This is a genomic window from Pseudomonas sp. G34 (genome assembly GCF_031119625.1).
In the GTDB taxonomy this organism is placed as follows: domain Bacteria; phylum Pseudomonadota; class Gammaproteobacteria; order Pseudomonadales; family Pseudomonadaceae; genus Aquipseudomonas.
The window spans coordinates 224,610-450,654 of record NZ_JAVHZV010000009.1; the positions used below are offsets into that span (position 1 = coordinate 224,610).

The window sequence follows — 226,045 nt, forward strand, 5'->3', positions numbered from 1 at the left end:
AGGAAGAAATGGTCGACTTCACCGTGCAGGAAAGCCCGCTGGATCGCTTCACCAAGCGGCTGGGAGCCAGCGTGGCCGAACACCTGGCATTGTGGATGGGCTTCCAGGGCCCGACCCTGCGCTAACGGCTGTACCCACAAAAAAGCCCGGCTTCTTGGCCGGGCTTCTTATTGGGCGATCACCTGGGCATCAACGCTCGTCGAGGGCGAAGGCCGTCAGGCTGTAGGTGGGAATACCCATGTCTTGCAGTCGGCGGGAGCCGCCGAGCTCGGGCAGGTCGATGATCGCCGCGGCCTCGTGAATGCTCGCGCCCATGCGCTTGACCAGTTGCACGGCTGCCAGCAGGGTGCCGCCGGTGGCGATCAGGTCATCGACGATCAGCACCTTGTCGCCTTCGCACAGGCTGTCGGCGTGGGCTTCCAGAAAGGCTTCGCCGTATTCGGTCTGATAACCCTGGCTGATCACGTCGGCCGGCAGTTTGCCTTGCTTGCGAAACAGCACCAGCGGTTTGTTCAGCTCATAGGCGAGGATCGACCCGATCAGGAAGCCGCGGGCATCCATGGCGCCGATATGGCTGAAGTCCGCTTCGACGTAACGCTGGATCAGGCTGTCGATGACCATGCGCAGGGCACGCGGGGACTGGAACAGCGGCGTGATGTCACGAAAAACCACGCCCGGCTTGGGAAAGTCGTTGACCGGGCGGATGAGGGTCTTGATGGTGAATTCATCAAAGATCATGGAGGCGTGAATCCTTAACGGGAGTATCAGCCGTTAAGGTTACCACCGGCCAGGGCGCAGAGCTCGATCGGGTCGAGAATATGCACTTCCTTGCCCTCGGCTTCGATCAGGTTGCTCTGCTGGAAGCGGGTGAAGACCCGCGACACGGTTTCCACGGCCAGGCCCAGGTGATTGCCGATTTCGTTGCGCGACATGGCCAGGCGGAACTGGTTGGCCGAGAAGCCACGGGCGCTGAAGCGCGCGGAGAGGTTGACCAGAAAGGTGGCGATGCGCTCGTCGGCGGTCTTCTTGGAAAGCAGCAGCATCATCTGCTGGTCGTCGCGAATCTCACGGCTCATCACGCGCATCAGCTGACGACGCAGTTGCGGCAGGCTGACCGACAGCTCGTCGAGGCGCTCGAAGGGAATCTCGCAGACCGAGGTGGTTTCCAGCGCCTGGGCCGACACCGGGTACAGCTCGGTGTCCATGCCGGACAGGCCGACCAGTTCGCTGGGCAGGTGGAAACCGGTGATCTGCTCCTCGCCGGCATCGCTCAGGCTGAAGGTCTTCAAGGCCCCGGAGCGCACCGCGAACACCGAGTTGAAGGTGTCGCCCTGGCGGAACAGGAACTCGCCTTTCTTCAGCGGGCGGCCGCGTTTGACGATGTCATCGAGTGCGTCCATGTCCTTGAGATCCAGCGACAGGGGCAGGCAGAGGCTGGCGAGGCTGCAGTCCTTGCAGTGTGCCTGATGAGTTGTGCGCAGCTTGATGCTTTCGGACATCGCCCTTATCCCTAGGTAATCACTCAGAAGTTGTAAGGGTAACGCACCAGAGGGGGGCGCGGCCAGCTGCCGCAGGGTGCTCAAGTGTCGCAGGCGCCTGCCGATAGACCTGTATCGATCAGTCAGAGGCAGGGAGCGGTGTGATGCAAGTAGCAACCAATGTGTCGAGAGAGCGTAGCTATGTGGCGGCCGGCGCGGCGCCCGTAGCTGCAACGGCATCCACCGAGACGGCAGAGCAGGCCGCTGCAGCACCTGCCGAAGACGCCGGCACCGCACCGGGCGTCAAGGTGAGCCTGTCGGAGGTTGGCCTGGCGCGTTCCAGGGAAGCGGAAAACAACAACGCCGACATCGACGAAAGCAATTTGCCCGACGAGGTAAAGCAACTGCTCAAGATGATCCGCGAGCTCAAGGCCCAGCTGGCCGAGAAGATGGCCGAGCTGCAGGCGCTGATGGCCCAGGCCGACATGGACGACGACGCGCAACAGGCCAGGGTACGTGCCCTGCAGACCGAAGTCGGTTCGATTGGCGGTGCCCTCAGCACTGCCAACGCCCAGCTGGCGCAGGTCATGCGTGACCAGAAACTGAGCAGCGAGCAGGGCGCCACCGTGTGCGCGCTGCTGGCCAAGTGAGGCAGCGGGCAGGGCATCGCCGCCCTGCCGGCTACGATGCTCAGATCACCCGCGAAAAGCGCTGCTGGTTGGTCTCACCCAGGTAGCGGTCGAACAGCATGCACAGCGAGCGCACCAGCAGTCTTCCCGCTGGCAGCACCTCGATGCCGCCCTCTGCCAATTCGATCAGTCCGTCGCGGTGCATCTGCTGCAGTGCCGGCCAGGTATCGGCGAAGTAGCTGCGAAAGCTGATGGCGAAGCGCTGCTCGATGTCGGCGAAGTCCAGCTGGAAGTGACAGATCAGCTGCTGGATCACCGCGCGGCGGATCCGGTCATCGTCGTTGCAGCCCAGGCCACGCCCGGTGGCCAGCTGTCCGTTGTTCAGGCTGCCCTGGTAGGCGGCCAGATCCGAGCTGTTCTGGCAGTACAGGTCACCGACCTGGCTGATCGACGACACGCCCAGGCCGATCAGGTCGCAGTGGCCGTGGGTGGTATAGCCCTGGAAGTTGCGTTGCAGGCTGCCGTCTTCCTGGGCGCTGGCCAGCTCGTCGTCGGGCAGGGCGAAATGGTCCATGCCGATATAACGATAGCCGGCGCTGGCCAGCTGCTCGATGCTGCCCTGCAGCATGGCCAGCTTGTTCGCGGCACTGGGCAGTTGCCCGCTGTCGATACGCCGCTGCGGCATGAAGCGCTCCGGCAGGTGGGCGTAGTTGAACAGCGACAGGCGATCGGGCTGCAGGGCGATGACCTGCTGCACGGTGTGGGCGAAATTTTCCGGTGTCTGCTGCGGCAGGCCGTAGATCAGGTCGATGTTCACCGAGCGAAATTGCAGGGTACGCGCCGCTTCGATGATCGCGCGGGTTTCTTCCAGGCTCTGCAGGCGGTTGATGGCGCGCTGCACCTTGGGGTCGAGATCCTGCACACCGAGGCTGACGCGGTTGAAGCCCAGCTCACGCAGCAGGCCCATGGTCGACCAGTCCGCCTCACGGGGGTCGATCTCGATGCTGTAGTCGCCGCTGTCGCCATCGAGCAGGCTGAAATGCTCGCGCAGCTTGCTCATCAGCTGGCGCAGCTCGTCATGGCTGAGAAAGGTCGGGGTGCCGCCGCCCAGGTGCAGCTGCTCGATGCGCTGACGTTTGTCGACATGCTGGCCGATCAGCGCCATTTCCCGTTCGAGTGCCTGCAGATACGGCTGAGTGCGCCCGCGATCCTTGGTGATCACCTTGTTGCAGGCGCAGTAGTAGCAGATGTTGGCGCAGAACGGCAGGTGCAGGTACAGCGACAGCGGGCGCAGCGCGCGGCGACTGGCGCGCAGGGCGTGCAGCAGGTCGAAGGAGCCGACGCCGTCATGGAACTGCACGGCGGTGGGATAAGAGGTGTAGCGCGGGCCGGCCTGATCGTAGCGGCGGATCAGGTCGGAATCCCACTGGATGGCGTCGAGCATGGCGAGTTCCGCTTCAGCAGTGAATGCTCGGCAGTCTAGGCAACGCAGTGGTGGGGCTTTTTGATCTGAGTCATGGGGTCGCAGCGGTGGCGCGACCGTTGGGTCTATCAGCTCGGTAGCCTGGGTGAGCGCAGCGCAACCCGGGAGGCGCTTGCCCTGGGTGTCGCTGCGCTCGACCCAGGCTACAAAAGACGGGCGTCAGTGCCCCATCAGCCAGTGCTGGTGCGGCCCGGGCAGCGTCCACAGGCCGAACAGCATCACCAGCAACCCGCCGGCGACACGCACGCCACGCTTGCGCAGCAGGCCGACCAGGCGCTCGGCCGCCAGCCCGGTGGCCAGCAGCACCGGCAGGGTGCCGAGGCCGAAGGCGAACATCAGCGCGGCGCTGCGCAGGGCATCACCCTGGCTCGCCGCCCACAGCAGGGTGCTGTACACCAGCCCACAAGGTAGCCAGCCCCACAGACCGCCGAGAATCATGGCGCGGGGCAGGCTGGTGATCGGCATAAAGCGTCGGGTGATCGGCTGCAGGTGGCGCCAGAGGCCGCGGCCCAGCGCTTCGATGCGTGTCAGGCCGCTCCACCAGCCGGCCAGATACAGGCCCATGGCGATCAGCAGCAGCCCGGCGATGCTGCGCAGCACGGTGGCCAGCGGGCCGCTGGCCAGGGCCCAGCCGGCCAGGCCGAGCAGCAGGCCGGCTGCCGTGTAACTGAGAATACGCCCGGCGTTGTAGGCGACCAGCAGGCGCAGGCGCTGATGGCGTCGCTCGGCTGGAATGGCCAGGCTCAGCGCGCCCATCAGCCCGCCGCACATGCCCAGGCAATGGCCGCCACCGAGCAGGCCGAGGATCAGCGCGGAGATCAGTTGCGGCAGCAGGTCAGTCATGGTCTTTGCCGGCGGGCTCGTGCTTGGCCTGTTTCACCGCCGCCTGATGGCGCGGGTCGTCGTCATCGAAGAGGATGCGGTGCGCCGGGCTGTCGAGGTCGTCGTACTGGCCGCTGTCCACCGCCCAGAAGAACAGCCACACGGCGAAGGCGACCAGCAGCAGGGCAACGGGAATCAGGATATACAGGGCGGTCATGGTGCTTTCCCCAGGCGCAGTGCGTTGAGTACCACCAACAATGAGCTGAGCGACATGCCCAACGCAGCCCAGATCGGGGTGATCCAGCCCAGGGCGGCGAAGGGCAGCACCAGGCCATTGTACAGCCCGGCCCAGGCCAGGTTCTCGATGATGATGGTGCGGGTGCGACGCGCCAGGCCCAAGGCATCGACCAGGCTGGTGAGGCGGTTGGAGAGCAATACGGCATCGGCGCTGGTCTTCGCCAGGTCGGAGGCCGAGCCCATGGCCACGCTGATATCGGCACCAGCGAGTACCGGCACGTCGTTGACGCCGTCACCGAGCATCAGCACGCGGCGGCCTCGCGCCTGCAGGTCGCGCAGGATGGCCAGCTTGGCATCCGGGGGCAGCCCGCCGCGGGCCTGCTCGATACCCAGCTGGCGGGCCACCTCGCCGACCATGGGCGAGCTGTCGCCGCTGAGCAGCAGGATCTGCCAGCCACGCCCGCGCGCCGCCTCGACCAGGGCCGGCGCATCGTCACGCAGGCGGTCGTCGAGTACGAACCAGGCCAGCGGCCCTTGTTCGTCACCGAGCAGCAACCATTGGCCCTGTTCGCCGGAGAGGGTGGGCGCAGGGCAGCCGCTCAGCGCGCTGACGAACCCGGCCTGGCCGATACGCAGGCGACGCCCCTCGACCACAGCTTCAAGGCCCAGGCCCGGCACGTTCTGCAGCGCCTCGACCCGCGCCGTGGCGCGACCGAAGGCGCGGGCGATCGGGTGTTCCGACTGGCTTTCCAGCGCGGCGGCCAGGGCCAGGCAGGTATCGCCATCCAGTGCGCCGAGCGGGTGCACGGCGCGCAGGGTCAGGCGGCCTTCGGTGAGGGTGCCGGTCTTGTCGACGATCAGCGTGTCGATCTGCTCCAGGCCTTCGAGCACGTGGCCGCGGGTCAGCAGCATGCCGAGCTTGTGCAGGGTGCCGGTGGCGGTGGTCAGGGCGGTGGGCGTGGCCAGGGCGAGGGCGCAGGGGCAGGTGGCGACGAGCAGGGCGAGCACCACCCAGAATGCCCGCGAGGCATCGAGCTGCCACCACACCAGGCCGACGATGGCCGCCACCACCAGCACGATCAGCAGGAACCACTGCGCCACCCGGTCGGCGATCTCGGCCAGGCGCGGCTTCTCGCCCTGCGCCCGCTCCAGCAGACGGACGATGGCCGACAGCCGGGTAGCGTCGCCCAGCGCCTGCACCTCGACGGTCAGCGGCCCTTCGACATTGAGGGTACCCGCGGTCACGCCATCGCCGACCGTGCGGGGTTGTGGCAGGTATTCGCCGGTGAGCAGCGACTCATCGACGCTGGACTGTCCAGCCAGCACCTGGCCGTCGGCCGGCAGCAGCGCACCGGGCGGCACCAGCACGCTGTCGCCGACGCGCAGCTCACTGAGCAGGATGCGCTGGCTGTGGCCCCACTTATCCAGGCGCAGGCACGAGGCCGGCAGCAACTTGACCAGTTGCGCGGTGGCAGCGGCGGTGCGTTCCCGGGCGCGGCGCTCCAGGTAGCGACCGCTGAGCAGGAACAGGGCGAACATGCCCACGGCATCGAAATACAGCTCGCCATGCCCGCTGACCGTCGACCAGATGCCTGCTCCATAGGCGCCGCCGATGGCCAGTGATACCGATACGTCCATGCTCAGGTGGCGGGTGCGCAGGTCACGCAGGGCACCGCGAAAGAACTGGCCGCAGCAGTAGAAGACGATGGGCGTGGTGAGAAACAGGCTGACCCAGCGCAGGATGCTGTCCAGCTCCGGGCTCAGGTCGACGTTGAACTCCGGCCAGGTGGCCATGCTGGCCATCATCACCTGCATCCACAGCAGCCCGGCCACACCCAGCTGGCGCATGGCGCGGCGGTTTTCCCGGGTCAGTTGCTCGGCGGCGGCATCCGCCTGCCAGGGGTGGGCGGCGTAGCCGATGCGGCGCACCTCGCCGAGCAGCCCGCTCAGGGGAAGGACGCTGGCGTTCCAGCGTACCCGCAGGCGATGGTTGGACAGGTTCAGGTGCGCCTCGGCCACGCCGGGCAGGGCATTGAGGTGTTTCTCGATCAGCCAGCCACAGGCCGCGCAGCTGATGCCCTCGATCAGCAGGCTGGTTTCGCTCGACTCGCCCTGCTGTTCGACGAAGGGCTGCTGCACGTCGCGGCGGTCATACAGGGCCAGCTCGTCGGGCAGCGCCTGGGGCAACTGTTGGGGGTTGTTGGCCGTTTCGCTGCGGTGGCTGTAGTAGTGCTCCAGGCCACTCTGCACGATGGTTTCGGCCACCGCCTGGCAGCCCGGGCAGCACAGCGCGCGCGATTGGCCCAGCACCACGGCCGTGAAGCGGCTGCCCGCCGGGACTGGCAGGCCGCAGTGGTAGCAAGGTGCCGGGCTGCTGCGCTCGAGTGGCGCGCCGGTGGCAAGCGAGGTGTCGATCAGCGTTGATCCCCGAGTTGAATGCGCTTGCCGGGTTGCAGGGTTTCTTCCTCGAACAGGCGCCAGTCCTGGCCGCCTTCCTGGCCGATCAGCTCGACGAAGCGCCGGCCTTGCACGCTGTCCTGCAGGTTGCCGCGGTACAGGCCCTGGCCTTGCTGCTGCAGCACCACGCGGCGATCGCGCTCCGGCTGGGTCGGCGACACCAGGCTGAGCACCAGTTGTGCGGGCGCGCTGGCACCATGCAGTTGCAGCTCGGCGATGCCGCGTTCGTCATCCAGATCCAGCGTCGCCTGCAGCTTCAGGCGCAGCGCCAGGTTCTCGCGCTCCAGGGACTGGTTGATGCCCTTGCCGACGTCGTAATAGTCGTCGGAGATCAGCCCCGGCGGGTTGCGTGTGGCGATGGTCAGCAGGGTCAGCCCCTGGATCACCGAGTAGCCGAGCAGGGCGATCAGGAACCAGGGCCAGAACTGCTTGTACCAGGGGGCGGGTTGGAGGTCTTCGTTCATGGTTGGCCTGCTCTTTCATTCGATTTGGTGGGCTGAAGCCCACCCTACAGTTGTAACTCGGTAGGGTGGGCCGGGCAGCGATCCGCGAAGCCCAGCGGCCTTCGTCTATCTCACGCTCGGGCCGATAAAGCGGCTGCTGGCGTCGTTGTGGATGCTGGCGTCGTCGGTGGCGCGGATATGGAAGGTGATCTCGTTGGTGCTCGAGGGCAGCTTCTCGGCATCGATGGACAGCTCCACCGGGATCGCCAGCACCTCGCCGGCCAGCGCGCGCACTTCGCGGCGGCCTTCGTAGACCAGGCCGTCCAGGCCGTCGGCGTCGATGCGGTAGACGACGTCCTGCTGGGCCTTGTTCATGATCTTCAGGGTGTAGACGTTCTCGATCCGGCCCAGCTCGTTCTCGCGGTAGAGTACCCGATCCTTGAGCACGTCCAGCTCGACCAGCGGGCGGTTGCTCACCGCCCAGGCGAACACCGCCAGCATGGCCAGCAGGGCGATGGCGTAGCCGATCAGCCGGGGGCGCAGCAGGCGGGTCTGCTGCCCCGAGAGGTTGTGTTCGGTGGTGTAGCTGATCAGCCCGCGCGGATAGTTCATCTTGTCCATGATCGCGTCGCAGGCGTCGATGCACGCGGCGCAGCCGATGCATTCGATCTGCAGGCCGTCGCGGATGTCGATGCCGGTCGGGCACACCTGCACGCACAGGGTGCAGTCGATGCAATCGCCCAGGCCCTGGGCCTGGTAGTCGGCGCTTTTCTTGCGTGGGCCGCGGGCTTCGCCACGGCGCGGGTCATAGGAAACGATCAGGGTGTCCTGGTCGAACATCACGCTCTGGAAGCGCGCATAGGGGCACATGTGGATGCACACCTGCTCGCGCAGCCAGCCGGCATTGCCGTAGGTGGCGAGGGTGAAGAAGGCGATCCAGAACAGCGCCCAGCCGCTGGCCTCGAAGGTGACCAGCTCGGCGAGCAGCTCGCGGATCGGCGCGAAGTAGCCTACGAAGGTCAGTGCGGTGGCCAGGGAAACGCCCAGCCAGATGCTGTGCTTGGCGAAGCGGCGAACGAATTTGTTGGCACTCATCGGCGCCTTTTCCAGCTTCATGCGCTGGTTGCGGTCGCCCTCGGTGACCTTCTCCGCCCACATGAAGATCCAGGTGAACACGCTCTGCGGGCAGGTGTAGCCGCACCATACCCGGCCGGCGAACACGGTGATGAAGAACAGCCCGAAGGCAGCGATGATCAACAGCGCCGAAAGCAGCACGAAATCCTGGGGCCAGTAGGTGGCGCCGAAGATGTGGAACTTGCGCTCCGGCAGGTTCCACCACACCGCCTGGTGGCCGTTCCAGTTCAGCCACACGGTGCCGAAGTAGAGGATGAACAACAGGGCCCCGCCAGCACGCCGCAGGTTGCGGTAGAAACCGCTGAACGCGCGGGTGTGGATCTTCTCGCGACTGGCATAGAGGTCGATGGTCTCGCTAGGCGGCGTGACGTTCTTGACGGGAATCTGTTGGCTCATCGAGGGCTACCACAACGGTTGGTCGGGCCTGCCGCGACCGATACGTGCCGGTCGCGATCATTCGCTGCGCCGATGGTACGCCGCCGTGCCGGATCGGGCTTGCGGCTACCCGTCGCAGGGTAGGTGCAGGGCCATGCTAGGCCCGGCATGGCGAAGCCGTCCTGACCCAGGTCAGTGCACTCAATCTTTCTCCCGGTTTTCCGGCGGCGCTGGGGCCTTTTCCCGCTGCGACAGGCTGTACACGTAAGCCGCCAGCAGGTGCACCTTGTCGTTGCCGAGAAACTCCGCCTGCGCCGGCATCTGGCCGCTGCGCCCGAAGCGAATGGTCTGCTGCACCTGGGCGAAGCTGGAACCGTACAGCCATACCTTGTCGGTCAGGTTCGGCGCGCCGAGCACCTGCATCCCCTTGCCATCGGGGCCGTGGCACATGGCGCAGTTGCTGGCGTAAAGCTGTTTGCCCTGGTTCATATCCACGGCTATGTCCGCTGGGTTTTCGAGGCCCGAGAGGCTGCGCACGTAGCCGGTCACGTCGCGTACGCCGTCGTCGCCGAGAATGGCCTGCCAGGCCGGCATCGCGCCCTGGCGGCCCTGCATGATGGAGGTCTTGATGGTTTCGGGGGCGCCGCCGTACAGCCAGTCATCATCGGTCAGGTTGGGGAAACCGAAGGCGCCCTTGGCATCGGCGCCGTGGCACACCGCGCAATTGTTGGCGAACAGGCGGCCGCCGATTTTCAGCGCCTGTTCGTCTTTGGCCAGCTCGCCAAGGGGCGTGGCCGCGTAGCCGGCGAACAGCGGCCCGTAGCGTGCGTCGGCGGCGGCCATTTCGCGCTGCCATTGGCCGACCTGGGTCCAGCCCCCGTCATAACCCGGCAGCAGGCCCTTGAAGTTGCCCAGCCCGGGGTAGAGCAGCAGGTAGCCGAAGGCGAATGCCAGGGTGCCGAGAAACAGCAGGAACCACCAGCGCGGCAGCGGATTGTCATATTCCTCGATGCCGTCGAAGCTGTGCCCGGTGGTTTGCTCGCTGTCCTCCGGGCGCTGGCCCTTGCGGGTGGCGATCAGCAGCCAGGTCAGGCCCAGCAGCGTGCCGAGGGTGGCCAGGGCGATGAACAGGCTCCAGAAGGTGCTCACGGTTTATCGTCCCCAGCCTTCTCGTCACGCGGGCTGGCGCTATCCGCTTCGTCGGCGAAGGGCAGGTTGGCCGCTTCGTCGAAGCTGGATTTGCGCTTGTTGCTGTAGGCCCAGAGCACCACGGCGACGAAGGCGATGAACACCACCGCGGTGCCGATGCCGCGGATGGTGCCGATGTCGGTCAAAAAGGCTGGCATGGTGTCACCGCTTGTTGTGGATCGCGGTGCCGAGCACCTGCAGGTAGGCGATCAGTGCATCCAGCTCGCTCTTGCCTTCTACAGCTTCACGGGCTCCCGCGATCTCGTCGTCGCTGTAGGGAACGCCGAAACCCTGCATCACCCTGAGCTTCTCGGCGCTGAGGGCGCCGTCGAGTTTGCGCTCGGCCAGCCAGGGGTAAGCGGGCATCTTCGACTCCGGCACCAGGTCGCGCGGGTTGATCAGGTGCACGCGGTGCCACTCGTCCGGGTAGCGCCCGCCGATCCGCGCCAGGTCCGGGCCGGTGCGCTTGGAGCCCCACAGGAAGGGGTGATCCCACACGCTTTCACCCGCCACCGAATAATGGCCGTAGCGCTCGGTCTCGGCGCGGAACGGGCGGATCATCTGCGAATGGCAGCCCACGCAGCCTTCGCGGATATAGATGTCGCGGCCCTCGAGCTGCAGCGCGGTGTAGGGCTGCATGCCGGCCACCGGCTCGTTGACCACATCCTGGAAGAACAGCGGCACGATCTGGGTGAGGCCGCCGATGCTCACGGCGATGACCATCAGCAGGGTCATCAGGCCGAGGTTCTTTTCGATCAGGTCGTGCTTCATCGGCCGGCCTCCCCAGGTTGCGTCACGGGGATCCGCGCGTTGGCCTCATAGTCGGCCGGCTGGGCGGCGCGAATGGTGCGCCAGGTGTTCCAGGCCATCAGCAGCATGCCGGCGAAGAAGATTGCGCCGCCGATCATGCGCACCACGTAGCCCCAATGGCTGGCCGCTACCGACTCGATAAAGGAATAGGTGAGCGTGCCGTCCTCATGCACCGCACGCCACATCAGGCCCTGGGTGATGCCGTTGACCCACATGGCGACGATGTACAGCACGGTGCCGATGGTGGCGAGCCAGAAGTGCAGGTGGATCGCCGCCAGGCTGTGCATCTGCTCGCGGCCGAACACCCGGGGGATCAGGTGATACAGCGCGCCGAAGGTGATCATCGCCACCCAGCCCAGGGCGCCGGCGTGCACGTGGCCGATGGTCCAGTCGGTGTAGTGCGACAGCGCATTGACGGTCTTGATGGCCATCATCGGCCCCTCGAAGGTCGACATGCCGTAGAACGCCAGGGACACCACCAGAAAGCGCAGGATCGGGTCGGTGCGCAACTTATGCCAGGCGCCGGAGAGGGTCATCATGCCGTTGATCATGCCGCCCCAGCTCGGCGCCAGGAGGATGATCGACATCACCATGCCCAGGCTCTGCGCCCAGTCCGGCAGGGCGGTGTAGTGCAGGTGGTGCGGGCCGGCCCAGATGTACAGGGTGATCAGCGCCCAGAAGTGCACGATCGACAGCCGGTACGAGTAGATCGGCCGGTTGGCCTGCTTGGGCACGAAGTAATACATCATTCCCAGGAAACCGGTGGTCAGGAAGAAGCCTACGGCGTTGTGGCCGTACCACCACTGGATCATCGCGTCCGTGGCGCCGGCATACACGGAGTAGGACTTGAAGGGGCTCACCGGCACGGCGGCGCTGTTGACCAGGTGCAGCATGCCGGTGACCAGGATGAACGCGCCGAAGAACCAGTTGGCCACGTAGATATGCCGGGTACGGCGCTTGAACAGGGTGCCGAAGAACACGCCGATATAGGCGAACCAGACGATGCCCAGCAGGATGTCGATCGGCCATTCCAGCTCGGCGTATTCCTTGCTGCTGGTGTAGCCCAGCGGCAGGCTGATCACCGCGGCGACGATCACCGCCTGCCAGCCCCAGAAGGTGAAGGCTGCCAGGCGGTCGGAGACCAGCCGCACCTGGCAGGTGCGCTGCACCACGTAATAGCTGGTGGCGAACAGCGCGCAACCGCCGAAGGCGAAGATCACCGCATTGGTATGCAGCGGGCGCAGGCGGCCGAAGCTGGTCCAGGGCAGGTCTAGATTCAACTGCGGCCACACCAGCTGCGCGGCGATGAACACCCCCAAGGCCATGCCCACCACGCCCCAGACCACGGTCATCACCGCGAACTGGCGCACCACCTTGTAGTTGTAGGCAGCCGGGCTGCTTGCTGGGCTCATGCTGGGTTCCACGCTGGGCTGGGCGCTGCCGCGGGGCGACAGGCATTTCAGGCGGCGCGAGTATCCCCGACCGGCAAGGGCGGTGCAATGCGTGGGAAATGTGGTGCAAGGGTTCCGCCAGCTATCACAAGTGGCGTTGCGGCGGTGCTTGGGCGAGCGGGGAAGGATTGGGGATGGGTTCCCGGGTTTAGCTGCGCTCAACGCCAGGCTATGGAATTGACGATGGGACTTGTAGCCTGGGTAGAGCGAAGCGAAACCCGGGATTACCCCTGGGTATCGCTGCGCTCAACGCCAGGCTACATGGTTACTTGGCTGCTTCTTTGCTGCGGCTCAAACTCAGCACATAGGCAGCCAGCAGGTGCACCTTGTCGTTGCCCAGGTACGGCTCCTGGGCCGGCATCTGGCCGTTGCGGCCATAGCGGATGGTCTGCTGCAGTTGCGCCAGGCTCGAGCCGTAGATCCAGCCACCCGGGTGAGTCAGGTCCGGTGCGCCCATGGCCGCCGTGCCGGTGCCCGCCGGGCCGTGGCAGGCCACGCAGGTGGTGGAGAACAGCTGCTTGCCCTGTTCCAGGTCGACGTTGCTGCCCTCGGCCAGCGGCAGGCCCGCCAGTTCATGGCGCACGTAGCCGGCGACGTTGCGCACGCCGTCATCACCGAGCACCTGGCCCCAGGCCGGCATCACGCCGATGCGGCCGTTGAGGATGGTGGTCTTGATGGTCTCGGCATCGCCGCCCCAGCGCCAGTTCGCGTCGGTCAGGTTGGGAAAGCCCACCGCGCCCTTGGCGTCCGAGCCGTGGCAGATCGAGCAGTAGGTGGCGAACAGCCGGCCGCCCATCTTCAGCGCCTGCTCGTCCTGGGCCACCTGCTCCAGGGGCATGGCCGAGTACTTGGCGAAGATCGGCCCGTACTGTGCGTCGGCCTTGGCCACCTCGCGCTGCCACTGGGCGACTTGCGTCCAGCCGTCTTCATAGCCCGGCAGCAGGCCCTTGAAGTTGCCCAGGCCTGGATACAGCGCCAGGTAACCGGCGGCGAAGATCAGCGTGCCGAGAAACAGCATGAACCACCAGCGCGGCAGGGGATTGTCGTATTCCTCGATGCCATCGAAGGAATGGCCCATGGTCTGGTCGGTGGTGTTGTTGCGTTCCCCCTTGCGCGTGGCGAACAGCAGCCAGAACAACGCGACCAGGCTGCCGAGGGTCAGCAGCGTGATGTACCAGCTCCAGAACGTGCTCATGGGGTGTCTTTCCTTACTGCTGCTTTGTTGGGTTCATCGGCGAAGGGCAGGTTGGCCGCATCGTCGAAAGCCTTGGCGCGTTTGCCGCTATAAGCCCACAGCGTCACGCAGGTGAAGGCGATCAGTACCAGGGCGGTACCGATGCCACGCAGCATGCCGATGTCGATAAAGTCGAAAAGCATGGAATCACCTCTTGTTCTTCAAGGCAGTGCCGAGCACTTGCAGGTAGGCGACCAGGGCGTCCATCTCGGTCTTGCCCTTCACCGCGGCGCTGGCGCCGGCGATGTCGTCATCCGTGTAGGGCACGCCGAGAAACTGCATGGCCTTGAGCTTGGCCGGGGTGTCCTTGCCATCCAGCACGTTCTCGACCAGCCAGGGGTAGGAGGGCATTTTCGACTCCGGCACCACGTTGCGCGGGTTGTAGAGGTGCGCACGGTGCCACTCGTCCGAGTAGCGGCCGCCGACCCGGGCCAGATCCGGGCCGGTGCGCTTGGAGCCCCACAGGAAGGGGTGGTCCCACACGCTCTCGCCAGCCACCGAGTAGTGGCCGTAGCGCTCGGTCTCGGCGCGGAACGGGCGGATCATCTGCGAATGGCAGCCCACGCAGCCTTCCTTGATGTACACGTCGCGGCCTTCGAGCTGCAGCGCGGTGTAGGGCTGCATGCCGGCGACCGGCTCGTTGACCACGTCCTGGAAGAACAGCGGGACGATCTGCGTCAGCCCGCCGATGCTGACGGCGAACACCATCAGCAGGGCCATCAGGCCGACGTTCTTTTCGACGATTTCGTGTTTCATCAGTGGGCTCCCTCAACCGAATACAGGGCGGCAGCTTCGATTTCTTCCGGCTTGCTGGCGCGCACGGTCTGCCAGGTGTTCCAGGCCATCAGCAGCATGCCGGTGAAGAAGATCGCGCCGCCGATCACCCGCACCACGAAGCCGGGGTGGCTGGCCTCCAGTGCCTCGACGAAGGAGTAGGTGAGCGTGCCGTCGCTGTTCACCGCGCGCCACATCAGGCCCTGGGCGATGCCGTTGACCCACATCGAGGCGATGTACAGCACGGTGCCGATGGTGGCGAGCCAGAAGTGCGCGTTGATCAGGCCGATGCTGTGCATCTGCTCGCGGCCGAACACCTTGGGAATCATGTGGTACAGCGAGCCGATCGACACCATGGCGACCCAGCCGAGGGCGCCGGCGTGCACGTGGCCGATGGTCCAGTCGGTGTAGTGGGAAAGGGCGTTGACGGTCTTGATGGCCATCATCGGGCCTTCGAAGGTCGACATGCCGTAGAACGCCAGGGACACCACCAGAAAGCGCAGGATCGGGTCGGTGCGCAACTTATGCCAGGCGCCCGAGAGGGTCATCATGCCGTTGATCATGCCGCCCCAGCTCGGCGCCAACAGCACCAGCGACATCACCATGCCCAGGCTCTGCGCCCAGTCCGGCAGAGCGGTGTAGTGCAGGTGGTGCGGGCCGGCCCAGATGTACAGGGTGATCAGTGCCCAGAAGTGCACGATGGACAGGCGATAGGAGTACACCGGGCGCCCGGCCTGCTTGGGCACGAAGTAGTACATCATGCCCAGGAAGCCCGCGGTCAGGAAGAAGCCCACCGCGTTGTGGCCGTACCACCACTGGATCATCGCGTCGGTGGCACCGGCGTACAGCGAGTAGGACTTGGTCATGCTCACCGGCACTTCCAAGTTGTTGACCACATGCAGCAGCGCCACGGTGAGGATGAACCCGCCGAAGAACCAGTTGCCGACATAAATGTGGCTGACGTTGCGCTTGATGATGGTGCCGAAGAACACGATCGCGTAGCTGACCCAGACGATGGTGATCAGGATGTCGATCGGCCATTCCAGCTCGGCGTATTCCTTGCTGCTGGTGTAACCCAGCGGCAGGGTGATGGCCGCCAGCAGGATCACCAGTTGCCAGCCCCAGAAGGTGAACGCCGCCAGCTTGGGCGCGAACAGCGTGGCCTGGGAGGTGCGCTGTACGGCATAGTAGCTGGTGGCGAACAGGGCGCAGCCGCCAAAGGCGAAGATCACCGCGTTGGTGTGCAGGGGCCGCAGGCGGCCGAAGCTGGTCCACGGCAGGTCGAAGTTGAGCCACGGCCAGGCGAGCTGCGCTGCGATAAGCACGCCGAGCCCCATCCCGACTATGCCCCACACCACCGTCATGATGGCGAATTGGCGAACCACCTTGTAGTTATAGGCGGAACTGGTTGTTGTGTTCATGTCTGGGTTTCCATCCACGGTTATGGGCAGATCATCTGCAGCCCCCGCGCACGGATAAATCCGTACACGAAAAAGGGCTTTTTTATGAGCGAGGCAAGCATGCGAGAAGGGCAGCGAAGCGGTATTGACGCCGGTCAACAGGCACAGGAAAGCCCGGCAGCAGCGCTGCGCTGGGATCGGCCGACGGGCACCAGCCTGGCCACGCTGATCCTCGCCCACGGTGCCGGCGCGCCGATGGACAGCGACTTCATGAACCTGATGGCAGGCAAGCTCGCCGCCCGTGGCGTAACGGTGGTGCGCTTCGAGTTCGCCTACATGGCCGCACGCCGCCAGGACGGCAAGAAGCGCCCGCCCAACCCCCAGGCCAAACTGCTCGACTGCTGGCGCGGCGTGCATGCCGCCGTGCGACAGCAGGTCACCGGGCCGCTGGCCATTGGCGGCAAGTCCATGGGCGGGCGCATGGCCAGTCTGCTGGCCGACGAACTGGATGCTGACGGCCTGGTCTGCCTGGGCTACCCCTTCCACGCCATCGGCAAGGCCGACAAACCCCGCACGGCGCACCTGGCCGACCTGAAAACGCCGACCCTGATCGTGCAGGGCGAGCGCGACACCATGGGCGACCGCCACACCGTGGCCGGGTATCAGCTATCGGCGGCCATCGAACTGTGCTGGCTGACGGCAGGCGACCACGACCTCAAACCGTTGAAGGTGTCCGGCTACAGTCACGAGCAGCACCTGGAGGCGGCGGCGGATGCGGTCGCGGCGTTTCTTAGAACCTGTTAACGATCCCTATGTAGATGAAGCGGCAGCTACAAGGCAGAAGCAGCCCCCTCGTAGGGTGGACGACGCTTCACCCGTCCACCGCACTACTAGCGGCTGCTCAACGATCCATTGTGGGAGCGCGCCATGCGCGCGAATCGCGGGCATGGCCCGCTCCCACAGGTACTGCACCGATGTCCGCTTCCGCCACTTAGCTGCCCGAATCGGAACCTGAGCTGAAAGATCATTCGGATAGTACCCACGCGGAGCGTGGGAACGATCAAAAGGCAGGAGTGGACATCGGGCTCTGCCAGTTTTGTAGGAGGGGCTTTAGTTTGTAGGGTGGACGACGCTTCACCCGTCCACCGCTCTGCAATCGCAACGGTGGATGAAAAAAGCGCCATCCACCCTACGGGCTGACCAAGGAGTGGAACAGGAGTCGCTGCGTCGGCGCCCTGATCCCGTAAAGAGCGCTATTGCATCAACCTCTGGCCACAATGCAGGCAGTTCGCGGTCGCCGGGTCATGGTAGTCACCAGCGCGTTCGTCGAACCTATGATGGGGCGTTTTTCGACAGCGGGGGCAGCTGTAACGCACCAGCAACTGATGCTGGCGATACAGGTTGAGCAGGCCGCCGGCAATGATCACGGCCAAGCCGATCACCACGGCGTCAGGGGCGCCGAAGATCACCAGCACGAACAGCGCGATCACCAGTACGCCAAGCAGCGACTGCAGGAAGTCCACATGATGGCGCAGGCGGTTGTAAGCGTTCTGATCCATGGCAGGGCGTCCTTGTTATCGGGTGGCCGTTGCCAGTTTGGCGTCAGTTACACCGTCATGTGCCTGGTGGAAAACAAATGAAGCAGTTTGAGGTTACTCGGTTGTGCTGGTCGGGCTTTCGGCTGCCTCGGCTTCCAGCTTCGCCCTGTCGGCCTTGCTGATGTATTTGGGCTTGCTGCTTTTCGGTGCCAGCTTGGCGTTGGCCTTTTTCGCGTGGGCCTCCAGCAACTGCTTGATCTTCTTGCGGCGATTCATGGTGCTACCTGCGTCTCGATCGGTGGTTTGGTGTGTGGCTCAGCCTGCGTTTTTGGTCAGCCCCATGCCCTGGCTTGCCGGTGCCGTCAGCGCAAAGCCGAACTGCTGATAGAGGCGATACGCCTCACCGTCGGCGATCAAACTGACGTACGCCGATTCTGGCACTTCGCGAGCGATGTAATCGCTGATTGCGGCCATGATCTGCTTGCCCAGGCCACGCCCTTGATGGGCCGGCAGCACGGCGATATCCACCACCTGATAGAACGCGCCGCCGTCACCGATCACCCGGCCCATGCCGACAGGCTCGCCAGCGCAGAGGATCTGCACGGCGAACAGGCTGTTGGGTAAACCACGGCTTGCCGCCTCGACGGTCTTGGCGCTCAGCCCGGCTGCAGTGCGCAGATGGCGGTAGGTCTCCACCGACGGGATGGCGTGCAGGATGGAGTAGGCGGTGGCGTTTTCGGTCATGGGAGAAATTCCTGAAATCACTGCAGTGCTACAGCTGGCGTGTGCCAGCTCAGCAGCAGTGTCTGGCTGCCGCCGTCTTCTGGCAAGGTGTCGATAAGCGTCATGCCAGCCTTGCTCAGCACCCGCCGGGAAGCGGCATTGTCCGGCGCGACGGTGGCGATGATCTGCGTCAGGCCCAGCTGCCGGGCCGCGTAGGGTAGCAGGGCGCACACCACTTCGCTGGCATAGCCATGGCCCCAGTGCTCGCGGGCGAAGGCGTACTTCACCTCGGGTTTGTCCTGATCATCGGGGTGCACCAGCCCGCAGAAGCCGATCACCGCGCCGCCGTCGCGCAAGGTCACCGCGTACATGCCGTAGCCGCGCTGCCGGTAGTTGTTCGCCGTCACGTCGAGCCAGTTGGCCGCCTGTTGCGGCGTCAGCGCCACGCCATCACCGACCCAACGCATGGCCTCGGCATCGCCGTAGATCCGCAGCAGCGGCTCCACGTCATCAGGCACCCAGCGCCGCACCAGCAGGCGCTCGGTCATCAGCACGAGCGTGCCATCGAGTTCCTTCACGGCTGGTCGCCCTGTGCGGTGAGGTAGCGTGCCAACAACAACGGCAAGGCCTTCTCGCGCCAGAAGACCAGGCTGATTCCACCCGACGACATGCCGCCATGGGCGTGCCGCTCGACGAATACGGACGACTGCTCCGCGTATGGCGACAAGCCAACCAGGCGCTCGAAGGTGGCATCTAGAATTTCGGCCAGCTGCGCTTCGCTTCGCGGAAGCGGCAAGGCGGCCAGCGCCTCGCTCATTTCCCGCCACAGATAGGGATCGCCCCGCAGACCCCACTGGCTGGGATCAGGCTGGAAGAGGTCGGATAGGGTAGTGCTGGACATCGATTCAGGTGATCTCTGCTGTGGTGTACGCGTGATGTCAGTCGACATCGGTGGCGTTGCGCAACCTTATCGCCCGGGCCGCCATATAGACGCGGTTCGAGGCCTCATCCAACGACTCCATGCCGACAATGAAGCGGCCATTTTGCCACGGCGCGTAATCGTTGAAGCTGCCCATGCCGCCGTAAACGGACATCACCGAACACGCCAGGCCGGTCAGCTCATCCCCATCGTAACGGCTGCCCGCCAGCGCTCGGGCAGTCGCCAGGCAATTGCGGAAATGCGTGCCCCAGTGGCTATCGGGGTCGAGGGCGAGAATCTCGGTGAGCGCTTCAAGGTGAACGATTAGTTCGTTCAGCTGGGTTTGCGGATTGGTCATGGTGCGCCGGGTTGTGGGTCTGTATCGAACGAGGAGTATGCCTCAGGCGTTTCCACGTTGAGGCTCCGTCCCATGGATAAACACCGTGTAGGTATCGGCGGGCCGGTGCTGTCAGCCAGGTCAAGAGCATGGCTGATGGCGCCGCGATGATAGGTGCCGTGGTTGACCAGATGGAAGATCGCTACTTCACGGTTCAGCATGCCCTGCTTGCCATCCACGAAAACAAAGCGAATAGGCTCCTGAAATTGCGCAGGTTCAAGGCCTTCAAGGTACTCAGCTTAGTAGGGTGGACGACGCTTCATCCGTCCACCAATTTCAGAGTGCAATGGTGGATGAAAAGAGCGTCATCCACCCTACTTGCTGCCAGTGCGTTACCACGCGGAGCGTAACGATAAGACCGGACGGTTTGAATATTTGTTAGGGCTACAGCGAACCCATTTTGGGAAAGGTAAGTGTATTAAAGAGTCGGTAGTGCCAATTTAGGAGATCTTTTATTTCACCCAGAATTGTTGCGTGCTTTATAAGGACGTAATTTAGTTCGCCGTTAATGTATTCTTTCCATAAGCGCTCCGTGTACTGATGGTCAGAGTGTTGAAGAATTCCGTTGTAAATGTAGCCAAACTCGCATTCAGCTAAGATTTTTCGAACTGCCCGAACTCTCTCCGCGAGACTGGCCCTGAATTCGGTCGTTATATCTTTGCCATTCTCGTGTTGAACGGTAATGGAAAGATATCTTGTTGGGTCGGCACCAAGTTTCTTATGGCACCAAGCGTGAATGTTCTGATAGTGGACGGAGTCCCCCTGGTTCTGGATGATCGGGCGATACTCATTTAACACATGCTTAATATCGTCGATGTTGTTTGGGAAGTATCTGCCTTTGTGCTCTGCGATATTTACGCTATCTACTGTAGGTAATGATTCATACTTCGTGACGAAGCAAAAAGACTGAGCGCGTTCAAAGTCCGTAAGTACATCCAGGGGTGCGCTTATTACGTAGCGAAACGATATATTTCCTGAGATTATCGTCGTGAGTTCTGCGTGCCCCTTCTCAATGATGCGCACGATGTCTTTGTTAATGGCATCGAATTTGGCTTGAATATCTGCAGGGGATTCCTTCTGAAGAATATTCATTTTTGCAACCCTAACTGATTAAGCTAAGGGGCAGGCTTTAGCCCATCCCAGTGAGCGAAACGAACGATTTGAGCGCATTGTTAGCAGTTTTGGCCTACTAGCGGGTTTGCGGCTTCAAAGCAGTCTGTGCCTGGCATTTGCCCTTTGAAGAAACCTTCGAAAACCAACATGAATCGCTCTCTAACTTCATACACCTCGGTACGTTTTAAATTCTTAAACCTGTAGCTATCTCTTTTGTCAAAATGACAGCTAATAGAAAGTAGAGTGTAGCTAAATATTCGGAACGTACGCCACTGTATGTCAGGTGATCTACTGCCGACGAGTTCGTACAGTGCCCACTCTAATTCCCAATACTTATCCATAGACCAATGCTGTTTTTCGTGAAGCTGTCCTGTAAATGATGTGTCTTCGTATTCATCGCACGATGCGAAGTTTTTAGCGAGTACGGATTCTGGGGTCATGGCAGCTAACGTTTGGCTAAGGGGTCGGCTTCGCCGGTCCCGAGTGAGCGGAGCGAACGACCTGAGCCAATTGTTAGGCTGCGGGGCCGCTGGCTTCGATTTTCTGTATATGCGCCGATACCGAACCGTCCCAGAAGCACTTCAGCTTAGTAGGGTGGACGACGCTTTATCCGTCCACCAATTCAGAGTGCAATGGTGGATGAAAAGAGCGTCGTCCACCCTACTTGCTTTGTCCAGATAGATTAATGACTCAAAAATCCCTTTCTTATTCACGACTGAGTCCTCTAGGTGAAATTCCGCTAACGCTGGCAGCATGCGCACGCACGGAATGAAGCTGAAGACGCGATGTAGTGGGCGTCGCTGTACCTGCCCTGGTTAGGCATTTCTGTAATGATCCTCAAGCCAACTCAAGGCCTCGTCAGCAGTATAAATAGTAGGATCATAGACGGCGTAGGCATTGCCCTCATGAACAATGTATTTGCCTACGACCTTGACCTCTCCCGAAAACCCAACCTCGTTTAACTTTCGACAAAGCTGATCCTCACCGTGCTCATACACCACGCGTGTATAGTCCATCACGGTGTCAGAGACTATTCCATGCCGGTTAAAGCTTGCCATCGCCTCAGCAACATCTACAGATGAAATATTTTTGATCGTCTCTAGCACTTCATGGAGTGAATCGCTCGATATACTGCTCATGAATTGCGCTCAATTGCCTACCGATTAAACCGCGCCACCAACGAATACTGCCCCTGCGCCGTACTGGTCAGTTCTTCACTCAACAGCGCCGTGCTCTGTGCCTCGCCCGCCGTCTGGTCGGAGAGTTGGGCGATGGTGGTGATATTGCGGCTGATTTCGTCGGCCACGGCGCTTTGTTCTTCGGCGGCGGCGGCGATCTGGTCGGCCATTTCGTTGATGTTGGCGACCGCATCGCTGATGCCGGCCAGGGCTTGGTCGGCCTGTTGCACGCGTTCGACGCCTTCGTCGGCCTGTTTGCGGCCGATGTCCATGGTCAGCACGGCTTCGTCGGCGGTGCGTTGCAGTTTGGCGATCAGGGCGTGGATCTGGCCGGTGGATTCGGCGGTGCGTTGCGCCAGGGAGCGGACTTCGTCGGCGACCACGGCGAAGCCGCGGCCCATTTCGCCGGCGCGGGCGGCTTCGATGGCGGCGTTGAGGGCCAGCAGGTTGGTCTGGTCGGCGATGCCCTTGATCACGTCGACCACGCCGCCGATTTCGTTGCTGTCCTGGGCGAGGCGGGTGACGGCTTCGCCGGTTTCCCCCACCGACAGGGACAGGCGCTGGATCGCTTCGCGGGTTTCACTGGCGATGGTGCGGCCTTCCTGGGTCAGGCGGTTGGCCTCCTGGGTGGCGATGGCGGTGCGCGCCACGTTGTTGGCCACTTCCAGGGTGGTGGCGGCCATTTCATTGACGGCGGTGGCGACCTGGTCGGTCTCCTCGCGCTGGCGCTGCAACCCGGCGGAGCTGTTATGAGCCAGCACGTCGGCCTGCTTGGCTTGTTTGGCGAGGTTTTCGGCGCTGTCCTGCAGGCGGGTGAGGCAGGTTTTCAGGCGTGCTTCCTGGCTGAGGATGGACAGTTCCAGGCGGCCTTCGACGCCACGGTTATCCGTGTACATCTGCGCGATCAGCGGGTCGGACGTCGTTTGTTCGGCCAGTTGCAGCAGGCGCTTGGTACCGCGGCTCTGCCACGCCAGGCCGAGCAGGCCGAGGGGAATCGACAGCGCGGCGGCGGCGGCGAAGCCCCAGGTGCTGTCCAGCCAGGCGCCAACCAGGAAACCGACCTGGCTGACCAGAATGAATGGCAGCCAGTTCTGCAGCACCGGCAGCCAGCGGTCACGGTTGGGGATGGCGGCCTTGCCGGCATTGATACGCGAGTAGAGGGCCTGGGCGCGCTGCACCTGCTCGGCGGTGGGTTTGCTGCGCACCGACTCGTAGCCGGTGACCTTGCCGTCATCCAGTACTGGCACCACGTAGGCGTTGACCCAGTAGTGGTCGCCGCTCTTGCAGCGGTTCTTGACGATGCCCATCCACGGGCGGCCGGCTTTCAGGGTTTCCCACATATGGGCGAACACCGCGGGTGGCACGTCCGGGTGGCGCACCAGGTTGTGCGGCGCGCGGATCAGCTCGTCGCGGGAAAAGCCGCTGATCTCGACGAAGGCATCGTTGCAGTAGGTGATCTGGCCCTTGAGGTCGGTGGTCGAGATCAGGCGCTGCTGCGCCGGGAAAGTCCGCTCGTTACCGGTGATGGGCTGGTTGTTACGCATGGCATCTACCCTGATGTCAGTGCGATGCCTGGTGGGAGCTAGGGCAGGCTGGCGACGCGTCGCGGTGCCTACAGACCATGGCCTTGGGCCTGGACCCGTTGCAGCTGAGTCGGCCGATCCTACAGGCAACGCTTTTTTTGGTTATCGCTTACGCGTGGCAGGGCTGCAGTGTAACCAATATTCGAGGTTCGTCACATTTTGACGCCGGTAAAGCGGCAGTCCGTTGGTAGGGGGGTGTAGCAGACATAAAAGAAACCCGGGTGTCGCTGCGCTCGACCCGGGCTACGGAGAGGCCTGCGCAGTGCCGCCAGAAGCGACACCGCGCGGGTGATCGTCAGCCGGCGATCAGCTGGCGCAGCACGTAGTGCAGGATGCCGCCGGCCTTGAAGTACTCGACCTCGTTGAGGGTGTCGATACGGCAGAGCAGCTCGACGCTTTGCTGCTTGCCGTCTTCGCGGGTGATCTCCAGCGTCAGCGGCATGTGCGGGCGCACCTCGACGCCGTCCAGGCCCTTGATCGCCAGGGTTTCCTTGCCGGTCAGGCCCAGGCTCTTGCGATCCGCACCGTCGGTGAACTGCAGCGGCAGCACGCCCATGCCCACCAGGTTGGAGCGGTGGATGCGCTCGAAGCTCTCGGCGATCACCGCTTTCACGCCCAGCAGGTTGGTGCCCTTGGCCGCCCAGTCGCGGCTGGAGCCGGTGCCGTATTCCTTGCCGGCGATCACCACCAGCGGGGTGCCTTGCTCTTGGTAGCGCATGGCGGCGTCGTAGATCGCCAACTTCTCGCCGCTCGGTACGTGCAGGGTGACACCGCCTTCCTCGCCGTCGAGCATCTCGTTGCGGATGCGGATATTGGCGAAGGTGCCGCGCATCATCACTTGGTGGTTGCCCCGGCGCGAACCGTAGGAGTTGAAGTCGCGCGGCTCCACGCCCTGCTCGCGCAGGTAGCGACCCGCCGGGCTGTCGGCCTTGATGTTGCCGGCCGGGGAGATGTGGTCGGTGGTCACCGAGTCGCCGAGCAGCGCGAGGATGCGTGCGTTGGCGATATCGGTGATCGCCGGTGGCGCCTGGTCGATGGCCTCGAAGAACGGTGGGTGCTGGATGTAGGTGGAGTCGTTCTGCCAGGTGTAGGTGTCGGCTTCGGGCACCTGGATGGCCTGCCACTGCTCGTCGCCGGCGAACACCTCGGCGTACTCCTTGCGGAACATGGCGGTACTGACCTTCTGCACCGCCTCGGCGATTTCCTTCTGGCTCGGCCAGATATCGCGCAGGTACACCGGCTTGCCGTCATGGTCTTCACCCAGCGGCTCTTCGGCGATGTTGATGCGCACGCTGCCGGCCAGGGCGTAGGCAACCACCAGGGGCGGCGAGGCCAGCCAGTTGGTTTTCACCAACGGGTGCACGCGGCCTTCGAAGTTGCGGTTGCCGGACAGCACCGAGGCGACGGTCAGGTCATGTTCCTGAATGGCTTTCTCGATGGGATCCGGCAGTGGGCCGGAGTTGCCGATGCAGGTGGTGCAGCCGTAGCCGACCAGGTCGAAACCCAGCTTGTCGAGGTATTCGGTGAGCCCGGCAGCGGCGAAGTATTCGGTCACCACCTTGGAGCCCGGCGCCAGCGAACTCTTGACCCAAGGCTTGCGCTGCAGGCCTTTTTCCACGGCCTTCTTGGCCAGCAGGCCGGCAGCCATCATCACGCTCGGGTTGGAGGTGTTGGTGCAGGAGGTGATCGCGGCGATCACCACGGCGCCGTCGCTGATCGGGTGTCGATGGCCGTCCATCTCGTAGTGGATTTCGTTCTGCGCGGCGTTGCCGACGGCCACGCCACCGCCGCCTTCGCTTTCCAGGCGACCTTCCTCTTTACGCGGCGGCTTGAGTTGCAGGCCGAGGAAGTCCTCGAAGGCCTGGCCGACCTGGGGCAGGGCGACGCGGTCCTGCGGGCGTTTCGGGCCCGCCAGGCTGGCTTCCACCTGGCCCATGTCCAGTTCCAGGGTGTCGGTGAACACCGGCTCGCTGCCCGCCTGGCGCCACATGCCCTGGGCCTTGGAATAGGCTTCGACCAGCTTGACGGTCTCGTTGGGGCGGCCGGACAGGCGCAGGTAGTCCAGGGTGATTTCATCGACCGGGAAGAAGCCGCAGGTGGCGCCGTATTCCGGGGCCATGTTGGCGATGGTGGCGCGGTCGGCCAGGGGCAGTTCGGCCAGGCCGTCGCCATAGAACTCGACGAATTTGCCGACCACGCCTTTCTTGCGCAGCATCTGGGTGACGGTCAGCACCAGGTCGGTGGCGGTGATGCCTTCCTTGAGCTTGCCGGTCAGCTTGAAACCGATCACCTCGGGGATCAGCATCGACACCGGCTGGCCAAGCATCGCCGCTTCCGCCTCGATGCCGCCGACGCCCCAGCCGAGCACGCCGAGGCCGTTGATCATGGTGGTGTGCGAGTCGGTGCCGACCAGGGTGTCGGGGTAGGCGTAGGTCACGCCATCTTCTTCCTTGGTCCACACGGTGCGGCCCAGGTACTCCAGGTTGACCTGGTGGCAGATGCCGGTGCCCGGCGGCACCACGCTGAAGTTGTCGAAGGCGCTCTGGCCCCAGCGCAGGAACGCATAGCGCTCGCCGTTGCGCTGCATCTCGATCTCGACGTTCTCGCCAAAGGCCTCGGGGCTGGCGAACTTGTCGACCATCACCGAGTGGTCGATCACCAGGTCCACCGGCGACAGCGGGTTGATCTTCTGCGGGTCGCCGCCGGCCTTGGCCATGGCGTCGCGCATGGCGGCCAGGTCGACCACCGCCGGCACGCCGGTGAAGTCCTGCATCAACACCCGGGCAGGGCGGTACTGGATCTCGCGGTCGGAGCTGCGCTTGTGCAGCCAGTCGCTGATGGCCTGCAGATCATCTTGCGTGACGGTCTTGTCGTCCTGCCAGCGCAGCAGGTTTTCCAGCAGCACTTTCAGCGACACCGGCAGCTTGTCGATGTCGCCCAGCTGTTTGGCGGCGTCCGGCAGGCTGAAGTAATCGTAGGATTTGCCGTCCACCTCGAGGGTGCGGCGGCAGTTCAGGCTATCGATGGAAGGCATCGTGCATCTCCTTATGGCTTGCACGGTACAAGCCGTTCTGGTTTGGCAGAGCTTCTGCGACTCTGCGCGAGTGTTCCCTGGGCCGGCTCGTGTGGCGTGCGGTGAGCCGTCGCCTGATGGTGCGCCTGTCGAGCATAGTCCGTCGGCGCAGCTGGCGATGCCGGGATGCTGTTCTCTGGACAGGGAGCAGAGGCCCCGGGTTCCAGTTTTCGCTATCATGCGCGGCCTAAAGAGGAGCCCTGATGAAGACTTTGTTACTGCACTGCCGCCCCGGCTTCGAGAACGAGGTGTGTTCGGAGATTTCCGAGCATGCGGCGCGCCTCGATGTGCCCGGTTACGCCAAGGCCAAGCCCAATAGCGCCTGCGCCGAATTCATCTGCAGTGACGAGGCGGACGCCGAGCGGCTGATGGCTGGGCTGCGCTTCAGTCAGTTGATCTTCATTCGCCAGTGGGCGCGCGGTAGCTTCATCGAATTGCCCGAGAAGGATCGTATCAGCGTGTTGCTCGAACACCTGGCGCCGCTGCCGACCTTCGGCAGCCTGTGGCTGGAGGTATTCGACACCAACGATGGCAAGGAGCTGTCCGGCTTCTGCAAGAAGTTCGAAGGCCCGCTGCGCAAGGCCCTGATGGCTGCCGGCCGGTTGGCGGAGAACGCCCGCGCGCCGCGCCTGCTGCTGACCTTCAAGAGTGGCCGCGAGGTGTTCCTCGGCATGGCCGAGGCGAACAATTCGGCGATCTGGCCGATGGGCATCCCGCGCCTCAAGTTCCCCCGCGAGGCGCCCAGCCGCTCGACCCTGAAACTCGAAGAGGCCTGGCACACCTTCATCCCCCGCGAGCAGTGGGACGAGCGCCTGTCGGACGAGATGACCGGCGTCGACCTGGGCGCCGCACCGGGCGGCTGGACTTACCAACTGGTGCGCCGCGGCATGCTGGTGACTGCCATCGACAACGGCCCGATGGCCGAGAGCCTGATGGACACCGGCCTGGTCAAGCACCTGATGGTCGACGGCTTTACCTGGAAACCCAAGCAGCCGGTGGACTGGATGGTCTGCGACATCGTCGAGAAGCCCGCACGCAGCGCCGCGCTGCTGGAAACCTGGATCGGCGAGGGACATTGCCGCGAGGCGGTGGTCAATCTCAAGTTGCCGATGAAGCAGCGCTATGCCGAGGTGCAGCGCCTGCTCGAACGCATCGCCGAAGGCCTGGCGGCGCGCAAGGTCAAGGCGAGCATCGCCTGCAAGCAGCTGTACCACGACCGCGAGGAAGTGACCTGCCACCTGCGCCGCCTGAGCAAGTAAACAGGTTAGATAAGTGCGCCATCGCTGCCGATGGCCACTCCATAAAAGTGCAAGAATGATGACGCGGAGCCCGTGATGCTCGATTCGACCCCTGACGATACCCTCGACGCCACCGGCCTGTTCTGCCCCGAGCCGGTAATGATGCTGCACAACAAGGTGCGCGACCTGCCCGCCGGCGGCCTGCTCAAGGTGATCGCCACCGACCCCTCGACCCAGCGCGATATCCCCAAGTTCTGCGTGTTTCTCGGCCATGAGCTGGTGGAGCAGGCGCAGGATGCCGAGACCTACCTGTACTGGATCCGCAAGAAGGTCGATTGAGGGGTTGTGAGCGAAAGCGGCTATCGGCCCTGACATGTGTGGGAGCGGGCCATGCCCGCGATCGATTGGATGGGGCGCGACGGAGTCGGGCTTGATCGGGTGGCCTGAAGTATAGGGCGACGTGCTGTTGTAAGAACCGGGCGCGTGTAGTCCATGACTACCATTCGCGGGCATGGCCCGCTCCCACGGTCGGCCGCTTTACGCCCGGTTCGTACCACGATTCGTGGCCGGCACTCCAAGTGCGTACTGCCTCGCGAACGGAACGCCGCCCGGTACGCCCATAGCTGAATTCGCAACAAGGTTGGTTGAGCGGTTCGAGGTAATGGCGGCCGGTCACTGGCCTTTGTGGGAACGGGCCATGCCCGTGAAAAATCGCGGGCATGGCCCGCTCCCACAAGTGATCGCTGAGATGGCTACTGTGACCTTCTTGCGTGCCCGTAGGGTGGGCGACGCTTTTCTTGTCCACCATTGCGGATGACGCGGTGTTCATTCCACGGACTGGTAGCCAGGGTTGAGCGACCGCTAAGCCACCGCAGCCACCTGCTGCATCCGAATCCGCCGGCTGGCGCTGATCTTCAGGCGCAGCGTGAGCATCAGCGCCGCACAGGTCAGGCCGACGATCAGCCCTTGCCACAACCCCGCCGGGCCGCTGGCGGCGCCGAGCAGGTCGGTCAGGCCCAGCAGGTAGCCGACCGGCAGGCCGATGCCCCAGTAGGCGAACAGGGTCAGGATCATCGTTGCCCGGGTGTCCTGATAGCCGCGCAGCGCGCCCGCGGCGGTGACCTGAATGGCATCGGAAAACTGGAACAGCGCGGCGTAGATGATCAGCGCCACGGCCACTTCGATCACTTCCGGCGCCGAGGAGTAGATGCGCGCGATGGGCTCGAGCATCAGCAGCATGCAGGTGGCCGATAGACAGGCGTAGGCCAGCGCGGTGACGATGCTCACCCCGGCCGCGAAACGCGCTTCACGGGGGTCGCCACGGCCAAGCGCCTGGCCGACGCGCACGGTGGCGGCCATGCCGATGGAGTAGGGGATCATGAACACCAGCGAGGCGAAGTTCAGGGCGATCTGGTGCCCGGCGACCACGGTCGCGCCCAGGCCGCCGATCAACAGGGCAATGACCGCGAAGATGCTTGACTCGGCAAATACCGCGATGCCGATCGGCAGGCCGATGCCCAGCAGACGCTTGATCAGTGTCCAGTCCGGGCCTTCGAAGCGCTGCAATGGCGTGGTCGCGGCGTAGGCCGGCGCGCGGCGAATCCACCACAGCATGCCCAAGAGCATGAACAGCATCGCCAGTGCCGTGGCCCAGCCGCAGCCGGTGCTGCCCAGGGGCGACAAGCCGAGTTTGCCGTAGATCAGCACGTAGTTGAGCGGAATGTTCGCCAGCAAGCCGAGCAGGCCCACCACCATGGCCGGGCGGGTGCGGCCCAGGCCATCGCTGTAGCAGCGCAGTACATGGAATAGCGCCACGCAGGGCATGCCGAACGCCACGCCGTGCAGGTAACCCATGGTCGGCTCGATCAAGTCCGCGTCGACCTTCATCAGGTGCAGCACGAACTCGGCGTTCCACAGCAAGCCGCCGGCCAGGGTGCCCACTGCCAGGGCCAGCCACAGGGCCTGGCGCACCAGGGGCCCGATCTCGGCATGCTGGCCGGCGCCGAAGCGCTGGGCCACCTTCGGCGTGGTGGCCAGCAGGATGCCGGTCATCAGCAGGAACACCGGCACCCAGATCGAGTTGCCAAGGGCCACGGCGGCCAGGTCACGGGCGCTGTAGCGCCCGGACATCACGGTGTCGACGAAACCGACGGCGGTGTACGCCAGCTGCGCGATGATGATCGGGGTAGCGAGGGCCAGCAGCGTGCGCAGTTCGGTGCGCACCCGCTGGAGGCGAGGTTGTACAGGCATGGGGTTTCGCAAGGCAGAGAAAACCGCCTAGTTTACGCGTTGACGGAGCCAGGCGCAGCGCAGCACTTGCAGGTAGAATGCCCGCCGGTTTGTGGAGAGCTGCCATGCGCATAGTTGCCGACGAAAACATTCCCCTGCTCGACGAGTTCTTCGCCGGTTTCGGCGAAATTCGTCGCCTGCCCGGGCGCGCCATCGACCGCGCAGCGGTTGCCGATGCCGAGCTGCTGCTGGTGCGCTCGGTCACCGCCGTCGACCGCACGCTGCTGCACGGCAGCCCGGTAAGCTTCGTCGGCACCTGCACCATCGGCACCGACCATCTGGATCTCGATTATTTCGCCGAGGCCGGCATCGCCTGGAGCAGCGCCCCGGGTTGCAATGCGCGCGGGGTGGTAGATTACCTGCTCGGCAGCCTGCTGGTGCTCGGTGAGCGCCTGGGCAGCGACCTGGCGCAGCGCACCTATGGCGTGGTCGGCGCCGGCCAGGTCGGTGAACGGTTGATCAAGGTACTGCGCGCCCTGGGCTGGCGGGTGCTGGTCTGCGATCCGCCCCGGCAGCGCGCCGAGGGCGGCGATTACGTGAGCTTGCAGCAGATCGTCGAGCAGTGCGACGTGATCAGCGTGCACACCCCGCTGACGCAGGGCGGCGAGTTCGCCACCCGGCATCTGTTCGACGCCGATCTGCTCGAGCAGCTGCGCCCCGGCACCTGGCTGATCAACGCCAGCCGGGGCGCGGTACTCGACACCGGGGCGCTACGCGCGCACCTGCAGCGCGGCGCCGATCTGCATGTGGTGCTCGACGTGTGGGAAGGCGAGCCGCTGGTCGATCTCGAACTGGCCGCGCTGTGCCATATCGCCACGCCGCACATCGCTGGCTACAGCCTGGATGGCAAGTTGCGCGGCACTGCGCAGATCTACCAGGCGTTCTGCCGACACCAGGCTATCGAGCCGGCCATCTCGCTGGACGCCTTGACCCCGGCGCGCTGGCTGCAGCGCCTGAGCATCGCCGCGGGCAGCGATCCGTCCTGGGCATTGGCCACGGTATGCCGTGCGGTCTATGACCCGCGGCGTGACGATGCGGATTTGCGGCGCAGCCTGGTAGCCGACGAGCAGGCGCGCAGGGCCGGTTTCGACCTGTTGCGCAAGGGTTATCCCATGCGCCGTGAGATAGAAGGGCTGGAAGTCGAGCTGCTCGGCGTGGACGAGCCGCTGGCGGCGCTGATCAGCGCGCTGGGTGCGCGCGTGATCGACGCGAGATGATCACGCGTGCGCCGTGCTGGCCCGTCAGTGGGAAGCATCCTGCTGACTGGCTGTGGCAGCCTGGTCGAGCTCGCTGCATGCCTGCTGGATCATGCTTTCGGTAATCGGAATTTCCCGGCCGCTAGGGTCGATCAGCGCGCCGTGGGCGAGCTCGCAGTCGCTGTCTGGTTGCGGTGCCTGTTGCTTGTCGGGGCTGCTCATTGTGGTCTCCTCAGCAAGTGGTATGCGCATTGTCGAATGGGCATCCCTGCATGACGACGTTATCTAGTGATGGGGGCATCCCAATAAGGCTTCAACCGTGCCCAGCCATACTGTCGCAAAAAATTACCATTTAAAGAAGAGTGCCCGTCGAACGGCTCAGGTCATGAAAGGAGTCGTGCAGTGCTGAGAGCGTCATTGTTGTTGCTGGGCTGCCTGATGAGCCTGCAGGTGGCGGCCATCGAGCCTGCACGCCTGGTGAGCGGGGCCCGCGAGCAGGTGGGCGTGACCCTGGCCTACGATCCCGCCTACCGGCGCATCGCCTATCCGGGCGGGGACGTGCCGGTGGCAACCGGGGTTTGCACCGACGTGGTGATCCGCGCCCTGCGCCTGCAAGGCCTGGATCTGCAGAAGGCGGTGCACGAGGACATGGCGGCGAACTTCGCGGCGTACCCACGGCAGTGGGGGCTCAAGCGCCCGGATCGCAACATCGACCACCGCCGTGTGCCCAACCTGATGACCTGGTTGCGGCGCCAGGGCATGGCCCTCAAGATTGGTCGCCAGGCCGCCGATTATCGCGCGGGTGATATCGTCACCTGGGATCTGGGCCGTGGTCAGACCCATATCGGCATCGTTTCCGATCGCCTGTCTGCCGCGGGCGAGCCATTGATCCTGCACAACATCGGCGCCGGTACCCGGGAGGAGGCCATCCTGTTTCGCTTTCCCGTCATTGGCCATTACCGCTTCTAGGTGCAGAAACGACGAAGCCCCGCGCCTTTTCGGGCTACGGGGCTTCGGTTGGGGCAGCTATCAGGCGTGGTGATAGCTGATGACGCTGTCCTGTTCCTTGAGGACCTTGCGCATGTCTGCCGGAATGTTGCCGGCCCTGACGGCCAGTTCCAGGCGGATGTCTTCGAGGCTCTGGGCAAACGCGTTCGAATCGTTGATCTGCAGTTTTTGCAAGACCCGGCTGTAGGCGGTGGTGTCCGCTTCATCGATCAGGGAAAGAACGATGCTACCGTCCGGGCGAGGCCGACTGAAGGTGGCACGTAGTGGGGCGAATAGCTTCTCGACAAGCTGTCGATTACCATTTTCCATTGACGAACTCCAGTTTACGTAGGAACTCCTATGAGTGACTGGAACTCATTTAGTTCGACGATGGCCGCTATTTCGTGCACTTATCGTGATGAATTTCGCATTTGCCCCGCTATTTAGCGGCGCAGCGCCTGGCGTGTACGCTCGATCAGGCCTGGCAGCGTATCGGCGCAGTATTGGCCCGGGTAGAGGCGCTGGGTGTGCTGAGCCACGCCGGTGTGATCCACCACGGTGAAGCTGAAGCTGCCCTTGCGCGCGGCCAGAATATGGCAAGCCAGCGGGGCGAAAGCGTTGGAAAGGGTATGGATAGCGGTTTGGATTTGTTGATTGGTATTCATAATCGGGTGTTTCCTGATACTGCAGGCGCATGATCGCGCCATAAATAAAGGGCTCCGGTCGCGGGCTCATGCCAGCGGGATTGGTTATCGGAGCGAGCTGCGCGCTTTTAAGTTCCACCTTTAATAGGTGGAACCAGCGGGTCGTTGAGCGCCTGGGCGAGGCAGCCAGTGCAAGACGAAGGCAGGCAGGAAAGCGCAGTTTACGAGCTGTAAATGAGCATTTTCGAGCATGGCTTCAACGCAGCAATGGCAACGCCGATAGTTTTTCAACGGCTTGCTGGAGCGGGTCTGTACGTCGGAAGGCTGGCCAAGGTCGACGCGTGAGCGGGACGGCCAGATCAGTCAGCGGAGGGGGTCTTGGCGGTTATGCGTGCATCGTTTGGATGCCGATTGCCAGGAAACCATCGGGAAGGCCTTGAGGCCGAATGACTTGCAGCGTGGTACGAACGGGGCGAACTATACCTGCCTGTATAAAAATTAGCCAGCCCGGATTCGATCTTTTTATGTCCGCTGATCGGCGTCGCACTGGTTGGTCGATTTGAGCTAGCATTAGCGCTCTTTTGCTTTCCTCTGGCGACGGTTTTCAATGAGTTATCAGGTTCTTGCACGCAAATGGCGCCCGCGTTCGTTTCGCGAGATGGTCGGCCAGACCCATGTGCTGAAAGCGCTGATCAACGCACTCGACAGCCAGCGCCTGCACCACGCCTATCTGTTCACCGGTACCCGCGGGGTGGGCAAGACCACCATCGCGCGGATCATCGCCAAGTGCCTGAACTGTGAAACCGGCATCAGCTCGACGCCCTGTGGCACCTGCTCGGTGTGCCGGGAGATCGACGAAGGCCGTTTCGTCGACCTGATCGAAGTCGACGCCGCCAGCCGCACCAAGGTCGAAGACACCCGCGAGCTGCTCGACAACGTGCAGTACTCGCCAAGCCGTGGGCGCTTCAAGGTCTACCTGATCGACGAAGTGCACATGCTGTCTACCAGCTCCTTCAATGCCCTGTTGAAGACCCTGGAAGAGCCGCCACCCCACGTCAAGTTCCTGCTCGCCACCACTGACCCGCAGAAGCTGCCGGTCACCGTGCTGTCGCGCTGCCTGCAGTTCTCGCTGAAGAACATGCCGCCGGAGCGGGTGGTCGAGCACCTGAGCCACGTGCTGGGCGCCGAGAACATTCCCTTCGAGGACGACGCCCTGTGGCTGCTCGGCCGCGCCGCCGACGGTTCGATGCGCGACGCCATGAGCCTGACCGACCAGGCCATCGCCTTTGGCGAGGGCAAGGTGCTGGCTGCCGACGTGCGCTCCATGCTCGGCACCCTCGACCATGGCCAGGTGTATGGCGTGCTGCATGCGCTGATCGAAGGCGATGCCCGTGGCGTGATCGAAGCGGTGCGTCAGCTCGCCGAGCAGGGCCCGGACTGGAGTGGCGTGCTGGCCGAGATGCTCAACGTGCTGCACCGCGTGGCCATCGCCCAGGCGCTGCCGGATGCGGTGGACAACGGCCAGGGCGACCGCGAGCGGGTGCTGGGCCTGGCCCAGGCACTGCCGGCCGAAGACGTGCAGTTCTATTACCAGATGGGCCTGATCGGCCGTCGCGACCTGCCGTTGGCGCCAGATCCGCGCAGCGGTTTCGAGATGGTGCTGCTGCGCATGCTGGCGTTCCGGCCAGCGGGCGAGGGCGACGTCCCGAAGGTGGCGCTAAAGCCGCTGGGGGTCAGCCAGGCCAAGGCTGATCCCCAGGCAAACCCGGTGGCCGACGCAGCGCCCGCTGCGTCAGCGCCTGTCGTCAGTGCTGCACCACAGGCGCCGGTCAGCCCGAGCCAGCCGGCGCCGGCCGCCGTCGTGCCGCCGGTTGCTGCGCCGGTTGCTGCGCCCGCTGCTGCAGTACCGGCAGCGGTGGCGCCGGTTGCCGCCGCGCCGGCCGTCACTCCGCCCTGGGAAGATGCCCCGGTCGAAGCCGAGGTTGCCGCGCCCGCAGCACCAGTCAGCGAAACACCCGCGCCGGCTCCCGAGCCGGTTGCCGAGCAACCTGCGCCGCCGCAGCCCGCTGCCGAAGCGCAGCAGGAGCCGCCGGCCGAGCTGCCCGTTCCAGAGTTGGCTGACGTGCCGGTGATCGACACCAGCGACCTGAACCCGCCCGACAGCGATGACGAGCCGCCCCCCGGCGACTACGACTACGTGGCGATGGACGCCGACAACCTGGATTACGATTTCGCCGATGCCCTCGGCGATGATCAGCCCCAGGCCGAGCCCGAACCCGAGCCGGCAGCGATGCCGGCCACCGGGCTGGCCGCCGAGTGGCTGGAGATCTTCCCCAAGCTGGGGCTGAGCGGCATGACCGGCAGCATTGCCGCCAACTGCACGCTGATCGCCGTCGAAGGCGACAAGTGGCTCTTGCACCTCGACCCCGGGCACAGTGCACTGTTCAATGCGACCCAGCAGCGGCGCCTGAACGAAGCGCTCAACGCCTACCAGGGTCGCGAGCTGCAGCTGAGCATCGAGCTGATCAAGCCCGAGCAGGAAACACCGGCTCAGGCCGCCGCCCGCAAGCGTGCCAATCGCCAGCGTGAAGCCGAGGCCTCGATCCAGAACGATCCGCTGGTGCAGCAAATGATTTCTCAGTTCGCCGCCTCCGTGCGTGCGGGCAGTATCGAACCTGTCGATAACATCGTTAATCCCTGACTACCGAGGACAACATCATGATGAAAGGTGGCATGGCCGGCCTGATGAAGCAGGCGCAGCAGATGCAGGAAAAGATGCAGAAGATGCAGGAAGAGTTGGCCAACGCCGAGGTCACCGGCCAGTCCGGTGCCGGCCTGGTCAGCGTGGTGATGACCGGTCGTCATGACGTCAAGCGTGTCAGCCTCGACGACAGCCTGATGCAGGAAGACAAGGAAATTCTCGAAGACCTGATCGCCGCGGCCGTCAATGACGCCGTGCGCAAGATCGAGGCCAACAGCCAGGACAAGATGTCCGGCATGACCTCCGGGATGCAGTTGCCACCCGGCTTCAAGATGCCGTTCTAAAGCAGTCGATTTTGCTGGGCTGAAGCCCACCCTACGGCCCACGCGCATAGGTAGGGTGGGCTTTAGCCCACCGAATCGAACGACTGCTGCCGCCGTGAAGCCTCCGTAACAACGCCTTCCCCTATCTCTCCGCTTTCATCGTCGAGCCTCGCACCATGAGCTTCAGCCCCCTGATCCGCCAACTGATCGATTCGCTGCGCATTCTGCCCGGCGTCGGCCAGAAGACCGCCCAGCGCATGGCGCTGCAACTGCTCGAGCGCGATCGCAATGGTGCGCAGCGGCTGGCCCAGGCGTTGAGCCAGGCGATGGAGGGGGTGGGCTATTGCAAATCGTGCCGCAGCCTGAGCGAAAGCGAGCTTTGCCAGATTTGCGAGGACCCGCGCCGCGACGACAGCCTGCTCTGTGTGGTGGAAGGCCCGATGGACGTGTATGCCGTGGAGCACACCGGCTTTCGCGGCCGCTATTTCGTGCTCAAGGGCCACTTGTCGCCGCTCGATGGCCTGGGCCCGGAGGCCATTGGCATTCCTGAACTGCTGGTGCGTATCGAGGCGGGGCAGTTCAGCGAAGTGATCCTGGCCACCAACCCGACGGTGGAGGGCGAGGCGACCGCTCACTACATTGCCCAGCTGCTTGCTGGCAAAGGCATCATCGCCTCGCGCATCGCCCACGGCATGCCGCTCGGTGGCGAGCTGGAGCTGGTCGATGGCGGCACCCTGGCTCACGCCCTGGCGGGGCGGCGGCCGATCACCCTCTGAGTGGTGTCGCGGCGTGCCGGTGTGTGCGACACCTGGTCCACACGGTGAGTAGTCAAGAATTTATATAATTTGCTTCTGAGAAGCATTACCATCCGTTCGGTTTCCACGCACGGTAATGGTGTGCTCGATGTCGCTCGTTTCTTCCCAACAGTCCCTGCAGCAGCTGTACCGCGAGCACAGCAGCTGGCTGAACGGCTGGCTGCGCAAACGCATGGGCTGTACGGAAAACGCTGCGGACCTGGCCCAGGACACCTTCGTGCGCCTGCTCAGCAAGCACCGCGAGCTGGCGTCGCTGCGCGAGCCACGCGCTTATCTGTCGACCATCGCCCATTCGCTGCTGGTCAATCACTGGCGCCGCCAGGCCATCGAGCGCGCCTACCTCGACGCCCTGGCCCTGCAGCCGGAGCCCCACGCGCCTTCGCCGGAAACCAGCGAGCTGATCATCGAAACCCTGCTGGCCATCGACGCCATGTTGCTGCGCCTGCCGGCCAAGGTGCGCGAGGCGTTTCTGCTCTCGCAGCTCGACGGCCTGACCTATGGGGCCATCGCCACGCGCCTGCAGGTGTCCGAGCGGATGGTCAAGAAGTACATGGCCCAGGCCATGCTGCAGTGCCTGCTGTTGGCCGAGGGCTGAGCCGTGGCGCCTGATCACGCTGCTCTGCAGCAGGCTGCCGAATGGTTCGCAGTGCTTGCCGATCCACCGGTCAGCGACCGGCAGCGACGAGCCTGGCAGCACTGGCTGTCAGCGCGGCCCGAGCATGCCGCGGCCTGGCAGCGGGTCGAGGCGATCAGCAGCCAGTTCGCCAGGCTGCCGGCCGACACCCAGCGTCGCGCTGCGGCGCAGGCCTTGCGCCACCCAGTGCGCAGCCGGCGGCAGGTGCTCGGGCTGTTCGCCGTGCTCGGTGGCGCAGGCTTGCTGGCTGCTGCCGGGCAGGGCAGGCCGTGGCAGGCATGGCTGGTCAGTGAGCGCACCGGCACCGGGCAAATCCGTGATGTGCGCCTGGCTGATGGCAGCCATCTCTGGCTGGGCAGCCGCACGGCAGTGGATGTCGACTACAGCGCTTCGACGCGGTTGCTGCGGCTGCTGCAGGGCGAGGTATTGATCGACACGGCAGCTGATCCGCGGCCCCTGTTGCTCGATACCCGGCACGGGCGGCTGCAGGCCATGGGCACGCGGTTCAGCGTGCGCGAGGGCAACGACTTCAGCCAGCTCAGCGTATTCGCGGGGGCGGTGCGTATCGAGCCCTCGGCCGGGCGTGCCGCGCAGGTGCTGGAGGCCGGCCATCAGGTGCGCATCGGTACTGAGGGTATCTCGGCCAGCGCGCCGGCAGACCCGGCGCGCCAGGCCTGGAGTCGCGGCGTGTTGCTGGCCAATGACCGACCCCTCGGCGATTTCATCGAGGAGTTGGCCGATTACCTGCCGGGTTACCTGGGCTGCGACCCGCGGGTCGCCGATCTGCGCCTGGTCGGTGCCTATCCGCTGAACGACCCCGAGCGCATTCTCCAGGCCCTGGCCGGCAGCCTGCCGATTCGCGTCAATCGGCGGCTGCCGTGGTGGGTGACGATAGAGCCGCTGGCCGGCTGATGCCCTAGGGTCTGTTGCCGTTTCACGCACGGCCGCGCCGGAGCCCGTTTTGCCGCGAGGCAAGGCACGAGCCGCGAAGTTTAGTGGGCTAAATGAGCCGGCGAGAAACGCCGCATCGCGACAAAACGGGCCCGGCCCTTCGGGTGGGGCCGCCTAGGTTGCGCGAGAAATCTCGCCATGCGTTGTTGGAGGACTTGGCAAGGGAAAACGCGGACGGCTAGTCCATTCCCTACGTCCTCCGCCTAGCGGATCGCCGCCCGGCCTGGCGAGATTTCTCGCAGCAACGCGGCTCGCGTTGAAACGGCAACAGACCCTAGCATGCAAAAAACTTGCGAGGGCGGTTCCCCTTTTTCGATCTCGTCTGGCCTCTGTGTATCCGGCCCTTGCGCACCCTGCGCGGGCGATGTCTCGAGGACTCCTGCATGTCGTCACCGCTCCGCTTCCCGCCCCTTGATCTGCGCCGCTCGATCCGCCTGGCCACCCTGGCCCTGGCAGCCTGCTCACCGCTGCTGGTGCAGGCCCAGGCTATCGTTGCCGGCAGCCACCAGCAGGCGGCGCGCAGCTATCAGATTCCGGCAGGCTCGCTGGCGGACGCGCTGAGCCGTTTCGCGGCGGAGGCGGGGGTGCTGCTGTCGGTCGATGGGCGGCTGACCGCCGGCAAACAGAGCCCGGGGCTGCAGGGCGAGGCGGGGGTCGACGAAGGCTTCGCCCGGCTGCTGCAGGGCAGTGGCCTGCTGGCCGTTGCCGATGGCCACGGCGGCTACTCGCTGCAGGCCGCCGCGCAAGCCGGCAGCACGTCGCTGGAGCTGGAAAGCACCGATGTGCGCGCGTTCGCCCTGGGTAACGCCCTGGGCAGCATGGACGGTTACAACGCCACCCACAGCAGCGTGTCGACCAAGACCAGCAAGGCGCTGGCGAAAACCGCGCAGAGCGTGTCGGTGGTCACCCGTGAGCAGATCGAGCGCCAGGGCGCGCTCAGCGCCGCCGATGCCATGCGCTACAGCCCGGGCGTGCTGACCAACCCCTATGGCAACACGCATCGCTACGACTACCTGGCGATTCGTGGCATCAACGATGGCTCGGTGGACAACATCACCATCGATGGCCTGAAGTCCATGGGCGATCCCGGCTCCTACAGCAGCCTGCAGATCGACCCGTACTTCATCGAGCGCATCGACATTCTCAAGGGCCCGTCTTCGGTGCTGTATGGCCGCAGCAACCCCGGTGGCCTGGCGGCCATCAGCACCAAACGGCCGGAATTCACCCAGTCCGGTCGGGTGGACCTGTCCTATGGCAACAACGCCCGCAAGTCCCTGGGCTTCGATGTCACCGGGCCGCTGAACGAGAACATCGCCTACCGCGTCGTCGGCCTGGCCAAGGATGCCGATGCCCAGGCCGATCACGTCACCGAGACGCGCTATGCGCTGATGCCCAGCCTGGCGCTGAACCTCAGCGACGACACCTTCATGACCCTCTATGCCTACCTGCAGGACGATCCCAACGGTGGCTATCACGGCAGCCTGCCGGCTTCCGGCACCGTGCACAAACGGGATGGGCGGCGTATCTCGAGCGGCTTTTTCGAGGGTGACCCCGGCGTCGAGGAGTTCACCCGCACCCAGCAGATGGCCGGCTACGAGCTCGAGCACCGCTTCAACGACACCTGGAGTGCGCGGCAGAACTTTCGCTACGTGGATGCCCGGGTGTCGAACAGCCAGATCTGGGCCTCCGGCTACCTGAGCGACACCAGCAACGAGCTGTATCGCGGCTACAGCGGCGGCCAGGAGCGTTTGCACGCCTGGATCGTCGACAACATGCTGCAGGCCGACTTCGCCACCGGCGCAGCCCAGCACACTCTGGTACTGGGCCTGGACTATCAGTATTCGAAGAACAAGATCGCCGACCAGCGTGACAACTCGATCCTGCAGCCGCCGGGCTCGGTCACCCCCATCGACGTGTTCGATCCGGTCTACGGCAACAACGCCCTGAGCTCCATCACCCCGGTGACCGACGCCCTGCGCCGGCAGAAACAGACCGGCCTGTACCTGCAGGATCTGGTCGAGATCGGTAACTGGAACCTGTCGTTCGGTGTGCGTCAGGACTGGTATGACGTGTCCATCGATGACGAGATCAGTGGCAAGGACGATAACCAGGGCGAGAAACTCAGCGGCCACGTCGGCGTGCTCTATGCGTTCGATAACGGCGTGTCGCCCTACGTCAGCTACTCGACCTCGTTCAACCCGACGTCCAACTATTCCAGTGGCGCGCAGATTCTCGACCCGACCACCGGCGAGCAATGGGAAGCCGGCCTCAAATTCCAGCCGCCAGGCACGGACGACCTCTACACCCTGTCGTTCTTCAACCTGGAGATGGAGAACCTGTTTGCCAAGGAAAACAGCCTGGTCACCGACAGTTTCTACAAGGGCGTCGGTGGCATTCGTTCCCGTGGCGTGGAGCTGGAGGCGCGTTTCAAACCCGTCGACAACCTGCAGCTGATCGCCAGCTACACCTACGCGGACGTGTCGTACAGCAAGTCCTACTTCGTCAACGCCGGCAGTGCCGTGGTCGACGCCAAAGGCAATACCCCGCCACAAACGCCCGAGCGCATGGCCAGCCTGTGGGCCGACTACCGCTTCAGCGACGGCGCGCTGGCCGGCCTCAGCGTCGGCGCCGGTGCGCGCTATGTCGGCCAGAGCGAGGGCAGTGAGCTGAACGATTTCGACGTGCCGTCCTACACCCTGTTCGATGCCTCCATCGGCTACGACCTGAGCCAGGTCGGCCTGAACGGCACATCGCTGCGCCTTACCGCCAACAACCTTACCGACGAGTACTACGTGGCGTCCTGCTATTCGGCGGTGGCCTGTTACCTGGGTGAGGAGCGGACGGTGACGGCGACCCTTACTCAGCGTTTCTGAGAGACGGCTTTGTCGCTGCGTTCGGATTCATCGACGCGGGCTGCAAAGCGGCGGGAGCGGCCAGTCGCCCCCGTTAGGGTGGCTGGTGATTATCTGTGGGAGCGGGCCATGCCCGCGAAAAATCTCGGGCATGGACTGGGCGTCCCCGCTCGTACCGACATGAGTCCGCCAGCATTACCGAGTTGTTTATGTGCTCGGTTCCGCTCTGACGAGCGGGTTTCTTTTGGCATCGCCCGGATGGCCGGCCCCGCCAAAAGAAACCAAAAGGTCTAGCCCCGGCATCCGGCCCCAGCTTCGCCGGGGTTCCCTCGCTCCATCATTGTTCCGAGGGCCCGGCCTAGGCGGCCCCCCCACGAAGGGCCATCCTTGGCCCATCGCGGCTCTCGCGACATCCATGTCGCTCAACCCTCTCCACAACGATTCCACTCGGCCTCCTGAAGGGGCGATTGGCGTCGTCAGTTACTTTTGCACGAGAGAAACATAAAAAAGCCAAAGCGCTGGATGCCGCTTCTGCCTTTTAGCAGCCCATTTACGCTCAACCCGCGTTGCGTAGCCGCAGCATGTCGCGCAGCGGTGGCGCGCCGAACAGGCGGCTGTACTCGCGGCTGAACTGCGAGGGGCTTTCGTAGCCGACGCGGAAACTCGCCGAGGCCGCTTCCAGGCCTTCGCTGAACATCAGCCGGCGCGCTTCCTGCAGGCGCAGCTGCTTCTGATACTGCAGCGGGCTCAGTGCGGTAACTGCCTTGAAGCGATGATGCAGGGTCGAGGCGCTGAGGTTGACCTCGCGGGCCAGCTCCTCGATGCGCAGCGGCTTGTCGTAGTGGCGGTTGATCCATTCGATGGCGCGGGCGATACGGTGGCTCTGGCTGTCGGCCATGACGATCTCGCGCAGGCGCTGGCCCTGGGGGCTGCGCAGCAGCCGATAGAAGATCTCGCGCAGCGCCAGCGGCGCCAGCATGGCGGCATCGCGCGGGGTGTCGAGCAGGCGCAGCAGGCGAATTACCGCATCGAGCATCGAGGCGTCCAGGCGGTCGACGAACAGCGCGCGCTTGGCGCCGGGCGCCGGCAGACCGATCGGGCCGGCGGCGGCGAGCAGTTCGCTGATCAGCGCCGGGTCGATGTCCAGGCGCACGCTCAGGTAGGGTTGCTCCGGTGTCGCCTCGATCACCTGGCCGGTTACCGGCAGGGTCACCGAGGCCACCAGGTAGTTGAGCGAATCGTAGTAATACTGCTCGGCGCCGAGGCGCACTTCCTTGCGGCCCTGGGCGATGATGCACAGGCAGGGCCGATAGAGCGTCGGCATGGGCAGGCTGGGCGCCGTGGTGTAGGCCAGGCCGAGACCGTCAATGAGGGTCTCGTGCATGCCCTCGCTTGGGGTTTTCTGCTGGATCAGCTGGGCCAGTTCACGCTGGCGGGGAGCCAGGTCTTCGGGCTGTTCGACGTGCATTGGCTGTTCACTCGCGAAGTTGCGCGGATTTTGCGCGAAGCCTATCCGGGAATTGCCCAGACGTCCTGCGTGGCGCTGGATGTTCGGAGTATTGGGCAAGCTTGAAACAGCAATAGGCAATCTTGCTCGCCACACGCCCCGCGGCGCCGCAGTGATGACGCCGGCCGTACGCAGATCTGCACGATCAGGCAAGAATGTTCCAGTATCCGGCTAACCAGAAATGGCCCCCGGCTCCTACTCTGGACCCATCGCGGCGCAGTGAGCCGCACTGACCAGAGGATCGGACCATGAACAACATCCAGGAAAAAGTCGTATTGATCACCGGTGCCAGCAGTGGCATTGGCGAAGGCTGTGCCCGCCTGCTGGCCGAGAAGGGCGCGCGGGTGGTACTCGGCGCCCGCCGAGTCGAGCGCCTCGAGCAACTGGTGGCGGATATCCGCACTGCCGGAGGCCAGGCCATCGCCCGCCGTTTGGACGTCACCGACGCCGCCGATGTGCAGGCCTTCGCGGACGCCGCCATGGCCGAGTATGGGCGTATCGACGTGCTGCTCAACAATGCCGGCGTGATGCCGCTGTCGATGCTCGAGGCGCTCAAGCTGGACGAGTGGAACCGCATGATCGACGTCAACATCCGTGGCGTACTGCACGGCATCGCGGCCGCCTTGCCGGTCATGCAGAAGCAGCGCAGTGGGCAGATCATCAACGTGGCGTCGATCGGTGCCTACCGGGTATCGCCAACCGCTGCGGTGTACTGCGCCACCAAGTACGCGGTGCGGGCGATCAGCGATGGCCTGCGCCAGGAAGTCGGCGGCGATATCCGCGTCACCCTGGTGTCCCCCGGGGTGGTGGAGTCCGAGCTGGCCGAGAGCATTTCCGATGAGGGCGCCCGCGAGGCCATGCGCGAATTCCGCAAGGTGGCCATCAGCCCGTCGGCCATCGCCCGTGCCGTGGCCTATGCCATCGAGCAGCCGGCGGATGTCGACGTCAGCGAGCTGGTCGTACGCCCCACCGCGAGCATCCACTGAGCCAACGCGGCGCCACGATCTGGCGCCGCCTCCCGAACACCTTTGGAGGAGAACCCTGTCCATGCAGACCCACATCACCGTGCTCGAAGCCGCTCCAGGTCGTTGTGAGGAACTGGGTGGCTACCTGCGTGACCTGCTGGAGCCGACGCTGCGCCTGGAAGGGTGCCTGGCGTTCGAGCTGCGGCAGGATCGCCGGCGCTGGCAGTTGCACAGCCGTTGGCGCAGCCGCGCCGATCTGGAGCGCTATTTCGCCCAACCGTTGCTGCAGGAAGTGTTGAATAGTGCCTGGCGGAGCGGGGCGGTTCAGCAACTGCAGAGCCGCGCCGCCTGAGCGCAAAACGACAACGCCCCGGCACTGGCCGGGGCGTTTTCATGCTCGCGGTACGCGCTTACTCGACCAGGGTCAGGGTCACGTCGATGTTGCCGCGGGTGGCGTTGGAGTAGGGGCAAACGATGTGCGCCTTGTCGATCAGCGCCTTGGCTTCTTCACGGTCGAGGCCCGGCAGGGTGATCTTCAGCTCCACCTCGATGGCGAAACCGGTGGGCACGGCGCCAATGCCGACGATGCCTTCGATCCAGCTGTCCGGCGACACCTTGTGCTTGTCACGGGCGGCGACGAACTTGATCGCGCCCAGAAAGCAGGCCGAATAGCCGGCGGCGAACAGTTGCTCGGGGTTGGTGCCCTGGCCGCCAGCACCGCCCAGCTCTTTCGGGGTGGTCAGCGCGACATCCAGCACGCCGTCCGAGGAAATGGCACGGCCTTCACGGCCACCAGTGGCTTCAGCGTAGGCGCGGTAGGCAACGGTTTCGATCGACATGGTGAAATCCTCGTGATTGATTTGTGCGATGTTTGTTAGTGCGCAATTTAACTGCTCGAGGCGAACTCTAGTCGTGATTTATTTAGCGCGCAAGGTATTTTTTGAGGGAAGGTACAAACGGTCGAGTCCGGCGTCCTTTGCGGTCTACTCAGTGTAGACCCAGGCCGTTACCTGTCGATTGCAGGCAGGTGCTCAGAGGCTGTCCTGCAATTGCTTGCGCAGGGCGGTCAGCTGCGCGGTAAGGCTGGCCAGGCGCTCGGCCGTTTGTGCACTGGCATCGAGAATGCACCCGGGAATCTGCCGGGCTTCGCTGTGCAGGGCGCGGCCCTTGTCGGTGAGGTACAGGTGCACCACGCGCTCATCACTGCTGCTGCGCTTGCGGTCGATCAGCCCCTCGGCCTCCAGGCGCTTGAGCAGCGGGGTCAGCGAGCCGGGATCGGTGAGCAGGCGCGCGCTGATCTCGCTCACGGTGATGCCGTCGCCTTCCCATAACACCAGCATCGCCAGGTACTGCGGATAGGTCAGGCCGAGCTTCCTGAGCAGCGGCTTGTAGACCTTGGTCATCATCAGCGAGGTCGAATGCAGGGCGAAGCACACCTGGTTGTCGAGCAGCAGATCGGCGCAGGTGTCATCGGTGGTCATGGAGGCTCCAGGGTGAGGGCAGGGCAGGCAGGCAATTTAGCGCGGCGATCCGGTCGATGCCAGCCAAAGCGGCAAACGGCGAGCCTGCGCTGCTGCTACCGTCTGTCGCAGGCAAATATCGAGGCAGCCGCCACGTGCCGTCAGCTATCTGGCATACAATGCCTCGCCGCCTCGTTGTACAGCTGTGGCGCCGAGCGGACGCAATGGAGTGAATACATGAAGATCCTGATGGCCGGTTTCGCCGCTGTGCTACTGCTGAGCGGTTGCACCAGCCCCGGCAAGCCTGCCGCGCTGCAAGCCCCGGTGACCGGCAAGAGCAACCCGACCCGCGTGCAGGTGACCCCGAGCGACGCCGATATCGAGGCAGCCAAGGCCAGCCTGTTCACGGCGATCGATGCCGAGGGCGTCGAGTTCGATTCGCTGTTCGGCACGGCTACCAATGCGGCCGGCGATGACCTGGCGGTTTGCGGTTTTGCCAGGCACAACGACCAGGAGCAAGCGCTGTATTTCGCCTATTACAACGGCGAACTGCTGCTCTGGGATGAAGCCGCACCCCATGGCACCAGTACCGAAAACCAGTTTCTGGCGATGATCTGCTCCTCCCGCTGAACCGCCGTTCTCAGTCCAGCAGGCGCCGCGGCGGCGGCAGGCGCTTGAGCGTGGCGGCCTTCTTGCCGCGCGCCGCCATGCGCCGTTTCGCCGGGCAGATGCCGGTCACGCCGCGAAAGATGCCCAGCGCACCGGCAGCGATGTCGGTCAACCCGAACACGCCACCAATCGCCAGGCCCTTGCGAATCAGCAGCGCGCCACCGGCAATGGAAATCACCCGCTCCATGGGCGCCAGGTTGATCGCACTGCGGTGCTGGTCATGGTCAGGCATGGACGCTCCGTTCAAGAGGCTTTCTTAAGAGCGCTGACCAGTTCGGCCTTGCGCATGCTCGAGCGGCCGCTGATCTGCCGGGCGCGGGCCAGGTGCAGCAGCTCCTGCTTGCTCTGCTTTTCCAGGGGCCGGGCCGGGTGCGCTTCGCCACGCCGGCTGGCCGCTGCCTGGCGAGCGGAGTCCTGGCGGGCGCCGGCCTTCTGCGCCTGGCTGGTCTGCCGCCCCGAGCCGCCGGCTCGTTCGCCGCCACCGGATTGCTTGTTGACGGTCGCCCAGGCCCGAGCGCGTGCTTCGTCCTCGGCAACGCCGCGTTGTTCATAACTGGATTCGATGGCCGTGGCCTTGCGCTTCTGGGCAACGGTGTACTTGTCCTTGCTTCCACGTGGCATATCAGTTCTCCCGATCGGCGAATGGATAGTGTTGTGGCAGGTTTGTAATCAATCGGGTTCAAGGTGCTGGATGAGTGGTAGTCGGCAATTGGGCAGACGCATTGAACTCTGCCGCAGGTGCCGGACTCACTGCTAAGTGCTTTTGGGGCAGGGCGCGCCGAGCTCTGGCGTGCGCCCCCCAGCCGCTGAACCTTATTCGAGGAGATCGATGATGAAACGAGATTGGGAACTGATCCGTGAACTGCTGCTGCAGATCGAAGCACTGGAAACCGGACATCACTTCTACCCGCAGCAGGTCGGCGAGCACAGCGCCGAATCGGTCAGCTACCATATTCATTTGATGTGCCAAGCCAATCTGATCGAGTGCTCCCAGCACCATCCCTGGAATGGTGCACCGGTCTCCATCGCCAACGGCCTGACCCTGACCGGCCACGACCTGCTCGATGGCATCCGCGAGGAGTCGCTGTGGGAAGCCAAGAAGGCCTATCTGCAGGCCCGCGCTGGTGGCATCACCTATGAAGGGCTGAAGAACGCGCCGACCGCGGATTCCATGTTGTTTGCCAGCCGCGGCAGCGAAGAGGGTCATAACGGCCACGTCTACAACTGATTCAGGGAGCTAACTCCGCAATGGCCGAGGAAACAGTGAAAGCAACAGACAACGTCGATACTTTCAAACAACTGATCCTGGCCAAGCTCAGGTATTCGGTGGGCAAGGATCCAGGCAATGCCTTCGCCCACGACTGGTTCGAGGCGGTCGCCCTGGCCGCTCGCGATCACCTGATCGACCACTGGGAGGATGCCTCCCTGCAGGTCGACCGCCAGGAACAGAAGCGCGTCTATTACCTCTCGCTGGAATTCCTGATCGGCCGCCTGCTGGTCGACAACCTCAGCAACCTCGGCCTGCTGGACACCGCCCGCGAAGCGCTGGCGCAGCTGGACGTGGATTTCGAGCAGATTCGCAACCTCGAGCCGGATGCCGCCCTCGGCAATGGCGGCCTCGGCCGCCTGGCAGCCTGCTTCATGGAAAGCATGGCGACCCTGAACATCGCCGCCCACGGCTATGGCATTCGCTACGAGCACGGCCTGTTCCGCCAGGTGGTGGTCGATGGCTGGCAGCAGGAGCACACCGAAACCTGGCTGGATTTCGGCAACCCCTGGGAGTTCGAGCGCCCGGAAGTCAGCTACAGCGTCGGCTTCGGCGGCAGCGTGGTGAACCTGGCCGACTCCGGCGAGGTATCGCGCCACGAGTGGCAGCCCAATGAGCAGGTGCGCGCCATCGCCTACGACACCCCGGTGGTCGGCTGGCGGCATTCCAGCGTCAACACCCTGCGCCTGTGGCGGGCCCGCGCCGAGGAAGACCTGCAGCTGGAACGCTTCAATGCCGGCGATCACTTCGGCGCGGTAGCCGATGTGGTCAGGGCGGAAAGTATTTCCCGGGTGCTGTACCCGGCGGACAGCACCGAGGCTGGTCAGGAACTGCGCCTGCGCCAGGAGTTTTTCTTCGTCTCGGCGTCGCTGCAGGATCTGATCGCCCGGCACCTGGAACTGAATCTCGACATTCATTCGCTGCCCGACCGCGTTGCCATCCAGCTCAACGACACCCACCCGGCGATCGCCGTGGCCGAGCTGATGCGTCTGCTGGTCGACGTGTACCGCCTGGAGTGGTTCGAGGCCTGGAAACTGACCACCGCGACGCTGTCCTACACCAACCACACCCTGCTGCCCGAGGCGCTGGAGTCGTGGCCGGTGTCGTTGATGGAGCGCCTGCTGCCGCGGCACATGCAGATCATCTACCTGATCAATGCGTACCACATCGATTCGCTGCGCGCCAAGGAGATCCACGACTTCGACCTGCTGCGTTCGGTCTCGCTGATCGACGAAGACCACGGCCGCCGGGTGCGCATGGGCAACCTGGCATTCCTTGGCTCGCACAGCATCAACGGCGTCTCGGCGCTGCACACCAACCTGATGCGCAAGAGCGTGTTCAGCGACTTCCATCGCCTGTACCCGGAGCGCATCAATAACAAGACCAACGGCGTGACCTTCCGCCGCTGGCTGTACCAGGCCAACCCGCAACTGACCGAGCTGCTGGTCGGCGCCCTGGGCGAGGGCGTGCTCGACGCCCCGGAAACCACCTTGCGTTCGCTCGAGCCGTTCGCCGCCAAATCCTCGTTCCGCAAGCAGTTCGCCGCCCAGCGCCAACACGCCAAGCGCGCCCTGGCCGAGCTGGTGCGTGAGCGCATGGGCATCAGCCTGGACACCCAGGCGATCTTCGATGTGCAGGTCAAGCGCATCCACGAATACAAGCGTCAGCTGCTCAACCTGCTGCACACCGTGGCGCTGTACCAGGCGATGCGCAACGACCCGGCCACCGACTGGGCGCCACGGGTGAAGATCTTCGCCGGCAAGGCCGCGGCCAGCTATCATCAGGCCAAGCTGATCATCAAGCTGGCCAACGATATCAGCCGCACCGTCAACGCCGACCCGACCTTGCGCGGGCTGCTCAAGGTGGTGTTCATCCCCAACTACAACGTCAGCCTGGCCGAGGTGATCATCCCGGCGGCGGATCTTTCCGAGCAGATCTCCACCGCCGGCCTGGAAGCCTCCGGCACCAGCAACATGAAGTTCGCCCTCAACGGTGCGCTGACCATCGGCACCCTGGACGGCGCCAACGTGGAGATGTCCGAGCAGATCGGCCGCGAGAACATGTTCATCTTCGGCATGACCGCCCAGCAGGTAGCCGCGCGTTCGCGCCGTGACCTGAACATGAGCGCCGAGGTGGCGGCCTCCGAGCGGCTGGCCGGCGCCCTGGAAGCGATTCGTTCCGGGGTGTTCTCGCCGGACGATCCGGGCCGCTACACCGGCCTGATCGATGGTCTGCTGGCCCACGACCGCTTCCTGGTCTGCGCGGATTTCCAGGCCTACTGGGATGCGCAGCGCAAGGTCGACATGCTCTGGCGCACGCCTGATCGCTGGTGGCAGGCGGCGGTGTTCAACACCGCACGTACTGGCTGGTTCTCCTCGGATCGCACCATCCGCGAGTACGCCAGGGACATCTGGAAGGTCGCCGGCATCGACGACTGATCCCGCGTGGTCGACAAAAGCCCGGCGTGGTTCACCACGCCGGGCTTTTGCATGTCTGGGGCATGTCGCAAGGCCAGTATGCCGTTCGTCTTGCGGCGGCCCTGTTACCTGGTAAACAAGCCGAACGTCCCGGCACCCATGCCCTCACATTCTCAGGGGCGTTGATCCACGTTTGCCTGAGCGTGGGCGCCCAGATCCCGTTCGCGATGTCACTCGATCGAGCTGGCGGGCCAAAGCATTACCGAGGAGATAAGGATGCAAGCTAAAGACCAGGGCCGCAGCAGTGAGCTCGCCGGAACCGACACGCCGGACCGTAGCAACAGCAACAAGAAGCTCGAACAACTCGAACGCTTTCGTGAAGACGCCACCGGGCAGGCGCTGACCACCGACCATGGCACGCGCATCGCCGACAACCAGAACAGCCTGCGCGCGGGCGAACGCGGCCCGTCGCTGCTCGAAGATTTCCTGCTGCGCGAGAAGCTCACCCACTTCGACCATGAGCGCATCCCCGAGCGTGTGGTGCACGCCCGCGGCGCGGCGGCCCATGGCTACTTCCAGGTCTATGAAGACCTCAGCGAGCTGACCAAGGCGGATTTTCTCACCGACCCGAGCAAGCAGACCCCGGTGTTCGTGCGTTTCTCCACCGTGCAGGGCCCGCGCGGCTCGGCCGATACCGTGCGTGACGTGCGCGGCTTCGCCACCAAGTTCTATACCGACGAGGGCAACTTCGACCTGATCGGCAACAACATGCCAGTGTTCTTCATCCAGGACGCCATCAAGTTTCCGGACTTCGTGCACGCCGTGAAGCCCGAGCCGCACAACGAGATCCCTACCGGCGCCTCGGCCCACGACACCTTCTGGGATTTCGTGTCGCTGACCCCGGAGTCGGCCCACATGGTGCTCTGGACCATGTCCGACCGCGCCATTCCGGTAGGCTTTCGCGGTATGCAGGGCTTTGGCGTGCACACTTATCGGCTGGTCAATGCCGAGGGCCGTGCGCACTTCGTCAAGTTCCACTGGCGGCCGGTGGCCGGGGTGTTCTCGCTGGTCTGGGACGAGGCGCAGAAGCTCGCCGGCAAGGACCCGGACTTCCATCGCCGCACCCTGTGGGACGACATCGAGAACGGTGACCCGCTGGAGTGGGAGCTGGGCCTGCAGGTGATCCCCGAGGAAGACGAGCACAAGTTCGACTTCGACCTGCTCGACGCCACCAAGCTGGTGCCCGAAGAGCAGGTGCCGGTGCGCGTGGTCGGCAAACTGGTGCTCAATCGCAACCCGGACAATTTCTTCGCCGAGACCGAGCAGGTGGCCTTCCAGATGGCCAACATCGTGCCGGGTATCGACTTCACCAATGATCCGTTGCTGCAGGGCCGGCTGTTCTCCTACACCGATACCCAGCTGCTGCGCCTCGGCGGGCCGAACTTCAACGAGATCCCGATCAACCGCCCGGTGTGTCCGTTCCACAACAACAACCGCGACTCCTTCCACCGCCAGACCATCAACAAGGGCCGCGCTTCCTACGAGCCGAACTCCATCGATGGCGGCTGGCCGAAGGAAACCCCGGAAGCACCCAAGGGCGGCGGCTACGTCAGCTACCCAGAAGAGGTCTCCGGGCCGAAGATCCGCAAGCGCGCCGAGTCGTTCGCCGATCACTTCTCCCAGGCCCGGCTGTTCTTCAACAGCATGAGCGCGGCTGAGAAAGCCCACATCGTCGCGGCCTACAGCTTCGAGCTGGGCAAGGTCGAGCGCATGCACATCCGCAAGCGTCAGGTGCACGAGATTCTCGCCAATATCGACCTGGACCTGGCCAAGCAGGTGGCGGCCAACATCGGTGTCGACGCGCCAAGCGGGCCGACCGTGCAGGTGCCGGAGATCTCGCTGAAAGAATCGCCAGCGCTGAGCCAGATGAACCTGCTGCCGGGCAACATCAAGTCGCGCAAGGTGGCGATCCTGATCGGCGATGGCGTCAAGCAGGCGGATATCGATGCGCTTACCGCCGAGCTCGACAAGCAGGGCGCGCAGTTCAAGCTGCTGGCGCCGAGCGCCGCGCCGGTGAAAAGTGATGCCGGCAAGGAGCTGGTACCCAACGACTCGATGCAAGGCCTGCCGTCGGTGGCCTTCGATGCGGTGTGGGTGCCGGGTGGTGCGAACTTCGCCAAGGCCCTGGAAGGCGATGGCGTGGCGCTGCATTACCTGCTCGAGGCCTACAAGCACCTCAAGGCCGTCGCCCTGTGCGGCGAGTCGGCTGATCTGCTGAAACTGCTGCGCCTCAAGGAAGACGAAGGCCTGCTGACCGGCAAGGCCGGTAGCGCACTGGTGCAGCCGTTCACCGCGGCCATCGCCAAGCACCGCGTGTGGGCGCGCGAGCCGCTGACCAAGGCAATTCCAGCCTGACGTAAAAAAGCCCCTGCACCGTGAGGTACAGGGGCTTTCAGTTGATTAAGAGACTGGGTGTTAGAACCTTTTTCACGATCTTCCGGCTGGATTTCAGCGCTTTGCCTGCAAAAGGCAAAAGCGATCATTGAGCTGGGCTTCTGTGGGAGAGGCTTTAGCCTCGATTTTGTTTGGTTGAGGTGAGAGCTCGGGGCTAAAGCCCCTCCCACGAGTCGCCGGCCGTCCGCTTCTGCCTCGTAGCAGTGCCTTTGTGTCGCCTGAAAAAGATCGTGACCGGTTCTTAGCTGGTCAGCACATGGGCATGTTGCTGGCAGGTACGCTGCGCACGGGCCCGCAGTTTGGCGCGACGCGGCGCATGCTGGCGCCGCCAGACCGGGTCGCTCGGCGAGGCGGGCAGGGAGGGGAATTCGTCGGCCAGCTGGGCTTCGAGCTGATGACGTTTGAGTAGCCGCAGCATGCCCCAGAGCATGGCTGCCGATACCAGTAGCCAACCGGAAATCATCAACAGGATATAGCTTTCAGGACTCATGGTGCCTCCTCGGCCTGCTGGCGAGGGCCGACGTGCAAGCGCTGCTTGACGTTCGTTCCCTGCAGGCAGTGGTCTATCACGCTGCAGGCGTAGTGTTGCAGCGTGATGATTGCTATCGGCTCAGTACCGCCATTGCCGGGCGCATCGACGAGCGTCCAGGCCAGTGGCGATTTGTGCAGGCTGTGTTGCAGGTGTTCGAGCTTTTCGGCCGGCAGGCCGTCGTCGTGATCCAGCCAATGGTGCTCGCCGATCAGTAGCAAGCGCTCCACCCCGGCGGTGGGCAGGCCTTCGAGCAGCGCGATGATGGCGTCGTAGCTGCGCTCGAAACCGCCGATAGGCAGCGAGCGACTATTGAGTACCACGATCACCGCATCCACACCGGCGACGCTGCGCGCCACGCTGTCGGCTTGCAACGGCGTGCCGCTCTTGGCTGCCAGCCCAGGGCGCGCGGCGATGTCGGTCGGGTCGTCGACGATTACCAGTACCTGCAGGCCGCGCTCGAGGAGCGCTTCCTGCAGCGCATCGGTGATGCGGTCCGGCGCACCGTAGAGGGCAATTTTCTCGATGGGACGTGGGTCGCTCATGATCTGGCTCAGGTCTGTCGCTGTTGACCGGGTTCCTGCTCGGCCGAGTCGCCCAGGGGTTTGACCTCGATATCGGTGATCTCACTGGGCAGCTCACTGCTGTGCAGCGATTCGATGTGATAGCGGGCCTGCTCGGGCGTCAGCACCGAGGCAGCGGCCTGCACCTCGGTGGATTTCTTCTGTTTGCCAAGCCGGTAGCTGACGAGGAAGTAATGATTTCTGGACATCCGAACCTCTGATCGTCGGGCGCGCTGGGCGCGTGGCGGCGTACTTGCCTGTCATCACAGCAGACTGGCCGGCGTTGCGCCGCGTTCAGGTTTTTCGCCCAGCGGTCAGGCGCCAAAAAAGCCAAACCTCTGGTTCTCGCCATGGTCGATAGCCAGGGCGCAGGCGAGTGCGCGGTGCCTATCTGGATCGAATCGACGGGAGCAACCGACTTGAGTTTCTGGGACGTGGTATTGGCCACGCTGGCCAACGAATTTTCCGATCTGAACAGCCCAGAGCAATTCACCCAGGTCACCCTGCGCCTGTTGCTGGCGGCACTGCTCGGCGGGCTGCTGGGCCTGGAGCGCGAGACCAGCGGCAAGGCCGCCGGCGTGCGCACCCATATGCTGGTGGCCATCGGCTCGGCGATGTTCGTGCTGGTGCCGGCGCAAATGGGCGCCGAGCACGACGCCATGAGCCGGGTCATCCAGGGGCTGGTGGCCGGTATCGGCTTCCTGTGCGCGGGTACCATCCTCAAGGGCGACTCGATGAACGAGGTGAAGGGCCTGACCACCGCCGCGGGCATCTGGTTGACCGCCGCCATCGGCATCACCATCGGCATGGGCCGCGAGGCCACCGCGGTGCTGGCCACGCTGGTGGCGCTGTTCATCTTCAATACCGTGCCGCACCTGATCGCCTGGCTGGAGAAGCGCGCACGCTGAATGCGGGAACGTCTTGGCGGCGGTCGCGCTCCTATGCGGTATCGGGTGAATCAAGGGGGCCTGGTATGTTCCGAGACTTCAAGGAATGCATTGCCTGGACGGACGCCATGAAGGATGGCCAGCATTACGTTGGCCTGATCGAGTACCAGCCCAAATGTGCAGGCGCCGCCGTGCAGCTACTCTGGGTGCCGGCCCTGGGCTCGGTGTGCGAGAGCGAGGCGGAGACCGCCGCCGACAATCTGCTGCGACAGATCCGTGACATCACCATCGACGGCGACGTGATCTACCGCGACGGCGTCGCCCTGTAGCTACCCCTTTCTTGCGGTGCGCTGCCGCGCCGCCGCCGGGCCCTCCGGCGGAACACTGAAACTTTTGTTTTCACCGCCCAGTCACCTGTACAGATGCTTATCACGGGAGACGGCGGTATGGCGCGTGCAATCTGGAAAGGGGCGATCAGTTTCGGGCTGGTGCATATTCCCGTATCACTGGTTTCGGCGACCGAATCCAAGGGCATCGACTTCGACTGGCTCGACGTACGCAGCATGGAGCCGGTGGGCTACAAGCGCGTCAACAAGGCCACCGGCAAGGAAGTCGACAAGGAGCACATCGCCAAGGGCGTGCAGGTGGAGAAGGGCCGCTACGTGATCATCAGCGAAGACGAGATCCGCGCCGCGCACCCCGAGTCGACCCAGACCATCGACATCTTCGGCTTTCTCGATGCCAAGGACATCCCCCTGCAGAACATCGAGCGGCCCTACTACCTGGCGCCCGACAAGCGCGGCGAAAAGGTCTACGCCCTGCTGCAGCAGACCCTCAAGGATTCCGGCAAGGTGGCGCTCGCCAACGTGGTGTTGCACGTCAAGCAGCACCTGGCGGCTGTGATGGTCGACGGCGACGCGCTGCTGCTGGTGATGCTGCGCTGGCCCGATGAGGTGCGCGGGCTGGACACCCTGGAACTCGGCACGGCGGTCACCGGCGCCAAGCTCAGCAAGGGCGAGCGCGACATGGCCAAGCGCCTGGTGCGTGACATGACCGTCGAATGGTCGCCCGACGAATACCAGGACACCTTCCGCGACGAGATCATGAAGCTGGTCGAGAAGAAGGCCAAGGCCGGCAAGATCGAAGACGTGGAAGGCGGCGAGCGCAAGCCGGCCGGCAAGAGCGCCGACGTCATCGACCTTACCGACCTGCTCAAGCGCAGCCTGGAAGGCAACTCCAGCAAACCGGCGCGCAAGCGCTCGGCCAAGTGAGGTGAGCGGCCATGGCCAAGGCGACCAGCGATTACAACCGCAAGCGCAATTTCGAGTCCACCAGCGAGCCCCGCGAGACCGGCCGGCGTAGCCGTGCCAAGGCCGGGGCTCTGCGTTTCGTGGTGCAGAAGCACGATGCGCGGCACCTGCATTACGATTTTCGCCTGGAGCTGGAGGGCACCCTGAAAAGCTGGGCCGTGCCCAAGGGCCCGAGCCTTGACCCCAAGCAGAAGCGCCTGGCCGTGCACGTCGAGGACCACCCGCTGGCCTACGCCAGCTTCGAAGGCAGCATCGCCGAGGGCAATTACGGGGCGGGTGATGTGATCGTCTGGGATCAGGGCATCTGGCAGCCCGAGGGCGATCCCGTGGCGGCGTACGAGGCCGGCAAGCTCAAGTTCAGCCTGGTCGGCGAAAAGCTCAGCGGCGCCTGGACGCTGGTGCGTACGCGCCTGAAGGGCAGTGGCGACAAGCAGCAATGGCTGCTGATCAAGGAGCACGACGACGTCGCCAGGCCCGCCGACGAATACGACATCGTCAGCGCCTTGCCGGCCAGCGTGATCAGCGGCGAACTGGTCGGCGGCATGGCCAGGCCGGCGGCCAACCAGGCCGCCAAGACCAGGGCGCGCAGCAAGGCGCCAGCCAGGGCGAGCAAGGCCAAGGCAAGCAAAACGGTGCCGCCGGCCATGCCGGACACCCTGTCGCCGCAGTTGGCGACCCTGGTCGAAGCGCCACCGGCCGGCGACTGGATCTACGAGATCAAGTACGACGGCTACCGGATCATGGCGCGCATCAAGGACGGTCAGGTGACCCTGTTCAGCCGCAACGGCCACGACTGGACGGCGCGCATGGCGCCCCAGGCCAAGGCCCTGGCCAAGCTGGGGCTCGGCGACAGCTGGCTGGATGGCGAGGCGGTGGTGCTCGACGAGCAGGGCATGCCGGATTTCCAGGCCCTGCAGAACGCCTTCGACGAGGCGCGCAGTGGCGACATCCTGTATTTCCTGTTCGACGCGCCTTGGCTCGATGGCATCGACCAGCGCGAGTTGCCGGTCGAGCAGCGGCGCCAGGCCTTGCAGGGCAGGCTGCCGAAACGCAAAGGCCCGCTGCGCTTCTCCGAAGCGTTCGAGGCCGATCATCAGAGCGTACTGGGCAGCGCCTGCGCGCTGGGCCTCGAGGGGGTGATCGGCAAGCGTGCCGGCAGCCCCTATCGCTCCTCGCGCGGCGCCGACTGGATCAAGCTCAAGTGCCGACAGCGCCAGGAGTTCGTGGTGGTCGGCTTCAGCAAACCCCAGGGCAGCCGCTCGGGGTTCGGTGCGCTGCTGCTGGCGGTCAACGAGGCCAAGGGCCTGCGCTATGCCGGGCGGGTCGGCACCGGCTTCAACGAGGCGCTGCTCGGCAGCCTGCACAAGCGCATGAAGGCGCTGGCGCGCGACGCCTCGCCGCTGCACAAGCAGCCCAGCGCGGCGCAGCGCCGTGGTGTGCAGTGGATCGAACCGCTGTTGGTGGTCGAGGTGGCGTTCGCCGGCTGGACTCAGGAGGGCCTGGTGCGCCAGGGCGCCTTCGTCGGCGAGCGCAGCGACAAGCCGGCCGAGCAGATCGTCAAGGAGCAGGCGGCGCCCGCCAAGGCGGTGGAGAAGGGCGCGTCCGCCAAGAAGACGGCCAGCAAGGGCGCCGCGCGCCAGGGGCGTGAGCAGATTGGCGAGGTATCGGTCAGCCACCCCGAGCGGGTGATCGACGCGCAGAGCGGCACCACCAAGGCGCAGCTCGCGCGTTTCTACGCCGAGATCGCCGACTGGTTGCTGCCCGAGCTGCGCAACCGGCCGGTATCACTGCTGCGTGCGCCGAGCGGTGTGGGCGGTGAGCAGTTCTTCCAGAAACATGCCGAGCGCCTGGCGATTCCCAACATCCGTCACCTGGATGCCGAACTGGATCCCGGCCATGACCGGCTGATGGCCATCGACAGCGTGCCGGCCCTGGTCGGTGCCGTGCAGATGGGCACCATCGAGCTGCACACCTGGAATGCGGCCTACGCGAGCATTGAGCGGCCGGATCGGCTGATCCTCGACCTCGACCCGGATCCGGCGCTGCCCTGGCGCGCCGTGCTGGAGGCCACGCGCCTGAGCCTGTCGGTACTCGACGAGCTGGGCCTGCCAACCTTCGTGAAAACCAGTGGCGGTGCCGGCATGCACCTGGTGGTGCCGCTGGCGCGGCATGTCGACTGGGACACGCTCAAGGCCTTTGGCAAGGCGATCTCGCAATTCATGGCCAATGAACTGCCGGATCGCTTCAGCGCCCGCATGGGCCCGAAGAACCGCATCGGCAAGGTCTACCTGGATTACCTGCGCAACGGCCGCGGTGCCAGTACCGTGGCCGCCTATTCGGTACGCGCGCGGCCGGGCTTGCCGGTGTCGGTGCCGATCAGTCGCGAGGAGTTGGGGCAATTGCGCGACTCGAAACAGTGGCATATCGGCAACCTGCAGCAGCGCCTGGAAAAGCTCGAGGACGATCCCTGGGCCGGTTACGCCAACCGCCAGCGCATCACCGCGGCGATGTGGAGGAAGCTCGGCGCCGACGCTCTCTGAGCGCTTGCCTTCAGCGCCTTGGCTGCAAAATGCGGCAGCGGCCAGTCGTTCTGGTGATTATCTGTGGGAGCGGGCCATGCCCGCGAAACAATCACGGGCATGGGCTAGGCGCCCCCGCCTATTCCCACAGTGAACCAGCGATGTCTGCTTTTGGCTTGAAGCACCCTATTTAATGTTGCCTTAAAAGATCATGAACAGGTTCTGAGGCGTATTGACCTCGCCTCGGAAACTCTGAACTTTGCCGGAGACGCCAGGTTCGGAGATAGACAGGTCGCAGCGCCAGGGAACTTTCTGCCACCGCGCACGCTAGAGCCGTTTCAACCGGGTGGCGCACTCGTGCAGCCTGTAGTGAAAGGCCTGGAGCTGCGCCGCTTCGCATTCAGGTACGCATTCGCGTACGGCCTCGTGGCATGTGCCATGGGGTGAACAGCTTATACGTCTGCCAGGCGTGAGGAGCCCGTTTCGATGCCATCTGCTTATCTGCAAGAGCCCGATCGTTTGAACCATCGCGAATTGTCGCTGGAGCGCGCGCTGCAATTGCCGCGCCTGGCCATCGAAGAGGTCGAGCCGCAGGTCGAGCAGGGGCGCTTCGCTGCCAAGGCGATAGCCGGGGATAAGGTCACCGTCAGCGCGCTGATCTTCGCCGATGGCCACGACAAGCTGGCCGGCGAGGTGCTGTGGCGTGACGTCGGCGCCACCGACTGGCACCGCGAACCGCTGGTGGATGTCGGCCTCGAGCGCTGGCAGGCCGAGATCACCCCGCAGCGGGTCGGCGAGGTGGAGTTTCTGATCGAGGCCTGGTGGGACGTGTACGCCAGCTACTGCTACGAGCTGTCGAAGAAATTCGGCGCCGGGGTGACCATCAACCTCGAACTGCAGGAAGGCCAGGCGTTGCTGCGCGAAGCCGCCGAGCGCGCCGATGGCGAGCTGGCCTTTACCCTGCAGGCGCTGTGCGACGAGCTGCAGGAATTGCAAAGCCTGGATGAGCGCGTGGCGCTGTTGCTGGCCCCGCAAACCGTGGCGCTGGTGCGCGGTGCCGAGGGCCACCCGCATCGCACCCGTAGCGCGACCTACCGGCTCGACGTGGAGCGTCCGCTGGCGCGGTTCGCCAGCTGGTACGAGCTGTTTCCCCGTTCGGAAACCGATGACCCGGCGCGCCATGGCACCTTCCGTGACGTGATCAAGCGCCTGCCGGCGATCCAGGCCATGGGCTTCGACGTACTGTATTTCCCGCCGATCCACCCCATCGGCACCACGCACCGCAAGGGCCGCAACAATTCGCTGAGCGCAGGGCCGGATGATCCTGGCAGCCCCTACGCCATCGGCAGCCCCGACGGTGGCCATGAGGCCATTCACCCGCAGCTTGGCACTCGCGAAGATTTCGTCGCGCTGGTCGAGGCGGCCCGTGAGCATGACCTGGAGATCGCCCTGGATTTCGCCATCCAGTGCTCGCCGGATCACCCCTGGCTGCAGCAACACCCGGGCTGGTTCAGCTGGCGCCCGGACGGCACCATCCGCCATGCGGAAAACCCGCCGAAGAAGTACGAAGACATCGTCAACGTCGACTTCTACGCCAAGGATGCCGTGCCCGACCTGTGGCTGGCGCTGCGTGACGTGGTGCGCGGCTGGGTGGAGCTGGGCGTGTACCAGTTTCGCGTCGACAACCCGCACACCAAGCCGCTGCCGTTCTGGGAGTGGCTGATCGCCGATATTCGCAAGAGCCACCCCCAGGTGATGTTCCTTGCCGAGGCGTTCACCCGCCCGGCGATGATGGCGCGCCTGGGCAAGGTGGGCTTTACCCAGAGCTACACCTATTTCACCTGGCGCAACACCAAGGCCGAGCTGGAAACCTACCTGACCGAGCTCAACCAGGCGCCGTGGCGCGATTGCTACCGGCCGAACTTCTTCGTCAACACGCCGGACATCAACCCGTACTTCCTGCACCACAACGGCCGTGCCGGCTTTCTGATCCGCGCCGCGCTGGCGACCATGGGCTCGGGCCTGTGGGGCATGTATTCGGGCTTCGAGATCTGCGAGTCGCTGCCGGTGCCGGGCAAGGAGGAATACCTGGACTCGGAGAAGTACGAGATCCGCGTTCGCGACTACCAGGCGCCGGGCAATATCGTCGCCGAGATCGCCCAGCTCAACCGCATTCGCCGCCAGAACCCGGCGCTGCAAACCCACCTGGGCTTCCAGGCCTACCCCTGCTGGAACGACAACATCCTGTTCTTCGGCAAACGCACCGCCGATCGCGAGAACTTCATTCTGGTGGCCGTCAGCCTCGATCCGCACAATGCCCAGGAAGCGCACTTCGAGCTGCCGCTGTGGGAGCTGGGCCTGGATGACCACGCCACCACCCATGGTGAAGACCTGATGACCGGCCATACCTGGCACTGGTACGGCAAGACCCAGTGGATGCGCATCGAGCCCTGGCATCAGCCGTTCGGCATCTGGCGCATCCGCGTGGCGAACTGAGGAAGCGGTCGATGGCACGCAGAACCCGGCGCGGCACCTTTCTCAACGACCCGCAGTGGTACAAGGACGCGATCATCTATCAGGTCCACGTGAAGTCGTTCTTCGATGCCAACAACGATGGCATTGGCGACTTCGCGGGGCTGATCGACAAGCTCGACTACATCGCCGACCTGGGCGTCAACACCCTGTGGCTGCTGCCGTTCTACCCATCGCCGCGCCGCGACGATGGGTACGACATCTCCGAGTACCGCGGCGTGCACCCGGACTACGGCACCATGGCCGACGCCAAACGCTTCATTGCCGAGGCGCACAAGCGCGGTTTGCGGGTGATCACCGAGCTGGTCATCAACCACACCTCGGACCAGCACCCCTGGTTCAAGCGGGCGCGGGCCGCCAGGCGCGGCAGCAAGGCGCGGGACTACTACGTGTGGTCCGACGATGACCAGAAGTACGACGGCACGCGGATCATCTTTCTCGATACCGAGAAGTCCAACTGGAGCTGGGACGCCGAGGCTGGCCAGTACTACTGGCACCGGTTCTATTCGCACCAGCCGGACCTGAACTTCGACAACCCCCAGGTGCTCAAGGAAGTGCTGGGGGTGATGCGCTTCTGGCTCGACATGGGCGTCGACGGCCTGCGCCTGGACGCCATCCCGTACCTGATCGAGCGCGACGGCACCCACAACGAGAACCTGCCGGAAACCCATGAGGTGCTGAAGAAGATTCGCGCCGAGCTGGACGCCAAGTACCCCGACCGCATGTTGCTCGCCGAAGCCAACCAGTGGCCCGAGGACACCCAGCTGTACTTTGGCGGCGACGCCAGCGGCCAGGGCGACGAGTGCCACATGGCCTTTCACTTCCCGCTGATGCCGCGCATGTACATGGCCATCGCCCAGGAAGACCGCTTCCCGATCACCGACATCCTGCGCCAGACCCCGGAGATTCCCGACAACTGCCAGTGGGCGATCTTCCTGCGCAACCACGATGAACTGACCCTGGAAATGGTCACCGACCACGAGCGCGACTACCTGTGGAACTACTACGCGGCCGACCGCCGTGCGCGCATCAACCTGGGCATTCGCCGGCGCCTGGCGCCGCTGGTCGAGCGTGATCGCCGGCGTATCGAACTGCTCAACAGCCTGCTGCTGTCGATGCCCGGCACGCCGACGCTGTATTACGGCGACGAGATCGGCATGGGCGACAACATCTTTCTCGGTGACCGCGACGGCGTACGCACGCCGATGCAGTGGTCGCCGGATCGCAACGGCGGCTTCTCCCGCGCCGACCCGGCGGGCCTGGTGCTGCCACCGGTGATGGACCCGCTGTACGGCTACCAGAGCGTCAACGTCGAGACCCAGTCGCGCGACCCGCATTCGCTGCTCAACTGGACGCGGCGCATGCTCAACATCCGCAAGCAGCACCGCGCCTTCGGCCGTGGCGCGCTGAAGATGCTCACCCCCAACAACCGCCGCGTGCTGGCCTACCTGCGCGAGGGCAGCGACGCCCAGGGCAACCCGGAGCTGATCCTCTGCGTCGCCAACCTGTCGCGTGCCGCCCAGGCGGTGGAGCTGGAGTTGTCGGCCCACGACGGCAAGGTGCCGGTGGAAATGGTCGGCGGCTCGTCGTTCCCGCCCATCGGCCAGCTCAATTACCTGCTGACCCTGCCGCCTTATGGCTTCTACTGGTTTCTGCTCGCCGAGGAGGCGCAAATGCCCAGCTGGCACGTACCACCGGTCGACCGCATGCCGGAACTGACCACCCTGGTGATCAAGAACGAACTCGGCGAGCTGTTGCAGTTGCCCGCCCGCGCCACCCTGGAGCAGGAGTCGCTGCCAGCCTACCTGCCCAAGCGCCGCTGGTTCTCGGGGCAGGGCGAGAACCCCGGTGAGGTCAGGCTGCTGTATGCCATTCCCTTCGGCACGGCCGAGGAGCCCTATGTGCTCAGCGAAGTACAGGTGGCCCGCGCGTCGGGGGCCAGCGAGCACTATCAGGTGCCGCTGGGTTTCGTTGGCGAGCATGAGGCGGGCAGCAGCGTGCCCCAGCAACTCGCCCTGGCACGGCTGCGCCGCGGGCGCCAGGTGGGGCTGCTGACCGATGGCTTCACGCTGCCCGGCTTCGTGCGCCATGTGATGCGCCAGTTGCAGGCGCGCAGCGTGCTGGGTTGGCAGGGCAGCGAAATCCAGTTTCTGCCTACCGAGCGCCTGCAGGAGCTGGGTGATCTGAGTGATGCCGAGATCAAACTGATCTCCGCGGAGCAGTCCAACAGTTCGGCGATCATCAACGAGCAGGCGGTGCTTAAACTGGTGCGCCGCGTGCTGCCCGGCATTCACCCGGAGGCGGAAATCGGTGGCTACCTGACCGCTGCCGGCTTCCAGCATATCGCGCCGCTGCTCGGCGAAGTGCGCCGCGTGGACGAGCAGGGCGTGCCCCATACCTTGATGATCCTGCAGGGCTACCTGAACAATCAGGGCGATGCCTGGCAGTGGACGCAGAACAACCTGGAGCGCGCCATCCGCGACCAACTGGCTGGCGGGCTCTCCGAGCAGGAGAACCAGTACACCGCCCTGGCCGAGCTGGAAACCTTCGCCGGCTTGCTGGGCAAGCGCCTCGGCGAGATGCACGTGGCCCTCGGCCAGGCCAGCGACAATGCGGATTTCGGCTACCACGAAACGGGCGAGGCGCAGGTGGCCGAGTGGTCGCAAAGTATCGCCGCCCAGGTGCGCGAAGCCCTGCAGGTGGTTGCCGAAGGGCGCGGGCACTTGCCGGGCGAGGGGGCCAACCAGGCCGATTGGCTGGCGGCGCGGCACGACCAGATCATCGCCCTGGTCGACGACCTGGCGCGGCGCTCGGCCGGTGGTATCCGCATGCGCGTGCACGGCGATCTGCACCTGGGCCAGGTGTTGGTGGTGCAGGGCGATGCCTACCTGATCGACTTCGAAGGCGAGCCGACCCGCACCCTGGAAGAGCGCCGGGCGTTCTACAGCCCGCTCAAGGATGTCGCCGGCATGTTGCGCTCCTTCGACTATGCCGCCGCCATGGCCATGCGCAGCGCCCAGAGCGCCGATGTAACGGCCGAAGCCGAGCAGGCTCGCCAGCATATCGCCGGGCTGTACCGCAGCCAGGCCAGGACGGCATTCAACGAAGCCTACCGGCTGGCGGCAGCGGATCTGCCCCACGCCTGGCACGACCGCGAAGGTGAAGTGGCAGCGCTGGCGCTGTTCTGCATCGAGAAGGCGGCTTACGAAATTCTCTATGAAGCGCGCTATCGTCCCGATTGGCTGGAAGTTCCGGTGCAAGGGTTGATAGAGCTGACCAAATATCTATTGGGGAGCGGTAAACGATGAGCAATGGAGAAACCGAGCGCCAGGTGGCGGGTATCGAACGCGCCGCCGTGGAGGCCCTGATCCGGGGCGAGCATGGCGACCCGTTTTCGATTCTGGGCCCCCACGCATTCGCCCACGGGCTGACGATTCGCGCCTATCTGCCGGGTGCCCTGGGTGTGGAGCTGATTCACGCAGTGAGCGGTGAAGTGCTTGGTACCCTGGAGCAATCCAGCGTGCCGGGGCTGTTCAGCATCCGTATCGAGCAGCAGGTGCCGTATCGCTACCGCATCACCTGGAGCTCCGGCGTTCAGGAAACCGAAGACCCCTACGCCTTCGGCCAACTGCTCGGCGAAATGGATCTGTACCTGTTCGCCGAGGGCAATCACCGCGAGCTGGGCAAGAGCCTGGGCGCCCAGTTCACCACCCATGAAGGCGTGCAGGGCGTGCGCTTTTCGGTATGGGCACCGAATGCCCGGCGGGTGTCGGTGGTCGGTAACTTCAATGGCTGGGATGGCCGCCGCCACCCGATGCGCCTGCGCCAGCCCAGCGGTGTGTGGGAGCTGTTCATCCCGCGCCTGGCGCCAGGCGAGGTCTACAAGTACGAGATCCTCGGTCGCGACGGGCTGCTGCCGCTCAAGGCCGACCCCATGGCCCTGGCTACCGAGTTGCCGCCGGCCACCGGCTCGGTGGTCTCCGCGCCGCTGCAGTTCGACTGGCACGATGACCATTGGCTCGCGCAGCGCCAGGCCCAGCACGGCTACCAGGCACCGATGTCGATCTACGAGCTGCACGCCGCCTCCTGGCGCCGCGAGGGCGGCGAAGACGGCCGCCTGCTGAGCTGGAAGGAGCTCAGTGAACAGCTGATTCCCTATGTACAGCAGCTGGGCTTCACCCATATCGAGCTGATGCCGATCATGGAGCACCCGTTCGGCGGCTCCTGGGGTTATCAATTGCTGTCGCAGTTCGCGCCCACGGCGCGGCATGGCAGCCCGGCGGATTTCGCCGCGTTCGTCGACGCCTGCCACCAGGCCGGCATCGGCGTGATCCTCGACTGGGTGCCGGCGCATTTCCCCACCGACGCCCACGGCCTTGGCCAGTTCGACGGCACCGCGCTGTACGAGTACGCGCACCCCTTCGAGGGCTTCCACCAGGATTGGGATACCTACATCTACAACCTGGGCCGCAACGAGGTGCACGGCTTCATGCTGGCCTCGGCGTTGCACTGGCTGCGCACCTACCATATCGACGGCCTGCGCGTGGACGCCGTGGCGTCGATGCTCTACCGCGACTATTCGCGCAAGGACGGCGAGTGGATCCCCAACCGCTTCGGCGGGCGCGAGAACCTGGAAAGCATCGACTTCCTGCGTCACCTCAACGACGTGGTCGTCCAGGAAGTGCCCGGTGCCCTGGTGATCGCCGAGGAGTCGACCGCCTGGCCAGGCGTCAGCCGGCCGACCCAGGAAGGCGGCCTGGGCTTCGCCTACAAGTGGAACATGGGCTGGATGCACGACAGCCTCAAGTACGCTGCCGAGGATCCGTTGCACCGCCGCCATCACCATCACCAGCTGACCTTCGGCCTGCTGTATGCGTTCTCCGAGCATTTCGTGCTGCCGATCTCCCATGACGAAGTGGTGCACGGCAAGCGCTCGCTGCTCGACAAGATGCCCGGCGACCGCTGGCAGAAGTTCGCCAACCTGCGCCTGTACCTGAGCTTCATGTGGAGCCACCCGGGCAAGAAGCTGCTGTTCATGGGCTGCGAGTTCGGCCAGTGGCGCGAGTGGAACCACGACCACGAGCTGGACTGGTACCTGCTGCGCTACGGCGAGCACAAGGGCGTGCAGCAACTGGTCAGCGACCTCAACGGGCTGTACCGCCACGAGCCGGCGCTGCACCAGCTCGACGGCAGCCCCGAAGGCTTCGCCTGGCTGATCGGCGACGACGCCGCCAACAGCGTGTTCGCCTGGCTGCGGCACGACAAGGACGGTTCACCCTTGCTGGTGGTGCACAACTTCACCCCAGAGCCGCGCAGCGGCTATCGCATCGGGGTACCGAAAGAGGGCGCCTGGCACGTGTTGCTCAACAGTGATGCCGAGCGCTACGCCGGCTCCAATGCCGGCAGCCAGGGCGGGCTGTTCAGCGAGGCGCTGGCCAGCCATGGCCAGCCGCAATCGCTGAGCCTGGATCTGCCGCCGCTGGCCACGCTGGTGATCAAGCCGCAGTAGAGGTCAGCGCGGGATGGCCAGCGTCCTGGCCATCCCGGGTTGGTTCCAGTCGGCCGGCTGCAGCGGCTTGCTTCATCTATTCGCCTGGGCAAAAAATCCCCATCTCCCTCCTGTATTCGCGTGAGCGCAATTTCTTTGCACTCGATGCGTACGGCGAAGCATTGCCGAGATCCCGTTTAGTGGCGCTGCCCCTTTTCTGGCACGCCCGGACGAATGTATCTAAATATTTTCTGTGCGCGCTAAAGTTAGCGACTCGAGCGCCGAAAGCATGCTGTCTTTGTGACATCCTCGTGTCTTTTTTAATAATCCTGTCTGCATCTGAATCCGTCAGGCCTCCTTCCAGGAATGGCTTGCCCTAGGGGTAGCTTCGTGTTCAACAAACTCAGCATTTCGCAAAAGCTTTACCTCAGTTTCGCCATCATCGTGGTAATCATCGCCATTCTCGTGGTGAGCGCATACCGTGGATTCGACGCTGTGCAAAGCGCCACCAATAGCAACATCCACACGTACAAGGTGTTGGGAGATGCACAGGACGCCCTTGAACAGCTGATCAATATTGAAACCGGTATGCGTGGCTACGTGATCGCCTCGCAGGATGCGTTTCTGGCCCCCTTGCAGGCTGGTGAGAAGGTCTTCGACGAGAAACTCCAGTCGCTCAAGCGTCTGACCGCCGACAACCCGGAACAGCAGCAGCGCCTGGCCAACCTGGGCGACACCCAGAAGCGCTGGCTCAGCGAAGACATCGATCCCATCCTGGCCATGCGCAAGGATCTGACCGCACGCAACCAGTCCGATGAGCCCTTGAACCAGCGCATTATCTCTGGCGCCGACAAGGCCAAGATGGACAGCATGCGCGCCATCCTGGACGAGATTACCGACGCGGAAACACGGTTGCTGGAAATACGTAGCAAGAGCATGGCCGAGGCCCGCCAGTTCGCCCTGATGGTGCTGCTGTGCGGCGGTATCGCCGCGGCGGTGCTTTCGGTCGTGCTGGCCACCAGCCTGGGGCGCAGCACCACGGCGCGCCTGCGGTCGGCCATCGACGCAGCAACGGCCATCGCCAATGGCAAGCTCGACACGGTGATCGACACCAGTAGCCATGACGAACTGCCCAAGGCCTTCGAGCGCATGCAGAGCCGTCTGCGCGTGACCATCCAGCAAATCAACCAGGCGGCCAGTCAACTGGTGCTCGCCGTGCAGCAGATATCCGGGGCTTCCACTCAGCTTTCCGGGGCGATTCAGGAGCAGTCCACCTCAGCCTCGATGATGGCGGCCACCATCGAGGAACTGACGGTTAGCATCCACCACGTTTCCGAGAACGCCGACGAGGCGCACCAGATTGCCAGCCAGTCCGGTCAGCAGTCCCAAGAGGGGGCTCAGGTCATCGAAAGAACCTTGTCGAGTATGAGCGGCATTGCCAAGACCGTGCAGCATTCGTCTGCCCAGGTCGCCGACCTGGGCCAGCACTCCGAGCAAATTTCCTCGATCATCAGCGTGATTCGCGGCATCGCCGATCAGACCAACCTGCTGGCACTTAATGCGGCTATCGAGGCGGCGCGGGCCGGTGAGCACGGGCGCGGATTTGCCGTGGTGGCCGACGAGGTGCGCCTGCTGGCGCAGAACACCGGCAAGTCGACCATGGAAATCGCCGGCATGATCGAGAAGATCCAGGCTGGCGTGCGCGAAACGGTGGACACCATGCGCAGCGGCGTCGAAGAGGTGAACCAGGGGGTGGAAATGGCGGGTACTGCCGGCCAGGCGATCGTCAGCATTCGCAACAGCTCCGCCAAGGTGCTGCACGTGGTTGATCAGATTTCCTTCGCCTTGCGTGAGCAGACCGCAGCCAGCCAGGACGTGGCGCGCAGCGTAGAACGCTCGGCGCAGATGGCCGAACAGAACAACCTGTCGGTGCAGGAATTGCTCAAGACCAGCGGCAGCCTCAACAGCCTGGCTACGGCACTGCAGCGTGAGGTGGCGGCATTCCAGATTTGAAGGCAGTCAACAGGCGTTTGCCGAGCCTTGAGGTTGATTGGGAAAACACGAGGGGGTGGATCGATTGTTCGGTCCACCCCCTCGTCGTTTAGGCTCGGCTCGATGCCCGCGGCTATAGGGCAGTGTTCAGTGTCATACGTATGGCTGGGCGGCGAACCCACGCGGCAGCCGATTACGGCTGGGCAGATCGGTCAGGCGCTGCTGCCAGGAGGTACGCCAGTCGGTACGCGGTTGCGCGACCTTGGATTTGCGGGCGGCTCGCCGTGCGGCGTTGCGGGTATCGCGGCGCGCCTGCTTGTACACCTCGGTGTTGCGGCAGTTTCGGCATCTGACCTGGTTCAGTTCCTTGCTGGAGGCGAGTTTCTCGCCATGGGTGCCGCAGGCGAGATGACCGTCGATCTTGTAATGGGTAACCATGGGTGGATCTCCTTGCTGCTATCGATCCTGGAGCGCAACTCGCCCCGCGTCCGCAGGCCAGGCAATACGGGCCGTCGTGAGGGGTAGACCGCTTCGCTTGGCGGTCGGTTCGATACCGTTTGCCCTGCCGAAAAGCGCAGCGCGCAGGCAGGCGCTGGAAATAATCGCGGACGGCACGGCGCTGGCGTTGTCAGAGGCTCAAGCCTGCCCATCCCAAGGAGTTATTGGTGACCTCTGTTTTCCTGCGTTCATCCGCTGCGCTGCTGGCCCTGCTGTTGGCTGGCTGCGCCACCCAGCCGCGTGAGCCGGCGCCCAAACCCGCCGAAGTGCGCGCGCAGATCGTGCGCCTGATGCCGATGAACACCCCCGATCGTGAAGGCTGGGCCGCCGATATCTATGCGGCCTTCGCCGCCCAGGAGATCGCGCCGAGCACCGAGAACATCTGCGCCGTGCTGGCAGTGACCGAGCAGGAGTCGACCTTTACGGTCGACCCGCAGGTGCCGGGGCTGGCCAGGATCGCCCGCGCTGAAATCGACCGCCGCGCCGCCAGCCTGCATATCCCGCGGCTGCTGGTGAACGCCGCGCTGAGGCTCGAATCGCCGACCGGCAAGAGCTACCAGCAACGCCTCGACAACGTGCGCACGGAAAAGCAGCTGAGCGAGATTTTCGATGACTTCACCGGCATGGTGCCGCTCGGCCGCCAGCTGTTCGGCACCCTCAACCCGGTGCGCACCGGCGGGCCGATGCAGGTCAGCATTGCCTTCGCCCAGGCCCATGCCGAGGGCTATCCCTATCCGCCGGACGGCTCGATTCGTCGCGAAGTGTTCAGCCGCCGTGGCGGCATGTACTTCGGCATCGCCCATCTGCTGGGTTACCCGGCCAGTTACCCGAAGCCCCTGTACCGTTTCGCCGACTTCAATGCCGGCTGGTACGCCAGCCGCAACGCGGCGTTCCAGAACGCGGTCAGCAGCGCCTCGGGCATTCCCCTGGCGCTCGATGGTGACCTGATCATCCATGGCAGCAGCAAGGCGGGCTCCACCGAGCTTGCCGTGCGTTCGCTGGGCAAGCGCCTGGGCATGAGCGAGCGGGCGATTCGCCGGGATCTGGAGCAGGGCGACAGCCTGGATTTCGAGGAGAGCCGCCTCTACGAACGGGTATTCGCCCTGGCCGACGCGGCCGAGGGCAAGCCCGTGCCCCGCGAGCTGCTGCCCGGCATCGTGCTGAAGAGCCCGAAGATCACCCGGCGCCTGACCACCGCCTGGTTCGCCGAGCGTGTCGATAGCCGGCATCAGCGCTGCATGGCGCGGGCGCGCTAGGGCTGCACAAACCTTCCAGAATCTGCAGGGCGGCTCAGGTAGCATGGGCCAACCGCAAAGCACGGCGCTGGAGCAGGCATGAGCGCGCAGAGTTGGGTCGATCTGGCCCAGGACGAAGACACCGGTATCGAGACCATCCGCGCGCATTTTCGCGGCCACGCCTACGATCCCCACTGGCACGACGCCTACCTGGTCGGCTTCACCGAGCAGGGCGTGCAGCAGTTCCATTGCCGCAAGCAATTGAACAGCAGCCTGGCGGGCCAGGTGTTTCTGCTCGAGCCCGGCGAGCTGCACGACGGCCACGCGCCGGAGCCGGAAGGCTTTACCTATTCGATGCTCTACCTGGATAGCCAGTGGTTGGAGCGTGAGCTGCGCAGCCTGTTCGAGCAGGCGCCGACGGACTGCCTGCCGGGCTTTGGCGCCACCCTGGCCAGCGATCCGGCGCTGTTGGCGGCGGTAGCCGGGGCTTTTGGCGCGCTGCACCGCCAGGAGCTGCGCATGCTCAGGCAGGCCTCGCTCGATGCCTTGCTGACGCGCCTGACCGAGCACCTGCATTGGCGCCGTCGCCTGGATGTCGACCCGCGTCTGCCGCTGGTGGCGCAACGGGCGCGGGATTTCCTGCATGACCAGCACACCCGCGACATCGGCCTCGACGACCTGGCGGCTGTCTGCGGCGTCGACCGGTTCCGGTTGAGCCGCGCCTTCAAGGCCGCCTTCGGCCTGGCGCCCCATGCCTACCTGGTGCAGCTGCGCCTGGCGCGTGCCCGCCATCTGCTGGCCCGTGGCGAGCCGCCGGTGCAGGTGGCGGCGGTGCTCGGTTTCGCCGACCAGAGCCACCTGGGCCGCTGGTTTCGCCGCGCCTACGGGATGACGCCGGCCCATTACCAGCGGCGCTGCTCAAACCTTCCAGACGCCTGAGCCCGCCAGCTTCACCATCAGTGCTCGCCTTGTCTGGAGCCTGTCCATGAGCCAGTTGTTGCCCTTCATGCTGTTCGCTTTCGTCGCTTCCATCACCCCTGGGCCGACCAACGTGCTGGTGCTCGGTAGCAGCGCCCGGCATGGCGTGGCCGCGACCCTGCCGCTGGTGATCGGCGCCTGTGTGGGCGCGGCGGCCATCGTGGTGGCGGTCGGCCTTGGCCTCGGTGAGTTGTTGCAGCAGCACCCGCGTCTGCAATGGGCAATGGCCTGGTTCGGCGTGCTGTGGCTGAGCTACCTGGCCTGGCGGATCTTCAGCAGCCCGGCGGCGCCGTTGGATGGCCCGGCGGTGGCGGCGCAGGAGAAGCGCCTCGGGCTGTTCGCCGGTGCGGCGCTGCAACTGGTCAACCCCAAGACCTGGATGATGGCCCTGGCGGTAGTCAGCGTATTCGCCACGCCGGGGCCTGGGCAGGGGCTGCGGGTGACGCTGCTGGCGGCGATCTTCCTGGCCATCTCGCTGCCGTGCCTGGGCTGCTGGGCGCTGCTCGGTCGCGGCGCCGCCCGGTTGTTCACCTCGGTGCGCGCCATGACCCGTTTCAATCAGGCCATGGCCCTGTTGCTGCTGGCCTCGGCCTGGCTTGGCGCACCGCTTCAAGGGGCATGACCGCCAGGATTGTAGCGAAGGCGAACCCCTGTGGGAGCGGCTTTAGCCGCGAGGTTTCCAGGGCGCTTAGGTGAAGCCCAGTTAGCGGTGATGGGTTTCACCCATCCTACGGGCTATGGCAACGGCATACCCATGTGGGAGCGGGCGGGGACGCCTAGTCCATGCGCGCGAAAAGATCGCGGGCATGGCCCGCTCCCACAGGTATGGTGCACGCGGCTGCATCAGCTCCATGGGGCGGGGCGCGTAGTTGAAACCCAGCTAGCGTTGATGGGTTTCACCCATCGTACGGGCCTTACCCCTGCAGGAACCTTCAATTACCGGATGCGCAATTCTTCCAGGCGCTGACGCTGCTTGCCTTGCTCATCGAAGTTATCGGGTGACAACCAGCGCTGCAGGGCATCGCGGTGCTGTGGCCATTCGCTGTCGATCATCGAGAACCAGGCGGTGTCGCGGTTCTGGCCCTTGATCACCGCATGCTGGCGAAACAGCCCCTCCTGGGTGAAGCCGAGTCGCCCGGCGGCGCGCATCGAGCGTGCATTGCGCGCATTGCACTTCCATTCCAGGCGGCGATTGCCGAGGTCGTCCATGGCCAGGCGTATCAACAGCCAGATCGCTTCGGTGGAGGCCGGCGAGCGCTGCATGGCGCGACCAAAGGCGATATGGCCGATTTCGATGCAGCCGTCGGCCGGGGCGATGCGCAGAAAGCTGAGCAGGCCCACGGCCCGCGCGGTGGCCTTGTCGATCACCGTGAAGAACAGCGGGTCGCGGCTGCCTTGCTTGTCTTGCAGCCAGTCATCGAACGCACTGCGTTCGGCGAACGGGCCGTAGGGCAGGTAATCCCAGAGGGCCGGGTCACTGTCCGGGCCTTGCAGGGCGTGCCACAGATCATCGCCATGGCGCGCCACATCCAGCGGCTGCACCGCCACGTAGCGGCCGTCGATCGGCGCGTGTGGCGGCGGTGGCACGGGTTTCCAGTCGAGCAGGGTATCGGTCATGGAGTGGCTCCTGATTACAGCTTCTTGCGGTATTGCACGAGGCCGGGGCGCTCGGCGATCCGGTCGTACAACTGCATGGCGGTGGTGTTGCTCTCGTGGGTCAGCCAGTGCACGCGTGAGGCGCCGGCCAGCCTGGCCTGAGCGTAGACGTGTTCGATCAACCCACGCCCCACGCCGCTGCCACGCACGCTTTCGTCGACGAACAGGTCCTGCAGGTAGCAGTAGTCGCCATCCGTCCAGCAGGAGCGGTGGAAGATCCAGTGCACCATTCCCACGGCACGGTCGTCCTGCCAGGCCAGGGCCGCGTGCATCGGCTCCTCGGTGGCGAGAAAGCGCTGCCAGGTCTGTGCACTGGTGGTCTCGGCGATCTCGGTGGCGTAAAAGTGCTGGTAGCCCTGCCAGAGTGGTAACCAGGCGGCGTGATCGTCGGCGCTTACGGCGCGTATTTGCATGCTTCAGTCTCCTGTTGTCGATCGGTCATGCGCTGCGCCAGGGCGCGGTCGCGGGGATCGAGGCTGGCCTCGAGGCCACGCTGTACGCCGGCCTGATCGGCCTCACTGCGGTTCTGGCCAAGCTTCCACTTGCCCTCCAGGCGCTCGATGGGCAGGGCGAAGCCGACGATGGCGCGCAGCATGCCGTCGATGTAATCGCGCGGTGCGTCGTCGATGCTCCAGGGCTGTGGGCGCGGTTGCTCATGGTGGTCGGTCAGCGCGCCGAGCAGGGCCAGCAGGCGCTCGGCGTCGCCGAACACCTCGGCGCGGCCGTAAGCGTGCACGGCAATGTAGTTCCAGGTCGGCACCACCTTGCCGTGCTCGGCCTTGGCCGGGTACCAGGAGGGGCTGACGTAGCCATCGGCGCCATTGAATATCACCAGCGCCTCGCCACCTTCTAGCGCCTTCCAGTGCGGATTGGCCCGTGCCAGGTGCCCATAAAGCGTGCCGTGCTCGCCTTCTTCGGGGCGCAGCAGCAAGGGCAGGTGGCTGGCCTGCAGGCCGTGCTCGTCGTGGCTGACCAGGGTGGCCAGGCGGCAGGCGCGGATCTCCCGATGCAGGGTGGCGAGGTCGTTCTGGCGAAAGGCGGATGGTGTGTACATGGACCGATTCCTGGTGGGGACGACGCCATCCTAGAAGTGTGATTGGTCTGTTGTAAGATCCATTTCTCGTGACTTTCATGGAACCAATCAATGGCGACCTCAGCTCCGTTGCCCGTCGACCTCTCGGGCCTGTGCCTGCAGCCCGGCGCCGGCCTGTCGCGCCAGCTGTACCAGGCGTTGCGTGAACGCATGCTCGACGGGCGCCTGCCAGGTGGCACGCGGCTGCCGGCCAGCCGCCAGTTGGCCGAGCTGCTGGGGGTGTCGCGCAACACCGTCAACCGGGCCCTGGATCAGCTGTATGCCGAAGGCTACGTGCAGGCGCGGGTGGGCGATGGCACCTACGTGGCCGACCTGGCCAGCGCCGCCCCATTGCCAGCGGCGATGCCGGCGAGCGAGCTGAGCAGCAGCGCCTTGCAGCGGCTGGCGAGCGCTCATCTGCCGGCGCATTTGCCGGGGGCGCCGCGAGCGTTTCGGGTCGGCGTGCCGGCCTTTGACCTGTTTCCCTTTGATACCTGGGCGCGCCTGTCCGCACGTTTCTGGCGGCGGCCGGCGCCAGCCCGGTTGGGCTACGGTGACCCGGCCGGCGATGCACAGCTGCGCGAACTGATCGCCGCCTACCTGCGCAGCAGCCGCGGCCTGCAGTGCGATCCCGGGCAGGTCATCATCACCTGCGGTGCCCAGCAGGCGATCAGCCTGTGCACCCAGCTGCTGCTCGAGCCTGGCGACCGCGTGGCCATGGAAGACCCCGGCTACCGCGCCGCTGCCCACGCATTCAACGTCGCCGGGGCCCGCCTCGCGGGTATCGGCATCGACGCCGAGGGCCTGGATGTTCCGGCGCTGGAGCAGGCAGGGCGGTGCCGGCTGGCCTATGTCACGCCCTCGCACCAGTACCCCACCGGGGTGACGCTGTCGCTGCCCAGGCGCCTGGCCCTGCTCGACTGGGCCGAGCGCAACGACGCCTGGATCATCGAGGACGACTACGACGGCGAGTACCGCTACAGCGGCACGCCACTGGCACCGCTTGCCGCACTGGATCGCGGGCAGCGCGTGCTGTACGTCGGCACCTTCAGCAAGGTCGTGTTTCCGGCGTTGCGCCTGGGCTATCTGGTGGTACCCGCGCGCCTGGCCCAGGCGTTCGCCCGGCGGCGGGGGGTGGATATGCGTCACTCCGATATCGGCACCCAGGCGGTGATGGCGGAATTCATTGCCGCCGGGCATTTCCAGCGGCATATCCGCCGCATGCGCAATGCCGCCCGGGCCCGTCGTGATGCCTTGCTAGCGGGTTGGCCCACGGCCGTGCCCGGTTGTGCGCCGTTGCCCGAGGTGCATGCCGGCCTGCACCTGAGCGTGCGCTGCAAGAGCCTGGCCCGCGAGCAGGAGCTGATCACGGCGGCAGCCAGGGTTGGCGTGGAGATCAATCCGCTCAGCGTGCAGTGGTTGCCGGAGGGGGAAACGCCGCCGGATCAGCGTGCCGGGCTGGTGATGGGTTTTGCGGCGGTGCCGGAGCAGGCCATCTCCGAGGCGCTGCAGGCGCTGCGCAGGGCGTGGAAATTACTGGGCTGAGGGCGGCGGCGCTTCACGGTTGCCACTGTTTGGGCTGGTGAGCCTGATCGGCGGCTCGATGCCCCGGCTGCCGTTCAGGCACCCGTATTCGTCGAACAGCTCAGGGGGCAGGTGGCCCTTGACCGGGATCAGGGACGATCCCGGTCAAGGGCCGGTGGTCAGGCGGGGCGCGGCTCTTCGCTGTTTTCCTGGTCGGCGTTCTGGCGCAGCTTCTTGGCGCGTTTCTCCAGCACCAGGTACACCACGCAGGCCACCGTCAGCGGCAGCAGGAAGTAGATCGCCCGGTAGCCGATCAGCGCGGCGACGATGCTGCCCTTGGACATCTCGTGCTGCAGCATGGCGATGAACACCGCTTCGATGACGCCGAGGCCGGCCGGGATATGGGTGATCACCCCGGCGATGCTGCTGATCATCAGGATGCCGAGAATGGTCGGGTAGAAGGCTTCCTCGGGCAGCAGCAGGTAGATGATCAGCGCCATCAGCGACCAGTTCAGGGCGCCCAGGCCTGCTTGCAGCAGGGCCATGGGCAACGCGGGCAAGGTCAGCTCATGGCCACGGATGGTCCAGCTGCGGCGTTTGGAGAACTGGCAGGCCAGCAGATAGCCGATGCCGATGGCCAGCAGCGCCAGGCCGATGATGCGCAGGCCGGTGGCGCCGATTGCCCAGCCCTCGGGGAGCTTGAGCAGGCCAAAGGTGAACAGCACCCCAGCAAGCAGGATGTAGCCCAGCCAGTTGGTGATCAGGCTCATGCTCAGCACCCGGGTGATGGTCGAGACCTTCAGGCCCAGGCGCGAATACAGGCGATAACGCAGCGCCACGCCGCCGACCCAGGAGCTCAGGTTGAGGGTGAAGGCGTAGCACACGAAGGTCAGCGGCAATACCTGGCGCGTCGGCAGGCCATGCTGGGTATAGGCGCGGCCGATCAGGTCGAAGCTCGAATACACCGCGTAGCTCAGCGCCGTCACGCCGACCGCGGCGAGCAGGATGGTCGGGCTGTAGCTGCGCAGCGCCTGGCTGACCTCCTGCCAGTCGAGGTTCTTGACCAGCATGAACAGCAGCACCGGCACCAGGATGAAAAAGCACAGGGTCAGCAGGCGCTTGGCCCAGCGCCAGGCCGGTTTGCCCTGTTTATCGTCGGCTTTGCTCACGAAACTTTCTCCTGGTCGACCTGCATGGTGCCGCACTGCGGCGCTTCTACATCGGGTTTGAGCAACTTGAGCCGCGGCGAGTGAGCCGGGAACCAGCCGGCGATGGCCGGGAAATGGCGCAGGAAGTGGAAGCACAGGAAGATCAGCGGCGCGCGCCACCAGTAGCCGCGCATCACCCGCTTGAGCGGTACCGACTTGCAGCTCGAGGCAGCCAGCTCCGAGAGGTGCTCGTACAGGCGGCGGTTGAGCGCCGCGTCACGCATGATCACGTTGGCTTCCAGGTTCAGCGACAGGCTCAGCGGATCGAGGTTGCTCGAGCCCACGGTGCACCACTCGTGGTCGGCCAGGGCGACCTTGCCGTGCAGCGGCCGCTGGCAGTACTCGTAGATGGTCACGCCGTCGCGCAGCAGGTAGTTGTAGGTCAGCCGCGAGCACAGGCGCACCAGCGGCATGTCCGGCTGGCCCTGCAGGATCAGCGTCACCTTCACGCCACGGCGGGCGGCATTGCGCAGTTCGCGCAGCAGGCGATAGCCGGGAAAGAAATAGGCGTTGGCGACGATCAGCCGATGCTGGGCGTTGCGAATGGCATCCAGGTAATGCTGCTCGATGGTGTTGCTGTCATCGCCGTTGTCGCGGATGGTCATCAGCAGGCGGCTGTTGCCGGCATGCCGGTGCTGGCTCGGTTGGTTGATCCGGCGCCTGGCCATGTCGCGGTCGTCGCGCGCGTCGAGCAGGCGTTCGGCGGCGGTGTGCAGGTCGGCGACGATCGGGCCGCGCACGCGCACGGCGTAGTCCTGCTTGGCCATCGGCCCGTAATCGCCCAGGTGGTCGGCACCGAAGTTGATGCCGCCGATGTAGGCGATCTCGTTGTCGACCACCACGATCTTGCGGTGCAGGCGGCGGAACAGGTTGGTGCGCATGCCGAGCAGGCGTTTGCCGGGGTCGAACATGTGCACGCGCACCCCGGCGGCGGCCAGCGCGGCCACGTACTCGGTGGACAGATCCGCGGTGCCGTAGCCGTCCACGGTGATCTCCACGTTGGCGCCGTTGTGAGCCGCGGCGATCAGCGCCTGCTGCAGCTCCATGCCGACCTTGTCTTCGAAGATGATGAAGGTTTCCAGCAGCACTTCCTGCCGGGCGTTGCGGATGGATTCGAACACGGCGGGGTAGAACTCCTCGCCGTTGATCAGCAAATCGACCTGGTTGCCATCACGCCAGTCGTACTTCATAGCCGTATCTCCACAGCCAACGGTGCATGATCCGACAGGTGCGACCAGGGGCGGGTCGAGAGCACCTGCGGGGTGTGAGTGGTCGCGTTGCGCACGTAGATGCGATCAAGGCAGAGCAGCGGCCAGCGTGCCGGGAAGCTCCTGGCCGGCTTGCCGTATTCGCTGACGAACGCCTCCTTGAGGCCGCTGGCAGCCAGCAGGTCATCGGCGCGCTGGCGCCAGTCGTTGAAGTCGCCGGCGACGATCACCGGCGCATCGGCTGGCAGGCGGTCGATCACCTTGCAGAGCAGACCCAGCTGTTGCTTGCGATGGACCTCGCGCAGGCCCAGATGCACGCAAATGGCATGCACCTCCGCGTGGCCCGGCACGTCGAGCACCGAATGCAGCAGGCCGCGTTGCTCCTGGGTGCCGATCGACACGTCGAGGTTTTCGTGGCGCAGGATCGGAAACTTGGAGAGCAGGGCGTTGCCGTGATCGCCGTGGGGGTACACGGCGTTGCGCCCGTAGGCGAACTGCGGCCACATGCTGTCGGCGAGAAATTCGTATTGCGGCGTTGGCGGCCAGTCCTCGTAGCGCTTGGCGTGGTGCTCGTGGGTGCCGTGCACCTCCTGCAGGAACACCATGTCGGCCGACAGCGTACGCACGGCATCGCGCAACTCCGGGAGGATGAAGCGCCGGTTGAGGGCGGTGAAGCCCTTGTGGGTGTTGACGGTGAGAATCTTCAGCGAGTGAACCGCGCCGGCCAGCTGCGTGGGTGGCGGTTGATGAGTCGTCATGATACTGCTCCTGGCGACCGGCCCGGCGCGTTGGGGAGCGCCTTGGCCAGGTTGAACTTCTCTAAAAGCGAATAGGCGTCGTAGGGCGCGCGGACCTTGAGGTCGTTGTCGAAGTAGCAGTAAACGTCGCGCGAGGCGCATGCTCGCGGCTTGTGCGCGTCGACCAGCCGGGCATCGCCGGGGTGCTGGCCACGGCTCCAGGTGGCGATGCGCTGGTGCCAGTGCTCGAGCGCCTCCTCGTCGTAGCCGCTTTCGTAGAGCTTGTTGTTGCCATGCAGGCGCAGGTACACGAAATCGCTGGTCAGGTCTTCGGCGTACGGCCACTTGCCGGCACTGTCGGCGAATACCAGGGCGACCTTGTGCTGGCGCAGCAGCTTGATGAAGGCCGGGTCGAGGAAGCTCGCGTGGCGAATCTCCACCGCGTGGCGCAGCTTCTGGTGATGGGGCGCCTCCAGGCCACCATCCTGCTGACGATCCGCCTGGCGGGCCTGGCGCAGGGCCTGCTCGGTGTCCTTCGGCAGCAGGGCGAGAAACTCGCCGAAGCGCTGCTCGTCGAAGGCCATGCTCGGCGGAAATTGCCAGAGGATCGGCCCCAACTTCTTCCCCAGCTGCAGCGGTCCCGAGGCGAAGAAATTGGCGATCGGCGTGGCCACGTCATCGAGGCGGCGGATATGGGTGATATAGCGCGGTGCCTTGACCGCGAAGCAGAAGCCGTCGGGCGTTTCGCTGGCCCAGCCGGCGTAGCGCTCGGGGGTTTGCAGGGCATAGAACGAGCCGTTGATCTCGATGCTGCTGACCGCCCGCGAGGCGAACGCCAGTTCCTCGCGCTGCTTCAGCCCCTCGGGGTAGAAGTCGCCGCGCCAGGGCGCATAGCGCCAGCCGGAAATGCCGATATGGATGCGCTTCACCAGCATTCACCAGGCGGCACGGCCCCAACGCGCAGGTAGCTGCACGCGGGGCGCCGTTGCGTTGCTTGGGGCATCGGTCAGTGCGCGCCGGTAACGCGGCGCAGCAGCTCGGCACTGGCCTGTGGGTCGTCGCTCAGCGCCAGGTTGCCCAGGGAGACCACGCCCACCAGGCGCTTGTCGCGGTCGAGTACCGGCAGGCGGCGCAGCTGGTTGTCACCCATGTTGCGGGCCACCTCGCGGACATCCTCGTCTTCGAAGCAATAGCGGATCTCGCCGCTCATCACTTCGGCTATCGGCGTTTCGCCTGGCATGCCGGTGGCCACGGCGCGAATGGTGATGTCGCGGTCGGTGATCATGCCGACCAGGCGGTCGTCCTGGTTGACCAGCAGGGCGCCGCAATCGATGCGCGCCATCATGGCGGCGGCTTCGTGGATGGTCTGGGTCGGCGTGACGGTCTGTACGCCGCGGGTCATGATATCGCTGACTTTCATGCTGTCCTCCTGGCGATGGTCGCGGTAGTTCAGCGAGGGGCCCGGGCGCGACAAGCGCGCGGGCGTCGTTAAATTCCGACTGGATCGGCGAGGAGGCGGTTCAAGGTTTTTGCCGCCGTGCGGCGGGTTTAGAGCAGCGAGCGCAGGTAGTCGCCGAAGCCGCCGCGGGCGCGGCAATCCAGGCGCGCGCTGGTGTACACCCGGGGCAGGGCACTCCAGGCGATGCGTGCACCAAGGCGCTCGAATGCGGCGACCAGCTGCACGTCCTCGTCGACGACGATGTCCTGAAAACCGCCAGCACGGCGGTAGGCCTCGGCGCTGAACGACAGGTTGGCACCATGCACATGACGATGGCCGTCGTGATCCTGGTAGGCGCTCAGGTAGCGGTTCTGCACGCCGTCATCGAGCTCGCCCCAGTCGGCAACCTCCACGGTGCCGCAGACCATGTCGGCTTCGAGTTGTTGCTGGCGCAGGAGCCAGTCAGGCGCTACCTGGCTGTCGGCGTCCGAACAGGCGATCCAGCTGGCGCCCTGGGCCAGTTGCCAGGCCACGCCTGCCGCGCGCGCGCGGCCGACACTGCGCGCCTGCACGACCAGGGTGTCGACCGGGTAGTTGGCCGCCACGCTGGCCGAGCCGTCCGCACAGCTGTCGAGCACCACCAGGATGCGCACCGGTACACCCAGCGCCGGGTGGCTGGCGGCCACCAGCAGGGCGTCGAGGCAGGCATGCAGGCTCTGCTCTTCATTGTGGGCAGGGATCACCACGCCGATCATTACCGGGGCTCCGCTGCGTTGTCCGGGGCGAGGCCCTCGCGCTGGGCGACGGAGGTGGCCTCGGTGCCCCATACCTCGAGCAGCAGGTCGGCATCCTCGTGGCGCAGCAGGCGCGGCAGGCCAAGGCGCTGTTGCAGGCGCAGGTGCACCTGATCGCCGTTCAACGGGCATTCGTCGATGGGCCAGCGCCAATGGCAGGCGAGCAGGTTGCCACCGGGATTGAGGGCGGCCCGGGCACAGTCGATCAGGTGGTCGAGGTCCTGCGCGTCGAGGTAGTAGCACAGCTCGCTGAGCACGATCAGGTCGAAGCGCCCGGCCGGCCATTGCTGCGGCAGGCGGGTCTGCAGCAGGCGCACGTTGCTGCGGTGGGCCAGGCGATTGCGCGCCAGCTCCAGGGCGATGGCCGAGGTGTCGCTGCACAGCAACTGGGTGCAGCGTTCGGCCAGGCGCGCGCTGAGTTCGCCATTGGCGCAGCCCGGCTCGAAGATATTGCCGTAATGGCTGCGGGGCAGGGCGGCGAGCGTCAGGTTGCGCTTGCGCTGCTCGTACCAGCGCTCGCGGAACGACCAGGGGTCTTCACTGCCCTTGTAGAGTTTTTCGAAGTAATTGTCGGCGACGCTCATAGAAACACCACCTCGAACGGCTGCTGCAGGCGTTCCACCGCAGTGCTGGAAAGCACCGGCGCGTGACCGCTGTCGGGATCGTCATACAGCTGGCTGGCAAAGGCCTGGATGGCGTGACGCTTGCGCGCCTGCGCCCATTTGTCGAGCTGCAGCTTGCGGGCGCGCTGCCAGGGGATGCGCGGATCCTCGGGGCTCGCCCAGTGCCAGGCCCAGATCGGAAGCTCGTGGGCCCGGGCGCCGCATTCCTGGGCGGCGGTCAGGGCCGCGCGGCCAACCGCTTCATGATCGGCATGGCCATCTTCGCGCCAGGTGGCGAACACCACGTCGCTGGGCTGCAGGTAGGTCTTCAGAAAGTCCCGCAGCTGCGTCTCGGCAGCGGCGACGCCGGTATCGGCAAAGCCACCGTGTACCCACTGCACCTGGTTGGGCGGCAGGCCGAGGCGCTTCAGGGCATCGGCGCTTTCCTGGGGGCGCACGATGCTCAGGCGTTGCGGCGTCCAGTAGGTAGAGCCCGGGTGGCTGGCGGCCCCGTCGGTCACCGAGATCAGCAGAATCTGCCGCTGGGCCTGGGCCAGCAGCTGCAGCAGGCCGCCGCTGCCAAGAACCTCGTCATCCGGGTGCGGGGCGATGATCACCGCACGGCTGCCTTCGGGCACCAGCTGGGAGCACTCGATATCGGCCACCTGGGCCAGGCTTCGCGAGGCTTTCCAGGCTTGCGGCGAGGTGCCCTGGCCCTGAATCGGATTGGCGCTCATAGCGTCCAGCTCTCTTGTGGTTGGCGTGCGGCGAGCCCGCCGAGGGCTGCCAGGTCGCGCTCGGCGTGGCTCTGGCGCAGGAACACCGGCAGATCGGCCAACAGCCTCGCCGCGGCGGCATCGCGGCAATAAGGTGCCGCGCCCAGGGCGCGGCCGACATGCTCGATCACCGCGCTGGCGCTGTGCTCGACGATGGCGCGTACGCGGCGCACCGGCAGCTCGGCATCGGCTTCGGGGTTGGCGTCGATCCAGGCGGCGCAGTCGCGCAAGGCACTGGCCGCTGCCGTGAGGGTGCAGTCCACCTGGCCAAGGTGAGCCAGGGCATGGGGCTCGTCGCGCTCGGCGCAGTGCTTGCGCAGCGTCTCGGCCAGGCGACTCGCCGCACCGTACCAGCAGGCGGCGATGCCCGCGCCGCCTTGCCAGAAGCCGGGTCTGGCAAGGTAGCCATTGGGTGGGCCGACGGGCTGGCCAATGGCACCATCGAACAGGATCTCCACGCTCTGGGTGGCGGCCATGCCCACGGCCTGCCAGCCATCCTCGGTAACCTGCACGCCGGGCTGCTGCAGGGCCACGGCCACCAACTGCTGTTCGCCGTGGGCGTTCCAGGCGGTGAGCAGGCCGTGGCTGAGCACCGTGGCGCCCGAGCACCAGGCCTTGCGGCCGTGCAGGCGCACGCTGCCGTCGCGCTGCTCGGTGTCCAGCGTCACCCGGGCCTGGGGTGGCTCGGCGGCCCACATGCCCCAGGTCGCCTGCGCCGGCACCTGGGCAGGGTAGTCCTGGAAAATCGCCAGGGCGTCGGTGTGGCCTTCATAGAGTTTGCACAGGCTCAGGTCCTGTGCGGCGACCGTGGCCAGCGCCTGCCAACGTTGCAGGGTCTGGCCACCGCCGGGTCGGGGTAATTGGTCGAGGCCCGCGTCGCACAGCCGTTGCAGGCTGCGCACGAGGGCCGCGGGGTGATGCGGAGTCGGGTGCGGCCATTCGTCGAGCAGGGCGCCAAGGCGTTCCAGCAGACGAGTGCCGCTCCCGGTCATGCCACTTTTTCCTTCTGCAGCTCGAACAGCACCAGCGAACGGTGGGTCACGGTGAACTCGTCACCGAACTGGAACACTTCATCGCCTTCCGGCTCGTCGACACGGTTGGTGTCGAGCATGCATGTCCAGTGGCTGCCCTGGGCCACTTCCGGCAGGCGGAAATTGACCACGTCATGGTGCGAGTTGACCACCAGCAGCAGCGTCGCGTCGGCGCCGCTACGGCGGATGCCGGTCGGCTGGGCGCGGCCATCGAGCAGCATGCCCATGCAGCGCGCATGCGGGTCGTGCCAGTTTTCCTCGCTCATTTCCTCACCGTTGGGCGCCAGCCAGGAGACGTCCTTGACGCCCAGCTCCTCGTTGTAGGCGCCAACGAAGAAGCGCCCGCGCCGCAGGATCGGGTAGCTCATGCGCAGCTTGATCACCCGGGTCACGAAGGCCTGCAATTGCTTGCCACGCTCGCTGAGGTCCCAGTTGATCCAGCCGATCTCGCTGTCCTGGCAATAGGCGTTGTTGTTGCCGTGCTGGGTACGCGCGAACTCGTCGCCAGCCACCAGCATCGGCGTGCCCTGGGCGAGCACCAGGGTGGCCATGAAGTTGCGCATCTGCCGGAAACGCAGGTCGTTGATGGCCTCGTCTTCGGTCGGGCCTTCGACGCCGTGGTTCCAGGACATGTTGTTGTTGCTGCCGTCCTGGTTGTTCTCGTCGTTGTCCTCGTTGTGCTTGTCGTTGTAGGAGACCAGGTCATTGAGGGTGAAGCCGTCGTGGGCGGTGATGAAGTTCACCGACGAGAACGGCCGACGGCCACGCTGGTTGTACAGGTCGCCCGAGGCGGTCAGGCGGCTGGCCAGTTCGGCCAGTTGGCCCTCGTCGCCTTTCCAGAAGCTGCGCACGTTGTCGCGGAACTTGTCGTTCCACTCCGCCCAGCCCGGCGGGAAGCCGCCCACCTGGTAGCCGCCGGGGCCGCAGTCCCAGGGCTCGGCGATCAGCTTGACCTTGCTCAGCACCGGATCCTGGCGGCAGGCGACCAGGAAGCTGTGGCGCTCGTCGTAGCCGTCATGGTGGCGGGCGAGAATGGTCGCCAGGTCGAAACGGAAACCGTCCACCCCCATTTCGGTGGCCCAGTAGCGCAGCGAGTCGGTGACCATCTGCAGCACGCAGGGGTGGCTCAGGTCGAGGGTGTTGCCGGTGCCGGAATCGTTGATGTAGTAGCGCTTGTCATCGGGCATCAGCCGGTAGTAGCTGGCGTTGTCGATACCGCGCATCGACAGGGTCGGGCCCAGCTCGTTGCCTTCGGCGGTGTGGTTGTAGACCACGTCGAGAATCAGCTCGAGGCCGGCATCGTGCAGGTGCGCAGCCATCTCCTTGAACTCGTTGATATGGCCGCTGGCCAGGTAGCGCGGGTGCGGGGCGAAAAAGCCGATGCTGTTGTAGCCCCAGTAGTTGTTCATGCCCTTTTCCAGCAGGTGCTGGTCGTTGACGAAGGCATGGATGGGCAGCAACTCGACCGACGAGACGCCGAGCTTGCGGATGTGCTTGATCACATCGGCGTTCATCAGCCCGGCGAAGGTGCCGCGCTTGTCTTCGGCCACCGACGGGTGACGCATGGTCAGGCCGCGCAGGTGGGCTTCGTAGAACACCGTCTTGTCCCAATCGACGCGGTGGCTGCGGTGCTTGCCCCAGGTGTACGCCGGGTCGATGACCTTGCACTTGGGCACGAAGGGCGCGCTGTCACGCTCGTCGAAACTGAGGTCGCCATCGGGGTGGCCGATCTCGTAGCCGAACAGCGCTTCGGACCATTTCAGTTCGCCAACCAGTTGCTTGGCGTAGGGGTCGATCAGCAGTTTGTTGGGGTTGAAGCGGTGGCCGGCTTCCGGCTCGTAGGGGCCGTACACGCGGTAGCCATAGATCAGCCCCGGGTGGGCGTCGGGCAGGTAGCCGTGCCAGATCTCGTCGGTGTACTCCGGCAATTCGATGCGCTCGATCTCTTCCAGGCCATCGGGATCGAAGATGCACAGTTCGACCTTGGTGGCATGAGCCGAGAAGAGCGCGAAGTTGACGCCCAAACCATCCCAGGTCGACCCCAACGGAAAGGGTTGACCTTCGGTTATACGCGAGCGTGGTTGACTCATTCTGGGTGGCTCCTGGTATCAGGCCTTGGGCTTCTTGGCGGCAGGCTTGGGGGTAGTGCTGGGCTTGGCCTTGGCGGGTGCCTTGGCAGGTTTGAGCAGGGCGGGTTTCTCGGCTTCGGCCTTGGGGGCTGCCTTGCTGGCGCGGGGTTTGATCGGTGCGGCAGGGGCTGCTTCGCCAGCGTCGGCCTTGGGCTTGCTGGCACGCTTGGGCGCAGCCTTGCCAGGCGTCTGCTCGGCTTCGACCAGCTTGGTGGCCATTTCCCAGTGGCGTTTGGCCTGGCCGTGGGGTTTCCCTTCGGATTCCCAGATCTGGTAAGCGAACTCGCGGATACGATCTTCTTTTGCGCTCATGGGTGTGACTCCTGAGATGGACTATGGGCGATCAGCAAATTGACCGGGGTGGCGTGCAGCACGTCGCGTAGCGCGAGGTAGCCGCTATGGGCGAGCGGGGCAGTGCTATCGAAGGCGCTGTGCAGGGCCTGGTCGGCCAGCACGGCAGGCAGGGCGATACGGGTGTCGCCCCATTGTTCGGCGGCAATCAGCGGCATGTGGCTGTCGCCGAGCAGCTTGGCGCTCAGGCGCGGTACCACCACGAGGGCATGCTGCTCGCCCAGGCTGCGCATGAAGGCGACGACCCGATCAGCGTGCTCACCCTGAACCTCGAGCGGCTGGTAGTCGCCGGCAGCGAACAGCTGCTGGTGGGCCTTGCGAGCCTGCAGGGTGGCGGCGATCAAGGTCTGCTTCACCTGGCCGTCGTGCCAATGCTCCAGGGCCTGGCCGAGGGGCTGGGCCGCTTTCAAGGCCTGCTGGCGAGCGGCGTAATCCACCGGGCGGCGGTTGTCCGGGTCGACCAGGGAAAAGTCCCAGAGCTCGCAACCCTGATACAGATCCGGCACGCCCGGCACGCTCATGCGCAGCAGGCTTTGGGCCAGGCTGTTGAGGGCACCAGCGGGCGCGATCTCGGCAGCGGCATCACGGATCTGGGTGCGCAATTCGGCGCCCTTGTCACTGCCCAGCAACGCCTGCAGGTAGTTTCTGCAAGCCGCTTCGTAGCCTTGGTTGGGGTTGCTCCAGGTACTGCGCAGCTTGGCTTCGCGCACCGCCTTTTCCTGCCAGGCAGTCAGGCGCTCGGTGAGGCTCTGCAGGCCTTCGGCGTCATCGCTTTGCAAATCCAGCGGCCAGCAGGCCAGCAGGATCTGCAGCAGCATCAACTCATCACCTGGCGAGGGTGCGAGGCCGTCGTCGAGTTCTTCGCGCAGCGGCGCCGCCAGTTCGCGCCAATGCTGGCAACGCTCGGCGAACCATTCGGCGCGCTCGCTGAGTACCGCCAGGCGGGCGCGGGTGTCTTCACCGCGTTTGTGGTCGTGGGTGGCGGTAGTCAGCAGGTTGGCCGGGAAGTGCCGGGCGCGTTCCACGCAACCGTCATGGAAGGCCTCGACAGGTGCGCTGAACTGCTGCGGGTCGAAGCCCACGTCATTGCGCGACAGCAGCACGGCGCTGCGGTAGCAGGCGGTGTCTTCCACCGCCTTGGCCGCCGCCGGGGAGGTGAGTTGCTGGAAACGCTCGATCATCTTTGCCCGGCGCTTGCGCTGCGGGCTCGGCGGCAACTCGGAAAGTGCCTGGCCACCAAGCCAGCAATCGAGGTGCTCGAGCAGCGGCCAGTCGCCTTCGGCGAGCGTGCTGCGGGCGCCTTCCAGGGCCTGGTCGAACACCGCCTGGTCGGTGCTGCTGCGCCCGGCGGCCGACACATAGGTGCGGTACACCGAGAAGTGCACGATCAGCTCCAGCAACGCGCGGCGAATGGCCCCCAGGGTCAGGTCGCGGGTGGCGATATCGTCACGGGCGACCAGCAGCAGGCCCTGGGCCAGGGCTTCCAGATCACCGGCCAGGGAGGTGGTCAGCACCAGTTGGCGTGCGTCGCGTACTTCGGCCATGAAGTCGGCATCGCGGCCGCTGGTTTCACTCCACAGCTGCGCCAGGATTGGCTCGCCCTCAGGCGCATGCTGCAGCAGCGACACCTGGTTCATGAACTCGTAGCCGGTGGTGCCATCCACGCCCCAGTCACGGGGCAGCTGTTCGCCTTCGCCGAGAATCTTCTCGACGTAGATCGGGAAGCGGCTGCCCTGCAGCTCGGCCGGGCGCTTGGCCAACAGCCGTTCGACGCGGCGGCGCAGCTTGCGGCAGTAAGCACGCGGGTTGGCCAGGCCATCGACATGGTCGATACGCAGGCCATCGACCAGGCCATTTTCGATCAGCTCGAAAATCTTCGCGTGGGTGGCTTCGAATACCTCGTGGCGCTCGACCTTCAGGCCGCCCAGTTCGTTGATGTCGAAGAAGCGCCGCCAGTTGATGTCGTCCGCTGCGGTGCGCCAGCTGGCCAGGCGGTAATGCTGGCGTTCGAGCAACTGGTGCAGCGCCTCGAAGTTCTGCCCCTCGGTGGGGCGCAGGCTGGCCAGCGCGCGTTCGATGGCGTGCCCGGCCTTGCTGGCCAGGGCCACCAGTTCGCGAAACAGCACGCCCGCCTGGCGCTGGCCGTCGGCGCTGTCGTCCAGCGCCGCGAAGCGCTGGCCCAGGGCCTGCAGCTCGGGGTGGCCGCTGTGCTGCAGGATATCGCCATAGGTCGGCGGGTTGATCGGGAAACGGTGGTCGTAATGCCTGGCGTAGAACAGGCCGCGCCTGGCATCGAAATGCAGCTCGATTTCGCCGGCGGCCAGCACTTCGCCGTAGTCGCTGCGCAGAAAAGGCACCAGCAACTGCCCGCGCAGCAGCGGGTCATGGGATTGCCAGTGGATGTCGAAGAACTTCGCATGGGCGCTGCCGGTGCCCCATTCGAGCACGTCCAGCCACCAGGGATTGGCATCGCCGCCGACCGCCATGTGGTTGGAGACGATATCCAGAATCAGCCCCATGCCTTTGCCGCGCAGGGCGGTGACCAGGCGCTGCAGGGCCGCTTCGCCGCCCAGCTCCGGGTTGACCCGGGTCGGGTCGACCACATCGTAGCCATGCATGGAGCCCGGTCGTGCGGTGAGCAGCGGCGAGGCGTAGATATGGCTGATGCCCAGTTGGGCGAAATAGTCGACCAGGGGCACGGCGTCGTCGAGGGTGAAGCCCTTGTGGAACTGCAGGCGTACGCTGGCACGTAACTCAGTCATGGCCGATGCCCTCGACCAGGCTGCGCGCCCACTGCAGGCGCTGCAGGCGATGGGCGACCTGCGGTGCATCGAGCATCTCGGCTGCATCTTCGGCCCAGCGGCGGCGCCAGTTCGGGTGTTCGTCGCCGGGGCCCGGCAGGTTGGGTTGCTCGCTGGCAGCCATGGCGTCTTCCAGGGGCAGCAGCACCAGCGGCGCCGGTGTGCTGCCGATAAAGGCGATGCTGGCGTCCAGCTGCTGGCCGTCATCCATCTGTTCGGCGGTGGCGTGGCCATGCTCATGCAGGGCTTGGTGCAGTGCTCGGGTTTCCTGGGCGCGCAAATGATGATCCTGATTCGTGTAGTCGTCGCTGCGGTGGCCCGCAGCCTGGCGCCAATGAATGTCGCGGGAGGCGAGCCAGCCGCGAATGCTCGGCAAATCATGGGTGGTGGTGGTGGCCAGGGCGTCGCGTGGCCAGTGGGCCGGGGCGTGGAAGCGGCCATTGCTCTGCTCGAAAAGCAGTACCCGCATGCCGAGGATGTTGCGCGCCGCCAGCTCTTCGCGCAGGCCGTCAGGCACCGTGCCGAGGTCTTCACCGATGATCAGCGCGCGGTGGCGCTCGGCTTCCAGGCACAGGAGGCGCAGCAGGTCTTGCGACGGGTAGTTGAGGTAGGCACCGGCGGAGGAGTCCTCACCCTCAGGAATCACCCAAAGCCGGCGCAGGGTCATCACGTGGTCGATGCGCATGCCGCCGGCGTGGGCCAGGTTGGCACGCAGCATTTCGATATAGGCACGGAAGCCATTCTGCTGCAGGCCCTGGGGCGAGAAGGCTGACACCCCCCAGTTCTGCCCGGAGCGATTGAGGATGTCCGGCGGTGCGCCGACGCTCACCGCCTGCAGCAGTTCGGCCTGCCGGCCCCAGGCCTGGCTGCCGGAGGCATCGGCGCCGACTGCCAGATCGGCAATCAGCCCCACGCACATGCCGGCTTCACGGGCGGCGTTCTGGGCGCCGTGCAGGCAGCGGGCGATCAACCACTGGGCGAAAGCGTGGAATTCGATCTCGTGCCCATGGCCTTCACAAAATTGCTCGACGGCCTCGCTGGCCGGGTCACGGTACTGCTCGGGCCAGGCACGCCAATCCACCGGCAAGCCGTTGAAGTCCATGAAACCGCGCAAGGCCTCGAAGCGGCAGTGCTGGCGCAGGGCCTCGCCACCCGCTTGGCGGAAGGCCTCGAAATCGGCCTGCAACGGATGAAGGCTGGCGGCGAAGTCGGCATGCAGCTGACGCAGGATCTGCATCCGCGCGCTGGCCACGCCGGGCCAGTCGATCAGCTCCAGACCTTCCAGGCGCGCCAGTTCCTCGCCCAGCCCGCAGGTGCGGATCGCCTGCTGCACGGCCGCTTCACCGAGCACGCTGGCCGGCGCGGCATGCAGCACGTTGAAGAACAGCCGGCTGGACGGCGAGTAGGGGCTGTAGGTGTGCAGGTTGGCGCTGAACATGGCGTGCATCGGGCTGATCGCCAGGGCATCGGCGCCCCGTGCGGCGGCGCTGCGTACCAGCGATTCCAGTGCCTGGGTATCGCCCAGGCCGCCATCGCCCGGGCGGCGCAGCGAATAAAGCTGGGCGCTCAGCCCCCAGATCTTGGCATCGGCACGCTCAGCCAGTTGTGCCACGCTCGGGCAGGCGGGCGGCGCCACGGCGAGGGTCACTTCGCCGCCGGCGATGCGCAGCAGGTGGTAGCCGGTGGTGCCGATCACCGGCAGCCGGCCACTGTCATCCAGGCGGCCTTCCAAACGTTCGCCCTGTTCCAGCTGGATCTCGAACGCAGTGCCGGGTGGGAAGTAGCGGGTCAGGTCCAGCGCCTGCTGCTGATCGAGGGTCACCAGCGGGCCAAGGGCCAGGGTGTCGTGGCGATGTTGCAGTTGCGCCAGGCTGGCTTCGATCTGCTCGTCGTCCGCGGCCGGGTAGCCAAGGGCCTCGAGCAGGCGGCGTTGATGTTCGGGTTTGACCGATTGGGCGTTGCCGTCGGCGTCGACCCAGTCGACGCTCAGGCCAGCGGCCTTGCTCAGTTCTGCCAGGCGTGCGTCGCTCATTGGGCGCCCTCCAGCACAACCCGCACGCTGTGCGCCGGCAGGTGATTGCCCTCGCTGCGATAGCTGTACAGGGTACGGGCGCCTTGCGCTGCCACGGCGTCGACCGGCTCGCGTCCCAGGTTCAGGGCGATATGCAGCACCTGCCCATCGCCGAGCTGCCAGCTGGCGGTGACCGCGGCTTCGCCCAGTACCCTGCTTTCCAGGGCCTGGCTACCGGGCAGGCGCGGCACGATGTGCTGGTGGCGAAGGCTCAACAGCTCGCGATAGAACGCCTGCCAGGCGCTGCCATCCGCCGTGTCGCGGTTGTGGTAGTCGGGCATCGAGGTCTCGAAGGTGCTGGCGTCATTCGGCGCGGGAATCGCCTGGCCGGAGAATTTGGAAAAGTCCTTGAATTCGTTCTGGCGGCCCTTGCGTACCGCTTCACCGAGCTCGTCGTTGTGCGAGGTGAAGAACTGGAAGGGTTGCTCGCTGCCCCATTCCTCGCCCATGAACAGCAGCGGAATCATCGGGCTGAGCAGCAGCAGGGCGGTGGCGCTCTTCAGCGCGTGGTCATCGGCCAGCGTGCGCAGGCGTTCACCGACCGCGCGGTTACCGACCTGGTCGTGGTTCTGCAGGAACAGCACGAAGGCGCTTGGCGGCAGGTGGCCGCTGCTGCTGCCGCGGGCGGTGCCGTGGCGGGTGGTTTCACCCTGGTAGATGAAGCCCTCGCGCAGGCAACGCGCCAGCTTGTGTGTGGCGTCCTCGGCGAAGTCGGCGTAATAGCCTTCGTGCTCGCCGGTCAGCAGGTGGTGCAGCACGTTGTGGCCGTCGTCGTTCCACTGGGCGACAAAACCCTGTTGCAGCAGTTCGGCGTCGTTGTGCTCGTTCTCCAGCACCAGGTGCAGATGGCGCGAGGCGGGGATCGAGGCGTGCAGGCGCTCGGCCATTTCGAGCAGGAAGTCGCGCTCGCCGATGGCGTGCACGGCATCGAAGCGCAGGCCGTCGATGCGGTAGTCCTGCACCCACATCAGCGCGTTATCGATGAAGTAGTCACGCACTTCGCGGCGCCGAAAATCGATGGCCGGGCCCCAGGGGGTGTGCACGTCTTCGCGGAAGAACGCGCTGGCGTACTGGCCCAGGTAATTGCCATCGGGGCCGAAGTGGTTGTACACCACGTCGACGAACACCATCAGGCCCAGCTCGTGGGCACGGTCGATCAGGCTGCGCAGCTCGTCTGGCGTGCCGTAGGAGGAGTCCGGTGCGTACGGCAACACGCCGTCATAGCCCCAGTTGCGGCCACCGGGAAACTCGCCCAGCGGCATCAGTTCGATGGCGGTGATACCCAGCTCGGCCAATGCCGGCAGTTTCTCTGCGACTGCCGCGTAGCCGCCCAGCGTGCCTACATGCACCTCATAGAGCACCGTTTCCTGCCAGGGGCGGCCTTGCCACTGATTGCTGCGCCAGTGGTAGGCCTGTGGGTCGATGACGCGGCTGGGGCCGTGCACGTCGTTGGCCTGCCAGCGCGAAGCGGGATCGGGTACCCGCAGGTGCCCGTCGATCAGGTACTGGTAGTCAGTACCAGCCGCCAGCGGCAGGCTCGCGGTAAACCAGCCATCGTCGTTGGCGCTCATTTCATGCTGGGTGTCATCTTGCAGGGTTACGGCGACGCGCTTGGCGTCTGGCGCCCACAATGCGAAGTGGGTGTGACCGCTGACATTCAGCCAGGCGCCATGTCTTGGTTTTGCTTCAAGCATCAGACCAGTTTCCCACCCGATTTCTGCGCAGCCAGCAACTTGCGATAGAGCGCCGCATAGGGCTCCACCGACTGCTTCCAATACAGCGGCGAGGCCATGGCGTGAGCACGCATGGCGTTAAGCAGCTCCCGATTGCGGAACACCGCCATGGCGCGTCGTACCGCGGCCAGGTAGCTGTCACTGCTCGGCTCCTGGAACAGGAAACCGCTGACGCCGTCTTCGATGGTGTCAGCCAGGCCGCCAGTGGCACGGGCGATCGGCAGCGAGCCGAAGCGCTGGGCGTACATCTGGCTGAGGCCGCAAGGCTCGAAGCGCGAGGGCATCAGCAGGAAGTCGCTGCCGGCGAACATGCAACGCGCATCCGCCTCGTTGAAGCCGACGTTGGCGCCGACCTTGCCGGGGTGGCGGCGGGCCAGTTCGCGTACGGCGTCCTCGAGGTGCTCCTCGCCGCGGCCGATGATCGCGATGCGACCGCCCTCGGCAACGATGGTGTCGGCGATCTCCAGGGTCATGTCGATGCCTTTCTGCTGCACCAGGCGCGAGACCACGGCGAACAGTGGGCCGTCGCTCTGCTCCAGGCCGAACATCTGCTCGACGTGGCGGGTGTTGGCGCGCTTGCCTTCCCAGTCATGGGCATCGAAGCCCTGCACCAGGTGCGGATCCTTGAGCGAGTCCCAGCTGTCGTCGATGCCATTGGGAATGCCGCTGAGCTGGTTGAGCTGCACCTTGAACTGCAGCATGCCTTCCAGCCCGCAACCGAATTCCTGGGTGGTGATCTCGCGGGCGTAGTTCTCGCTCACGGTGGTCACATGGTCGGAATACACCAGGCCGGCCTTGAGGAACGACAGGCGGCCATAGAACTCCATGCCCTGGTGGCCACAGGCCGAGGAGGGCAGGCCTAGTTCCGGGCTGCATTCCAGGCTGCAAAGGCCCTGGTAGGCGAGGTTGTGGATGGTGAACACGGTGGGCGTCTGCAGGCCGCGCCAGCTCATGTAGGCAGGGGCCAGGGCGGCCGGCCAGTCGTTGGCGTGAACCACTTCCGGGCACCAGCTCAGGCAGGCGGTGCCGGCGGCGATCTCGGCAGCGGCCAGGCCCAGGCTGGCGAAACGGATGTGGTTGTCCTGCCAGTCGCGGCCCTGGGCATCGGCGTAGGGCGTACCGTCACGGTCGTACAGCTCGGGGCAGATCAGCACGTAGACGATCAGCCCATCGGGCAGGGTCATGCAACCGATGCGTGCCGGGGGCAGGGCCGCATGGCCCGGCACGCTGCCAACGTCACGGATCGCGTGACCGCTCTGCAGCACCTGGCGATAGCCGGGGATTAGCACCCGTACATCGTGATCCGCGTTCATCGCCCGCGGCAGCGACGCGGAAACGTCACCCAGACCGCCCACCTTGATCAGGTCGGCCAGCTCGGGGCTGACGAAGAGGATCTTCTTCTTGGCCGCGTGCAAATTGGTAATTGTATTGTTTGCCTTTAGGGGTGTTTCTACCAATACCGATTGGTCAAACCGTGTTGCCGCAACAGCGTTTCCCATACCATCCTCCGCTCGATTCTGTCCTTGACCCTGATGTTTCTCTAGCTTGCTCGCCGACGGGAATATGCCGCCCTGTCTTTCCAGTTGATTGCCGTGTCGGGGCAGGAGGAAAAGCTGCTTGCTGGTGATTAATTCCCACCTAGTTCATGACCTAGCTCACGAATAAGAAGTTTCGACTATTTTTGGGAGTCTGCCGGGTTACCGGGGAACTATTTGATGGCGGTGGGTTTTCGCTGCCAATAGCCGGTAAGTAGCGGCTTTTCGCCTGCTTTTGGCGGACACCTCTGGAGCTTTTGGCTGCTCTGGGGTGGCTCTATGAGGGGCTTTTCAGCTTTTTCATCGCGGCGGGGCGACAGGCGGTCGTGTTCTGGCCACTCGACCGCCTTGTACAGAAGCTGGACAACTAAGGTGCACAAGTAAAACAGAGCGAAAGTTGCATTTATTTTGAACGTTCGAACAATTATCTAAGTGTGTTACTTGGCTGTAACAACCGCTGTTCGATATTTCATGGCGGAAACAAAAGTGCCATCAGTAGTTGGGTCGCCAGACGATTACCCCGCCCCCGCACGCAAGCCTTTCAAATACCCGTTTCATGGGATGCCGCTGGCTGAAGGCAGCCATGTCGCGCTGCGGCAGTGAGGTGATGCGTGTTGCAGATTGCGAACGCTCGCCAGGGGCCGCGTGCCTGGTTGGCTTCTGATACTGTTGCCAGGCCTCAACCAGCGTGCGCCGGCCATGAACCTCGACACCCGCATCAAATTTCGCCACCTCACCTGCTTTCTGGAAATCGCCCGGCAGCGCAGCTTCGCCAAGGCCGCCGACGCCCTGGCCGTCAGCCAGCCGGCAATCTCCAAGACGCTCAAGGAGCTGGAAGACATCCTCGAAGCCTCGCTGTTCGAGCGTGGCAAGGCGGGAGTCAGCCTGACTTCGGCAGGGCTGGCCTTCATGCGTTACGCCGGCCCTTGCGTACAGGCGCTGCGTGACGGCGTGAACAGCCTGCGCAGTGGCGAGCATGACGCCGGCCAGGTGCGTGTCGGCGTGCTGTCGACCGTGGAGAGCCTGCTGATTCCCGACGTGGTGCGGCGCCTGCACGAGCGCCATGCGGCGCTGGTGGTCAGCATCGCCACCGGGCCCAGCGCCTACCTGCTGGCGCAGCTGCGTGTCGGCGAACTGGACCTGGTGGTGGGGCGCATGACCGACAGCCCGGAAATCCAGGGGCTGACCTTCGAACACCTGTACAGCGAGTCGATGAGCCTGGTGGTGCGCCCCGGCCACCCGCTGCTGGCCCTGGGCGATGGCGGCCTCAGCCGGCTGGGCGACTATCCCGCGGTGCTGCCATTGGCCGGCACCACCATCCGCCGCTATGCCGACAGCCTGTTCGTGCAATGCGGCGTGCCCCAACCGCGCCAGCGCCTGGAAACCCTGTCCCCGGCGCTCAGTCGCCGGTACGTGCAGCAGAGCGACGCGGTGTGGGTCGCGCCACTCGATGCAGTACGTGTCGACCTGCACAACGGCGACCTGGCCGAGCTGGCCCTGGGCATCCGCGAACCCGGCGGCTCGGTGGGCATCTGCAGCAACACCGCACTGCCGTTGTCACTGGCCGCGCAGTGGTGCTGCGAGACCTTGCGGGAACTGGCCGGCGAGTACCGAGAGCGGCCCGGGTCGGGCTCGGTGGTGTAGCCTGCCGGGCAATGCTGATCAACCAAACTCGATCAACACCTTGCCCACCTGCTGCTGCGCCGCGAAGTAGGCATAGGCGGCCGGCGCGTCTGCGAATTTGAAGGTCTTGCTGATCACCGTTTCGATGCGGTTGGCTGCGGTGGCACGTAGCAGCTCAAGGAACATCTTGCGGCTGCCGTTGGCGATGCCGCGGATGGTCACGTTCTTGAGGATCAGCGAGAGGTAGTTCGGAATCGGCGATTGCTGCCCGGGGGTTACGCCAATCACGGCGATGCGTGCGTTGGCGGCGGCTGCGGCGATGGACTGGCCCAGGGTGTCCTGGCCGCCGGTTTCGATGATCACGTCGGCGCCGCCGTTATCCGTCAGGGCCATGAGTTGGGCGGCCCAGTCCGGATGCTGGCGATAGTTGATGGTGATGTCGGCGCCCAGCTCGCGGACGATCTGCAGTTTCTCGTCGCTGGAGGAGGTGATGGCGACGCGCGCGCCGCGCAGCTTGGCGAGTTTCAGTGCGGCCAGTGAAACGCCGCCGGTGCCCAGGCACAGCACCAGCTCGCCCGGCTTGACCTTGCATACCTCCACCAGCGCGTTCCAGGCGGTAAGGCCGGCCGAGGCCAGGGCGGCGACGTCCTGGTCGGCGAGCGAAGCCGGTACCTGGATAACCGCCGCGGCGGGCAGCACGACCCGTTCGGCCAGCCAGCCGTCATGGGAGATGCCAATGTCATGGGCGAATACGTCGGGGCGGAATTCACCGTCCAGCCAGCTGGGGAAGTGCCCGCAGACCACGCGATCGCCCGGCTTGACGTTACCCACACCTGCACCCACCGCGATGACCTCACCGGCCCCTTCGGAGACCGGGATCCGCTCTGGCGCCTGGCGGGCACCGTAAACGCCGCGCAGCAGTTGCACATCACGGCTGATCAGGCCGACCAGGCGCGGCGCGACCAGTACCTCGCCAGGGCCGGCGACGGGGTCGGGGCGGGTGGTGGCGGTCAGGCTGTCCAGGCCTTGCTGGTTACCGATTTGAAAGGCTTTCATGCAGATGATCCTTGTCGCTGGAAAATGTGGGGCTTTTCATGGCCCGGGCGTCGAGCGACATGGTGCCAGATAGTGCTTTGGCGTGGTCAAGGCTTGGCGGTGCCGACGCCTTTCGACCCCGCTCCATGCCGCGGCTACCTGGCCGAACTGGCGCCCGATAGCGCAAGCCCGTTAGCTCCGCAGGCATCTGCAGCAACGCCGCGCTGTGGCTGTTTCTGGCGGCGCAGCGCACGCCGTCCCGACCTTATCCGCTCGAACACCTTCAGCGATTATCTGAACTCCCCAGGCCGCCTCGCTTTCCACTTTCTACACCCATCAGGCAGGCCTTCGATGCTCCCACACAGCCAGCAGGGCCAAGGCCCGATCACCTTCGTGCTGATGCACTTTCTCGGCGGCTCGCACCGTACCTGGGGCCCGACCATTGCCTATCTGGATCGCCAGTATCACTGCGTCGCCCTCGATACGCCGGGCTTCGGTGATGCCAGCGCGGTGCCCGGTCATACGGTCAGCGCGATGGCCGATCAGGTCGACCAGAGCATCCGCGAGCTCGGTCTCGAGCGCTGCATCCTCGTCGGCCATTCGATGACCGGCAAGGTCGCGGCGGTGCTGGCCTCGCGGCGCCCCGACTATCTCCATGGCCTGGTGCTGGTGGCGCCGTCGCCCCCCGGCCCGCAGCCGATCAGCGACGCCGACCGCGATCGCCAGCGCGCCTACGACGCTTCCCGACAGCAGGCCGAAGCCTTCGTCGATGAATCCAGCTTCCACCGCCTGCCCGACGACCTGCGCGAAGTCGCCATCGCCGACGCCCAGAGCGTGAACCTCGCGGCCTGGCGTGCCTGGGTCGATCACGGCAGCCGCGAAGACTGGCAAGAACGCATCGGCAGCCTGCCTTACCCGGCGCTGCTGATCTGCGGCGCCGACGACCGCCAGGTGCCGGATGCCGAGGAGCAGGGCCGTACCACCCTGGCGCATTTTCCCCGCAGCGCCGTGCTGACCTTGCCCGGCGCCGGGCACTTGATGCCGCTGCAGACGCCCCGCGCACTGGCCGAGCAGATGCTCGCGTTCGCTCACTTGATCGCGACTCGTATCGCTGAAGGAGAAGGTTGATGGACTTGGGCTTGAAAGACCGTGTGGCACTGATCACTGGCGCGGCAGGCGGAATCGGTCTGGCGACCGCGCGCCTGTTGGCAGAGGAGGGCGTGAAGTTGGTGCTGACCGACCGCGAGCAGGACGCCTTGCTGCAGGCCGCGGCGGACCTGGGCGGTGAGCCGCTGTTGATCGCCGCGGACATGACCCGGCAAGCCGAGGTCGATGACCTGATTCGCCAGGCCCAGGCGCGCTTCGGCCAGGTCGATATCGTGGTGCACACCGCCGGCGTGACCGGCGCCAAGGGCGACCCGCTGGAGCTGTCGGACGCCGACTATCAGGAAGCCTGGGACACCGACTTCTTCAGCGCCGTGCGCATTGCCCGGGCAACCGTGCCGGCCATGCGCAAGCGCGGCTGGGGCCGGCTGGTCTGCATCACCTCGGAAAACGCCGTGCAGCCGTACTGGGAAGAGGCCGTGTACAACGTGGCCAAGGCCGCGCTGGCGGCCTTCATCAAGAACCTGTCCTACAAGGAAGCCGCCCACGGCGTGCTGTGCAACACGGTCTCGCCCGCGTTCATCGAAACCGGCATGACCGACGGCATGATGGAAAAACGTGCCGAAGAGAGGGGCGTGAGCTTCGAGGAAGCGGTACAGAGCTTCCTGAAGGAGGAGCGCCCGGGTATCGTCCAGCAGCGCCGCGGCCAGCCGCACGAAGTGGCAGCGGCGATTGCGTTGCTGGTCTCGGCGCGCGCCTCGTTTATCAACGGCAGCAACCTGCGCGTCGATGGTGGGTCGGTGCAGAGCGTGCAGAACTGAGGTGACGGGTGAATCACCGCGCGTGGCCTGAAGGGCAGCACGGCGGTTTCGAGTTCGGCATTGCCCTTGGTTGACGCACCGATCCGGCGATTGTCCGGCGTGTGCCGCTGTGGCCATGCTTTTGCCGAAAACGACAACGGGGCAGTCACCAGCCGTGACGGCCCCGTTACAACGGCCAACTTTCGGATCAGAAGGTAAGGGCGAACATCAGCTGGGTATAGAGGTTGCGGTCATTGCTGCCCAACTGGCTGCCACCGTTATCCGCGCTGTTCTTCGGCTGGTAGAGGCCGACCAATGGAATGACCATCAGGTTGTCGCTGAGGCCCCACTGGGCATACACGTCGAGCTCGCGGCCCGAGAGGTCGCCGAGTTGGTTGTCGAGGGTGTCGTAGTCGAACCACAGCGCGCCCAGGGTCAGGTTTTCCAGTGGGGTGACGCTGGCGCCGACGTGGTGAATGCGGGTGTTGCTGTTGAACGGGCCTGCATAGTTGCCGGCAACTTCGCCCTGGAACCAGGTGCCGAAGCCACGGTTGAGACCGTAGAACAGCGGGTCGTAGCCCTCCGAGAAGCGGCTGTAGCGGTAATTGATGGTCGGCGCCCAGGCGACCTCGGAGAAGGTCCAGCCGGCTTCCAGGTACCAGGCGTTTTCGTCATCGACCTTGCGCTTGTCCTGGCGGGCGTATTCGGCAGACAGGAACAGGTCCCGCACGCCGGCATTGCCCTGGGCGCGCAGGCTGTAGGTCTTCATGCCGTCGCGGTCCAGTTGCGCGGGCGAGGCGTATTGCGTGTCGACGTCCTTGACGTCGATATAGGTCAGGCCCAGGGTGCCGGCTTCGGCGACATGTTCCAGAGTGCCGACGTACATCTCGGAGCGCGCCTGGGCGCGGTTATCGGATTTGATCCACATCAGGTCGCTGCGCCAGCCTTGCTTGCCACCCAGGCGCAGCACGGCGGTCTGGTCGAAGCTCTTGCGCGCGGCGAGGTAGTAGCCGCCGCCGCGATTGAATTCACCATCGGCCACGCCCTTGCCGATATTCAGGGCGTCGCCATTGATCAGGAAGCCATCACCGACCACGATGTTCTGGCGGCCAAAGGACAGATCGACGCCATCTTCGCCCAGCGCCGTAAACAGGTCTGCCGAGCGCCAACCCAGGTACGCGTCTTCGATCTTGGTGGTGCGCTCCGAGCCATCGGTGAAGCTGGCCGCATCGCCATCGCCCCAGGTGCCCGAGGAGAGCAACGCGAACGCGCCATATGCCGTGCCGGCGCCGCCAAGCCCCTGGTCGGCGTTGATGCCGTACTTGAGGTAGCCCTCGCGCCAGGACGCCGAACCGGCTCGCGTGGCGCCCGTGGTGGCGTAGCGCTCCTGGCTGTGGAAGATGCCGACCACCGCTTCGAGGGTGGCGTTCAGGTGGCTGTCATCATCGCTGTAGAGCTCATGGGCACCCGCCTGGGAGGCGGCGCCGATCAACAGGGCGAGAGCGGAGCGTTGCAGCACGGAGCGCTTGGACATGGTTGGCTTCCCTGGTTTTTTCTTATGGGACGAAGGCTAGCGGTTTACCCAGGCCAGCCCTTGAGCATCCTTGCCATTCACTTGTCTGCCCTTGCCAACACTGGCTCAGTCTCCGCCAGGAGCGCGTGCTTGGTTCGAGCTCCGAAGAGCGTGGGGGCATCGCTCACTACGCGCGACCAAGGGGGCTTATCCATAACCATGCGGTTATGTGTTGGTCGCGCTTTTTCATTAGGCGGCTCGCGCTTGCTGGCCGATCATGGCCCGCAGAGCCTGCGGCGCCTTGGCGCGCGGCAACGCCACAATTTCAATAAACAGGAGCGTCCCATGTCCGAGGACAGCCGTTTCATCATCCGTGATCGCAACTGGCACCCCAAGGCCTTCACCCCCGATTACAAGACCTCCATCGCCCGTTCACCGCGCCAGGCGCTGGTAAGCATTCCGCAATCGATTTCGGAAACCAGCGGGCCGGACTTCAGCCACCTGAAGATGGGCTGGCACGACAACGACCTGCTGCTCAACTTCGCCAACGGCGGCCTGCCCATCGGCGAGCGCATTCTGGTCTGTGGGCGGGTGATGGATCAGTACGGCAAGCCGATTCCGCATACCTTCGTGGAAATGTGGCAGGCCAACGCCGGTGGCCGCTATCGCCACAAGAACGACCGCTACCTGGCACCGCTGGACCCCAACTTCGGCGGCGTCGGCCGTGCCCTGACCGACAGCGAGGGCCATTACAGCTTCCGCACCGTCAAGCCGGGCCCGTACCCCTGGCGCAACGGCCCCAATGACTGGCGCCCGGCGCACATTCACTTCTCCATCAGTGGCCCGTCGATCGCCACCAAACTGATTACCCAGCTGTATTTCGAAGGGGATCCGCTGATCCCGCTGTGCCCCATCGTCAAGGCCATCGCCAACCCGGACGCGGTACAGACGCTGATCGCCAAGCTCGACATGAGCATGGCCAACCCCATGGACTGCCTGGCCTACCGTTTCGACATCGTGCTGCGCGGCCAGCGCAAGACCCACTTCGAGAATTGCTGAGGAGCCCGCCATGCCTGTAGAACTGTTGCCCGAAACCGCTTCGCAAACCGCCGGCCCCTACGTGCACATCGGCCTGGCGCTGGCCGCCGCCGGCAACCCGACCCGTGACCAGGAAATCTGGAACCAGATGGCCAAGCCCGGCGCCCCGGGCGAGCACATCACCCTGATCGGCCATGTCTACGACGGCAATGGCCACCTGGTGCGCGATGCCTTCCTGGAACTCTGGCAGGCCGATCACCAGGGCCGTTACGACGCCGAGTACGACCTCGACAAACCCTTCAATGGCTTCGGCCGTACCGCCACCACCTTCGATGCCGGCAGCGAGTGGACGGTGCACACCGTCAAGCCGGGTGTGGTCAACAACGCCGCCGGTGTGCCGATGGCGCCGCACATCAACGTCGCGCTGTTCGCCCGTGGCATCAACATCCACCTGCACACGCGCCTGTATTTCGAAGACGAAGCCGAGGCCAACGACAAGGACCCGGTGCTCGGCCTGATCGAGCAGCCATCGCGCCGCGAGACCCTGATCGCCAGGCGCTGCGAGGTTGACGGCAAGCCGGCCTACCGATTTGATATCCGCATTCAGGGGGACGGCGAAACGGTGTTTTTTGATTTCTGACAGCGCACTGGATGCGCCCGTCGAGCAGATCGACGCGCGCATCCACCAGGGTTTCAGCGCGGCGCTAGAGGCCCGTGGGTTTCGCGCCGACAGCCAGCAACAGCAGGCAATCGATACCCTGGCGCAGTGGCTGCAAGGCTGGTGCGCCGGGCGTCGTGGCTGGCTGCGCAAACCGTTGGCTGGCGTCTACCTGTGGGGTGGCGTGGGGCGCGGCAAGAGTTTCGTGATGGACGCCTTCTTCGCCGCCGCACCGTTGCGCGCCAAGCGCCGGGTGCATTTCCACGCCTTTTTGCAGGAGCTGCAGCAGCGCATGCAGGCATTCGCCGGCCAGCCCGACCCGCTGGTGCTGGCCATCCGCGCGCTGGCCCAGGACATTCGCCTGCTGTGCTTCGATGAATTCCACGTGCATGACATCGGCGACGCCATGCTCTTGCGCCGCCTGCTCGACGTGCTGGTCGAGGAGGGCGTTGGCCTGGTCATGACCTCCAACTACCCGCCGGCCGGGCTGTGCCCCAATCCGCTGTACCGCGAGCGTTTCACCCCGGCCATCGAGATGCTCGAAAAGCGCTTCACGGTGCTGGCGCTGGATGCCGGTACCGATTACCGCGAGTTGCCCGGCAATGCCCAGCAGTGGGGTGAGTACCTGTGGCCGCAGTCGTCGGGCGGCGTGGCTTACCTGCAACGCTGGCTGGCGCTGGATGAGCAGGCGCAGCGCGACCCGGTGCTGACCGTCAACCACCATCCGCTGCCGGTGCGCGCCCTGGCGCCCGGCCGTGCCTGGCTGGAGTTCGCCGAGCTGTGCGGCAACGCCCACTCCACGGCGGATTTTCTCTGGCTGCTGCAGCGCTATCCGCGCCTGGCCCTGACCGGGGTACCGACCCTGGATTCACAGCCCACCGATGCCTGCCAGCGGTTTATCAACCTGGTGGATATCGCCTACGATGCCGGCGCCGAATTGCTGTTGTGCAGCGAATTCAGCCTCGAACGCCTGTGCCGCGGCTCCGCCCATCAGGATTTCGTGCGAACCCGCAGCCGCCTTGGTCAATTGCACAGGCGAGAACTGCTGATGACCTAAGGTCTGTACGAAAGGTCTCCGAGCGAACGACAAGGAACGCTGAAACCGTGCTGCAAATCCTCCAGATCACCGCGCCGATCTTCCTGCTGATCGGCCTGGGCTACCTCGCGGCCATGGGCGGCCTGCTCAACCGCGAGCAGGTGCGGGGTATCGGCGCCTTCGTGATCACCTTCGCCATGCCGGCCTTGCTGATCAAGACCCTGGGCACCGCGCCGATCCAGCAGACCCTGCTGCCCGGTTACCTGCTGGCCTACGCGTTCGGCTCCCTGGCGGCCTTTGCTGCGGCCTTCAGCGTGTCGCGCTGGCTGCGCGGCGACAACCTGTCCGGCTCGGCGATCAATGCCATGGGCATGTCGGTTTCCAACAGCGGTTTTGTCGGCTACCCGCTGGTGGCGGCCGCCATCGGCTCGCCGGCAGTGCTCGGCATGGCGATGGGCATGCTGGTCGAGAACCTGCTGATGATCCCCCTGGCGCTAGTGCTCGCCGAGGCCGGCAAGCAGCAGGGTGGTGGCGGCCTGAGCGTGCTGGGGGTGATCTTCGGGCGGCTGCTGAAGAACCCGGTGATCATCGGCATCCTCATCGGCCTGGGCGTGTCGCTGCTGGGCATCGAGATACCGCCGCTGCTGTTCAAGCCCATAGACATGCTCGCCGGCGTGTCGGCACCCTTGGCGCTGTTCGTGATCGGCGCCGGCCTGTTCGGCATGAAGGCGCGGGGCGTGTGGGTCGATGCGGCGTGGATTGCCAGCGGCAAGCTGATCGTTCATCCGCTGGCGGTGCTGTGCGCCTTCCTGCTGGTGCCGGGCATCGACCCGGTGATGAAGGCGGTGGGCGTGCTGTTCGCCTGCTCGCCGATGATGAGCATCTTCCCCATCCTCGGCCAGCGCTTCGGCCTGGAAGATCGCTGCAGCGCGACCCTGCTGGTCGCCACCGTGCTGTCGTTCTTCACCATCAGCCTGGCGCTGGTATTTATTGGCGCAGGGACGTCCTAAGAGCGCTTGCTTGCGTAGTGTGGGTCGGGCCGCGTAGGTGAAACCCATCTCGATTTGATGGGTTTCACCTACGCGGCTTGCTTCTCGTGGGAGCGGGCGGGGACGCCGAGTTCATGCCCGCGAATGCGTGCGTACGAACCAGTTGCAGGATGGTGCGGCCTTTCCCCTATCCCGTGGGAACGGGCCATGCCCGTGATTTTTCGCGGGCATGGCCCGCTCCCACAATGAACCAGTCGCAGGGTGGACGACGCCTCACCTACGCGGCCCGACCCGTCCACCGTTCTGCGATCGCAATGGTGGATGAAAAGAGCGTCATCCACCCTACAGCCCACCCTACCCAAGATGCGCGGCTGTAGGGTGGGCTTCAGCCCACCAAATCGAACGTCCGCTTGTGCCTTGTGGCAGCCTCTAACGTGTGCGTACGAACCAGTTGCAGGATGGTGCGGCCTTTCCCCTATCCCGTGGGAACCAGTCGCAGGGTGGACGACGCCTCACCTACGCGGCCCGACCCGTCCACCGTTCTGCGATCGCAATGGTGGATGAAAAGAGCGTCATCCACCCTACCCAAGAGGCGCGGCTGTAGGGTGGGCTTCAGCCCACCAAATCGAACGGCCGCTCTTGCCTTGTAGCAGCCTCTTTGATGTCGCCTAAAAAGATCGCGAACAGATTCTACTAATCAAACCCTGCTACCCAGCAACTCGGCGCGGCGTATCCAGTTCTGGCGCTGGTTTTCCGAGGACGGGCGCACCGGCGTGAATTGTTCGAGGCGGCGCGTCTTGATGCCGCAGAAGCCGAGGATGGTGCGCTTCATCTGCCGATGCGCGGGCGCGCCGTAGATCCAGCGAAAGTACCAGCTCGGGGTGTCGAGGGTGACCAGCAGGTCGGCGCTGCGGCCGCTGAGCAGCTTGTCCCACTGCTGCGAATTGCTGCGGTACTTGAAGGCGAAGCCGGGCAGCAGTACCCGGTCGAAGAAGCCCTTGAGCTGCGCCGGCAGGCCACCCCACCAGACCGGGTAGACGAACACCAGGTGCTGGGCCCAGTGGATCTGGCGCTGCGCTTCGAGCAGATCCGGCTCCAGGGTCTGGCTCTGGCTGTAGCCCTCGTGCAGCACCGGATCGAAGCTCATTTCGCTCAGGCGCATCTGCCGCACCACGTGGCCTTCGGTGCGAGCGCCGAGGGCGTAGGCCTCGGCCAGGGAATGGCAGAGGCTGTCGCTTTTCGGCGAGCCGATGATCATCAGGATCCGCTTGCCATCACCCTCCAGTGGGGTGGCGCCGCTCTTGGCGCTGTCAGTCATGGCGCCCGGCCTCCAGCATGGTTTCCGGGCGCACCCAGGCGTCGAACTGTTCTTCGCTCAGATGCCCCAGCGCCAGTGCCGCCTTGCGCAGGGTGGTGCCCTCGTTGTAGGCCTTCTTGGCGATTTCCGCCGCCTTGTCGTAACCGATATGCGGGTTCAGCGCGGTGACCAGCATCAGGCCGCGTTCCAGGTGCTCGGCCATGCGCTGGGCGTCGGGCTCCATGCCCAGCACGCAGTGCTCGCGGAAATTGCGGCAGCCGTCGGCCAGCAGGCGGATCGACTGCAGCACGTTATGGATGATCACCGGCTTGTAGACGTTGAGCTGCAAGTGCCCCTGGCTGGCGGCGAAGCCGATGGTCACGTCATTGCCCATCACCTGGCAGGCGAGCATCGACAGCGCCTCGCACTGGGTCGGGTTGACCTTGCCAGGCATGATCGAACTGCCCGGCTCGTTGGCCGGCAGGCGCACTTCGGCCAGGCCGCCGCGCGGCCCGGAGCCGAGCAGGCGCAGGTCGTTGGCGATCTTCATCAGCGCCACGGCGAGGGTCTTCAGGGCACCGGAGAGCGCGGTCAGCGGTTCGTGGCCGGCGAGGGCGGCGAACTTGTTCGGCGCGCTCTTCAGCGGCAGGCCACTGAGGGCCGCCAGTTCCGCGGCAATCGCCTCGCCGAAGCCGGGTGGCGAATTCAGGCCGGTGCCCACCGCCGTGCCGCCCTGGGCCAGCTCGCAGACCGCCGGCAGGGTGGCGCGAATCGCCTGCTGGGCCATCTCCAGTTGCGCGACGAACGCCGACAGCTCCTGGCCAAAGGTGATCGGCGTAGCATCCATCATGTGGGTGCGGCCGGTCTTCACCAGGCGGTCGTGGCGCGCCGCCTGGTCGGCCAGCGCTTCGGCGAGTTCGGCGACCGCGGGCAGCAGGTCGTTCTTGACCGCGCCAGCGGCGGCGATGTGCATGGCGGTGGGGAAGCAGTCGTTGGAGCTCTGCGCACGGTTGACGTGATCGTTGGGGTGCACCGGGCTCTTGCCGCCCCGTGGGTTGCCGGCCAGCTCGTTGGCGCGCCCGGCGATCACCTCGTTGACGTTCATGTTGCTCTGCGTGCCGCTGCCGGTCTGCCAGACCACCAGGGGAAACTGCGCGTCGTGCTGGCCGGCGATCACCTCGTCGGCGGCCTGTTCGATCAGCCGGGCGATATCCTGGGGCAGGTCGCCGATACGGTCGTTGATACGTGCAGCGGCTTTCTTGATCAGCGCCAGGGAATGCACCACCGCCAGCGGCATGCGCTCCTCGCCAATCGCGAAGTTGATCCGCGAACGCTGGGTCTGGGCACCCCAATAGGCCTCTTCAGGGACTTCGATAGGGCCGATGCTGTCGGTTTCGGTGCGGCTCATTGCGGGACTCTCCGTCGCTGTTCAAGCTCGTTAGGCTGCGCCGGCAGCGACACGTTCCAATTACCAGCGCGTGCGGTTGGTGCCAATCCAGCCCGGTGCCGCGCGCACCGGCACGCGTTCGCCCAGGGCATTGCGCAGCAGACCGTCGTACTGGCCAAACCACTCATGGGTGTCGGCATACAGCAGGCCAAAGCCGAGGCGCGGTTTGGCGGCATGGGCATGGCGCGGCGTGAAGGCGAGGTCGACCTGGCCGTCCTCGGTGCTCAGCTGCCAGGGCGCCAAGGGCGACTGGCGCGTTTGGCGGATCTGCACGGCCTGCTCCAGGTGCAGCAAGGCGCCACCGAACCACAGGGCGTTTTCCGTCAGCCCGCTGTGCTCGGTCCAGCCGCTGCCGAAGTTGCCACCGATGCCGCCGGGCGCCGCGAACACCGCGCGCGTCCACTGGCTACGCAACGGCCAGACGCCGCGGCCAAAGTCCATCGAGGCGAAGCTGTGGCCGCTGGCACATTCATAGTCCCTGGCGCCCAGGTGCACGCTACCGGTGACCGGCAGACCCACCTGGCGGCAGGTGGCGTGAAAGCCCTGGTTGCCGAACGGCACCACCAGGTTCACCGACTCCAGGTGAGCGGGGCGCTGGATGTCCAGCGCCAGGTGCAGGGGCTGGCCACCGATGTTCGGTGAGGTGGCGGTCAGCCTTACGCGGCCGGGGTATTCGTTGAAATGCAGCTGCAGGCGCGGGTGCTCGAAGGCGTGGCCGCCCTGGGGCGTGTCCGGCAGGTTGCAGCCGCGGGCGAGCAGGCTGAGCTGGTTGAGGGCTGCATGGCGGCTGCTGCCCAGGTCGAGAAAGTAGGCGGCGCCATAGCCAACGTAGTCGAGATCGGCCTGGATCAGCGACAGCGTCCAGTCCGGGGTGCTGATGTTCCAGTGATTCCAGCGTTTGCGACGCCCCAGGTTGCCCGGCAGCGAGCAGTCGACCCGCGGCTGCGATGACCAGCCGATGGCTTCGGGGTTGAGCCGCCCACGTGCGTCGCACAGGGGGATCGGCACTGGTGGAACGAAGGGGCTATTCATTTGGCACGTCCATGTGTGCATGAAGAGAGCCGCCGAGCATGCAACTGTCCGGCGTGGCGGGCAAGTGCTGGCAGTTTGAACTGCGTCGCAAGGGTGCGCCAGTAGGCATTTCGCACTAGTTGGTGGCCATTGCCGGGGGCAGCAAGGCTGCGCGCGCCCTGCGAAAAGGCTTGAGCAGCTTGGCGCCGGGGCACAAAATGCGCCGCTGTCGGTCAAAGCACCTCACCCTAGTGATCAGGAGTACCCCGATGTCCCGTATCCCCGCGCTCTGCATAGCCGCTCTGATGGCCGTCGGCAGCACCCAGGTGCTGGCCGACGCCCGCAGCCATGCCGCCGATGCCGAGCGCTTCCTGCAGCTCGCCCACGCCGACAAGCTGGCTGTTCCGGTTTACGCCCAGGTGCAGCAGATGTTCGCCCAGCGCTTCGCCGAGACCAAGGCGCCGGAGAGCAAGAAAGCCGTGCTGGAAAGCTACCAGGCCAAGGCCAACGCCGAGCTGGACAAGGCCGTCGGCTGGGACAAGCTCAAGCCCGACATGGTCAAGCTGTACACCAGCAACTTCAGCGAGCAGGAACTCAAGGATCTGATCGCCTTCTACGAGTCGCCGCTGGGCCAGAAGGTGCTCAAGCAGATGCCGGCGCTGACTGCCCAGTCCGCGCAGATCACCCAGGCCAAACTGGAAAGTGCGGTACCTGCGGTCAACAAGCTGCTGACCGACATGGGCAGCGAACTGGGCGCCAAGAAGCCCTGACCCCCGACGTGGCCGGCAGCCAGCCGGCCACGGTCCCTTGCCTGGAGCCACCGATGCCCAAGATCGACCACCTGCGTAGCGCTTTCGCCGCCCTGCAACCCGAGCACCTCGAGGTGCTGGATGAAAGCCACATGCACAGCCGTGGCCTGGAAACCCATTACAAGGCCGTGATCGTCAGCCCGCAGTTCGATGGCCTGAATGCCGTCAAGCGCCACCAGAAGGTCTATGGCGTGCTGGGCGAGCTGATGGGCCAGGTGCATGCGCTGGCATTGCACACCTATACGCCGCAGGAATGGGCCGCCCAGGGTGTGGCACCGGATTCGCCAACCTGCCGCGGCGGCAGCAAGCACGACCACTGATTTCAGCCAGCCCCACTATTTCTGCTTCTGCAGGGTGGTGATCGTCAGTAGCAGGATCTGTTCGAGGCGCAGCCCTGGGTATCGCTGCGCTCAACCCAGGCTACGTTGCTCGACACGGCTACGCGGCATCCTTTACCACTCGACCACTATCTTGCCGAAATGGCTGCCGCTCTCCTGCAGGCGAAAGGCGTCTGCCAGCCTGTCCAGCGGGAAACGCTGATCGATGATCGGCCGGATGCCGGACTGCTCCAGGGCGCGAATGTAGTCCTGCTGATGACGACGGCTGCCGACGATCAGCCCCTGCAGGCGCACCTGCTTGGCCATCAGCAGCGAGGTCGGCACGTCGCCCTGGCGGCCGGTCAACACGCCGATCAGGGCGATATGCCCGCCCACCCGCACCGCCGTGATCGATTGCGCCAGGGTACCCGGGCCGCCCACTTCGACCACCTGGTCCACGCCGCGGCCAGCGGTCAGTTCCAGCACGCGCTTGCCCCAGTCCGCTGTCTGCCGGTAATTGATGGTGTGCTCGGCGCCCAGCTGGCGCAGGCGCTCGAGCTTTTCCTCGGACGACGAGGTGGCGATCACCGCGGCGCCCATCATCCTGGCGATCTGCAGGGCGGCGATGGACACGCCGCCACTGCCCAGTACCAGCACGCTGTCACCGGCCTTCAGCCCGCCGTCTACCACCAGCGCGCGCCAGGCGGTCAGCCCCGCGGTGGTGATGGTCGCCGCCTCGGCGTGGCTCCAGCCCCGCGGCGCATGGGTGAAGGCAGTGGCGGCGCGCACCGCGTACTGGGCCGCGAAGCCGTCGATGCCATCGCCTCGGGGTGCCGGCGAAATTGCTGACCGGCGCGCCCGCGTCGCCGTCCGGCCACTGCGGAAAGAAGCCCGACACCACGTGATCGCCCACCTGGAACTCGCTGACCCCTGCGCCCACGGCCTCGACCACACCGGCGCCGTCGGCCATCAGCACGCGACCATCAGCGCTTGGGCTACTGCCGTTGGCCACCAGCAGGTCGTGGAAATTCAGCGAGCTGGCATGCAGGGCCACGCGAATCTCCCCGGGGCCGGGCTGGCCGGGGTCGGCGATGTCGACCACTTCGATGTTGTTCAGGCCAGCGGGTGTACGCACGACGACGGCTTTCATGGCTTGCTCCTCCAGGGTCTGTTCGATGGCAGGCCAGCGCCTGCCGTTGTTTTCTCGACCACCTCCCTTGCCGAGCGTTCCGGCTCGCGCACTACACCTGAGCGGCCAACACCAGTAAACTGCACGGCCCATTTCTCCACAGCACCTCACCCCATGCCCAGGTGACACCTCCGGGCAGTGCGATGCTTTGCCGAAACGGCTCACATTCTAGTACCCGGTCCGCCCTTTGCGAGGGCGACTACTGAAGGACATCTGCAATGAACGACAACACCATCGTCGTGGCGGCACTCTATAAGTTCGTGTCCCTGCCGGACTACGAGGCGCTGCGCCAACCGCTGCTCGACACCCTGCTCGCCAACGGCATCAAGGGCACCTTGCTGCTCGCCGAGGAGGGCATCAACGGCACGGTTTCCGGCAGCCGTGAAGGCATTGACGGGCTGTTCGCCTGGTTCGCCCTCGACCCGCGCCTGGCCGATGTCGACCACAAGGAATCCTACTGCGCCGAGCAGCCGTTCTATCGCACCAAGGTCAAACTGAAGAAAGAGATCGTCACCCTCGGTGTGCCGGGCGTCGACCCCAACACGCGTGTCGGCACCTATGTGCAGCCGCAGGACTGGAACGCGCTGATCAGCGACCCGGAAGTGCTGCTGATCGACACCCGCAACGATTACGAAGTGTCGATTGGCACCTTCGAGGGCGCCATCGACCCCAAGACCAAATCCTTTCGCGAGTTTCCGGACTACATCCGCGCGCACTTCGACCCCAGCAAACACAAGAAGGTGGCGATGTTCTGCACCGGTGGCATCCGCTGCGAGAAGGCTTCCAGCTACATGCTCAGCGAGGGTTTCGAGGAGGTCTATCACCTCAAGGGCGGCATCCTCAAATACCTCGAGGAAGTGCCCCAGGAAGAAACCAAGTGGCAGGGTGACTGCTTCGTGTTCGACAACCGGGTGACCGTGCGCCACGACCTCAGCGAGGGTGATTACGACCAGTGCCACGCCTGCCGTACGCCGATCTCGGTCGAGGATCGCGCCTCGGAATTCTTCAGCCCCGGGGTCAGCTGCCCACACTGCTGGGATTCGCTGCCGGAGAAGACCCGCGAGGGTGCTCGTGAGCGGCAGCGGCAGATCGAACTGGCGAAAGCGCGCAATCAGCCCCATCCTCTGGGAAACAATCCCCGTCAGAAAACCGAGGCCTGAGCCATGGATGCGCGCCTGCTCTACGTAATGGACCCGATGTGTTCCTGGTGCTGGGGCTTCGCGCCGGTGGTCGAAGCGCTGGCCGCCCAGGCCGCCGAGCGCGGCGTACCGATGCAGCTGGTGCTCGGCGGCCTGCGCCGTGATCAGGTGGCCATCGACGCCGCTGCGCGGGTGCGTTACCTGGGTTACTGGCAGGCGGTCAACGCCAGCACCGGCCAGCTGTTCAACTTCGATGAAGGCTTGCCGCTGGGCATGCGCTACGACACCGAGCCGGCGTGCCGTGCCGTGGTCACGGTGCGCGACCTCGATGCGCAAAGTGCCTGGCCGATGGCCCGGCGCATCCAGCAGGCCTTCTACCAGCAAGGCGCCGACGTGACCCTGCCGGCGACCCTGGTGCAACTGGCCGAGGAGGTGGGCGTCCCGCGGATCGAATTCGCCGAGGCCTTCGACAGCGAAGCCGCGCACCGTGCCACCGCCGCCGACTTCACCTGGGTGCAGGATCTGGGCATCGCCGGCTTCCCGACCCTGCTGGCCGAGAAGGGCGGGCGCCTGGCGCTGCTCACCAATGGCTATCAGCCGCTGGAGGTGCTGTCGCCGTTGCTCGGGCGCTGGCTGGAGCACGCCGTCGATGGTTGATCGCCTGAGCTGGGCGGAAATCCGTCGCCTGGCCCTGCGCCACAAGCGTGCGTTGATCCTCGCCAACCTGGTCGCGGTGCTGGCGACCCTGTGCAGCGTGCCGATTCCGCTGTTGCTGCCGCTGCTGGTCGACGAGGTGCTGCTCGGCGACGGCAACACCGCGCTGCAGGTGATGGACAATTTCCTGCCCGCGGCCTGGCAGGGCGCGGTGGGCTACATCCTGCTGATGCTGGGGCTGACCTTCGTGCTGCGCGGTGGCGCGCTGATCTTCAACGTGGTGCAGGCGCGGCTGTTCGCGCGGCTCTCCAAGGACATCGTCTACCGCATCCGGATCCGCCTGATCGAGCGCCTCAAGCGCATTTCCCTGGCCGAGTACGAGAGCCTCGGCGGCGGCACGGTGACCACCCACCTGGTCACCGATCTCGACACCCTGGACAAGTTCATCGGCGAAACCCTCAGCCGTTTTCTGGTCGGCGTGCTGACCCTGGCCGGCACCTCGGGGATTCTGCTGTGGATGCACTGGAAGCTGGCGCTGTTGATCCTGCTGTTCAACCCGCTGGTGATCTACGCCACGGTGCAGCTGGGCAAGCGCGTCAAGCATCTAAAGAAGCTCGAGAACGACAGCACCTCGCGCTTCACCCAGGCGCTGACCGAAACCCTGGACTCGATCCAGGAAGTGCGTGCCGGCAATCGCCAGGGCTACTTTCTCGGTCGCCTCGGCGGGCGTGCCCGTGAGGTGCGCGACTACGCCGTGGCCTCGCAATGGAAAACCGACGCCTCGAACCGCGCCAGCGGCCTGCTGTTCCAGTTCGGTATCGACGTATTCCGCGCCGCAGCGATGCTCACCGTGCTGTTCTCCGACCTGTCCATCGGCCAGATGCTCGCGGTGTTCAGCTACCTGTGGTTCATGATCGGCCCGGTCGAGCAACTGCTCAATCTGCAATACGCCTTCTATGCCGCCGGCGGCGCGCTGACGCGCATCAACGAGCTGCTGGCGCGACGCGACGAACCGGACTACGTCGGCGGCGCCGACCCGTTCAAGGGCCGCGAAACGGTCGGCATCGAGATCCGCGACCTGGCCTTTTCCTACGACGAGGAACCGGTGCTGACGGGGCTCAACCTGTCCATCGCGCCGGGCGAGAAGGTCGCCATCGTCGGCGCCAGCGGCGGCGGCAAGAGCACCCTGGTGCAATTGCTGCTGGGCCTTTATACGCCCCAGGGCGGGGTGATTCGCTTTGGCGACAGCAGCCAGGAACAGATCGGCCTGCCGGTGATTCGCGAGCATGTGGCGGTGGTGCTGCAGCACCCGGCGCTGTTCAACGACACGGTGCGCGCCAACCTGTGCATGGGCCGTGAGCGCAGCGACGAAGCCTGCTGGCAGGCCCTGACCATCGCCCAGTTGGCGCAGACCGTGCGGCAACTGCCGCAAGGGCTGGATACCCTGGTCGGGCGTTCCGGCGTGCGCCTGTCCGGCGGCCAGCGCCAGCGCCTGGCCATTGCCCGCATGGTGCTGGCCGACCCCAAGGTGGTGATTCTCGACGAGGCCACCTCGGCCCTGGACGCCGCCACCGAATACGCCCTGCACAAGGCGCTGGCGCAGTTCCTCAATGGTCGCACCACGCTGATCATCGCCCACCGCCTGAGTGCGGTGAAACAGGCCGATCGGGTGCTGGTGTTCGACGGCGGCAGCGTCGCCGAAGACGGTGACCACCGCCAGCTGATCGCCGAGGGCGGGCTGTACGCCAAGCTCTACGGCAATCTGCAGCACTAGGCCAGGTGAGCTAGCCGCACCTCTCCGTAGCCTGCGGTTGAGCGCAGCGATACCCAGGGCTGTCACCGGGTATCGCTACGCTGAACGCCGGGCCACAAGAACCTAATCTTTGGGCAATTTGCTGCCCCACTGCTGGATCGCCTTGGTGCGCTGCACGCTGGCGTTGACCGCCTTGTCGATCTCCTCGTTGTAGTCGCTCAGCCAGCTGCGTGAGCCGGGGATCATGTCCGCCAGGTCGCGCATGCCATTCTTCAGCGCCTGCAGGCTCTGCTGGTAACTCTGTTCCTGGCCGAGCAGGGTGCGGCCCATCAGTTTCAGGGCGGCGATATCCTGGGCGGGTGCCGCCGGAGCGGCAGCGGCGGCCGCTGCGGGAGGCGGCGCTGGTGGCGTAGCGGCGAGTTTCAGCAGGGCGTCCTGGCGCTTCTGGTCTTCCTTGAGGGTATTCAACTCCGTTTCCAGTTGCTCGGCGCGCTGCTGCAGGGCGGCGAAGGCTTGCGGGTCGAAGGGCGGCGGCTCATCGGCAAGCATCTTCACCACGGCCGAGGTCGCCAGGCTGGAGAGGATGATGAACAGCAGCAGGGCCAGGGCGAAGATCAGGATGCGGTTGAAGCGATTGGCCTTTTCCAGCCTGGCCAGGCGCTCCTCGTCACTGGGTGGTGCCAGGTCGAATGCCGCGGTTGCGCTCTCTGTTTCTGCAGGCTTTTCACTGCTCATGACGGCCTCATTGTTATGGCGCTGATGAATGCTGTCATTCTGGCAGCGTTTTCACCGATCTGCCTGTGCATTGCCCGTATCCGTTCGGCAGATTAATCGACCGCCTTGTAAAGAAAGGTTTACAGGTGCGGCCAGGCAATGGGGCGGTAGGTGGCGATTGCTGGCCCGTTGGCCCGCCATGTATCGAAGCCTTGCCAGCGTCGGGCGGCGTGGCCTCTAACAACGAGCTGGGCGGCCTTGTTCGCGTTCGGCGCCTCGATTGTCATGGAGGCATAACGACAACGAGGATCACCCCCCATGAACGCCGTGTCCAGAATCGAGCAGCACAACCCCATCGGTACCGACGGTTTCGAGTTCGTCGAATTCACCGCGCCCACCCCCGAGGGCATCGAGCAGCTGCGCCAGCTGTTCACCGCCATGGGCTTTACCGAAACTGCCAAGCACCGCAGCAAGCAGGTGTGGCTGTTCCAGCAGCACGATGTGAACTTCGTGCTCAACGGCAGCCCGACCGGGCACGTGCATGCCTTCGCCGAAAAACACGGCCCCAGTGCCTGCGCCATGGCCTTCCGGGTCCGGAATGCCGCCCAGGCGGCTGCCTATGTGAAGGAGCAGGGCGCCACCCTGGTCGGCAGCCACGCCAACTTTGGCGAGCTGAACATTCCCTGTGTCGAAGGCATCGGCGGCTCGCTCCTGTACCTGGTCGACCGTTATCCCGACGACAGCGGCGCGCAGAGCATCTATGACGTCGACTTCGAATTCATCGAGGGCCGCTCGGCCAACGACAACGCCGTCGGCCTGCAGTGCATCGATCACCTCACCCACAACGTCAAACGCGGGCAGATGGACGTCTGGTCCGGCTTCTACGAGCGCATCGCCGGTTTCCGCGAGATCCGCTATTTCGATATCGAGGGCAAGCTTACCGGCCTGGTCTCCCGGGCCATGACCGCGCCGTGCGGCAAGATCCGCATCCCGATCAACGAGTCGGCCGACGACAAGTCGCAGATCGAGGAATTCATCCGCGAGTACCACGGTGAGGGCATCCAGCACATCGCCCTGTCCACTGACAACATCTATGCCACGGTGCGCAAGCTGCAGGCCAATGGTGTGGCCTTCATGAGCACGCCGGATACCTACTACGAGAAGGTCGACCAGCGCGTGGCCGGCCACGGCGAGCCACTGGACGTGCTGCGTGACCTCAACCTGTTGATCGACGGCGCGCCGGGCGACGACGGCATCCTGCTGCAGATTTTCACCAACACGGTGATCGGCCCGATCTTCTTCGAGATTATCCAGCGCAAGGGCAACCAGGGCTTTGGCGAGGGCAATTTCAAGGCCCTGTTCGAGTCCATCGAAGAAGACCAGCTGCGTCGCGGTGTGATCAGCGAGGAGTAAGGCCATGAGCCGCAAATGGATCAGCTTTCCCCTGCGTGAAGGCGAGCACTCGCGCCAGGCCCACTGCGACTTTCCCGCCGATACTTACGAGCGGGAAATGGGTCGTGAGGGTTTCTTCGGCCCGGTCACGCATCTGCACCACAAGCATCCGCCCACCGGCTGGGTCGACTGGCAGGGGCCGTTGCGGCCCCATGCCTTCAACTTCAACCAGATTCCCAGCGAGCACGGCTGCCCGCTGGCGGCGCCGCTGACCCTGCACAACGCCGACATCCGCCTGCGCGTGTGGAAGACCGCCAGCGCCATGGGCCACCTGGTGCGCAACAGCGATGGCGACGAGCTGCTGTTCGTGCACGACGGTGCCGGGCATTTCTATTGCGACTTCGGCCACCTGGAATATCGCGATGGCGATTACCTGGTGATTCCCCGTGGCACCGCCTGGCGCATCGAGCCATCAGCGCCCAGCCATTTCCTGCTGGTCGAGAACACCGACGGCGCCTACCAGCTGCCGGACAAGGGCCTGCTCGGCGGCCAGGCGATCTTCGACCCGGCGGTGCTCGATCACCCGCATATCGATGATGCCTTCAAGGCCCAGCAGGACGAAAACACCTGGCAGATCCGCATCAAGCGGCGTAATCAGATCAGCACCGTGACCTATCCCTACAACCCGCTCGACGCGGTGGGCTGGCACGGCGACAACACCGTGGTGCGGGTCAACTGGCGCGACATCCGCCCGCTGATGAGCCACCGCTACCACCTGCCGCCCTCGGTGCACACCACCTTCGTGGCCAAGGGCTTCGTGGTCTGCACCTTCACGCCGCGGCCGGTGGAGTCCGACCCCGGCGCGCTCAAGGTGCCGTTCTTCCATAACAACGACGACTACGACGAGGTGCTGTTCTACCACCGCGGCAACTTCTTCAGCCGCGACAACATCGAGGCCGGCATGGTCACCCTGCACCCCTGCGGTTTCCCCCATGGCCCGCACCCCAAAGCGTTGAAAAAGGCGCAGACCGACCCGGCCACCTTCGTCGAGGAAGTGGCGGTGATGATCGACACTCGCCGTGCCCTGGAGGTGACCGAGGCCGCTGCGGCAGTGGACGTTGCCGAATACGTGAATTCCTGGCGTGCGCCAGGCAAGGAGTCCTGATGAAACTGGCATCGCTGAACCAGGGCCGCGATGGCGAACTGGTGGTGGTATCCCGCGATCTATCCCGCGCCGTACGCGTGGCGCAGATCGCCGCGACATTGCAGGCCGCACTGGATGACTGGGCGAGCAAGCGCCCGCAACTGGAAGCGGTGTACCAACGCCTCAACGACGGCCTGGAAGCGGCAGCCTTCGACTTCGACCAGGGCGCCTGCCACAGCCCGCTGCCGCGCGCCTATCACTGGGCCGATGGCAGTGCCTACGTCAACCATGTCGAACTGGTGCGCAAGGCGCGTGGCGCCGAAATGCCGGAGTCGTTCTGGCATGAGCCGCTGATGTACCAGGGCGGCTCGGATGCCTTCATCGCGCCCCATGGGCCGATTCGCCTGGGCGACGAAGCCTGGGGCATCGACCTGGAAGCCGAGCTGGCGGTGATCACCGACGACGTACCCATGGGCGCCACGCCGGCCCAGGCCGCTGGGCATATCCAACTGTTGATGCTGGTCAACGACGTGTCGCTGCGCAACCTGATTCCCGGCGAGTTGGGCAAGGGCTTCGGCTTCTACCAGAGCAAACCCTCGTCGAGCTTCTCGCCAGTGGCGGTGACGCCGGACGAGCTGGGCGACAGCTGGCGCGACGGGCGTGTGCACCGGCCGCTGGTGTCGCATATCAATGGCGCGCTGTTCGGCCAGCCGGATGCCGGCACCGACATGACCTTCGACTTCCCGACCCTGGTCGCCCACGCCGCCCGCACCCGGCCGTTGGGCAGCGGCACCATCATCGGCTCGGGCACGGTGTCCAACTACGACCGCAGCGCCGGCTCCAGCTGCCTGGCCGAGAAGCGCATGCTCGAAGTGATCGAACAGGGTGAGGCGAAGACGCCATTCCTCAAGTTCGGTGATCGGCTGCGCATCGAGATGTTCGATGCGGGTGGGGTGAGCATCTTCGGCGCCATCGACCAGGTGGTCGAACGCTACGACGCCCACTGACCCGTGGGAGCGGCTTTAGCCGCGATGCTGTTGGCGTGTTCGAGACTGATCCCACCCAGTTGTATGTTTAGGAGTCCGCAATGCTGACGCTCTATGGCTACTGGCGCTCCAGCGCCGCCTACCGGGTGCGTATCGCCCTCAACCTCAAGGGCCTGGCTTACCAGCAAGTGCCGGTGCACCTGGTGCGTGATGGCGGCGAGCAGCATGGCGAGGCCTATCAGGCCCTCAATCCCCAGGGCCTGGTGCCGCTGCTGGTGGACGAGGACAACGGTGGTGCGCGTATCGCCCAGTCCCTGGCGATCATCGAGTACCTGGAGGAAATCTTCCCGGTGCCGGCCATCCTGCCGGCCGACCCCGTCGAGCGCGCCCAGGTCCGCGCCGTGGCGCTGCATCTGGCCTGCGACTTGCATCCGCTCAACAACCTGCGGGTGCTGCAGTACCTCAGCCGTGAGCTGGGGGTCGACGATGCCGCGAAGAACGCCTGGTACCGGCATTGGGTGGCCGCCGGCCTGGCAGCGGTGGAGCAGGGGCTGGCGGCGTATGGCGATGGATTTTCCCTGGGCACGCGGCCCGGCTATCTGGAAGCCTGTTTGATCCCACAGGTGTACAATGCGCGCCGTTTCGACTGTGACCTCGATGCGTATCCACGCATCCTCGCGCTGACCGCCCGTTGTCAGGCCCTCGAAGCATTCCGGCACGCCGCGCCGGATGCCCAGCCCGACGCGCAGTAAGCTGCAAGTACCCCAAGCCATTCCGCAAGGCCACGAGCCAGGCGGGTTCGATCCCGTCACGGTCGATCACCCACAGGTGACAGATGCCAAGCGAAATGCTCCAGACCGGCCCGCTCAAGCGTGGCCTGAAGAACCGCCACATTCAGTTGATCGCCCTGGGTGGTGCCATCGGCACCGGCCTGTTCCTGGGTTCCGCCGGGGTGATGGCCTCGGCCGGGCCGTCGATGATCCTGGGTTACGCGATCGGTGGGTTCATCGCCTTCCTGATCATGCGCCAGCTTGGCGAAATGATCGTCGAGGAGCCGGTGGCCGGCTCGTTCAGCCACTTCGCCCATCGCTATTGGGGGCCGTTCGCCGGCTTTCTGTCCGGCTGGAACTACTGGGTGCTCTACGTGCTGGTGGGCATGGCCGAGCTCACGGCGGTGGGCAAGTACGTGCAGTACTGGTGGCCGGAAATCCCCACCTGGGCGACCGCGGCAGCGTTCTTCGTGTTGATCAACGCCATCAACCTGACCAACGTGCGGGTGTTCGGCGAGGCCGAGTTCTGGTTCTCGATCATCAAGGTGGTGGCGATCATGGGCATGATCCTGCTCGGCTGCTACCTGCTGTTCAGCGGCGCTGGCGGCGAGCAGGCGTCGATCAGCAACCTGTGGAGCCACGGTGGCTTCTTCCCCAACGGGGTGTCCGGGCTGGTGATGATGATGGCCATCATCATGTTCTCCTTTGGCGGCCTGGAGCTGGTGGGCATCACCGCCGCCGAAGCCGACCAGCCGAAGACCGTGATCCCCAAGGCCATCAACCAGGTGGTCTATCGCATCCTGATCTTCTACATCGGCGCACTGACCGTGCTGCTGTCGCTGCACCCCTGGGACGACCTGGTGGCGACCCTGACCGCCGGCGGTGACTCCTACGGCAGCAGCCCCTTCGTGCAGATCTTCTCGCTGATCGGCAGCGACACCGCCGCGCACATTCTCAATTTCGTGGTGCTCACCGCGGCGCTGTCGGTCTACAACAGCGGCGTGTACTGCAACAGCCGCATGCTCTACGGCCTGGCCGAGCAGGGTAATGCGCCCAAATCGCTGCTCAAGGTCGACAAGCGCGGCGTGCCGGTGCTGGCGATCTTCTTCTCGGCGCTGTTCACGCTGATCTGCGTGGTGGTCAACTACTTGGTGCCCAAGAGCGCACTGGAGCTGCTGATGTCCCTGGTGGTCGCCGCGCTGGTGATCAACTGGGCGATGATCAGCCTGGCCCACATCAAGTTCCGCAAGGCCATGCAGGCCAAGGGCGTCGAGCCGTCGTTCAAGGCCTTCTGGTTCCCCTTCGCCAATTACCTGTGCCTGGCCTTCGTGCTGTTCATCCTCGGCGTGATGCTGTTCATCCCCGGCATCCGCCTCTCGGTATTCGCCATTCCGTTCTGGCTGCTGTTCATCTGGGGCTGCTACCAGATTCGCCAGCGCCGCCAGGCGCGCTGAGTGACATCCCCCACCCGCGGCGCAAGGCTGCGGGTGGCATTTGTGCCGAATCGTCGACTCGTCCGCCGGTTCTGCAACCTTTTGTCGCAGGTAACGGCATGTGCGTGGGCATACGCCGGTATAGTGGCGACTTGATGGCGCCAGTAATCGGTTTTTTCGCTCAGGCTTTGCCGCACGCGGCCGATTAACTTTCTGAAGCCAGGGGGCGCGCGATCACGAGGCGCCTGCGTACCGCACCTATAAAAACAAATGGAGCCGCTTGGATGTTGCATTCTGCCACTCGACTGTTCGTTGACCTTTCCGTCGGCAAGAAACTTCTGGTCGGCTTCGGCCTGGTACTGATGTTGACCGTTGCCGTGATGGCCAGCGGCTTCGTCGCCGTGCAGGCGGTGCTGAAAGGCCACGCCCAGTCCGCATCGCTGTCGACCATCGACGCGCAGATTCTCGGCGCCCGTCGCATGGAGCGCGACTACGCGATCAGCCACAGCGAAGCCGATGCCCAGCGCATGCGCGAGCAGCTCGCCCAGGTGCGCGCCGGGCTTGCCGAGCAGATGGCCGCTGCCACGCCTGCCGAGCGCGAGCGCCTGCAGGCCATGGACCTGGCCACCGCCGACTACCTGCAGCAGTTCGATACCAGCGTGCAGCATCAGGCACGTGCCTACGAGGCGCGCAAGCAGATGGACGATGCCGCCCAGGAGGCGCGTAGCCAGTTCGAGATGATCGAGCTGGATATGTACGACGCCGTACGGGAATTACGCCTGGCCGGTGATCAACTGCGCGGCAGCGACCCGCTGACCCTGGCGGAAACCGCCTCCAACCTCAGCAAGCGCATGCTCGAACTGCGCAGCCACGAAAGCCGCTTCATCATCGACGGCTCGGCCGCTGCCCTGGAAGACTGGAATTTCGTCAGCTACGACCTGCAATCCGCGGCCAACGGCCTGATGGTCTGGCTCAATGAAGATCAGAAACGCGCCATCGAAGCAGCCCTGGTGGCGCTGACCAACTACCAGCAGGCGTTCACCAATTTCCAGCAGGTGCACGAGCAGAGCCTGGCCAGCGACGCCGCCATGCTCAAGCAGGCCGATCAGGTATTGGCGCTGTCCGAGCAGGCCAAGAACATCGAAGAGCAGGCCATGGGGGACGACAGCCGCAACGCCCTGTTGCTGCTCGGCAGCATGGGCCTGGTTGCGGTGCTGATCGGCCTGTTCGCCGCCTTCACCATCAGCCGTTCCATCGTCGCGCCGCTGCGCCAGACCGTCGAGTTCGCACGGCGTATCGCCGGCGGCGATCTGAGCCAGGACCTGCCGCAGAACCGCCGCGACGAGCTGGGCCAGTTGCTCGAGGCCATGCAGGGCATGACCCGCAGCCTGCGCGACCTGGTCGGGCGGATTGGCAACGGCGTCGGGCAGATTGCCGCGGCCGCCGAACAGCTGTCGGCGATCACCGCCCAGACCAGTGCCGGCGTGCAGAACCAGAAGGTGGAGACCGAGCAGACCGCCACCGCCATGCACGAGATGGCCGCCACCGTGCAGGAGGTGGCGCAGAACGCCGAGCAGGCCTCCCTGGCCGCTGCCGACGCCGACCGCGAAGCGCAGCAGGGCAACCAGGTGGTGCAGCAGGCCATCGGCCAGATCGGCAAGCTGGCCCAGGAGGTCGAGCAATCGGCCGAGGCCATGCAGGAGCTGAATCAGGAGAGTGGGCGGATCGGCAGCGTACTGGAGGTGATTCGTGCGGTGGCCGAACAGACCAACCTGCTGGCCCTCAACGCCGCCATCGAGGCCGCTCGTGCCGGTGATCAGGGCCGCGGCTTCGCGGTGGTCGCCGACGAGGTGCGTGCCCTGGCGCGGCGCACCCATGATTCGACCCAGGAAATCGAGACCCTGATCGCCAACCTGCAGCGCCTGGCCCATGGCGCGGCCACGCAGATGGAGGGCAGCCGTGAGCTGACTCAGCGCACCGTGGCCCTGGCGGGGGAAGCGGGCGATGCCCTGGGCCGCATCACCCAGGCGGTGAGCACCATCGAGCAGATGAACCAGCAGATCGCCGCCGCCGCGGAAGAGCAGAGCGCCGTGGCCGAGACCATCAGCGAAAGCGTGACCCGGGTGCGCGATATCGGCGAGCAGAGCGCCAGTGCCAGCCAGCAGACCGCCACCTCGAGCGCCGAGCTGGCGCGCCTGGGCGTCGAACTGCAGGGCCTGGTGCGCCAGTTCAGAACCTGAGGCCGCGGTGCCTGGGAGAAGGTTTCCCGGGTATCGCTTCGCTCAACCCAGGCTACGGGTTGGATCCATTTCGCGGGCTGGATTGGTAGCCCGGGTTGAGCCTGCGATACCCGGGGAGATTTCCCGCCTATCGCAGCAGTAGGCCGAACGCCGTTAAAGCGCCGGATCGCCTTTATCGCTTGCGGAGCTGGCGGCTTTGCGGCCCGGGGCCAGGTCGCTGGCGGACGCGTCGCCACCCTGCGGATCACGACTCAGCTCGCTGGCCCACAAGGCCAGCGGCACCGGCGTCGCCGGCTGCCAGATGCGCTGCCAGAGCAGGGCCAGGCGCTGCATGTCGCCGCGCTCCGAGGGCCAGCGCTCGATATAGGGTTGCACCTGCCAGGCGCCGTTCTGCCAATGGGCGAAATCGAAGCGGAACGGGTGATAGCCGGTCATGCCCAGGCGAATGTCGGTGACCACCAGGTGATCGCCAATCCGGTCGTAGCGCAGCACGTCGTTGGTGAACCACTTCAGCCGCTGATGGGCATGGGAGTCCTCCAGCGCCGTGGCGAGCGCCGCACCGCGCGGCATCCTTTCCAGTACCGGCGCTGCGCTGTCGAACCAGCCGACCAGCGCTTCGTGGTAATCCTCGCCCTCGATCGCCACCACCCGCCACAGCAGCGTGTTGAAGGGCGTCGGTGAGCTGAAGATGGCCTCGGCCTCGATACCCTGGCGCGCCAGTTCCTGCTCCACGCGCTGCTCGGCCATGTATTTGCCGCCCAGCGTCGAGGCCAGATAGACCGTGGAGAACGCCAGGGCCCAGTTGATCACCGGGTTGGCCTTGTTCTTCAGGCCGGCGATCAGCCCGTAGATCACCGCGCCCAGCAGCGGCAGGCTGTAGATCGGGTCGATGATGAAGATGCTCGACCAGGCCGCCGGCGTCGGCGCGAACGGCCAGAGCAGCTGCGTGCCGTAACTGGTGAAGGCATCGAGTAGGGGGTGGGTGATCAGCACCAGCCAGATCGCCAGGAACAGCCTTCGCGACGAGTAGCCCGGGTTGGGCCGCCATTGTCGCAGCAGCCAGGTGAGCAGCAGGGCGAACCCGGTCAACACCAACAGCGAATGGCTGAAGCCGCGGTGGTAGGTCATGGCCGCCACCGAGTCACCGTAGTCGATGACCACATCGAGATCCGGCAGGGTACCCAGCACGGCGCCATACAGCAGGGCCTTGCGCCCCTGCCAGCGGCCCAGCAGCGCGCCCTGGATGCTGGCGCCAAGTACGGCCTGGGTAATCGAATCCATGGTTGTTCTCGTGAGCGGTTGGAGGCGGTCGCTTAACTTACTTGAGCGCCTGGCGGGGCGTAGAGGGAAATTTCAAGCAAAGGTTTCAGCCATGCTGGCGTCTACCCTGGGCTATCCTGCACGCCCACCGGAAACAAGGCACCCCATGCTGGTCATCTCCAACAGCGTTCATCTGCCCGAGGATGAAATCGAACTCACCGCCATCCGCGCCCAGGGCGCCGGCGGGCAGAACGTCAACAAGGTGTCGAGCGCCATGCACCTGCGCTTCGACAGCCAGGCGTCGTCATTGCCGCCGTTCTATAAAGAGCGCCTGCTGGCCCTGCGCGACAGCCGCATCACCGCCGATGGCGTGGTGATCATCAAGGCCCAGCAATACCGTACCCAGGAACAGAACCGTGCCGACGCCCTGGAGCGCCTGGCCGAGCTGATTCGTTCGGCCGGCAAGACCGAGAAGGCCCGCCGCCCGACCAAGCCGACCCTCGGTTCGAAAAAACGTCGGCTGGAAGGCAAGGCCAAGCGCGGGGCGATCAAGGCGGGTCGGGGCAAGATCGACTTCTAATAGCCTGTTAATGATCCTTCAGCCCAGATTCGCCGATTTTGGCAGTTAATTGGCGAAAGCGGCCTGTCGTAGGGTGGACGACGCCTCACCTACGCGGCCCGACCCGTCCACCGCTCTGCGATTGCAATGGTGGATGAAAAGAGCGTCATCCACCCCTACGGCTGAAGCCCACCCTACCCAAGATGCGCGGCTGTAGGGTGGGCTTCAGCCCACCAAATCGAACGTCCGCTTCTGCCTTGTAGTTGCTGCTTCAGGCGCATGAAGATCGTGAACAGGCTCTGAGCCGGGCATTCAATCCCACTGCGGGGCGAAGTCGGGATTGGCCAGGCGCTCGCCGCGCTCCAGCCCCGCGATGGCGGCCATCTCCTGTTCGCTCAGCGTGAGGTTCAGGGCGCCCAGGTTGCTTTCCAGGTTGGTGCGCTTGGTCGAGGAAGGGATCACTGCGAAGCCCTGCTGCAGTGCCCAGGCCAGCGCCACTTGGGCCGGATTGGCAGCATGGCTGGCGGCGATCTGCTGGATAACCGGATCGCTCATCACCTTGCCGTAAGCCAGCGGCATATAGGCGGTCAGGTGAATGCCGTGCTCCTGGGCGAACGCGACTACTTTGCGGTTCTGCAGGAAGGGGTGGATTTCCACCTGATGGGTGGCGATCTGCTCGGCACCAACCACTTCCATGGCCTGCTGCAGGTGTGCATTGGTGAAGTTCGACACGCCCAGTTGTGCGGTCAGGCCGGCAGCCTTGGCCTCCAGCAGGGCAGCCATGTATTCGGCTACCTGGATTTCATCCTTGGGCGACGGCCAGTGGATCAGCGTCAGGTCGACCTTCTCGAGGCGCAGCTTGTGCAGGCTCTCCTTCAGGCTGGGGATCAGCTTGTCGGCACCCAGGTTGTCGGTCCAGATCTTGGTGGTCACGAACAGCTCGCTGCGCGGCACGCGGCTTGCGGCGATGGCCTGGCCCACTGCGGCTTCGTTGCCGTAGATCTGCGCGGTATCGATATGCCGGTAGCCGAGTTCCAGGCCGTTGCGTACCGAGTCGATGGCTTGCTGATCCTTGAGGCGAAAGGTGCCGAGGCCGAGGGCGGGAATCTGTGGCATGGGAGTCTCCTGTGAAATGGCTGGCGGTCTGTAGCTGACAGCGCTGCCTTGGCGTTGTTGCGCTGGATTGGAACCAGTATGTGCCGTGGACTTATGCGGAAAAACCGCGTCTCATGCAGAACATATTTGCGCTCAACTCACGAATGCCCGCCATGAAAACGACCCTCGATGAACTCCTCGCCTTCAGCACCGTGGTGGCCAGCGGCTCGATCAGCGCGGCTGCGCAGCAACTCGGGCAGACCGCCTCCGGCATCAGCCGCGCCCTCAGTCGGCTGGAAGAAAAGCTCGATGTCACGCTGCTGCAGCGCACCACCCGGCGCCTGGAGCTGACGGAGGAGGGCAATGCCTTTCTGGCCCAGGCGCGGCGCATCCTCGCCAGCGTCGAAGAGGCCGAGGAGCAGATGCGCGTGCGCCGGCAAACGCCAGCGGGGCGGCTGCGGGTGAACGCCGCGGCGCCGTTCGTGCTGCATGCGGTGGTGCCGCTGATCAGGGGCTTTCGCGAGCGCTACCCGAACATCGAGTTGGAGTTGCACAGCAGCGACCAGATCATCGACCTGATCGAGCAGCGCACCGACGTGGCCATCCGCATCGGCCCGCTGCGCGACTCGACGCTGCATGCGCGCGCGCTGGGCAGCAGCTGTCTTCGCGTGCTGGCCAGCCCGGCCTATCTCGCCGCCCACGGTGCGCCCGACAGCGTCGAGGCCTTGCACCAGCACAGCCTGCTCGGCTTCACCCAGCCCGAAACCCTCAACCAGTGGCCGCTGCGCCATGAGCAGGGCGACAGCTTCAGCTGCGTGCCGAGCCTGCACGCGTCCAGCGGGGAAACACTGCGCCAGCTGGCGCTGGAGGGCGTGGGTATCGTCTGCCTGGCGGACTTCATGACCCACCTCGACCGCGCGCGTGGCGACCTGGTGCAGATCCTGGCGGCGCACACCGTCGAGGTACGCCAGCCGATCCACGCCGTGTACTACCGCAACACCGCGCTCACCTCGCGCATCACCTGTTTTCTCGATTACCTGAGCAGCGAATTGCGCAACATGGCTTGAGCTTTCTGCCGATCCGAAATGGCCTTGCCACGGCTTTCTCGCGCGCGGCTGCAGGCCCCGTAGGCACTGGCCTGCAGGCCAGGGCGAACAAGGTGCAGATATAGGCGGAACTGGCTGTGTGCCACATGGGTCTAGGATGATGGTTGACAAGGAGATACCAAAATGACCAAAACCCCGTTCTTCCGTCGTCTGGCTGCCATGCTGGCAGTGTTCCATGTCCTGATGATCGCCCAGGTTCCACTTGCCAATGCCGCGATGATCGGCACGGGTGAAGTGCTGACCGAACAGCAGCAACAGGTCGACCGTCAGCAGCTGCTGTCGATGCTCGATGATCAGCAGGTCAAGGACAAACTGCTCGCCATGGGTGTGGAGCGTGATCAGGTAGAGAACCGCATCAACAACCTGACCAGTGCCGAACTCGCGCAATTCAACCAGCAACTGTCCGAAGCCCCGGCTGGTGCCGGTGTGGTCGGTGTGATCGTGTTGTTCTTGGTGATCTTCATCATCACCGATATGCTCTGCGCCACCGACATCTTCAGTTTCGTGAAATGCATAAATCGCTAAGACTGCTCCACGCTGCACTTCTGCTCGTCCTGCTCAGCGCATGCGCCAGGTCGCCGGTGTTGTCACCGGAGACCGAGCGCTTGCCTGAGCGGGTCGAGCTCAGCAGCGTTCCCTTCTATCCGCAGACCGCGTACCAGTGTGGGCCGGCCGCCCTGGCGACCATGCTCAACCAGCGCGGTGTGCTGACCACCCCCGGCTTCCTGCAGGACCAGGTCTACATTCCCGGTCGCGAAGGCAGCCTGCAGGTCGAGATGGTCGCCGCCGCGCGGGCCCATGACCTGCTCGTCTACCCGCTCAAGCCCAGGCTCGATTCGCTGCTCGCCGAAGTGGCTGCCGGCAACCCGGTGCTGGTGCTGCAGAACCTGGGGTTCGACTGGTACCCGCAGTGGCATTTCGCGGTGCTGGTGGGCTATGACCGTCGTGAAGAGACGCTGATCCTGCGTTCCGGTACCACACCCCGCTGGGTGACCGCGTTCGCCGCCTTCGACAAGACCTGGGCCCGTGGCAATCGCTGGGCGGTGGTGACGTTGCCGCCGGACACCCTGCCGGCCACGGCCGAGCCGACCGTGTGGCTCAAGGCCGCGGCGGATCTGGAAGAGGTTGGCCGCAAGGATGTCGCCCAGCACGCCTACCGCACCGCCACCCAGCGCTGGCCCGAGCAGGCAGTGGCCTGGTTCGCCCTGGCCAACAGCCGTTACGCCGGTGGCGACCTGCGCGGCGCCGAAGCGGCGTTTCGCGAGAGCGTCAACCGCCAGGCCGATTTCGCGCCCGGCTGGTTCAACCTGTCCCAGGTACTCGACGAACGCGGCTGCAAGGCCGAAGCCGCCAGCGCCCGCCAGTGCGCCCAGCGCCTGAAGCCGGACGACCAGCGCTTCACGGTCACCGGCAAGCAGGGCGCAGCCAGCGAGCAGTGCACGGCGATGCCCATGGCCTGTCCGGTTCAGTAGCCATTGATGCAGGAAAACAAACGGCGCTCATCGAGCGCCGTTTTTGTTTGTGTGGCGAAAGAGCCGAGCGCAAGCCTCGCTAACCTGGAGATCACTGCCCCCTGTGAGCACGCGCCATGCGCGCGAATTTCGCGGGCATGAACTAGGCGTCCCCGCCCGCCCAACAGGTAGCGATGCCCGTAGGATGGGCGCAGCCCATCAACTGATCGCGCCGCGCTCCAGCAGGGTGGCTTGGGTTTTGGCGCTCCGCGCCCGCTTGCGAGCCCGGAGCCGCAGAGCGTCCCGCGATGCATTCCCACGCGGAACGTGGGAACGATCATTAAATCACCACCCCCTGTGAGCGCGCGCCATGCGCGCGAATTTCGCGGGCATGGCCCGCTCCCACAGTTAAAGAGTTGTTAATCCGTAGGATGGGCGCAGCCCATCAACTGATCGCGCCGCGCTCCAGCAGGGTGGCTTGGGGTTTTGGCGCTCCGCGCCCGCTTGCGAGCCCGGAGCCGCAGAGCGTCCCGCGATGCATTCCCACGCGGAGCGTGGGGAGCGATCCTCGTAGCCTGGGTCGAGTGAAGCGATACCCGGGAACAAGAGCCGGCATTCCCACGGTGAGGGGCAGGGCGGCTGCGCACCTCAAACCCAAAAAACTCAGTTTTTTTAGTCAGTTAGCGAAAAAAGATGTTGACTCTTTTTCGCGGCTCCGTAGAATGCGCACCCACAGCAGGCACATAGCTCAGTTGGTTAGAGCACCACCTTGACATGGTGGGGGTCGTTGGTTCGAATCCAATTGTGCCTACCAAATTCTTTAAATGGTCGCTTCGGCGGCCATTTTTTTTGCTCGTCGTTTTGGCGTTCCGGTCGTGGTCGCGTCCGGCGCTGCGGAAGTTTTCGAAGATGGCCGGTTTGCCTTGTCAGGCCCGCTCGATTCTGAAAGCATCCACCGTTTCACATCCTCCAGTGACTGCGGTTCGTTCTCGGCTGGCCTCGCGGCCCCTGCCTCTGTATGGCAGATACGCCACCGGATCGCTTACTGGCTCATCCCAACCCATGTGGCCTTTGGTAGAGGTCACCACTAGGAGAGGAGGCGCCATGCCCACCATTACTCTTCCCGATGGCAGTCAGCGTTCGTTCGATCACCCGGTTTCCGTACTCGAGGTGGCGCAATCCATTGGTGCCGGCCTGGCCAAGGCCACCGTTGCCGGCAAGGTCGACGGCCGTCTGGTCGACGCCTGCGACCTGATCGAAAGCGATGCGACCCTGCAGATCATCACGCCGAAGGATCAGGAGGGTGTCGAGATCATCCGCCACTCCTGCGCCCACCTGATCGGTCATGCGGTCAAGCAGCTGTACCCGACGGCGCGCATGGTCATCGGCCCGGTCATCGACGATGGCTTCTATTACGACATCGCCTACGAGCGCCCCTTCACGCCGGATGACGTCACCGCCATCGAAGCGCGCATGAAAGCGCTGATCGACAAGGAGTACGACGTCATCAAGAAGGTGACGCCGCGCGCCGAGGTCATCGACGTGTTCACCTCGCGCGGTGAAGACTACAAGCTGCGCCTGGTCGACGACATGCCGGACGAGCAGGCCATGGGCCTGTACTACCACGAAGAGTACGTGGACATGTGCCGCGGCCCGCACGTGCCCAACACCCGCTTCCTCAAGGCATTCAAGCTGACCAAGCTGTCCGGCGCCTACTGGCGTGGCGATGCCAAGAACGAGCAGCTGCAGCGCGTCTACGGCACCGCCTGGGCGGACAAGAAGCAGCTGGCGGCCTACATCCAGCGCATCGAAGAAGCCGAAAAGCGCGACCATCGCAAGATCGGCAAGCAGCTCGACCTCTTCCACCTGCAGGAAGAGGCGCCGGGCATGGTGTTCTGGCACGCCAACGGCTGGACCGTCTACCAGGTGCTCGAGCAGTACATGCGCCAGGTGCAGCGCGAGAACGGTTACTCGGAAATCAAGACCCCGCAGGTCGTCGACCGCATCCTCTGGGAGCGCTCCGGCCACTGGTCCAACTATGCCGAGAACATGTTCACCACCTCGTCGGAAAGCCGTGACTACGCGGTGAAGCCGATGAACTGCCCGTGCCACGTGCAGGTGTTCAACCAGGGGCTGAAGTCCTACCGCGACCTGCCGCTGCGCCTCGCCGAATTCGGCGCCTGCCACCGCAACGAGCCGTCCGGCGCGCTGCACGGCATCATGCGCGTGCGTGGTTTCGTGCAGGACGATGCGCACATCTTCTGCACCGAAGAGCAGGTCAAGAAGGAAGCGGCCGACTTCATCAAGCTGACCCTGGATGTCTACAAGGACTTCGGTTTCAGCGATATCGCCATGAAGCTGTCGACTCGCCCGGCCAAGCGCGTGGGCTCCGAAGAGCTGTGGGATCGCGCCGAAGGCGCCCTGGCCGACGCCCTGAACGAATCCGGCCTGGAATGGGAATACCAGCCGGGCGAGGGTGCCTTCTACGGCCCGAAGATCGAGTTCACCCTGCGCGACTGCCTCGGCCGTAACTGGCAGTGCGGCACCCTGCAGTACGACCCGAACCTGCCGGAGCGCCTGGACGCCAGCTACATCGCCGAAGATAACAGCCGCGTGCGCCCGGTCATGCTGCACCGCGCCATCCTCGGCTCGTTCGAGCGTTTCATCGGCATGCTGATCGAACACTACGCCGGCGTGTTCCCGGCCTGGCTGGCGCCGACCCAGGCGGTGATCATGAATATCACCGACAAACAGGCCGATTTCGCCCTCGAGGTGGAAAAAACGTTGAATCAGAGCGGATTTCGTGCCAAGTCAGACTTGAGGAACGAGAAGATTGGCTTTAAAATCCGTGAGCATACTTTGCTCAAGGTTCCCTATCTGCTCGTCATCGGGGATCGTGAAGTGGAGACGCAAACTGTCGCTGTGCGCACTCGTGAGGGTGCTGATCTGGGCTCCATGCCCATCGCTCAATTCACTGAATTGCTCGCGCAAGCGGTTTCCCGGCGTGGTCGCCAAGAATTGGAGTAATCATTATTAAGCGTGATATGAGACAAGATAAACGAGGCGCCCCGAAGGCTCCGATCAACGAGAATATCTCGGCACGCGAGGTTCGGTTAATTGGCGCTGACGGTGAGCAAATTGGCATCGTCTCTATTGATGAAGCGCTTAGGATCGCGGAAGAAGCCAAGCTGGATCTGGTAGAAATTTCCGCGGACGCCTTGCCGCCGGTTTGCCGGATCATGGACTATGGCAAGCACCTCTTCGAGAAGAAGAAGCAGGCTGCCATTGCCAAGAAGAACCAGCACCAGCAGCAGATTAAAGAAATCAAGTTTCGTCCAGGGACGGAAGAAGGGGATTACCAGGTAAAACTACGCAACCTGGTACGTTTCCTGATGGAAGGGGACAAGGCCAAGATCTCTCTGAGATTCCGTGGTCGTGAGATGGCCCACCAGGAGCTGGGGATGGAACTGTTGAAGCGGGTCGAAGCTGACCTCATCGAACACGGTACCGTCGAACAGCATCCTAAGATGGAAGGACGCCAGCTAATGATGGTCATCGCTCCCAAACGCAAGAAATAACCTCCAGGGCACGGCAGGCCTTATGGTTATCTATATCAACTGAATGCGGAGTTACGAACATGCCAAAAATGAAAACCAAGAGCGGCGCTGCCAAGCGCTTTCTCAAAACGGCAGCGGGCTTCAAGCACAAGCATGCTTTCAAGAGCCACATCCTGACCAAAATGTCCACCAAGCGTAAGCGTCAACTTCGCGGTAGCGAACTGATGCATCCGTCGGACAAAGCTAAAGTCGAGCGCATGCTGCGCGTTCGTTAATCGGTCAAGATAGAGGAAATTACTCATGGCTCGTGTTAAGCGTGGCGTTATCGCTCGTGCTCGTCACAAAAAAATCCTGAAACTGGCTAAAGGCTACTACGGCGCACGTTCGCGTGTATTCCGTGTTGCCAAGCAGGCTGTCATCAAGGCGGGTCAATACGCCTACCGTGACCGTCGCCAGAAGAAGCGTCAGTTCCGCGCTCTGTGGATCGCTCGTATCAACGCTGGTGCGCGTATCAACGGTCTGTCCTACAGCCGTCTGATCGCTGGCCTGAAAAAAGCGTCGATCGAAATCGACCGCAAGGTTCTGGCTGATCTGGCAGTGAACGAAAAAGCGGCGTTTGCTGCGATTGTCGAGAAAGCGAAAGCCGTACTGGCTTAAGTCCCCGACAATCACCGGGTTTCCCGGTGCAGTAGAGGCGACAGGCGTAACCCGCAGGTCGACTCTAAACGTCATCGACAGGGGAAGAGCCTTCAAGCTCTTCCCCTGTTTCGTATCTGGAGTCTGTAAATGGAAAATCTGGATGTGCTGGTCTCGCAAGCGCTCGAGGCTGTCAGTCACACCGACGATGTGAACGCCCTGGAACAACTGCGGGTTCACTATCTGGGCAAGAAAGGCGAGCTGACCCAGGTCATGAAGACTCTGGGCAATCTGTCTGCCGAAGAACGCCCCAAGGCGGGCGCGCTGATCAACTCGGCCAAGGAGCGCGTGCAAGACGCCCTCAACAGCCGTAAAGAGATTCTCGAGTCGGCTGCGCTGAGTGCCAAGCTCGCGGCCGAACGTATCGATGTCACCCTGCCGGGCCGTGGTCAGGCATCCGGTGGTTTGCACCCGGTCACCCGTACCCTGGAGCGCGTAGAGCAGTTCTTTACCCGCATTGGTTACGGCATCGCCGAAGGCCCCGAAGTGGAGAACGACTACCACAACTTCGAGGCGCTCAACATTCCGGGCCACCACCCGGCGCGTGCCATGCACGACACCTTCTATTTCAACGCCAACATGCTGCTGCGCACCCATACCTCGCCGGTGCAGGTGCGCACCATGGAGTCCCAGCAGCCGCCGATCCGTATCGTCTGCCCGGGCCGTGTGTACCGTTGCGATTCCGATATCACCCACTCGCCGATGTTCCACCAGGTCGAAGGCCTGCTGGTCGACGAGGGCGTGAGCTTCGCCGACCTCAAGGGCACCATCGAGGAATTCCTGCGGGTGTTCTTCGAGAAGCCTCTGGGCGTGCGTTTCCGTCCTTCCTTCTTCCCGTTCACCGAGCCGTCGGCCGAAGTCGACATGCAGTGCGTGATGTGCAGCGGCAAAGGCTGCCGCGTGTGCAAGCAGACCGGCTGGCTGGAAGTGATGGGCTGCGGCATGGTGCACCCGAACGTGCTGCGCATGAGTGGCATCGACCCGGAAAAATACTCCGGCTTCGCCTTCGGCATGGGCGTCGAGCGCCTGGCCATGCTGCGCTACGGCGTCAACGATTTACGGCTGTTCTTCGATAACGACCTGCGGTTCCTGGCGCAATTTCGCTAGCCCCCAGCAGTTTTGTAATCGAATTCGATCAGGAGAACAGACAGTATGAAATTCAGTGAACAGTGGCTGCGCAGCTGGGTGAGCCCCCAGGCGACCCGTGACGAACTGGTCGCGCGCCTGTCCATGGCCGGCCTGGAAGTCGACAGCGTCAGCCCGGTGGCCGGTGCCTTCAGCGGCGTGATCGTCGGCGAGGTGCTGAGCACCGAGCAACACCCGGACGCCGACAAACTGCGCGTGTGCCAGGTCAGCAACGGCAGCGAAACCTTCCAGGTGGTGTGCGGCGCGCCCAACGTGCGCCCCGGCCTGAAGATTCCGTTCGCCACCATCGGTGCCGAACTGCCCGGCGACTTCAAGATCAAGAAGGCCAAGCTGCGCGGCGTCGAGTCCAACGGCATGCTTTGCTCGGCGTCCGAGCTGCAGATCAGCGAGGACAACGACGGCCTGCTCGAGCTGCCGGCCGATGCGCCGGTGGGCCAGGACATCCGCGAGTACTTCGAACTCAACGACGTCAGCATCGAAGTCGACCTGACCCCCAACCGCGGCGACTGCCTGTCCCTGGCTGGCCTGGCCCGTGAAGTCGGCGCCCTGTACGACGCGCCGGTCACCCGCCCGCAAGTCACCGCAGTCGCCCCGGTCCACGACGAAGTGCGCCCGGTCGAAGTGCTGGCCCCGCAAGCCTGCCCGCGTTACCTGGGCCGCGTGGTGCGCAACGTCGACCTGTCCAAGCCGACGCCGCGCTGGATGGTCGAGCGCCTGCGCCGCGCCGACGTGCGCAGCATCGATGCCGCCGTCGACGTCACCAACTACGTGATGCTCGAACTCGGCCAGCCGATGCACGCCTTCGACCTGGACGTGATCCAGGGCGGCATTCGCGTGCGCATGGCCGAAGAGGGCGAGAAGCTGGTGCTGCTCGACGGCCAGGAAGTCACCCTGCGTGCCGACACCCTGGTGATCGCCGACCACCAACGCGCCCTGGCCATCGCCGGCGTGATGGGCGGCGAGCACAGTGGCGTCAGCGCCACCACCCGCGACCTGTTCCTGGAAAGCGCCTTCTTCGACACCATCGCCGTGGCTGGCAAGGCTCGCTCCTACGGCCTGCACACCGACTCCTCGCACCGCTTCGAGCGTGGCGTGGACTCGCAACTGGCCCGCGAAGCCATGGAGCGCGCCACCGCGCTGCTGCTGGAGATCGTCGGTGGTGAAGCCGGCCCGATCATCGAAGCGGTCGATGAGGCGCAACTGCCCAACATCGCACCGATCAGCCTGCGTGCCGAGCGCGTCGAGCAGATGCTCGGCCTCAAGCTCGAAGATGAGGTGATCGTCAAACTGCTGGGTGCCCTGGGCCTGGGTATCGAAGGTGGAGCAGGGCAGTGGCAGGTCAAGGTGCCGAGCCACCGCTTCGACATCAGCCTGGAAGTCGACCTGATCGAAGAGCTGGCTCGCCTGTACGGCTACAACCGCCTGCCGGTGCGCTACCCGCAAGCGCGCCTGGCGCCGCAGACCAAGGCCGAGGCCGTGGCCGACCTGCCGGTGCTGCGCCGCCTGCTGGTGGCCCGCGGTTACCAGGAAGCGATCACCTACAGCTTCATCGATCCCAAGCTGTTCGAGCTGTTCAGCCCGGGCGTGCAGCCGCTGACCCTGGCCAACCCGATCTCCGCCGACATGGCCGCCATGCGCGCCTCGCTGTGGCCGGGGCTGGTCAAGGCGGTGGAGCACAACCTCAACCGTCAGCAGTCGCGCGTGCGCCTGTTCGAAAGCGGCCTGCGCTTCGTTGGCCAGCTGGACGAACTCAAGCAGGAGCCGATGCTAGCCGGTGTGATCACCGGCAGCCGCCTGCCGGAAAGCTGGGCCCATGGCCGTGATGGCGTGGACTTCTTCGACGCCAAGGCCGATGTCGAAGCCCTGTTGGCCGCTGCAGGCGACGCGGGCAGCTTCGCCTTCGTACCGGGCGAGCACAGCGCCCTGCATCCGGGCCAGACCGCGCGCATCGAGCGCGAAGGGCGCCTGGTCGGCTACCTGGGTGCCATCCACCCGGAGCTGGCCAAGACCCTCGGTATCGATCAGCCGCTGTTCCTGTTCGAGCTGCTGCTGAGCGAAATCACCGCGGGCCGCATGCCGGCATTCAAGGAGCTGTCGCGCTTCCCGGAAGTGCGCCGTGACCTGGCGTTGCTGGTCGACCGTGACGTGCCGGCCAAGAACCTGCTGGCCGATATTCGCGAGCAGGCTGGCGAGTGGCTGACCGACCTCAGGTTGTTTGACGTTTATCAGGGTAAAGGTATTGATCCGCTTAGAAAAAGCCTGGCGGTCGGCTTGACCTGGCAGCATCCATCGCGCACTCTAAACGACGATGAGGTGAGTACAGCCACGCAAAACATCCTCACCTCCCTGGAACAAAGGTTCAACGCCACGTTAAGGAACTAGCGTATGGGGGCACTGACGAAAGCTGAGATGGCCGAACGTCTGTACGATGAGCTGGGCCTGAACAAACGAGAAGCCAAGGAACTGGTGGAACTCTTCTTCGAAGAAATCCGCCAGGCACTGGAACTCAATGAGCAGGTGAAGCTCTCAGGCTTCGGTAACTTCGATCTGCGCGATAAGCGTCAGCGCCCCGGTCGTAATCCAAAAACAGGGGAGGAAATCCCGATCACGGCCCGCCGTGTCGTGACTTTCCGCCCCGGCCAGAAGCTTAAAGCCAGGGTTGAAGCTTATGCTGGAACCAAGTCATAACGACGAACTGCCTGTCATACCCGGCAAGCGGTACTTCACCATCGGCGAGGTCAGTGAACTCTGTGCGGTCAAACCGCACGTGCTTCGTTACTGGGAGCAGGAGTTTCCACAGCTCAACCCGGTCAAGCGTCGCGGCAACCGTCGGTACTATCAGCGCCAGGATGTGCTGATGATCCGCCAGATCCGCGCCTTGCTGTACGACCAGGGCTTTACCATCGGTGGCGCACGCCTGCGCCTGACCGGCGAAGAAGCCAAGGACGACACCACCCAGTACAAGCAACTCATCAAACAGATGATCGCCGAGCTGGAGGATGTACTCCACGTCCTGCGCAAATGAATTTGTAGAAAAACCTTCCACAATTCAGATGCTTAGTTTATAGTCTCTCCCGCTTTCGGCTAACGCCAAAGGCACCAGCAACACCCGTCGGGGCGTAGCGCAGCCCGGTAGCGCACTTGCATGGGGTGCAAGGGGTCGAGTGTTCGAATCACTCCGTCCCGACCAAATAATCCCAACATCGAAGCTCGATCAGAAATGGTCGGGCTTTTTTGTTTGCGTGGCAGTTGTAGCACTACGCAAGTGCGATGCGGCTACGGCGTATCCAGAACACCAACTAAATAAATCTGTCCCCTTTTCCGCTTTTCCCGCTAGGGCTGATTACCATGACCAGGCCGGGCAAGCCCAATAGCCGATCGCAGTGTTACTACCTGACAGGGTTTGGTAAACAAGTGGCTAGGCTCTGTACGAAAAGTCTCCGAGCGAAGGTCAGGCGAGGCAAAAATCGGTGAGGACGCGGAGTTTACGAGTTGTAAATGAGCAGTCCGAACCGATTTTTAACGAAGCATCACCGAGCGCAGGTACTTTTCGTACAGAGCCTAAACAGGAATGAGACTGTAGAGCAGTCGCTGCCTCTCGCTTGAACTCGGCGGAAAATGTACGTCGTTGCTTGCTTATCACTGATTGATGCGGATCTGTATCGAGCCTACTGAGCGGAGCAGGCCAAGGTGCTTTTGCGGTTAGCCTGGTGGGGCGTCTGCACGAGTGTCCAGATTGGGGGCAACTGGCAGACTGCTGGCTCGACCTGGTTCGCCCACGCTGGGTGGAGTCTTGCCATTCAGAACCGGTCGCCATATGGCGTATGGCTATCACGGAGCCTATAATTCAAGATAGCACTGAACCAAAAGGTCTAGCTGGCTGCAGCATTAAGTATTGCGCTTATGAGGCCTCTTGTGGGTTATTTATAGAAAGGACATGAGTACGAGACAAAGGAGTAGTCGTGGCGCGTCCCCTTCGTAAGATCAAACTTGATGGCACGCTGTATCAGCGGCGTCCGGCCGTTGAAGCCGAAATTCATGATTTGACGGCCGTTAGCCCCTCCGAACTTGAGCGCAGAGCGGCCATTTGCTCTCGCACCTCCCCTGACTTTGTCTCACCGGAGGCGTTGGTGCACTTTGTACGCAATGCAGGGGGTGGCCCGCATCGCGAGAGGCTAACTGAGCGGCTGCTCCACCGAGTTTTCCTTCTCGCGCCTCGCGCCGAGGACTCGGACGGAGCCACAGTCTCACTTACCAAGACGAACATCCGGGATGATGTCGTCGACCATTTCATCGATTTGTTGCTTAGCGATCGGACAGCGTATGACGATCGCCTGGACTACTACGAAGTCAACTTCAATTCGGCCATCGCCAAGGATCGGAAGGATGCCAGTGATCGCCACTGGAAGCGTGATCGCCAGAGTGAAGAGCTATGCATGGACGAGGATGGTGTTTCCAACGTCCTGGAAGCAGCAATCGATGGCTACGACCCTTTTGATCCTCGAGTGCTCGACGAAAAATTTTACCGGTTACGGCTCGACGAAGAGATTGATAGTCTGCCTGAACTCCAAAGAAGAATCGTCGAAATGTGGCGCCAAGAGATTCCCATCGACTCGCAAGACCCCTCTGCTGTCACCATAAGCAAAGTACTAGGCAAGAGCGAGAAAACCATCCGTACACACCGCGACAAGGCCTTTGCGACTCTGCGACTGCGCCTTGAACGCAAGGGAAAACTGTGATGATTAAGCGTTCACCAATTTCTAGCGAAGACGTCATGAACGCTTTCGCGATGGATTTCGAGCCAGGATCCGAGGTGCTCAAAACGTATCTTGCCGACTATCCTCAGTTCTCTGCCGACCTTGTCGATCTCGCCAGAGAGCTTTCCCGGCAAGTCGACGAGGACCTTCCGCTCAGCGTACAAGAGCTCGCCGCCGTGAGCGCTAAAATGGGCCGGCTCCGCGAGTCCGTAGTCACGGTGGAAATCCTGCAGGCCGCCTCGCCAAGAACCTTCGCTGCAGCAGCCAAAACTCTCGGATTACCCATGCAGGTCGGCGTCGCCATTCGCGAGCGCCGAATAGATGTTGCGACGTTGCCAAGCCGGTTCCTCGGGCGCTTAGCCAACGCGCTACAAACATCAGTCTCTGTTGTTCAGTCGTTTCTCCTCTTGCCTGCGCAGGCATCAGTGCTTCGTGCAAACAAGTCGGATGACAAGCCAGCCCCGGCCGAGAAAGTCCCGCTTGAACGCCTTTTAAGAGAGGCGGGGATGGATGAGGAACGCATTTCACTACTGCTCCACGACGATGACTGACCATGGACCAACTAGAACTCGCTCGCCAGCACGCGAAGCGCTTGCATCATGAAGCAGTCGAACACGGCAGCGATCCATGGTCTCCTTATCAGTTCGCCGAATACATAGCGGAGAAGCTGGGCATCACGGTTGAAAGGTGCCTCCCTGGCGCTTCAATCCTCGACGGGGCGCGCGCAACGTTTGATGCTGCCTTGCAGCTGATTGTTCATGAGGACTTAGGGACACCGTTCGAGCAAGCCTTTCTCGTCGCCCATGAAATCGGGCACGCCGAGCTAGGTGATGGTGAGGAAGAGGAGGAATCAGCATTTCAGGTCGATCCAGCGCGAACCTCTGAGGCTGCGCCAGTTGGCATGGAGCGCGTAGTCGATTACAGCCGACGGCAGCGCCGAGAAGTCCAGATGGACCTCTTCGCGAGAGAATTGCTGCTGCCACGGTCGCGAGTCTTTGATTTGCACGTTACTCAAGGCCAGACCTGCTCGGAGATTGCAAACCGGTTGGGTGCCCCCTTCGAGGTCGTCGCACAGCAGATGCTTGATGCGCTTTTGCTCCCCCCTGTGCCAGTAGTTGCAGTAGAAGCGCCTATCGAAATTCCACTCAACGAGAAGCAAAAAACGGCAGCCAACCATCGCGGGGACGCGTTCCTTCTCCAAGCTGGGCCAGGCACCGGAAAGACCCGCACGCTGGTGGCGCGAGTTGAGAGCTTGTTGGATGAGGGGGTAGATCCAAGACGTATCCTTCTCTTGACCTTCTCGAACAAGGCCGCTGCAGAGATGTCCGAGCGGATCGCGCTGAAGCGGCCAGCGGAAGCCGCAGCGCTCTGCATTGGGACCTTCCATAGCTTTGGACTGGACATCCTCAGACGATTCAACGACCGATGTGGCCTTCCGGTCGATCCCCGCCTGATGGACCGAACCGAAGCAGTAGAATTGCTTGAAAACGAATTTCCTCGGCTAGGCCTCACCCACTATCGCAACCTTTATGATCCATCTCAGACGGCTGCTGAAATCCTGACCGCGGTCTCACGCGCCAAGGATGAAGTTGTTGATGCAGCGGGCTATCTTGCGCTAGCCAATGCAATGGCTAACGCGGCGAGTAACCCCAGCGAGGTGGAGGCTGCGGAGAAAGCGGCAGAAGTTGCCAAGGTCTACGCTCGCTATGAAGAGCTCAAAACACTCGCTCAGTGTGTCGACTTTGGCGACCTGGTTATGCGCCCGGTTCAACTACTGGAGAGCGATGAAGCCGTTCGAAGGCAGTTGCAGAGCGACTATGACCACATTCTGGTCGACGAGTATCAGGACGTGAACCACAGTAGCGTTCGGCTTCTTGCGACACTGAAGCCGTCAGGCAATAACCTCTGGGTGGTGGGGGACGCCAAGCAGTCGATCTATCGGTTCCGCGGCGCCTCTTCGTTCAACATGGCCCGCTTCGGTTGCCAAGATTTCCCTGGCGCGGTACGGGACAGTCTGAAAATCAACTACCGTTCCACCCCTGAAGTTGTCCATGCCTTTTCTGCTTTTGCTGCAGGTATGTCCGCAGCTGCTGGAGAAGAGGCCCTTGAGGCGGATAGAGTTCCAAGCGGAAAGCTGCCCGAAATCATCACAGTTGACAACACCTCCCTGCTGACCTCGGCCATCGCTGACGGCATTCAGGAGCTTCGTAAGTCGGGCTATCGGTATCGGGACCAGGCAGTCCTTTGTCGGGGCAACGATCGACTTTCGGACGTCGGACGTGAGCTCGAGCGTGCCGGCATTCCAGTGCTTTTCCTGGGCAGCCTGTTTGAACGTCCGGAAGTAAAAGACCTCGTCGCGGTGCTGTCGCTACTCGTGGATCGGCGCGCGATGGGGATGATCCGGACGGCTTGCTGGCCAGAATTCGCCATGAGCTTGGAGGACGCTGTTTGTGTCTTCGAGCATCTACGAGGTACCGACTCGGAACCTGGCGCTTGGCGACTTAGCATTCCAGCTGAGCTGACACCCGCTGGTCAGACTGCTCTGTCTTCCCTCAATGCAGCTCTCGCAGGTTTCGACGCCACCTCCCAACCTTGGATCGTGCTGGCAACCCTTCTGCTCGACCGGACTAGACAAGCAGCCCGCATCGCTTCTTCAGCCAGCGTCTCGGACCAGGCTCAGGGCATCGCAATCTGGCAGTTCATGAACTTCGTTCGGGCACAGCCGAACGGCCAGGGTCTCCCGATCCAGCGGCTTTCTGATCGCGTGAGGAGACTGCTGCGCCTTCGGGACGATAGAGACTTGAGGCAGCTACCCACGGCAGCCCAGGGGATTGATGCGGTTCGCCTGATGACTATCCATGGCTCGAAAGGGTTGGAGTTTCCAGCGGTTCACATTGCCGGCGTCAATAAGGACTCCATCCCAGGGGCGCTTCGGACATCAAAGTGCCCCCCACCCGCAGGCATGGTAGCAGGTGGTCAAGGGAGCGCAGAGGACATTGCACGGGCGGCCCACAACGAAGAGCAGGAGTGCTTGTTCTACGTCGCAATGTCCCGGGCGAAGACACGCATTGCATTTTACGGAGCGACCTCAACATCGAATGGGCGTGCCAGGCCGCTATCGCAGTTCCTGGATCGCATTGGTCCAGCTCAACGGCGCGCCGTCACGCCCACTACTGTATTGCCTCCTGCCCCGGACGATACGCAAATACCCATCGTCTTCTCGGGAACCCCGCGGTTCAGCTCAGATGCGGTCGCGCTTTACGCATCGTGTGCACGGCGATTCCTCTACACACACTTGCTTCAGGTAGGTGGCCGGCGCGGCATGAGTTCATTTATGCATATGCATGAAGCGATTCGGGAGGTCTACCGGAAGATCGTCGCGCAGGGCAACTCTAGTGCTGAGTGGGAGGATCTGCTTTCTCAGGCCTTCGCGGCTCAGGGGCTTCATGAACATGGCTATTTCGATGACTACCGTGCGATAGCCTCCACTATGCTCCAATACTTCCTGGCATCGAGGGCTGGCGCACAGGTTGAAGCTCCGACCCCGCTGCAAATTGTGTTAGACGGCCATGAGATCGAAGTAACACCGGATGATGTCCTCGTGAAAGACGGAAAGCGGGCCATACGCCGGGTGAGAACTGGCCATGCGCCCAGCGGTGACAGCAAGGACGTCGGTGCCGCTGCATTTGTACTAGCGGCCCAGGCGAAGTTCCCGGGCGCCGAGCTGGAACTGGTCTACCTAGCTGATGCTGAAAGCAAGCCGTTGAAACTCAGTCCCAAAGAGTTGAGCAATCGCCAAGAAAAATTGGGCGAGATTTTCCGCGGCATCCGAGGCGGCCAGTTCCGAACAAATACTTCGGACGCCACTTGCCCGAACTGCCCGGCCTTTTTCGTGTGTGGTGCAATCCCCCCTGGAACCCTCTCAAAACAATTCTGAAAAAAGTTTACCGGCGGCAGTCGCTGGGTCCGATTAGAGAGTTGAAGGCAGAAAAAACTCTGCCGCAACACTTTAGAGGACCATATGAAAAACTCTCCGTTTGACGACGTTGGTGACGCGATCCGCGAGGATCGTCCACTGCGAGAGGCCGGCGCCTATCGCATCCGCTTCGGCTTGGAAGGACTGACCTTCCGCAATATCGACGTGCCTGACCCGGTACCCACCGGCCGGCAAATCCTGGACAGCGCGGGGCTCGATCGCCGAAGCGACTATCTACTCTATGCACTTCTCGCCTCGGGCGATTTTGAGGACGTTCGTCTCGACGAGACAGTGGATCTGCGAGGCAAGGGTGCTGAGCGCTTCATTGCGTTCAAGTCCGACCGCGACTTCAAGTTCTCCTTGAACGATCGCCAGATGGCCTGGGGTCACCCGGAGCTGCTGGGCAGCGTCTTGTATGACCTGGCCGAAGCCCCGCCCGAAGAGGCCATCTTCCTGGAAGTACGGGGCGGCGAGGATATCCTCATCGAGCCGGATGACAGGATCAATCTCGACAACCCTGGTATTGAGCGGTTTATCACCGCCCTAAGGCCGCAAAAGGGCTACGTCATCGTGGTCAATGCTGTCGAAGAGATTGTGCCGGACAAGCATGTCACCTTCGAGCAGGTGGTCAAGTTATCCCATCCGAACGCGCCGGCAGAGACCAACGTCAAGTTCTCGATGACATACCGCAATGCTGCCTCGCACCCCCGCGCTGGTGAACTCGCTGAGGGTGGCTCCGTTGAAGTCAAAAAACAGGGGACAATTTTCAATGTCACACGAACTGTTCAGTCGTAATGCTGACCTGGCCCGGTTGCGCACGGAGGGCTACTTCGTTCGCATTCAGGGGAGTCTCCTAGTCATGCTGGAAGTGCCCTATGTCGACGCTCAATGTCGTGTGCGCACCGGCACCCTGGTGTCCAACCTTGACTTGGCTGGGGACCGGACGCGCAAGCCAGAGACACACGTAATTCACTGGGACGGCGACTTCCCCTGCAGCGCAAATGGAACGCCCTTGCCAGGCATCTCCCATGCGTCGCCCAACACCGACCTTGGTTACGGGCTCACCGCAAGGCACAGCTTTTCCAGTAAACCCAACTCGGATGGCTACCCGGACTACTACGCCAAGATGGCTACCTACGCGACCATCTTGGCCGGCCCGGCGGCCGTCCTGCAGCCCGGTATCAGCCCACGGCTGATCCGTGGCGCTGATGATGAGAATGAGCCCAGCGCCTTCAACTATCTCGATACAGCATCCAGCCGGGTAGGCCTGGGCGCGCTAGCTAGCAAGCTGGAAGGTGAGGTGGTGGGCATCCTCGGCGCAGGTGGTACCGGTGGGTACATCCTCGATCTGGTCGCGAAAACGCCGGTGAGGGAAATCCGGCTCTTCGACGATGACGACTTTCTTTCCCACAACGCGTTCCGCGCGCCCGGGGCGCCATCGCTCGAGGAGTTGCGGGACGCCCCCAAAAAGGTGCACTACCTGAAGGGCATCTATGAACGGATGCATCGCGGGATCGTGGCTCACCCCGTGAAGATGAAAACGGAGACGCTGGGGCTGCTTGACGGCATCACGTTTGCGTTCATCAGCATGGACGCGGGTGAGGAAAAGCGCGCCGTGGTGGCGAAGCTCGAAGCGCTTGGTGTGCCATTTATCGAAGTTGGGATGGGGCTTGAACTTAGCAACGGTAGCTTGGGCGGCATTCTGCGGGTGACGACGAGCACGCCGGCGAAACGCGAGCATGTCCACGCAGGGCGCATCTCTTTCGCTGGTGGCGGAGGCCAGGACGTGTACGCATCCAATATCCAGGTGGCCGACCTGAACGCCTTAAATGCTTGCCTCGCAGTCGTGAAGTGGAAAAAGCTCCGCGGATTCTACCGCGACCTAGAGAGCGAGCATCACAGCACGTACACGACCGATGGGAGCATGTTGCTCAACGGAGACCAATCATGATGCGCCATCTGAGTCTGGAACATAGTTTTGTGCGAAACGTTCCACGCGAGTTGGAGCCTGGCATCTTGTACATCTCGATGGACTACGCAACCGCAGTGCACTCGTGCTGCTGCGGTTGCGGGGACCGCGTGGTGACCCCATTCACGCCGACCGACTGGCGGATGACGTTCGATGGTGAGTCCATCTCGCTTCATCCCTCCGTAGGCAACTGGAATCAGAAGTGCCGGTCGCACTACGTGATCCAGCGGAGTCGAGTTTTGGAGGCGGGGCCATGGTCGCAAGGCCAGATAGAGGCGGAGCGTCTACGCGATAAGAAGGCCAAAGCTGCGCATTATGGCTCGCTGCATGAAGCGCGTCGTGAGCTCCCCGGATCCGCTACTGGTGGCCAGAGTGCGACTGCGCATTCCCGTAGCATCTGGACTCGGCTTAAGGCCTGGCTCAACCGCCGACCATGACTGCTGAAGCTCCTCCGCAACCAACGGGACAATAAGCAGTTTGAACAGTGTCCCGTCTCTGGTTCTGGCTTCGCTCTGGAGCAACTAAGATTTTTAGATTCTAGAGTTGGTGAGGGAGTGTGTGGCTGGTGTCGGAGGGATTAGCTTGCGATTTAAAGGCTAAGTGTATTTAGTTTTACTTATGACTGGAATGTCGGTTTTTAAAAGTGGGAGGGGCGATGAGCGAGTCAAATCAATATAGTCGTAAGCCGGACTTTGAGGTTTTGCAGAAAAAAAGAGAGTTAAGTAATAGGTTGTCGGCTTTGTTTCATGTGTCGCTCATTGCGGTGCTGATCCTGTTGGCGTCATTCTGGAAAGCAGAGGATAGTCCCGACGCAGCTTTGTTTCTAATGGTTGCTTTCGTTTTTTTAGGATTATATATTTTTGTTGGTGTGATGGAGGTTACATTGCTGCGTGATCTAATGGGGTTGCGAGCATCATTGACTGCCTGGGTTGTTTTGTTTGCATATTTTACATATGTCGCCAAGGCAAAGGCTATGAGTGATATTAACTCCATCTTTCATATGGATGCGACATTGCTGCCCATGACGCTTGTCGCGGCCACCGCTTTGCAAGTATTGAGTATGTTGTTTTGGCCTGTGCTTGTGATTTCTGTTTTAATTTTGATCGTGTCCTATTTCTGGCGTGACGAATTCGTAGGTGGGCATGAGGGACTTACCATTTTGGTCTCGCTTTTTGTAAGTGCAATTGCTCAGCTTTTTTTAGTGGGGCTTATTTGGGGGTGGGTGGATTCAAGTGATCAGCGCAAGTCGACTATATATCGCCTTGCGCATTTTGCGGACTTTAATTCTTCGTTTCGGTGTAAGGGCATAGATGAGCATGAATTTAGTGTTCTGTTTATTGATCCTGCCAGAACTCAAGTGGTTGTTGTGCCAAAAATTCCTGAGCTGATATTGGGCTTTAGCTCCAAGGCGACATGGTTGCAGCCAGTAACCATCCCGACAGAGTATCCGCATAGACCATGCTTGCCTTAATAGGCAGGAATTTGATGAGTGGTTGAGTTGTTGTTGGCCGCGCCGCTACCTAGCACCATGGTAAGTTAGTCTCGGAAGTGATGCTGTTTTGATTTGGCCATTATCAGTTCATTGAATGCCTGCTGGGTTTAGGCTGGCTTAAGTTTCAGCTTTGACTTCATCTCAGAAGGCTTCTGCTAGGTGGCTAGTCGGATTGTTCAGTTGATAAGAGCTTTTCTAACTTGCTCCCAAGAAGACGCCAAGCCTCGGTTTTCTCCTTGGCATAGTCGTGATGCAGATAGTGTCGGCGTACCTTGGATCCTCCCAGTAAGTGGTTCTGGCAGCGATCAATGATCTCCAGTGTTACCCCCAGCTCTTGCATCATGGTCGCGCCAGTCCGGCGTAAGTCATGTGGTGTCCATTCACCTTGACACCATTGCTCAGTACTAACGAGTCGTCATGATGGCGGCCGGCCAGAGGCTTGCGGCGGTTCTTGAAGCGACACTGTCGGTCTCCGACGAGCTGGCTGACCGTCTTGGTGTCGACGCGGGTTTTGCCATCCTTGCTGGGGAAGCAGAACGGCGTATTGCTGGTTTCTTTGTGTAGCCGGATACCCTCATGGAAACGGACGGCAGTCCTTTGATTAGGCGATTGCTAGGTTCGGTAACCTTGCTTTGCCGTGAAGAAGCTGCACTCGTAGAAACGGAACAGATTTTCTGTTCCGTTTCTACGAGCTTCTCACTGCTCAGCGGTTCTAATTTCAGATGCGGTTGTTGATGGCAACCGTTGATCTTGCCCAATGCCCGTGGGCACAGCGTTAAGTTACTCGGCTAGACGCTTCCCTCCAGCTTCTGCTGAATCCGACTGATAAACGCTACCTCAAACGCTTTCCGGTCCGTCTCTTCCAGTAGTGCATCCCGCTCGAAAATCAGTGCAGCCCATAACCAACGGCTGCGCTTGCCGTTGAGCCAGCGTTCTGCAGCGCGAATGCCTTCATGAAAAGCCGGGCGGCAATCCTTTGCCCAGGCGATCTGCAGGCCTGGGTAGCCGTCGTTGGCGGGCAGGGTGGTGGTCACGCCTTTAGTCATGGTGATTGCCTTCCCGGTTTTCGCAGCATGCTCGGCGGTAAAGCACCGTCAATTCGTTGAGCAGTTCCTGGGCGGCGAAGCAGGCCATTCGCACCCGTAGCGAGTCAGGCCGGTTCCGTTCCTTGCGCAGAAGGTCTTCGAACAACTCGTTCAACAGTGCGGCGCGCAGGTCGGCATCGGCCAGTGCGCTTCGGGTCTGGAAGTTGGCGCCCGTAATCGGGCTTGGGCGTCTGGGGAAGTTGAGTACACGGCCGAGTGGGTTAGCCATGGGGCACCTCCGGGGTGGAGGTCTGTGGGCCGTTGGGGCGAGCAGGGTGGTGCCCTGGCGTAAAAGCTGGATAGCGCATTTTCCTTATGCTCCTCGGACAGCTGAAGAGCCACCAATGCCGTTTCGACTCGGTTATTGGTGGCGAACCGTACGGGGGTCGAAATACCGGCGTCCGAGGGAACCGGCCAGGCGTGAGCCTGCCCCGCACGGCCCGCCATAGAAATGCAGTAGCCCGGTGGCGAACCACCAGCTATTGGCTATGACGTTGCTGCGTCCTCAGACAAAACGGGTTTCGACTCCCGGTCGCGGGATTGACCACGACCCGCGCACTCTAGCCCGCAGGTTTGCAGATGGCAACCCGGCTGGTTGTACTAGGTATTACCGCTACCAGCATGCCTGTGGTAATGGCAAAATGATCCCTCTTAAAGGATGTTACGGCATTCATCCGCCTTGGGGGCGTAGATGGATGCGGTACGAGCATATGCAAGGAATGTATGATTTCGATCCAAGTAGATGGTCAGGACAAAAGCGCAGAAATTGCCAAGTGGTGGCTCTGTAAAGACAAACAAAAGAGGCTTCAACTCTGTTGCTCTTACGCAGATAAAAGCAGAGACGAATTTCTGCTAAGCGACTGCAATATCGCTCCCATTCGTGAATTGGGCGAGATGTTATTGACCAAGCCCGGTAGTTCGATCATCACGCCCATTTCCAGGGCCACGATCTACGGTGAGCGATATGCCGTCGTGCGTTACGCGGGGTCTGACGAGCCCTATATCTATAAGGTCGAAGATATCGGTTTCACCGAACCTGCAGCGATGAAGGACACCCCGGTTTTCAATTACCTCATCGCGGTGGCGAAGGCTCGGCAAAGCCTCGCGAAATCGAAGGCGGATCTTGAAATCGCCGCCAACGTGGTGCGTCAGCTAGAACGCCTACCTGCTAGTGCCGATACCGCTTTGCATGCCTACTGCACGGCCCAAAATGGGATGCTTGCTGCGGGTGAAGGTCTGATCTTTCCATTCGGCTTGAACGAGAGCCAGCTTGCCGCTGTGGAGCGAGCCTTCAGTGCGCAGGTCAGTGTGATCGAAGGTCCGCCAGGAACCGGCAAAACCCAGACAATCCTCAACATAATTGCCAATATACTTTTACGTGGGCAAACGGTTGCAGTGCTTTCCAACAACAATGCAGCTGTCGAGAACGTCTACGAAAAATTGGAGAAATGCGGCCTCGGTCATTTAGTTGCCAAGCTTGGCAACGGGGATAATCGCAAGGACTTCTTCGCTGATTTGCCAGCATGGCCATCGACTGAATCTGAGCCTGCTCCGACTCTTGAAGAAGTTCAGGCTCAGCTGGCGCACTTGAAGCAGTACTTGCAGGATCACAATCGAGCTGCGCAGTTGGAGATGGAGCTTGATGAGCTGGCCGTTGAGCAGCGCTACTTGCAGCAGTGGCAGGAAGACAGCGGGTTGCAGGCCACTGCTTCGCTGGAAAAGTACGGGCTGACGCCCCGCAAGACGGCAGACCTGATGGCTTATCTTGCCTACCTAGGTGAGGGGCGTATCCGGCTCAAGGATCGCATCGAGCTACTGCTCAATTTCAAGATCCTCCGGGCTAAGCCATTCGCCCAGGGTGATGCGCGCTTGTCCGTCTTCCATGCATTACAGATGCACTATTACGACAAAACGCTGATGGAGAAGCAGGCGGAGCTTCAAAAATGTCGTGACTCGCTTGCCCGTGGCAACTTCGAGGCCTTGCTGGATAAATTGAAAGCGGGCTCGATGAAGCATTTGAAACAGCACTTGCACAATAAGGCGCGCCCCTCAGACAGCTTTGATGCCAAGACGTATCAGCAACAGTTCGACGCCTTTGTGCAGCGTTTTCCAATTGTGGGCAGCGGCACGCATTCCATCGTCAATTCACTTGCTCGGGGAGCCATCCTCGATTATGTGATCGTTGATGAGGCTTCGCTGCAGGATATCGTGCCGGGCATCCTGCCGATGGGCTGTGCGAAGAACCTGATCGTTGTTGGTGACAACCGTCAGCTGGCGCATATTCCCAAGGTGCTTGGCCTCCCGGCCCCTGCCGAAGCGTACGATTGTGAACGCTATAGCCTGCTTGATTCATGCATCGCGGTATTCCAAGACGCGCTGCCTAGAACGCTTTTGAAAGAGCATTACCGCTGCCATCCCAGGATCATCCAGTTCTGCAACCAGCAGTTCTACGACAACGCATTGGTGCCAATGACCAAAGACAACGGCGAGGAGCCGTTGCGTTTGGTCATTACGGGCAAGGGAAACCACGCGCGTAAGAACACCAACCTCCGTGAGTTGGACTCTTTACTCAAGGTGCTCGATGACGAAGGCGAACCCTTTGGCATCGATGAAGACGGACGCGGTTTTATCGCGCCGTTCCGCGCACAGGTCACCCTCTCCGGTGCACATTTGCCGGAAGATTTCATCAAGGACACCGTGCACAAGTTTCAGGGGCGCGAGTGCGACGAGATCGTCTTTTCTACCGTGCTCGACAAGAAGCAGTACAACCAGACGCGTAACCGTTTGGACTTCGTTGATGACCCTCGGATGATCAACGTAGCGGTCTCACGCGCCAAGCATCGTTTTACGTTGGTAACCGGTGACGAGGTATTCGCTAGCAACAACAGCCATGTCGCGGCCTTGATGCGGTACATCGCTTATTACGCTCAGGACGAGCAGATCGTGCGTGCCCCTGTGGTGTCTGCCTTTGATCTGTTGTACCGCGAGTACGATCAGTCGCTGGCGCAGTTGGAAGGGCGTTTGCGTAAGGAGGATTCGCGTTACAAGTCTGAACAGATTGGTGAGCAGCTATTGCGTGAGGCACTTGCTGTTCCAGCGTGCCAAGCACTGAGTTATCACAAGCAGGTCAAGTTAAACCAGGTCGCTTCGCCGACCAATCCAGATTTGACGGAGCTTGAGCTGGCGTTCATGACGAGAGCTAGTTGCGATTTCGTTGTTTATTTCAAGGTGGGTAAAACCCCCTTGGGGGTGATCGAGGTGGATGGTGGTTTTCACGACCGCCCCGATCAGGCTGCGCGGGATGCGCGGAAAAACAGCATCCTTGAGAAAAGCGGTATTCCTATCCTGCGTTTACGTACGGTTGAAAGTCGCATTGAGGAGAGGATTGCCGAGTTCGTTGCGCAATGGGCAAGCCCGGCAACCGAAGCTCAACCTGGATAAGACCGAGCTTCGGTATAGCCCGCGATGTCGGCGCCTCCATGATTTTCAAAGGTTGACCGTCGATAGAGCTACATCGTTTGCTAGGCAAGTCATTGGTTACTACGTGTGGCATTCGCGTGCTTTGGAACAATTGTAAAGAGGAGGGGAGGCGTGAGGCGGATACTATTCGTAATCGGCGGTTTCTTCGTCGCTTTAGCTGCAGCGGTTGGCCTGTATTTCACATTCGGGCTCCGCGCCATCAGCTTGGGCTGCCGCGGCTTTGGTGCAGACTGTTACATTCCGGCAGCTCAGTTTTCGAAAGATATGCAGGCGCTCGCAGTGATGATGTTTCTGGGCACTGCAATGCTTCTGTTCGGCTACGTAACTTTTTGCCTGTGCTCTCGTGCTTGGAGTTGGGCCTTCAAGAAATAACCTTGCTGACCTTAACCCCACCTTCGCTGGCGAATACGGACATCTATGTGGTGATTGTCTTCGCCGAGAAGGCATCTGGGGTTGTCAGCGCCTAGCACGCCCCTACCTCCGCGCCACATCCGAAAAGTAAAACTTGTCGAGCGTATGCCGGGACTGGGTGTACTCGAACTGTCGGCCATCCTGCAGAAAGGTCTGGTTGCTGACGACGATCACGTGGCTCTGGTCGTCCAGGTCGAGGTGCTTGAGGTCGTCCGCGCCGCGGGGCACGGCCTCGATGGTGCGTTGCGAGTAGCTGATCTGCAGCTGCAGGGTCTTTTCGATGTAGTGGTAAATCGAGTGCTCGGCGATGCGGCGATCCAGGCCGGGGATCAGGTCGGCGACGAAGTGGTTGATATCCAGGATCACCCGCCGGCCATCGATGCGCCTGACCCGCTTGATGCGGGTGATCAGGGTGCCTTGTTCCGCCTGGATGTGCTCGCAGAGGCTGCCTTCCAGCGGTAGCTGGCTGAGCTCGACCACCTCGGTGCGCACGTTGCCGCCCAGCCTGGGGTAGGTCTCCTGGAAGCTGACGATGCCGCCGAGCTGGAACTCGATGGGCGCGCGCGACAGCACGAAGGTGCCCTTGCCGTGGATCTTCTGTGCGAAGCCGCGTTCCTGCAGTTGCTCGATGGCCTTGCGCACGGTGCCCCGGCTGGTCTGGTAGCGCTCCATCAGCTCGGTTTCCGAAGGCAGGCGGGCGCCGCGCTCAAGGCGTTCGCTGGTGATGCTGGCAAGCAGATCGCTGTAGATCTGGCTGTATTTGCTCATGTGCAGGGCTCGATGCCGGGTTGTCGTCAAGCGAGGAACCTTAGGGAGCGCGTGGCGGTTTGTCTATCGTCTGGACATGGGGGCGAGGGCGGCCGGGCATTTGCTGGCTGGCCGGCAGGTTGGCAAACAGGGCTTGACTGGTCTATACGAGTTATTGATTTAACTCGTATGTACGAGTAAGGTCTTTTCAGGTTGCTACCTATGCCGCTCTCCAAAAACAAAATCCTCGAAGGATAAAAAGCGCATGAGTCACGATTATTCAGCCATTGCCCGCGACGTGCTGCAGAGCCTCGGCGGCGTCGACAATGTCGAGCAGGCCGCCCATTGCGTGACGCGCCTGCGCCTGTCCCTCAAAGACCCCAAGCAGGTCGACGTGGGAACCTTGAACCAGATCGATCTGGTCAAGGGCTCGTTCTTCACCGGCGGCCTGTACCAGGTGGTGATCGGCCCCGGCGATGTGGAGAAGGTGTATGCCGCGCTGCGCGAGCAGACCGGCCTGGCGGCCATGACCATCGCCGATCTCAAGCAGCAGAGCGCTGCCAAGATCAACGGCATGCAGCGCCTGGTGCGCATTCTCTCCGACGTGTTCATGCCCATCCTGCCGGCGCTGATCATTGCCGGCTTGCTGATGGGGGTGAACAACCTGATCGGCGCCAAGGGCATGTTCATCGAAGGGGTCACCCTGCTGGAGGCCTACCCGTCGCTGGATGGCGTGTGGAGCCTGATCAACCTGATGGCCAATACCTCGTTCGTGTTCCTGCCGGCGCTGGTCGGCTGGTCGGCGGCGAAGCGCTTCGGCGGCAGTGAGATCCTCGGCATCGTGCTGGGCCTGATGCTGGTGCACCCGGACCTGCTCAACGCCTGGAACTACGGCAAGGTGGTCGCCGGCCTGGGCGATCAGGGCATGCCGTACTTCGACATCTTCGGCTGGTTCAAGATCGAGAAGGTCGGTTACCAGGGGCAGATCCTGCCGATCCTGCTGGCGGCCTATGTGATGAGCGTGATCGAGAAATGGCTGCGCGCCCGGGTGCCCAATGCCATCCAGCTGCTGGTGGTGCCGATCACCACCATCGTCATTACCGGCGTTCTGGCGCTGGCGCTGATCGGCCCGGTAACCCGCCACCTGGGCATTCTGATCACCGAGGGCGTGGTCACCCTGTTCGATTTCGCGCCGCTGATTGGTGGGGCGATCTTCGGCGTGTTGTTCGCGCCGCTGGTGATCACCGGCATGCACCACATGTTCCTGGGCGTGGACCTGCAATTGATCTCCACCCAGGGTGGCACCTTCATCTGGCCGATGATCGTGATGTCCAACCTGGCCCAGGGCAGCGCCGCGCTCGGGGTGTTCTACATGACCCGCAACGTGCGGGACAAGAGCATGGCGTCGACCTCGGCGATTTCCGCGTACTTCGGCATCACCGAGCCGGCGATGTTCGGCATCAACCTGCGCTACAAATTCCCGTTCTACGCCGCCCTGATCGGCTCGGCCATGGGCTGCATCTTCCTGTCGCTGAACAAGGTGCAATCTTCGGCCATCGGCGTCGGCGGGCTGCCCGGTTTCATTTCCATCATGCCGCAGTACATCCCGGTGTTCATCGTGGGCATGGTCATCGCCATCGCGGTGCCGTTCCTGCTCACCTGCGCCCTCAGCGTCAAGATCGTCCGCCCCGGCTACCGGGTGGCCTGAACCATCGCTTGGCGAGCGGCAGCGTGATGGCGTGCCGCTCGTTGTTCTAAAACAGATGAAGGAATAGCGCCATGCAAGACTGGCAGCGTTCGGTGATTTACCAGATCTACCCGAAGAGCTTCTACAGCCAAGCCGGCAACCCCACCGGCGACCTGCTCGGTGTGGTGGCCAAGCTCGACTACCTGCAGTGGCTGGGTGTCGACTACCTGTGGCTCACGCCGTTCTTGCGTTCGCCACAGCGGGACAACGGTTACGACATCAGCGACTACTACGCCATCGACCCCAGCTACGGGACCATGGCCGACTGCGAGCTGCTGATCGCCGAGGCGGGCAAGCGCGGCATCAAGCTGATGCTCGATATCGTGGTCAACCACACCTCCATCGAGCACGTGTGGTTCCAGCAGGCGCGCAGCAGCCTCGACAGCCCGTACCGCGACTTCTACATCTGGCGCGACCAGCCGAACAACTGGGAGTCGAAATTCGGCGGCTCGGCGTGGGAGTACGAAGCGCAGACCGGGCAGTACTACCTGCACCTGTTCGACCACACCCAGGCCGACCTCAACTGGGACAACCCCAAGGTGCGCCAGGAAGTCTTCAGAATGATGCGCTTCTGGCGCGACAAGGGCGTGGGCGGCTTCCGCCTGGACGTGATCAACCTGATCTCCAAGCCGGCCGATTTTCCCGAGGATGCCAGCGATGGGCGCCGCTTCTATACCGACGGCCCGAACGTGCATGAGTACCTGCAGGAAATGCACCGCGAGGTGTTCGAAGGCCACGAGCTGATCAACGTCGGCGAGATGTCTTCGACCTCGCTCGAACATTGCATCCGCTATTCGCGCCCGGACTCGAAAGAGTTGTCGATGACCTTCAACTTCCACCACCTGAAGGTGGACTACCCCAATCTGCAGAAGTGGGTGCAGGCCGATTTCGACTTCCTGGCGCTCAAGCGCATCCTCTCCGACTGGCAAACCGGCATGCAGGCCGGCGGCGGCTGGAACGCCTTGTTCTGGTGTAACCATGACCAGCCGCGGGTGGTGTCACGCTTCGGCGATGACGGCAAGTACCGTGTGCAGTCGGCGAAGATGCTCGCCACCGCGCTGCACTTTTTGCAGGGCACTCCATTCATCTATCAGGGCGAGGAACTGGGTATGACCAACCCGGGCTTCGACAGCATCGAGCAATACCGCGATGTCGAGAGCCTGAATATCTACCGCCTCAAACGCAACGCTGGCGAAAGCCCTGCAGCGATCATGGCCACCATCATGCAGAAGTCCCGCGACAACGGGCGCACGCCGATGCAGTGGAATGGCGAGGCGAACGCCGGATTCAGCACCGCCGAACCCTGGATCGGCGTGCCTGGCAATGCCAAGCAGATAAACGTCGCCAACCAGTTCGACGATCCCACGTCGGTGCTGCACTACTACCGCCAGCTGGTTGGCTTGCGCCGCCGGGAGCCGCTGATCCAGCAGGGCGTCTATCGCCAACTGCTGGCGGAGCATGAGCAGGTGTGGATCTACCTGCGCGAAAGTGAAAGCGCCCATGAACGGCTGCTGGTGGTGAACAACTTCTATGGCACCGCGTGCGAAGTCGAGCTGCCTGAGCGGGTGATCGACACCGCCAGCAGCCAACGGCTGGTGATCAGCAATTACCCGGACTGCGAGCCGCGGGGGCGCCAGTTGTACCTGAGGCCTTATGAGTCCTTCGTGTTGCACCTTGCAGACAGCTGATCGAGGGCCGCGCCGCGCATGCCCGAGTCGCCGCGCGGCGCTCGACCCCGAGCAACCCAGTTACGCCATGCATTCCAAGAATAAAACCGCAGGTGAAGCCATGACCGTACCTCAACCCTTGCAATTGCTGGCACCGCTCTCCGGGGTGCTGGTGCCCCTTGATCATGTGCCTGACCCGGTGTTCGCCAATCGGGTGATCGGTGACGGCCTGTGCATCGACCCCACGTCGCAGACCCTGTGCGCGCCCCTGGCGGGCGTGGTCAGCGACCTGCAATCCAGTGGCCACGCCATCACCATTACCCATGAGGGCGGCGCGCAGATTCTGCTGCATATCGGCCTGGATACCGTGAACCTGGCCGGCAAGGGATTCACCGCGCTGGTCGAAAAAGACCAGCGTGTCGAGGCCGGCCAGGCGTTGATCGAGTTCGATGCCGACCATATCGCCGTGCATGCGCGCAGCCTGATGACGCTGATGCTGGTGGTCAGCGGCGAGCCGTTCAGCATGCTTACCGGTGACAGCGCCAGGGTGGTCGGTGGCCAGCCGTTGCTGGAGCTTGGCCACGTCGGGCTGGTGGACGATGCGCCGGTGAATGAAGGTGAGGCGCTGGTCTCGCAGCCGATCAGCCTGCCCAATGCCAATGGGCTGCATGCCCGGCCGGCAGCAGTGTTCGCCCAGGCCGCCAAGGGCTTCAAGGCCGATATCCGCCTGCACCGGCAGCAGGACAGTGCCAACGGCAAATCCCTGGTGGCGATCATGGCCATGCAGCCGGCCCTTGGCGACGTTCTGACCATCAGCGCCACCGGCGAGGATGCCGCTGCGGCCATCGAGACGCTGGCCGAGTTGCTGGCCGATGGCTGCGGAGAGTCCGTGGCACCGGTTGCGGTCAGCGCACCGGCCATCGAAGCGGCGCCGGCAGCGAAGAGCTCGGCAATGTCGTTGCAGGGCGTCTGTGCTTCAGCAGGCTCTGCCCTCGGGCAGGTGGTCCAGGTGGTGGAGCGCAAGCTGGAAATTGCCGAGGCCGCCAGTGACCCGCGCGCCGAGCTGCAAGTGCTGGATCATGCATTGGCAGAGGCGTTGACTGCCTTGCAGAAGCTGCGCGACGAGGCGGGGAGCGAGGCCCAGGAGGAGATCTTCAAGGCCCATCAGGAACTGCTGGAAGACCCGAGCCTGCTGGAGCAGGCCCGGCTGCTGATCAACCAGGGCAAAAGCGCCGCCTTCGCCTGGAACTCGGTGACCGAAGCGACCGCCGAGCTGTTCAAGGCCAGTGGCAACCGGTTCCTGGCCGAGCGTGCCCTGGATCTTGCCGATGTCGGGCAGCGGGTGCTCAAGCTGATGCTGGATGTGCAAGACAGCGCCTGGGAGCTGCCCGACCAGGCCATTCTGGTGGCCGAACAACTGACCCCGTCGCAGACCGCGGCACTGGATACCAGCAAGGTGGTGGGCTTTGCCACGGTTGGCGGCGGGGCCACCAGCCACGTCGCGATCCTGGCCCGTGCGCTGGGGCTGCCGGCGGTCTGCGGCCTGCCGGCCGAGGTGCTTGCCCTGGCCGACGGCACCCGGGTGCTGCTCGATGCCGACAAGGGCGAACTGCACCTGGATCCCGATCCCGTTTCCATCGAGCAGTTGCAGGCCCAGCGCGAGCAACGAGCCCTGCGCCAGCAGCGCGACCTCGAGCAGGCCTCGCTGGCCGCCACCACCCGCGATGGCCATCGCTTCGAGGTCACCGCCAATATCGCCTCGCTGGCGGAGGCCGAGCAGGCCATTGAGCTGGGCGGTGAAGGGGTAGGGCTGCTGCGTTCGGAGTTTCTCTACCTGGAACGCAGCAACGCGCCCAGCCAGGACGAACAGGCGGCCACCTATAGCGCCATTGCGCGTGCCCTGGGCCCGGAGCGCAACCTGGTGGTGCGCACCCTCGACGTTGGCGGTGACAAGCCGCTGGCCTATGTGCCGATGGAGGCCGAGGCCAACCCGTTCCTCGGCATGCGCGGCATTCGTCTGTGCCTGGAGCGCCCGCAGCTGCTGCGCGAGCAGTTGCGCGCCATCCTGGCGAGCTGCGCGCTGGCGCGTCTGCATATCATGTTGCCGATGGTCAGCCAGTTGTCCGAATTGCGCCTGGTCCGGCAGATCCTCGAAGAGGAGGCGGCGAGCCTCGGCCTGACAACGCTGCCCAAGCTCGGCATCATGATCGAGGTGCCGTGCGCGGCATTGATGGCCGATGCGTTCGCCCCGCAAGTCGACTTCTTCTCCATCGGCACCAACGACCTGACCCAGTACACCCTGGCGATGGATCGTGACCACCCACGCCTGGCCAGCCAGGCCGACAGTTTTCACCCCGCGGTGCTGCGCTTGATCGCGACCACCGTGAAAGCCGCCCACGCCCATGGCAAATGGGTCGGCGTCTGCGGCGCCATGGCCTCCGAGCCGCTGGCCGTGCCGCTGTTGCTGGGCCTGGGGGTGGATGAACTGTCGGCCAGCGTGCCGCTGATTCCAGCCATCAAGGCAGCGATTCGCGACGTGCAACTCAGCGATTGCGAGGCCATCGCCCGCCAGGCGCTGACCCTGGAAAGCGCCGGGCAGGTTCGCGAAGCCCTGCTGTCATGGCGGCCATCGTCGTTACCCCTGTCACCTGTGCTGGAGAGCTGAGCATGTTCGACAAATTGCAAAGTGCCTTCTGGAAGGCCCTGACGCCGGATCTGGTGCCGGACGAGCCCAGGGTGAGCGCGGCGACCGCAACACTGCTGCCGGCCAATGTCGTCGAGGCACTGGGTGGCGAGAAGAACCTGACCTCGCAACAGCGCGTCGCGATTACCCGCATCCGCGTGCAGCTACGCGACGCTGAACGCCTCGACGAGCCGGCGTTGCAAGCGCCTGGCATGCCTGCGGTGATGGTGCTGGGTAACGGCGTGGTGCATGTGCTGACCCCGGTGGCGGCGCCGCTGGCGGAAACCGGCTGAGGCGTTGCTGCAGTCAGGTGGCGCTGGTTCTTGTCATACTGGGTGTACTGCCCATGTCGGGCTGGGGCTTGGCGACAAAAGCCCATGAACACCAAGACGAGGTACATGGTTGATGGACAGAAAGCCGGCGTGGCCGTTGACCCTCTATTTTGACGGCGAGTGCCCACTCTGTGCCCGGGAGATAAACACCCTGCGCGGGCGTGCGGCTGCAGAGCGTCTGCGTTTCGTGGATATCCGCGAGCAAGGTTTCGAGCCCGAGTCCATGGGCCTCACCTTTGCCCGGATGGAATCATTGCTGCACGCCAGGTTTGCCGACGGCAGCTGGGTCACCGGCCTGGACGCCACGCTGTGGAGCTGGCGCGCGGCTGGCCTCGGCTTCTGGGCTGCACCGCTGTCGTGGCGCTGGGCCAGGCCGCTGCTGAACGCGGCCTACCGGCTTTTCTGCCGCTGGCGTCCGCACCTGGCCTGGCTGCCTCATCCTGATGGAGCCGCCCGCTGTAACGGGGAGCGCTGCGCGGTTCCCAAGAGCGCCGATATTCCCCCCGAACGGCCCTAGACCTTGAACTGATCCATCAACGCCTGCTGATGGTTGGCCAGGGCATTCAGCGAGCGGCTGACCTGGGCGGATTCGTCCGCCTGTTCGGCCAGCGATTCGGTGACGTCGCGAATGCCGGCCACGTTGCGGTTGATTTCCTCGGCCACGGCGCTCTGTTCTTCGGCGGCGCTGGCGATCTGCAGGTTCATGCTGGTGATCACCGAGACCGCGTCGCCGATACGCTTGAGCGCGCTGACGGCGAGGGCAACGTGGCTGACGTTGTCCTGGGCCTGGAGGTGGCCGTCGTGCATGGATTCCACCACGTCGCGGGTGCCTTGCTGCAGGCGCTCGATGACCTGGCGGATTTCCTCGATCGACACCTGGGTGCGGGTGGCCAGGCTTCTGACCTCATCGGCGACGACGGCGAAGCCACGGCCGGCTTCACCGGCACGCGCGGCCTCGATGGCGGCGTTGAGGGCCAGGAGGTTGGTTTGCTCGGCGATGCTGCGAATGGCTTCGAGCACCGAACCGATCTGCTCGCTGCTGGCCGCCAGGCCTTCGACGTCGCGCATGGCGGTGCCGAGGTCCTGGGCCAGGCGCTCGATACGCTGGGTGGTCTGGTCGACCACCTGGAGGCCTTCGCGGGTGGCTTCGTCGGCGCTGCGCGCGGCGGCGGCGGCCTCGGAGGCATTTTGCGCGACGTCCTGGGCGGTCGCGCTCATTTCATTGGAGGCGGTTGCCACCTGTTCGACTTCGCTGAGCTGCGCTTGCATGCCCTGGCTGGTGCGGGCGGCGATGCCGGCGGATTGATCGGCGGTCTGGCGGGCGGACTGCACCGAGTCCTTCACCTTGGCCACGATCGGCTGCAGCTTGTCGAGGAATTGATTGAAGCCATCGGCCAAGCGGCCCAGTTCGTCCTGGCGCGGGTACTGCAGGCGGCGGGTCAGGTCGCCTTCGCCGCTGGCGATATCGTCGAGCATATCGGCGACCGACAGGATGGGCCGAGTGACGCGCCGCGCCATGATGTTCATGAGCACCAGGCCCAGCACGATCGCGCCGATGCCCACCAGCCAGGAGATCATGCTGTCGCGGGTGCGCTGCGTCTCGAGGGTGTCGGCGAGTGCCAGTGCGCGGGTGAGCACCACCGATTTCGGCGCCTGGATCAGAACGCCCCAGCTGTTGGCTCCGGGAATGGGCTGCACGGGCTGCATGACGCCGATCGATTGCTCGCTCGACACCACCGACGGCTGGCCAGCCTGCAGGGCCTGTCGCAATGCGCTCGCCTGGGCCTGGTCGGCGTTATCCAGGGGCTTGCCGAGCTGGGTGGCGTCTCGGGTGTGCGCCGCCAGCAGCCCGGCCGGGCTGATGATGCTGATTTCGCCCTGGCCTTCATACAGGTTGCGGTTCGCGGATTCGGCCAGCGCTTGCAGCGCGGCCAGGCTGATGTCGAGCCCGATCACGCCGATCACCTTGCCGCCGTCCTGCAGGGGCAGGGCCACGCTGGTCATCAGCACGGGCTGCCCATCCACCCGGTCGACATAGGGGTCGAGCAGGCACGCCGCCGCGCTCTTGAACGGGCAGCTGTACCAGGCGTTATAGGCCGCGCCGCTCGGGCCGGGGGAGGTGTCGGCCAGATCCTCTTCGCTGATCACTTCGGCTGCGAACGCGCCCGGCTTGCTCTGCGTCCAATACAGCGCAAAGCGGCCCGTCTCGTTACTGCCCGCGCCGTCGTTAGCGATGAAGGCTGCATCCTGCCCATCCAATCCGTTGGGCTCGAAGGCAACGTAGATACCGAGGGACTCGGGGCGCGCCTTCAGCGCATCGCCCAGCACGGCGGTCAGGTCGCTACGCAGCGCCTCGGCGCTTAGCACGCCCTTGGCGTGCTGGTTGCGCAGCAGGTCGACCTGCTTGGCGACGCCGAGGCCATACAGGTATACCTCGAGGAATTCGCTGCGCGTACTTTGCGCCTGTGCCTCGCCGATGGCCTGCAGACGCAACTGGGCGGAGTCGCCCAGCATCTGGAAGCTGCTGCCCTTGACCACTTCGCTGCTACGCGCCGCGTAAAACTGCGAGACGAGCACGAGCAGGGTGACGACCAGGAACAGGCAGAGGCCGGCGAGGGCGGTCAGTTTGAACTGGATGGAGAGCCGATTGAACATGGGAACAACCATTCGGAGAGGGGTTGGCACGTTATCGGCGGCCCTGCGAATAGCTTCAGCCGGTTATATAACCATCTGTATCAGAACCGGGTCAGCGTCGCTGCGGCTTATCCGGAGTCGGCCCTCTGCAGCCCCTGAAGGAGCGGCAGGGAAGAGCCGATTTCTGCATGTTCGCCGAGGCTGTAACCCCCCGGCGCCAGGGCCAGGCCTGCATACGTTGGTGGCGCCACGATTCGCCCAGGCGTGCAAGCCGCTGCCACTCGATATCGAGCGCGCTCGTTGCCGGAGTTCAAGCCACCAATGCTGACCGAAATCTGTTAAAGCCAGCGGTACCCGTAACGTGGTTCGATACGTGCTTTACTCAGCGCTGGCAATCACTGCCATCGTTACTCAATCACTGGATCCCGGCATGCGATTGTCCACCTTTATCGATAAAAACATGGAGCCCATTCTGCAGGCCTGGGAGGACTTCGCGCGGACGATCAACGTCCCCGGCAGGGCGCTGGATGCCGAGGCCCTGCGCGACCATGCGGGGCATATGCTGCGGGCCATCGTCGAGGACCTCGATACGCCGCAGAGCAGGCAACAGCAGCGGGACAAATCCCATGGCATTGGGCCTGTCAATGATCAGCAGACGGCCGCCGAGACCCATGCCATCACGCGGCTGATGGCCGGCTTCACGCTCGATCAGATGGTCTCCGAGTACCGAGCGTTGCGAACCAGCGTGCTGAGCTTGTGGATGTCGCGGGTAAAGGCGGGGGAGGCGCTGGATATCGAGGACACGGTGCGTTTCCACGAAGCCATCGACCAGGCGCTGGCCGAGTCGATTGCCAACTATTCCCGTGCCCTGGAGGTTTCGCGCACGCTGTTTCTGGGAATATTGGGGCACGACCTGCGAAACCCGCTCAGCGCCATTCTACTGGGGGCCGACATGCTGCAGCGCAACGCAAACCTCTCTGATAAATCCGCCCATGTCGCCGGGCAGATTCATGCCAGTGCCGGGCGCGCCAACCGCATCGTAGGGGACTTGCTCGATTTCACCCGCTCTCACCTCGGATCGACTTTGCCGGTGCGTCTCCAGGCGGTCGACCTGGTTCCCGTGTGCCATCGGATCGTCAGCGAGGCGAAGGCTGCGCATCCGCTTTCGGACATTCGCTGCGATGCAACCGGTAGCGGTGTCGGGCGTTTCGATGAGGCGCGCATGGAGCAGGTCTTCTCCAACCTGATCAGCAATGCCGTTCATCATGGTGATGCTGGCTCGCCGGTCACGGTAAGTTTCACGTCGCGGGTCGAAGAATTGATCTTCACCGTTCATAACTGGGGCCAGCCCATTCCCGATGACGTGTTGCCCTTCATCTTCAATCCGATGGGGCGGTTTTCCCAGCACGCGGTCACTGACCTCGGGCCTTGCGCCGGCATGGGGTTGGGGCTGTACATCACCTCGCAGATCGTCGTGGCGCATAACGGCGAGATCGACGTGAGGTCGACGGCCGAGCACGGCACCGTCTTCGAGATCCGCTTGCCCCGATAGGCCGGCGAAACCGCGCCGGCAGTGCATCCGCACGGGCCAGGCACCCGAGCTGAGCGAGGGTTGCTGGCCCAGGCCCGGCGTGGCGCGCCGCCGTTGCCGGGCCGCCTCCCATCTCTGCTGCCGCCAACCGAGGCTCGTGCTGAGGGCTGCCGCCTGTCGTAAGCATTGCACTTGCGCCATTCACGGCCTTTCAGAGCTGTATACGCAGATGTCCTGCGTGGTTACGGGAGTGTGGTCATGGCAGTCGAACATAACGAATCAGAATCCGCCTTCGAGTCTTCCAGCGACAAGGAAGTGGATACCGGCGCAGGGCACGGCTCGGGGCTGGAAAAGGCCAAGTCGGAGCCCAAGCAGGGCAGCAACGAGGCCGAAGCCAAGAAGAATCGTGTGGAATGGAACCCGCCGGCGGGCAACCCGGGCTCGGATCAGGACGCGCTGAAAGAGCGTGATATCGGTTCTGCGAGAACGGATGAGCGTTAAGTGCTTGTTCGTGGCCGGCAGGGGCTGGTTCGTTGGCGATAGCCGGGCCAGTCGATCATCCAGATGGGGGCGGGCAAGGGGCATCCAGGCCACGCCGATGATTTCGCGCGCATGGCGCGCTCCCACGGGAGCAGGTCGGCGTGCGTGATGCCGGGCGTGGGATGGGTCGGGGCGCGTAGGTGAAACCCATCAAAATCATGATGGGTTTCACCCATCCACAAACTGCGGATTTATCAAATGTGGGAGGGCGCCATGCGCCCGATTCGCGGGCATGGCCCGCTCCCACAGGATAAGAGGTTGGTCAACTGTAGGATGGGTCGGGCCGCGTAGGTGAAACCCATCAAAGTCACTGCGGGCTTCATCAAGCAAGCGACTTTCCTCTCCGCTGTCAGGCCGCCGTTTCTGGCCGCGCCATGCCGGTCGGCTGGCTTGTTGAATCTTTGCCGGTGAGCGGCATCTTTCAACATGTAACGGTCAGCCATGGCCGGCCTGCAGGCGGCTGGCGCCGCAGCTGTGCAACTCCAACAGGACGTGAACCATGCCCACCGCCAATACCCCGCCCAACCCGACCCTGAAGCGCGCCATCACGGGGTCGATGCTGACGCTGTTCATTCTCGGGGACGTGCTGGGCGCCGGTGTGTATGCGTTGGCCGGGGTGATTGCCGGGGAGGTGGGGGGCGCGGTGTGGGTGGCCTTGCTGGTGGCTCTGGGCTTTGCCCTGCTCACCGCCGGTTCGTATGCCGAGCTGGTCACCAAGTACCCCCATGCCGGCGCGTCTGCGGTGTTCGCGGCCAGGGCGTACAAGTCGCCATTGGTGTCGTTTCTGGTGGGTTTCTGCATGCTGGCGGCGGCGGTTACCAGCGCGGCGGGGTTGTCCCTGGCGTTCGCCGGGGATTACCTGGCGGCCTTCGTCGACGTTCCTGCCCATGGCGCGGCGCTGATTTTCCTGGTGGTGATCGGCCTGCTCAATGCGCGGGGCATCAAGGAGTCGCTGTCGGCCAACCTGGTGATGACCACCATCGAGCTGTCCGGCCTGCTGCTGGTGATATTCGCCGCGGCGTGGTTCCTGCGCGGCGGTGAGGGGGATTTCAGCCGGGTGGTGGAATTCAAGGCCGGGGTCAATCCGGCCTTTGCGGTGCTGGGTGCGGCGCTGCTGGCGTTCTATTCCTTCGTGGGTTTCGAGACCTCGGCCAACCTCGCTGAGGAGATTCGTGACGTGCGCAAGACCTACCCGCGGGCGTTGTTCGGTGCGCTGATCATCGCCGGGGCGATCTACATGGCGGTGGCCGTTGGCGCTGCGCTGGTGATGCCCGTCGAGCAGTTGGCCAACTCCACGGCGCCGCTGCTGGAGGTGGTAAAGGCCTCGGGCCTGGGCATCCCACCGCAGCTGTTCGCCTTTATCGCGCTGATCGCCGTGGCCAACGGTGCGTTGCTGACCATGATCATGGCCAGCCGCCTGGCCTATGGCATGGCCCACCAGGGGCTGCTGCCGAGCGTGCTGGGCGGCGTGCTGGCCAAGCGGCGCACGCCGGCGGCGGCCATCCTGGCGACCACGGCGGTGGCCATCGTGCTGACGCTGACCGGTTCGCTGGCAACCCTGGCGCAAACCGTGGTGCTGCTGTTGCTGTTCGTGTTCATCAGCACCAACCTGGCGGTGCTGGTGCTGCGCCGTGATCAGGTGGCAGAGGAGCACTTCCGGGTGCCGACCTGGGTGCCGGTGCTGGGGGTGGCCTCGTGCCTGCTGCTGATGACCCAGCAGGATGGGCAAACCTGGCTGCGTGCCGGCGCGTTGTTGCTGGTCGGCGTGGTGCTGTACGGCATCACCCGGGCCGGCGGGGTGAGGCCGCTCAAGGCCGAGGATTACAAGGTGGTGGAGCGTTGAGCGGGGGTGAAACAGCACCGGTAATTAGAGTGCCATTAGCACGCCTGTGCTAATGACCGGGCCTCGATGCGGGGTTATGGTTCGGTGGTATCTCCAACGTTTTCAAGCCCTTGCGCCATTGCGGCGAGGCGACCGTTCGTTGTGGAGCATCACTATAATCCCAAGGAAGCACACCATGAAACTGCATTCCCCGGTCACCACTTTCGCGCTGCTCGGCGTCCTGTTCGTCGGCCTCGCTGGCTGCAGCAACATCAAACCATCGGAAGACAAGCTCAAGTCGCTGGCCGAGACCAATCTGGGCGAGTCGGTCAGCAGCATCGGCAATGTGCGCAACGATTCCATGCAAACCTACTTCGTGGCGCGCACCAGCTCCGGTGACTACAACTGCACGGTACCCAGCGGCGCCAGTGGCGGCGCGGCCACCATCGCCAGCTTTGGCATGATGCAGCCCCACGCGGTTTGCCAGCGCAAGGGCACCGGCAGCGGTACGCCAGCGCCGTTCGGCCAGTAGCCCCACGGGCCCCTGGCCCGAAATCCGTGCCCCAGCGAAAAGCCCGACCAGGGATGGCCGGGCTTTTTCACGTCGCTCGCCTGGCTGCAGCAGCGGACAGGGCGTACCTGTCAGGCCGTGGGCCAGCCTTGCGGCGGGTTATTCGAGTTCGTGGAGCAGGGTGACGCCGAAGTACAGGCCGATCACCAACAGCGCCAGGAATACCACTGCCGAGCCGATCAGGAATGTAGTCATGCTGCGGGCCTCTTCTTCGTTGGGGCGCCGTGTTGTCGGCGCGATAGAACGATAGAAGCTTCTCGGTGCCGATCCGTTCAGGTGATTTTGCCCGGGCAGGGCACGCGGCTGGGTGCGCTGCCCTCAACGCAGCCGTTCGTGGCTCAGCGCCGGCGACCAGCTGCGCTGCGCACAGCGCGGGCAACAGGCCTGCTGCCCGCTGCTCATCGGTTGCGTGTAGCCGCAGCGCACGCAGGCATAGGTGCCCGCTTCCGGCACCTGCTGGTGTTCGCTGCGATGCGCGCCCGGCAGCACCGAAAGGCCGGGCTTCACCTCGTGTGCGGCGAAGAAGTACAGGCTCATGTCGCCATCGGTTTCCAGAATGCCAAGGCGCACCTGGCCGAGGTGCTCGACGCCTTGCTGGCGCAGTTCCATGAAGAATTCGTCGGAGGAGATGTTCAGGTGGTCCAGGCTGTTCAGTTCGTAGAGCCCGTCCTTGATGATGGTCACGGGCTTGCCTTCCATCCAGTCGGAAAAGCGCTCGCTACGGCGCATCGTCATCACCGTGGCGCGGTACAGCACCAGCAGGGTGACGAAGACCATGGCCACTGGCAGCAATGGCACGTCGTCGTAGAACGACACGTCCCCGGCAGCCGAGCCCAGGGTGAGGATCACCACCAGCTCGAACAGCGACAACTGGCGGATACCGCGCCGGCCGCTGACCTTGAGGAACACGAACACCACCACGAAGGCGAACAGCGCGCGAAACGCCACTTCGCCTAGAAACAACAAGGGCATATCAGCCAGCAGCATGCGCTGCCAATCGAACGCGCTCATTTTTTTTCGCTCCGTGAGCCTGCCTATATGGGCTCAGACCGCCGAGTGACCGATTGGGTCGAACTCAATCACCGCGGGGGCTGCAGCTTGGCCAGCCGGCTCATGGCAAGCGCCGACGCGGCGCCCGTGAGCAGCGCTCCAGTGCCGCGCGCGACAAATTGTTTGAACCAAGCCGGGCAGGCTTACGTCAATGCGATATCAATTTGATATCGCGCGGTTCTGATGATCTCTGTGTAGCTGGCGCTCCACGGGACGACAGGCTGGCCGTTCGATCCGGTGCACCGGGAACGACAGAGTTCCGGGCACTTTCCTGATTATCCTTTCGAGTAGTTGGAGCATCCATGAATACGTGGTTTGGCAATATCAGCGTCACCCTCAAACTGGCCCTGGGCTTTGGCCTGGTGTTGCTGCTGACCATGGCCCTGGCGCTTGTCGGCTGGAACAGCCTGGGCAGCGTGGTGCAGCGCAGCGAGCGCATGGCGGATGTCAATGGAATGACTCATACCCTCACCGATCTGCGCGTCGCACGCCTGCAATATCTGCTCGCCAATGGTGGCGACGAGGAAGGCAAGGAGGTGCAGCGACAAATCCAGGCGCTTGTCCAGCGCCAGCAAGACATGCTGCCGCGCTTTCGCAACCCCGAGAACCAGCGCCTGATCAATCAGCAGATCGAGCTGATGACTCAGTACCAGCAGGCATTCGAGAAAACCCAGGCCGCCTACCTGACCAGCCGCCAGACGCGCACCTCGATGGTCGAACTGGCCGATCGCGCCAGTGAGCTGATCGACCGTGTTCGCGAGCAAGTGGGCCGCTCGGCTGCGGGCAGCGAAACCGGCTTTGCCCGTTATCAGGCCATCGCGCGCACCGAGGATGACGTGCAGACCCTGCGCTATAACGTGCTCACGTACACCGCCGATGTCAGCGCGCAGACCGAGCAGGCGCTGAATCAGCAGATCGAGCGAGTCGATCAGGGCCTCAATGGACTGACCAGTGTGTTCACCGGCGAGTACCGCGATGAGATCCAGCAGCTGCAGAACACGGTAAACGACTACCGCAGCCTGTTGAACACCTACCGCACGGTCACCGAGCAGCGTGTGCAGATGCGTGAAGCCATGACCGAACAGGCACGGGAAATCGTCAACGGCAGCGAGGCGCTGCTGGCCATGCAGGCCACCTTGCGTGACCAGGACACTGCTTCGGCCAACCAGATGATGATCGGCGCCACGCTGCTCGCGCTGCTGGCGGGCATCCTCTCGGCGTGGCTGATCACCCGTCAGATCACCCGGCCGCTGCAGGAAACCCTCGAGGCTGTGGAGCGCATCGCCGGTGGTGACCTCAGCCAGACACTGCAGGTTACCCGCCGTGACGAAATGGGCGTGCTGCAGCAGGGCATCCAGCGCATGGGCAGTACCTTGCGCGAGTTGATCGGCGGCATTCGCGATGGCGTTACCCAGATCGCCAGCGCTGCCGAGCAACTGTCGGCGGTAACCGAGCAGACCAGTGCCGGGGTCAACAGCCAGAAGGTGGAGACCGACCAGGTGGCCACCGCCATGCAGGAAATGTCCGCCACCGTGCAGGAGGTCGCGCGCAGCGCCGCCGAGGCCTCCCAGGCCGCCGCCGATGCGGATCGCGAGGCTGGTCAGGGTGATCGTGTGGTCGCCGAGACCGTCGCCCAGATCGAGCGTCTGGCTGTCGAGGTGAGCCGCTCCAGCGAAGCCATGGGCGGGCTGCAGAATGAAAGCAAGAAGATCGGCGGGGTGATGGACGTGATCAAGGCAGTGGCCGAGCAGACCAACCTGCTGGCCCTCAACGCGGCCATCGAAGCGGCACGGGCCGGGGAGGCCGGGCGCGGTTTTGCCGTGGTGGCGGATGAGGTGCGCGGCCTGGCGCAACGCACGCAGAAGTCCACCGAAGAGATCGAAGGCTTGATCGCCGGCCTGCAGCAGGGCACCCAGCAGGTCGCGGCGATCATGCAGGGCAGCCGCGAGCTGACCGACAGCAGCGTGGCACTGGCGCGCCGTGCCGGTGATGCCCTGGGCGCGATCACCAGCCGGGTATCCAACATCCAGGCGATGAACCAGCAGATCGCCGCCGCGGCCGAGCAACAGGGTGCGGTGGCCGAGGAGATCAGCCGCAGTGTGGTCAACGTGCGCGACATCTCCGAGCAGACCGCCGAGGCCAGCGAAGAAACCGCTGCGTCGAGCGTCGAGCTGGCACGCCTGGGCAGTCAGCTGCAGACGATGGTCAGCCACTTCCGGGTGTGACGGCCGATCAGGAGCAGGGAGCGGCGGCCGTTCGCCGCTTCGCTTACCACGCACCGGCTCTATCGGGTAATAAGCATTGCCTATCAAGGCTTTGGCTTTTTCCAATTTAGCGAAGCGGCGAGCCTCTCGTAGTTTGGTGCGAGCGCATGACGCGCGAGTACTCATAAAAACGACGAGGATTCACCGATGAAACCCACGACCACATGGGCGCCCGCCCTTGGTTTGCTGACTGCGGCCTTGTCCGCTTCGCTATTCAGTCTGTCGGCCCAGGCCGCGCCGTTGACCCGCGACAACGGCGCACCGGTAGGCGATAACCAGAATTCGCAGACCGCCGGCGACACCGGCCCGACCCTGCTGCAGGACGTGCAACTGATCCAGAAGCTGCAGCGTTTCGACCGCGAGCGCATCCCCGAGCGCGTGGTGCATGCCCGCGGCACCGGCGCCCATGGCGAGTTCACCGCCACGGCGGACATCTCCGACCTGACCCGCGCCAAGGTGTTCAGCAAGGGCACCACCACCCCGGTGTTCGTGCGTTTCTCCAGCGTGGTGCACGGCAACCATTCGCCGGAAACCCTACGCGACCCGCGCGGCTTCGCCACCAAGTTCTACACCAGCGAGGGCAACTGGGACCTGGTCGGCAACAACTTCCCGACCTTCTTCATCCGCGATGCCATCAAGTTCCCGGACATGGTGCACGCCTTCAAGCCCGACCCGAACACCAACTACGGCAGCAACCGCACCCAGTTCGACTTCTTCAGCCACGTACCGGAAGCCACCCGCACCCTGACCCTGCTGTATTCCAACGAGGGCACGCCGGCCAACTACCGGCAGATGAATGGCAACAGCGTGCACGCCTACAAGCTGGTCAACGACAAGAACGAGTACCGCTACGTCAAGTTCCAGTGGCGCAGCCTGCAGGGCGTCAAGAACAACGACCCCAAGCAGACCGAGCAGATCCAGGGCAAGGACTTCAACCACATGAGCCGCGACCTGATCACCACGATCAACGCCGGCGACTATCCCAAGTGGGACCTGTACATTCAGGTGCTCGAACCGGCTGACCTGGCCAAGTACGACTTCGACCCGCTGGACGCCACCAAGATCTGGCCGGACGTGCCCTACCAGAAGATCGGCCAGATGGTGCTGAACAAGAACCCGGACAACGTGTTCCAGGAAACCGAGCAGGTGGCCATGGCGCCGTCCAACCTGGTGCCGGGCATCGAGCCCTCCGAGGATCGCCTGCTGCAGGGCCGGCTGTTCTCCTATGCCGACACGCAGATGTATCGCCTGGGTGCCAACCACGCGTTCCTGCCGATCAACCAGGCCAAGGTGCCGGTCAACAACGGCAACCAGGATGGCGCGGCGAACAGCGGCCACACCACCACCGAGGTGAACTACGAGCCCAGCCGCATCAACCCACGGCCGGCCAGCGAGCATGCGCGCTACAGCAACCTGCCACTGAGCGGCAGCACCGAGCAGAAGAAGATCCAGCGCGAGCAGAACTTCAAGCAGGCCGGTGAGCTGTACCGTTCCTACGACAAGAAGATGCAGGGCGACCTGATCGCCAGCCTGGGCGGCGCCCTGGCCGAGGCCGAAGACGAGAGCAAGCACATCATGCTGTCGTTCTTCTACAAGGCCGATGCGCAGTATGGCGAAGGCCTTGCCAAGGTAGCCGGTGGCGACCTGGCGCGGGTCAAGGCGCTGGCCGCCAAGCTGCAGGACTGAGCCTGCATTGCAGGCGTGCGGCTCCGAGCGAGCCGCACGTCGCGACCAGACGCGGCCAACGCCGCGCGGGAGGATCCTATGTTGCGTACTTTCTGTTTCGCCCTGGCGCTGAGCGCCGCCAGCCCGTTACTGGCCGCCACGCCCGCCCCGGATGCCGAGCGCATCCAGGCGCAATTGCGCGATTACTACTTTCAGGCTGCCCGCGAGGGCAACGTGGCGATGCTCGATGAGTTCATCGCCGCTGGCTACGACCTCGATACGGCGGACGAGAAGGGCTACACCGCGCTGATCCTGGCGGCCTACCACGGCCATCGCGACGCGGTGGAGCGTTTGCTGGCCGCCGGGGCGGACGCCTGCGCCCAGGATCAGCGCGGCAACACGGCGCTGATGGGCGCGATCTTCAAGGGCGAAGTGCGCATCGCCCGGCGCCTGCTCGACGCCGACTGCAGCCCGGACCAGCGCAACGACAGCGGCCAGACGGCGGCCATGTATGCGGCATTGTTCCAGCGCCAGGCGATGCTCGAGGAGCTGGCCAAGAAGGGCGCCGATCTGAACGCCGAGGACGCTTTCGGCAATTCGGTAGAGGGCCTGGATAACGGTGAAATACGCACGCGCTGGTCGGCCAAACAGCCCTGAGCGACGCGCCCTGGCCATCTTCTGGCCAGTACCCATTCGTCAGAAACCGCGCGCTAAAGCGGGTAGGCGGCATTCAAACGGCTACAAAGTGAGAACCTGTATCAACTGCAGGGGGCTAGAAAAAGCCCCACGCGTTGAGTTGCCATTAGCCTGACTGCCGCCATCAGCTAAGGACGCCGCACCGATGCCCGACTTCGCCAAAGCCGATCCCCAGGTAGTGCCCAGCCTGCTCCAGGACATGGAGCAACAGGGGTATGCCGTTATCGAAGGATTTCTCACCGACGAGCAGCTGCAGGCTGCCCGAGCGCACGTCCATCACGAAGTGGAACGCCACGAGCACGAGTATTTCGCCCTGCAGGGGCTGGACGCCGTGAAGGGCAGCATCTTCGAGCAGATGAGCGTCTCGCCCCAGGTCAAGGATCTGTTCCGCCAGCTGTACCAGGGCGGGGTCGGCCAGCCGCCGCGCTCGCCGGATATCTTTCCCGCGCTGCGCTGCCTGCAGGGGCTGACCGGCAAGCGCGAGTCGTACTACTTTCACTACGACGCGGCGGCGCTGACGGCGTTGATCCCGCTGGTCACGCCCACCGAGGGCCGCTACTGCGGCGACTTCATCTTCTTCCCCAACCTGCGCAACATCCGCGCCAACCTGTATGTCAACATTCTGGAAAAGGCGCTGATGCAGAACACCCTGACCCAGAAGCTGATCACCTTCGCGGTCAAACGCGGCTGGCTGAAACCCGCCACCATCAAGATCGTGCCCGGCAACGCCTACTTCTTCTGGGGCTACCGTTCGCTGCACGCCAACGAGCCCTGCGACCCCAAGGCGCTGCGCTCCACCGTGCTGCTGCACTATGGCGAACCGCACAGCCGCGACAACCTGGCCTCACGCCTGTTCCTGGGCTGGAATTTTCGCCGCGCGCGGATCAGCAACGAGCGCACCACCCGCAAGGATGTCGGCTGAGGGGCAGGGCGGGCGTTCTTCAGGGTAACGCGTGGGCGCTAAAATCCGGCGCGACGTCACACCTCGTGGCCAGGCTCTGTCATCATTCGCCGTCTGATTCTGCACCCAGGAACCCTGCATGTCGGCGCTTAACCCCGGTCTGATCGTCATCCATGGCAACCGCCTCGAGGAGCTGCGCGCGCTGGCGGTGGAATGGATGCGTCGGTACCCGCTGCGCCCGCTGGAGAACGAGGTGCTGCTGGTGCAGAGCAACGGCATCGCCCAGTGGCTCAAGCTGGCGCTGGCCGAGCAGGAGGGCTGCGGCATCGCCGCGGCCACCGACGTCAGCCTGCCGGCGCGCTTTCTCTGGCAGGCCTACCGCACGGTGCTGGGCAGCGCGGCGATTCCCGAGCAGTCGCCGCTGGACAAGGCGCCGCTGACCTGGCGGCTGATGCGCCTGCTGCCCAGCCTGCTCGACGAGCCCTGTTTCGCGCCGCTGCGGCGCTTTCTGGCCGACGACGCCGACCTGCGCAAGCGCCACCAACTGGCCGAACGCCTGGCCGATCTTTTCGACCAGTACCAGGTGTACCGCGCCGACTGGCTGGCGGACTGGGCTGCAGGCCACGATCAGCTGCGCAACGCCCGTGGTGGTGTGAAGCCGCTGGATGAAAGCGCGCTGTGGCAGCCGCTGCTATGGCGCACACTGCTGGCCGATGTCGGCGAGGAGCATCTGTCGCAGAGCCGCGCCGGGGTGCACCCGCGCTTCGTCGCCAAGCTGGCGGAACTGGATGCGCCGCCCCGCGGCCTGCCACGCCGGGTCACGGTATTCGGCATTTCCTCGCTGCCGGCGCAGATGCTCGAAGCCCTGGCGGCCATGGCGCGCTTCAGCCAGGTGATGCTCTACGTGCACAACCCGTCGCAGCACCACTGGGGCGACATCGTCGAAGACAAGGACCTGCTGCGCCACGAGTACCGCCGGCAGAAACGCAAGGCCGGCGGGCAGCCGGGGCAGGTCGGCCAGCTTGGGCTGTTCGATGTCGAGGAGTTGCACCAGCATGGCCAACCGCTGCTGGCGTCGTGGGGCAAGCAGGGCCGCGACTACATCAACCTGCTCGACCAGTACGACGAGCCGCAGCGTTACCGCGAGCAGTTCGAGCGCATCGACCTGTTCAGCGCGATGAGCGAAGACACGTTGCTGGGCCAGTTGCACAACGACATCCTCGACCTGCGCCCGGTGGAAGAAAGCCGCACCCATTGGCCGGCCATCGACCCGGCCAGGGATCATTCGCTGCGTTTTCATGTCGCCCACAGCGCCCAGCGCGAAGTCGAGGTGCTGCACGATCAACTACTGGCGGCGTTCAGCGCAGACCCGACCCTGCGCCCGCGTGATGTCATCGTCATGGTGCCGGACGTGAACACCTACGCCGCGCATATCCGCGCGGTGTTCGGCCAGTTCGCCAGCGACGATCCGCGCTTCATTCCCTTTACCCTGGCCGACCAGGGCCTGCGCGGCAAGGAGCCCCTGGTGATCGCCCTGGAGCACCTGCTGCACCTGCCCGACAGCCGCTTCAGCGTCAGCGAGATTCTCGATCTGCTCGACGTGGCCGCGGTGCGCGCGCGTTTCGCCATCGCCGATGAGCAGTTGCCGTTGCTGCGCCGCTGGCTGGAAGGCGCCGGTGTGCGCTGGGGGCTGGATGCCGAGCAGCGCGAAGGCCTCGGCCTGGGCGCCGGGCTGGAGCAGAACAGCTGGCGCTTCGGCCTGCGCCGCATGCTGCTCGGCTACGCCGTGGGCGGTGCCGGGGCGCGAGCGGGCATCGAGCCCTTCGACGAAATCGGCGGCCTGGATGCCGCACTGATCGGCCCGCTGACCCGTCTGCTGGATGCCCTCGAACTGCACGGCGAGAGCCTCGCCGAGAGCCTGCTGCCGGTAGTCTGGGGCGAGCGCCTGCGGGCGCTGCTGGAGGACTTCTTCCTGCCCCAGGACGAGCGCGACGAGGTGCTGCGTAACCAGGCCCAGGATGCCCTGGAGGGGTGGCTGGAACTCTGTGAGGCGGCCAGCCTGGAAGAAACCCTGCCGCTGGCCGTGGTGCGCGAAGCCTGGCTGGGCGGGCTGGATCAGGGCGGCCTCAGCCAGCGCTTCCTGGCCGGCGCGGTGAACGTCTGCACGCTGATGCCGATGCGCGCCATTCCGTTTCGTCACCTGTGCCTGCTGGGCATGAACGATGGCGACTACCCGCGCAGCCAGGCGCCGCTGGACTTCGACCTGATGGGCGGCGACTACCGCCCCGGCGACCGCTCGCGCCGCGAAGACGACCGCTACCTGCTGCTCGAAGCGCTGCTGGCGGTGCGCGAGCGCCTGACCATCAGTTGGGTAGGGCGCAGCATTCGCGACAACACCGAGCGGCCGCCGTCGGTGCTGGTCGGCCAGCTGCGCGATCACCTGGCCAGCGCCTGGCGCCTGGCCGATGGCGGCGATCTGCTCCACGCCCTGACCACCGAACACCCGCTGCAGCCGTTCAGCCGCCGTTATTTCTCGGCCGCAGGGCCGCTGTTCAGCTATGTGCATGAATGGGCCGCCTCCCACCGTGCGCCGCTGGCGCAGGCCAGCGAGCAGCCACTGGGCGCCTACGTCGCGGATGACGCGCTGAACCTGGAAACCCTGCAACGTTTCCTGCGCGACCCGGTGAAGCAGTTCTTCACCGGGCGCCTCAAGGTGCACCTGGACGAAGCCGAGCAGGCCGAACTGGATGCCGAGCCGTTCGCCCTGGATGGTTTGCAGCGCCACCAGATTCAACAGGCGTTGCTGCAGGCCGCCGCCCTGGCCCTGCAAGAGAACCAGGATGTCGATGCGGCCCTGCAGCGGGCCGCACGGCGCATCCAGCGCAGTGGCCTGCTGCCGGTGGCCGGGTTCGGTGAGCGCCTGCGCGCGCAATTGCTGGAACCCTTGCCGGCGCAACTGCAGGGCTACGCCGCGCTGTTGGCGCGCTGGCCCGAGCGGTTGCCGTCGCCGATCCGCCTGAGCTTCGCCCATGCCGATCTGGCGCTGGAAGACTGGCTCGGCGATCTGCACGCGAACGGCGACGCCCTGGCGCGCCTGGAACTGCAGCCCGGCGGGCTGAAGCGCAAGGATCGCTCCTATAAATGGCACCGCCTGCTCAGGCCCTGGGTCAGCCATGTAGCGGCTGCCGCCTGCGGCCATCCGCTGACCACCGTGCTGGTCGCCGAAGACGTGCGCCTGGCCTTCGCGCCGTTGCGTCAGGCCGCGGGTGAACAGCTGCTGCGCCAATGGCTGGAGGCCTATATCGCCGGTATGCAGGCGCCGCTGCCGGTGGCGATCAGAACGGTCGCGGCCTGGTTCGCCCAGCTCGACAAGAGCGAGGATGAAGAGCGCGCCGCGGACGCTGCCCGCAAGGTCTACGAAGGCGATGGCCACAGCACCGCGGGCGAAGTGCAGCAGAGCGCCAGCCTGGCCCGCCAGTACCCGGATTTCGACGCGCTGCTGCGCGACGGCCAGTTCGCCCACTGGGGCGCCGTGCTCTACCAGTCGCTGCTCGACGCCGAGATCGCCGAACTCCAGGATGATCAGCCATGAGCCAGCCAACACGTCCCTTGGCGCTCAGCTTTCCGCTGCACGGCAGCCGCCTGATCGAGGCCAGCGCCGGTACCGGCAAGACCTACACCATCTCGGCGCTGTACCTGCGCCTGATCCTGCGGCACGGTGGCGAGGCGGCCTTCCGCGAGCCGTTGCTGCCGCCGCAGATTCTCGTTGTGACCTTTACCGATGCCGCCACCCGCGAGCTGCGCGATCGCATCCGCGCGCGCCTGGTGGAGGCGGCCACGGTGTTTCGCGGCGATGCCGAAGGCGATGCCTTGCTGGCCACCCTCAAGGCCGACTTCGCCTCCGCCGAATGGCCCGAGTGCGCCCGGCGCCTGGAGCTGGCCGCGCAGTGGATGGACGAGGCGGCGGTGTCGACCATTCACGGCTGGTGCCAGCGCATGCTGCGCGAGCACGCCTTCGACAGCGGCAGCCTGTTCAGCCAGAGCCTGGAAACCGACCACAGCGAACTGCTCGCCGAAGTGGTGCGTGACTACTGGCGTCAGCATTGCTACCCGCTGCAGGGCCTGGCCCTCGACTGGGTGGCGGAAAACTGGGGTGAGCCGGACGTGCTCGGCCAGCGTATCCGCCCGTTGCTGGGTGAACACGCTGACGGCGCCGCCCTGGCCCTGGGTGACCTGCTGGACTTCACCCTGCAGGATCGCCAGCGCGCCCTGGTCGCGCTGAAAGAGCCCTGGGCAGCCTGGGCCGAGGCCCTGCAGGGCCTGCTCGACCAGGCTGCGGCCGAGAAGCAGGTCGATGCCCGCAAGCTGCAGGCGCGCTACTACAAACCCTGGCTCGACAAGCTGCGCGCCTGGGCCCAGGGCGATGACGAGGTGCTGGATATCGGCACCGGCTTCAGCCGCCTGACCCCGGACGGCCTGGCCGAGGCCTGGAAGGTCGGCGCGCCGCCCACGCATCCGGCACTCGATGCCATGGCCAGGCTCAAGGCCGAGCTCGATGCGCTGCCTGCACCGAACGATGCCGCACTGCGCCACGCCGCCGCCTGGATCCGCCAGCGCTTCGACCGCGAGAAACGCCAGCGCGCCGAGATGGGCTTCGACGACATGCTCAGCCGCCTGGACGATGCCCTGCAGGGCGACAGCGGCCCGCGCCTGGCCGAGGTGATTCGCCAGCAGTTCCCGGTGGCGCTGATCGACGAATTCCAGGACACCGACCCGCTGCAGTACCGCATTTTCGACACGCTCTATCAGGTCGAGGCGAATCGCGACGACTGCGGCCTGTTCATGATCGGCGACCCCAAACAGGCCATCTATTCCTTTCGCGGCGCGGACATCCACACTTACCTGCGCGCCCGCCGGGCCACCGCTGGCCGGCACTACAACCTGGACACCAACTTCCGCTCCAGCGAGCCCATGGTGGCGGCGGTCAACGGCTTGTTCGGGCTGGCCGAGGCCCGGGAGGACGGGCAGGGCGCCTTTCTGCTGCGCGACGACCTGCCGTTCATCCCGGTCGGTGCCCAGGGCCGCAAGGAGGTCTGGACGGTCGAGGGCCAGGCGCAGCCCGCCCTCAATCTCTGGCACCTGCCCAGCGAGGAGGCGATTGCCAAGGGCCGTTATCTGGAGGCCCTGGCCGCCAGCGCGGCAAGCGAGATCGTGCGCCTGCTGGTGCTTGGCCAGCAGCAACGCGCCGGCTTTCTGCAGGGTGACGAGCTGACCGCACTGCGGCCCAGCGATATCGCCGTGCTGGTGCGCGATTTCAAGGAAGCCCAGGCGATTCGTGGCGAGCTGGCGGCCCGCGGGGTGCGCAGCGTGTACCTGTCCGACAAGGACTCGGTGTTCGCCACCGTGGAGGCCCATGACCTGCTGCTGTGGTTGCGCGCCTGCGCCGAGCCCGATCAGGATCGCCCGCTGCGTGCGGCGCTGGCCAGCTCCACCCTGGGCCTGAGCCTTACCGAGCTGGAACAACTGAATCTCGACGAGCGCTTCTGGGAGGCGCGGGTCATGCAGTTTCGTGATTACCGCCAGCGCTGGCAGCGCCAGGGCGTGCTGCCGATGCTGCGCCAGTTGCTGCAGGATTTCGGCCTGCCACAACGGCTGATGAGCCGCCCTGACGGCGAGCGGGTGCTGACCAACCTGCTGCACCTGGCCGAGCTGCTGCAGCTGGCCGCTGCCGAGCTGGACGGCGAGCTGGCGCTGATCCGCCATCTTGGCGAGTCGCTGGCCGGGCGTGGCCAGGCGGCCGAGGAGCAGGTGCTGCGCCTGGAAAGCGACGACGCCCTGGTACGGGTGGTGACCATCCACAAATCCAAGGGCCTGGAATACCCGCTGGTGTTCCTGCCCTTCATCTGTTCCTTCCGCCCGCTGGACGACAAGAAACCGGTGCAGGTGCACGACGGCGAACGCCGCCGCCTGCTGCTCAAACCCGATGAAGAAAGCCTGGCCCAGGCCGAGCAGGAGCGCCTCGGCGAAGACCTGCGCCTGCTCTACGTGGCGCTGACCCGGGCCCGGCATGCCTGCTGGCTGGGCATCGCCGACCTGAAGATCGGCACCGCCAAGACCTCGCGCCTGCACCAGAGCGCCCTGGGTTACCTGCTCGGCGCTGGGCAGCCACTGGCGCAGAGCGTGCAACTGAACGAGTGGCTGAGCCCGCTGGCCGATCCACCGCGCTGCGTGGCGTTGCCGGCGCCGGCCGCCGGTGATCAGCAATACCGTGCACAAGATGCCGAGGCGTTCGAACCCCATTGGCGCACGCCATTGCGCCGCGCTGCCGAGCACTGGTGGATCGCCTCCTACAGCGCCTTGCGCATGGAAGAGGGCGAGGCCGGTACGATCGATCGCCATGACGACGTGTCGCCGGACAGCTCGGCCGTACAGATCGCCAGCGACGATGAGAATCCTGCATTGGCGCTGGAGCAGATTCCTGTTTCGGCCCAGGGCCTGCACCGCTTTCCCCGTGGGCCTAACCCCGGCACCTTCCTCCACGGCCTGCTGGAAATCGCCGCCGCCGAGGGCTTCGCGGCCATGGCGGCAGCGCCGGCGGTGCTGCGTGAGCACCTGGCGCGACGTTGCCAGCGGCGCGGCCTGCAAATCTGGATCGAGCCGCTGTGGCTGTGGCTGCAAGGCCTGCTGGTGCAGCCCATGGCATTGGGCAATGGCCAGTCGGTGAGCCTGGCGCAGCTGAGCGAATACCAGGCGGAGCTGGAATTCTGGTTCGAGGCCCGCCGCGTCGACGTGCTGCGCCTGGATGCCCTGGTGCAGCATTTCGAGATGCCGGGCGTGGCGCGGCCGCTGCTCAGTCCGGACACCCTCAACGGCATGTTCAAGGGCTTTATCGACCTGGTGTTCGAGCACCAGGGCCGCTACTACGTGGTCGACTACAAATCCAACTGGCTGGGCGCCGACGAGCAGGCCTATACCGTCGAAGCCATGAGCGCCGCCGTGGCCAGCCATCGCTACGACCTGCAGTACGTGCTCTACGTGCTGGCCCTGCATCGCCACCTGCGCCTGCGCCTGGCTGATTACGACTACGACACCCATGTGGGCGGCGCGCTGTACCTGTTCCTGCGTGCACCCGGCGCCGGGCAGTACCTGGCGCGCCCCGAGCGGGCGCTGATCGAACGACTGGATGCGCTGTTTCTCGGCGAGCCGGTGGAGGAGCTGGCATGACGCCGATGCTGGAAAATCGCCACGCGCTGTTCGAGCTGCTGGCGGCCTGGAGCGAACGCGGCTGGCTGCGTGAGCTGGACCGTACCCTGGCGCATTTCTTCGCCGAGCTCGACCCCCAGGCATCGCCCTTGCTGTTGCTGGCAGCGGCGCTGGCCAGCCATCAGCTGGGCCAGGGCCATGTGTGCCTCGACCTGCAGACCACCCTGGCCGATCCGGATTCGGCGTTGTCGCTGCCGCCGGAGGGCGAGGACGCCGAGGGCGTCAGCCTGCTGCCTTCCGAGGTGCTGGCCGGCCTGAGCGTCGATGCCTGGTTGGCGGCCTGTGCCGGCAGCGCCTTGCTGCACGACGCCGAGGATGAAGTTGCGCCGCTGGTGCTGCGCGGCAGCTGCCTGTATCTGCGTCGTTACTGGGATTACGAGCGCAGCGTCGCCGAGGATCTCGGCGAGCGCCTGCAGGGGGCGGATGCGCCGGCCGATCTCGCCCAGCGCCTGGCCGTGCTGTTTCCCGAGCCGCTGCAGCTGGCTGGCGTGCGCCTCACCGACTGGCAAAAGCTGGCCTGCGCCCTGGCGGCGCGGGGGCGCTTCACGCTGATCACCGGCGGCCCCGGCACCGGCAAGACCACCACCGTGGTGCGCCTGCTGGCGCTGCTGCAGGCCGCTGCCCTGGATCGCGGTGCGCCGCTGCGCCTGAGCCTGGCCGCGCCTACCGGCAAGGCCGCGGCGCGGTTGACCGAATCCATCGGCGCCCAGGTGGCGAGCCTGCCGGTCAGCGAGGCGGTGCGCGGGCAGATTCCCAATACCGTCACCACCCTGCACCGTCTGCTCGGCAGCCGACCGGACAGCCGGCACTTTCGTCACCATGCGGCCAACCCGCTGCCATTGGACGTGCTGGTGGTCGACGAAGCCTCGATGATCGACCTGGAAATGATGGCCAATCTGCTCGACGCCCTGCCGCTGCATGCGCGGCTGATCCTGCTCGGCGACAAGGATCAGCTGGCCTCGGTAGAGGCGGGCGCGGTGCTCGGGGATCTGTGCCGCGATGCCGAAGCCGGTGGCTACAGCGAGGCCACCCGTGCCTGGCTGGCGCAGCAGACCGGCGAGCGCATCGAAGGGGCCGGGCTGCAGCCGGGCGCGCAGGCGTTGTCCCAGCATATCGTCATGCTCCGCCATTCCCGGCGCTTCGCCGGCGGCTCCGGCATCGGCCGCCTGGCCCTGGCGGTGAATCGTGGCGCGGCGCTGGAGGCCCGTGAGGTGCTGGCGGCTGGCGGCGCGGACTTGCACCAGTTGCGCCTGACCGGCGAGCAGGACCGTGCCTTCGAGCGCCTGCTGCTCGATGGCTTGCCCGGTGGCGAAGGGCGCCCGGTGGGCTATGCCGATTACCTGCGCGTTGTGCGTGAGCAGCGCCCGGATTTGCAGGATGGCGAGGCGCGCTGGAATGCCTGGGCGGCCGCGGTGCTGGCGGCATTCGACCGCTTCCAGTTGTTGTGCGCGGTACGCAAGGGCCCCTGGGGCGTCGAGGCGCTCAACGGGCGCATTGCCCATGCCCTGTTGCAACGCGGGCTGCTGGAACAGGAGCACGGCTGGTATGAAGGCCGCCCGGTGCTGGTCACCCGCAACGACTATGGCCTGGGCCTGATGAATGGCGATATCGGCATCGCCCTGCGCCTGCCCGAACCGGCCCTGGAGGCGGGCGGCCCGGTGCGCTTGGCGCTACGGGTGGTGTTCCCGCGCAATGACGGTTCGGGTGAGCTGCGCTCGATCCTGCCCAGCCGCCTGGGCGCGGTGGAAACCGTGTTCGCCATGACCGTGCACAAATCCCAGGGCTCGGAGTTCGCCCATTGCGCGCTGGTACTGCCGGATACCCTCAACCCGGTGCTGACCAAGGAGCTGGTGTACACCGGCATCACCCGCGCCCGGGATTGCTTCAGCCTGATCGAAAGCCGCGCCGGCATCTTCGAGGCGGCCATTGGCCGGCGAGTCGAGCGGCGCAGCGGGTTGTGGGAGCGGTTGGTTGGGGATGTGTACATTGATTGATGGGTTGCACCTGCGCGGCCCGACCCATCCGGACTGCTCCTACTGTGGGAGCGGGCCATGCCCGCGAATCGGGCGCATGGCGCCCTCCCACAGGATAAAAGGTCGGTCAAACTGGATGGGTGCCAACCCATCAACCAGCCCCTCTGAGCTCAGGGCACCTTCACCCCGACCCTGTCGAGCATCTCCACCAGGCGAATCAGCGGCAGGCCGATCAGGCTGTTGACGTCGCTGCCTTCGGTGCGGCGGAACAGGCTGATGCCAAGACCCTCGGCCTTGAAGCTGCCAGCGCAATCGTAGGGCTCTTCGGCCTGCAGATAGCGGGTGATCTGCTCGGCATCCAGGGTGCGAAAATGCACGGTATAAGGAATGCAATCGACCTGGCAGGCGCCGCTTCTGCTGTCGAGCAGCGCCAGGCCGGTGAGAAAGGTCACGCTCTTGCCGCTGGCGGCGCTGAGCTGGGCATGGGCCCGTGGGAAGTCGTGGGGCTTGCCGAGCACCTGGCCGTCGAGCACTGCCACCTGGTCGGAACCGATGATCAGGTGTGCGGCGAATTGTCCCGCCAGCGCCGCGGCCTTTTCCCGGGCCAGGCGGCGCACCAGTTGTTCGGCCGGCTCGCCGGCCTGGCGAGATTCATCTATGCTCGGCGCGGCCCACTCGAAGGGCCTGCGCAGGCGGCTCAACAGCTCGCGGCGGTAGGGGGAACTGGAAGCGAGAACCAGGGGCAGCATGGGCATTGACCTCGTGCGGAACGAGCCGCCGATTCTAGTCGTCGACAAAGGGCCTGGACAGGCGGAATTTCCTTTGACAGCGCCCGGTTGCATCCATAGAATGCGGCGCCTATGTCAAATGGCCCGATTCCACCTCACGTTGATCCACGCAAACTCGCTGACCGCGGCGCCACTCTTCAGGGTGAGTTGCCGTTAGCTGATTTGTCGAGGCTCTGCGATCCTCTTGCCGATAATGGCGGCAACGTGCGCGTGAAGCTCAGCTTCGAGCGTGACGAGCGCCATGCTGTGGTCATCCACAGCCAGCTTGAGGTCGAAGTCAAGATGGTTTGCCAGCGGTGTCTGGATCAGGTCACCTTACCGATCCTCAGCGAGTGTGATTACGCTGTGGTGAAGGAAGGCGCGAATACCCAGTCCGTGCCGCAAGGCTATGACGTACTGGAAGTGGGTGAAGATCCTCTGGATCTGTTGGCCTTGGTCGAGGATGAGCTGTTGCTCGCCTTGCCCATCGTGCCGATGCATGACCCGAAAGATTGCCAGCAGCCGGCGGGCCTTGATGAGCCCGAATCGAGTGAGGACGGGGTGACGCGGTCCAACCCGTTCAGTGTATTGGCACAGTTAAAGCGTGACCCAAACGTTTAGGAGTTTACTAGTATGGCTGTTCAGCAGAACAAAAAATCCCGTTCCGCCCGTGACATGCGTCGTTCGCATGACGCGCTCGAGGGTAACGCTCTGTCCGTTGAGAAGAGCACCGGTGAAGTTCACCTGCGCCACCACGTATCGCCGGAAGGCGTTTACCGTGGTCGCAAAGTGATCGACAAGGGCGCTGACGAGTAAATCTTGTCCGCTCCGATCATCGCGATTGATGCAATGGGTGGGGACTTCGGTCCCCACTGCATTGTTCCAGCCAGCGTCGCCTGTCTGGCCGAATTCCCCTCGCTGCACCTGGTCCTCGTCGGCCAAGCTCCCCTGATCGAACAATTGCTCGCTGCTAGCCCCGGTGTGGATCGCGCACGTCTGCGCGTCGAGCACGCCGGTGAAGTCGTCGAGATGGGCGAGCGCCCTGGCCAGGCCCTGCGCGGCAAGCCCGATTCCTCGATGCGCGTGGCGCTCGAGGCGGTGCGCGACGGGCGGGCCCATGCCTGCGTGAGCGCGGGCAATACCGGTGCGTTGATGGCGTTGTCGCGGCATGTGCTGAAAACCCTGCCGGGCATCGATCGGCCGGCGATGATCGCTGCCATTCCCAATCGCAAGGGCGTATGCCTGCTGCTGGATCTGGGCGCCAACGTCGATTGCACGGCCGAGCAGCTGTGCCAGTTCGCGATCATGGGCGCGGTGGCGGCCGAGGTGCAGGGCACCAGGGCGCCGCGCGTCGGTTTGCTGAACGTGGGCAGCGAAGAGACCAAGGGCAACCAGCAGGTCAAGCAGGCCGCTGCGTTGCTCGAGGGGGTCGAAGGCCTCAACTATGTCGGCTTCGTCGAGGGCGATGGGCTGTATGGCGGCGAGGCTGACGTGCTGGTGTGCGACGGCTTCGTCGGCAACGCGTTGCTCAAGTCCAGCGAGGGGCTGGTGACCATGATCGTGTCACGGCTCGAGGCGCTGTTTCGCAGCAGCCTGCTGGGGCGTGTCGCCGGGCTTCTGGCCTTGCCGCTGCTGCGTCGTCTGCGCGGCGAGCTGGCGCCGGCGCGGCACAATGGCGCGAGTTTTCTCGGCTTGCAGGGCATCGTGGTGAAGAGCCACGGCAGTGCCGGGCCGGATGGTATAAAGAGCGCCATTCGCCGAGCGATGACCGATGTGCAGGAAAATTTACCGACGCGACTGGGTGGTCGAATCGAGCACTTGATCCGTAATATGTGACCGCTCGGGATGGTCCGCCATCCAAGGTGTCAGATTTCCAGCGCTCGCCACGGGTGGGCGTAACTTTTTCGACGAGAAGATCACTAAGGGAACCGTTCCATGTCTGCATCCCTCGCATTCGTCTTTCCCGGTCAGGGCTCGCAAGCGCTGACCATGTTGGCCGGACACGGCGCCGAGCACGCGCTGGTCCTCGATACCTTCGGCGAAGCGTCGAGCGCCCTGGGTTATGACCTGTGGGCGCTGACCCAGCAGGGCCCGGAAGAGCAGCTCAACCAGACCGACAAGACCCAGCCCGCGATCCTCGCCGCTTCCGTCGCCCTGTGGCGTCTGTGGCTGGCCGAAGGTGGCGCGCGTCCGGCGTTCGTTGCCGGGCACAGCCTGGGTGAATACAGCGCGCTGGTCGCCGCCGGTGCGGTCGGCTTTGCCGAGGCGGTCAAGCTGGTCGAGCTGCGTGGCCAGCTGATGCAGCAGGCGGTACCGGCCGGGCAGGGCGGCATGGCGGCGATCATCGGCCTGGAAGATGCCGAGGTGCAGGCTGCCTGCGCCGAAGCGGCCCAGGGTGATGTGGTCAGTGCGGTGAACTACAACGCCCCGGGGCAGGTGGTCATCGCCGGCTCCGCGGCTGCCGTGGCGCGTGCCGTCGAGGCCTGCAAGGCCCGTGGCGCCAAGCGTGCACTGCCGCTGCCGGTCAGCGTGCCGTCGCACTGCGAGCTGATGCGCCCGGCGGCCGAGCGCTTTGCCGATGCCGTCAACGCCATCGCCTGGCAGGCACCGCAGATCCCCCTGGTGCAGAACGTCAGCGCGGCCGTGGTGGCCGACCTGGATACCCTCAAGCGCGACCTGCTGGCTCAGCTGTACAGCCCGGTGCGTTGGGTCGAGTCCATCGTTCGCCTCGGTGAGCAGGGCGTTACCGATCTGGTCGAGTGCGGCCCGGGCAAGGTGCTCTCCGGCTTGAACAAGCGTTGTGTCAAGGGCGTCAACACCCACAACCTCGACACCCCCGAAAGCTTTGCCGCTGCGCGCGCCGCACTGGCCGACGTACAGTCCTGAACAAGGGAGAATGCTATGAGTCTGCAAGGTAAGGTTGCACTGGTCACTGGTGCCAGCCGTGGTATTGGCCAGGCCATCGCCCTGGAACTGGGCCGTCAGGGCGCCGTGGTGATCGGTACCGCCACCTCCGAGGCGGGTGCCGAGCGCATTGCCGCGACCCTCAAGGAAAACGGCATCGAAGGCACCGGCCTGATGCTCAACGTCAGCAACGACGAATCCGTCGCCGCCACCCTGGAGAAGATCCAGAAGGATTTCGGCCAGGTGCTGGTGCTGGTCAACAATGCCGGCATCACCCGCGACAACCTGATGCTGCGCATGAAGGACGACGAGTGGTACGACGTGATCGATACCAACCTCAACAGCCTCTATCGTCTGTCCAAGGCCGTGTTGCGTGGCATGACCAAGGCGCGTTTCGGGCGTATCATCAACATCGGTTCGGTGGTGGGTGCCATGGGCAACGCCGGGCAGGTGAACTATGCAGCCGCCAAGGCCGGTCTGGAAGGTTTTGGCCGTGCGCTGGCCCGTGAAGTGGGCTCGCGTTCGATCACGGTAAACGCCGTGGCACCGGGTTTTATCGATACCGACATGACCCGTGAATTGCCTGAAGCGCAGCGTGAAACGTTGCTGACACAGATTCCGCTGGGCCGTTTGGGGCAGGCGCAAGAAATCGCCAACGTGGTTTCTTTCCTTGCTTCCGATGGTGCAGCTTACGTTACAGGGGCTACTATCCCTGTGAACGGCGGGATGTACATGAGCTGAATTGAAGGGGCGCTGTCGGCGAACGTCTGCGATCCGGTGCAAACATGGTGATGAAGCTGTAAGTTTGCATACCGAATCGTTGGCGTATTTCCGTGGGCGCCACTGGCTTTCAGCTTGAAAAGCTGAAAACCCTTTCTATACACTTGCCGGCACAACCAGCTGGCTGGATTTGTCCAATAGGAGTGATAACACGTGAGCACCATCGAAGAACGCGTCAAGAAAATCGTTGCCGAGCAACTGGGCGTGAAGGAAGAAGAAGTAACCAACAGCGCTTCCTTCGTTGAAGACCTGGGTGCCGACTCGCTTGACACCGTTGAGCTGGTGATGGCTCTCGAAGAAGAATTCGAGACCGAGATCCCGGACGAACAAGCCGAGAAGATCACCACTGTTCAGGAAGCCATCGACTACGTTACTGCTCACGCTCAGTAAGCAGTTCGTCGCTTCCCGAATCGGAAAAGCCGCACGTCTGCAAAGGCGTGCGGCTTTTCTTTGACGGTTCGCTGTAGAAGTTTTCAACAACGCCCCTGGGCGTCGTTCCGCTCGGGTACCGGCTACCCTGAGCCAATCGCCGGATGATCAATCGCCTGGGCAACGGTTTGCCAGGTGCATCGTGGCGTCGAAAAACCTGATATGAGGAGATTGCTGTGTCGCGTAGACGCGTCGTGGTTACCGGGATGGGCATGTTGTCGCCGCTGGGTAACGATGTGCCGAGCAGCTGGCAGGGCATTCTGGCCGGCCGCAGTGGTATCGGCCTGATCGAACACATGGATCTTTCCGCTTTTTCGACCCGCATTGGCGGTTCGGTGAAGAATTTCGATGTCGAGCCCTATCTGGCGCCCAAAGAGGCCCGCAAGCTCGATCTGTTCATCCAGTACGGCATGGCCGCCTGCTTCCAGGCTGCCCGCGATTCCGGGCTGGAAGTCACGGATGCCAACCGTGACCGTATCGGTGTGGTGATGGGCTCCGGCATCGGCGGCCTGACCAACATCGAGAACAACTGCAAATCGCTGCATGAGCAGGGGCCACGGCGCATTTCGCCGTTCTTCGTGCCGGGTTCGATCATCAACATGATCTCCGGCTTCCTGTCCATCCACCTGGGTCTGCAGGGCCCCAACTACGCGATTTCCACGGCGTGCACCACCGGCACCCACTGCATCGGCATGGCGGCGCGCAACATCGCCTATGGCGAAGCGGACGTGATGATCGCCGGCGGCGCCGAGATGGCGGCCTGTGGCCTGGGCCTGGGCGGTTTCGGCGCAGCGCGGGCGATGTCCACCCGCAACGACGAGCCGACCAGGGCGAGCCGCCCGTGGGACAAGGAGCGTGACGGTTTCGTGCTGTCCGACGGCGCGGGCGCCCTGGTGCTCGAAGAGCTCGAACATGCCAAGGCCCGTGGCGCGACCATCTATGCCGAGCTGATCGGCTTCGGCATGAGCGGCGACGCCTTCCACATGACCTCGCCACCCGAAGATGGCGCCGGTGCCGCGCGTTGCATGGCCAACGCCCTGCGCGACGCCGGTATCGAGCCGTCCGCGGTGCAGTACATCAACGCCCACGGCACCTCGACCTCGGCCGGTGACAAGGCGGAAGTGGCAGCGATCAAGACCGTGTTCGGTGATCACGCATACAAGCTGGCGGTCAGTTCGACCAAGTCCATGACCGGCCACCTGCTGGGCGCCGCCGGTGCGGTGGAGGCGATCTTCAGCGTGCTGGCACTGCGTGACCAGATCGCACCGCCGACCATCAACCTGGACCAGCCCGATGAAGGCTGCGACCTGGACTTCGTGCCCCACGAAGCACGCCAGATGCCGATGGACGTGGTGCTCTCCAACTCCTTCGGCTTCGGTGGCACCAACGGCTCCCTGGTATTTCGCCGGTACGCCGACTGATGCTGCACTGGGTCGACGGTCAGCCAGCGGCGTCGCTGCCGCTGGTGGACCGCGGCCTGGCCTACGGTGACGGCCTGTTCGAGACCATGGCGGTGCGCGGTGGCAGTCCTGTGCTGTTGGAGCGCCACCTGACACGCGTCACTGCCGGGTGCGCGCGCCTGCGTATCGAGCTGGATGCAGGCCGCTTGCGTCGCGAACTCACGGCCTTTTGCGCCGAGCTGGGGCAGGGCGTCGCCAAGCTGATCGTTACCCGGGGTGATGGCCAGCGTGGCTATGCGCCGTCAACCGGGGCGCCGCGGCATATCCTGCAGTCCGCCGCGATGCCGGCTTACCCGCCGCAGCATGCCGAGAACGGCATTCGGCTGTTCCCTTGTGAAACACGCCTGGCCGAGCAGCCGCTACTCGCCGGTCTCAAGCACCTCAATCGCCTGGAGCAGGTACTGGCTCGCGCCGAATGGCAGGATGCCGCGCATGCCGAAGGATTGATGCGCGATGTGTCAGGGCGAGTGATAGAGGGCGTGTTCAGCAACCTGTTTCTGGTACGTGATGACGTGCTCTCGACACCCGAACTGAGCCGCTGCGGCGTGGCCGGGGTGATGCGTGCCGAGCTGCTGGAGCAGGCGCAGGCACTGGGCATCGCCTGCCAGGTTCGCGACATCGAGCTGGACGAACTGCTGGGCGCCGATGAAGTGTTTCTCTGCAACAGCCTGTATGGGGTGTGGCCGGTGCGTCAGCTACAGGCGCATCACTGGCCGCTGGGCCCGCTCACCCGTAAACTGCAGGCCCTCGCCCGTCATCTACTGGACCGCTGATTCGTGATGCGCAAATTACTGTTGATGCTCGAAATCGTCGTGGTGCTGGCCGGCCTTACCCTCGGCCTGGTGGCCTGGCAGCAGCATCGCGCGCTGGAGCAACCGCTGACGCTCGACGAGGAGCGCCTGATCGAGGTGCCGGTCGGTGCCACGCCTGGTGGTGTACTCAATCGCCTGGAAGCCGACGGCGTGATCGACGGCGCCTTCTGGCTGCGCCTGTACTGGCGCTTCAACCTGAAGGACCAGCCGCTGCACAGCGGCGAATACCGCCTGACCTCCGACCTGCGGGTGCGCGACATGCTCGACCTGTGGCGCCGAGGCGAGGTGGTGCAATACAGCCTGACCCTGGTCGAGGGCTGGACCTTCCGCCAGGTTCGCGCCGCCCTGGCGCGCCAGGACAAGTTGGAGTTGACCCTCAGTGAACTCAGCGATGCCGAGATCATGGCCAAGCTCGGCCAGCCTGGCGAGAACCCCGAAGGACGGTTCTTCCCCGATACCTACCGCTACGTGCGCGGCATGAGCGACCTGGATCTGCTCAAGCAGGCCCACAAGCGGCTGCAGGTGGTGCTCGACGAGGAGTGGGAGAAGCGCGCCGAGGGGCTGCCGTACAAGGACGCCTACGAGGCGCTGATCATGGCCTCGATGATCGAGAAGGAAACCGGCGTGCCCGAGGAGCGCGGCGAGATCGCCGGGGTGTTCGTGCGCCGCCTGGCCATCGGCATGCGCCTGCAGACCGACCCCACGGTGATCTTCGGCCTCGGCGAGCGCTATCAGGGGCGCATCACCCGTGCCCACCTGCGTGAGCCGACGCCTTACAACACCTACACCATCGACGGCATGCCGCCGACACCGATCGCCCTGGTCGGCCGTGAGGCGATCCATGCGGCGCTGCACCCGGTGGAGGGCAAGACCCTGTATTTCGTGGCCCGCGGTGACGGCAGTCATGTGTTCTCGGAAACCCTCGAAGCGCACAATCGCGCCGTGCGCGAATACCAGTTGAAGCGCCGCGCGGACTACCGTTCCAGCCCGGCGCCCATTCCCCAGATCAGCGATAAGGACACCCAGTGAGCGGCTTGTTTATCACCCTGGAAGGCCCCGAGGGCGCCGGCAAGAGCACCAACCGCGAGTACCTGGCGGCGCGCTTGCGCGAGCAGGGGATCGACGTGCTGCTGACCCGCGAGCCCGGCGGCACGCCACTGGCCGAGCGCGTACGCGAATTGCTGCTGGCGCCCAGCGATGAAACCATGGCCAGTGATACCGAGCTGCTGCTGGTGTTCGCCGCCCGTGCCCAGCACCTGGCCCAGGTCATAGTGCCAGCGCTCGAGCGTGGTGCGGTGGTGCTCTGCGATCGCTTCACCGATGCGACCTATGCCTATCAGGGCGGCGGCCGCGGCCTGGATGTTGCGCGTATCGCCCAGCTGGAAGATTTCGTCCAGGGTGCGTTGCGCCCGGACCTGACCCTGGTATTCGACCTGCCGGTTGAAGTAGGCCTGGCGCGAGCGGCGGCGCGTGGTCGGCTGGACCGCTTCGAGCAGGAAGGCCGCGCGTTCTTCGAGGCGGTACGCAGCACTTACCTGCAGCGCGCCAAGGCCGAGCCGGCCCGTTATCGCATTCTCGATGCGGCGCAGTCCCTCGAAGCGGTGCAGCGTGACCTCGATGCCCTGCTGCCACAATTGCTGGAGCTGCAGCGTGGCTGACGTCTACCCCTGGCAGGCGACGCTCTGGCAGCAATTGGCCGGCCGTACCCAGCATGCTCATGCCTACCTGCTGCATGGCCCTGCCGGTATCGGCAAGCGAGCGCTGGCCGAGCGCCTGATGACCCTGCTGCTGTGCAAGTCGCCGGTGGACCTGCAGCCCTGCGGGCAGTGCAAGTCGTGCCATCTGCTGGCGGCTGGCAGCCACCCGGACAACTACGTGCTCGAGCCGGAGGAGGATGGCAAGGCCATCAAGGTCGACCAGGTGCGGGCGCTGGTCAATTTCGTGGTGCAGACCGCGCAACTGGGCGGGCGCAAGGTGATCCTCCTCGAACCCACCGAGGCGATGAACCTCAACGCTGCCAACGCGCTGCTCAAGAGCCTGGAAGAACCCTCGGGCGATACCGTGCTGCTGTTGATCAGTCACCAGCCCAGCCGGCTGTTGCCGACCATCCGCAGTCGCTGCGTGCAGCAGGCGTGCCCGTTGCCCAGCGAGGCGATGAGCTTGCAGTGGTTGAGCGCGGCCCTGCCGGACTGCGCCGAGCAGGACATCCGCGAGTTGCTTTACCTGGCGGCAGGCTCGCCATTGGCGGCGACGCGCCTGCATGCCCAGGGCGTGCGCGAGCAGCGCGCGCTGGTGGTCGACGGGGTGAAGAAGCTGCACAAGCAGCAGGTCTCGGCCAGTCAGTTGGCCGAGGCCTGGAAGGAGGTACCGCTGCCGCTGCTGTTCGACTGGTTCTGTGACTGGGCGCAGCTGATCCTGCGGTATCAGCTGACGCAGGACGAGCAGGGCCTCGGCCCCACGGACATGGCCAAGGTCGTGCAGTACCTGGCGCAGAAGGCCGCGCAACAGAAGGTGCTGAGTATTCAGGACTGGCTGCTCCAGCAACGCCAGAAAGTGCTGGGCAATGCCAACCTCAACCGTGTGCTGCTTCTCGAAGCCTTGCTGGTGCAGTGGGCAAGCCTGCCTGGACCGGGCTAGAATCGACCCCACGTCACGACTTCAGGAATCACGCATGAACTTGCCACCTAATCTGGGACCCCGTAACGGCATCCTGTCCCTGACCATCAAGGACAAGTCCGTGCTGTATGCCGCCTACATGCCCTTCATCAAGCATGGCGGCCTGTTCATTCCCACCAACAAGAGCTACAAGCTCGGTGATGAAGTGTTCATGCTGCTCAACCTGATGGACGAGCCGGAGAAGATTCCGGTGGCCGGCAAGGTGGTATGGATCACCCCAAAGGGCGCCCAGGGTAACCGCGCCGCTGGCGTAGGCGTGCAGTTCAACGAAGGTGATAACACCGCCCGCAACAAGATCGAGACCTACCTGGCTGGCGCCCTCAAGTCCGATCGCCCCACCCATACGATGTAACAGCGGCTCATTCGCGCAGCTCTGGCAGGCTTGTTTGCCTGCCGCGTCACCTGCGCATCCCGCCTGCCGCTCAAGGTTCTGATTTATGCTCATCGACTCCCACTGCCACCTCGATCGTCTCGACCTGGCCGCCCATGGCGGCTCCCTGGACGCCGCGCTGGCGGCCGCCCGTGCCCGCGGTGTTGGCCACTTCCTGTGCATCGGCGTGAGCGCCGACAACGCCGCTGCCGTGCGTGAGCTGGCAGGGCGCTACGCCGATGTCGACTGCTCCGTTGGCATTCACCCGCTGGATCTCGAGCCGGGCAGCGCGCCGGCGCTGGACTGGCTGCTCGCCGAGCTGGACCACCCCGCTGTGGTGGCGATTGGCGAGACCGGCCTGGATTATCACTACGAGCCCGAAGCGGCCGCGCTGCAGCAGGAGGCGTTTCGCCTGCACCTGCAGGCCGCGCAGATCACCGGCAAGCCGGTCATCGTGCATACCCGGGAAGCCCGTGCCGATACCCTGAAACTGCTGCGCGAAGCGGCGCTGCCCCAAGGCGGCGTGCTGCACTGCTTCACCGAAGACTGGGAGATGGCCCGGGCGGCGCTGGATATCGGCTTCTACATCTCGCTGTCCGGCATCGTCACCTTCCGCAACGCCGAAGCGCTGCGCGAAGTTGCCCGCCAGGTGCCCGCCGACCGCCTGCTGGTGGAGACCGACTCACCGTACCTGGCGCCGGTGCCGCACCGTGGCAAGCCGAACCTGCCGGAGTACGTGCGTGACGTCGCCGAGTACCTGGCGACCCTGCGCGGGGTCAGCTTTGACACCCTGGCGCAGCAGACCGGCGACAACTTCCGGCGGTTGTTCCCGCTGGCGCGAGTGGCCAGCGGCGCCTGAGGCACCCAGGAAAACCGCGAGCGGTTCTGCCGTCGCTTGCGCCCCTGCAAAGGCTGGCTGCCAGCGAGTGGGCAAAAGGTTCTTCGCATTTTCTCGGGGAGGATAGGCTTGACACCGGACTGGCAATTAAGTCTTAGTTGTCGATAACTTGGCACTCTCCATTAGCGCGCCGCCTGGCCGGATGGGTTTCGCCCCTTACGGGCGAGTCACTTTCTCTTGCTTGCCCAAGAGAAAGTAACCAAAGAGAAGGGCACCCCACCATCCGGCCCCGGCTGCGCCGGGGTTCCCTCATTCCATCCCCACTCCAGGGGCACGACCGGATGCGGCCCACTGACGAAGGGCCATCCCTGGCCCATCGCAGCTCTCGCGACATCCATGTCGCTCATGGCTGCCCGCCCGGCCCCTTACATGGCGATTCCACTCGGCCTCCTGAAGGGGACTTGGGCGTCGTCTGTTCGACCGCAGCTCAAGAGCAAAAGCAAAACAGACGCCGCCAAGCTTGAGCCCGAGGACATCTCGCAAGCTCGTGCTCCGGTCCCATCAGGAGGCCGAAACGTAGCGAAGCGGAGTAACAGCCGAAGGCTGGCCCATAGGGCGAGCGCAGCGAGTAGTGAAGGTGTTGCGTAGGGGACGAGCCGCATGGATGCGGCAAAATACCGATGGCGGCCCCGCTTAAAAGGCCATGGACGGCCCTTATAAGCCGGCCCCCGGAGCGGCGCCGGAGTGAGGAAACTCAGCGAAGCGGAGTAACAGCCGAAAGGCTGGCCCGAAGGGTGAGCGAAGCGAATCAAGGTGTGGCGCCTGTAAGGGGCGCAACACAAAGGTTCAGTAAACGCGGTAATGGATAGTGCCAAGCCAGTAAGTGATACGCACACAAACTTGCCAGTCCGGGATCAGCCCTGGCTTGCCCAAACTATGCGAAGAGGCAAAAAAAACCCGGCTTCGGGACGGAATCCGGGTCAAGACCATTAGGAGTCGAACGAAGTGCGCGGTCCTCGGCACTTCGGCCGCTGCGACACTTGGGGGAATATGCCGCACCGGTACGATTGAGTATTGGTCATCCGTGGCCATCGTCCACGGCGTCTTTAAACGGATTTGGAATACTCCTGCCGACTCTGAGTGCCTATTGGCTGAGGATCGCCCGCACGCGCTGCAGGGTGTGCTCGATTACCCGTGCTTCGGTATAGAAGTGCGGCGACAGGCGAATGCCACCGCCACGCTGGGCGCAGATGATCTGTTCGGCCTTGAGGCGTTCGTGCAATTGGCGGTTGTCCCAGGCGTCTGCCGTGAAGGTGACGATGCCGGCGCGCCGGTCGGGCGCCTGGGCGCTGAGCAGTCGCACGCCGGGCATTTCCCGCAAACCATCGAGCAACCACTGCACCCGCTCGTGCAGCGCCCGTTCGACCTGAGGCATGCCGACTTCCTCGAGCAGCGACAGGCTGGCCTCCAGGGCCATGGCGCCGAGCATGTTGGGGCTGCCGCATTCGAAGCGCCGCGCGCTGCGCGCCGGTTGCCAGTCGTCGCGGTCATAGTCGCCGGCATGTTCGAGCATGTGCCAGCCGTATTCGTGCAAAGCCAGCCGCTCGCGCAGATCCTGGCGGCAATAGAACACGCCCAGGCCTTCCGGGCCGAGCATCCACTTGTGGCCGTCGGCCATGGCGAAGGCGCAGCGGCTGCGCTGCACATCCATGCCAAGGGCGCCCAGTTGCTGGATGGCGTCGATGCACAACAGTACGTCGCGTTGTTCGCAGCCAATGCCCAGGCGCTCGAGGTCGAGGCGCAGGCCGCTGGCGTACTGCACGGCGCTGATGGCCATCAGCCGGGTGCGCGGTGTGCAGGCGGCGAGCAGGGCGCCTTCGGCATCGCCGCCCTGCAGATCGACCTGCACCACTTCCACGCCGCGTGGGCGCAACGCTTCCCAGACGATGCGGTTGGAGGGAAATTCCTCGCTGCTGATGATCACCTGGTCGCCGGCCCGCCAATCCAGGCCGAAAGCGACAAACGACAGGGCCTCGGAGGTGTTCTTGACCAGCGCGATATCGGCCCGTGACGAAGCATTGAGCAGGCGCGCCAGGCGCTCGCGCAGGCTTTTCTCTGTTACCAGCCATTGCGAATAGTCGCGGGCGCCGGTAGCGATATTCTCCCGCGCGAAACGCTCTACGGCCCGCGCGCTGCGCGCTGGCCAGGGGGCGACCGCAGCATGGTTGAGGTAGTAGAGATCGGCCGGCTGGGGAAACTCGTCGATGATGGCATTCATGTCGCGTGATCCGTGCAATTTGGCGTTAGTTGGGCATAATAGCGGACTTGAATTCCGACCTTGTCATTTCCCTATGCAGAAAGAACCCCGCAAGATCCGTGAGTTTCGCCGCCGCGAGCAGGAGATTCTCGATATCGCTCTGAAACTCTTCCTCGAGCAGGGTGAGGACAGCGTGACCGTGGAGATGATTGCCGACGCCGTGGGCATCGGCAAAGGCACCATCTACAAGCATTTCAAATCCAAGGCGGAAATCTACCTGCGCCTGATGCTCGATTACGAGCGCGACCTGAACGAGCTGCTGCATTCGTCCGATATCGATCGTGACAAGGAAGCGCTGTCGCGGGCCTACTTCGAATTCCGCATGCGCGATCCGCAACGCTACCGCCTGTTCGACCGCCTGGAAGAGAAGGTGGTCAAGGGCAACCAGGTGCCCGAGCTGGTCGAGCAGTTGCACAGCATTCGCGCCTCGAACTTCGAGCGGCTGACCCAGCTGATCAAGGGCCGTATCGCCGAGGGCAAGCTCGAAGACGTGCCGCCGTACTTCCACTACTGTGCTGCCTGGGCGCTGGTGCATGGCGCCGTGGCGCTCTACCACTCGCCGTTCTGGAGCAATGTGCTCGAGGATCAGGAAGGCTTCTTCCAGTTCCTGATGGACATCGGCGTGCGCATGGGCAACAAGCGCAAGCGCGACAGCGAAACGCCTCCCGCCTGAGTGCCTGCGCGGCCTGCCTGGGTCGCGCGGGTCTCCTGGCGCGAAACCTGCTTAAAGCAGTCATTCGCCGGTTTTCCGTCGCCGGTGTCGGGAGAAATTCACATGCGTAACCTGTTCGCCCTGGCTCTGCTGCTCAGCCTGGCTGGCTGCATGAACGTCAGCGACATGGCCGATGGCGCCACCTATCACCTGCGCGATGCCGGTGTGCTGGACTACAGCAAGGTTCGCCGCTCGGCTTCCTGGCGCCTGCAGCCCGACTCGTTCATCTATATCGCCCAGGGCCCGTTCACCCCGAATGGCAAGCATGCCTATCCACGGCCCAACGTGGTGGCCGAGGAAGCCTTTCGCGGTTTCGTCGAGTACTTCCCCATGGTGAGGAGGGCGAGGGCACCAGTCGGCCTCGACGAAGCGCTGGGTGAAGCGCGTGCCGCCGGCGCCCATTATCTGCTCTACACCCGCTTCGCCTACGCCGATGACCGTATCGGCACCGTGGAGGAGTGGGAGGATCAGGAAGAGTTCGAACGGCTGGGCACCGACCGCAGCGTGCTGCAACTGATGCTGATCGAAACCAACACCCGTTTTCTGGTGGACACCGCGCGCATCCGCAGCCGCGGCGGCTTCCTGACGTTCTACGACGCGAGGCCCGAAGACCTGATCCGGGCGCCGCTCGAGGATTATGCGCGTACACTTCTGGGTTTCAGCCGATAACTCGGGAGCGGCGATGAGCGAGGGCGACAAGGCCGGTGATCTGCTGGCGCAGATCCCTCCGGCAGGCAGCAAGGGCATGCCACCGGTGCATCTGTGGAATCCGGATTTCTGCGGTGATATCGACATGCGTATCGCCCGTGACGGCTCATGGTTCTACATGGGCACGCCAATCGGCCGGCCGGCGATGGTGCGGTTGTTCTCGACCATCATTCGCCGCGACGGCGATGACTACTTTCTGGTCACCCCGGTGGAGAAGGTCGGCATCACCGTCGATGACGCGCCCTTCGTGGCGGTGTCCCTGCAGGTCAGCGGGCAGGGCGAAGAGCAGGTGCTGCGCTTCGTCAGCAACGTCGGCGACGAGGTCGAGGCCGGTGCCGAGCACCCATTGCGGGTCGAGCTGGATGCGCAGACCCAGGAGCCTTCACCCTACGTGCATATCCGCGCCAATCTGGAAGCGCTGATCCACCGCAACGTGTTCTACCAGTTGGTCGAGCTGGCGCAACCCCGTGAAGTCGACGGCCGGCCCTGGTTGGGTGTGTGGAGCAGCGGGGTGTTCTTTCCCATCGGGCCGCTGGAATAGCGGCCAAGAAAAAGGCTCCCGAGGGAGCCTTTATTTCGCGTTGTAGACGGGCATGCGAGCTAGAGCCCTGCAAGGCCTAAGGCGGCCCCGCAAAACAGGCGAGGAAGCGGAGTGTATGCATTACTCGCTTCGCTCGCCCCTTCGGGGCCGCACTAAAGTGCGTTAGCCGCAAAGCGGCTTGCCGAGCCTGTTTTTAACGCCGCAGGGCCGACGCGCAGCTGGCCGTAGTCACATGTTGGGGTAGTTGGGACCGCCCGTACCTTCCGGCGCCACCCAGGTAATGTTCTGGGCCGGATCCTTGATGTCGCAGGTCTTGCAGTGCACGCAGTTCTGCGCGTTGATCTGGAAGCGCTTGCTGCCATCGTCGTTGGCCACCACCTCGTACACGCCGGCCGGGCAGTAACGCTGCGCTGGCTCGTCGTACAGCGGCAGGTTCTTGTCGATCGGAATGCTCGGGTCGGCGAGCTTGAGGTGGCAGGGCTGCTCCTCCTCATGGTTGGTGTTGGAGAGGAACACCGAGCTGAGCTTGTCGAAGCTGAGCTTGCCATCCGGTTTCGGGTAGTCGATCTTCTTGCAGTCGGCGGCCAGCTTGAGGCAGGCGTAGTCCGGCTTGTCGTCGTGCAGGGTGAAGGGCAGCTTGCCGGCGAACAGGTTCTGGTCGACCCAGTTGATGCCGCCGCCAATCACCGCGCCGTACTTGTGGATCGCCGCGCCAAAGTTGCGGCTGCGGAACAGCTCGTCGTACAGCCAGCTGGCCTTGAAACCGTCCACGTAGTTGCGCAGTTCGTCACCACCTTCGCGACCGGCGGCCAGGGCTTCGGCGATGGCTTCGGCCGCCAGCATGCCGGACTTCATGGCGGTGTGGCTGCCCTTGATCTTGGCGAAGTTGAGGGTGCCCAGGTCACAGCCGATCAGTGCGCCGCCCGGGAAGACCATCTTCGGCAGCGAATTCAGGCCGCCCTTGGCGATGGCGCGGGCGCCGTAGGCGACGCGCTTGCCGCCGTCCAGGTACTGCTTGAGTACCGGGTGATGCTTGAGGCGCTGGAACTCATCGAACGGCGACAGGTGCGGGTTGGCGTAGGACAGGTCGACGATCAGGCCGACCACCACCTGGTTGTTCTCCAGGTGATAGAGGAAGGAGCCACCGGTGTTTTCGGTGCCCATGATGTCCATCGGCCAACCGGCGGTATGCACCACCAGGCCCTGCTGGTGCTTGCTGGGGTCGATGTCCCAGATTTCCTTGATGCCGATGCCGTAGTGCTGGGCGTCGGCTTCGCTGTCCAGGTTGTACCTGCTGATCAGCTGCTTGCCGAGGTGCCCGCGGCAGCCTTCGGCGAACAGCGTGTACTTGCCGCGCAGCTCCATGCCGGGGGTGTAGTAGCCTTCCTTCGGATTGCCTTCGCGGTCGACGCCGAGGTCGCCGGTGACGATGCCGCGCACCACGCCGTTCTCGTCGATCAGGGCTTCCTGAGCGGCGAAGCCGGGGTAGATTTCCACGCCCAGGTTCTCGGCCTGCTGGGCCAGCCAGCGGCACAGGTTGCCCAGCGAGATGATATAGTTGCCTTCGTTGTGCATGGTCTTGGGCACGAAGAAACCCGGCACCTTGACGGCGCTGTCGGCATCCTTGAGCACATAGATGTCATCACTCTTGACCGGGGTGTTGAGCGGGGCGCCCAAGGCTTTCCAGTCGGGAAACAGCTCGTCGAGGGCACGCGGTTCGAATACCGCGCCGGACAGGATGTGGGCACCCACCTCGGAGCCTTTCTCGACCACGCAGACGCTGATTTCCTGGCCAGCCTCGGCGGCCTTCTGCTTCAGGCGACAAGCGGCGGACAGGCCGGCAGGGCCAGCGCCGACGATGACGACGTCGAACTCCATAAATTCGCGTTCCACGGGCTATCTCCTCATCAAGGCTCTCTAATTTTCATGGCGGGCCGGCATCCTTCCCGAGGCGCGCCCGCGCAGTATATAGCGAGCCCGGATCAGGGCCAATACAAACGTTTGTTTGAATTTTCTGTAGGCCTGCTAGAATCCGGCTACAACACGAATGGCTCGCAGCCAGTCGTATTGACCGAGTTGGGTCGTAGGGTCAAGATACGGGCGGTTTTGCGCTCGCCGTCTGAGCTGAAGGTCGCTCGCGTCCTGCTTGTCTGCATCACCCGCATGCTCGCTTCTGGCGACATTCCTATTCACCGGAGAGTAACGAGGAATCCATGAAGGTTCTTGTAGCTGTCAAACGAGTGGTCGATTACAACGTCAAGGTTCGCGTCAAACCGGACAACAGTGGCGTCGATCTTGCCAACGTCAAGATGTCGATGAACCCTTTCTGTGAAATCGCCGTGGAAGAAGCTGTTCGCCTGAAAGAGAAGGGCGTCGCCAGCGAGATCGTGGTGGTTTCCATCGGCCCGACCCAGGCGCAGGAGCAACTGCGTACCGCCCTGGCGCTGGGCGCCGATCGCGCCATCCTGGTCGAGTCGGCCGACGAGCTGAACTCCCTGGCGGTCGCCAAGCTGCTCAAGGCCGTGGTCGACAAGGAGCAGCCGCAGCTAGTGATTCTTGGCAAGCAGGCCATCGACAGCGACAACAACCAGACCGGCCAGATGCTCGCTGCGCTGACCGGCTACGCCCAGGGCACCTTCGCCTCCAAGGTGGAAGTCAGCGGTGACAAGGCCAACGTGACCCGTGAGATCGACGGCGGTCTGCAGACCGTTGCCCTCAATCTGCCGGCCATCGTCACCACCGACCTGCGCCTCAACGAGCCGCGCTACGCGTCGCTGCCCAACATCATGAAGGCCAAGAAGAAGCCGCTGGAAACCCTGACCCCTGACGCACTGGGCGTTTCCACCGCGTCCACCGTCAAGACCCTCAAGGTCGAAGCGCCCGCGGCACGCGGTGCCGGTATCAAGGTCAAGTCGGTTGCCGAACTGGTCGAGAAACTGAAAACCGAAGCGAAGGTGATCTAATGTCTATCCTGGTAATCGCTGAAAACACCAATTCCGCGCTGGCACCGGCCACCCTGAACACCGTTGCCGCTGCCCAGAAAATCGGTGGCGACATCCACGTGCTGGTCGCTGGCCAGGGCGTTGGCGCCGTTGCCGAAGCCGCTGCCAAGATCGCTGGCGTCGCCAAGGTACTGGTTGCCGACAACGCCGCATTCGCTCACCAGCTGCCGGAAAACGTCGCGCCGCTGGTGGCTGAGCTGGGCAAGGCGTACAGCCACGTGCTGGCTGCCGCTACCAGCAACGGCAAGAACATCCTGCCGCGCGTCGCTGCGAAGCTGGACGTCGACCAGATCTCCGAGATCGTCTCCGTGGAAAGCCCGGACACCTTCAAGCGCCCGATCTATGCCGGTAACGCCATCGCCACCGTACAGTCCTCGGCTGCGGTGAAAGTGATCACCGTGCGTGCCACCGGCTTCGACCCGGTTGCTGGCGAAGGTGGCTCGGCTGCCATCGAAAACGTTTCGGCCGGCGGCGATGCCGGCAAGTCGGCGTTCGTCGGTGAAGAGCTGGCCAAGTCCGACCGTCCGGAGCTGACCGCTGCCAAGATCGTGGTTTCCGGTGGTCGCGGCATGCAGAACGGCGACAACTTCAAGCACCTGTACACCCTGGCCGACAAGCTCGGTGCAGCGGTTGGCGCCTCCCGTGCGGCAGTCGACGCCGGTTTCGTGCCCAACGACATGCAGGTCGGCCAGACCGGCAAGATCGTCGCCCCGCAGCTGTACATCGCCGTCGGTATCTCCGGCGCGATCCAGCACCTGGCCGGCATGAAGGACTCCAAGGTGATCGTCGCGATCAACAAGGACGAAGAGGCGCCGATCTTCCAGGTTGCCGATTATGGCCTGGTGGCCGATCTGTTCGAAGCCGTACCTGAGCTGGAAAAGCTGGTCTGATCCGCTTTTCCCCGCAATGAAGAAACCCGCTCATCGAGCGGGTTTTTTATTGCCTGCCAGAGCGTTACCGGGGCTGCGACGGCTTGCGCTGCTGGGCCGCCTGGAGACTCGCCTGGTCGATGAACGTCAGGTAGTCGGCGGCGCTTTGTTCCGGGCGCTCGAGTATGGGCGCGTGGCCGCAGTCCTTTATGATCACCACGCTCGCATTCTTGAGCAGCGGTTTCATGGTCTCGATGCTCGACACATCCAGGATTCGGTCCTGGTCACCCCACAGCAGCAGGGTGGGGGCTTGGATTCTCGGCAGCTCCGGCTCCAGTGGCAGATAACGCTCGCGCAGGTGCTCGAATATTTCTCGCTGATGGCTGCTGTCGGCCACGGCGCGTTGCGCCAGGTACTGATGCAGGCGCTCGGGAAACTGCGGTGGGGCGACGAACAGCCAGTCGAGCAACTGGTCGAATTGCGGCTCGCTGTCCACCAGCAACGGATTGTCGCCCTGTTCCTCGAGGCGCTGGAAGAACGCGCTGCGCCGCGGCGCGTTGACCCCGGCATTGGCGATCAGCGCCAGGCTGCTCACCTGATCGGGGTAGCGGGCCGCGTAGAGCGCGGCGATATGCCCGCCCATGGAGTGGCCGGCCAGGTGCAGGCGGCGGATGCCCAGGGCGTCGACGAATGCTGCCAGGCGCTCGGTCTGGGTGCCGACGTCATAGCTGCCGTGTGGCCGGTCGCTGGCGCCGAAGCCGGGCAGGTCCACGGCGATCACGCGATAGCGTTCGGTCAGCGCCCGGGCAAACCACAGCCAGGTGCTCTTGTCGGCGCCGAAGCCATGCACCAGCAGCACGGTCTCGGCGCCCTGGGGGCCACCTTCGTAGTAGCTGACCTTGAGGTCGTTGACGTTGACGCTGCGCTCGTGCAGCCCGGCACGCCATTGCTCGATGCCCTGATAGGCACTCAGCTGCGCCGCTGGCGACAGGTACAGAGCGGCCCCGGTGGCGGCGGCGAGGAGAACGAATGCGGCCAGGATCAATTTCTTCATGCGGCGTCTTATCGCTGATTATCGAGATGGTATGAGCTAGCATGTCATGAATCTCTGGTCGGTGGACGGCCTGCTGTTTCTGAATCGAGAGTGTGCCAATGGGTGAGCGAGGTTTGGGCTGGGCTGGACTATGGGTGTGCGCCGCCATGTTGCTGGCAGGTGGTGCACAGGCCGCCGGCAAGTGCGAGCGGCTGGTCGCCACGGGCAACCCGGAGTATCCGCCATACCTGTGGCGTGACCCGCAGAATCCGGAGAAGCTGATCGGCGCGACGGTCGATCTGCTCAAGGCGGTGGCCGAGGATCTCGGCGTCGGCATCGAGGTGATCTATGCCGGGCCCTGGTCGCGCGCCCAGGAAGAGGTGCGCACCGGGCGCGTCGATATGCTGGCCGGCGCCTTTCTGACCGTGCCGCGCCTGGAAACCATGGATTTTGTGCACCCGGCATTCCTGTCCACGCCGAGCGTGGTGTGGGTGCGCAAGGGTCACGAATTTCCCTACGCCAGCTGGGCCGACCTGCAGGGGCGTACCGGCGATACCCTGGTCAACAACAGTTTTGGCCAGGCCTTCGATGCCTATGCGCGTGACAACCTCACCCTGGAAGGCGTTTCCAGCCTGAGCCAGGCGTTCCAGAAGCTGCTGCTCGAGCGTACCGATTACGTGCTCTACGAGCGCTACCCGGGCCAGGCGCTGGCCTCGACCCTGGGGTTGCAGGATGACCTGCAGGTGCTCGACCCGCCGGTGTCCAGCGAGGGGCTGCACCTGGCGCTGTCGCACAACTCGGCGTGCAATGACGCCTGGCTGCGCGGACAGCTGGCCAAAAAAATGACAGAATTCACCGCCGCCGGCGTGCCGCAAACCCTTCTGCAGCGCAACTTGCAGCGCTGGAAGGAGCAACAGCCCGCACCGGCCGCCAGTGTTCCGAATCAGTAGGACGTACCCGTGATCTATCGATATACCAGCGCCGCCCTGGCGCTGCTGTTGCTCCAAGGTTGTGCCAGTGATCCCGCACCAACCGAGCAGATGCGTCTCACCGAGCAGGTGGTCGAGCAGGCGCGTACCGTGGCTGCCGGTGAACGCGTTGCCGAGTTGAGCCAGGCCGAAGAAAAACTCGCCCAGGCCCAGGCTGCCATGGCCGCGGGCGCCTACCGCACGGCTCGCGTGCAGGCCGAACAGGCCGAGCTGGATGCGCGTCTGGCTGAAGCCCGGGTACTGACGCTGCGCAGCCAGGCGCAATTGACCGAGCTCAATCGCCGTATCGGGCGTTTACGTGACCAGCTGGGAGCCATGCCATGAGCCTTCTGCGTGTTTCCGCGCTGGCCCTGGCTGGGCTGACGCTGGCGGGTTGCGCCGGCTTCGGCGCTGAGCACTCGGCCGAACTCGAGGCGGCCCGGGCCAGCTTTCAGGCCGTGAAGGAAGATCCAGAGGTGCTGCGCAGCGCACCCAAGGACGTGATTCGCGCCGGCGAGTCCCTGGGCCGTGCCGAGCGGCTTGCGGGCTACTGGGGCAGCGGCGACGACGTCGCCCACTATGCCTACCTGAGCCAGCGCTACAGCGACATCGCCCGCGAGCATGCCAAGCTTGCCCTGGATCAGGAGCGCGCGGCGCGCCTGGAACTGGATCGTCAGCGCCTGCAATTGGCCTTGCGCGAGGCCAAGCTGATCAGCGTGCAGGAGCAGAATGCCTGGCTGGAAGAGCAGATCGTCAACCTGGCCACGGCGCAAACCGACCGCGGCCTGGTGATGACCCTCGGTGACGTGCTGTTCGATGCCGGTGAGGCGCGCCTCAAGGCCAGCGCCAACCGCACCGTGCTCAAGTTGGTGCAGTTTCTTCAGCTCAACCCGCGGCGCACCGTGCGTATCGAGGGCTACAGCGACAGCAGCGGCAAGCGTGAAGAAAACCTGGCGCTGTCCAGGGCGCGGGCGCAGACCGTCGCCGATGCGCTGACCGACCTGGGCATCGATGCCAAGCGTATCGAGGTGCAGGGGTTCGGCGAAAGTTTCCCGGTGGCGGAAAACGCTTCGGCCAAGGGCCGGGCGCAGAATCGCCGCGTGGAGATTCTGTTCTCCGATGAGCAGGGGCGCCTGGGCGCCACGCGCTGAGTCAGTTGCCGCGAAACCCCGCCACTGGATAACAGGGCGGGGTTTTTTATTGCCTGTGAAATGAGTGTATCGTCCAGATATTTCAGCGCTGTACCGGTACAGAAACATTTGCTTGGGGTACTGTTATGGTTCAGTACCGGGAAGAGACTGCCATGACCAATCTGTTGCTTTACCAGCGTATCGCTCAACAGCTGGCGGATGATATCCGTCGTGGCGTCTATCAGCCCGGCGAGCGGGTGCCCTCGGTGCGCAAGATGAGCGCGCAGCTCAGCGTCAGCCATGCCACGGTGCTGCAGGCTTACGCCAACCTCGAGGATCTCGGGCTGATCCGCGCCCGCCCGCAGTCCGGCTTCTACGTGCACCAGACACCAGCGCTGACCGCCGATACGCCGGACATCGCCCGGGTCGAGCGGCCTGGCCTGGTGACGCGCAGCAGCATCATCAACCAGGTGCTCGGCGAAGCGCGCCGTGAAGGCGTGTTCCCGCTCGGTGCCGCGGTGCCTCACGTCGACTACCTGCCGGTGCGTGCGCTGCACCAGCAGTTGGCCAAGGTCACCCGCTTCCAGAGCCCGCGGGCGTTCAGCTACATGTTCAGCCCCGGCTTCGAGCCGCTGCGCCGGCAGGTGGCGATTCGCATGCGCGATGCCGGTGTGCTGGTCGACCCTTCCGACGTGGTGATCACCCACGGTTGCGTCGATGCCCTGCAGATGAGCCTGCGGGTGCTGACCCGGCCGGGCGACCTGATCGCCACCGAGTCGCCGACCTACTACGGCTTGCTGCAGCTGGCCGATCTGCTGGGCCTCAAGGTCATCGAGATTCCCAGCGATCCGACCACCGGGATCAGTGTCGAGGCGTTGCAACTGGCGGCCAGCCAGTGGCCGATCAAGGCGTTGGTGCTGACCGCACGGCTGAGCAACCCGCTGGGCGGCACCATTCCCGAGGCTCGGCAGAAGCAGCTGCTGCGCCTGGCCAGCGATTTCGATATGCAGATCATCGAGGACGATATCTACGGCGAGCTGATGTTCGAGCAGGGCCGTACCAAGGCGCTCAAGGCCGGCGACCTGGAAGGGCGCGTGGTGTATTGCTCGAGCTTCTCGAAAACCCTGTCACCCGGCGTGCGGATCGGCTGGATCATCGCCGGCAAGTACCAGGACGAGGTGCAGCGCCTGCAGATGTTCACCACCCATTCGGCGTGCAGCGTTACCCAGATGGCCGTTGCCGCGTACCTGGAGAACGGCGGCTATGACCGTCACCTGCGGCACATCCGCCAGGAGTACCGCAAGAACCTCAGTGCCTTCCAGCTGGCCATCCAGCAGTATTTCCCCGAAGGCACGCAGATCACCCGGCCCACCGGTGGTTTCATCCTCTGGGTCAGCCTGCCGGCGCGGGTCAATACCAAGGACCTGCACGTCAGCGCCTTGCAGCAGGGCATCAGCATCGCCCCGGGGCTGATCTTCAGCAACACCGAGCAGTTCAACCACTGCGTGCGCATCAACTGCGGTATCCCGTGGAATCGCGAGGCGGAGCGGGCGCTGATGACCCTGGGCATGCTGGCTACCCAACTGTGCCAGGAAGCGAGCTGAAGCAGCAGATAGTCGCGTAGCGTTAACCCGAATGGCCGCCCACCTGCGTCTACTGGATCGAAGCGCTCTTTCGATCCAGGAGAAGCACCATGAACAGTCGTTCCCCTATCTTGTTGTGCGGCATTGCCGGTGGCGTCGCGTTGGCCCTGGCCGGCTGCCGGGTCAGCCAGGAGCCGTCGCTTGACTCGCCGTCAGCCGAGTCGGCGGCGAGCGTCCAATCCCTGCCGGCCGGCCCGGCCATCGTGCCTGCACCGCTGATGACGCGCATGGCCGCGCCGGCCGCCCGCGAGCGCTGGCCAGCGCCGCCGGCAGCGGCCAGTCGCGAACAGTATCAGCGCCTGGCAGCCAACCCCGTGCAATCGGTTGCCGAGGCGCCGGTGTCGACCTTCAGCATCGACGTCGACACCGGCAGCTACGCCAACGTACGCCGTTTCCTCAACGAGGGGCGCTTGCCACCCGCCGAGGCGGTAAGGCTGGAGGAGCTGGTCAACTACTTCCCCTACGCCTATCCCTTGCCCACCGGCAATGCGCCATTCGGGGTCGGCACCGAGCTGGCTGTAACACCCTGGAATGCGCAGAGCCGCCTGCTGCGCGTCGCCATAAAAGCCTCCGACATGCAGGTTGCCCAGTTGCCGGCCGCCAACCTGGTCTTTCTGGTCGATGTGTCCGGCTCCATGGATCGCCCCGACGGTCTGCCATTGGTGCAGAGTACCCTGAAGCTGCTGGTCGATCAGTTGCGTGCCCAGGATCGCGTCTCGCTGGTGGTCTACGCCGGTGACGCCAGCGTGCTGCTGGAGCCGACCTCTGGCTCCCGCAAGGCGGCTATCCGCGCGGCTATCGAGCAGCTGCGCGCTGGCGGTTCGACGGCGGGCGAGTCGGGCATTCAGCTGGCTTACCAACAGGCCCGGAAAGGCTTTGTCAAAGGCGGCATCAATCGCATCCTGCTGGCCACCGATGGCGACTTCAACGTCGGAGTCAGCGACTTCGAGAGCCTCAAGGCACTGGCTGCCGACAAGCGCAAGAGCGGTATCTCGCTGACCACCCTGGGCTTTGGTACCGGCAACTACAACGAGCAGTTGATGGAGCAGCTGGCCGACGCGGGCGACGGCAACTACGCCTATATCGACAACCTGCGCGAGGCGCGCAAGGTGTTGGTCGAGCAGCTCAGTTCGACCCTGGCCACGGTGGCCCGGGACGTGAAGATTCAGGTCGAGTTCAATCCGGCGAAGGTCAGCGAATACCGCCTGCTCGGCTACGAGAATCGCGCCCTGCAGCGCGAAGACTTCAGCAACGACAAGGTCGATGCGGGCGATATCGGCGCCGGCCACAGCGTGACCGCGCTGTACGAGGTCGTGCCGGTCGGCAACCAGGGGTGGCTGGAGCCGCTGCGCTATCGGCAAGCGGCGCAAACGCCTGCAGGCGACAGCGAACTGGCCTGGCTGCGCATCCGTTACAAGACGCCCGAGCAGAACAGCAGTCGTCTGCTGGAAACCGCCATTCAGGCGCCGGCGTCTTATGCGCCAGTCAGCAACGCCAGCGAGGACCTGCGCTTCGCCGCCGCCGTCGCGGCGTTCGCCCAGCAACTGGGCGGTGGCCGTTACACCGGCGGCTTCGACTGGGCGGCTACCGCCGCGCTGGCGCGGGGCAGTCGTGGCGATGACCCATTCGGCCTGCGCAACGAGTTCGTGCAACTGGTGGAACTGGCGCAAAGCCTGCAAACTGGCGACTCCCGCACCTCTGGAGCCGAGTGAGTGTGACTGTCCAACCGCCCAGCGCCGAGCCCGGCGACGCCGACCTGCTGCGTCGCTACCGGGCTGGCGACGCCGCCGCCTTCACGCAACTCTACGAGCGCCATCGCCTGGGGTTGTTTCGCTTCCTGATCGGCTTGTGCGGCGATCAGGCGATCGCCGAGGAGGTGTTCCAGGAAACCTGGATGAGCCTGATCCGTAGCGAGTCGTTGCAGCGTGAAGCGGCGGTGCTGTTCAAGACCTGGCTTTATCAGATCGCGCGCAATCGCCTCATCGACCACTGGCGCAAGCAGGGCAAGCGCCAGCAACGCGAAGAGGTGTTCGACGAGCAACTGCATGACCAGGCCATGGCCGAGCCGGATCCCGAGCGGCAGCTCAGCCTCAGCCAGGATCAGGCGCGCCTGCAGGCGGCGCTCGCCGACTTGCCGGCCGAGCAGCGCGAGGTATTCCTGCTGCGCGCCCATGGCGACCTGGAGTTGCACGAGATTGCCGAGCTGACCCGCACGTCGGCAGAAACGGTAAAAAGCCGCCTGCGTTATGCGCTGCAGAAAATGCGCCGCCTGCTCAGCACGGCCGAAGAGGTAGCACCATGAATGATCACGACGACGAGCCTGTGCTGCGCCATATCCGTGAGCACAGCCGCGAGCAGCCGGGGCCGGCGCTGGACGCGCGAATCCTGGCCGCTGCTGGCGAGGCGGCCGCGGCCAGGCGCCGTCAGTCGCAGGGTTTCTGGCCGCGGCTGCGCCACGCCCTGGCGGCTGCCTCGGCGCGTGGCCGCTGGTCAGCGGCCTTTGGCTGCCTGGCGCTGCTCGGCGTTGGGCTCGGCTTGAGCCTGCACACGCTGGAACAGCCGCCGACCCGCTACGATGCCCCGGCCGCTGCGATGCAGCGCCAGGCGCCCATGGCCGTGCAGGCGCCTGCCAGCCCGGCACCGATGGCCGAGATGAGCGAGGCGCCCCGGGTCATGGCACGCATGGCGGCGAAGGCCGCGCCGCCGCCAGCGGAGGTGCTGGCCGCACTGCGCGAAATTGCCGAGCTGCGTGCACGTGGCGAGGCAAGGCAGGCCCAGCAACGGATCGAACGCCTGCAGGCAGAGCACCCGGAGCTGGACGTCGAGGCACAGCTGCGCCGTCTGCCCGAGCGCTGACGGCGCCTGGACGACGGGCGGCACTGCCATTCGGCAGACTGGCTGGCGTTCTCGCCCAGTCGTTTTAGAATGGGGAACTACCGTTACCCAAACCGATGCGAGGATTTCGATGCGCTATCTGTTGTTGCCGCTGTGTCTTGCCGTGCTGCTCAGTGCCTGTGGCTCCGATGAGCAGGGCAAGGATGTGCCGCGCAAGAACAGTGAGCCGGCAGTCGCCGTCGAGCCCGCCAAGCCGGCCCCGCAACCTGAGCCGCCAGCCGCCCAGGCCGAGGCGCCGGCTGCCCAGCCAGAGGCCGTCGAGCCCAAGCCGCAAGCCGCACAGAAATCCCTGCCCGCCGAGCCGAAGAAGGCCGCCCAGCGTGCCAAGCCCGAGAAGGCCCAGGGCAAAGTGGCGCAAACGCCACCCAAGACCAAGCTGGATCTCAGCCTGCCGCCAGAGCTGGCTGCCGCCCTGGACGCCGAAGACAAGGCCGCGACCGATGGTGCGCCGCCGATCCTGCCGTCGTTCTTCGAGGCGCCCAAGTCCTCGCTCAACCCCTTCCAGGTCAGCGGCAAGCTGCTGACTGGCGAACTGGGCTCCGAATACTGGAACGCCGTCGAAGGCGCCGAGCTGCAGTTCGAGTTCCGCCGCTAGCTGTTTGCTAGCGCCTAGACGATACGCAGCGGGTAGCTCAGCAAGGTGAAATGCACCAGGTTGACCAGCCCGTGCAGGGCCATCGCCACGCTCAACCGCCCACTGACCTGCATGGCCAGGCCGTAACCGAGCCCGGCAACTGCTGCTACCAGTGCAAAGGTCGGGCTGAAGGGGATATGCACGGCGCCGAACAGCAGCGCCGTGAGCAGTATGCCCGGCCACATTCCTAACCAGCCCACCAGGCGCGTTTGCAGCAAGCCGCGAAACAGCAGTTCTTCGGCCAGTATTGCGACGGCCAGGTTGACCGCCAGCCAGGCGCCGAGCATGTCCGGCCACTTCGGCTGCCAGGCAACCACTCCCAGTAACAGCGCAAGGCCCGGTACCGCCAGCAGCGTGACGATAAAGATCGGCAGCATGAGCCTGGGCCGTGGCGCCGGCCTCGGCGGCAGGCCCAGCCACCAGGCGAGCAGGGTGCAGCCCACCAGCAACTTGTCCCACGCGAGTCTCAGCTGGTAAGGCGGGGCATCGGCGCTGATGCGCTGCGGCTCCGTGATAAGCCAAGGGGTGAAGCCAGGCAGCAGATGGGCCGCCAGCAACAGGCTGGCGACTATTACCAGGCCAGTCCAGAGCCACTGCGGCAGGCGCATCGGCGCCAGCACGAGGGTGATGAACAGGCAGGCCAGCAGCAGGCCGATGGGCTGGATATGGCCCATTAGCACACCCGCCAATAGCGGGCAGCAGGGCAGTAGCAGGCGAGGAAGTAGCGGCATTGCGCCTCCTGGGTGGAGGCGCAGTTTACGCTGCGGCGGGATCAGCTGGGGCTCGCGTGATCAGCGATCTTGCGCGTCCTTGGCGTTCTGCTCGATTTCGCGTTCATGAATACGCTTGAGCTGCTCTTCACTGAGCGGCAGCTTCTTGGCACTGTCTCGCAGCATCAGCAGGCCGCCGACGATGGAGCCGATCGCCAGAATCAGGATCAACCAGGCATACCAGGGCATGTGCGACTCCTTCTATCGAGTGATGGGCCTCGCTTCGATCAGCGCATGAGGCCCTGTGCTGAAGACCGCCCGTCGATCCGCTTGGTTCAGGTTAACGCGCCGTTCAGCGGCGCACCTGCTTGAGCGTTTCGGCGATCATGAACGCCAGTTCCAGCGACTGATCGGCGTTCATCCGGGGGTCGCAATGGGTGTGATAGCGGTCCGACAGGCCGGCCTCGGTGATCGGCTTGGCGCCGCCGATGCATTCGGTCACGTCCTGGCCGGTCATCTCGATATGGATGCCGCCTGCATAGCTGCCCTCGGCGTGGTGCACGGCGAAGAACTGCCGCACCTCGGCGAGGATCTGCGCGAAGTCGCGGGTCTTGTATCCGCTCGACGCCTTGATGGTGTTGCCATGCATCGGGTCGCTGCTCCACAGCACCTGGCGACCTTCACGCTGCACGGTACGGATCAGCCGGGGCAGGCCGGCTTCGACCTTGTCGGCGCCCATGCGCACGATCAGGTTGAGGCGGCCCGGGTCGTTGTCCGGGTTGAGGATGTCGATCAGGCGGATCAGGTCCTCGTCGGTCATGCTCGGGCCGACCTTGACGCCAATCGGGTTGCCCACGCCACGCAGGAACTCGACATGGGCGCCGTCGACCTGGCGGGTGCGGTCGCCGATCCACAGCATGTGCGCCGAGCAGTCGTAGAAACCGCCGGTCAGGCTGTCGCGGCGCACGAAGGCTTCTTCGTAGTTGAGCAGCAGGGCCTCGTGGGCGGTGAAGAAGCTGGTTTCGCGAACCTGGGCGGCACCGTCCATGCCGCAGGCGCGCATGAAGGCCAGGGTCTCGTCGATGCGGTCGGCCAGCTGGTGGTATTTCTGTGCCAGGGCCGAGTTGGCGATGAAGTCCAGGTTCCACTGGTGCACCTGGTGCAGGTCGGCGAAACCGCCCTGAGCAAAGGCGCGCAGCAGGTTCAGCGAGGCGGTGGACTGGTGGTAGGCCTGCAGCAGGCGCTGTGGATCAGGCGCGCGGCTGGCCGCATCGAAGCCTATGCCGTTGACGATATCGCCGCGGTAGGCGGGCAGGGTGACGCCGTCGAGGGTCTCGTCATTGGCCGAGCGCGGTTTGGCGAACTGGCCGGCCATGCGGCCGATCTTCACCACCGGGCAGCCGGCGGCGAAGGTCATGACGATGGCCATCTGCAGCAGCACCTTGAAGGTGTCGCGAATCTTCGCGGCACTGAACTCGGCGAAACTCTCGGCGCAGTCGCCGCCTTGCAGCAGGAAGGCGCGGCCCTGGGTCACCTCGGCGAACTGCTTGCGCAGCTCGCGTGCCTCACCGGCGAATACCAGGGGCGGAAAGCTGGCCAGGGTCTGCTCGACCTGGGCGAGCTTGGCGGCGTCCGGGTACAGGGGTTGTTGCTGGATGGGGCGGCTTCTCCAGCTGTCGGGGCTCCAGGGCTGACTCATGGCGGCATCTCTTGTTGGCGATGGGCCATGGTAACCGATCGTCGACTGGCTCCGAGCATGCCGCCCGGGAAAAGCCGAGGGCATTTAACGCGTGACCTGAGCGCGCCCCATCGCCGACAATCAACGGCCAGCCCGGCCGCAGCCGGGCAACGCGATGGTGGAGAATCTGCGCATGCCTGGCTTACCTCCGGTGGAGGACATGAAGGACGAAGTGGTGCTGGCCGAGGTGCGCGATGCCTTCGGGGTGATCCGCGTGGTCGAGATCGGCGAATACCGCTTTCTCGAGTTCGGTGAGGCGATCGAGCAGAGCTGCGTGTTCACGGCTGACCCGAGTTGGCTGGAATACGACTACACCCGCGCGATGTTCATGGGCGCCTTGTGCCACGAGGCGCCGGAAACCGCGCTGTTCCTCGGGCTCGGTGCTGGCAACCTGACCCAGGCATGCCTCAGGTTCCTGCCCCTCGAGGATGTCGAAACCATCGAGCTGCGCCCCGATGTACCGCGCCTGGCCATGCAGTACCTGGGCCTGGAAGATGATCCGCGCCTGACCATGCGTATCGGTGATGCCATGGAGCTGCTGCCCAGCGCGGAAAGCGCGGACCTGATCTTCGTCGACCTGTACACCGATACCGGCCCCGGCGTCGGCCATCTGGCCTGGCGCTTTCTCGACGACTGCCGGGCCAAGCTCAACCCCGGTGGCTGGCTGATCATCAATCAATGGGCTGGCGATGATGGCAAGCCGCTGGGTGCTGCGCTGCTGCGTGGCCTTTATCACCGCCATTACTGGGAGTGCCCGGTGGTGGAGGGCAATGTGGTGGTGCTGGTGCCCGCCGAGCTGGATCAGCAGTTCGATCACGAGGCGGTCAGCCAGCGCGCTGCCGCGCTGCAAGCGCAGCTTGGTTATACGCTGCAGCCGTTGATCGACGCCGTGCGCATGTCGAGCTAGCCAGGAATTAACCGCCAGCGGCGCTGTCATTTCAGGGCCTCGGGCATTGCGCGCAGCTGCCAGCAGCCAGCGTGATTGCCGGAAACCTTCAAGCCAATTGCAACGGAGCCCTGCCATGAGCGATCACCCTCTTGCTGCGCTGTATCGTGCCTACATCGAATGCCTGAATCGGCAGGACTGGGCGAACCTCGGGCAGTTCGTTCACGATGATGTGGTGCATAACGGCCGGCGGCTGGGGCTCGGCGGCTACCGCGAGATGCTCGAGCGCGATTACCAGGAAATTCCCGACCTGCAGTTCAGCGTTCGCCTGCTGACCTGCGAGGAATCGATGGTCGCCAGCCGCCTGGATTTTCACTGCACGCCGAAAGGCCGCTTTCTCGACGTGCCGGTCAATGGCCGCAAGGTGGCCTTCAGCGAGAACGTTTTCTACGCCTTTGGTGATGGCAAAATCGCTGAAGTCTGGTCGGTGGTCGACAAGGCGGCGATCGAGGCGCAGCTCGCCAGCAGAGCCTGACCGTTCGATCAGAACCCGGGCGGCTGCGACATACTGTCGCGAGTCGGCCGCTCGCTGCCGATCGACTACTTTATTGTGTGAAAAAGCGCACACGTCTGTATGAATTCCGGTATAGTACGCGCCGGTCAATTCATGGCCACGTTCAAGTAGTGCAACTCGCCCGGAAGCTATTTTCGGCAGCCAGTCCGCCAAGCGGGCTATCTTGACGATTCATTATCACCACGTTTTCGCAAATCCCCGCCGACATGGCTGCCAGGGTGACCCACAAGGTCCTACATGGCATGCGCAGCTTTGGAACATGGGTCTTTGCGGATGCACTAGAGGCAGACCCATGACCCAGGAAACCGGCGGCTTCGCCGCACTCGGCCTTCACGCCAATATTCTCTCCGCCCTGACCGCTGTCGGCTACGAAGAGCCTTCGCCCATTCAGTACCAGGCCATTCCGGTAATTCTCTCCGGCCAGGACATGATCGGTCAGGCCCAGACCGGTACCGGCAAGACCGCCGCATTCGCCCTGCCGATCCTGTCCAAGATCGACCCGGCCAAGCGTGAGCCCCAGGCGCTGATTCTGGCGCCGACCCGCGAGCTGGCCCTGCAGGTGGCCACCGCCTTCGAAACCTACTCCAAGCAGATGCCCGGCCTCAACGTGGTCGCCGTCTACGGTGGCGCGCCGATGGGCCCGCAGCTCAAGGCCATCCGCCAGGGCGCGCAGGTTATCGTTGCCACCCCGGGCCGTCTGGTCGACCACCTGCGTCGCGACGAGAAAGTGCTGTCGACCATCCAGTACCTGGTACTCGACGAAGCGGACGAAATGCTCAAGCTGGGCTTCATGGATGACCTCGAAGTGATCTTCGAAGCCATGCCGACAAGCCGCCAGAGCGTGCTGTTCTCCGCGACCCTGCCGCACTCGATCCGCGCCATCGCCGAGAAGCACCTGCGTGAGCCGCAGCACATCAAGATCGCTGCCAAGACCCAGACCGTTTCGCGTATCGAGCAGGCGCACCTGATGATCCATGCCGATCAGAAGACCAACGCCGTGCTGCGCCTGCTGGAAGTCGAAGAGTTCGACGCGCTGATCGCCTTCGTGCGTACCAAGCAAGCCACACTGGATCTGGCCAGCGCGCTGGAAGCCAAAGGCTACAAGGCCGCTGCGCTGAATGGCGACATCGCCCAGAACCAGCGTGAGCGGGTGATCGAGTCCCTCAAGGATGGCCGTCTGGACATCGTTGTTGCCACCGACGTCGCTGCCCGTGGTATCGACGTGCCGCGCATCACCCACGTATTCAACGTCGACATGCCGTACGACCCGGAATCCTACGTGCACCGTATCGGTCGTACCGGCCGTGCCGGTCGCGATGGCCGTGCGCTGCTGCTGGTAACGCCGCGTGAGCGCCGCATGCTGCAGGTGATCGAGCGCGTCACCGGCCAGAAGGTTGGCGAGGTCAAGCTGCCGAACGCCCAGCAAGTGCTGGATGCGCGCATCAAGAAACTCACCAACGGCCTGGCGCCGCTGGTGGGCGAAGCCGAAGCCAGCCATGGCGAACTGCTCGACCGTCTGACCGCCGACATCGGTTGCAGCCCGCGTGCCCTGGCCGCTGCGCTGCTGAAGAAGGTCACCAACGGGCAGCCGCTGGATCTGGCCACCGTCGAGCGCGATCAGCCGCTGGTGCCGGGTGTCAGTGGTGCGCCGCGTGAGCGTCGTGAGCGTGATGGCGAGCGCAGCAGCGAGCCGCGTGAGCGTCGTGCGCCGATGCCCTTGGGCGAAGGCCGTGCCCGCTGCCGTACCGCCCTGGGTGCCCGTGACGGCATCGCTGCCAAGAACCTGCTGGGCGCAATCCTCAACGAAGGTGGCCTGGCCCGTGAAGCCATCGGCCGCATCCAGATCCGCGAGAGCTTCAGCCTGGTGGAACTGCCGGAAGATGGCCTCGAGCGCCTGCTGACCAAGCTCAAGGACACCCGCGTTGCCGGTAAGCCGTTGAAGCTGCGTCGCTATCGCGAAGACTGAGCCACGGTGCAGTACTGATTCGGGGGAGCCAATGGCTCCCCCGAGTCGTTTCTGGAACCTGAACCGTCGCTTGCCAGGCATCGGGGCCTAGGACGATCCGGCCGGCGGCTCTACAATCGGCCGTCCTCGTTTGTGTGATGTGTCGAATGCCTACCTGTCTTGTCCACCCGCTGCCCTATCAGGCCGATCCCGCCGTGTATTTCCAACGGGTGCGCCAGGCGCCGGGCGCGGTGTTGCTCGATGCGGGGCGGCCGGCGGCGACGCGTGGGCGCTATGACCTGCTCAGCGCCTGGCCCCTGGCTGCATTGGCGCCGCTGCCGGAGGAGACGGGGGCGGCGTTTTTCGGGCGTTTGCGCGAACAGCTGTCCTCCCTGGGCCGGGCCGAGCTGCCTGCAGGCATTGATCTGCCGTTTGCCGGCGGCCTGCTCGGCTATCTGGCGTACGATTTCGGCCGCCGTATCGAGGTGCTGCCCGACCAGGCCCGGGACGACCTGGGCCTGGGGGATGCGCTGTTCGGCCTGTATGCCTGGGCGTTGATAAGCGATCACCAGGCGCGCACCAGCCAACTGGTGTTTCATCCCGGCTTGCCTGGGGCCGAGCAGGCGCGCCTGCTGGCGCTGTTCGAGCGTCCGCCGGCAGACGGCGACGGCGCGCCATTCGCCTTGCTGGCGCCGTTTCAGGCGGCTATCGAGCCGCCGCGCTACGCCGAGGCCATCGCCCGGATCCAGGCCTATATCGCCTCCGGTGATTGCTACCAGGTCAACTATGCCCAACGCTTCCAGGCCGGTTACCAGGGCGATCCCTGGCAGGCCTATGGGGCGCTGCGAGGCGCGTGCCCGACGCCGTTTTCCGGCTACCTGAGCCTGCCCGGTGGCGGCGCCTTGCTGAGCCTGTCGCCGGAGCGCTTCATTCGCGTCAGTGGCGGCCAGGTGGAAACCCGTCCGATCAAGGGCACGCAGCCGCGCGGCCGTGACGAGCAGGAAGATGCCCACAACGCCCAGGTGCTGCTCGCCAGCACCAAGGATCGCGCCGAGAACCTGATGATCGTCGACCTGCTGCGCAATGACCTGGGGCGCAGCTGCCGTATCGGCTCGGTGCGCGTGCCCGAGCTGTTCGCCCTGGAGAGCTACCCCAACGTGCACCACCTGGTCAGTGCGGTGACCGGGGAGTTGGCTGCCGACAAGGATGCCCTGGACTTGCTGTTGGGCGCCTTTCCGGGGGGCTCGATCACCGGTGCACCGAAGATCCGCGCGATGCAGATCATCGACGAGCTCGAGCCGACGCGGCGTGGCCCTTATTGCGGTTCGCTGCTGTACCTGGACGTGCGCGGCGAGATGGACAGCTCCATCGCCATTCGCAGCCTGCTGGCCAAGGACGGCGTGATCAGTTGCTGGGGCGGCGGCGGTATCGTCGCCGACTCGGCCTGGCAGGCCGAGTATCAGGAGTCGATCACCAAGGTGCAGGTGCTGCTCAGTACCCTGGAGCAGGGCTGCCTTCAGGCAAAGCTGTAGATATCCATGCCCAGGGCACCCAGGGTGAAGCCCTGGTGCTCGATGGCAAAGGTGCCACCCGCGCCGCGGGCGAAGAACAGCGGCAACAGGTGTTCGTCACTGGGGTGGTTGCGCCGCGCGTGTGGCGCCTGGCGGCGGTAGTCGAGCAGTGCTGGCAGGTCGTCCCGTTGCAGCTTGTCGACCATCCAGTCGCGAAATTCCAGTGCCCAGGGCGCGGCCTCGTCGCCGCTGGAGCGCCAGTCCAGCTCGCCCAGGTTGTGGGTGATGCTGCCGGAGCCGATCAGCAGCACGTTGCGCTCGCGCAGGCCCGCCAGGGCCTGGCCAACCTGCAACTGCAGGGCCGGGCCCTGGCGGCTGGGCAGGGAGACCTGCACGACAGGAATGTCCGCCTCTGGGTAGAGCAGCGACAGCGGCACCCAGCTGCCATGGTCGAAGGGGCGGCGATCATCGGTTTGCCCGCCAAGCCCGGCCGCCTGCAGGCGCTGGACGATATCCTCGGCCAACTGCGGACTGCCTGGCGCCGGGTACTGCACCTGGTAGAGTTCGGCAGGAAAGCCGCCGAAGTCGTGCCAGGTTTGTGGTTGGGCGTTGCTCATCACCCGCAGCGCTTCGCTTTCCCAGTGGGCCGAGACCACGACGATTGCCGCCGGGCGTTGCAGCGCGGCGGCGAGGCGGGTGAGGGCGGGGCCACTGGCGCCAGGTTGCAGGGCAAGCATGGGCGAACCGTGGGAAATGAACAGGCTGGGCTGCATGGTGTTCTCCTGATGACGCCACCATGATCCATCAGACAAGTTGGTCTAACAACGGCTAAAGTCTGCTCGGTGTTATCTGTTTTCTTGATGGCTTGAGGGAAAAACATGCAGGAATCATTCTGGCTGCAACGCTGGCACGCCAACCAGATCGGCTTTCATGCCCGCCAGGTCAACGACCTGCTGCGGCGACACTGGGCCACGCTGGCCACTTCGAGCGAAGCACCGGTGCTGGTGCCGCTGTGCGGCAAGAGCCTGGACATCGCCTGGCTGGCGGCGCGTGGCCACAGGGTTATCGGTGTCGAGCTGGCCGAGGTGGCGGTGGCGGCATTCTTTGCCGAGCAGGGCGTACAGCCGGTGATAAGCGAGGAGGGCGCCTTCAAGGTCTATCGCCATGGGCATGTGGAGCTGCGCTGCGGCGACTTCTTCGCGCTCGAGGCTCAGCACCTGCAGGGTTGCGCATTGTTCTACGACCGCGCGGCGCTGATCGCCTTGCCGGCCGAGATGCGCGAGCGCTACGTCAGCCACCTCTGTAGCGTACTGCCCGCTGGCAGCCAGGGCTTGCTGGTGACGCTGGATTACGACCAGGCGTTGATGGACGGGCCGCCATTCTCGGTCAGCGATGCCGACGTGCAGGGTTGGTCCGCCAAGGTGTGGCGCAGTGAGCTGCTGGAAAGCCAGGATGCGCTGGAGCCGCGATTCGAGGCGCGCGGCCTTGCCTGCATGACTGAGCGCGCTTACCGCCTGCAGCTCCTTTGAACGGAGTGACGGGCATGAAAAAGGCGACCCGAGGGTCGCCTTCTTTACGTGCGCTGCGATCAGTTCAGGCGGCGCAGGGCTTCGATGCGCTCTTCCAGCGGCGGGTGGGTCATCAGCAGGCCCGCCAGGCCGTTCTTCAGGCCGCCATTGATGCCGAAGGCGGTCAGGCTGTCGGGCATCTGCACCGGCACGCCCTGTTCGGCACGCAGGCGCTGCAGGGCGGCGATCATTGCCCCCTTGCCGGCCAGTCGTGCACCGGCTTCGTCGGCCTTGTACTCGCGTTTGCGCGAGAACCACATGACGATGATGCTGGCCAGGATACCGAGTACCAGTTCGGCGAAGATGGTCGCCACGAAGTAGCCGATGCCGTGGCCGCCTTCGTTCTTGAGGATCGCCTTGTCGACGAAGTTGCCGAAGATACGCGCGAAGAACATCACGAAGGTGTTCACCACGCCCTGGATCAGCGCCAGGGTGACCATGTCGCCATTGGCTACGTGGCCGATCTCGTGGGCCAGCACGGCGCGCACTTCATCGGGTGAGAAGCGCTCGAGCAGGCCCTGGCTGACCGCGACCAGCGCGTCGTTCTTGTTCCAGCCGGTGGCGAAGGCGTTGGACTCGTAGGCCGGGAAGATGCCCACTTCCGGCATCTTGATGCCGGCCTCGCGCGACAGCTCTTCGACGGTCTGCAGCAGCCACTGTTCGTGGCGGGTACGCGGTTGGGTGATGATTTCGGTACCGGTGCTCATCTTCGCCATCCATTTGGACAGGAAGAGCGAGATCAGCGAGCCGGCAAAACCAAAGACGGCGCAGAAGATCAGCAGGCTGCCGTGGTTCTGGCCGGTGAAGCGATCAACCCCCAGCAGTTTGAGGGTGATGCTGGCGATGACCAGCACCGCCAAGTTGGTAGCCAGGAACAACATAATGCGCATCATGGTGTGAAACGACTCCTCACGGGAAATACAGGCTCAATACGGCGGCTATATAAGGGCGCGCCCTGTGGTGATTCAACCGAGTCACTATTTCAAACTGTGTCGCCCGGCTCGTCCGCTGCAAACGGTCGCGTAGGAGCGCCAATGCTTAGATGGGCTTTTTCGCGTTTATTTCAAGCGTGGCCGAGAAAAACCGCTGCCATCGCGCCGCGGTCGTTGGCTTGCCCACGCTCAGCAAGGCGCAGCCGGGCGCTGTTCGAATAGCTGGCGCGTCAGCCGGGCAATCCGTTCACCATGTTGCTGGGCCAGCGCGTCGCGCAATTGAAAGGCCAGGGTCGCCTGCACCCTATCCACCGCAGGTGGTAACGCTTCGCCTTCGTTGACTGCCCGGGGAATGCCGCGTGACAGGCGCAGGAAGCCCTTTTCGGTCAGCACCGCCTGGTCGAGGGCGTCGTAACCGATGGTGGATTCGTAGCGCAGGTAGCCCTCGTCAGCCAGCCACAGCAGCGCGCCCAGGCAGGCCTGGTGGCGTTTGCTCGGCAAGCCGAACTCGTCCGGCTCTTCGCGGCCGATCAGGTCTTCCACGTACAGGGACGCTTTGCGCGGAAAGGCCTGGTAGAGGATCAGCAAGCCGCTGGCGGCGTCCTTGTAGAAGTCGTCTATCTGCAGGTCCATGGGCATGTGCTCTGGCGGCGAGGGAAGCGGACGCCCGGGTGGGCATCCGCCTTGGCGAGGGTTACTGGCGGTAGGTCTTGAGGAAGCTGCCGATACGGCCGATGGCTTGTTCCAGGTCGTCGACGCGGGGCAGGGTGACCACCCGGAAGTGATCCGGCCATGGCCAGTTGAAGGCGGTGCCCTGGACGACCAGCAGCTTCTCGGAGAGCAGCAGGTCGAGGACGAACTTCTCGTCGTTGTGAATCGGGCAGACCTTGGGGTCGATCTTCGGGAAGGCGTACAACGCGCCCATGGGCTTCACGCAGCTGACCCCGGGAATGTCGTTGAGCAGCTCCCAGGTGCGGTTGCGCTGTTCCAGCAGGCGGCCGTTGGGCAGCACCAGGTCGTTGATGCTCTGGTAGCCGCCCAGGGCGGTCTGGATCGCATGCTGGCTGGGCACGTTGGCACACAGGCGCATGTTGGCCAGGATGTCGATGCCTTCGATGTAGCTTTTCGCGTTGTGCTTGGGGCCGGAAATGATCACCCAGCCGGAGCGGAAACCGGCCACCCGGTAGGATTTGGACAGGCCGTTGAAGGTCAGGCACAGCACGTCCGGCGCCAGGGAGGCGGTGGAGATGTGCTGGGCTTCGTCATAGAGGATCTTGTCGTAGATCTCGTCGGAGAAGATCACCAGGTTGTGCTGGCGGGCCAGCTCGACGATATCCAGCAGCACCTCGCGCGAATACACGGCGCCAGTCGGGTTGTTCGGGTTGATCAGCACCAGCGCCTTGGTGTTCGGGGTGATCTTGGCGCGCATGTCGGCGATGTCCGGGAACCAGCCGGCCTGCTCGTCGCACAGGTAGTGCACCGGCTTGCCACCGGAGAGCGCCACGGCGGCGGTCCACAGCGGGTAGTCGGGCGCCGGGATCAGCACTTCGTCGCCATTGTTGAGCAGCGCCTGCATGGCCATGACGATCAGCTCGGACACACCGTTGCCCAGGTAGATGTCCTCGATGCCGACGCCTTCGATCTGCTTCTGCTGGCAATACTGCATCACCGCCTTGCGCGCGCTGAACAGGCCCTTGGAGTCGCTGTAGCCCTGTGCGGTGGGCAGGTTGCGAATCACGTCCTGGAGAATTTCCTCGGGGGCTTCGAAGCCGAATGGCGCGGGGTTGCCGATGTTCAGCTTGAGGATGCGCTGGCCTTCCTCTTCCAGACGCTTGGCGTGCTTGAGCACCGGGCCACGAATGTCGTAACAGACGTTGGCGAGCTTGTTGGATTTGCTGACCTGCATGGTGAAAAATCCCGAATCGAAGAAGGGCGGCCTGCAATGGGCCGAGGCGGCGGCGCGCCGTGGCGGGTTGAGGTGTCGAATCATACGTGTCAGCCTGGGTCGGGCAAAGATACAGATAGGGCTTTTTTATCCCGAGGAGGACGGCCTGTGAGCAAGCTCGAAAAACCCCTGGAAACCTGGCGCGAAGAGCTGACCGATACGCAGTTCAACGTCTGCCGCCTGGGCGGCACCGAACGGCCGTTCACCGGCGAGTACCACGACAGCAAGGAGCCGGGCATCTACCAGTGCGTGTGCTGCGGTACGCCGCTGTTCGATTCCGATGCCAAGTTCGATTCCGGCTGTGGCTGGCCGAGTTATTTCCAGCCGCTCAACGATCAGGTGATCACCGAGCTGGAAGACTTCAGCCACGGCATGCACCGCATCGAGGTGCGCTGCAGCAACTGCGATGCCCACCTGGGCCACGTGTTTCCCGATGGCCCGCGGCCGACCGGCCTGCGCTACTGCATCAACTCGGTATCGCTCAAGCACGTGCCTCACCCGGCGTAACCCGGTCGTACCCATCATTCGGCCCGCTGTTGGCGGGCCTTGTTTTCATCAAATTAGATTGTGTGCAATTTAATCGCTGGCTATTCTTTCGCCTTCATCCACCGGCGAGCGTCCCCTCATGAGCCAACAGTTGCTGGACATACCCTGTACCACCATCAGCGGTGAGCAAAAGCGCCTCGGCGACTTTGGCGGCAAAGCCATTCTGGTGGTCAATACCGCCAGCCAGTGCGGCTTCACGCCGCAATATCAGGGCCTGGAAGCGCTGTGGAAGCGCTACCGCGACAAGGGGTTGGTGGTGCTGGGCTTTCCCTGCAACCAGTTCGGCAAGCAGGAGCCGGGTGACGAGCAGGCGATCTCCAGCTTCTGCGAGCTGAACTTTGGCGTGAGCTTTCCGCTGTTTCGCAAGGTAGAGGTCAATGGCGCCGCCGCCCACCCACTGTTCGTGCAGCTCAAGCGCCAGGCGCCTGGCTTGCTCGGCACCCAGCGGATCAAGTGGAACTTCACCAAGTTCCTGATCAGCGGCGATGGCCGTCAGGTCACGCGCTACGCGCCGACCACCAAACCCGAGGCGCTGCAGGCGGCGATCGACGCGCTCGTCGATGGATGAGCTCAGCCTCGACCGCCAGCTGTGCTTCAAGCTGTACGCTGCATCCCGCCAGGTGGTGCGTGCCTACAAGCCGATGCTCGATGGCCTGCAGCTGACCTACCCGCAGTACCTGGTGATGCTGGTGCTCTGGGAGTGGGATGAGCGGGCGCCGCCGCAGCCGACGGTCAAGGCCCTGGGGGAACGCCTGCTGCTCGATTCGGGCACCCTCACGCCGCTGCTCAAGCGCCTGCAGTCGGCCGGCTTGGTGGCGCGGCGGCGTAGTACCCAGGACGAGCGCGAGATGCACCTGGCTGTCAGCGCGCAGGGGCGTGCGTTGCGCCGCCGCGTGCCGGCCCTCAAGCGGCAACTGCTGTGCGAGCACGGCATCGAGACCGAGCAGCTGGAGCCGCTGCGTGCACAGCTGGACGCGCTGCTGCGGCGCATGGCCGAGTTACCTAGCTAACCGCTGTTCGGCTGTCAGGCGGGCAACCACTGGTCGAGCAGGGCGAGCAGCTCTTCACGGCGAAACGGCTTGGCCAGGTAATCGTTCATGCCGGCGGCCAGGCAACGCTCGCGCTCGTCCGACAGCGCATTGGCGGTCAGGGCGATGACCGGCAACTGCTGCCAGGCCGGGTTTTGCCGAATGCGGCGACTGGCCTCGTAGCCATCCATGACCGGCATGTTGCAGTCCATCAGCACCAGCTCGAAGGGGCCTTCCTGCAGCTGTTCGAGGGCCTGCTGGCCATTGTTGGCCAGCACCACCTCGAGGCCCTGTTTGGCCAGCATGCCCTTGGCAACCAGCTGGTTGACCGGGTTGTCCTCGACCAGCAGCACACGTGCCGGCTTGCGATTGGTGGCGGCCGCTGCAGGCACACCGGCTGCAGCGTTGCATGGTTGCATCAGCGCGTGATTCAACGCCTGCAGCAGGTGCTGTCGGGTCAGCGGCCTGGCCACCTGCTCCAGCGGCGCGAGCGCAGTGGCCTGTTGGCTATCCAGAAAGCTGCCATAGGCGGTGACCAGGATGATCGGCGTAGCGGTTTGCTGGCGCAGCCTTTCCATGCAGCTGGGGCAGTCGCTGATGATCACGTCGGCCTCGATCGCCTCGACATCCCGGGCGCTGTCCAGACGCCGGTAGCCCAGCCCCCAGCTGCCGATCAGCAACGGCAGCAATTCGGCCAGGCCGCTGTCGGCAGCGCAGATGGCCAGCACCCGCCCGCTCAGCTGGGGTGCCGGTTGCGGCGCCTCCAGGGCCGGCAACGGCAGGACGGCACTGAAACGACTGCCGCTGCCCGGGGTGGATTGCAGCGCCAGGGTGCCCTGCATCGCCTCGCACAGGCGCCGGGTCAGTGCCAGGCCCAGCCCGGTGCCGCCGAACTGCCGGGTGATGTTCGCGCCGGCCTGGGTGAACGGCTGGAAGATGCGCGCCTGGGCATCCTCGGCGATGCCGATGCCGGTATCGCGCACCTCGATACGAATCTGTTCGCCCTCGGCAGCGATACGGATATCGACACGCCCTTCGCGGGTGAACTTCAGGGCGTTGGACAGCAGGTTGCTGACGATCTGGCGAACCCGCGTGGGGTCGCCGAGTACCTGGGCAGGTAGCGCGGGGTCGATCAGGCAGGTCAGCTCCACGCCGGCCTGGGCATTTTGCGACAGCAGGCTGGCGGTGCCTTCCACCAGCGCGCCGAGGTCGAAGCCGATGCGCTCCAGCTCCAGCTGGCCGGCCTCGAATTTCGACAGGTCGAGGATGTCGTTGAGCAGGTCGACCAGCACCTTGCCCGAGTCGTGGGCAATCGACAGCTGCTGGCGTTGCTCGCTGTTCAGCGGGCCTTCCAGCGACAGGGCGAGCATGCCCAGCAGGCCATTGAGCGGGGTGCGGATCTCGTGGCTCATGTTGGCCAGGAAGATCGAGCGCGCCTGGGCCATGGCCAGGGCGTCGCGGCGGGCCTGTTCCAGCTCGTGGTTGGAGCGGCTGAGGTGGCTGTTGGCCGCTTTCAGCTCGACGGTACGCGCCGAGACGATGGCTTCCAGCTCGCCCAGGTAGTCGGTCAGGCGGTCTTCGGCGGTGCGCCGCTGCTCGATCTCGGTGGCGATGCTGGCGAACTGACGGTTGGCGACCCTGACCAGCACGCCGATCTCGTCGCGCTCATGGCCGGGCGGGCAGGGCAGCGGCGTGCGATCGGGCGTGCGCAGGTCGCGGCCGGCGAGCGCCTGGATCACCTGGGTCAGCGGCTTGGTCAGCATGAAGTAGAACAGCACCAGCAGGATCACCGACATCAGCAGGCTGCGGGTGAAGCCATTGACCATGGTCAGCACCGAGCGCTTGAGGAAGTTGCTGCCAAAGGCATAGGTGTCGATATCGAGCTGCAGCATGCCGAGCTGTTCGTCCGGCGCGTGCTCGACCGAGAGATTGGTCTCGAAATGGCGGCTGCTGCCGAACAGGAAGTCACTGAACAGTCGGTAGCGGCTCTGCATGGCCGGCTGGGTGGCGCTGGCCAGTACCTCGCCGTTGCTGTCGACGATGCGTGCGCCGATGACCGCGGGCGAGCGCCGCAAGCCCACCACCAGCTCCTGGGCGAGTTCGGCATCGATGTTGTAGGCGATTCGGGCGGCAGGATTGTGGCTGATCTCCATCAGCGCACGAATCTCGCGGTTGATGGCCGCGTCTTCACTGGCATAATCGACGCCGATCTGCACCAGGCTGAGCAATGCGCCCAGAATGAACGCGACGAGAACGGTAAGGCCTGCCTGCTTGAATGACAGTCGCTGTCTGAGTGGTATTTCCATATTGGGGGCGCTGTCTCGTTCCGTTCGCTGCCCAAGCATAGACGATCTGGCCTGTTTTTCGGCACACCTGCCGTACAGACTGAATATTCGAGGAGCTGCTAGTGGATTCCCGTTTTACCGATTTCCTGGCGCACGCCGAGCGTGTGCTGACTCGCCTCGAGCCGCTGTTGCCGGCCATCCGCGAGCCGCTGGAGTGGCGCCACACCCTGGCCGCACGCTGGCAGCGCGAGGGCCGCTCGGGCTACCTGCAGGCGCTCAAGGTGAGCCTGGACATGAGCCTGGCCGACCTGATTGGCGTCGATACCCAGCGTGAGCAGCTGGCGCGCAACACCCGGCAGTTCGTGCAGGGCATGCCGGCCAACCATGCGCTGCTGTGGGGCGCGCGCGGCACCGGCAAATCGTCGCTGGTTCGCGCCCTGCTGGCCGAGCATGCCGGCGCCGGGCTCCGGCTGATCGAGATCGAGCGCGATCACCTGGCCGACTTGCCGCGGGTGGTGGAGCAACTGATGGCGCTGCCGCAGCGCTTCATCCTGTTCTGCGACGACCTGTCGTTCGAAGCCGGCGAGGGCGATTACCGGGTGCTCAAGAGCGTGCTCGACGGCTCGCTGGAGCGTTCCCCGGAAAACGTGCTGCTGTATGCCACCTCCAACCGCCGGCATCTGGTGCCGGAACGCGAGAGCGATAACGCCAACACCAGGATGGTCGACGGCGAGCTGCACCCGAACGAAGCCGTCGAGGACAAGATCGCCCTGTCGGATCGCTTCGGCCTGTGGCTTTCCTTCTATCCCTTCACCCAGGAGCATTACCTGGACGTGGTGCGCCACTGGATCGAGGTTCAGGCCGAGCAGGCCGGCCTGCAGTGGCAGTGGAGCGAGGAGCTGGAAAAACTCGCCGTGCGCTGGGCTACCGGGCGCGGTAATCGCAATGGCCGCTGCGCCTATCAGTTCGCCCGCCAATGGGTCGGGCTGCAGTTACTGGAGACATCCCGATGATCGATTTGAGTCAAACCGCTGCCGGCCTGGACGGTTACCCCCTGTTGACCGCCCAGCTGGAGGCCCTGCTGTCTGGCGAGCGGGACTTCATCGCCAATGCCGCGCAGTTCAGCGCCTTCGTCTATCACGAGTTGGAGGGCTTGAACTGGGCCGGCTTCTATCTGGTGAAGGATGACGAGCTGGTGCTCGGCCCGTTCCAGGGCAAGGTGGCCTGCGTGCGCATCGCCTTTGGCCGTGGTGTGTGCGGCGCTGCGGCGGCATCGCGGCAAACCCAGCGGGTGGAGGATGTGCATGCCTTTGCCGGGCATATTGCCTGTGACAGCGCCTCCAACAGTGAGCTGGTGGTGCCGTTGCTCAAGGAAGGCCGACTGATCGGCGTGCTGGATCTGGACAGCCCGCGGGTAGGGCGCTTCAGTGAGGCGGATCAGCGCGGTATCGAAGCACTGGCTGAGGTGCTGCTGCGCGCCAGTGATTGCTGATAAAGGCTGAAGCCCGAGCGGCGCGGGCCTCTCAGTCGTAGAGGGCCTTCTTCTTCCAGTCGCCGTCGTCTTCCATCGACTTGAGCCCTTCGTTGAGCTCGCTGTTGGCGTCATCAGTGGGCGCCTGGGCGCTGACCAGCATGGCATTGACGCGCTCGAGCTGCTTCTGGAACTGCGCCAGGGTCGCTTGGTAACGGGCAGTGTCGGCCTGCTTTTGCAGGAACTGCACGCCACGCTCCAGGGCCAGCCGCGCGTGGCCGGTTTGCTGCTGCTGCAGCGCCTGCTTGGCCTGGTTGCTGTACAGGTCTACATACAGCTGCACCAGCATGTGGCGAATTTCCTTGGCCCAGCCCTTGGCTTCGTCCACGGGCAGCATGCCGCTCTGCGCCAACTTGCCGACCTGGCCATGCAGCGCCTCCAGCTGGGCGCGAACCTGGGTGGCCTTGGCGTCATCGGTCACGTGGAAGGGGGCGTTGCGTACCGGGATGTCCTGGCCCAGGGCGATCAGCTTGCGCAGTTCCGCGGCCATGGTCAGGTAGACGCTGTCCTGCTTGTCCACTTCCAGGATGCGCTCGGCGAACTGCAGCTGCAGCCGGCACAGCAACAACTTGAGTTCGGGGCTCATGAACTGGCCGGCGAACTGCTCGTTGAGATCGGCGATACGCCGATAGCGTTCGGCCAGGTCAGCTTTCAGGCGCGACTTCTTGCGCTTGTTGTTTTCAGCCAGCTGATTCAGATAAGCCAGCAGCACCAACAGCGTGATACCGCCGATTATCGCCATGGTGATCACGAGCGAGGACATCGTCTTAACCTCTTGAAGGCCGTTGTGCAGGGTGCAGCGACCCGCAAGGTGGGGGCTGCCAGTCAATGCCGATCAGTTTACTCGCGTTCTGCCATCATTGCGCGCATTAGGGTCTGTTGCCGTTTCACGCACGGCCGCGCCGGAGCCAGTTTTGCCGCGAGGCAAGGCACGAGCCGCGAAGTTTAGTGGGCTAAATGAGCCGGCGAGAAACGCCGCATCGCGACAAAACGGGCCCGGCCCTGCGGGTTGCGCGAGAAATCTCGCCATGCGTTGTTGGAGGACTTGGCAAGGGAAAACGCGGACGGCTAGTCCATTCCCTACGTCCTCCGCCTAGCGGATCGCCGCCCGGCCTGGCGAGATTTCTCGCGGCAACGCGGCTCGCGTTGAAACGGCAACAGACCCTAGGCGAGGGTCGCGCCGTCGGCCTGTTGCATTAAAGCAGGCGATATTGGTTGGCACTGCGCACGAGATCCCGGAATCCGGGTGAAGTCGTTGATTTTAAAAAATTTTATATGAGAGGTTGACGAGTGTTGAAAGGCTCCATAGAATGCGCGCCACTTCCACGGTAATGCTGAAAAGCACAGCGGGGAAGCCGGAAATTCCGGGCAACGTCCCCTTCGTCTAGTGGCCTAGGACACCGCCCTTTCACGGCGGTAACAGGGGTTCGAGTCCCCTAGGGGACGCCACTTCCAAAAGAAGTGGGGCAGTAAAGATTGCGGGAATAGCTCAGTTGGTAGAGCACGACCTTGCCAAGGTCGGGGTCGCGAGTTCGAGTCTCGTTTCCCGCTCCAGATTCTGGATTCAGCCTGGCAGCTGAATCGCGGTAAGAAGTTCCAGGTCCCCTTCGTCTAGTGGCCTAGGACACCGCCCTTTCACGGCGGTAACAGGGGTTCGAGTCCCCTAGGGGACGCCAATTCGTTGTAAATGCGGGAATAGCTCAGTTGGTAGAGCACGACCTTGCCAAGGTCGGGGTCGCGAGTTCGAGTCTCGTTTCCCGCTCCAAATAAACGAAAACGCCGCTCAATCGAGCGGCGTTTTCGTATCTGCGTTTCGGCGCTGAAAAACTGCCAGCCGCCAATCACGCCAGTCATTACGTGGCCAGGGTGATTGGCGGTTTTGCGTTTTATCGCCTTCCACGACGCTCTGCCACGTCCGCTGTGTTTGGTCTATACGCCAGGAAGACCACGCGCCGTGGCAAGGAGCTTGCTCGGCGCGCGGTATGGCAGATCACCAGTTGAAGTTCACCGAGGTCAGCAGGGTGCGCTCGTCACCGTAGTGACAGGTGGAGAAACTGCACTGCGCGTAGCGCTTGTCGGTCAGGTTGCTGGCGTTGACGGTCACGGCCCAGTTGTCGTCGATCTGGTAGCGCGCCA

General features: G+C 64.3%; 207 protein-coding genes, 6 tRNA genes and 5 pseudogenes (2 of these 218 only partly in view). 130 read left to right on the forward strand and 88 right to left on the reverse strand.

Annotated elements, in window-relative coordinates; genetic code table 11:
• A protein-coding gene (gene sppA / locus QYS36_RS06505) for a signal peptide peptidase SppA (RefSeq protein ID WP_308838706.1) crosses the window boundary here: on the forward strand, window positions 1-125 show its 3' end. 850 nt of this gene lie to the left of the window's left edge; 125 of the gene's 975 nt are visible here — the last part of the coding sequence; the start codon falls outside the window, past its left edge; its stop codon occupies window positions 123-125.
• 64 nt (window positions 126-189) lie between these two features.
• On the opposite strand, the gene QYS36_RS06510 is transcribed toward sppA, so the two are convergent.
• Both QYS36_RS06510 and fnr read right to left on the reverse strand, forming a co-directional pair.
• Window positions 190-738 carry an adenine phosphoribosyltransferase gene (locus QYS36_RS06510; RefSeq protein ID WP_308838707.1) on the reverse strand — a complete coding sequence of 183 codons (549 nt, stop codon included), beginning with the start codon at window positions 736-738 and terminating at the stop codon, window positions 190-192.
• Between the two features lie 26 nt (window positions 739-764).
• Entirely contained in the window at window positions 765-1,499 is a 735-nt protein-coding gene (gene fnr / locus QYS36_RS06515; RefSeq protein WP_070887096.1) for a fumarate/nitrate reduction transcriptional regulator Fnr, read from the reverse strand.
• A gap of 143 nt (window positions 1,500-1,642) precedes the next feature.
• On the opposite strand from fnr, the gene QYS36_RS06520 reads away from it, so the two are divergent.
• Window positions 1,643-2,128 carry a hypothetical protein gene (locus QYS36_RS06520; RefSeq protein ID WP_308838708.1) on the forward strand — a complete coding sequence of 162 codons (486 nt, stop codon included), beginning with the start codon at window positions 1,643-1,645 and terminating at the stop codon, window positions 2,126-2,128.
• Between the two features lie 40 nt (window positions 2,129-2,168).
• Here the strand turns inward: QYS36_RS06520 and hemN are convergent, their stop codons facing one another.
• The 14 genes from hemN to ccoN (QYS36_RS06590) all read right to left on the reverse strand — a co-directional run bounded on the left by hemN (window position 2,169) and on the right by ccoN (QYS36_RS06590) (window position 15,936).
• The gene (hemN, locus tag QYS36_RS06525; RefSeq protein ID WP_308838709.1) at window positions 2,169-3,551 is read right to left on the reverse strand and encodes an oxygen-independent coproporphyrinogen III oxidase; all 1,383 of its coding nucleotides are present in this window, start codon (window positions 3,549-3,551) and stop codon (window positions 2,169-2,171) included.
• 198 nt (window positions 3,552-3,749) lie between these two features.
• On the reverse strand, window positions 3,750-4,433 hold the full coding sequence (locus QYS36_RS06530; RefSeq protein WP_308838710.1) for a sulfite exporter TauE/SafE family protein: 684 nt from the start codon (window positions 4,431-4,433) through the stop codon (window positions 3,750-3,752).
• Window positions 4,426-4,629 (reverse strand): cbb3-type cytochrome oxidase assembly protein CcoS, encoded by a 204-nt coding sequence (gene ccoS / locus QYS36_RS06535; protein WP_308838711.1) that lies wholly within the window; start codon window positions 4,627-4,629, stop codon window positions 4,426-4,428. The genes QYS36_RS06530 and ccoS overlap by 8 nt, the downstream gene beginning before the upstream one ends.
• A complete protein-coding gene (locus QYS36_RS06540; RefSeq protein ID WP_308838944.1) occupies window positions 4,626-7,064 on the reverse strand; it encodes a heavy metal translocating P-type ATPase in 2,439 nt (812 codons plus the stop codon). Before QYS36_RS06540 ends, ccoS begins: the two co-directional genes overlap by 4 nt.
• Entirely contained in the window at window positions 7,064-7,570 is a 507-nt protein-coding gene (locus QYS36_RS06545; protein WP_308838712.1) for a FixH family protein, read from the reverse strand. The genes QYS36_RS06540 and QYS36_RS06545 overlap by 1 nt, the downstream gene beginning before the upstream one ends.
• Window positions 7,571-7,675: 105 nt before the next feature.
• Window positions 7,676-9,079: a cytochrome c oxidase accessory protein CcoG gene (ccoG, locus tag QYS36_RS06550; RefSeq protein ID WP_308838713.1), complete on the reverse strand. Its 1,404-nt coding sequence runs from the start codon at window positions 9,077-9,079 to the stop codon at window positions 7,676-7,678.
• A gap of 180 nt (window positions 9,080-9,259) precedes the next feature.
• Window positions 9,260-10,207, reverse strand: coding sequence for a cytochrome-c oxidase, cbb3-type subunit III (gene ccoP / locus QYS36_RS06555; protein ID WP_308838714.1), 948 nt, complete (start codon window positions 10,205-10,207; stop codon window positions 9,260-9,262).
• Window positions 10,204-10,404 carry a CcoQ/FixQ family Cbb3-type cytochrome c oxidase assembly chaperone gene (locus tag QYS36_RS06560; protein WP_308838715.1) on the reverse strand — a complete coding sequence of 67 codons (201 nt, stop codon included), beginning with the start codon at window positions 10,402-10,404 and terminating at the stop codon, window positions 10,204-10,206. The genes ccoP (QYS36_RS06555) and QYS36_RS06560 overlap by 4 nt, the downstream gene beginning before the upstream one ends.
• A gap of 4 nt (window positions 10,405-10,408) precedes the next feature.
• The gene (gene ccoO, locus QYS36_RS06565) at window positions 10,409-11,017 is read right to left on the reverse strand and encodes a cytochrome-c oxidase, cbb3-type subunit II (protein WP_308838716.1); all 609 of its coding nucleotides are present in this window, start codon (window positions 11,015-11,017) and stop codon (window positions 10,409-10,411) included.
• Complete coding sequence (gene ccoN / locus QYS36_RS06570; protein ID WP_308838717.1) at window positions 11,014-12,468, reverse strand: cytochrome-c oxidase, cbb3-type subunit I; 1,455 nt, start codon at window positions 12,466-12,468, stop codon at window positions 11,014-11,016. Before ccoN (QYS36_RS06570) ends, ccoO (QYS36_RS06565) begins: the two co-directional genes overlap by 4 nt.
• Window positions 12,469-12,772: 304 nt before the next feature.
• The gene (gene ccoP, locus QYS36_RS06575) at window positions 12,773-13,702 is read right to left on the reverse strand and encodes a cytochrome-c oxidase, cbb3-type subunit III (protein ID WP_308838718.1); all 930 of its coding nucleotides are present in this window, start codon (window positions 13,700-13,702) and stop codon (window positions 12,773-12,775) included.
• Window positions 13,699-13,884 carry a cbb3-type cytochrome c oxidase subunit 3 gene (locus tag QYS36_RS06580; RefSeq protein ID WP_308838719.1) on the reverse strand — a complete coding sequence of 62 codons (186 nt, stop codon included), beginning with the start codon at window positions 13,882-13,884 and terminating at the stop codon, window positions 13,699-13,701. The genes ccoP (QYS36_RS06575) and QYS36_RS06580 overlap by 4 nt, the downstream gene beginning before the upstream one ends.
• A 4-nt stretch (window positions 13,885-13,888) precedes the next feature.
• A complete protein-coding gene (gene ccoO, locus QYS36_RS06585; RefSeq protein ID WP_308838720.1) occupies window positions 13,889-14,497 on the reverse strand; it encodes a cytochrome-c oxidase, cbb3-type subunit II in 609 nt (202 codons plus the stop codon).
• A complete protein-coding gene (ccoN, locus tag QYS36_RS06590; protein WP_192423396.1) occupies window positions 14,497-15,936 on the reverse strand; it encodes a cytochrome-c oxidase, cbb3-type subunit I in 1,440 nt (479 codons plus the stop codon). The genes ccoO (QYS36_RS06585) and ccoN (QYS36_RS06590) overlap by 1 nt, the downstream gene beginning before the upstream one ends.
• 99 nt (window positions 15,937-16,035) lie before the next feature.
• On the opposite strand from ccoN (QYS36_RS06590), the gene QYS36_RS06595 reads away from it, so the two are divergent.
• A complete protein-coding gene (locus tag QYS36_RS06595) occupies window positions 16,036-16,719 on the forward strand; it encodes an alpha/beta family hydrolase (protein WP_308838721.1) in 684 nt (227 codons plus the stop codon).
• 449 nt (window positions 16,720-17,168) lie between these two features.
• Here QYS36_RS06595 and QYS36_RS06600 read toward each other — a convergent pair whose 3' ends face one another.
• The 7 genes from QYS36_RS06600 to QYS36_RS06630 form a co-directional block, all read right to left on the reverse strand.
• Window positions 17,169-17,474 carry a hypothetical protein gene (locus QYS36_RS06600; protein WP_308838722.1) on the reverse strand — a complete coding sequence of 102 codons (306 nt, stop codon included), beginning with the start codon at window positions 17,472-17,474 and terminating at the stop codon, window positions 17,169-17,171.
• Window positions 17,475-17,567: 93 nt separating this feature from the next.
• Window positions 17,568-17,729 carry a DUF2986 domain-containing protein gene (locus QYS36_RS06605; RefSeq protein WP_308838723.1) on the reverse strand — a complete coding sequence of 54 codons (162 nt, stop codon included), beginning with the start codon at window positions 17,727-17,729 and terminating at the stop codon, window positions 17,568-17,570.
• Window positions 17,730-17,768: 39 nt separating this feature from the next.
• On the reverse strand, window positions 17,769-18,197 hold the full coding sequence (locus QYS36_RS06610; protein ID WP_308838724.1) for a GNAT family N-acetyltransferase: 429 nt from the start codon (window positions 18,195-18,197) through the stop codon (window positions 17,769-17,771).
• 17 nt (window positions 18,198-18,214) lie between these two features.
• Entirely contained in the window at window positions 18,215-18,754 is a 540-nt protein-coding gene (locus QYS36_RS06615; protein WP_308838725.1) for a GNAT family N-acetyltransferase, read from the reverse strand.
• Window positions 18,751-19,077 (reverse strand): hypothetical protein, encoded by a 327-nt coding sequence (locus QYS36_RS06620; protein ID WP_308838726.1) that lies wholly within the window; start codon window positions 19,075-19,077, stop codon window positions 18,751-18,753. The genes QYS36_RS06615 and QYS36_RS06620 overlap by 4 nt, the downstream gene beginning before the upstream one ends.
• 37 nt (window positions 19,078-19,114) lie before the next feature.
• Window positions 19,115-19,453: a DUF6966 domain-containing protein gene (locus QYS36_RS06625; RefSeq protein ID WP_308838727.1), complete on the reverse strand. Its 339-nt coding sequence runs from the start codon at window positions 19,451-19,453 to the stop codon at window positions 19,115-19,117.
• Complete coding sequence (locus QYS36_RS06630; RefSeq protein ID WP_308838728.1) at window positions 19,450-19,653, reverse strand: DinB family protein; 204 nt, start codon at window positions 19,651-19,653, stop codon at window positions 19,450-19,452. The genes QYS36_RS06625 and QYS36_RS06630 overlap by 4 nt, the downstream gene beginning before the upstream one ends.
• Between QYS36_RS06630 and QYS36_RS06635 the strand changes: the two genes are divergently transcribed.
• Window positions 19,582-19,842 carry a hypothetical protein gene (locus QYS36_RS06635; protein WP_308838957.1) on the forward strand — a complete coding sequence of 87 codons (261 nt, stop codon included), beginning with the start codon at window positions 19,582-19,584 and terminating at the stop codon, window positions 19,840-19,842. The two genes, QYS36_RS06630 and QYS36_RS06635, sit on opposite strands and share 72 nt — an antisense overlap.
• A gap of 34 nt (window positions 19,843-19,876) precedes the next feature.
• Here QYS36_RS06635 and QYS36_RS06640 read toward each other — a convergent pair whose 3' ends face one another.
• The 4 genes from QYS36_RS06640 to acnA all read right to left on the reverse strand — a co-directional run bounded on the left by QYS36_RS06640 (window position 19,877) and on the right by acnA (window position 26,400).
• Window positions 19,877-20,584: a hypothetical protein gene (locus tag QYS36_RS06640; protein WP_308838729.1), complete on the reverse strand. Its 708-nt coding sequence runs from the start codon at window positions 20,582-20,584 to the stop codon at window positions 19,877-19,879.
• 836 nt (window positions 20,585-21,420) lie between these two features.
• Window positions 21,421-21,744, reverse strand: a complete 324-nt coding sequence (locus QYS36_RS06645) for a hypothetical protein (protein ID WP_179538564.1) — start codon at window positions 21,742-21,744, stop codon at window positions 21,421-21,423.
• Between the two features lie 17 nt (window positions 21,745-21,761).
• Entirely contained in the window at window positions 21,762-23,327 is a 1,566-nt protein-coding gene (locus QYS36_RS06650; RefSeq protein ID WP_308838730.1) for a PAS domain-containing methyl-accepting chemotaxis protein, read from the reverse strand.
• 334 nt (window positions 23,328-23,661) lie between these two features.
• Entirely contained in the window at window positions 23,662-26,400 is a 2,739-nt protein-coding gene (gene acnA, locus QYS36_RS06655) for an aconitate hydratase AcnA (protein ID WP_308838731.1), read from the reverse strand.
• Window positions 26,401-26,642: 242 nt separating this feature from the next.
• Between acnA and rlmM the strand changes: the two genes are divergently transcribed.
• Together rlmM and tusA are read left to right on the forward strand one after the other, a co-directional pair.
• Window positions 26,643-27,698 carry a 23S rRNA (cytidine(2498)-2'-O)-methyltransferase RlmM gene (gene rlmM / locus QYS36_RS06660; RefSeq protein ID WP_308838732.1) on the forward strand — a complete coding sequence of 352 codons (1,056 nt, stop codon included), beginning with the start codon at window positions 26,643-26,645 and terminating at the stop codon, window positions 27,696-27,698.
• Between the two features lie 75 nt (window positions 27,699-27,773).
• Window positions 27,774-28,016 (forward strand): sulfurtransferase TusA, encoded by a 243-nt coding sequence (tusA, locus tag QYS36_RS06665; RefSeq protein ID WP_070887113.1) that lies wholly within the window; start codon window positions 27,774-27,776, stop codon window positions 28,014-28,016.
• Window positions 28,017-28,538: 522 nt separating this feature from the next.
• Here tusA and QYS36_RS06670 read toward each other — a convergent pair.
• Window positions 28,539-29,927, reverse strand: coding sequence for an MATE family efflux transporter (locus QYS36_RS06670; protein WP_308838733.1), 1,389 nt, complete (start codon window positions 29,925-29,927; stop codon window positions 28,539-28,541).
• Between the two features lie 104 nt (window positions 29,928-30,031).
• On the opposite strand from QYS36_RS06670, the gene pdxB reads away from it, so the two are divergent.
• On the forward strand, window positions 30,032-31,183 hold the full coding sequence (gene pdxB, locus QYS36_RS06675; RefSeq protein WP_308838734.1) for a 4-phosphoerythronate dehydrogenase PdxB: 1,152 nt from the start codon (window positions 30,032-30,034) through the stop codon (window positions 31,181-31,183).
• Between the two features lie 24 nt (window positions 31,184-31,207).
• Here the strand turns inward: pdxB and QYS36_RS06680 are convergent, their stop codons facing one another.
• Window positions 31,208-31,384, reverse strand: a complete 177-nt coding sequence (locus QYS36_RS06680) for a PA1571 family protein (RefSeq protein WP_308838735.1) — start codon at window positions 31,382-31,384, stop codon at window positions 31,208-31,210.
• Window positions 31,385-31,600: 216 nt separating this feature from the next.
• On the opposite strand from QYS36_RS06680, the gene QYS36_RS06685 reads away from it, so the two are divergent.
• Window positions 31,601-32,131 carry a DUF1287 domain-containing protein gene (locus QYS36_RS06685; RefSeq protein ID WP_308838945.1) on the forward strand — a complete coding sequence of 177 codons (531 nt, stop codon included), beginning with the start codon at window positions 31,601-31,603 and terminating at the stop codon, window positions 32,129-32,131.
• Window positions 32,132-32,191: 60 nt separating this feature from the next.
• Here QYS36_RS06685 and QYS36_RS06690 read toward each other — a convergent pair whose 3' ends face one another.
• A complete protein-coding gene (locus QYS36_RS06690) occupies window positions 32,192-32,479 on the reverse strand; it encodes a DUF3509 domain-containing protein (protein ID WP_308838736.1) in 288 nt (95 codons plus the stop codon).
• Window positions 32,480-32,592: 113 nt separating this feature from the next.
• On the reverse strand, window positions 32,593-32,814 hold the full coding sequence (locus QYS36_RS06695) for a hypothetical protein (RefSeq protein ID WP_308838737.1): 222 nt from the start codon (window positions 32,812-32,814) through the stop codon (window positions 32,593-32,595).
• Window positions 32,815-33,400: 586 nt separating this feature from the next.
• On the opposite strand from QYS36_RS06695, the gene dnaX reads away from it, so the two are divergent.
• The 6 genes from dnaX to QYS36_RS06725 all read left to right on the forward strand — a co-directional run bounded on the left by dnaX (window position 33,401) and on the right by QYS36_RS06725 (window position 41,090).
• Window positions 33,401-35,494 carry a DNA polymerase III subunit gamma/tau gene (dnaX, locus tag QYS36_RS06700; RefSeq protein WP_308838738.1) on the forward strand — a complete coding sequence of 698 codons (2,094 nt, stop codon included), beginning with the start codon at window positions 33,401-33,403 and terminating at the stop codon, window positions 35,492-35,494.
• Between the two features lie 17 nt (window positions 35,495-35,511).
• A complete protein-coding gene (locus QYS36_RS06705; protein WP_042555660.1) occupies window positions 35,512-35,838 on the forward strand; it encodes a YbaB/EbfC family nucleoid-associated protein in 327 nt (108 codons plus the stop codon).
• 155 nt (window positions 35,839-35,993) lie between these two features.
• Window positions 35,994-36,593, forward strand: a complete 600-nt coding sequence (gene recR, locus QYS36_RS06710; RefSeq protein ID WP_308838739.1) for a recombination mediator RecR — start codon at window positions 35,994-35,996, stop codon at window positions 36,591-36,593.
• 127 nt (window positions 36,594-36,720) lie between these two features.
• Window positions 36,721-37,227, forward strand: a complete 507-nt coding sequence (locus QYS36_RS06715; RefSeq protein WP_308838740.1) for a sigma-70 family RNA polymerase sigma factor — start codon at window positions 36,721-36,723, stop codon at window positions 37,225-37,227.
• A 3-nt stretch (window positions 37,228-37,230) separates the two neighbouring features.
• Window positions 37,231-38,178 (forward strand): FecR domain-containing protein, encoded by a 948-nt coding sequence (locus tag QYS36_RS06720; protein ID WP_308838741.1) that lies wholly within the window; start codon window positions 37,231-37,233, stop codon window positions 38,176-38,178.
• 422 nt (window positions 38,179-38,600) lie between these two features.
• Window positions 38,601-41,090 carry a TonB-dependent siderophore receptor gene (locus tag QYS36_RS06725; RefSeq protein ID WP_308838742.1) on the forward strand — a complete coding sequence of 830 codons (2,490 nt, stop codon included), beginning with the start codon at window positions 38,601-38,603 and terminating at the stop codon, window positions 41,088-41,090.
• 535 nt (window positions 41,091-41,625) lie between these two features.
• Here QYS36_RS06725 and QYS36_RS06730 read toward each other — a convergent pair.
• On the reverse strand, window positions 41,626-42,537 hold the full coding sequence (locus QYS36_RS06730) for an AraC family transcriptional regulator (protein ID WP_308838743.1): 912 nt from the start codon (window positions 42,535-42,537) through the stop codon (window positions 41,626-41,628).
• 287 nt (window positions 42,538-42,824) lie between these two features.
• Between QYS36_RS06730 and QYS36_RS06735 the strand changes: the two genes are divergently transcribed.
• Entirely contained in the window at window positions 42,825-43,562 is a 738-nt protein-coding gene (locus tag QYS36_RS06735) for an SDR family oxidoreductase (protein ID WP_308838744.1), read from the forward strand.
• Between the two features lie 61 nt (window positions 43,563-43,623).
• Window positions 43,624-43,893, forward strand: coding sequence for an antibiotic biosynthesis monooxygenase (locus tag QYS36_RS06740; protein WP_308838745.1), 270 nt, complete (start codon window positions 43,624-43,626; stop codon window positions 43,891-43,893).
• Between the two features lie 58 nt (window positions 43,894-43,951).
• On the opposite strand, the gene QYS36_RS06745 is transcribed toward QYS36_RS06740, so the two are convergent.
• Window positions 43,952-44,380 carry an organic hydroperoxide resistance protein gene (locus tag QYS36_RS06745; protein ID WP_013791921.1) on the reverse strand — a complete coding sequence of 143 codons (429 nt, stop codon included), beginning with the start codon at window positions 44,378-44,380 and terminating at the stop codon, window positions 43,952-43,954.
• Between the two features lie 192 nt (window positions 44,381-44,572).
• Window positions 44,573-45,022: a MarR family transcriptional regulator gene (locus QYS36_RS06750; RefSeq protein ID WP_308838746.1), complete on the reverse strand. Its 450-nt coding sequence runs from the start codon at window positions 45,020-45,022 to the stop codon at window positions 44,573-44,575.
• A 216-nt stretch (window positions 45,023-45,238) separates the two neighbouring features.
• Here QYS36_RS06750 and QYS36_RS06755 point away from each other — a divergent pair, with 216 nt between their 5' ends.
• Entirely contained in the window at window positions 45,239-45,631 is a 393-nt protein-coding gene (locus QYS36_RS06755) for a hypothetical protein (RefSeq protein WP_308838747.1), read from the forward strand.
• Between the two features lie 10 nt (window positions 45,632-45,641).
• On the opposite strand, the gene QYS36_RS06760 is transcribed toward QYS36_RS06755, so the two are convergent.
• Together QYS36_RS06760 and QYS36_RS06765 are read right to left on the reverse strand one after the other, a co-directional pair.
• On the reverse strand, window positions 45,642-45,902 hold the full coding sequence (locus QYS36_RS06760; protein ID WP_308838748.1) for a DUF2892 domain-containing protein: 261 nt from the start codon (window positions 45,900-45,902) through the stop codon (window positions 45,642-45,644).
• Between the two features lie 11 nt (window positions 45,903-45,913).
• On the reverse strand, window positions 45,914-46,291 hold the full coding sequence (locus QYS36_RS06765) for a Rho termination factor N-terminal domain-containing protein (protein ID WP_308838749.1): 378 nt from the start codon (window positions 46,289-46,291) through the stop codon (window positions 45,914-45,916).
• Between the two features lie 211 nt (window positions 46,292-46,502).
• Between QYS36_RS06765 and QYS36_RS06770 the strand changes: the two genes are divergently transcribed.
• The 3 genes from QYS36_RS06770 (at window position 46,503) to katE (ending at window position 51,769) form a co-directional block, all read left to right on the forward strand.
• The gene (locus tag QYS36_RS06770) at window positions 46,503-46,898 is read left to right on the forward strand and encodes a DUF2513 domain-containing protein (protein WP_308838750.1); all 396 of its coding nucleotides are present in this window, start codon (window positions 46,503-46,505) and stop codon (window positions 46,896-46,898) included.
• A 20-nt stretch (window positions 46,899-46,918) separates the two neighbouring features.
• Window positions 46,919-49,375, forward strand: coding sequence for a glycogen/starch/alpha-glucan phosphorylase (locus tag QYS36_RS06775; protein WP_308838751.1), 2,457 nt, complete (start codon window positions 46,919-46,921; stop codon window positions 49,373-49,375).
• A 222-nt stretch (window positions 49,376-49,597) separates the two neighbouring features.
• Window positions 49,598-51,769, forward strand: coding sequence for a catalase HPII (gene katE, locus QYS36_RS06780; RefSeq protein WP_308838946.1), 2,172 nt, complete (start codon window positions 49,598-49,600; stop codon window positions 51,767-51,769).
• Window positions 51,770-52,049: 280 nt separating this feature from the next.
• Here the strand turns inward: katE and QYS36_RS06785 are convergent, their stop codons facing one another.
• From QYS36_RS06785 to QYS36_RS06795, 3 genes are read right to left on the reverse strand one after another with little or no spacing between them, the layout of a single operon-like run.
• Complete coding sequence (locus QYS36_RS06785) at window positions 52,050-52,298, reverse strand: hypothetical protein (RefSeq protein WP_308838752.1); 249 nt, start codon at window positions 52,296-52,298, stop codon at window positions 52,050-52,052.
• Entirely contained in the window at window positions 52,295-52,882 is a 588-nt protein-coding gene (locus tag QYS36_RS06790; protein WP_308838753.1) for an NAD(P)H-binding protein, read from the reverse strand. The genes QYS36_RS06785 and QYS36_RS06790 overlap by 4 nt, the downstream gene beginning before the upstream one ends.
• Window positions 52,883-52,890: 8 nt before the next feature.
• Window positions 52,891-53,109: a hypothetical protein gene (locus tag QYS36_RS06795; RefSeq protein WP_308838754.1), complete on the reverse strand. Its 219-nt coding sequence runs from the start codon at window positions 53,107-53,109 to the stop codon at window positions 52,891-52,893.
• 210 nt (window positions 53,110-53,319) lie between these two features.
• Between QYS36_RS06795 and QYS36_RS06800 the strand changes: the two genes are divergently transcribed.
• The 8 genes from QYS36_RS06800 (at window position 53,320) to QYS36_RS06835 (ending at window position 67,649) form a co-directional block, all read left to right on the forward strand.
• Window positions 53,320-53,808: an MgtC/SapB family protein gene (locus QYS36_RS06800; RefSeq protein WP_308838947.1), complete on the forward strand. Its 489-nt coding sequence runs from the start codon at window positions 53,320-53,322 to the stop codon at window positions 53,806-53,808.
• 65 nt (window positions 53,809-53,873) lie between these two features.
• A complete protein-coding gene (locus QYS36_RS06805; protein ID WP_308838755.1) occupies window positions 53,874-54,116 on the forward strand; it encodes a hypothetical protein in 243 nt (80 codons plus the stop codon).
• 117 nt (window positions 54,117-54,233) lie between these two features.
• Complete coding sequence (locus tag QYS36_RS06810; RefSeq protein WP_308838756.1) at window positions 54,234-55,058, forward strand: Ku protein; 825 nt, start codon at window positions 54,234-54,236, stop codon at window positions 55,056-55,058.
• Between the two features lie 11 nt (window positions 55,059-55,069).
• Window positions 55,070-57,637, forward strand: coding sequence for a DNA ligase D (gene ligD / locus QYS36_RS06815; protein ID WP_308838757.1), 2,568 nt, complete (start codon window positions 55,070-55,072; stop codon window positions 57,635-57,637).
• Between the two features lie 465 nt (window positions 57,638-58,102).
• Window positions 58,103-60,112, forward strand: coding sequence for an alpha-1,4-glucan--maltose-1-phosphate maltosyltransferase (locus tag QYS36_RS06820; RefSeq protein WP_308838758.1), 2,010 nt, complete (start codon window positions 58,103-58,105; stop codon window positions 60,110-60,112).
• 11 nt (window positions 60,113-60,123) lie between these two features.
• Window positions 60,124-63,456, forward strand: coding sequence for a maltose alpha-D-glucosyltransferase (gene treS / locus QYS36_RS06825; protein WP_308838759.1), 3,333 nt, complete (start codon window positions 60,124-60,126; stop codon window positions 63,454-63,456).
• Window positions 63,453-65,657: a 1,4-alpha-glucan branching protein GlgB gene (glgB, locus tag QYS36_RS06830; RefSeq protein WP_308838760.1), complete on the forward strand. Its 2,205-nt coding sequence runs from the start codon at window positions 63,453-63,455 to the stop codon at window positions 65,655-65,657. The genes treS and glgB overlap by 4 nt, the downstream gene beginning before the upstream one ends.
• 369 nt (window positions 65,658-66,026) lie before the next feature.
• On the forward strand, window positions 66,027-67,649 hold the full coding sequence (locus tag QYS36_RS06835) for a methyl-accepting chemotaxis protein (RefSeq protein WP_308838761.1): 1,623 nt from the start codon (window positions 66,027-66,029) through the stop codon (window positions 67,647-67,649).
• Window positions 67,650-67,781: 132 nt separating this feature from the next.
• Here the strand turns inward: QYS36_RS06835 and QYS36_RS06840 are convergent, their stop codons facing one another.
• Window positions 67,782-68,066: a hypothetical protein gene (locus tag QYS36_RS06840; protein ID WP_308838762.1), complete on the reverse strand. Its 285-nt coding sequence runs from the start codon at window positions 68,064-68,066 to the stop codon at window positions 67,782-67,784.
• A 227-nt stretch (window positions 68,067-68,293) separates the two neighbouring features.
• On the opposite strand from QYS36_RS06840, the gene QYS36_RS06845 reads away from it, so the two are divergent.
• The 3 genes from QYS36_RS06845 to QYS36_RS06855 all read left to right on the forward strand — a co-directional run bounded on the left by QYS36_RS06845 (window position 68,294) and on the right by QYS36_RS06855 (window position 70,961).
• Complete coding sequence (locus tag QYS36_RS06845) at window positions 68,294-69,382, forward strand: DUF1615 domain-containing protein (protein WP_308838763.1); 1,089 nt, start codon at window positions 68,294-68,296, stop codon at window positions 69,380-69,382.
• Window positions 69,383-69,460: 78 nt separating this feature from the next.
• On the forward strand, window positions 69,461-70,300 hold the full coding sequence (locus tag QYS36_RS06850; RefSeq protein ID WP_308838764.1) for an AraC family transcriptional regulator: 840 nt from the start codon (window positions 69,461-69,463) through the stop codon (window positions 70,298-70,300).
• Between the two features lie 46 nt (window positions 70,301-70,346).
• Window positions 70,347-70,961, forward strand: coding sequence for a LysE family translocator (locus QYS36_RS06855; RefSeq protein WP_308838765.1), 615 nt, complete (start codon window positions 70,347-70,349; stop codon window positions 70,959-70,961).
• Window positions 70,962-71,275: 314 nt separating this feature from the next.
• Here the strand turns inward: QYS36_RS06855 and QYS36_RS06860 are convergent, their stop codons facing one another.
• Genes QYS36_RS06860 through QYS36_RS06870 form a run of 3 tightly spaced genes read right to left on the reverse strand, consistent with a single transcriptional unit; the run spans window position 71,276 to window position 73,049 of the window.
• Window positions 71,276-71,956, reverse strand: coding sequence for a GNAT family protein (locus QYS36_RS06860; protein WP_308838766.1), 681 nt, complete (start codon window positions 71,954-71,956; stop codon window positions 71,276-71,278).
• A 14-nt stretch (window positions 71,957-71,970) separates the two neighbouring features.
• Window positions 71,971-72,408, reverse strand: coding sequence for a GNAT family N-acetyltransferase (locus QYS36_RS06865; RefSeq protein WP_308838767.1), 438 nt, complete (start codon window positions 72,406-72,408; stop codon window positions 71,971-71,973).
• Window positions 72,390-73,049 (reverse strand): FMN-binding negative transcriptional regulator, encoded by a 660-nt coding sequence (locus QYS36_RS06870; protein WP_308838768.1) that lies wholly within the window; start codon window positions 73,047-73,049, stop codon window positions 72,390-72,392. Before QYS36_RS06870 ends, QYS36_RS06865 begins: the two co-directional genes overlap by 19 nt.
• A 90-nt stretch (window positions 73,050-73,139) precedes the next feature.
• Here QYS36_RS06870 and QYS36_RS06875 point away from each other — a divergent pair, with 90 nt between their 5' ends.
• Entirely contained in the window at window positions 73,140-74,612 is a 1,473-nt protein-coding gene (locus QYS36_RS06875; protein ID WP_308838769.1) for a PLP-dependent aminotransferase family protein, read from the forward strand.
• 158 nt (window positions 74,613-74,770) lie between these two features.
• Here QYS36_RS06875 and QYS36_RS06880 read toward each other — a convergent pair whose 3' ends face one another.
• The 15 genes from QYS36_RS06880 to glgA form a co-directional block, all read right to left on the reverse strand.
• Window positions 74,771-75,760, reverse strand: a complete 990-nt coding sequence (locus tag QYS36_RS06880) for a lysylphosphatidylglycerol synthase domain-containing protein (protein WP_308838770.1) — start codon at window positions 75,758-75,760, stop codon at window positions 74,771-74,773.
• On the reverse strand, window positions 75,757-76,989 hold the full coding sequence (gene clsB, locus QYS36_RS06885) for a cardiolipin synthase ClsB (RefSeq protein WP_308838771.1): 1,233 nt from the start codon (window positions 76,987-76,989) through the stop codon (window positions 75,757-75,759). The genes QYS36_RS06880 and clsB overlap by 4 nt, the downstream gene beginning before the upstream one ends.
• Window positions 76,986-77,765 (reverse strand): endonuclease/exonuclease/phosphatase family protein, encoded by a 780-nt coding sequence (locus QYS36_RS06890; protein ID WP_308838772.1) that lies wholly within the window; start codon window positions 77,763-77,765, stop codon window positions 76,986-76,988. Before QYS36_RS06890 ends, clsB begins: the two co-directional genes overlap by 4 nt.
• Window positions 77,762-78,673: a DUF72 domain-containing protein gene (locus tag QYS36_RS06895; protein WP_308838773.1), complete on the reverse strand. Its 912-nt coding sequence runs from the start codon at window positions 78,671-78,673 to the stop codon at window positions 77,762-77,764. The genes QYS36_RS06890 and QYS36_RS06895 overlap by 4 nt, the downstream gene beginning before the upstream one ends.
• A gap of 77 nt (window positions 78,674-78,750) precedes the next feature.
• Window positions 78,751-79,164 (reverse strand): CBS domain-containing protein, encoded by a 414-nt coding sequence (locus QYS36_RS06900; protein WP_308838774.1) that lies wholly within the window; start codon window positions 79,162-79,164, stop codon window positions 78,751-78,753.
• A gap of 128 nt (window positions 79,165-79,292) precedes the next feature.
• Window positions 79,293-79,937 (reverse strand): glycosyltransferase, encoded by a 645-nt coding sequence (locus tag QYS36_RS06905; protein WP_308838775.1) that lies wholly within the window; start codon window positions 79,935-79,937, stop codon window positions 79,293-79,295.
• On the reverse strand, window positions 79,937-80,560 hold the full coding sequence (locus QYS36_RS06910) for a class I SAM-dependent methyltransferase (RefSeq protein ID WP_308838776.1): 624 nt from the start codon (window positions 80,558-80,560) through the stop codon (window positions 79,937-79,939). The genes QYS36_RS06905 and QYS36_RS06910 overlap by 1 nt, the downstream gene beginning before the upstream one ends.
• Window positions 80,557-81,315: a PIG-L family deacetylase gene (locus QYS36_RS06915; protein WP_308838777.1), complete on the reverse strand. Its 759-nt coding sequence runs from the start codon at window positions 81,313-81,315 to the stop codon at window positions 80,557-80,559. Before QYS36_RS06915 ends, QYS36_RS06910 begins: the two co-directional genes overlap by 4 nt.
• Entirely contained in the window at window positions 81,312-82,325 is a 1,014-nt protein-coding gene (locus QYS36_RS06920) for an acyl-CoA dehydrogenase (protein WP_374990425.1), read from the reverse strand. The genes QYS36_RS06915 and QYS36_RS06920 overlap by 4 nt, the downstream gene beginning before the upstream one ends.
• A 17-nt stretch (window positions 82,326-82,342) precedes the next feature.
• Window positions 82,343-84,475 (reverse strand): glycogen debranching protein GlgX, encoded by a 2,133-nt coding sequence (gene glgX, locus QYS36_RS06925; protein WP_308838779.1) that lies wholly within the window; start codon window positions 84,473-84,475, stop codon window positions 82,343-82,345.
• Between the two features lie 18 nt (window positions 84,476-84,493).
• Window positions 84,494-84,826, reverse strand: coding sequence for a DUF2934 domain-containing protein (locus tag QYS36_RS06930; RefSeq protein WP_308838780.1), 333 nt, complete (start codon window positions 84,824-84,826; stop codon window positions 84,494-84,496).
• Window positions 84,823-87,627: a malto-oligosyltrehalose synthase gene (locus QYS36_RS06935; protein WP_308838781.1), complete on the reverse strand. Its 2,805-nt coding sequence runs from the start codon at window positions 87,625-87,627 to the stop codon at window positions 84,823-84,825. Before QYS36_RS06935 ends, QYS36_RS06930 begins: the two co-directional genes overlap by 4 nt.
• Entirely contained in the window at window positions 87,620-89,698 is a 2,079-nt protein-coding gene (malQ, locus tag QYS36_RS06940) for a 4-alpha-glucanotransferase (protein WP_308838782.1), read from the reverse strand. Before malQ ends, QYS36_RS06935 begins: the two co-directional genes overlap by 8 nt.
• Window positions 89,695-91,431 carry a malto-oligosyltrehalose trehalohydrolase gene (treZ, locus tag QYS36_RS06945; protein ID WP_308838783.1) on the reverse strand — a complete coding sequence of 579 codons (1,737 nt, stop codon included), beginning with the start codon at window positions 91,429-91,431 and terminating at the stop codon, window positions 89,695-89,697. Before treZ ends, malQ begins: the two co-directional genes overlap by 4 nt.
• Window positions 91,431-92,969 carry a glycogen synthase GlgA gene (gene glgA / locus QYS36_RS06950; RefSeq protein WP_308838784.1) on the reverse strand — a complete coding sequence of 513 codons (1,539 nt, stop codon included), beginning with the start codon at window positions 92,967-92,969 and terminating at the stop codon, window positions 91,431-91,433. Before glgA ends, treZ begins: the two co-directional genes overlap by 1 nt.
• 735 nt (window positions 92,970-93,704) lie before the next feature.
• On the opposite strand from glgA, the gene pcaQ reads away from it, so the two are divergent.
• Entirely contained in the window at window positions 93,705-94,649 is a 945-nt protein-coding gene (gene pcaQ, locus QYS36_RS06955; RefSeq protein ID WP_308838785.1) for a pca operon transcription factor PcaQ, read from the forward strand.
• A gap of 18 nt (window positions 94,650-94,667) precedes the next feature.
• Here pcaQ and QYS36_RS06960 read toward each other — a convergent pair whose 3' ends face one another.
• Complete coding sequence (locus QYS36_RS06960; RefSeq protein ID WP_308838786.1) at window positions 94,668-95,684, reverse strand: NAD(P)-dependent alcohol dehydrogenase; 1,017 nt, start codon at window positions 95,682-95,684, stop codon at window positions 94,668-94,670.
• A 330-nt stretch (window positions 95,685-96,014) separates the two neighbouring features.
• On the opposite strand from QYS36_RS06960, the gene QYS36_RS06965 reads away from it, so the two are divergent.
• Both QYS36_RS06965 and QYS36_RS06970 read left to right on the forward strand, forming a co-directional pair.
• On the forward strand, window positions 96,015-96,791 hold the full coding sequence (locus QYS36_RS06965; RefSeq protein ID WP_308838787.1) for an alpha/beta hydrolase: 777 nt from the start codon (window positions 96,015-96,017) through the stop codon (window positions 96,789-96,791).
• On the forward strand, window positions 96,791-97,588 hold the full coding sequence (locus tag QYS36_RS06970; RefSeq protein WP_308838788.1) for an SDR family oxidoreductase: 798 nt from the start codon (window positions 96,791-96,793) through the stop codon (window positions 97,586-97,588). Before QYS36_RS06965 ends, QYS36_RS06970 begins: the two co-directional genes overlap by 1 nt.
• Before the next feature lie 187 nt (window positions 97,589-97,775).
• Here QYS36_RS06970 and QYS36_RS06975 read toward each other — a convergent pair whose 3' ends face one another.
• Window positions 97,776-99,101 carry a hypothetical protein gene (locus QYS36_RS06975; RefSeq protein WP_308838789.1) on the reverse strand — a complete coding sequence of 442 codons (1,326 nt, stop codon included), beginning with the start codon at window positions 99,099-99,101 and terminating at the stop codon, window positions 97,776-97,778.
• A gap of 324 nt (window positions 99,102-99,425) precedes the next feature.
• Between QYS36_RS06975 and pcaH the strand changes: the two genes are divergently transcribed.
• From pcaH to QYS36_RS06995, 4 genes are read left to right on the forward strand one after another with little or no spacing between them, the layout of a single operon-like run.
• On the forward strand, window positions 99,426-100,139 hold the full coding sequence (gene pcaH, locus QYS36_RS06980; RefSeq protein WP_308838790.1) for a protocatechuate 3,4-dioxygenase subunit beta: 714 nt from the start codon (window positions 99,426-99,428) through the stop codon (window positions 100,137-100,139).
• A 10-nt stretch (window positions 100,140-100,149) separates the two neighbouring features.
• On the forward strand, window positions 100,150-100,758 hold the full coding sequence (gene pcaG / locus QYS36_RS06985) for a protocatechuate 3,4-dioxygenase subunit alpha (RefSeq protein ID WP_308838791.1): 609 nt from the start codon (window positions 100,150-100,152) through the stop codon (window positions 100,756-100,758).
• A complete protein-coding gene (gene zapE / locus QYS36_RS06990; protein WP_308838792.1) occupies window positions 100,748-101,833 on the forward strand; it encodes a cell division protein ZapE in 1,086 nt (361 codons plus the stop codon). The genes pcaG and zapE overlap by 11 nt, the downstream gene beginning before the upstream one ends.
• A 47-nt stretch (window positions 101,834-101,880) precedes the next feature.
• Window positions 101,881-102,822, forward strand: coding sequence for an AEC family transporter (locus QYS36_RS06995; protein WP_308838793.1), 942 nt, complete (start codon window positions 101,881-101,883; stop codon window positions 102,820-102,822).
• Between the two features lie 676 nt (window positions 102,823-103,498).
• On the opposite strand, the gene QYS36_RS07000 is transcribed toward QYS36_RS06995, so the two are convergent.
• Genes QYS36_RS07000 through QYS36_RS07010 form a run of 3 tightly spaced genes read right to left on the reverse strand, consistent with a single transcriptional unit; the run spans window position 103,499 to window position 106,577 of the window.
• Window positions 103,499-104,119: an NAD(P)H-dependent oxidoreductase gene (locus QYS36_RS07000; RefSeq protein WP_308838794.1), complete on the reverse strand. Its 621-nt coding sequence runs from the start codon at window positions 104,117-104,119 to the stop codon at window positions 103,499-103,501.
• Window positions 104,112-105,506, reverse strand: coding sequence for a class II fumarate hydratase (locus tag QYS36_RS07005; RefSeq protein WP_308838795.1), 1,395 nt, complete (start codon window positions 105,504-105,506; stop codon window positions 104,112-104,114). The genes QYS36_RS07000 and QYS36_RS07005 overlap by 8 nt, the downstream gene beginning before the upstream one ends.
• 60 nt (window positions 105,507-105,566) lie before the next feature.
• Window positions 105,567-106,577: a DUF2804 domain-containing protein gene (locus tag QYS36_RS07010; RefSeq protein ID WP_308838796.1), complete on the reverse strand. Its 1,011-nt coding sequence runs from the start codon at window positions 106,575-106,577 to the stop codon at window positions 105,567-105,569.
• A 248-nt stretch (window positions 106,578-106,825) separates the two neighbouring features.
• Between QYS36_RS07010 and QYS36_RS07015 the strand changes: the two genes are divergently transcribed.
• Together QYS36_RS07015 and QYS36_RS07020 are read left to right on the forward strand one after the other, a co-directional pair.
• A complete protein-coding gene (locus QYS36_RS07015; RefSeq protein WP_308838797.1) occupies window positions 106,826-107,326 on the forward strand; it encodes a DUF2059 domain-containing protein in 501 nt (166 codons plus the stop codon).
• A 53-nt stretch (window positions 107,327-107,379) separates the two neighbouring features.
• Entirely contained in the window at window positions 107,380-107,685 is a 306-nt protein-coding gene (locus QYS36_RS07020; protein WP_308838798.1) for a BolA family protein, read from the forward strand.
• Between the two features lie 132 nt (window positions 107,686-107,817).
• Here the strand turns inward: QYS36_RS07020 and QYS36_RS07025 are convergent.
• Window positions 107,818-108,832 (reverse strand): annotated as a pseudogene (locus QYS36_RS07025) (NAD(P)-dependent alcohol dehydrogenase).
• A gap of 257 nt (window positions 108,833-109,089) precedes the next feature.
• Here QYS36_RS07025 and QYS36_RS07030 point away from each other — a divergent pair.
• From QYS36_RS07030 to QYS36_RS07040, 3 genes are read left to right on the forward strand one after another with little or no spacing between them, the layout of a single operon-like run.
• Window positions 109,090-110,031 carry a rhodanese-related sulfurtransferase gene (locus QYS36_RS07030; protein WP_308838799.1) on the forward strand — a complete coding sequence of 314 codons (942 nt, stop codon included), beginning with the start codon at window positions 109,090-109,092 and terminating at the stop codon, window positions 110,029-110,031.
• Window positions 110,032-110,034: 3 nt separating this feature from the next.
• A complete protein-coding gene (locus QYS36_RS07035; protein ID WP_308838800.1) occupies window positions 110,035-110,667 on the forward strand; it encodes a DsbA family protein in 633 nt (210 codons plus the stop codon).
• Window positions 110,660-112,438 (forward strand): ABC transporter ATP-binding protein, encoded by a 1,779-nt coding sequence (locus tag QYS36_RS07040; RefSeq protein ID WP_308838801.1) that lies wholly within the window; start codon window positions 110,660-110,662, stop codon window positions 112,436-112,438. Before QYS36_RS07035 ends, QYS36_RS07040 begins: the two co-directional genes overlap by 8 nt.
• Window positions 112,439-112,540: 102 nt before the next feature.
• Here QYS36_RS07040 and QYS36_RS07045 read toward each other — a convergent pair whose 3' ends face one another.
• Complete coding sequence (locus QYS36_RS07045; RefSeq protein WP_308838802.1) at window positions 112,541-113,152, reverse strand: hypothetical protein; 612 nt, start codon at window positions 113,150-113,152, stop codon at window positions 112,541-112,543.
• 297 nt (window positions 113,153-113,449) lie between these two features.
• Here QYS36_RS07045 and hppD point away from each other — a divergent pair, with 297 nt between their 5' ends.
• From hppD to QYS36_RS23900, 7 genes and pseudogenes are all read left to right on the forward strand, one after another.
• The gene (gene hppD, locus QYS36_RS07050) at window positions 113,450-114,544 is read left to right on the forward strand and encodes a 4-hydroxyphenylpyruvate dioxygenase (RefSeq protein ID WP_308838803.1); all 1,095 of its coding nucleotides are present in this window, start codon (window positions 113,450-113,452) and stop codon (window positions 114,542-114,544) included.
• A gap of 4 nt (window positions 114,545-114,548) precedes the next feature.
• The gene (locus QYS36_RS07055) at window positions 114,549-115,688 is read left to right on the forward strand and encodes a homogentisate 1,2-dioxygenase (RefSeq protein WP_308838804.1); all 1,140 of its coding nucleotides are present in this window, start codon (window positions 114,549-114,551) and stop codon (window positions 115,686-115,688) included.
• Window positions 115,688-116,674, forward strand: coding sequence for a fumarylacetoacetate hydrolase family protein (locus QYS36_RS07060; protein WP_308838805.1), 987 nt, complete (start codon window positions 115,688-115,690; stop codon window positions 116,672-116,674). The genes QYS36_RS07055 and QYS36_RS07060 overlap by 1 nt, the downstream gene beginning before the upstream one ends.
• Before the next feature lie 80 nt (window positions 116,675-116,754).
• On the forward strand, window positions 116,755-117,405 hold the full coding sequence (gene maiA, locus QYS36_RS07065; protein WP_308838806.1) for a maleylacetoacetate isomerase: 651 nt from the start codon (window positions 116,755-116,757) through the stop codon (window positions 117,403-117,405).
• Window positions 117,406-117,488: 83 nt separating this feature from the next.
• Window positions 117,489-118,877, forward strand: a complete 1,389-nt coding sequence (locus QYS36_RS07070; protein ID WP_308838807.1) for an amino acid permease — start codon at window positions 117,489-117,491, stop codon at window positions 118,875-118,877.
• Window positions 118,878-120,052: 1,175 nt separating this feature from the next.
• Window positions 120,053-120,241: pseudogene (locus QYS36_RS23895) on the forward strand (HAMP domain-containing protein); the annotation flags it as partial.
• A 141-nt stretch (window positions 120,242-120,382) separates the two neighbouring features.
• Window positions 120,383-121,096, forward strand: coding sequence for a methyl-accepting chemotaxis protein (locus tag QYS36_RS23900; RefSeq protein WP_374990426.1), 714 nt, complete (start codon window positions 120,383-120,385; stop codon window positions 121,094-121,096).
• Between the two features lie 153 nt (window positions 121,097-121,249).
• On the opposite strand, the gene QYS36_RS07080 is transcribed toward QYS36_RS23900, so the two are convergent.
• On the reverse strand, window positions 121,250-122,377 hold the full coding sequence (locus QYS36_RS07080) for a metal-dependent hydrolase (RefSeq protein ID WP_308838809.1): 1,128 nt from the start codon (window positions 122,375-122,377) through the stop codon (window positions 121,250-121,252).
• A gap of 145 nt (window positions 122,378-122,522) precedes the next feature.
• Between QYS36_RS07080 and arfB the strand changes: the two genes are divergently transcribed.
• A complete protein-coding gene (gene arfB / locus QYS36_RS07085) occupies window positions 122,523-122,936 on the forward strand; it encodes an alternative ribosome rescue aminoacyl-tRNA hydrolase ArfB (RefSeq protein ID WP_308838948.1) in 414 nt (137 codons plus the stop codon).
• A gap of 291 nt (window positions 122,937-123,227) precedes the next feature.
• Here the strand turns inward: arfB and dkgB are convergent, their stop codons facing one another.
• Window positions 123,228-124,031, reverse strand: coding sequence for a 2,5-didehydrogluconate reductase DkgB (gene dkgB / locus QYS36_RS07090; protein WP_308838810.1), 804 nt, complete (start codon window positions 124,029-124,031; stop codon window positions 123,228-123,230).
• Between the two features lie 152 nt (window positions 124,032-124,183).
• Here dkgB and QYS36_RS07095 point away from each other — a divergent pair, with 152 nt between their 5' ends.
• The 20 genes from QYS36_RS07095 to QYS36_RS07185 all read left to right on the forward strand — a co-directional run bounded on the left by QYS36_RS07095 (window position 124,184) and on the right by QYS36_RS07185 (window position 144,139).
• Window positions 124,184-125,077, forward strand: coding sequence for a LysR substrate-binding domain-containing protein (locus tag QYS36_RS07095; protein WP_308838811.1), 894 nt, complete (start codon window positions 124,184-124,186; stop codon window positions 125,075-125,077).
• Between the two features lie 162 nt (window positions 125,078-125,239).
• Window positions 125,240-125,641: a PA2779 family protein gene (locus QYS36_RS07100; protein WP_308838812.1), complete on the forward strand. Its 402-nt coding sequence runs from the start codon at window positions 125,240-125,242 to the stop codon at window positions 125,639-125,641.
• Window positions 125,626-126,588, forward strand: coding sequence for a PA2778 family cysteine peptidase (locus QYS36_RS07105; protein WP_308838813.1), 963 nt, complete (start codon window positions 125,626-125,628; stop codon window positions 126,586-126,588). Before QYS36_RS07100 ends, QYS36_RS07105 begins: the two co-directional genes overlap by 16 nt.
• Window positions 126,589-127,304: 716 nt before the next feature.
• Window positions 127,305-127,381 (forward strand) — tRNA-Val (locus QYS36_RS07110).
• A gap of 290 nt (window positions 127,382-127,671) precedes the next feature.
• Complete coding sequence (gene thrS, locus QYS36_RS07115) at window positions 127,672-129,594, forward strand: threonine--tRNA ligase (protein ID WP_308838814.1); 1,923 nt, start codon at window positions 127,672-127,674, stop codon at window positions 129,592-129,594.
• Window positions 129,594-130,145, forward strand: coding sequence for a translation initiation factor IF-3 (infC, locus tag QYS36_RS07120; RefSeq protein WP_308838949.1), 552 nt, complete (start codon window positions 129,594-129,596; stop codon window positions 130,143-130,145). Before thrS ends, infC begins: the two co-directional genes overlap by 1 nt.
• A 59-nt stretch (window positions 130,146-130,204) precedes the next feature.
• Window positions 130,205-130,399 (forward strand): 50S ribosomal protein L35, encoded by a 195-nt coding sequence (gene rpmI, locus QYS36_RS07125; RefSeq protein WP_013791845.1) that lies wholly within the window; start codon window positions 130,205-130,207, stop codon window positions 130,397-130,399.
• A 25-nt stretch (window positions 130,400-130,424) separates the two neighbouring features.
• Window positions 130,425-130,781 (forward strand): 50S ribosomal protein L20, encoded by a 357-nt coding sequence (gene rplT, locus QYS36_RS07130; RefSeq protein WP_013791844.1) that lies wholly within the window; start codon window positions 130,425-130,427, stop codon window positions 130,779-130,781.
• Window positions 130,782-130,910: 129 nt separating this feature from the next.
• A complete protein-coding gene (gene pheS, locus QYS36_RS07135; RefSeq protein WP_070883499.1) occupies window positions 130,911-131,927 on the forward strand; it encodes a phenylalanine--tRNA ligase subunit alpha in 1,017 nt (338 codons plus the stop codon).
• A 45-nt stretch (window positions 131,928-131,972) separates the two neighbouring features.
• Window positions 131,973-134,348: a phenylalanine--tRNA ligase subunit beta gene (pheT, locus tag QYS36_RS07140; RefSeq protein WP_308838815.1), complete on the forward strand. Its 2,376-nt coding sequence runs from the start codon at window positions 131,973-131,975 to the stop codon at window positions 134,346-134,348.
• Between the two features lie 3 nt (window positions 134,349-134,351).
• On the forward strand, window positions 134,352-134,654 hold the full coding sequence (ihfA, locus tag QYS36_RS07145; RefSeq protein ID WP_013791841.1) for an integration host factor subunit alpha: 303 nt from the start codon (window positions 134,352-134,354) through the stop codon (window positions 134,652-134,654).
• Window positions 134,635-134,991, forward strand: coding sequence for a MerR family transcriptional regulator (locus QYS36_RS07150; RefSeq protein WP_013791840.1), 357 nt, complete (start codon window positions 134,635-134,637; stop codon window positions 134,989-134,991). The genes ihfA and QYS36_RS07150 overlap by 20 nt, the downstream gene beginning before the upstream one ends.
• An 88-nt stretch (window positions 134,992-135,079) precedes the next feature.
• Window positions 135,080-135,156: transfer RNA gene (locus QYS36_RS07155), tRNA-Pro, on the forward strand.
• A gap of 772 nt (window positions 135,157-135,928) precedes the next feature.
• Entirely contained in the window at window positions 135,929-136,705 is a 777-nt protein-coding gene (locus tag QYS36_RS07160; protein WP_308838816.1) for a sigma-70 family RNA polymerase sigma factor, read from the forward strand.
• The gene (locus QYS36_RS07165) at window positions 136,705-137,274 is read left to right on the forward strand and encodes a hypothetical protein (RefSeq protein WP_308838817.1); all 570 of its coding nucleotides are present in this window, start codon (window positions 136,705-136,707) and stop codon (window positions 137,272-137,274) included. The genes QYS36_RS07160 and QYS36_RS07165 overlap by 1 nt, the downstream gene beginning before the upstream one ends.
• 2 nt (window positions 137,275-137,276) lie before the next feature.
• Window positions 137,277-140,660, forward strand: a complete 3,384-nt coding sequence (locus QYS36_RS07170) for a UvrD-helicase domain-containing protein (RefSeq protein ID WP_308838818.1) — start codon at window positions 137,277-137,279, stop codon at window positions 140,658-140,660.
• A gap of 84 nt (window positions 140,661-140,744) precedes the next feature.
• The gene (locus tag QYS36_RS07175; RefSeq protein ID WP_308838819.1) at window positions 140,745-141,494 is read left to right on the forward strand and encodes a multiubiquitin domain-containing protein; all 750 of its coding nucleotides are present in this window, start codon (window positions 140,745-140,747) and stop codon (window positions 141,492-141,494) included.
• Window positions 141,469-142,650, forward strand: coding sequence for a ThiF family adenylyltransferase (locus QYS36_RS07180; protein ID WP_308838820.1), 1,182 nt, complete (start codon window positions 141,469-141,471; stop codon window positions 142,648-142,650). Before QYS36_RS07175 ends, QYS36_RS07180 begins: the two co-directional genes overlap by 26 nt.
• 77 nt (window positions 142,651-142,727) lie before the next feature.
• Entirely contained in the window at window positions 142,728-143,105 is a 378-nt protein-coding gene (locus QYS36_RS23905) for a DUF6527 family protein (RefSeq protein WP_374990427.1), read from the forward strand.
• Window positions 143,106-143,323: 218 nt separating this feature from the next.
• Window positions 143,324-144,139, forward strand: a complete 816-nt coding sequence (locus QYS36_RS07185) for a hypothetical protein (protein ID WP_308838821.1) — start codon at window positions 143,324-143,326, stop codon at window positions 144,137-144,139.
• 184 nt (window positions 144,140-144,323) lie between these two features.
• Here the strand turns inward: QYS36_RS07185 and QYS36_RS07190 are convergent.
• From QYS36_RS07190 to QYS36_RS07200, 3 genes and pseudogenes are all read right to left on the reverse strand, one after another.
• Window positions 144,324-144,727, reverse strand: a pseudogene (locus tag QYS36_RS07190) (integrase); the annotation flags it as partial.
• A gap of 221 nt (window positions 144,728-144,948) precedes the next feature.
• Window positions 144,949-145,194 (reverse strand): LasR-specific antiactivator QslA, encoded by a 246-nt coding sequence (locus QYS36_RS07195; protein ID WP_308838822.1) that lies wholly within the window; start codon window positions 145,192-145,194, stop codon window positions 144,949-144,951.
• Between the two features lie 4 nt (window positions 145,195-145,198).
• Window positions 145,199-145,474, reverse strand: a complete 276-nt coding sequence (locus tag QYS36_RS07200; RefSeq protein WP_308838823.1) for a hypothetical protein — start codon at window positions 145,472-145,474, stop codon at window positions 145,199-145,201.
• Between the two features lie 494 nt (window positions 145,475-145,968).
• Between QYS36_RS07200 and QYS36_RS07205 the strand changes: the two genes are divergently transcribed.
• Entirely contained in the window at window positions 145,969-148,686 is a 2,718-nt protein-coding gene (locus QYS36_RS07205; RefSeq protein WP_308838824.1) for an AAA domain-containing protein, read from the forward strand.
• A 513-nt stretch (window positions 148,687-149,199) separates the two neighbouring features.
• Here the strand turns inward: QYS36_RS07205 and treR are convergent.
• Window positions 149,200-149,904, reverse strand: coding sequence for a trehalose operon repressor (gene treR / locus QYS36_RS07210; protein ID WP_308838825.1), 705 nt, complete (start codon window positions 149,902-149,904; stop codon window positions 149,200-149,202).
• Between the two features lie 244 nt (window positions 149,905-150,148).
• On the opposite strand from treR, the gene treP reads away from it, so the two are divergent.
• From treP to QYS36_RS07235, 5 genes are all read left to right on the forward strand, one after another.
• Entirely contained in the window at window positions 150,149-151,591 is a 1,443-nt protein-coding gene (treP, locus tag QYS36_RS07215) for a PTS system trehalose-specific EIIBC component (protein WP_308838826.1), read from the forward strand.
• A gap of 71 nt (window positions 151,592-151,662) precedes the next feature.
• Complete coding sequence (treC, locus tag QYS36_RS07220) at window positions 151,663-153,318, forward strand: alpha,alpha-phosphotrehalase (RefSeq protein WP_308838827.1); 1,656 nt, start codon at window positions 151,663-151,665, stop codon at window positions 153,316-153,318.
• Window positions 153,319-153,418: 100 nt separating this feature from the next.
• Window positions 153,419-155,962, forward strand: coding sequence for a phosphoenolpyruvate--protein phosphotransferase (gene ptsP, locus QYS36_RS07225; protein ID WP_308838828.1), 2,544 nt, complete (start codon window positions 153,419-153,421; stop codon window positions 155,960-155,962).
• A gap of 2 nt (window positions 155,963-155,964) precedes the next feature.
• Window positions 155,965-156,273: a PTS transporter subunit EIIB gene (locus QYS36_RS07230; RefSeq protein WP_308838829.1), complete on the forward strand. Its 309-nt coding sequence runs from the start codon at window positions 155,965-155,967 to the stop codon at window positions 156,271-156,273.
• A gap of 112 nt (window positions 156,274-156,385) precedes the next feature.
• Window positions 156,386-156,829 (forward strand): DUF393 domain-containing protein, encoded by a 444-nt coding sequence (locus tag QYS36_RS07235; protein WP_308838830.1) that lies wholly within the window; start codon window positions 156,386-156,388, stop codon window positions 156,827-156,829.
• Here the strand turns inward: QYS36_RS07235 and QYS36_RS23910 are convergent.
• Window positions 156,826-157,581, reverse strand: coding sequence for a methyl-accepting chemotaxis protein (locus tag QYS36_RS23910; protein ID WP_374990428.1), 756 nt, complete (start codon window positions 157,579-157,581; stop codon window positions 156,826-156,828). The two genes, QYS36_RS07235 and QYS36_RS23910, sit on opposite strands and share 4 nt — an antisense overlap.
• A 102-nt stretch (window positions 157,582-157,683) precedes the next feature.
• A pseudogene (locus tag QYS36_RS23915) lies at window positions 157,684-158,979 on the reverse strand (HAMP domain-containing protein); the annotation flags it as partial.
• Between the two features lie 397 nt (window positions 158,980-159,376).
• Between QYS36_RS23915 and QYS36_RS07245 the strand changes: the two are divergent.
• The 4 genes from QYS36_RS07245 (at window position 159,377) to QYS36_RS07260 (ending at window position 163,371) form a co-directional block, all read left to right on the forward strand.
• The gene (locus tag QYS36_RS07245) at window positions 159,377-160,498 is read left to right on the forward strand and encodes a sensor histidine kinase (protein ID WP_308838832.1); all 1,122 of its coding nucleotides are present in this window, start codon (window positions 159,377-159,379) and stop codon (window positions 160,496-160,498) included.
• 237 nt (window positions 160,499-160,735) lie between these two features.
• Window positions 160,736-160,978 (forward strand): hypothetical protein, encoded by a 243-nt coding sequence (locus tag QYS36_RS07250; protein WP_308838833.1) that lies wholly within the window; start codon window positions 160,736-160,738, stop codon window positions 160,976-160,978.
• A 538-nt stretch (window positions 160,979-161,516) separates the two neighbouring features.
• Window positions 161,517-162,860 carry an amino acid permease gene (locus tag QYS36_RS07255; RefSeq protein WP_308838834.1) on the forward strand — a complete coding sequence of 448 codons (1,344 nt, stop codon included), beginning with the start codon at window positions 161,517-161,519 and terminating at the stop codon, window positions 162,858-162,860.
• A 175-nt stretch (window positions 162,861-163,035) separates the two neighbouring features.
• Window positions 163,036-163,371: a hypothetical protein gene (locus QYS36_RS07260; RefSeq protein WP_308838835.1), complete on the forward strand. Its 336-nt coding sequence runs from the start codon at window positions 163,036-163,038 to the stop codon at window positions 163,369-163,371.
• Between the two features lie 357 nt (window positions 163,372-163,728).
• Here QYS36_RS07260 and QYS36_RS07265 read toward each other — a convergent pair whose 3' ends face one another.
• Window positions 163,729-164,421 (reverse strand): YetF domain-containing protein, encoded by a 693-nt coding sequence (locus QYS36_RS07265; RefSeq protein WP_308838836.1) that lies wholly within the window; start codon window positions 164,419-164,421, stop codon window positions 163,729-163,731.
• A gap of 494 nt (window positions 164,422-164,915) precedes the next feature.
• On the opposite strand from QYS36_RS07265, the pseudogene QYS36_RS23920 reads away from it, so the two are divergent.
• The 8 genes and pseudogenes from QYS36_RS23920 to recD form a co-directional block, all read left to right on the forward strand.
• Window positions 164,916-165,782 (forward strand): annotated as a pseudogene (locus QYS36_RS23920) (methyl-accepting chemotaxis protein); the annotation flags it as partial.
• Window positions 165,783-165,980: 198 nt separating this feature from the next.
• Window positions 165,981-166,685, forward strand: a complete 705-nt coding sequence (locus tag QYS36_RS23925) for a methyl-accepting chemotaxis protein (protein WP_374990429.1) — start codon at window positions 165,981-165,983, stop codon at window positions 166,683-166,685.
• A gap of 186 nt (window positions 166,686-166,871) precedes the next feature.
• The gene (locus QYS36_RS07275) at window positions 166,872-168,410 is read left to right on the forward strand and encodes a catalase (protein ID WP_308838838.1); all 1,539 of its coding nucleotides are present in this window, start codon (window positions 166,872-166,874) and stop codon (window positions 168,408-168,410) included.
• Window positions 168,411-168,488: 78 nt separating this feature from the next.
• Window positions 168,489-169,046, forward strand: a complete 558-nt coding sequence (locus QYS36_RS07280) for an ankyrin repeat domain-containing protein (protein ID WP_308838839.1) — start codon at window positions 168,489-168,491, stop codon at window positions 169,044-169,046.
• A 184-nt stretch (window positions 169,047-169,230) separates the two neighbouring features.
• Entirely contained in the window at window positions 169,231-170,007 is a 777-nt protein-coding gene (locus QYS36_RS07285) for a hypothetical protein (RefSeq protein ID WP_308838840.1), read from the forward strand.
• Window positions 170,008-170,125: 118 nt separating this feature from the next.
• Window positions 170,126-173,578 carry an exodeoxyribonuclease V subunit gamma gene (gene recC, locus QYS36_RS07290; protein ID WP_308838841.1) on the forward strand — a complete coding sequence of 1,151 codons (3,453 nt, stop codon included), beginning with the start codon at window positions 170,126-170,128 and terminating at the stop codon, window positions 173,576-173,578.
• A complete protein-coding gene (recB, locus tag QYS36_RS07295) occupies window positions 173,575-177,210 on the forward strand; it encodes an exodeoxyribonuclease V subunit beta (protein WP_308838842.1) in 3,636 nt (1,211 codons plus the stop codon). Before recC ends, recB begins: the two co-directional genes overlap by 4 nt.
• Window positions 177,207-179,243, forward strand: coding sequence for an exodeoxyribonuclease V subunit alpha (recD, locus tag QYS36_RS07300; RefSeq protein ID WP_308838843.1), 2,037 nt, complete (start codon window positions 177,207-177,209; stop codon window positions 179,241-179,243). Before recB ends, recD begins: the two co-directional genes overlap by 4 nt.
• Before the next feature lie 149 nt (window positions 179,244-179,392).
• Here the strand turns inward: recD and QYS36_RS07305 are convergent, their stop codons facing one another.
• Window positions 179,393-179,971: a nucleoside triphosphate pyrophosphatase gene (locus tag QYS36_RS07305; protein ID WP_308838844.1), complete on the reverse strand. Its 579-nt coding sequence runs from the start codon at window positions 179,969-179,971 to the stop codon at window positions 179,393-179,395.
• A 111-nt stretch (window positions 179,972-180,082) separates the two neighbouring features.
• Between QYS36_RS07305 and QYS36_RS07310 the strand changes: the two genes are divergently transcribed.
• The 13 genes from QYS36_RS07310 to QYS36_RS07370 all read left to right on the forward strand — a co-directional run bounded on the left by QYS36_RS07310 (window position 180,083) and on the right by QYS36_RS07370 (window position 190,279).
• Entirely contained in the window at window positions 180,083-180,610 is a 528-nt protein-coding gene (locus QYS36_RS07310) for a YceD family protein (protein WP_308838845.1), read from the forward strand.
• Window positions 180,611-180,622: 12 nt separating this feature from the next.
• Window positions 180,623-180,805: a 50S ribosomal protein L32 gene (rpmF, locus tag QYS36_RS07315; protein ID WP_025167420.1), complete on the forward strand. Its 183-nt coding sequence runs from the start codon at window positions 180,623-180,625 to the stop codon at window positions 180,803-180,805.
• A 3-nt stretch (window positions 180,806-180,808) separates the two neighbouring features.
• Entirely contained in the window at window positions 180,809-181,825 is a 1,017-nt protein-coding gene (gene plsX, locus QYS36_RS07320; protein ID WP_308838846.1) for a phosphate acyltransferase PlsX, read from the forward strand.
• 99 nt (window positions 181,826-181,924) lie between these two features.
• Complete coding sequence (gene fabD / locus QYS36_RS07325; protein ID WP_308838847.1) at window positions 181,925-182,875, forward strand: ACP S-malonyltransferase; 951 nt, start codon at window positions 181,925-181,927, stop codon at window positions 182,873-182,875.
• Window positions 182,876-182,890: 15 nt separating this feature from the next.
• Complete coding sequence (gene fabG, locus QYS36_RS07330; RefSeq protein ID WP_308838848.1) at window positions 182,891-183,634, forward strand: 3-oxoacyl-ACP reductase FabG; 744 nt, start codon at window positions 182,891-182,893, stop codon at window positions 183,632-183,634.
• A gap of 192 nt (window positions 183,635-183,826) precedes the next feature.
• Window positions 183,827-184,063, forward strand: coding sequence for an acyl carrier protein (gene acpP / locus QYS36_RS07335; RefSeq protein WP_003245177.1), 237 nt, complete (start codon window positions 183,827-183,829; stop codon window positions 184,061-184,063).
• Between the two features lie 215 nt (window positions 184,064-184,278).
• A complete protein-coding gene (gene fabF / locus QYS36_RS07340; protein ID WP_308838849.1) occupies window positions 184,279-185,523 on the forward strand; it encodes a beta-ketoacyl-ACP synthase II in 1,245 nt (414 codons plus the stop codon).
• Window positions 185,523-186,335, forward strand: a complete 813-nt coding sequence (gene pabC / locus QYS36_RS07345) for an aminodeoxychorismate lyase (RefSeq protein WP_308838850.1) — start codon at window positions 185,523-185,525, stop codon at window positions 186,333-186,335. Before fabF ends, pabC begins: the two co-directional genes overlap by 1 nt.
• A gap of 3 nt (window positions 186,336-186,338) precedes the next feature.
• A complete protein-coding gene (gene mltG, locus QYS36_RS07350) occupies window positions 186,339-187,403 on the forward strand; it encodes an endolytic transglycosylase MltG (protein ID WP_308838851.1) in 1,065 nt (354 codons plus the stop codon).
• Window positions 187,400-188,032, forward strand: coding sequence for a dTMP kinase (gene tmk, locus QYS36_RS07355; protein WP_308838852.1), 633 nt, complete (start codon window positions 187,400-187,402; stop codon window positions 188,030-188,032). Before mltG ends, tmk begins: the two co-directional genes overlap by 4 nt.
• Complete coding sequence (locus tag QYS36_RS07360) at window positions 188,025-189,011, forward strand: DNA polymerase III subunit delta' (protein ID WP_308838853.1); 987 nt, start codon at window positions 188,025-188,027, stop codon at window positions 189,009-189,011. Before tmk ends, QYS36_RS07360 begins: the two co-directional genes overlap by 8 nt.
• 34 nt (window positions 189,012-189,045) lie before the next feature.
• A complete protein-coding gene (locus tag QYS36_RS07365; protein ID WP_308838854.1) occupies window positions 189,046-189,402 on the forward strand; it encodes a PilZ domain-containing protein in 357 nt (118 codons plus the stop codon).
• A gap of 85 nt (window positions 189,403-189,487) precedes the next feature.
• Window positions 189,488-190,279 carry a TatD family hydrolase gene (locus tag QYS36_RS07370; RefSeq protein WP_308838855.1) on the forward strand — a complete coding sequence of 264 codons (792 nt, stop codon included), beginning with the start codon at window positions 189,488-189,490 and terminating at the stop codon, window positions 190,277-190,279.
• A gap of 1,123 nt (window positions 190,280-191,402) precedes the next feature.
• Here the strand turns inward: QYS36_RS07370 and QYS36_RS07375 are convergent.
• On the reverse strand, window positions 191,403-192,536 hold the full coding sequence (locus QYS36_RS07375) for an aminotransferase class V-fold PLP-dependent enzyme (protein WP_308838856.1): 1,134 nt from the start codon (window positions 192,534-192,536) through the stop codon (window positions 191,403-191,405).
• 73 nt (window positions 192,537-192,609) lie between these two features.
• Between QYS36_RS07375 and QYS36_RS07380 the strand changes: the two genes are divergently transcribed.
• The 3 genes from QYS36_RS07380 (at window position 192,610) to QYS36_RS07390 (ending at window position 194,536) form a co-directional block, all read left to right on the forward strand.
• Entirely contained in the window at window positions 192,610-193,248 is a 639-nt protein-coding gene (locus QYS36_RS07380) for a TetR/AcrR family transcriptional regulator (protein ID WP_027906448.1), read from the forward strand.
• Window positions 193,249-193,350: 102 nt separating this feature from the next.
• Window positions 193,351-193,956: a DUF4823 domain-containing protein gene (locus tag QYS36_RS07385; protein WP_308838857.1), complete on the forward strand. Its 606-nt coding sequence runs from the start codon at window positions 193,351-193,353 to the stop codon at window positions 193,954-193,956.
• Window positions 193,957-193,969: 13 nt separating this feature from the next.
• Window positions 193,970-194,536: a DUF1285 domain-containing protein gene (locus QYS36_RS07390; RefSeq protein ID WP_308838858.1), complete on the forward strand. Its 567-nt coding sequence runs from the start codon at window positions 193,970-193,972 to the stop codon at window positions 194,534-194,536.
• Window positions 194,537-194,764: 228 nt separating this feature from the next.
• Here the strand turns inward: QYS36_RS07390 and QYS36_RS07395 are convergent, their stop codons facing one another.
• On the reverse strand, window positions 194,765-196,429 hold the full coding sequence (locus tag QYS36_RS07395) for an electron transfer flavoprotein-ubiquinone oxidoreductase (protein ID WP_308838859.1): 1,665 nt from the start codon (window positions 196,427-196,429) through the stop codon (window positions 194,765-194,767).
• 320 nt (window positions 196,430-196,749) lie between these two features.
• Here QYS36_RS07395 and QYS36_RS07400 point away from each other — a divergent pair, with 320 nt between their 5' ends.
• Window positions 196,750-197,499: an electron transfer flavoprotein subunit beta/FixA family protein gene (locus QYS36_RS07400; RefSeq protein WP_308838860.1), complete on the forward strand. Its 750-nt coding sequence runs from the start codon at window positions 196,750-196,752 to the stop codon at window positions 197,497-197,499.
• Window positions 197,499-198,428, forward strand: coding sequence for an FAD-binding protein (locus tag QYS36_RS07405; RefSeq protein WP_308838861.1), 930 nt, complete (start codon window positions 197,499-197,501; stop codon window positions 198,426-198,428). Before QYS36_RS07400 ends, QYS36_RS07405 begins: the two co-directional genes overlap by 1 nt.
• Before the next feature lie 64 nt (window positions 198,429-198,492).
• Here QYS36_RS07405 and QYS36_RS07410 read toward each other — a convergent pair whose 3' ends face one another.
• A complete protein-coding gene (locus QYS36_RS07410) occupies window positions 198,493-199,461 on the reverse strand; it encodes an alpha/beta fold hydrolase (protein WP_308838862.1) in 969 nt (322 codons plus the stop codon).
• Window positions 199,462-199,559: 98 nt separating this feature from the next.
• Between QYS36_RS07410 and QYS36_RS07415 the strand changes: the two genes are divergently transcribed.
• The 8 genes from QYS36_RS07415 (at window position 199,560) to QYS36_RS07450 (ending at window position 206,671) form a co-directional block, all read left to right on the forward strand.
• Entirely contained in the window at window positions 199,560-200,390 is an 831-nt protein-coding gene (locus QYS36_RS07415) for a transporter substrate-binding domain-containing protein (RefSeq protein WP_308838863.1), read from the forward strand.
• A 9-nt stretch (window positions 200,391-200,399) separates the two neighbouring features.
• The gene (locus tag QYS36_RS07420) at window positions 200,400-200,753 is read left to right on the forward strand and encodes a DUF4398 domain-containing protein (protein WP_308838864.1); all 354 of its coding nucleotides are present in this window, start codon (window positions 200,400-200,402) and stop codon (window positions 200,751-200,753) included.
• Window positions 200,750-201,559, forward strand: a complete 810-nt coding sequence (locus tag QYS36_RS07425) for an OmpA family protein (RefSeq protein ID WP_308838865.1) — start codon at window positions 200,750-200,752, stop codon at window positions 201,557-201,559. Before QYS36_RS07420 ends, QYS36_RS07425 begins: the two co-directional genes overlap by 4 nt.
• Window positions 201,560-201,711: 152 nt before the next feature.
• Window positions 201,712-203,142 (forward strand): PLP-dependent aminotransferase family protein, encoded by a 1,431-nt coding sequence (locus QYS36_RS07430; RefSeq protein ID WP_308838866.1) that lies wholly within the window; start codon window positions 201,712-201,714, stop codon window positions 203,140-203,142.
• Window positions 203,143-203,231: 89 nt separating this feature from the next.
• Complete coding sequence (locus QYS36_RS07435; RefSeq protein WP_308838867.1) at window positions 203,232-204,893, forward strand: von Willebrand factor type A domain-containing protein; 1,662 nt, start codon at window positions 203,232-203,234, stop codon at window positions 204,891-204,893.
• On the forward strand, window positions 204,890-205,483 hold the full coding sequence (locus QYS36_RS07440) for an RNA polymerase sigma factor (protein WP_374990423.1): 594 nt from the start codon (window positions 204,890-204,892) through the stop codon (window positions 205,481-205,483). Before QYS36_RS07435 ends, QYS36_RS07440 begins: the two co-directional genes overlap by 4 nt.
• The gene (locus QYS36_RS07445; RefSeq protein ID WP_308838868.1) at window positions 205,480-206,037 is read left to right on the forward strand and encodes a hypothetical protein; all 558 of its coding nucleotides are present in this window, start codon (window positions 205,480-205,482) and stop codon (window positions 206,035-206,037) included. The genes QYS36_RS07440 and QYS36_RS07445 overlap by 4 nt, the downstream gene beginning before the upstream one ends.
• Window positions 206,038-206,146: 109 nt before the next feature.
• Window positions 206,147-206,671 (forward strand): translation initiation factor 2, encoded by a 525-nt coding sequence (locus QYS36_RS07450; protein ID WP_308838869.1) that lies wholly within the window; start codon window positions 206,147-206,149, stop codon window positions 206,669-206,671.
• A 14-nt stretch (window positions 206,672-206,685) separates the two neighbouring features.
• On the opposite strand, the gene QYS36_RS07455 is transcribed toward QYS36_RS07450, so the two are convergent.
• The 3 genes from QYS36_RS07455 to QYS36_RS07465 all read right to left on the reverse strand — a co-directional run bounded on the left by QYS36_RS07455 (window position 206,686) and on the right by QYS36_RS07465 (window position 209,119).
• The gene (locus tag QYS36_RS07455) at window positions 206,686-207,441 is read right to left on the reverse strand and encodes a CPBP family intramembrane glutamic endopeptidase (RefSeq protein ID WP_308838870.1); all 756 of its coding nucleotides are present in this window, start codon (window positions 207,439-207,441) and stop codon (window positions 206,686-206,688) included.
• A 60-nt stretch (window positions 207,442-207,501) separates the two neighbouring features.
• Window positions 207,502-207,669: a DUF2897 family protein gene (locus QYS36_RS07460; RefSeq protein WP_308838871.1), complete on the reverse strand. Its 168-nt coding sequence runs from the start codon at window positions 207,667-207,669 to the stop codon at window positions 207,502-207,504.
• A gap of 103 nt (window positions 207,670-207,772) precedes the next feature.
• Window positions 207,773-209,119, reverse strand: coding sequence for a class II 3-deoxy-7-phosphoheptulonate synthase (locus tag QYS36_RS07465; protein WP_308838872.1), 1,347 nt, complete (start codon window positions 209,117-209,119; stop codon window positions 207,773-207,775).
• 172 nt (window positions 209,120-209,291) lie between these two features.
• Here QYS36_RS07465 and QYS36_RS07470 point away from each other — a divergent pair, with 172 nt between their 5' ends.
• The 4 genes from QYS36_RS07470 to pabB all read left to right on the forward strand — a co-directional run bounded on the left by QYS36_RS07470 (window position 209,292) and on the right by pabB (window position 214,095).
• Window positions 209,292-210,065, forward strand: coding sequence for a spermidine synthase (locus QYS36_RS07470; protein ID WP_374990424.1), 774 nt, complete (start codon window positions 209,292-209,294; stop codon window positions 210,063-210,065).
• A gap of 115 nt (window positions 210,066-210,180) precedes the next feature.
• Entirely contained in the window at window positions 210,181-210,579 is a 399-nt protein-coding gene (locus QYS36_RS07475) for an ester cyclase (protein ID WP_308838873.1), read from the forward strand.
• 298 nt (window positions 210,580-210,877) lie between these two features.
• Window positions 210,878-212,584: a DEAD/DEAH box helicase gene (locus QYS36_RS07480; protein ID WP_308838874.1), complete on the forward strand. Its 1,707-nt coding sequence runs from the start codon at window positions 210,878-210,880 to the stop codon at window positions 212,582-212,584.
• Window positions 212,585-212,730: 146 nt separating this feature from the next.
• Window positions 212,731-214,095 carry an aminodeoxychorismate synthase component I gene (pabB, locus tag QYS36_RS07485; protein WP_308838875.1) on the forward strand — a complete coding sequence of 455 codons (1,365 nt, stop codon included), beginning with the start codon at window positions 212,731-212,733 and terminating at the stop codon, window positions 214,093-214,095.
• On the opposite strand, the gene QYS36_RS07490 is transcribed toward pabB, so the two are convergent.
• On the reverse strand, window positions 214,080-214,847 hold the full coding sequence (locus tag QYS36_RS07490) for a class III extradiol ring-cleavage dioxygenase (protein ID WP_308838876.1): 768 nt from the start codon (window positions 214,845-214,847) through the stop codon (window positions 214,080-214,082). The two genes, pabB and QYS36_RS07490, sit on opposite strands and share 16 nt — an antisense overlap.
• Window positions 214,848-214,952: 105 nt before the next feature.
• Here QYS36_RS07490 and QYS36_RS07495 point away from each other — a divergent pair, with 105 nt between their 5' ends.
• Window positions 214,953-215,603 (forward strand): thiopurine S-methyltransferase, encoded by a 651-nt coding sequence (locus QYS36_RS07495; protein ID WP_308838877.1) that lies wholly within the window; start codon window positions 214,953-214,955, stop codon window positions 215,601-215,603.
• Window positions 215,604-215,662: 59 nt separating this feature from the next.
• Here the strand turns inward: QYS36_RS07495 and htpX are convergent, their stop codons facing one another.
• The 3 genes from htpX to QYS36_RS07510 all read right to left on the reverse strand — a co-directional run bounded on the left by htpX (window position 215,663) and on the right by QYS36_RS07510 (window position 218,480).
• Window positions 215,663-216,535, reverse strand: coding sequence for a protease HtpX (htpX, locus tag QYS36_RS07500; protein WP_308838878.1), 873 nt, complete (start codon window positions 216,533-216,535; stop codon window positions 215,663-215,665).
• Between the two features lie 228 nt (window positions 216,536-216,763).
• On the reverse strand, window positions 216,764-217,207 hold the full coding sequence (locus QYS36_RS07505) for a hypothetical protein (protein WP_308838879.1): 444 nt from the start codon (window positions 217,205-217,207) through the stop codon (window positions 216,764-216,766).
• 61 nt (window positions 217,208-217,268) lie between these two features.
• Window positions 217,269-218,480 carry a pyridoxal phosphate-dependent aminotransferase gene (locus tag QYS36_RS07510; protein ID WP_308838952.1) on the reverse strand — a complete coding sequence of 404 codons (1,212 nt, stop codon included), beginning with the start codon at window positions 218,478-218,480 and terminating at the stop codon, window positions 217,269-217,271.
• Between the two features lie 147 nt (window positions 218,481-218,627).
• On the opposite strand from QYS36_RS07510, the gene msrB reads away from it, so the two are divergent.
• From msrB to QYS36_RS07525, 3 genes are all read left to right on the forward strand, one after another.
• Window positions 218,628-219,026: a peptide-methionine (R)-S-oxide reductase MsrB gene (gene msrB / locus QYS36_RS07515; protein ID WP_308838880.1), complete on the forward strand. Its 399-nt coding sequence runs from the start codon at window positions 218,628-218,630 to the stop codon at window positions 219,024-219,026.
• A gap of 118 nt (window positions 219,027-219,144) precedes the next feature.
• Window positions 219,145-219,633, forward strand: coding sequence for a glutathione peroxidase (locus QYS36_RS07520; RefSeq protein ID WP_308838881.1), 489 nt, complete (start codon window positions 219,145-219,147; stop codon window positions 219,631-219,633).
• Window positions 219,626-220,075, forward strand: coding sequence for a MarR family transcriptional regulator (locus tag QYS36_RS07525; protein WP_308838882.1), 450 nt, complete (start codon window positions 219,626-219,628; stop codon window positions 220,073-220,075). Before QYS36_RS07520 ends, QYS36_RS07525 begins: the two co-directional genes overlap by 8 nt.
• Before the next feature lie 14 nt (window positions 220,076-220,089).
• Here the strand turns inward: QYS36_RS07525 and QYS36_RS07530 are convergent, their stop codons facing one another.
• On the reverse strand, window positions 220,090-222,399 hold the full coding sequence (locus tag QYS36_RS07530) for a response regulator (RefSeq protein ID WP_308838883.1): 2,310 nt from the start codon (window positions 222,397-222,399) through the stop codon (window positions 220,090-220,092).
• A 101-nt stretch (window positions 222,400-222,500) separates the two neighbouring features.
• Here QYS36_RS07530 and QYS36_RS07535 point away from each other — a divergent pair, with 101 nt between their 5' ends.
• Window positions 222,501-223,391: an ATP-binding protein gene (locus tag QYS36_RS07535; protein ID WP_308838884.1), complete on the forward strand. Its 891-nt coding sequence runs from the start codon at window positions 222,501-222,503 to the stop codon at window positions 223,389-223,391.
• A complete protein-coding gene (locus tag QYS36_RS07540) occupies window positions 223,388-223,870 on the forward strand; it encodes a GAF domain-containing protein (protein WP_308838885.1) in 483 nt (160 codons plus the stop codon). The genes QYS36_RS07535 and QYS36_RS07540 overlap by 4 nt, the downstream gene beginning before the upstream one ends.
• 31 nt (window positions 223,871-223,901) lie before the next feature.
• Here QYS36_RS07540 and QYS36_RS07545 read toward each other — a convergent pair whose 3' ends face one another.
• A complete protein-coding gene (locus QYS36_RS07545; protein WP_308838886.1) occupies window positions 223,902-224,672 on the reverse strand; it encodes a hypothetical protein in 771 nt (256 codons plus the stop codon).
• A 610-nt stretch (window positions 224,673-225,282) separates the two neighbouring features.
• Between QYS36_RS07545 and QYS36_RS07550 the strand changes: the two genes are divergently transcribed.
• From QYS36_RS07550 to QYS36_RS07565, 4 genes are all read left to right on the forward strand, one after another.
• Window positions 225,283-225,358 (forward strand) — tRNA-Glu (locus QYS36_RS07550).
• A 29-nt stretch (window positions 225,359-225,387) separates the two neighbouring features.
• Window positions 225,388-225,463: transfer RNA gene (locus QYS36_RS07555), tRNA-Gly, on the forward strand.
• A 46-nt stretch (window positions 225,464-225,509) separates the two neighbouring features.
• Window positions 225,510-225,585, forward strand: a tRNA-Glu gene (locus QYS36_RS07560).
• 13 nt (window positions 225,586-225,598) lie between these two features.
• A tRNA-Gly gene (locus QYS36_RS07565) sits at window positions 225,599-225,674 on the forward strand.
• Between the two features lie 225 nt (window positions 225,675-225,899).
• Here QYS36_RS07565 and QYS36_RS07570 read toward each other — a convergent pair.
• Window positions 225,900-226,045: the end of a TonB-dependent siderophore receptor gene (locus tag QYS36_RS07570; protein WP_308838953.1), read on the reverse strand. The gene runs 1,984 nt beyond the window's last position; the window shows 146 of its 2,130 coding nt (coding positions 1,985-2,130); its start codon lies off the right edge, out of view; it ends in the stop codon at window positions 225,900-225,902.

Coding starts and splice junctions, on each gene's coding strand:
- QYS36_RS06580 (WP_308838719.1), bottom strand. CDS start 13,884: ATGCTTTTCGACTTTATCGACATCGGCATGCTGCGTGGCATCGGTACC.
- QYS36_RS07095 (WP_308838811.1), top strand. CDS start 124,184: ATGAAAACGACCCTCGATGAACTCCTCGCCTTCAGCACCGTGGTGGCC.
- recR (WP_308838739.1), top strand. CDS start 35,994: ATGAGCTTCAGCCCCCTGATCCGCCAACTGATCGATTCGCTGCGCATT.
- QYS36_RS06965 (WP_308838787.1), top strand. CDS start 96,015: ATGCTCCCACACAGCCAGCAGGGCCAAGGCCCGATCACCTTCGTGCTG.
- QYS36_RS07060 (WP_308838805.1), top strand. CDS start 115,688: ATGAAACTGGCATCGCTGAACCAGGGCCGCGATGGCGAACTGGTGGTG.
- QYS36_RS06685 (WP_308838945.1), top strand. CDS start 31,601: ATGAGCCTGCAGGTGGCGGCCATCGAGCCTGCACGCCTGGTGAGCGGG.
- QYS36_RS07445 (WP_308838868.1), top strand. CDS start 205,480: ATGAATGATCACGACGACGAGCCTGTGCTGCGCCATATCCGTGAGCAC.
- QYS36_RS06915 (WP_308838777.1), bottom strand. CDS start 81,315: ATGAGCGCCAATCCGATTCAGGGCCAGGGCACCTCGCCGCAAGCCTGG.
- QYS36_RS06640 (WP_308838729.1), bottom strand. CDS start 20,584: ATGAATATTCTTCAGAAGGAATCCCCTGCAGATATTCAAGCCAAATTC.
- QYS36_RS07100 (WP_308838812.1), top strand. CDS start 125,240: ATGACCAAAACCCCGTTCTTCCGTCGTCTGGCTGCCATGCTGGCAGTG.
- QYS36_RS06600 (WP_308838722.1), bottom strand. CDS start 17,474: ATGGATCAGAACGCTTACAACCGCCTGCGCCATCATGTGGACTTCCTG.
- QYS36_RS06805 (WP_308838755.1), top strand. CDS start 53,874: ATGTTCCGAGACTTCAAGGAATGCATTGCCTGGACGGACGCCATGAAG.
- treZ (WP_308838783.1), bottom strand. CDS start 91,431: ATGCTTGAAGCAAAACCAAGACATGGCGCCTGGCTGAATGTCAGCGGT.
- QYS36_RS07265 (WP_308838836.1), bottom strand. CDS start 164,421: ATGAGCGCGTTCGATTGGCAGCGCATGCTGCTGGCTGATATGCCCTTG.
- ligD (WP_308838757.1), top strand. CDS start 55,070: ATGGCCAAGGCGACCAGCGATTACAACCGCAAGCGCAATTTCGAGTCC.
- QYS36_RS07235 (WP_308838830.1), top strand. CDS start 156,386: ATGGACAGAAAGCCGGCGTGGCCGTTGACCCTCTATTTTGACGGCGAG.
- QYS36_RS06975 (WP_308838789.1), bottom strand. CDS start 99,101: ATGTCCAAGCGCTCCGTGCTGCAACGCTCCGCTCTCGCCCTGTTGATC.
- treP (WP_308838826.1), top strand. CDS start 150,149: ATGAGTCACGATTATTCAGCCATTGCCCGCGACGTGCTGCAGAGCCTC.
- recC (WP_308838841.1), top strand. CDS start 170,126: ATGTCGGCGCTTAACCCCGGTCTGATCGTCATCCATGGCAACCGCCTC.
- QYS36_RS07175 (WP_308838819.1), top strand. CDS start 140,745: ATGAAAAACTCTCCGTTTGACGACGTTGGTGACGCGATCCGCGAGGAT.
- QYS36_RS06770 (WP_308838750.1), top strand. CDS start 46,503: ATGAAACGAGATTGGGAACTGATCCGTGAACTGCTGCTGCAGATCGAA.
- tusA (WP_070887113.1), top strand. CDS start 27,774: ATGCTCGATTCGACCCCTGACGATACCCTCGACGCCACCGGCCTGTTC.
- QYS36_RS06635 (WP_308838957.1), top strand. CDS start 19,582: ATGGCTGATGGCGCCGCGATGATAGGTGCCGTGGTTGACCAGATGGAA.
- QYS36_RS07470 (WP_374990424.1), top strand. CDS start 209,292: ATGCCTGGCTTACCTCCGGTGGAGGACATGAAGGACGAAGTGGTGCTG.
- maiA (WP_308838806.1), top strand. CDS start 116,755: ATGCTGACGCTCTATGGCTACTGGCGCTCCAGCGCCGCCTACCGGGTG.
- QYS36_RS06595 (WP_308838721.1), top strand. CDS start 16,036: ATGCGAGAAGGGCAGCGAAGCGGTATTGACGCCGGTCAACAGGCACAG.
- ccoN (WP_192423396.1), bottom strand. CDS start 15,936: ATGAACACAACAACCAGTTCCGCCTATAACTACAAGGTGGTTCGCCAA.
- malQ (WP_308838782.1), bottom strand. CDS start 89,698: ATGAGCGACGCACGCCTGGCAGAACTGAGCAAGGCCGCTGGCCTGAGC.
- QYS36_RS07260 (WP_308838835.1), top strand. CDS start 163,036: ATGAAACTGCATTCCCCGGTCACCACTTTCGCGCTGCTCGGCGTCCTG.
- htpX (WP_308838878.1), bottom strand. CDS start 216,535: ATGATGCGCATTATGTTGTTCCTGGCTACCAACTTGGCGGTGCTGGTC.
- QYS36_RS07000 (WP_308838794.1), bottom strand. CDS start 104,119: ATGACTGACAGCGCCAAGAGCGGCGCCACCCCACTGGAGGGTGATGGC.
- QYS36_RS06560 (WP_308838715.1), bottom strand. CDS start 10,404: ATGCCAGCCTTTTTGACCGACATCGGCACCATCCGCGGCATCGGCACC.
- QYS36_RS06960 (WP_308838786.1), bottom strand. CDS start 95,684: ATGAAAGCCTTTCAAATCGGTAACCAGCAAGGCCTGGACAGCCTGACC.
- QYS36_RS07475 (WP_308838873.1), top strand. CDS start 210,181: ATGAGCGATCACCCTCTTGCTGCGCTGTATCGTGCCTACATCGAATGC.
- QYS36_RS06970 (WP_308838788.1), top strand. CDS start 96,791: ATGGACTTGGGCTTGAAAGACCGTGTGGCACTGATCACTGGCGCGGCA.
- QYS36_RS07280 (WP_308838839.1), top strand. CDS start 168,489: ATGTTGCGTACTTTCTGTTTCGCCCTGGCGCTGAGCGCCGCCAGCCCG.
- QYS36_RS07030 (WP_308838799.1), top strand. CDS start 109,090: ATGAACGACAACACCATCGTCGTGGCGGCACTCTATAAGTTCGTGTCC.
- QYS36_RS06890 (WP_308838772.1), bottom strand. CDS start 77,765: ATGACGACTCATCAACCGCCACCCACGCAGCTGGCCGGCGCGGTTCAC.
- QYS36_RS06935 (WP_308838781.1), bottom strand. CDS start 87,627: ATGACTGAGTTACGTGCCAGCGTACGCCTGCAGTTCCACAAGGGCTTC.
- QYS36_RS07200 (WP_308838823.1), bottom strand. CDS start 145,474: ATGGCTAACCCACTCGGCCGTGTACTCAACTTCCCCAGACGCCCAAGC.
- QYS36_RS07490 (WP_308838876.1), bottom strand. CDS start 214,847: ATGCAGCCCAGCCTGTTCATTTCCCACGGTTCGCCCATGCTTGCCCTG.
- QYS36_RS07070 (WP_308838807.1), top strand. CDS start 117,489: ATGCCAAGCGAAATGCTCCAGACCGGCCCGCTCAAGCGTGGCCTGAAG.
- QYS36_RS07150 (WP_013791840.1), top strand. CDS start 134,635: ATGCTGGAACCAAGTCATAACGACGAACTGCCTGTCATACCCGGCAAG.
- ccoP (WP_308838718.1), bottom strand. CDS start 13,702: ATGAGCACGTTCTGGAGCTGGTACATCACGCTGCTGACCCTCGGCAGC.
- QYS36_RS06775 (WP_308838751.1), top strand. CDS start 46,919: ATGGCCGAGGAAACAGTGAAAGCAACAGACAACGTCGATACTTTCAAA.
- pabC (WP_308838850.1), top strand. CDS start 185,523: ATGCTGCACTGGGTCGACGGTCAGCCAGCGGCGTCGCTGCCGCTGGTG.
- ccoN (WP_308838717.1), bottom strand. CDS start 12,468: ATGAGCCCAGCAAGCAGCCCGGCTGCCTACAACTACAAGGTGGTGCGC.
- fabD (WP_308838847.1), top strand. CDS start 181,925: ATGTCTGCATCCCTCGCATTCGTCTTTCCCGGTCAGGGCTCGCAAGCG.
- QYS36_RS07305 (WP_308838844.1), bottom strand. CDS start 179,971: ATGCTGCCCCTGGTTCTCGCTTCCAGTTCCCCCTACCGCCGCGAGCTG.
- QYS36_RS07250 (WP_308838833.1), top strand. CDS start 160,736: ATGGCAGTCGAACATAACGAATCAGAATCCGCCTTCGAGTCTTCCAGC.
- QYS36_RS06905 (WP_308838775.1), bottom strand. CDS start 79,937: ATGATCGGCGTGGTGATCCCTGCCCACAATGAAGAGCAGAGCCTGCAT.
- QYS36_RS07540 (WP_308838885.1), top strand. CDS start 223,388: ATGATCGATTTGAGTCAAACCGCTGCCGGCCTGGACGGTTACCCCCTG.
- QYS36_RS07365 (WP_308838854.1), top strand. CDS start 189,046: ATGAACTTGCCACCTAATCTGGGACCCCGTAACGGCATCCTGTCCCTG.
- QYS36_RS07230 (WP_308838829.1), top strand. CDS start 155,965: ATGTTCGACAAATTGCAAAGTGCCTTCTGGAAGGCCCTGACGCCGGAT.
- QYS36_RS06545 (WP_308838712.1), bottom strand. CDS start 7,570: ATGAACGAAGACCTCCAACCCGCCCCCTGGTACAAGCAGTTCTGGCCC.
- ccoO (WP_308838716.1), bottom strand. CDS start 11,017: ATGAAGCACGACCTGATCGAAAAGAACCTCGGCCTGATGACCCTGCTG.
- QYS36_RS07510 (WP_308838952.1), bottom strand. CDS start 218,480: ATGCAGGTCAGCAAATCCAACAAGCTCGCCAACGTCTGTTACGACATT.
- QYS36_RS07375 (WP_308838856.1), bottom strand. CDS start 192,536: ATGAATGCCATCATCGACGAGTTTCCCCAGCCGGCCGATCTCTACTAC.
- fnr (WP_070887096.1), bottom strand. CDS start 1,499: ATGTCCGAAAGCATCAAGCTGCGCACAACTCATCAGGCACACTGCAAG.
- QYS36_RS07205 (WP_308838824.1), top strand. CDS start 145,969: ATGATTTCGATCCAAGTAGATGGTCAGGACAAAAGCGCAGAAATTGCC.
- QYS36_RS06860 (WP_308838766.1), bottom strand. CDS start 71,956: ATGACCGATACCCTGCTCGACTGGAAACCCGTGCCACCGCCGCCACAC.
- QYS36_RS07370 (WP_308838855.1), top strand. CDS start 189,488: ATGCTCATCGACTCCCACTGCCACCTCGATCGTCTCGACCTGGCCGCC.
- QYS36_RS07400 (WP_308838860.1), top strand. CDS start 196,750: ATGAAGGTTCTTGTAGCTGTCAAACGAGTGGTCGATTACAACGTCAAG.
- QYS36_RS06730 (WP_308838743.1), bottom strand. CDS start 42,537: ATGCACGTCGAACAGCCCGAAGACCTGGCTCCCCGCCAGCGTGAACTG.
- QYS36_RS06625 (WP_308838727.1), bottom strand. CDS start 19,453: ATGACCAATCCGCAAACCCAGCTGAACGAACTAATCGTTCACCTTGAA.
- QYS36_RS07275 (WP_308838838.1), top strand. CDS start 166,872: ATGAAACCCACGACCACATGGGCGCCCGCCCTTGGTTTGCTGACTGCG.
- rpmF (WP_025167420.1), top strand. CDS start 180,623: ATGGCTGTTCAGCAGAACAAAAAATCCCGTTCCGCCCGTGACATGCGT.
- rpmI (WP_013791845.1), top strand. CDS start 130,205: ATGCCAAAAATGAAAACCAAGAGCGGCGCTGCCAAGCGCTTTCTCAAA.
- QYS36_RS06605 (WP_308838723.1), bottom strand. CDS start 17,729: ATGAATCGCCGCAAGAAGATCAAGCAGTTGCTGGAGGCCCACGCGAAA.
- QYS36_RS07545 (WP_308838886.1), bottom strand. CDS start 224,672: ATGTCCTCGCTCGTGATCACCATGGCGATAATCGGCGGTATCACGCTG.
- pabB (WP_308838875.1), top strand. CDS start 212,731: ATGCCTACCTGTCTTGTCCACCCGCTGCCCTATCAGGCCGATCCCGCC.
- QYS36_RS07255 (WP_308838834.1), top strand. CDS start 161,517: ATGCCCACCGCCAATACCCCGCCCAACCCGACCCTGAAGCGCGCCATC.
- QYS36_RS23905 (WP_374990427.1), top strand. CDS start 142,728: ATGGACTACGCAACCGCAGTGCACTCGTGCTGCTGCGGTTGCGGGGAC.
- QYS36_RS07185 (WP_308838821.1), top strand. CDS start 143,324: ATGAGCGAGTCAAATCAATATAGTCGTAAGCCGGACTTTGAGGTTTTG.
- QYS36_RS06930 (WP_308838780.1), bottom strand. CDS start 84,826: ATGAGCGCAAAAGAAGATCGTATCCGCGAGTTCGCTTACCAGATCTGG.
- pheS (WP_070883499.1), top strand. CDS start 130,911: ATGGAAAATCTGGATGTGCTGGTCTCGCAAGCGCTCGAGGCTGTCAGT.
- QYS36_RS06610 (WP_308838724.1), bottom strand. CDS start 18,197: ATGACCGAAAACGCCACCGCCTACTCCATCCTGCACGCCATCCCGTCG.
- pcaG (WP_308838791.1), top strand. CDS start 100,150: ATGCCTGTAGAACTGTTGCCCGAAACCGCTTCGCAAACCGCCGGCCCC.
- QYS36_RS07385 (WP_308838857.1), top strand. CDS start 193,351: ATGCGTAACCTGTTCGCCCTGGCTCTGCTGCTCAGCCTGGCTGGCTGC.
- QYS36_RS07045 (WP_308838802.1), bottom strand. CDS start 113,152: ATGAGCAGTGAAAAGCCTGCAGAAACAGAGAGCGCAACCGCGGCATTC.
- pcaH (WP_308838790.1), top strand. CDS start 99,426: ATGTCCGAGGACAGCCGTTTCATCATCCGTGATCGCAACTGGCACCCC.
- QYS36_RS07390 (WP_308838858.1), top strand. CDS start 193,970: ATGAGCGAGGGCGACAAGGCCGGTGATCTGCTGGCGCAGATCCCTCCG.
- QYS36_RS07410 (WP_308838862.1), bottom strand. CDS start 199,461: ATGAAGAAATTGATCCTGGCCGCATTCGTTCTCCTCGCCGCCGCCACC.
- QYS36_RS06510 (WP_308838707.1), bottom strand. CDS start 738: ATGATCTTTGATGAATTCACCATCAAGACCCTCATCCGCCCGGTCAAC.
- QYS36_RS07450 (WP_308838869.1), top strand. CDS start 206,147: ATGCGCTATCTGTTGTTGCCGCTGTGTCTTGCCGTGCTGCTCAGTGCC.
- QYS36_RS06680 (WP_308838735.1), bottom strand. CDS start 31,384: ATGAGCAGCCCCGACAAGCAACAGGCACCGCAACCAGACAGCGACTGC.
- QYS36_RS06630 (WP_308838728.1), bottom strand. CDS start 19,653: ATGCTGAACCGTGAAGTAGCGATCTTCCATCTGGTCAACCACGGCACC.
- glgB (WP_308838760.1), top strand. CDS start 63,453: ATGAGCAATGGAGAAACCGAGCGCCAGGTGGCGGGTATCGAACGCGCC.
- glgA (WP_308838784.1), bottom strand. CDS start 92,969: ATGGGAAACGCTGTTGCGGCAACACGGTTTGACCAATCGGTATTGGTA.
- glgX (WP_308838779.1), bottom strand. CDS start 84,475: ATGAGTCAACCACGCTCGCGTATAACCGAAGGTCAACCCTTTCCGTTG.
- QYS36_RS07245 (WP_308838832.1), top strand. CDS start 159,377: ATGCGATTGTCCACCTTTATCGATAAAAACATGGAGCCCATTCTGCAG.
- QYS36_RS07010 (WP_308838796.1), bottom strand. CDS start 106,577: ATGAATAGCCCCTTCGTTCCACCAGTGCCGATCCCCCTGTGCGACGCA.
- QYS36_RS23910 (WP_374990428.1), bottom strand. CDS start 157,581: ATGCAAGCGCAGCTCAGCGAAGTCGAACAGGTGGCAACCGCCTCCAAT.
- pheT (WP_308838815.1), top strand. CDS start 131,973: ATGAAATTCAGTGAACAGTGGCTGCGCAGCTGGGTGAGCCCCCAGGCG.
- QYS36_RS06620 (WP_308838726.1), bottom strand. CDS start 19,077: ATGTCCAGCACTACCCTATCCGACCTCTTCCAGCCTGATCCCAGCCAG.
- thrS (WP_308838814.1), top strand. CDS start 127,672: ATGCCCACCATTACTCTTCCCGATGGCAGTCAGCGTTCGTTCGATCAC.
- QYS36_RS07415 (WP_308838863.1), top strand. CDS start 199,560: ATGGGTGAGCGAGGTTTGGGCTGGGCTGGACTATGGGTGTGCGCCGCC.
- fabG (WP_308838848.1), top strand. CDS start 182,891: ATGAGTCTGCAAGGTAAGGTTGCACTGGTCACTGGTGCCAGCCGTGGT.
- QYS36_RS06855 (WP_308838765.1), top strand. CDS start 70,347: ATGAGCCAGTTGTTGCCCTTCATGCTGTTCGCTTTCGTCGCTTCCATC.
- QYS36_RS07525 (WP_308838882.1), top strand. CDS start 219,626: ATGGATGAGCTCAGCCTCGACCGCCAGCTGTGCTTCAAGCTGTACGCT.
- QYS36_RS06645 (WP_179538564.1), bottom strand. CDS start 21,744: ATGAGCAGTATATCGAGCGATTCACTCCATGAAGTGCTAGAGACGATC.
- QYS36_RS23900 (WP_374990426.1), top strand. CDS start 120,383: ATGCACGAGATGGCCGCCACCGTGCAGGAGGTGGCGCAGAACGCCGAG.
- QYS36_RS06705 (WP_042555660.1), top strand. CDS start 35,512: ATGATGAAAGGTGGCATGGCCGGCCTGATGAAGCAGGCGCAGCAGATG.
- QYS36_RS06670 (WP_308838733.1), bottom strand. CDS start 29,927: ATGCCTGTACAACCTCGCCTCCAGCGGGTGCGCACCGAACTGCGCACG.
- QYS36_RS06795 (WP_308838754.1), bottom strand. CDS start 53,109: ATGTCCAGAAATCATTACTTCCTCGTCAGCTACCGGCTTGGCAAACAG.
- hppD (WP_308838803.1), top strand. CDS start 113,450: ATGAACGCCGTGTCCAGAATCGAGCAGCACAACCCCATCGGTACCGAC.
- QYS36_RS07310 (WP_308838845.1), top strand. CDS start 180,083: ATGTCAAATGGCCCGATTCCACCTCACGTTGATCCACGCAAACTCGCT.
- pcaQ (WP_308838785.1), top strand. CDS start 93,705: ATGAACCTCGACACCCGCATCAAATTTCGCCACCTCACCTGCTTTCTG.
- QYS36_RS07020 (WP_308838798.1), top strand. CDS start 107,380: ATGCCCAAGATCGACCACCTGCGTAGCGCTTTCGCCGCCCTGCAACCC.
- QYS36_RS06715 (WP_308838740.1), top strand. CDS start 36,721: ATGTCGCTCGTTTCTTCCCAACAGTCCCTGCAGCAGCTGTACCGCGAG.
- QYS36_RS06790 (WP_308838753.1), bottom strand. CDS start 52,882: ATGAGCGACCCACGTCCCATCGAGAAAATTGCCCTCTACGGTGCGCCG.
- QYS36_RS07530 (WP_308838883.1), bottom strand. CDS start 222,399: ATGGAAATACCACTCAGACAGCGACTGTCATTCAAGCAGGCAGGCCTT.
- pdxB (WP_308838734.1), top strand. CDS start 30,032: ATGCGCATAGTTGCCGACGAAAACATTCCCCTGCTCGACGAGTTCTTC.
- QYS36_RS07480 (WP_308838874.1), top strand. CDS start 210,878: ATGGGTCTTTGCGGATGCACTAGAGGCAGACCCATGACCCAGGAAACC.
- ihfA (WP_013791841.1), top strand. CDS start 134,352: ATGGGGGCACTGACGAAAGCTGAGATGGCCGAACGTCTGTACGATGAG.
- QYS36_RS06785 (WP_308838752.1), bottom strand. CDS start 52,298: ATGAGTCCTGAAAGCTATATCCTGTTGATGATTTCCGGTTGGCTACTG.
- ccoG (WP_308838713.1), bottom strand. CDS start 9,079: ATGAGCCAACAGATTCCCGTCAAGAACGTCACGCCGCCTAGCGAGACC.
- QYS36_RS06850 (WP_308838764.1), top strand. CDS start 69,461: ATGAGCGCGCAGAGTTGGGTCGATCTGGCCCAGGACGAAGACACCGGT.
- QYS36_RS06810 (WP_308838756.1), top strand. CDS start 54,234: ATGGCGCGTGCAATCTGGAAAGGGGCGATCAGTTTCGGGCTGGTGCAT.
- QYS36_RS07165 (WP_308838817.1), top strand. CDS start 136,705: ATGATTAAGCGTTCACCAATTTCTAGCGAAGACGTCATGAACGCTTTC.
- QYS36_RS06650 (WP_308838730.1), bottom strand. CDS start 23,327: ATGCGTAACAACCAGCCCATCACCGGTAACGAGCGGACTTTCCCGGCG.
- QYS36_RS07405 (WP_308838861.1), top strand. CDS start 197,499: ATGTCTATCCTGGTAATCGCTGAAAACACCAATTCCGCGCTGGCACCG.
- QYS36_RS07180 (WP_308838820.1), top strand. CDS start 141,469: ATGTCACACGAACTGTTCAGTCGTAATGCTGACCTGGCCCGGTTGCGC.
- QYS36_RS06750 (WP_308838746.1), bottom strand. CDS start 45,022: ATGACCACCGATGACACCTGCGCCGATCTGCTGCTCGACAACCAGGTG.
- acnA (WP_308838731.1), bottom strand. CDS start 26,400: ATGCCTTCCATCGATAGCCTGAACTGCCGCCGCACCCTCGAGGTGGAC.
- QYS36_RS06695 (WP_308838737.1), bottom strand. CDS start 32,814: ATGAATACCAATCAACAAATCCAAACCGCTATCCATACCCTTTCCAAC.
- QYS36_RS06875 (WP_308838769.1), top strand. CDS start 73,140: ATGGCGACCTCAGCTCCGTTGCCCGTCGACCTCTCGGGCCTGTGCCTG.
- QYS36_RS07040 (WP_308838801.1), top strand. CDS start 110,660: ATGGTTGATCGCCTGAGCTGGGCGGAAATCCGTCGCCTGGCCCTGCGC.
- arfB (WP_308838948.1), top strand. CDS start 122,523: ATGCTGGTCATCTCCAACAGCGTTCATCTGCCCGAGGATGAAATCGAA.
- QYS36_RS07285 (WP_308838840.1), top strand. CDS start 169,231: ATGCCCGACTTCGCCAAAGCCGATCCCCAGGTAGTGCCCAGCCTGCTC.
- QYS36_RS06870 (WP_308838768.1), bottom strand. CDS start 73,049: ATGTACACACCATCCGCCTTTCGCCAGAACGACCTCGCCACCCTGCAT.
- ptsP (WP_308838828.1), top strand. CDS start 153,419: ATGACCGTACCTCAACCCTTGCAATTGCTGGCACCGCTCTCCGGGGTG.
- QYS36_RS06820 (WP_308838758.1), top strand. CDS start 58,103: ATGCCATCTGCTTATCTGCAAGAGCCCGATCGTTTGAACCATCGCGAA.
- QYS36_RS07460 (WP_308838871.1), bottom strand. CDS start 207,669: ATGCCCTGGTATGCCTGGTTGATCCTGATTCTGGCGATCGGCTCCATC.
- QYS36_RS07055 (WP_308838804.1), top strand. CDS start 114,549: ATGAGCCGCAAATGGATCAGCTTTCCCCTGCGTGAAGGCGAGCACTCG.
- ccoS (WP_308838711.1), bottom strand. CDS start 4,629: ATGACCGCCCTGTATATCCTGATTCCCGTTGCCCTGCTGCTGGTCGCC.
- QYS36_RS06865 (WP_308838767.1), bottom strand. CDS start 72,408: ATGCAAATACGCGCCGTAAGCGCCGACGATCACGCCGCCTGGTTACCA.
- QYS36_RS07080 (WP_308838809.1), bottom strand. CDS start 122,377: ATGGATTCGATTACCCAGGCCGTACTTGGCGCCAGCATCCAGGGCGCG.
- QYS36_RS07455 (WP_308838870.1), bottom strand. CDS start 207,441: ATGCCGCTACTTCCTCGCCTGCTACTGCCCTGCTGCCCGCTATTGGCG.
- QYS36_RS07170 (WP_308838818.1), top strand. CDS start 137,277: ATGGACCAACTAGAACTCGCTCGCCAGCACGCGAAGCGCTTGCATCAT.
- treS (WP_308838759.1), top strand. CDS start 60,124: ATGGCACGCAGAACCCGGCGCGGCACCTTTCTCAACGACCCGCAGTGG.
- treC (WP_308838827.1), top strand. CDS start 151,663: ATGCAAGACTGGCAGCGTTCGGTGATTTACCAGATCTACCCGAAGAGC.
- rplT (WP_013791844.1), top strand. CDS start 130,425: ATGGCTCGTGTTAAGCGTGGCGTTATCGCTCGTGCTCGTCACAAAAAA.
- QYS36_RS07035 (WP_308838800.1), top strand. CDS start 110,035: ATGGATGCGCGCCTGCTCTACGTAATGGACCCGATGTGTTCCTGGTGC.
- QYS36_RS23925 (WP_374990429.1), top strand. CDS start 165,981: ATGTCCGCCACCGTGCAGGAGGTCGCGCGCAGCGCCGCCGAGGCCTCC.
- QYS36_RS07520 (WP_308838881.1), top strand. CDS start 219,145: ATGAGCCAACAGTTGCTGGACATACCCTGTACCACCATCAGCGGTGAG.
- QYS36_RS06755 (WP_308838747.1), top strand. CDS start 45,239: ATGAAGATCCTGATGGCCGGTTTCGCCGCTGTGCTACTGCTGAGCGGT.
- QYS36_RS07505 (WP_308838879.1), bottom strand. CDS start 217,207: ATGGACCTGCAGATAGACGACTTCTACAAGGACGCCGCCAGCGGCTTG.
- rlmM (WP_308838732.1), top strand. CDS start 26,643: ATGAAGACTTTGTTACTGCACTGCCGCCCCGGCTTCGAGAACGAGGTG.
- dnaX (WP_308838738.1), top strand. CDS start 33,401: ATGAGTTATCAGGTTCTTGCACGCAAATGGCGCCCGCGTTCGTTTCGC.
- ccoO (WP_308838720.1), bottom strand. CDS start 14,497: ATGAAACACGAAATCGTCGAAAAGAACGTCGGCCTGATGGCCCTGCTG.
- QYS36_RS06725 (WP_308838742.1), top strand. CDS start 38,601: ATGTCGTCACCGCTCCGCTTCCCGCCCCTTGATCTGCGCCGCTCGATC.
- QYS36_RS06690 (WP_308838736.1), bottom strand. CDS start 32,479: ATGGAAAATGGTAATCGACAGCTTGTCGAGAAGCTATTCGCCCCACTA.
- QYS36_RS06520 (WP_308838708.1), top strand. CDS start 1,643: ATGCAAGTAGCAACCAATGTGTCGAGAGAGCGTAGCTATGTGGCGGCC.
- QYS36_RS07495 (WP_308838877.1), top strand. CDS start 214,953: ATGCAGGAATCATTCTGGCTGCAACGCTGGCACGCCAACCAGATCGGC.
- QYS36_RS07435 (WP_308838867.1), top strand. CDS start 203,232: ATGAACAGTCGTTCCCCTATCTTGTTGTGCGGCATTGCCGGTGGCGTC.
- QYS36_RS06840 (WP_308838762.1), bottom strand. CDS start 68,066: ATGGTTACCCATTACAAGATCGACGGTCATCTCGCCTGCGGCACCCAT.
- recB (WP_308838842.1), top strand. CDS start 173,575: ATGAGCCAGCCAACACGTCCCTTGGCGCTCAGCTTTCCGCTGCACGGC.
- QYS36_RS07465 (WP_308838872.1), bottom strand. CDS start 209,119: ATGAGTCAGCCCTGGAGCCCCGACAGCTGGAGAAGCCGCCCCATCCAG.
- QYS36_RS06740 (WP_308838745.1), top strand. CDS start 43,624: ATGCAGACCCACATCACCGTGCTCGAAGCCGCTCCAGGTCGTTGTGAG.
- QYS36_RS06530 (WP_308838710.1), bottom strand. CDS start 4,433: ATGACTGACCTGCTGCCGCAACTGATCTCCGCGCTGATCCTCGGCCTG.
- QYS36_RS06760 (WP_308838748.1), bottom strand. CDS start 45,902: ATGCCTGACCATGACCAGCACCGCAGTGCGATCAACCTGGCGCCCATG.
- QYS36_RS07105 (WP_308838813.1), top strand. CDS start 125,626: ATGCATAAATCGCTAAGACTGCTCCACGCTGCACTTCTGCTCGTCCTG.
- QYS36_RS06765 (WP_308838749.1), bottom strand. CDS start 46,291: ATGCCACGTGGAAGCAAGGACAAGTACACCGTTGCCCAGAAGCGCAAG.
- QYS36_RS07015 (WP_308838797.1), top strand. CDS start 106,826: ATGTCCCGTATCCCCGCGCTCTGCATAGCCGCTCTGATGGCCGTCGGC.
- QYS36_RS07425 (WP_308838865.1), top strand. CDS start 200,750: ATGAGCCTTCTGCGTGTTTCCGCGCTGGCCCTGGCTGGGCTGACGCTG.
- QYS36_RS06745 (WP_013791921.1), bottom strand. CDS start 44,380: ATGTCGATCGAAACCGTTGCCTACCGCGCCTACGCTGAAGCCACTGGT.
- recD (WP_308838843.1), top strand. CDS start 177,207: ATGACGCCGATGCTGGAAAATCGCCACGCGCTGTTCGAGCTGCTGGCG.
- clsB (WP_308838771.1), bottom strand. CDS start 76,989: ATGAAGTACGACTGGCGTGATGGCAACCAGGTCGATTTGCTGATCAAC.
- dkgB (WP_308838810.1), bottom strand. CDS start 124,031: ATGCCACAGATTCCCGCCCTCGGCCTCGGCACCTTTCGCCTCAAGGAT.
- QYS36_RS07005 (WP_308838795.1), bottom strand. CDS start 105,506: ATGAGCCGCACCGAAACCGACAGCATCGGCCCTATCGAAGTCCCTGAA.
- hemN (WP_308838709.1), bottom strand. CDS start 3,551: ATGCTCGACGCCATCCAGTGGGATTCCGACCTGATCCGCCGCTACGAT.
- treR (WP_308838825.1), bottom strand. CDS start 149,904: ATGAGCAAATACAGCCAGATCTACAGCGATCTGCTTGCCAGCATCACC.
- QYS36_RS06735 (WP_308838744.1), top strand. CDS start 42,825: ATGAACAACATCCAGGAAAAAGTCGTATTGATCACCGGTGCCAGCAGT.
- QYS36_RS07430 (WP_308838866.1), top strand. CDS start 201,712: ATGACCAATCTGTTGCTTTACCAGCGTATCGCTCAACAGCTGGCGGAT.
- QYS36_RS06900 (WP_308838774.1), bottom strand. CDS start 79,164: ATGAAAGTCAGCGATATCATGACCCGCGGCGTACAGACCGTCACGCCG.
- QYS36_RS06910 (WP_308838776.1), bottom strand. CDS start 80,560: ATGAGCGTCGCCGACAATTACTTCGAAAAACTCTACAAGGGCAGTGAA.
- QYS36_RS07380 (WP_027906448.1), top strand. CDS start 192,610: ATGCAGAAAGAACCCCGCAAGATCCGTGAGTTTCGCCGCCGCGAGCAG.